This window comes from Candidatus Neomarinimicrobiota bacterium (assembly GCA_041154365.1).
Lineage (GTDB): Bacteria > Fidelibacterota > Fidelibacteria > Fidelibacterales > Fidelibacteraceae > Fidelibacter > Fidelibacter multiformis.
The window spans coordinates 634386-865071 of the sequence record AP035449.1; the positions used below are offsets into that span (position 1 = coordinate 634386).

The window sequence follows — 230686 nt, forward strand, 5'->3', positions numbered from 1 at the left end:
CCCGTTCTGACCGACTGTTCCATCCAGAACCAACAAATTCTCATGGGGTGCATCGGGTATTAGCTTTTGTATCACCCGGATGATTTTACTCAGCTCTTCCATAAGATGGGCTTTATTATGTAACCTGCCGGCTGTATCGATGAGAATCAGGTCGCTTTGATCCCGGATGCCTTTTTGAATACCGTCATAGATAATCCCGGAAGGATTCTTTGCACCGGGATTTTTGATAAATGATGCCCCGGCCCGTTGAGCCCAGGTCTCCAGTTGTTCTACAGCCGCAGCCCTGTATGTGTCGCCGGCGATGATCAGGGATTTCTTCCCCTGCTGGGCATAGGCGTAGGCCAGCTTACCCAGGGTAGTTGTCTTTCCGGATCCGTTGACACCTGCAACCAAAAGAACAAAGGGATGGTGGTTTCCTACAGGTATTTTGGCATCGTTTCCGGCAAAATGATCTCTGAAAGCATCACGGATAATATCCTGGATGTGCTCATAATTTGTCACTGGAGACTTCCGGGAACTCTCTTCTATCTTTTGTAAAAGGGATTCTGTGATCCGGGGGCCGAAATCAGATTGATACAAAAAGGCCTCTATCTCATCCATGAAATCGTGATCGATTTTTATTTCTTTTCCTACCAACGACAGAAGGCCTTCCCTGAAGCGGTTTCTTGAGCGTTTCAATCCGGTGTCGAATTTATCTTCTTTAGGCCGATGTGTCGTGGAGCCGTCTTCACGATGCACGGCCCCTTTCTTTTTGAAAAATATCATACTTTTCCTGTCTTTATGAAGCGTTTCTCAGATGATCGGGGGTGATCTTAATCAGTTTGACCAGTTCGTAAACATAGACAACCCAGCTGTAAAACATCAAACCGGTGGCCAGGTAAAGCACGGCCTGTGCCCACTCTCTCCAGGCGGGGTTGAGCCATAAGAAAAGGCTTAAGGCTGCCACGGTAATAAATATTTTTCCCGGTATGTTGGCACCGGTTGTGACATTTTTGGCATTGTGAAGATGCATCGCCAAAAGGGCAATTGTAAAATCTCTGATAGCCAGGATATATAAAAACCACAAGGGGAAATTCAGTTTATCCACCATCATAAGCAGGACGGTAAATCCTACAATTTTGTCGGCAAGGGGATCCAAAACCTTCCCATAATCGGACACATCGTTGTTTTTCCGGGCAGCATATCCGTCCAGCCAGTCTGAAACGACAGCCAAAGAGAGCCAGATAATCACCCCACGGGTATTTCCACTGCTCAGGGCATGAGCAATGGGAAGGGACATAAACGCCCGGCTCAGACTGATAATGTTGGCCAGTGTAAAAAAGTAATGAGGTTTAACCTTGTCAGCCCCGATTTTTTTCCTGATGGTTTCTTTTTTTTCTTTCAGTGTCTCTGCCATAAAATCCCCTTGATGAAGACAAAAAGTAGCAATTACAGGGTATATTCACAACGGTTTTAGATTTTCTATCTTCCGGAAAAATCGGTTCATTTATGATACATAAGGTCTGAGCATCTCCTGCATTTCCGGAGTTTTGATCATATCCCCAAGGGATCCATAGCCTTGTATCTGAAGATCTTTGAAATAAATAACAGAGTCGCATGTCGCAAGAATATCCGTTATTCTGTGGGAAATGATGAAAATCCGGGATCGCGCCGCCTGTTGACGGATCGTGGCATAAAAAAGGTGTCTGAATTTCTGGTTCAAAGCGGTTGTCGGTTCATCATAGACTGCCGTTTCAGCTGTTGTGGCAGCCGTGAGGGCAATTGCCAGCCGTTGTCTTTCTCCTTCGGAAAAATCTGTCAGGAAATCTTCCTGCCGTGATTCGCGGGGAAATTCAAAGAGTTTCAGGTAGTGATTAAAAGTCTTTTCCTGAAAATGGCGACCGACTTCAAAGCGTTTATCCCTGTACATATCGATAATGGATTGTACGGTATTCCCCGTAAATAACCGGGTAAGATCCTGAGAAAGATAAGCTGAAAAGCCATAAGAACTGAAGATATCCAGTTCTTTGAAACGATAATCCACCAGGAGTTTGATAAAGGTGGATTTGCCACTTCCGATAGGGCCACAGAGTCCGGTGATTCGGAATGGACCCAGATCCATCCTCTGATCACTGATCAGGGTTTTTCCTTCGCAAATTGAATATGTAAAGGGGCGAATAATCATGATTTATATAGCTTTCAGGTATGCGGTGATCTCTTCAGCTGCGAGGCTGGAGGTAAAATCATTCTCCCTGCTAAACAGGGGATAATCTTTTGCCGGTATGGCCTGAACGAGCCTGTGTCCATGAAAATGAAGGATTTGATCTGCAAAACAGTATTCATCGGGGAATTGTGAGGCGATCAGACAGGAGGAATTCTGTCTGTATTTCCGTATCCAGCTGTACATTTTTTCGATGACGGGATAATCGAGATGGCTTGTCGGTTCATCCAGAAGAAGAAGATCTGCTGGAATCAGAAGGGTCGCTGCAAGCATGACGCTCTGCAATTCACCAAAAGATAAGTCATATAATTTTGTTTCTAACAGGGATTCCAAATGGAAGTATTCGGCAATGTCCCTGCTTTTGTGTTCAACCACATCATCGGGAAAACCGTGCTGTATCAGGGGGAATTTCAATTCTGATTCTACAGTTGTTGTAATCATCTGATGCATCGGATTTTGCAATAGGAGGGATGAACGGAAAGCAGGAATATCTCCCAGGATTTTATCATCCGGGATAAAACCGGCAAGGGCTTTTAAAAAGCTGGTTTTACCACATCCCGAATCGCCCAGAAGAAGGTATATGGTGCCCTCATGTAAGTCTAGAGGAGGAATAAACAGGGAGATTGAATCTGAAATATAAAGTTGGAGCTCAGATAATCTGATCATTTTTCAGGATGGTGATGATTTTATCTGAAGCACCCAAAGACCGGGTGATGTAAGCCCGTGCGATTTGGGATATTTTTGAATACTGGTCCGGATCTGCCAGCAGGGAGGATGCAATTCCATAGAGTTCATCGGAATTTCTTACAATAAAAGCGCCCCCTTCCCGTATCAGGGCCTGGGCTTCCAGGGAGTTCTGGTTGTGAGGACCGACAAAGGTGGGCAATCCGGCTACTGCGGGTTCCATGACATTATGTAATCCGGTTCTTCCGAATCCTCCACCTACATACGCCAGGGAGGATGAAAAATAGAGAGAGGCTAAATCTCCGATGGTGTCGACAAAAATATTTTTTGGATTTGTCTTTGGCATGAGCTGGCTGTATAGTACCGTATCCGGAAAATACTGGCAGGTTTCTTCGTAATTCCCGTTTACAGGTTCATGGGGGACGATCACCACATGGAGGTCCGGATATTTGTTTTCCAGTTTTTGCATGGCAGGAAAAACCACCTGCAAATCTTCCCGGTGAAGGGACCCCAGGATGAATACCGGTTTGTCTTTCCATGCCACAGGTAACAGATGCTTATTGTTGAATTTACGATGCCGTTCCTCCACCCGGTCATAGCGGGTGTCTCCGGTAATGATCACATTTTCCATGTTGGATAAAAGCTTGCGGAGATTGTTGTAATCCTCCATGGAAACGGCAAATATCCGCTTATAAATTTTATAGAGTTTCCGGTAAAAACGGATGGTGTAAAACTGAAGTTTGCTGCTTGACGTTTTCACCCTGGCGGAAATGAGATACTGGGGGATTTGCCGCCTGTCTGCCTGAATCATGAGATTTCCCCACATATCATAGCTGGTGTTGATAATGGCACTGGGACGGAGGATATCCAGAAAGCGGCGAATAGTCCAGGGTAAATCAAATGGAAGGTAAAAAACAAGATCGACGAGATCCCTGTCTTTAAAATTCATAAATCCACTGGGAGACACAAAGGAGAGGGCAACCCGGGTTTTGGCACTGTGTTTGCGGATTTTTTCGATGAGGGGTTTGGCTTGTTCATATTCACCTAAAGAAGCACAATTGATTAAAATAACAGTATGTTGGTCTGTGATGGTTTCCCGCCAGCGGGCAATGTCCCTCAGCACGTTTTTGCGTCCCACAATGCCCTGCCATATTTTCGGGGAAAAAAGGCCGGCGATGTACAGGCCCGGTGCTGCCAGTAAAAGAAGAATATTATAAATGAACAGCATGATAAGTCATTATTTCCTGTTGAGGGTTCATGATGAAATATAAAAAACAAAGGAGATTAATACACATGATTTTCATCATAGGGTCTCAGGTGGATTTTTCCCGGAGAAGGTAATGGATTTCATTGATGATGGTCTGGGCATCGATGCTTCGCATGCACAGATGGTGTTTTTCCGGACACTGGTCAAAACCCAGGTGGCTGCAGGGTCTGCATACAAGGTGGATGGGCGGTTCGATAAGATCTGGAGAATTCAAAGGGGCAAAACCATACTCCGGAACAGTCTGCCCAAAAATGACTAACGTCTTGATGCCGCACAAAGCTGCCAGATGGGCAGGCCCTGAATCATTGCCCGCAAATAGTGTTCCCCGACTGATAAAAAGCATGAGTTCACGTAACGTTAGCCGATGGGTCATATTCATCAGGGATCTGTTTTCGTGGGATATTTTTGCTGCCCAGGCTGTTTCAGTTTCTCCGTTTCCGATGATTAGGATATGGTCCCATTCCCCGGAAATGTCTTTCAAAACTTTTTCCCAGGTTTCGAGGGGAAGCATTTTGGATGGTTTACTTGCACCGGGGGCCAGAATCAAATTCCGGCTACCGGATTTCCACTGTGTGTAATGGCCCCTGTTTTCAGGGCGGATTTCTTCTTCGGAAGGGATGTAAAGAGAAGATGAAGGGATTACATCTTCATGGACTCCCAGTGTTTTCAGGTATTTCTGTGTCACATGGGGATATGGGGGGTTGTATATTTTAAATTTGGAAAGGAGAAACCGTTTGATGATCTCTTTCTTTATTCGATGAACATGTCTGAATCCAAGGGTCAGCATATAACTTCGCAGATTCTTATGGAGGTCCAATATTGTGGCATACTTGTTTTTTCGAATAATCCCCCTGAGTATTCCTATGGATAAATCCTCATCCAGGATATAAACATGATGTACCGCCGGATGATGTTCGATAAGTGGTTTGAAAGCTTTTTTGGTGATATAGTCTGTGCAGGACGGGCCGTGATGTGTCAGAAGGTAATCCAGGACAGGCATGGTGAGAGCGACATCTCCCATGGAGGACAGGCGGATGATCAGATATGGAGGCTTTTGTTCGGACATGGAGAAATTTACGACCCGCGGAAGAGGAGTTCCACGGAAATGTCTGGAGCATTCGGATTCATGGGAAAATCATTGTATATTTCACGGCGAAACAACAGGAAGACTATGGACAACGTATTTGATTTTCTGACGAAAAAGCGGGCATTTCAAGTGAAGGAAACAGTGGGTACTCCGGTATATATATATGATGAGAAGGGTTTGCGCCGAGCTGCCGAAGAGGTGCTCCATTTTCCCCATGCCTTTGGTTACAGGGCCCGGTATGCCATGAAAGCCAATTCCAATGCTTATATATTGCGGCTTTTTAACAATCTTGGCCTCCATTTTGATGCCAGCTCGGGTTATGAGGCTGAACGGGCACTCCTTGCCCGTATTGAAGGAAAAAAAATCCAGATAACAGCCCAGGAATATCCTGCCAATTTGAAAGATTTAATCCAACAAGGTGTTCTGTTTAATGCCTCCTCTTGCCGGCAACTTGAACGTTATGGCAAGGATTTTCCAGGAAGTGCCGTGAGTGTCCGAATCAACCCGGGGATTGGTTCCGGACACAATAACCGGACCAATGTAGGGGGACTTTCAAGCAGTTTCGGCATTTGGCATGAATGGATACCAAATGTCCGTGTAATTGCAGAAAAATATGGACTGAAAATCACGAAATTGCATACCCATATCGGATCCGGCAGTGATCCCAAAACATGGCAACGGGTTGTGGATATGAGTTTGCAGGCAGTTCGGGAATTCCCTGATGTGAAAACCCTGAACCTGGGGGGCGGATATAAGGTTGCACGGAATCCGGCAGAAAAAACGACTGATTTGCAGGTTATCGGACAGTCGGTAAAAGAAGCTTTTAAAGCATTTTATACAGAAACAGGCAGAAAACTGGATCTGGAAATCGAACCGGGGACCTATTTGGTGGCAGCCTCAGGCATTTTACTGGCACAGGTGATGGATAAGATCCCTACAGGAAAAGAAGGATATACTTTTTTGAAATTGGATACGGGGATGAACGATTTGACCCGGACAACCCTCTATGGATCTGTACATCCTGTAAAAGTCTATCCGGCGGGTGAAAAGAAACTGGAAAAAAAGGAAAAAGTTGTGATTGTGGGGCACTGTTGTGAAAGCGGAGACATTTTTACACCGGCCCCGGGAGATCCTGAGGGAATTCAACCCCTGGAACTACCGGAAGTCCAAGTAGGCGACCTGCTGGCTTTGGGTGTTGCCGGTGCATATTGCGCGTCCATGTCCCTGACCAATTATAACTCCTTTCCCCAGATTCCTGAAGTTTTGATCACAAGTGATGGAAACATGAAACTTCTCCGTAAACGGCAAACCGTTCAGAATATGGTTGCACTTGAATGTGATAAAGAGTTGAGAGTTGAGAGTGGAGAGTAGAGAGTCATAAGGGCAAAATATTTTTTGCCCTTGAGTTGGAGTGTTGAGTTTTAAGTTGACATTTTGCGGCTGTTTTGGGTCTCTGGTTTGAGGTTGGCAGATCGTGCCTTTTTGGAATGATCTTTTATCGGGGACAAGACACGCTTTGATCTTGTTGGTCAAATGCTTGAAATGAAACTTAATCAATAAATACAAAAATATATTTTATTTTATGATATTTATCTGTGAAATGAATAGCTTTCTAAATCCAAGCCCGCCCTTCCTCCTAAACAAACTCTAAACTCACCATTCCAACTCACGACTCTCCACTCTCCACTCTCAACTCTTTTTTGTAACTTATTGTGGAATGAGAAATCCCATCGCTGAAGATTATTGAATTGGAGAAAAAAAGCATGAGTGAAGACATTCGGAAGGTAATTATTATCGGATCGGGACCAGCAGGACTTACAGCGGCTATTTATGCTGCACGGGCTGGTTTGAATCCCCTTGTTCTGGAGGGAATGGAACCGGGGGGGCAGTTGATGACAACAACTGAAGTTGAAAATTATCCCGGGTTTCCCGAAGGAACAAACGGTCCTGAAATGATGGATTTGTTTCGGAAACAGGCTGTTAAATTCGGTGCTGAGCCCCATTTTAAAGTGGTGAACAAAGTAGATTTTTCTAAACGTCCTTTTACTGTGTGGACAGATGATAACACCATGTACCGATCGGATACAGTGATTATCGCCACGGGTGCTTCGGCAAAATATTTGGGACTCGAATCGGAACAAAAACTTCGAGGTTATGGTGTCAGTGCCTGTGCTACCTGTGACGGATTCTTTTACAAGGATAAAGACATTGTCGTCGTGGGCGGTGGAGATACGGCCATGGAAGAGGCTCTGTTTCTGACCCGGTTTGGTAAAAAAGTGACAGTCATTCACCGCCGCGATGAATTCAGGGCTTCAAAGATTATGGCCGAGCGGGTGATAAAAGATCCAAAAATCGAGATCAAATGGGACAGTGTTGTAGAGGAAGTTTTAGGTGAACAAAACCAGGTTGGTGTGACCGGGGTCCGCATAAAAAATGTGAAGACGGGTAAAACAGAAGAAATCCCCTGTTCAGGATTTTTTCTGGCGATTGGTCACAAACCGAACTCCGACCCGTTCAAGGGACAATTGGATATGGATGAAACCGGTTATATCAAAACCAAACCCGGATCAACCTATACCAGTGTTGAAGGTGTCTTTGCCTGTGGAGATGTCCAGGATAAAGTTTATCGTCAAGCCGTTACCGCTGCCGGTTCAGGCTGTGCCGCCGCTATAGATGCTGAAAGATGGTTGAATGAAAAACATACTTAAATTTTAAATAGGATCTTAGTCGGCAGTCGAAAGTCGAAAGTCAAAAGTCGAAAGTCAAAAGTCGAAAGTCGAAAGTCGAAAGTAGGAACCTGTACCACCACCCCCCTGAACCCCTGAGCCCCTGAACCCATGAACCAACTATCAGGAGCGCAGCGACGCCAACTTCCAGCTTCCAACTTCTAGGAGATAATTGCTTGCCCCGTAAAATGGGACCCGGTTTGCCGGGATATTTCTTGGGAGGAATCGGGTTACGTGAATCAATGAATGTTTTGAATCCTCGTTTTTCTCAGGCTAAAACCCGGGGCTATTTGCACCTTCGCCCTGTTTCTCCCTCATGCTCTCATACTCTCGCACCCTGTACCCATATGCCCCCTTTCTCATTCTCCATTGTATCTCTCTTACGGAAGGTCTAAATTTAGCATTGGCATACTTTATGCAAGGAGGAAACATGTCCATCTCCCGTGAAGAAGTGTTACATATTGCAAAATTGGCCCGACTGAGTCTCTCGGAAGAAGAGATCACCATGTATACCCATCAATTGGGCGATATTCTGAATTATGTTCAAAAACTCAATGAATTAAATATTGATGATGTTGAACCCATGAAGCATGTCCTGGATATGGTCAACGTTCTCCGGGAGGATAAAGATCTCCCCTCTCTTTCCCGGGAAGATGTTTTGAAAAATGCCCCCGAACACGATAAAGAATTTTTCAAAGTCCCCCGTGTGTTGAGGACGGAGTGAGTAAATCTGCAATATCAGTCCTTGGTGTTATTCCTGCCCGCTATGGCTCTACACGCTTCCCGGGGAAACCGCTGATTCCCATTGGGGGGATACCCATGATCAACCGGGTAGCCCGACAAGCCCTGAAAACAAAATTGCTGGATCGCCTTATCGTGGCTACGGACGATGATAGAATCGCTGAGACAGTCCGTGCCGGCGGTTATGAAGCTCTTTTAACTTCGCCGGATCATGTGAGTGGTTCAGACAGACTGCTGGAAGTGGCTGAAAAGGTTTCGGCGGATATCTATGTAAATATTCAGGGGGATGAACCTTTCATCGATCCGGATTCCATCGATAAAACCGTTTCCCTATTGATAAGCCGTCCGGAGCTGGATGTGGCAACCACAGCGGTACATTTCACATCGATCCATGAATGGCAAGATTCTAACCGGGTTAAAGTTTTATGTGATGACGCCATGAATGTCCTCTGTTTTTCCCGCTTGCCTATCCCAAGGACACTTGGCAAATCTCTGCCCCCGAATGTTTTCCGGCATGTGGGCCTCTATGTCTACCGGAAAGATGTGTTGCAGGCATTCGGTGATTTGCCGGTTCATCCTGTTGAAAAAGAGGAATCCCTGGAGCAGTTACGCCTCCTGATGGCAGGTTTTCATTTTGGCATCACTCTTTCAAATCACGATTCTCCTTCTGTGGATGTCCCCGAAGATGTGAAACATCTGGAGCAATGGATGCACCTGAAAGGTTTTGAATAAATTGAGGGGAGTATGAACATACCGAAAAAAACAAAATTCATCTTTGTCACTGGCGGTGTGATTTCCGGTCTTGGAAAAGGGATTTCCGCCGCATCAATTGCCTACCTTTTAAAAGAGAGCGGACTCCGGGTGACGATTCAAAAATTTGATCCCTACCTCAATGTAGATCCGGGAACCATGAGTCCTTTCCAGCATGGTGAAGTGTATGTGACAGAAGATGGAACCGAGACGGATCTCGATTTGGGCCATTATGAACGATTTCTCGATCAGAATATGTGCCGTGAGAATTCATGTACGTCTGGACAGATTTACAATGCCGTTTTGGATAAGGAACGGAAGGGTGATTACCTGGGTGCCACAGTTCAGGTCATTCCCCATGTGACCAATGCCATTCAGGAAAGGTTTACGGCTATCCTGGAGAAAAATGATTATGATGTGGTGATTACCGAGGTAGGAGGGACCGTCGGCGATATTGAAGGACTTCCTTTTCTGGAAGCTATCCGACAGTTTGAATTAAGTCTTGAACGAGGACAATATGCCAATGTCCATGTGACATTCATGCCCTTCATTAAAACATCCGGTGAAATTAAAACAAAACCGACACAACATTCTGTGAATAAACTACGGGAAATCGGGATTTATCCGGATATTATTCTTTGCAGGACCGAACGGCCCATGATGGATACATCCACCCGGGATAAAATCGCTCTCTTTTGCAATGTCCGAAGAGAAAGTGTCCTTGAACTTCATGATGCCTTCACGATTTATGAAGTTCCCCTGTTGCTCTATCGCCAACAGTTCCTGGATGTGATTCAGAAATATCTGAATGTGACCTACAAAAAAGAGGTCAATACGGAAAGACTCAGAGACATTGTATACCGGATTAAAAACCCTTCTGATCAGGTGAATATTGCAGTGGTGGGGAAATATACAGGTCTTGCAGATGCCTACAAGAGTATTTGTGAAGCTTTTGTCCATGCCGGGGCGGAAAATGATGTGAAGGTCAATGTCCTTTGGGTCGAATCGGAAAATCTGGAATCGTCGTCGGAAGATCACATCCGGAATCAATTGAAAGATGCCGACGGTATCCTGGTCCCCGGTGGATTTGGTGACCGGGGCATCGAAGGGAAAATCTCAGCAGTCCGGTATGCCCGGGAAAAAGGAGTCCCCTTTCTGGGAATTTGTCTGGGACTCCAGGTAGCGGTTATTGAATGTTCCCGGAATCTGGCCGGACTCGATCAGGCAAACAGCACAGAATTTGATTCTCAGACTCCCCATCCTGTGATTGATCTGATGAAAGAACAGAAAGGTGTCCAGAAAAAAGGGGGAACCATGCGCCTGGGAACCTATGAGTGTAAGTTGAAACCGGAAACTCTCATTCAAAAGGCTTATGAGTCAACCCACATTTCTGAAAGGCACCGGCACCGGTATGAGGTGAATAATGCCTACCGGGATGTATTATCCAATAATGGACTGATCTTTTCCGGAATTAACCCTACACTCAATCTGGTAGAAGCCATCGAATTGAAGGAACATCCCTGGTTTGTCGGAGTTCAGTTCCATCCCGAACTGAAATCCCGGGTTACCAAAGCCCACCCGCTTTTCCGTGAACTGGTCCGGGCTTCGTATCAATATAAAAAAGAAAAAAGTTGAGAACATGATGAATCCCTTACATATTCCACCCTTCCATGCCGGAAAGGGAAAACCTCTCTTTTTTATTCTGGGTCCCTGTGTGATTGAAAGCCGTCACCACACCCTGTACATGGCTGAAATGCTCACAAAAATGGCCAATGAACTAAGCATTCCTTTTGTTTTTAAGGCTTCTTTTGACAAGGCTAACCGGACTTCCATCCATGGTTTCAGGGGTCCCGGACTGGAAGAAGGCCTGGCTATTTTACAGGAAGTCCGGGAGACCTTTCACATGCCGGTGTTAACGGACATCCATGATGCGGGCCAGGCAAAAGCCGTCGCAGCGGTTGTGGATATTTTACAGATCCCGGCGTTTTTATCCCGTCAGACCGACCTGTTGGCGGCAGCAGCGGCAACAGAAAAAGTTGTAAACATTAAAAAAGGTCAGTTTTTAGCACCATGGGATATGAAAGAGGCAGTAAACAAGTGTTTTGAATCGGGGAATCAGCAGGTGATGCTTACCGAAAGAGGCAGCTGTTTCGGCTATAATAATCTGGTTGCAGATATGCGGGCGATTCCCGAAATGCAAAAGCTGGATGTCCCGGTGGTTTTCGATGCAACTCACAGTGCACAGCTCCCCGGGGGACGGGGTAACGAAACCGGCGGTATGCGGGAATTTGTCCCGACCCTGGCGAAATCGGCCGTTGCCGCGGGAGCAGATGGTATTTTTATGGAAATTCACCATGATCCGGACCATGCCCTGAGTGATAGTGCAACCCAATGGCCTCTTGATAAAACATTTGAACTGATCTCTGAACTGAAAATCCTGGCAGCTATTATACGGAGTTGAAATATCTATGACAGATGATTTGAAAAAAAGAATTCAAAAAATAAAATTGCTGATAACAGACCTGGATGGTGTCCATACCGATGGTTCATTCTATGTTGGAGCTATGGGAGAAATGAAACGCTTTCATGCAACAGATGGTGCGGCAATTGTTTTGGCCCGCCATGCCGAATTCCCTATTGCCATTATATCGGGACGGGCATCAGAAGCAACGCGGCAACGGATAAAAGAACTCCACATCTCCCCTGACCTTGTGTATGAAGGATATATGAACAAAACCATTCCCTATGAAAAGCTTCTGGAAAAATTCAAAGTATCTGATGAGGATGTGGCGTATGTGGGTGACGATTTTATTGATGAACCGGTTTTAAGACGAGCCGGTGTTTCCTTTTCCGTTGCCAATGCCCGGGAAGAAATCCGGCAGATTGTGGATTATGTGACAACAGCGGAAGGGGGATATGGGGCCGTTCGCGAAATCATTGAACTGATTTTGAAAATACAAGGACGTTTTGAAACGGCATTGCATAAAATGAGAACGCTTTATACACAGGTTGAATCATGAGTAATCCAATCAAGGATGCGGCAAAAGCCATTGAGGATGAAATCAATGCCCTGCAAAATCTGATTCCCCGCCTGAACGGTGATTTTTCCAAATCGGTGGATCTGATTCTGAATTGTCAGGGACGGGTCATCGTGACAGGTATCGGAAAATCTGGACACATTGGCCGAAAAATTGCGTCTACTCTCTCCAGTACAGGTACTCCTGCCTTCTTTCTCCATCCTGCCGAAGCCCAACATGGTGATTTGGGGATGATTTCTCCCGAGGATATCCTCATTATTATCTCCAACAGCGGAGAATCGGATGAAATTATTAAAATTATGCCCTCCATACGTCGTATGGGACTCAAAACCGTGGGATTTATCGGCAACCTGAATTCTACTCTGGCCCAGCGCTGTGATTTCCTTCTGGATGTCAGTGTGGAAAAAGAAGCCTGTCCCATGAATCTTGCCCCCACATCCAGCAGTACGGCTACACTGGTCATGGGTGATGCCCTGGCAATCGCTTTGCTGAAACAACGGCAATTTAATAAACGGGATTTCGCCATCCGCCATCCGGGAGGTATGTTGGGAAAGAAACTCCTCCTTACCGTCCGTGATCTGATGCATCAACATGAAGAGTTGCCTGTCGTCCGAATTGATACATCGGTGAAAAACCTTGTTATGGAAATGACGGCAAAAAATCTCGGCATTGTCGGAGTTTTAAATGATAAGGATGAACTGATCGGCGTGGTGACAGACGGGGATTTGCGACGGGCCGTGGAAAAGTATGAGAACATCTTTAAATGTAAACCTGAAGACATTATGACCCGAAATCCCAAAAAAGTCACCCCCGGACGCCTGGCTGTAAGCGCTCTTCACCAGATGGAAAAATACAGCATTACTTCCGTCTTTGTGGTCCAGAACAACAACAGCCTCCAACCGATCGGACTGATTCATATTCATGATATACTGAAATCAGGGATTGTGTAAAGGGTATGAAAGGTCAGTTTTACAATCGGATGTCCAATTTGCTGCTGATGGGATCGGCAGTGTTCTTTCTCCTTTCAGCCTGTTCCCAACTGGATGAAAAAGAACTTGAAAAAAGCTGGGAATCCCCCGACCAGGAAAGCTGGAATGCCGTTTTAACCATGAGCAGGCATGATAAACTCAGTGCCCGGGTTTATGCCGGTAGGATGAAACAGTTTAACGAGACCGGTGAAGTGTATATCGGGGATAGCATGCGGGTGGATTTTTACAATGATGAAGGCAGACATACCTCTTTTTTAAAATCGGACAGTGGGATTGTCAATGAAAAAAAGCAAAACCTCATCGCCATCGGCAATGTGGAATTTCGCTCCGATACGGGATATGTGATGTATACCAATACCCTCTTCTGGCTGAATGACAGCAACCTGGTGTACACGGACGGCGATATTGAACTCTTTTCCGAAAAGGATACTCTCTATGGCACAGGTTTCAGAAGTGATGTAAGACTCGAAAACTGGACAATTGACAAACCCCGGGGAAGTACCCGTCGGGAATACGACGTGGAAGATTAAACGGATAGAATATGAAAATTCTGAAAGCGGAAAATCTTGTAAAAATTTATGGGAAACGGAAGGTGGTGGATCACGTATCCGTCCATGCCGAAAAAGGGGAAATTGTTGGACTCCTGGGGCCAAACGGTGCTGGTAAAACAACAACTTTTTACATGATTACCGGCATGATCCGCCCTGATGCCGGCCGGATTTTCCTGGATGATCTTGAATTGACTCATCTGCCTATGTATAAACGGGCCAGATTGGGTATTGGTTATCTTTCCCAGGAGGCTTCCGTTTTTAGAAAACTGACTGTAGAAGACAATCTGCGGCTGGTGCTGGAAATGATGGGTTTGTCCAAAGCAGAAATGATGAAGGAAATCGACCGCTTGCTGGGCGAATTCCATATTCAGCATATCCGTAAAAATAAAGCATTTACACTGAGCGGCGGGGAACGGCGACGGATTGAAATTGCCAGGGCTCTTGCATCCCATCCCGATTTCATTCTCCTGGATGAACCCTTTGCCGGTATTGACCCTATCGCCGTGGAAGATATCCAATCCATCATTCTGGATCTGAAAAAAAGAAATATCGGGGTTGTCATTACCGATCATAACGTCCATGAAACACTGAGTATTACGGATCGTTCTTATCTATTGTTCGAAGGACAAATTCTCAAGGAAGGGACAGCCCACTTCCTGGCAGAAGATCCCGATGCGAAAAAACTCTATCTGGGTGAAAAATTCAGACTTGACCGATAATTTTTGATGACACTCAAATTGCACCTGTCTCAGGAACAACTTCTAAAACTTACACCGCAGCAGATCCAGCTCTCTGCCCTGCTGCAATTACCCATCCAAAATCTGGAGCAGGCCATCGATGAAGAACTGGAAAAAAATCCTGCCCTTGAGATAGACGAAGAGGCAACCCTTCGCAAACTGGAACGAAAAAAAGGGGATGAAAACCAGGATCGTTACGAGAGTTATGATGATCCGGAATATGATTGGGAATCGCTGTTCAGCCGGGCAAACCGCTCAGCCGGTTTCTCATATGGGGGACATGAAGAGTCTCCGGACCTTCCACAGCCGGATACCCCCGGTTTTTTTGAAAAGATTTTACAACAAATCCGGACCAGCGGACTCAGTGAAGAAGATATGACCATTGCCGAACAGATTATATGGAATACAGATTCCGACGGCTACCTGAAAGTGCCTGTTGAAAATATTGCCTACCGGTTGAATGTGGCTTCAGAAAAGGTAGAAGGAGTGCTTCATCTCATTCAACAAATGGATCCGCCGGGAATCGGCTCACGGGATTTACGGGAATGCCTGCTGAGTCAAATGAGAGAAATGGACGTTCCGGACTATGTGGTAAAAATTGTAAAATACCATTTCGATGATTTTGCCAATCATCGCTTTGAACAGATTATCCGTCAACTGGATATTTCCCGGGAGGATTTGGATAAAGCACGGAAAATCATCGGCAGGTTGAATCCCAAACCTGCATCGGATGATTCATCTTTTGACAATTATGTGGTGGTTCCTGATTTAATTGTGACCGAAGAGAATGGTGTTTTTCAGGTGATGGTGAATGATGGATCCATCCCGGAACTCAAAATTTCTTCCACGTATCTGGAACTGGCATCCCGGAAAAAAAAGGTAGATAAGGAAACCCGCGATTATCTGAAGAAAAAGATAGATTCAGCCCGCTGGTTCATCCAGTCTGTGTATCAACGCCGCGACACCATGGTCCGGGTAATGAAGGCGATTATTAAAAGGCAAAAGCCCTTTTTTGAAGGAAGACCAGACGGCCTGAAACCCATGATTTTAAAAGATATTGCCGAAGATGTGGGCATGGATATTTCCACTATTTCCCGGGTGACTAATGGCAAATATGTCCAGACACCCGTGGGATTATATGAATTAAAATACTTTTTTTCCGAGGGGATGAAAGATGTGGATGGTGATGATGTATCCACACGGTTGATCAAACAGGCACTGAAGGAAATTGTCGATCGCGAGGATAAACAGCATCCCCTCAACGATGAAAAAATGGTCCTGGCTCTGAAAGAGCGGGGATTCAACATTGCCCGGCGGACCGTAGCAAAATATCGGGAGCAAATGGGAATACCTGTTGCCAGATTGCGACGTGAATTATAACATTGGAACAAGATATCACAGAAAACATTCATCATTAAAAAAAAGGATTAAATAAATGCAACAAATACATGGAACAACGATACTGGGAATTCGGCGAAACGGGAAAGTGGCTATCGCCGGGGACGGTCAGGTCACCATGGGACAAACAGTTATGAAGGCCGGAGCCGTGAAGGTCCGCGCCCTGTATCATGATCAGATATTGGCTGGATTTGCCGGTGCCACAGCCGATGCCTTCACACTTTTTGAAAAATTTGAGGAAAAACTGCAAACCTATAAAGGGAACATTACCCGTGCCTCCGTGGAATTGGCTAAAGAGTGGCGGAGTGATAAATACCTGCGCCGCCTGGAAGCTCTTTTGATCGTTCTTAATAAAGAGGCGGGCTATATCCTCAGTGGTACCGGGGATGTGGTGGATGCCGACGACGGTATTTATGCCATTGGTTCCGGCGGACCTTATGCGCAGGCGGCGGCAAGGGCCCTGGTGGCTCATACCGATTTATCCGCCCGGGATATTGCTGAAACATCCCTGAAAATTGCGGCATCCATTTGTATTTATACCAATGAAAATATTACAGTCATGGAGTTATAATATGCCTTTGAAACCAAAAGAAATTGTCGAAGCCCTCGATTTATATATTGTAGGACAGCAAAAAGCAAAACGGGCGGTGGCCATTGCCCTCCGGAACCGCTGGAGACGGCAACAGGCCCCGGATAATCTGAAGGAAGAAATCCTTCCGAATAATATCATTATGATCGGTCCCACCGGTGTCGGAAAAACTGAAATTGCCCGACGGCTGGCCCATCTGGCCAATGCTCCTTTCTTAAAAGTGGAAGCCACAAAATTTACAGAAGTGGGATATGTAGGGCGGGATGTAGAATCCATGATCCGGGATCTGATGGCCATTGCCGTTCACATGGTGGAACAGGAACATGAAGCACTGGTCTGGGAAATGGCAGAAAAAATCGCCGAAGAACGGATTTTGGATATCCTTTTCCCTGTGGACAAAAAAGAACATGAAGATGAAATCGAACAGGAGCGGGTAGGGAAAACCCGTGAGAAACTCAAAGAAATGTATAAAAATGGTCAATTTGATGACCGGTATATTGAAGTGGAGCTTCAGGATTCTCCCGGTGTCGGCGGGATATCCATTATGGGTCCCATGGGGGGCGGGGGGATGGATGAAGCCTCAGATTTCCTAAACAGCGCCATGAGTAACCTCTTCGGTAAAAAGAAAAAGAAGAAAAAAGTCAAAGTAAGCGAGGCAAAAAAAATTCTGACGGAGCAAGAAGCGGACAAACTGGTGGATAAAGCCAAAGTTCAACAGGAAGCCCTGAGTCGTGTCGAAAACGACGGTATCGTTTTCCTGGATGAAATTGATAAAATTGCCACAAGCTCCGATTCAGGCCGGAGTGCCGATGTGAGCCGACAGGGTGTCCAGAGGGATTTATTGCCGATTGTGGAAGGATCCACAGTCAATACCCGATATGGGGTTGTTCGGACAGACCATATTCTTTTTATTGCTGCAGGGGCCTTTCATACCAGCAAACCCTCGGATCTGATTCCCGAATTGCAGGGACGTTTTCCCATTCGGGTGGAACTGGACAGTCTGACGACAGAGGACTTTATCAAAATCCTTACTCATCCCCAGAATGCCCTGATCAAACAGTATCAAGCCCTTCTGAATGCTGAAGGGGTCGACCTGATTGTGAAAGAAGATGCCCTGAAGGCTATAGCAGAGAAGGCAACAGAAGTGAACGACCGTACAGAGAATATCGGTGCCCGACGACTCCATACCATCCTGACCCGGATTCTGGATGATGTGATGTTCAAGGCACCGGATACCTCCAAAAAATTTGTCCTCGATGCAAAAACCGTCCACGAGAATATCGATGATATTGTAACAGATGTGGATATGAGCAGATACATTTTGTAGGAGTTGAGAGTGGAGAGTAAAGAGCAGAGAGTTTGAGTAGAGAGGTTTGAGTTCGGGGGTGGAAACTAATTTTAACTCATAACTCAACTCTCCACTCTCAACTCACACTCTCTACTCTCCACTCTTAACTCAAAACTCGAAAGGAAAACACATGTCATTCAACGTAAAAGGTCGGCATTTACTGACACTGAAGGATTACTCACCGGAAGAGATCCGTTTTCTGGTGAGAATGGCGGAAAAGCTTAAGGCGGATAAGTACGCCGGTATTTTCGCTGAAAATCTGAAACACAAAAATATCGCCCTGATTTTTGAAAAAACATCTACCCGGACCCGCTGTGCTTTTGTCGTGGCAGCTGTGGATGAAGGTGCTCATCCTGAATTTTTGGGGAAAAATGATATTCAACTGGGGAAAAAAGAGTCCGTCGCCGACACAGCCCGGGTACTGGGACGTATGTTTGACGGAATCCAATTCCGGGGATTTTCCCACTCCACCGTGGAAACACTGGCAGAATATGCCGGAGTGCCTGTTTGGAATGGGCTGACGGACAAATATCATCCTACCCAGGTCCTGGCAGATTTGCTGACCATCCGGGAACAACTGGGCCGCCTGAAAGGTGTCCGCCTGGCTTATATCGGTGATGGCCGGAATAATATGGCAAATTCTCTCATGATCGGTGCTGCTAAAATGGGTATGGATTTTCGGATTGGGGCACCGGCATCCCTTTTCCCGGAACAATCGCTGGTAGATGAAATGAAAGTGGTTTCCCGGGAAACAGGCGGAAAAATCCTTTTAACGGAAGATCCACGTGAGGCAGTGGCACAGGCGGATGTGATTTATACCGATGTATGGGTCTCCATGGGAGAAGAATCTGAATTTGAAACCCGGATAAAAGTTCTCAAACCCTATCAGGTGAATAAAAAGCTTCTGGATAGTACCGGTAATGCTGAAACCATTTTTCTCCACTGCCTGCCTGCTTTTCACGACCGGAACACTCTCGTCGGTGAAGAAATATATCAGAAGTATGGTCTTGATGCCATGGAGGTTACCGATGATGTCATCTTATCGCCGGCAAGCAGAGTGTGGGACCAGGCGGAAAACCGGGTTCATACTATCAAAGCTGTAATGGTAGCCACCCTGGGAAAGTAGGTTAATCCTGTCCATTTTCAGAGTCAAAACAAAAATCACCGAGAATCACCTGATGAAGGGGAAGCATGCAGATCTTCCCCTTCCCTTTACTTTTATATCGGATGTTCACTTTACAACGGAACTGACCAACCGGGAACTGGCGAAGCGGAAAAAGGTCTTTGCACTTCTGGATGATGTGAAGAAATCCGGTGGAACCCTCTTTATTTTGGGGGATTTTTTTGATTTTTGGTGGGATCAGAAGGATTATATCCCCAGTCAGTTGCAGGATGTGTATACAAAACTCAAGGAATTAAGAATCGCCGGAATTCCTATTCATCTGATTGGCGGGAACCATGACTTCTGGCTTTATAAATTTCTGTGTCCATCACTGAATATCATTTTTTACGATGATCACATGGATTTTTTTCATCAGGGGATTCGATTTTATCTCACACATGGTGATGGTTTATTAAAAGGTGACACCGGTTACCGGTGGATGAAACGTCTGCTCCGCTTTCCTCCGGCTATTTGGGCTTTGGATCGTTTTCATATAGAAGGGATTTATGCCACAGCCCGGAAAATCAGCCATACCAGCCGTGAATATACCTCGAAAAAATGGTCTGATCTCAATGCCATGGCCAATGAAATGCTAGATTATCTTCAGATGAAAAACCGTGAAGGATATGATATTGCCATCATGGGACATGTTCATTATCCCTCAAGACGGACAGAGAAGAGAAAGGAAGCCCTGGTGTTGGGGGATTGGATGTGGCATGCCAGCTATGCAGTGTGGGACGGGAAATCCCTTCACCACCTGGAGTGGCAAGATGAAAAACCATCTCCGTTGATTTATGATTTGACGCCTACTGAATCGTAATCCGCCCTTCAACTTTTGAATCAATGATTTTCTGGTCCCGGACGGCTTTCAAAAACAAATCCCGGTCTAATATCCCCAGATTTTTTATGTCTCTGTCTGATAGACCCAGGTATTTTTCCAGCTGTTCACCTACATAATTATTGGTTGCAACAGTATATTTTTTCCAGGGGATTACCCATTTCCCGTGAATCCGAACCTTCTTTGCGGTTTCTTTTGATGTGTCGGCAACAAAGGTGACACCGGAAAACTGGAGGGAAATGCCTCGTTTCACCTGAAAATCCAGCATCTTCCGGACTTCTTTTCCGGTGACGGTAAAAGTGATGATTTCATTGCTAAAGGGTGAGATTTCCCAGATATCCCGGACACGGATTGGCCCTGCCGCAAGGTCTTTTCGAATTCCTCCGTTGTTCTGAATTGCGATATCGGCACCGGTGTAGGTCCGCATGGCATCGGTCAGCCAGTTTCCCAGATTGGATTCCACACCACTCCGGGACCAGTCTGTTTTCAGTTCTCCAACCACTTCATCCAGTTTTTTCCCTGCCTGGGCTTCATACGCTTCGACAATTTCAGCGACTTCCGGTGAGGGTTTGATCTTCCCGGGGCGAACTTCAAGGACTGTAAAATTGAAATCCTGGATGGTTTTTCCATCTGTTATCAGGTGTATTTCACCCACATAACGTCCATGGCTGGATGCCTGAACAATATAGGTATTTCCCTCTATGCGGGGTTTGCTCATGTATGTGTGGGAATGTCCGCCGATAATCAGATCGATATCCGGGACTTCCCGTGCCAGCTCAATGTCTTCCTCAATTCCCTGGTGGGTGACGGCCACGATGAATTCAATGCCCTCAAGTTTCAGGGAATCAATCAGATGACGGGCTGTTTCCGCCGGATCTTCTACATAAAGACCTTCCAGGTTTGTAGGGAGACACAGAGTGTACAAATCATCGGTGGTCAGGCCGATCAGTGCGGCTTTAAAAGGAAATGCTTCCGGGATCATCAGGGATTTAAACAGCTTAGGTCCATTCTTGTGACGGCGGACATTTGCTGCGTACATGTCAAATTCTGCTGAATCCCGTAAGGATAAAAGCCGGGTGAGTCCGTAATCAAATTCATGATTTCCAATAGTAAAAAAATCCGGTTTGATGACATTCAGAATACTGATTTGAGACATGCCACGGGTAATACTGCTGATAGGGGTCCCCTGAAAATCATCACCGGCGTGGATGGCCAATGCTTCAGGATATATACCCCTCAAAGAATCTACAAGTCCTGCCAGATAGGCATATCCGCCGGCCATGTGTCCATCCGGATTGTAATTACCGGGTTTCCACGGCATGTTCCGGCTGTGAAAGTCATTCCAGTGTATAAAGCTTGCCTGATACTTTTCCGCGGAAGTCCCGGCGGTAATTCCTGTGAGTATCAGAACTGCGATCACAAAAATGCGTAATTTCATAAAACCTCCGAAAATATATATCTTAATTTAAAATGTGATTTACATCAAAGTAATACAAAAAATTTCTTGGGACTTGTAAGTAAAACCTGTAACTTACCGACCGGTAAGTAAGGATACACATGCGAGAAAAAATTAAGGAAACAGCAGCACACCTCTATGCATTGAAAGGCTATAATGCCACATCGATGCGGGAAATCGCCAAAGAAGTGGGGGTTACAAAAGCTTCATTATACTATTACTACGAAAGTAAAGAAGAACTGTTTTTTGATATTGTGAAGGATTCTTTTGCTCATTTGGTTCAGATGAGTCAACAGCTTGCAGATAGTGACCAACCGGTTTGGAGTGTTTTATCTGAATGGGTGGATAAGATAATCAGCTTTTCCAAAGTTAAAAAAGACAACTGGATGATCATCAACAAATTTTCCAGCGGTACCATAAAAGACCGGATTTTTGAAGAGTTTAACAATTTCTGGAAAGAGAGTTTTAATTATCTTTCAAAAATCTTGCAAAAAGGAATAGATGAAGGAATGATTCGGAAAGATGTTGACATCCCTATACTGACGGGTGCAGTTTTTGGCGTTTTACACGGTTGTTGTACCGTGATTTATCGTGAAAATATAAAAATTGATGACAACCAGATGAGAACAATGGTACTCGGGATACTTGAAGGAGGTATTGCATCACATGAAACATCCAAATAGAAGTTTATTCAGTGTACTGATCTTATTTGTGATATCAGTTCTGCCTGTCCAGGGGGAAGAACTCACGCTTGAAGCAGCGGAAAAGATTGCCCTGGAAAACAACATTCAGTTAAAAATGGCAGAAGCATCCCTGCAAAAGGCGGAAGCCGGTTTTCGTGAGGCCATTGGCGGATTGATGCCGACATTTAGCGCCTATGGGCAGTATACAAAGAACTTTGAATTGCCTGTGGTAGTGATTGATATCCCCGGTGCCGGTCCCCAATCCATAACCATGGGATCCACCTATAATTCCACCGGCGGATTATCCGTTTCCCAACCCCTGTTCACCAGTGGTGCTTTGTATTCATCCCTTCGAATGGCAAAGACAGGGGAAGAAATAGCCAAAATTCAAAAAGAGCAGGAAAAAAACAGTGTGATTTTGACGGTACGTACCCTATATCAGCAGATACTCTTAGTAGAATCCCTGGTTCAGGCCACGGAAAATTCACAACGATCCGCCTTGGCCAACTTTGAAATGGTCCAAAAAATGAAATCTGTCGGAAAAGCAAATCAGTTCGAAGTTCTACAGGCTGAAGTAAAGTATCGTGAAATCAGTCCCCGCCTTATGTCACTAAAAAACCAGAAAAAAAACCTGGTGACAAATCTAATCACTTTTTTAAATCTGGAAACCGGACAAGACATTGAGCTAAGTGGTGAATTGACCCTGATGGACAACCCGTTCCGGGAATCTACCCTTGAAAAAATCAAACAGGAAGCCCTGGAAAACCGGTATGAGCTGGTATTGCTGAAGCACCAGGAAAAAATGCTCAAATCCCAGCGGATTCTGGCAGCCAGTGGAGCTCTTCCAAAAGTCTCCCTCAGCGCCGATGTCCGTCACCAGGCACAGGCAGAATCGCAGGATGATATGGAATATTATCGAAGTAAAAATGCATCTGTAAGTATCTCGATTCCTCTCCTGAGCGGAGGTAAACACCTGGCCTCAGTACAACAAGCAAGTATTGACCTGAAAAAACATGAACTCCAGGTAGAACAGACAATAGATTTCATTCTTTCGGATGTGGAAAAAGCCTATCTGAAAGTTTTTGAATCCCGGGAAAAGGTAGAAGCCAATGCGACTCTTGTGGAACAGGCTGATGAAGCTTTGAGAATGGTAAAAATCATGTATGAAAACGGTGGCGCTACCCAGGTAGAAGTTTTAAATGCAGAAAGCGGAGCCCTGGGGGCCCGAAGCTCGTATTTGAGTTCTGTGTTTGAATTCAACACAGCGATTCTTCAATTAAAACAGGCAATAAATAAATTATAAGGTATAAGCTCATGAAAAAACGTTGGATCATTGCACTCACTGTACTGATACTAATTATAGCTGTTGTGATGGTTTCCCGTAAACCGCAGGAAACAGCCGAAGATTACCGGGAACTGGCCGGAGATATCCGGAACGTGATTTCTCAGTTTGATAACAAGGAGGATAACCAGTCCGCCCGGCGTATGATCGCTGAAATTCAATCGGTCATTGACCGTTCAAATACCATGAATAAACGGACAGACGACCTGGTCATTGTCCCTGTGGAAGTTGAAAAAATCGGGTTTGGTTGTATCCAAAACAAACTGGTTTACATGGGGGATATCCAGGCCGAATCCTCAGCCCGCGTATATGCCAAAATTCCGGATCGGATTGTTGATTTTCCTGTCCAAAACGGGGATTATGTCCGCAAAGGAACTATTATAGCCCGTGTGGAGGATACGAAATTAAAACAAGCGTTTTATCAGGCGGAGGCAGCCCTCGCCAGCGCCAAATCCCAGCTTGAAAATCTAAAGCTCGAATATGGCCGGATCGAAAAGCTTTTCAAAGAAGAAGCCGTGAGTGAAAGTCAGTTTGAGCAACTGAAAACTCAATTGGAAGTGGCTAAAAACGGTGTGGCTCAGGCCAAAGCCGGGTACAAGATGGCTAAAGAGCAATTGGAGGACGCTATAATCAAAGCACCTATCGACGGATATGTCTCCGGCAAAATGCTCAATGTGGGTGATATGGCGGCTGGACAGATGCCGATTGTCACTCTGACCCAGAAAGATCCATTGAAAATTATCGTTGATGTGATTGAAAAGGATATCCGCCTTGTGAAAAAGGGGCAAAACGTCAATATCTATGTAGATGTCTTTCCAGGACGGGTTTTTAAAGGAGAGGTTGTCCGGATTTCACCGGTTGTCAATGCGGCAACCCGGACAAGTCAGGTGGAAATTCTGTTGAAAAACCCTGATAACTCCCTGACTCCCGGAATGTTTGCACGGCTTGAAATCATTGTCCAGTCCAAGGATAATGTCCTTTTAGTAAATCGGAATAACCTGGATGTCCGAACATCCCGCCATTTGAATGGCGGCTCAATCCGGGACACGGAAATTGAACAAATATTTTCTGTGTTTGTGGTTGAAGACAACCTCGCACTGGAAAAAGAAATTGAAGTGGGCATCCGCTCCGGTTTATGGATGGAAGTTGTTTCCGGACTGAAAGAGGGAGACTGGGTTGTATCCGCAGGACGGACAAATCTTCGGGATTCTACCATGGTCAATATTGTGAAGGTGAATTCGTAAGGATAGGATAAATATATGAATATATCTGAAGTCAGTATACGTAGAGGCATCACCTTTTTTATGATTTACATCCTGATTGCAGGAGCAGGGTTGTTTGGTTTGTCTCAGTTGAAAATCGATTTGTTTCCCGAGATGGATTTTCCCGTTGTAGCCATTTTGACGACTTATCAAGGGGTAGGCCCAGAGGATATCGAAAACGTCCTTACCCGTCCTCTTGAAGAGGCTGTCATCTCTGTGGAAGGGGTGGAACAGGTGAGTTCAATCTCACGAACAGGTGTATCTGTGATTTTGGTGGAATTTACCTGGGGCACGGATATCAATGTGGGAGAAAATAATATCCGGAAAAATATCGATCTGGTTCGGGATTATCTTCCGACAGATGCAAGCGAGCCCATTACTATTGCATTTAACCCATCCATGCAACCGATCCTGATTCTTAATGTTTCTTCCGATGATCTGGGAGACGTTGAATTAAATCAGGTGCTGACCGAACAAGTCCAGCCCAGACTGGAACGGCAGGAAGGAGTGGCTTCGGTGAGTGTTTCCGGTGGGACGGAGCGGGAAATTCAAATCCTGATAGATCCTTACCGCCTGGCTGCAAATAAACTGAGCATGGATCAGATTAAATCGGCTGTGGGAATGGCAAATCTGGATATCCCAGGCGGACTCCTGGAAGAAGGCCGGAATGAATTTACTGTCATTACCGAAACCCGCTTCAACAATGTAGAGGATATCCGGAATGTCACCGTCGGCTATTCACCCACCGGTAAGCCGGTCTATTTGAAAAATGTGGCCGAAGTGGTGGATGGATACAAGGAAATGACCCAAATCGTCCGCAATAACCGTGAAAACAGTATTGTGATTTTGGTATCCAAACAATCCGATGCCAATACCGTCAATGCATGTAACAATATCATCGATTATTTACCCATCCTGGAAGAACAAATCGGAAATAATGTGTCGTTTAATGTCATTTTCAACCAGGCGGAATTTATTGAAAAATCAGTACAGAACCTTTCTTCAACAGCCATCCTGGCCTTTGTTATGTCTGCATTGGTTCTTTTCTTTTTTCTCAGGCATATTGTCAGTTCCCTCATTGTTGCGGTTTCTATTCCTATATCCATCCTCCTGACCTTTTTTATCATGAGTCAACTGGGGATTACACTGAACATTATTTCCATGGCAGGTCTGGCTTTGGCGATCGGCCTTTTGGTGGATAATTCCATTGTGGTCCTTGAAAATATTTTCAGGCGGAATCATGAGTTGAATGAACCGATCAAAAAAGCTGCCGAATTGGGATCCAAAGAAATTTCCATGGCTATCACCGCCTCTACACTTACTACGATGTCTGTTTTTGTACCTGTTCTTTTTCTCCCAGGGATATCCGGTGTGCTTTTTAATGATATGGCTCTGACTATAGTGGTTTCCCTACTGACATCTCTTTTTGTCGCCCTGACGCTGGTTCCCCTCTTGTCCTCACGGTTTCTCTCTCTCAAACAACAACAACACCGTTTCAAATTGACCCGCTTGTTTGACATCTCCATTCAGAATTTCCTGGAAAAACTGACCATTATTTATCAAAGATCCCTGAAATGGATTCTAGCACATAAAAAACTTTTTGTACTTAGTATCTTCGTGTTATTTGTGGTTTCAGCGATTTTGTCCACTCATATCGGAGGTGAATTTATCCCCAGAACCGATCAAGATATGATCACTTTCGATGTGACGGCTGAGGTGGGAATTTCACTGCCGGAAATGAACCAGATTATGATGGAAGTCGAAGAGATCATTATGGAAGAAGTCCCGGAAATGACCAACCTCTATTTGAATTTTGGGGCGGGTGAAGGATTTGGCTCAATGTTTGGCGGATCCAATAATACCGCTTCTGTGTTTATTTCACTCATGTCCAAAGATGAAAGGGAACGGAGCCAGTTTGATATCGAGGATGATCTCCGGGAAAAACTTTCAAAGATCCCGGGTATTGAACTGGCTTTTCAAGGAGGTGGTGGCTTCATGCTGGGAGCTGAGGGTGACGTGAGTGTCAAGATATTCGGACAGGACTTAAATGAAATCAAACAGTTGTCTGCCGAGATCCGGAAAATAATGGAAGATGTGCCGGGTCTTGTGGATATCAATTATTCTTATACTCAACCCAAGCCGGAATACAGGGTATTTATTGATCGTGAACGGGCAAGTGCCCTGGGTTTATCTGTTCCCCAAATCGCCAATACGATCAATACGGCAATCCAAGGGTCAATTGTCTCTCTGTACCGCGAAAGGGGAGAAGAGTATAATGTAACCGTCCGTTTTGATAGAGACTATCGCCAGAACAAAGAGGATATCCTGCAGATTCTCGTTCCAACAGCGACAGGGAAACAGATTCCTTTGTCAAACTTGGTGACTGTGGGCGTGTATGATGGTCCCACAGAAATCAACCGTGAAGACCAGACCCGCTTTGTTTCTGTAAATGCCAGTACCAGTGGGCGGGATCTTCAGAGCATTCGGGTGGATTTGGAAAGACATCTGAAAGCGGTCCCTTTTCCCCCGGATGTCAGGTATGAAATCGGCGGGATAGCAGAAGAACAGCAGGAGTCCTTTATGTACCTGGGGATTGCCATTCTGGTTGCGATTGCCTTGGTGTACATGGTGATGGCATCCCAGTTTGAATCGTTTCTGGATCCCTTTATTATTCTGTTTACTATTCCCTTGGCATTTATAGGGGTGATATGGGCCTTGTTGATCACTGGAACCACCATCGGTGTGACGGTTTTGATCGGAGGGATGCTCCTGGTAGGTATCGTGGTGAATAATGGGATTGTGCTTATCGATTATATCAACCAGCTGCTGAATAGGACGGACATGAAACTCTACGAGGCGATTGTTGTAGGAGCCAAAACCCGCCTTCGTCCCGTATTGATGACAGCTATGACAACCATCCTTTCCATGATTCCCCTGGCCCTGAAACTGGGTTCCGGAGCTGAAATCTGGGCACCTATGGCCAGAGCTGTTATCGGCGGTCTCATTGTATCCACCTTCCTGACACTCTATTTTGTGCCGGTTATATTCTCATTCTTCCAGAGACACAAATTTGCCGATCGGATGTGAGTACATTTGAACGTTCAGTCGTTCAGATGTTGGTGGTGGTGGTACAGGTTCCGACTTTCGACTTTCGACTTTTGACTTTCGACTGCCGACTGATGACTGCCGACTGTCCACTGTTGACTGTCGACGTTTTAAGTTTGCGAATCCGCAATGAAACTTTTAATTTTCCAAGCTATATGATGAGACGTAAATCGAATACATCCCTGTTCAACCGTGTACTGATATCTGTCATTGGTATCCCGGTTATTTTAGCCCTGATTGGTGCAGGGGGAGTGTGGTTTACATCCTTTATTGCCATTGCTGTTTTGTTGTGTTCATACGAATTCCTGACACTGTTGAAAATCCCTGGAAAAACGGGGATTTTCTTTTTATCCCTCTTCAATGCCGGGTTGGTTTATCTGGCTTTTTACGGCGGGCTGTTCTGGGTTTATCCCGCTCTTTTAGGAGCATGGTCCGTGATAGTGCTGTTGATGATGTTCCGGAGACCTTTGTCGGAATTTAATATGGCCTTGTATGCAGGGGCGTCCATGGTATATCCTGCGCTGGCCCTGACGAGCCTGGTCCTGATACGGGGAATATCACTCCATATGGGGTGGGAATCCTTTGAAGGAGCACGGATTCTTTATGTCATGCTGGCCATGATTTGGATTTGTGATACCCTGGCCTATTTTCTGGGTTCTGCATACGGCTCGGTGAAATTGAGTCCTACTATGAGTCCCAATAAAACCTGGGAGGGAGCCATTGCCGGTTTTATTGGAAGTCTGGTGGTCGGACTTATTGCCTTCAGGTATGGCTGGATTAGAAATTTCTCCGGCTGGGACTATTTGGTGCTGGCGTTGATTACAGGAATTTTCGGTCAGCTGGGAGATCTGGTGGAATCAGCTCTAAAGCGTCATATTGGCGTGAAGGACACCTCCCGCTTGTTACTGGATCATGGCGGAGCTTTGGATCGTCTGGATAGCCTGGCCTTTGCCGGCCCGATCGTTTATGTTTATTTGTTAATCCGTTTTGTTTAAATAAGGTGGAAGCATGGAAGAAAAGACTGTGAAACCTGAAAATATTCAATCGATTCTTGCAACAGATTGTGGAAGTACAACAACGAAAGCAATTCTGATTGAAAAACAGGGGAATGAATACCGGCTTGTGACCCGTGGTGAAGCGCCGACAACGGTGGAAGCACCTTTTGAAGATGTGACAAAAGGGGTGCTGAATGCAGTAAAAGAAGTGGAAGAACTTCGGGGCCGGACCCTTCTGGATGAGGACAAGATCATCAGTCCGCAAAAAGGGGATACAGGTGTGGATATCTATATCTCCACCAGTTCAGCCGGCGGGGGACTACAAATGCTGGTGGCAGGTGTGGTTAAAGCCATGAGTGCAGAATCGGCAGAACGTGCCGCCCTGGGGGCCGGGGCTATTGTGATGGATGTATTAGCTTCCAATGACGGCCGGATGCCCCACGAAAAAATCTCCCGTATCCGGCATTTACGCCCGGATATGATTCTCCTCTCCGGAGGTGTGGACGGTGGCACCATCAGTCATGTGGTGGAAATGGCCGAATTGTTGCGTGCAGCCAATCCCAAACCACGGCTTGGAATGAATTACCGCCTCCCTGTGATTTATGCGGGAAATAAAAAAGCAGCACCGGAAATTGAAAAGAATTTAAGTGAAGTGACGGATCTGAGTGTCGTACCGAATCTGAGACCGGTTCTCGAAAGGGAAAATCTGGGTCCTGCCCGGGATAAAATTCATGATCTTTTTATGGAACATGTGATGGCTCAGGCTCCGGGATACAAGAAACTGATGGATATGACCAATGCTCCCATCATGCCCACACCAGGGGCCGTAGGATCCATTATTCAGGTCATTGCACGGAATGAAAATATCTCAGTGGTGGGAGTGGATATCGGCGGAGCAACCACAGACGTTTTCTCTGTCTTTAAAGATCCTGATTCCGGTGAACCGGTTTTCAACCGGACGGTCAGTGCGAATCTGGGGATGAGTTATTCCATTTCTAATGTGCTTGCTGAAGCTAAACTTGAGAATATCCTGCGTTGGGTCCCCTTTGATATCAATGAAACCGATTTGCGAAACCGGATCGGCAATAAAATGATTCGACCGACGACCATCCCCCAGAGTCTGGAAGAATTGAAAATTGAGCAGGCAATTGCACGGGAAGCCCTGAGACTCTCTTTTGTGCAGCATAAATCCTTTGCTGTCGGTCTAAAGGGAGTTCAGAAAGAAAGAACGATTTCTGATACCTTTGACCAGTCTGCCACCGGGGAAACACTGGTGAATATGATGGATCTGGATCTGTTGGTTGGAAGCGGCGGTGTGTTATCCCACGCACCCCGGCGCCATCAATCAGCCCGGATGATGATCGATGCTTTCCTCCCCGAGGGGATTACACAGTTGGCTGTGGACAGCATTTTTATGATGCCACAATTGGGTGTTTTGGCCAGTGTACACGAAAAAGCGGCGACTGAAGTCTTTAATAAGGATTGCCTCCTGCGCCTGGGGACCTGCATTGCGCCTGTCGGTTCAGTGAAGCCGGGTAAAGATTTTGTCACAGTGAAACTCGAACTCCCGGAAGGGAAAGTCTTTAATCAGACCATTCCATTTGGGGATATGATATTGATTGAAGCACCGTACACACCGGTTAAGGCTGAAATTATACCGGTCCGGGGTGTGGATGTCGGTGATGGACCGGGAAATGCCATTCAAACCACGGTATATGGGGGATTGGTGGGGATCATCATAGATGCCCGGGGCAGGAATCCTTTTGCCCTTCCTCCCAATTCTGCCGAACGGGTTCAGAAACTCCAGGACTGGAGTCAGGCTGTGAAAGAATTTGAAAGTTAAGCGGAGATAGTTATGGCTCATGCATATACACCAGGGCTGAAAGTCCTTGCGAAAACAATGTTTACCAAAACCCGGCGCCTTCCCCTGAAAGGGAATGTGAAAGTGAACAAGGGAGATTTGGTCAAAGCAGATGACATTGTGGCACATACCGATCTGCCGGGAAATGTTTTTCCCGTCAATGTGGCTAATTTTCTGAATGTGGATCCCTCTGAATTGGATGATTTTATGGTTCGAAAAGAGGGAGATGTGATTCAGAAAGGGGATATCCTGGCAGAAACCAAAGGCATTTTCGGCCTTTTTAAAAGTTCTGTAAAATCCCCTGTGGCCGGAACACTGGATTCTTATTCAAAAGTCACAGGACAGGCGATTATCCGGGAAGATCCGATTCCGGTGAATATAAATGCCTATATTCACGGCATTATCGATGAGGTGATCCCGGAAGAAGGAGTGGTGATCCGCACGACTGCTGCTTTTGTTCAGGGCATTTTTGGTATCGGCGGAGAACGGCGGGGTGCCATTAAAATCCTTACCGAAAAAGCCGGTGATATACTGACAGCCGATTTGATTGATGATTCCTGTAAAGGGAAAGTCCTGGTCGGCGGTGCCTTTATGACCCTGGATGCCTTTAAAAAAGCAGAAAAAATGGGTGTTGAAGGAATCATCGTAGGTGGATTTAACTATAAGGATATTAAGGATATTGTAGGGTATGATATCGGCGTGGCTATTACGGGAGAAGAACCGGTCCAGACAACCCTGATTGTGACGGAAGGTTTTGGTGAGATCCGGATGGCTGAACAAACCTTCAATTTGTTGAAGGATCATGAAGGGGAGATTGCTTCCATCAATGGAGCAACCCAGATCCGTGCCGGTGTGATCCGTCCTGAAGTCATTATCTGCCTTGATGAAAAATCAGATGACAAAATCAAACCGGCCGATATTAAAGGCATGGATATCGGTACGGTTGTCCGTGTGATCCGTGCTCCCTATTTCGGTCTGCTTGGGGAAGTAACTGAACTGCCCCATGCCCTGCAAAAACTGGAATCAGGTTCCATGGCACGGGTGGCTAAAGTAAAAATCTATGAGCAGAATAAAGAAGTGATGCTCCCCCGGGCCAATCTTGAGATTTACGAGACAAAATAATATAATCCTGTGAAGATAAATGCCGAGATTTCCTTCGGAGTTTATCCTTTTTTTCAGGGTTTATATTTCCTATAATAATCCGGTAAACGATTCCGGATAAATGATAAGCAATGAATGATGACACCCTCATGACCTGGAAGATTCACATGGTGAAACAGAATCCCGGCAAAGGCGTTGCCGTCCTCATCTTCATCCTGGCCGTTTCCTTTTTTGCCGGGGTTGCCGGTGAAAACCTTATCTTCCTCTTTTTGTCCCTTCTTGTACTGGGAAGTTATGTGTTACCCTATTTCGTTCCCGTTTCATATACATTAACAGAAAGGGGAATTATTATTCGTACCGGGTGGATGACAAAAGAGCGGGACTGGAAAGACTTCCGACGCTGGGAGCGGAGCGGAAATGCCATTAAATTATATACCATGAAAAAGCCATCCCGCCTTGATAATTACCGGGCCTGGCTCCTCAGAACCGGTCAGAAGGGGGATGAGGTGGAAGCGATTGTGGCCCGGAAAATAGAAAAAAATGATTAAGCAAATGACTGAAGAAAAAGATAAGAAAAAGGCCATGACAGATAAAATTGCCCAGGCCATTGTCCGCCGGAGAATGTCTGTACCGGCCGTCTTTTTCATGCAGACCTTTAAACCCATGAACTTTATCGGTTCTCAGGCAGTGGTGTTTTTGGGGCCGGTTCTGGAATCTCTTTTTCCCCGGTCTGATATCTATGGTATCGCAGAATTCATGGAAGAAAGGGAAAATGTGGAAGAGCTTATGGAACGCATTGAAGCGTTGGAAAGTGAACACGAACCGGAACCTGAAAAGAAAGAACGAAAGCGTCGCTTTTTTAAAAGAGCAAAACGCAAAGAATAGATAAACTGTCGGCAAACGACGTGTGAAGAGTGGAGGATCTATGAAACGAAATGGATTTTTCCTGATCCTGGGTCTGGTGATGGGAGCAGCAGTCCCCCTCCAGGGAGCTCTGGACCCTGTTGCCATCCCCAAAGAAGGAGAGCCGGAAGGACGGATTGTGGTACTCCAGGCGAATCCGGTGGACCAGGCTTTCAGATATGATATTTTTCAAAAATCCGAAGAAGAAAAAGAGTGGAACTTCATCATCAGTTATACCCATTTGGGTGATGAAATGTTGTTTGATATCAACAATGATGTTCCAACCCGTTTTAAGGTTACAGCCCTGGACAAGGATCTGAATGTATTGGAAGAAGCGGTAACCGAACCAGTCATCACCAAGGCGATGTGGTTCAATACCAAGCGCATTGTTCGTTTCATTGCAATGATCCTCTTTTCCGGGATCATTTTGTATTATATCCGGAAAGCCCGCCAGATGAAAGAGATTTATCTGCGGCCCATTGCCGGCTTGGAAGCCTTTGAGGAAGCTGTAGGCCGGGCAACGGAAATGGGCAAATCGGTCCTGTATGTCCCGGGCATTATGGATCTGGACCAGGTAGAAACTATTTCCGGTGTGATCATTTTAGGTCATGTAGCCAAGATGACTGCCCGGTACGAAGCCAGCCTGAATGTTCCCGTCTCCCGGTCACTGGTGATGGAAGCCTCCCGGGAGATTGTGAATGAATCCTACCTGAGTGAAGGACGCCCCGATCTGTTTAATCCCGATATGGTTCACTACTATACCGATGATCAGTTTGCCTTTGCCGCTGCTGTGGATGGGATTATGCTTCGGGAAAAACCTGCCGCCGTTTTCCTTCAGGGGAAATTTTATGCCGAATCCCTGATTCTTGCTGAAACCGGGAACTCCATCGGTGCCATCCAGATCGCCGGGACCGGTTCACCTTCCCAGATTCCTTTCTTTGTGACAGCCTGTGATTATACCCTGATCGGTGAGGAATTTTTTGCCGCCAGCGCCTACCTGGGTAAAGATCCCAAATTGCTGGGATCCATCAAAGGCCAGGATATTATTAAAGGGGCAATTATGATAACAATCCTCCTGGGGGTGATTTTTGAGTCCCTGGGATTCACCTTTTTTAAAGATATTTTCAATCTCTAAAGGAGTAAACGATGTTTCTAAAACGACAAGTTCCATTGGCTATTGTGTTTATTGTCGGTGTGATCATGCTGCTTTCATGGTTTATTCCTCATGAACCCTTTGCCAATCTGGAGATTCATGCGACCCAGTGGTTTGATATCATTGCCAGTTTTGCCATGATCCTGGGAGCCCTGAATCTTTTAAAATTACAGGGCAGAAAAGTGATCCGCCGGCAAAAAGGCTGGTTCTACAGTCTTGCTGCTGTCCTGGGTTTTTTCCTCACCCTTACCTTCGGGTTTTTCTTTAAAGGGGGATATTACCTGGAGGTGAAGGATGTGGGTCCCAATGCACCTTATTTCAATCAAAGAGTCAGCGAAATTACTCATACTGAAGTTGATGCAGTGGAAAGAGCTTTTACCAAAATCGGAGAGGGGAAACCCATTAACCGGAATTTTTACACCCACGGTGGTGTATTGAAACTCTATAATGAACTTTCCAGCAAAGGGGCAGTTGTGGAAATCAAACAATTGCCCTGGGGAAGTCACCTTCAGGAAAGGGGGACTTTTTACAGCTGGATTTTTTATTCCATCTTCACACCTCTTACATCCACCATGTTTGCCCTTCTGGCCTTTTTTGTGGCTTCAGCTTCGTACAGGGCATTCAAGATCAGAAACCTTGAGGCCACCATTCTCCTGGCGGCTGGTATCATTATTATGATCGGCCGGGTTCCCCTGGGTGCGTATCTTACCGGATGGCTGCCGTCCTGGCTTCAGTGGCTGCATCTGCCCAGGCTCCAGGAGTGGATTTATCAGTACCCCAATGCTGCCGGTGCCCGGGCGATTATGATCGGCATCGGACTCGGAATTGTGGGGACATCCCTCCGGGTGATTCTGGGAATCGAAAAATCATTTATGGGGGAGAAGTAATATGAGTAGCAAATTCAATACATTTCTGCAAAATCTGGACAGACTGGACCGTCGTATCATCTTTCTCATTATCGGACTGGTTGTGCTGTTCCCCCTTCTGGTTCCCCTGAACCTTCCCGTCGAACCGACCGGACTGACACGGGACGCATTTGAAGCAATCCATAATCTGCCTGATGATGCAACGGTTCTTATTTCTTTTGAATACGGACCATCTACCAAACCGGAGATCCATCCCATGGCCGTGAGTGTGTTACGGCACTTCTTTGCCCGGGGATATAAAGTGGTGGTGATGTGCCTTTGGCCCGACGGCCTCTTTATGGCTCGCGAAGCCCTGGATGAGGTGTTGAATGATGAACGCTTTCATGACCTGGTGTATGGGGTGGACTATGTAAACCTGGGATACCGTCCCGGAAATGAAGCGGTGATCAAGGGAATTACCAAAAGCTTTGCCGCCAATTTTACCGTGGATTCCAAACAGACGGATATCTCTCTAATTCCTTTGATGAATGATATCCGGACTGTGGCGGATGTGGATTTTATTTTCAGCCTCTCCGCCGGATATCCGGGAGCGATTGAATGGGTTCTGTATGCCTCCGATCCCCTGCAGATCCCTGTCAGCAGCGGTAACGCCTCTATCCAGGTCAATCAGTTGTTGCCTTATGTAAAATCAGGGCAAATGAAGGGAGTGATCGCAGGTATGCCCGGGGCCGCTGAATATGAAGCTCTGATGGTAGAGTACGGCCTGTGGAATACCCGCGGTGAAGCAGCAAAATCAATGGATGCCCAGTCTATTGCTCACCTGGTGATTGTCCTCTTTATTATTCTGGGCAACATTGCTTATTACGCAAAACGTAAAACCCAAAAGAAGTATTAGGAGGCACCGATGTATACAGATGTTTTTGGCGCCTGGGTTGCTGTCTTTTTAACATTGGCTATCTTCAGCTACCTTTATAAAGACAACCCCTTTTATAAATTGGCGGAACATGTTTACGTGGGTGTTTCCGCTGCCCACTGGGCTACCATCGCCTTTTGGAATCAGGTCCGTCCCAACCTTTTCGGCCGCCTCTGGCCCCATGCGGATCCTGAAACCCTTACTGGTTTCAATGTGTTCTGGTACAAACTCTACAAGGGATTAAACTGGATCAGCGATACCGTATTCCCTGAAAACGGGATCCCTGGCAATCAGGAACAAAGCTTTATGTACCTGATCGCCCTTATTCTCGGTATCTTTATGCTTATGCGACTTTTTCCCAGTATCGGGTGGATCAGTCGCTGGTCCTTGGCCTATGTGGTAGGGATGGCTGCCGGACTCAGACTCTACGGATACCTGAGCTCGGACGTTCTGTCCCAGATTCAGGGAACTATCCTCCCCGTTTGGACCGGAAATCTCGGGGATAGTATCAATAATATTGTACTTATTGTCGGGGTAGTTTCAGGACTTTTCTACTTTTTCTTCTCCGTGGAACATACCGGCGTTTTTGGAAAGATCAGCCGGGTTGGAATCTACTTTTTGATGATTACATTTGGCGCATCCTTCGGATTTGCCGTCATGGGCCGTATCTCACTCCTCATCGGCCGTTTGAAAGACCTGATTCAATTCTCCGGCAGAGAATATGGGTATGCCACGTTTGTACTCTTGATTATTATGGTGGTGACCATCTTGATGACATCCCGGAAAGATAAAGAAGTTGCCGAATAAGTTCGATACGTTTAAAAAATATAGAAAAGGTGTCGCCGACACCTTTTCTTTTTCCCCTTGAAATAATTTTTTAATTTCTCCGTAAACCGGAGGTTCACATGCTTTTTTCATCTATGAAAGCGTTTATTGATGCATTGAAGCAACAGGGTGATTTGTTGGAAATTGATCGGGAAGTGGACCCTTACCTGGAGATCAGTGAAATATCCCATCGCTTTGTAAAAGAAGACGGTCCTGCACTCCTTTTTAAGCATGTAAAAGGAGCGAATTTTCCTGTTGCCCAAAACCTTTTTGCATCTCCCGGAAGAATCTCCCTGGCCCTGGGTGTTTCACATCCGGATGATATCGGTGAACGCATCCGCAATATCATCCGGCAAAAAGCGCCCCAGGGGTTTTCAGATAAACTATCCCTTTTTTCCCAGTTACTGGAAGCCGCTAAATTCCCTCCGAAGCAGGTGAAACATGCTCCGGTTCAGGAAGTGGTTCTTACGGGAAAGGAGGTCAGCCTTGATACCCTACCGGTGATCACCTGCTGGCCCCTGGATGGAGGACCTTATTTTACGCTTCCCCAGGTGATTACGGAAGATCCGGAAACGGGTATACGGAATGTCGGAATGTACCGCATGCAGAAATTTGATGCTACGACCACAGGCATGCACTGGCAACAACATAAACACGGAGCATCCCATTTTCAAAAATACCGGAAAATGGGTAAAAAAATGCCGGTCTGCGTGGCCCTGGGAGGTCCGCCGGTTCTTACCTATGCCTCTACAGCTCCCTTGCCGGAAAATATGGATGAGTACCTCTTTGCCGGATTTCTGCAAAAAAATCCGGTCCGTCTCGTGAAGAGTATCACAACAGATCTGATGGTACCTGCAGATGCCGATTTTATCCTCGAAGGATATGTAGATCCCCGGGAAGCGTACCGCAAGGAAGGCCCCTTTGGGGATCATACGGGATTTTATTCCCTGGAGGATGATTACCCGGTGTTTCATATCACGGCAATCACTCACCGGAAGGAAGCCGTTTATCCATCCACGATTGTGGGCGTTCCCCCTATGGAGGATTACTGGCTGGGATATGCCACCGAACGGATTTTTCTGCCACTGGCCCAGATGATAATGCCTGAAATCCGGGATTACCACATGCCTCCTGAAGGGGTATTTCACAATCTGGTATTTGTCTCCATCAAAAAACAGTATCCCGGCCATGCCTACAAAGTGATGCAGGGCTTGTGGGGACTGGGACTCATGATGCTGGCCAAAGTTATTGTGGTTCTGGATGATGATGTGAATGTACAGAATCCTTCTGAAGCCTGGTGGACAGCCTTGAACCATATTGACCCCCGGCGGGACATTCTTTTTACCCGGGGACCGGTGGATGATCTGGATCATGCAGCCACCCGGCCGGGTTTCGGCAGTAAAATGGGAATGGATGGAACCCGTAAAATGCCGGAAGAAGGATTCACACGGCGCTGGCCGGATAAAATTACTATGGATGAGGATGTGATCTCGAAAGTAAATGAATACTTCCCCGAACTGTTGAAACTGAATAAGCTGATGAAAGATGATCAAACTGGAAAATGAAGAACAGCTCTGGTTCCCTGTGCATGTCAGGGCCAGACACGAGCGGACAATTTGCAATGAACTGCTGAAAAGGGGCTATGAGGTCTACCTGCCCATGATTAAACGCAGACGCCGCTGGTCGGATCGCTATAAAATCCTCGAAGTGCCCCTCTTTTCCGGATACCTTTTTATTCATATGGACCGGCGTTTGAAATACTATGTCCTGGAAGTACCGGGTGTCCAGGGTTTTATCACTTTTCAGGGAGAAATGGCCCATATTCCTGATTTTCAGATTGATTTTATCCACCGGATGCTTGAACGCCCGGAAACCTTTGAAGTGGTGAATAAAGTTATTAAAACCGGCCATAAAGTCCGGGTGTTATCCGGACCTTTTATCGGAATGAAAGGTATTGTGAAAGATATCAAGAATAAATCGCGCATGTATGTGAATATTGATCATATTCAGCATACCTTGTGTATTGAAGTGTCGGAATACGACCTGGAATTGATTGGGGATGGAACTTCATAAGCACCCCGGAGTATGATACCAAAACACAAAGAAAATGAAAATTCACCTGAAATACATCTTCTTCCTCTGTTTCCCTGTTATCCTTCTGGCTGGGCTCCCCGATGGAATCACCCGTGAAAATAGCCGGGAAGATCAACTGGTTTTTCATCTGAGGTTTTCCAATCCCCATGAGGATACACTTTGGATTGAAGGACAGGAGAGAGCCCGGATTACTTTTGCTGAGTCCAATGCCACCCGGGATGACTCTGTCTGCCTGACCCGGGTGCTCCGCCTTCCCCTGGCTTTGACTGGGATGGATATTCCCAATGTGCGTTTCCAGGTTTTGGAATCTGTACCTTTCAAAACAAACCGGCTACATAACACCAATGAATTTGTCAGGTTCTCACCGGTAAGAATCTTCAGAACAGTTCCACTGGCGGATCTGATTGTGGATCCTTTTGCCATCTCTGGTAAATTTATTACAGAAGCACGGCTGATCCTTGAGATGAAGCCGTCCCCGGATCTAAGACATACCCGTTCCCCAAGTTCAGAGGAAGAAGCCTTTTTCCGCCATGGGGTCATGAATCCGGAAGATGTCCGAATAACCCTTCCCCAAATAAACCGGCAACTTCAAAAAGCATTCTCACGTTCTGAAACCGGAACCTGGTACCGGCTGGGAGTCCGGGAAACAGGGATTTATGAGATCAGTGGCCAATACCTGGAAGATAACGGCCTGGTCCTATCAGAACTGGATAAAAACAGAATTCACATGTATGTCAGTGCGACACGAGGCCGACCCTATTCCCTCGCCCTGCCTGATAGTCCCTATATCCGTAAAATCCCGGTCCTCATCACCGGAAATATGGAGGATCCCCTCCGGCGTCAGGATAAAATTCTCTTTTTCGGAGAAAGTGTGTCCGGGTGGTATTCCCGTTCTGAAGATGGCCCCCAATACGCTGCTTTTGAAACAAATCCCTATGAAACGGTGAACCATTACTGGCTCTTTATTGCTGATACACCAGACACGGATCCTCTGAGGATGTCTCCCATTCAGGATGATACCGGTGCAGATGCCGTTAATCTTCCGTATGCCTGGGGACGGATGCATTACGAAAAGGATGAAGCCAATCTGATTCAGGGAGGGACCGAATGGTATGGCGAATCCTTCAGCGGTCCGGGAGCCCTGAGAACAATACAAATCTTTCTGAACAATCCGGCTCCGGAATACCATGAAAACGCCTATATCCGTTTCGGTGTTGCCGGGGCGTCCAAGACCGGACTTTCAACCCACCGTCATGATTTTGAATTTACATTGAATAATGAGGTGATTTGGGGGGTGATCACAGCTTACGATTATAATGATGCATCCAAAGTTTTTCAGATTCATACGGATATCCTTCAGGAAAATAATACCCTGCTGATTGAATACACAGGTAACGGCGATAATACGAAGGCATTTCTGGATTTTATAGACATCATCTACCCCATGGGCTTGGAAGCATCTGATGATTTTTTACGTATCTGGCATCCGGTTTCCGATACGCCACTGGCATTTCCCATCTCAGGGTTTTCCGGTAATCTGGTCTATATTTTTGATGTATCCGATCCCCTGAATCCCCGATATCAAATACAAAATCAATCCTCTTTCAGTATTATCCACAGCCGCACCGGCCTGGAAGCCGATTATCTGGTGCTTTCCGAATCCCGTTTTCACGTACCCCTTTTTATGGAGCTCTCGGATAAGAGTCCGCAACTCCCTGAATCCTTTGAACAAACGGACATGGTGATTGTTACCCACAAAGACTTTTTACCGGCGGCGGAGCGGCTGAAAGAGTACCGGGAATCCCATCATTCCCATCCCCTCTCTGTCGGTATTTATACAATGGAAGACATTTATGCCTGGTACAGCGGCGGGAATCAGGATCCCCATGCTATCCGGAACCTCCTCTATGATATGACTCAAAGAGCCCCCCAGCCGTCTCCCTTTTATTTGGTCCTTTTGGGGGATGGGGATTACGATTACAGAAATATTTCGGGGAAATCCAAAATATTCGTGCCCCAGTATGCCATATCCGCCGGATCTATCATTCATACACGGAATACGGATGACCCCTTTGTCTACCTGAGCAGTGTATCCGATGAAAGTCCGGATATGGCCGTCGGCAGAATCCCTGTGAATTCTCTGGAGGAAGCCCAAAATTACATCCAAAAACTGATCGATTATGAAACCCGGGAAACACCGGGGGAATGGCAAATGCGGGCGACCCTGATTGCTGATGATCCGACCAATCCCTGGCCGAATGAACCGGAATTTATCAAGGATACAGAGTATAAGATCCTGCCTGTTCTGCCTAAGGCCATGAAATTTCACAAAATCTATCTGACAGAATTCCCTGAGTTGTACGATCCCACCATAGGGTCCATGGGACGGGTAGGCGCCCGGGAAGCCATTCTGGAGGCTTTTCAGCAGGGGACACTCCTTATGAATTATATCGGGCACGGTTCGCCTTTTGTCTGGGCTCAGGAGTATGTTTTTACAAAAGACCGGGATTTGAACCAGGTGCAGACAAACGGCATGTACCCCTTTATTGTGGCAGCCACCTGTGATTGGGGACGCTCGGATTACATCGGTATCCAGAGCATGGCCGAAGAAATGGTTAATCTGACGGATAATGGAGCAATCGGTGTGGTGGCCAGTACCCGGGGGGTGATAAACCTGGATAATGTGGATTTTACCCGGAAAATGTACAACACCCTCTTCCCGGAGTCCCAAAGCAGTACCCGCTGTGTGACCGTGGGGAATGCATATCTTCAGGGTAAAATTCAGGCCTGGAGTAATTTGAATGTGTCCAAATTCCAGTATTTCGGTGATCCGGCCCTGATGCTGGCAATCCCCCGGATGGGCGGGGAAATCCACGTGGAAAACCAGGATACTCTGAAAGCCCTGAGCCTCGTCAGCGTGAAAGGAACCGTTTTTGATCAGGAACAGAGTAAAATTAACCAGGAGGGGCTGACGGGCTGGATAGAACTTGTAGACTCGGATAAACAGATTGCCCGGGATTACCGGTATTTGTCCGGGGGAACCTACCGGACCGGGACATTGTATTACACACTTCCCGGATCACGGTTGTTCACAGGAGCTATCAGTATCGAAAACGGGGAGTTCAACACCCGTTTTATGATTCCAAAAGATATCCGGTACGAAGGAAATAACGGCAAAATCCGACTTCGTTACGCATCCCCGGATTATCGTCTCGAAGGAGCCGCATTTGTCGACAGCCTGATCCTGGCCGGCAGTTCTGATACCGTGTCTTCCGACTTCACCGGACCTGAAATTGTCCTCCAGACCCATGGGGAAAGTTTTGCTTCATCCTCAATCCTGGTCAGCGATACGGCCGATTTGATTATCCGGATCAAAGATCTTTCCGGGATCAATATAACCGGTGCTACGGGACATGCGATTATCATGCGCCGGGATGGATTGGAAACCAATCTGACGTCACAGTTTATTTATGACAAGGATTCCTGGCAGGAGGGAAGCATCACATTGCCCGTTAGGGAGTGGTTCGGCGAAGGTGAGCAGACTGTTGAGATATCTGCTTTTGACAATTTTAATAATTTTTCCAGTGAAACATTTTATCTGCAGGTTGTCTCCAGTGGTGAAAGTATTCTAACCGATGTCATGAATTTCCCCAATCCCTTCAGAGAGTCCACCCAGTTCACCTTTCACAATATGCAGGCAGGAGAAGTGGGGATTCAAATTTTTACCTTGTCCGGGTCGCTGATACAATCCCTGGATGGAGGATTTATTGAGAAGGGATTTAACCGGATTCCATGGGATGGCAGAGACCGATTTGGAGAGTGGCCGGCCGCCGGTATTTATATGTACACCCTGTCTTTGAAACATGATGCCGGTGAGTCTTCTGCCCGGGGAAAACTGGTGATACTACCATGAGTGTTGAAAAACCGCCTGCCATTGTGCTTGCCTCTGCATCCCCCCGAAGAAGAGAAATTTTAATCACGATGGGATTTGACGTCCGGGTTTTTCCCTCCGGTTTTCAGGAGGAATCCCTGGAAGAAACAGATCCGGTCCGCTTTGCCATGGCAGCAGCCCATGCCAAAGGGAAAGATGTATCACACCGCTTTCCCGGGGAGATTACCGTTTCAGCTGATACTGTTGTTACTTACAAGGGACTTTTGCTGGGGAAGCCCGTCAACCGGGATGAAGCTATCCGCATGTTGAAAATCCTTAATGGAAAAACCCATACCGTCATCACGGCACTATCCATTTTTAATCCCCAAAAAGAAAGAGAATATACCGGCTATGAAGCAACGGATGTGACTTTTCGCCTTCTCACAGAAGAAGAAATCATCCGCTATGTTGATATCCATACCCCCTTGGATAAGGCAGGGGCCTATGGTATCCAGGATATTTCAGTACCCCTGGTTTCACGCATTGATGGATGCTATTTCAATGTCGTTGGTTTTCCCGTTTCTCATTTTTATATTCACTGGCGTGAAATCACGACGGCTGAATGATATGTTAATGATACTTGCAGACAGTGATAAAGGCAGAACCGCCCCTTGCTTTCATGGATCGCTTCGTTGTTAAAAAGATCTGCCGGATAAGGAGGAATTGTGACAAATAACGGAAAGCTGGATGAACTGATTAGTCAGGATAAGCTGGATCAGATGTCCTCATCAGACAAAAATTCGATAAATTCTGTGGCAATTATCGGCCAGGGTGTGATTGGCCGGGGGCTCACCTGGACTATCGCCTCCAAAGGCATCAGTGTGCTTGCCGTGGAAAAAAATGAGGAGGAAGCCCATAAAGCCCGGGAGTTGATGTACGCCGAAATGCGGGATGAAATCAACCGTTGGCGTATGACAGAAGGGGAAAAGAAAGCCATCACCTCCAGAACCCAGTTTACCGGTGATTTTGATGCCGTATCTGCCGTGGATCTTGTCATCGAAGCTGTCCCGGAAAACCTGAAGCTGAAACAGGAAATTTTTCAGAAACTGGATGAAAAAGTATCTCCCAAGGTTATCTTTGTCACCAGTACATCCACATTGTCGATTACCGAACTTGCCAATGCCACCAAACGGCAGGATAAAGTAGTGGGACTCCATTTTGTCAATCCCGTACCTAAAATTCCCCTAACTGAAGTAGTCCGTGGACTCCATACGTCGGATACCACGTACAAAAAAATTCACGATTTTGTGGAACAGTTAGGCAAAACGGCGGTGGAAGTGTATGAATATCCAGGCTTTGTCACCACCCGGGTCATCATGCCTATGATCAATGAAGCCATGCATGTTGTGATGGAAGGTGTTGCCACCATTACAGGTGTGGATACGGCGATGAAACTGGGCTATAAACTACGTAAGGGGCCCCTGGAACTGGCTGATAGTATGGGACTCGATTCAGTTCTTTTTTGTATGGATGTCCTCTTTCATGAACTGGGGGACTTAAAATACAGGCCCTGCCCCGTTCTGAAGAAACTGGTGCGGGCAGGTCATTACGGACTTAAAACCGGCAAAGGTTTTTATGTCTATGACGAATCTGGTAAAATTGTAAAAGAAAATAAACTCTGAAAGGCAGAGTTCGTATGAAAGTACTTGTAATTAATTCCGGCAGTTCATCCATTAAATACCAGCTGATCGATACAAAGGCCGGTATATCTCTTGCCAAAGGACTGGTGGACCGGATCGGACTGAGCAACAGTTCTTTAAAACAAAGCCGTGAAGATGGTCATAAAATCAATCTCTTCGGGGAAATTTTTGAACATTCCCAGGCACTGGAATATATTCTGGCTGCCCTGACCAGTGAGAAACACGGGGTCATTAAATCCCTGGATGAAATTGATGCCGTCGGGCATCGGCTGGTTCACGGGGGTGAGCATTTTAAAGCCAGTGTGTTAATCACTGACGAAGTGATGGATGTCCTGAATGAATGTATTGATCTGGCGCCTCTCCACAATCCCCCCAATATCAAGGGTGTTCAGGCTGCCAGGGCTCATCTGGGTAAAACACCCATGGTAGGTGTGTTCGACACGGCGTTTCATTCCACAATGCCTGATTATGCCTATATTTACGGAATCCCGTATGAGCTCTATAAAAGGTATGGGATCCGTCGTTACGGTTTTCACGGGACCTCACATCGTTACGTGTCCCAGGAATTTGCCCGAATGTATGGTAAAGATATTTCATCTCTCAAACTCATTTCCTGTCACCTGGGAAACGGTGCTTCGGTAGCAGCGGTTCAATATGGAAAATCCGTGGATACATCCATGGGATTTACTCCCCTTGAGGGACTTGTGATGGGAACCCGTTCCGGTGATGTAGACCCGGGGGTCATTTTACAGATTGCCACCAAAGAAGATCTGGATGTCAGTGATCTTAACAACCTGTTGAACAAGCATGGGGGCATGCTGGGAATCTCCGGTCTGTCAAGTGATATGCGTGATATTGAAGAAGCCATGGAAAAAGGCGATGAACGGGCAATCCTTGCTATGAATGTCTATAATTACCGGCTGAAAAAGTATATTGCCGCCTATGCCGGAGCCATGGGAGGTGTGGACGGTATCATTTTTACCGGAGGAATCGGAGAAAACGGTCCCATCACCCGGAAGGGTGCACTGGAGGGACTGGAATTTATGGGAATCCATGTAGATGACTCACTGAATGAATCCATGATCCGGGGAAAACAGGGTGAAATCAATCCGCCCGATGCTCCAGTGAAAGTAACGGTGATACCCACCAATGAAGAACTGGTCATTGCCCTGGATACAGAGGCTATCGTTTCGAAACGCTTTACAGAATGATCACTTTTCCTTAAATTTCCACGCTGAGTTGGAAATGTGACAAGAATTGTTTGTGTGATGCTCAGCTTGTCTGAGCATCCTTACTTAGGAGTATAAAAAAAGTATGGAATCCCGGGAGCAGCTTTCAGAACGTTTGGACACACTGAAAGAAAAAATCGGGGAAGTTGCCGGTTATATTGATCTGGAACGGAAAAATGAGCGGATCAAAGAGCTCAGGGATAAGACAATGGATCCGGATTTCTGGCAGGATAACCTGAGAGCACAAAAAATTACCAAAGAAATTTCTGACCTGGAATATGAAATCAAGCGCTGGAATACGATTCTGGAACTCCGGGAAGATGCAGACCTGCATTTTATGATGTCAGACGAAGATCCGGATCTGTTAAAAGAAATTCCTGCGATTCTGGATAAGCTTGAAGATGAAATCACCACGCTGGAAACAGAAAAACTTTTATCCGGTGAATACGATAAAAAAAATGCCATTTTTGTCATTCATCCCGGGGCGGGAGGGACCGAGTCCCAGGACTGGGCAGATATGCTGTTTCGTATGTATACACGCTGGTTTGAAAAACGGGGATTTGAATATACGGTTCTCAATTATCAGCCTGGGGATGAAGCCGGTATCAAAGAGGCGGTGATTGAAGTCAAGGGACCCTATGCCTATGGATATCTTTCTGCCGAAACCGGAGTCCACCGGCTGGTCAGGATTTCCCCCTTCGATTCCAATGCCCGGAGACATACCAGTTTTGCCTCGGTGTTTGTCTACCCTGAAGCAGATGACGACATCGATATCGATATCAATCCCAAAGATTTACGGATTGACACCTACCGGGCCAGCGGTGCAGGTGGACAGCATGTAAATAAAACCGATTCGGCCATCCGGATTACCCATATTCCTACAGGCATTGTGTCAACCTGCCAGAATGAACGGTCCCAGCATAAAAACAAAGATATGGCCATGAAAATCCTCAAATCCCGTCTGTATCAACTAAAAAAGGAAGAAGAGGAAAGCAGGAAAGCCGATCTGGAAAAGGATAAAATGGAGATCGGTTGGGGCAGCCAAATCCGGTCCTATGTTTTTCAACCCTATACTCTGGTGAAAGATAACCGGACCAAATACGAAACGGGGAATATTCAGGCCGTGATGGACGGGGATCTGGACGGGTTTGTCAAAGCCTGGCTTACCTATTCCCACAGCCAACACAACGATTAGACAGGAGCAGCATCCATGAGCGACGAGCATCAGGAAAAACATTCTACTCTTCAGGATATTATACATGTGAGAAAGGAAAAAATCCGTCAACTGAGGGAGATGGGTGTAAATCCCTATCCCTATGCCTTCGACGTGAGCCATAAATCAACCGATATTATCAACCAGTATGAATCCCTTGAAAATCAACAGGTCTCGGTAGCAGGCCGGATTATGTCTGTCCGGGTCATGGGGAAAGCCAGTTTTGCCCATATTATGGATGGCAAGGGAAAAATTCAGCTCTACCTCTCCCAGCGGGATATCGGAGACGAATCCTATACCGTGTTTAAAATGCTGGATATCGGAGATTTTATCGGTGTCAGGGGTTTGGTGATGAAAACCCGTACCGGAGAAGTCACGGTGAAAGGGGACAGCCTGACACTCTTGAGTAAAAATATCCGTCCCTTGCCTATCGTAAAAGAGAAAGACGGGGTGCTTCACGATGCTTTCAGTGACAAGGAACTCCGGTATCGCAAACGTTATCTGGATCTTATTGTCAATCCAGCCGTGAGAGAGGTTTTTATTCAAAGGGCGAACATCATGCGGTGGACCCGTGAGTTTTTTGATGCACGGGGCTATTTGGAAGTGGAAACGCCGGTACTGCAACCTATCTATGGGGGTGCAAGTGCACGTCCTTTCGTTACCCACCATAATGCCCTGGATACGGATTTTTACCTGAGAATCGCCGATGAACTCTATCTGAAGCGCCTGATTATCGGTGGATTTGAAAAGGTCTACGAAATCGCAAAAAATTTCCGGAATGAAGGGATGGACCGGACCCATAATCCGGAGTTTACGGCGATAGAATTTTACGAAGCGTATGTGGATTACGAATATATGATGGATTTGGTAGAGGATTATATCCGGGCTATTGCAGAGAAATCAGGACAGATGACACTGAAATATGGAAAGGAAACCCTGGATTTCAGTCGTCCCTTTGCCCGGAAAGCCATGTTTGATCTCTTTGATGAATCTCTGGGGGAGGATATCCGGGGCTACGACGTTTCTGAACTGAAAAAGCTTTGCAAGGAACGGGGGATGGATGTTGATCCGGCCTGGAATTACGGGCAGTTGATCGATGAACTGTTCAGTGAACTTGTGGAACCCCGCCTGATCAATCCTACGTTTGTGATTGATTATCCCAAAGCTGTTTCGCCTCTGGCTAAAACAAAGCGTGATGGAAATACCCGGCTGGTGGAGCGATTTGAGCTCTATATCGGCGGATTCGAATATGCCAATGCCTTTTCGGAGCTCAATGATCCGGTCGATCAACGGGAACGGCTGGAAAGCCAGGCAAAACTCCGGGAACTGGGGGATCTGGAAGCCCAGGTGGTCGATGAGGATTTCCTCCAGGCCGTTGAAACAGGCATGCCGCCAACCGGTGGAGTGGGTATTGGTCTGGACAGGCTCGTGATGCTCATGACAGGCCAGATTTCCATCAAGGATGTCATTCTCTTCCCGGCAATGCGGCCGGAGAATCCTTAAAACGAAAACGGATAAGCCATTTGAAGTTTGAATTTTTTCTGGCGTATCGAAGCCTGATCCGGTCACGGGGGAATCGCTTTATCCCCTTTATCCGCACCTTGGCGGTGACCGGGATGGTGATCGGTACAGCAGCCCTGATGATAACAGCCGGAATCCTTAATGGCTTTGAAGAAAATATGATTGAAAAAATTACGGGATTCGATGCTCATCTCCGGATATCCAATCTCCGCGATGCCCATTTTCAGAAAGATACATCCCTTACCCAGGAGTTTTTGAGTCTTCCCCATATACATACAATGGCTCCCTATCTGGATGAAGAAGTGATTATCCGGTTTAAAGACCGGTCTGAAGGTATTTTACTTGAATGCATGGAAGAAGAGGATTTCCGCCGGATTCTCATGCCTTCCAAAAAACCATGGGCCGGCCGGGTTGATTTTTCCGGAAACAGTATCTATTTGGGAAAAGGAGTTGCAGATATCCTGGGCGTGTCCCCCGGCGATACGGTGGATCTGCTCCTTATCAAAGGATTGCCCTCACCCACCAATCCGGCACGAATTCAAGCAGTACAGGTCACCGGCATTTTTTCCACGGGGATTTCGGAATATGATAAGTCATTGGCTTATGGTGGATTGGATATGGGACAATCGTTTCTGATGGCACCAGACCGGATTTCAGGCTACCAGATTCTGCTGGATGATACGGAGTTCACAGATGAGGTCAGTGCCGCCCTTGTGGATAAGCTGCCCTATCCTTATTACAGCGTAAGCTGGAAAGACCGGCACTATACCCTTTTCAGATGGCTTGAAACACAAAAACTCCCCATTATTCTTATATTTGGGCTGATTGCCCTGGTGGCGGCAGTGAATATTATTTCCACGCTTGTGATGATTGTCCTGGTGAAGGAAAAAGAGATTGCCGTATTGAAATCTATGGGAATGGCATCCCGGCGTATCAAAAAACTCTTTCTGATGGATGGCCTGATCATCTCTCTGACAGGGTCAGTGCTGGGAGTCCTTTTGTCCCTGTTTATTGAATGGGGACAGATGACGTTTGGGTGGTTTACGATTTCATCTGATGTCTACTTTATCGACCGTGTACCGGTTTCCATCAGCCCCCTTATTGCTCTGATTGTCATGGGTACCGCCATTGTACTGGCTCTTATTTCGTCTTTTTACCCGGCGGCTAAGGCATCAGCCGTAAAACCGGTGGAAATTTTGCGCTATGAGTAAAGAGTCACTGAAAACAGATTTTCTCATTGCTTTCCGCTATTTCAAAACCCGCCGGAAAGTGGGGATGGCTTCTGCCACCTCTCTGATCACTTTGGTGGGTGTGGCGGTCGGAACCATGGCAATTCTTGTGTCCCTAAGTGTTTTGAATGGTTTTAAGGACGTGATTACCCAAAGGACCCGGGATATGGAACCGGACCTGAAAATCCATGTCCGGAGTCTGACGGCTGATGAGCAGAAAGATATTCTGGAGAATCTGGTGTATCAGTTCCCGGAGGACACCTACATGCCGGTGATGGAACGGAAAGTCATCGCCTCCGGAACCAAGCAGCGCCTGATTCAATTGAAAGGGGTGCAGCCACTTACCTTCGATTCCATGATGGGAATGAGTGCTTATCTGGCTTATCAGGATTTCTTGACAGATGATATTACGCAAACCGATTTTCCCGAAATTATCCTGGGAAGCGGTTTGGCCTACGATCTGGGTGTGACGGTTGGAGACACGGTGACACTTATCAGTCCCATTGATATCGAAAGTTTTTCCGCCCCGGTTTTAAAAGCTATCGTTAAAAATACCTTTGATGTGGATGTCTTTAACTATGACGATATGCTGGGATTTATCCATCTGCTGGATATGCAATATTTTCTGGATGATCCGGGATGGCACGAAATTTATGTCCGCTCTGAGGATCCGGATGCCCGGGATAAGATTTCCGCTCTGTTACCGGATGATATTCCCTGCATCCCCTGGCAAGAAGAACACCGGGAGTTGTTTGCCGCCATGGAGATGGAAAAAAAGGGGACATTTCTTGTCCTGAATCTGATTATCCTTCTGGCAGGTTTTAATCTGGTCAGTTCCCTGGTTATGCTACTGCTGGAAAAAAAGTGGGAGATTGGCATCTTAAAAAGTATGGGACTCCGGGACCGGGATGCTTTCCGGATCTATTTTATATTGTCATGGATTACCGGAGGTATCGGCATGTTGATTGGCCTTTTGGGATCGGTGCCTCTTTTACTCTGGCAACAGGTCCGTCCCTTTGTTAAACTCCCTCAGGATGTGTATTTTATCACCTATTTGCCTGTACGGGTGATGTTGCCGGATGTGGTTTTAACCGTTTTGGTGTTAATTGCCATAATCTCTCTAGCCGGACTTTTACCTGCCAGGCAAGCTGTTAAATTAAAACCGCTGGATTCAATTAAAGTAAAGATGTAGCTATGACAGAAAAAAAGATATTAAACGCTCATGGCATCCGGAAAACATACCGGTCTGGTCAGGATACACTTCTGATTCTGGATGATGTATCCTTAACTCTGTATCCGGGAGATTTTGTCTCTCTGATGGGTGCGTCCGGTTCGGGGAAATCCACTTTCTTAAACATACTCGGCACCATGGATGCGCCGGATTCAGGCCATGTTTTCATTCATGGGACTGATACCGTGAATCTGAAGGAATCTGAACTGGCAGACTTCCGGCGAAACCATATTGGTTTTGTGTTTCAGTTTCACTATCTGCTCCCTGAATTTTCCATCTGTGAAAATGTGGCTATGCCCTTGATGATCGCCGGGGAATCCCGGACCCGGGCTCTGAAATCGGCCCTTGAACTCATGGATTATCTGGGAATTGCCGAAAGGCGGAATCATTTTCCCGCTGAAATATCCGGTGGTGAAAAACAACGGGCTGCCATTTGCCGGGCTCTGATTGCCCAGCCCGATATTATTCTTGCCGATGAACCTACAGGCAATCTGGACCGGGAAACAGGAAATCACGTGCTGAATCTTTTTCAAAAAATCAACCGGGATTTAAAACAGTGTTTCTTCTTGGTGACCCACGATGAATCCATCGGTGCCATTGCTTCACGACAATACCTTTTGAAAGATGCAAACCTGATTGAAAAAAAAGGAGAAGCGGTTTCATGATGATGAGTTCATTTATGCCGGTCCGCCTGTTTTGGGGCCGTAACTGTTTGAAAGAAAGCACATATCCCTTCAATCAACTGGGGCGGAAGGCACTGATTGTCACAGGTCGCCACTCTGCAGACATCAGCGGAGCCCTCAACGATATACAGACAGTTTTGAAAAATTCTGGTATTTCTTATGTCCATTTCAATCAGGTGACAGAGAATCCCCTGGTAAAAACGGTTCAGGATGCGGCAGACCTGTGTATGGAAGAGAACTGTGATTTTATTGTGGGTATCGGCGGGGGGAGTCCTGTCGATGCAGCCAAAGCCGTAGCCGTGGCCGTTTTTAACAAAATGAAAGCCCGTGATGTGTATGATGTCCGGCGCATTCAGGGTGCTTTACCTCTGGTGGCTGTGCCCTTGACATCCGGGACCGGTACTGAGGCCACGCCTTTCAGTGTACTGACCAATGAAGAAAATGGAAAAAAGGCGGGGTTTGGGCACGATTCCATGTTTCCCCGTGTTTCTTTTTGTGATCCTGCCTACACCCGGACTGTACCACCCATTGTCACACGGGATACAGGTCTGGATGCCTTGAGCCACCTGTTGGAAGGTGTATTTTCCGCGAAAAGAAATATGACTTTGTACCCCCTGATCCGTCAGGGTGTTTTGGATATTATGCAATGGCTTGAATATGCCATGGAGGATGGAAACAATCTGGAAGCCAGGTCCCGGTTGATGATGGCTTCTCTATGGGGAGGAATGGTTATCGCCCAAACCGGCACAACACTCCAACATGCCATCGGTTATCCCCTGACAGTCCGCTATGGAGTTAGCCATGGACGGGCAAACGGGCTGGTTCTTTCTGCCATATACCGGCTATATTTTCCGGCGGTGAAAAACGCGTTGCATCAGGTCTTTGGATCGGATGCATCGTCACTCGGCGACAGACTTGACGACTGGCTGGCTTCTTTTGAGCTGACAGAATCCCTTTCCATCTCCCGGGAAGATATTCCGGACATGGCCCGGGAAGTAATGGAAGCCCGGAATATGGCAAACAACCCCCTTTCTGTCAATCAGTCGGATATTGAAGACCTTTATCGAATTATTTGCTAACGCTTATGACAAAGTGACATATATTGTAGTCATAATGACAATTTAATATGATGGCATGGGAATTGTTGCTATGTAATGTGAATGGAAACGTGTGAAAACAAAAAAACAGGAGATAGATATGGGTAAAATTATTGGAATTGACCTTGGTACCACAAATTCATGTGTCGCAATCATGGAAGGTGGCGAGCCGAAGGTATTGGTAAATGCGGAAGGCGGACGGACCACTCCTTCAGTGGTTGCGTTTAAGAAAAATGGTGAAAGACTGGTGGGTGCTTCAGCCAAGCGGCAGGCGATTACAAACCCGGCACATACCATTTTTTCCATAAAACGTTTCATGGGCCGCCGCTATCAGGAAGTCGGGACGGAAATTCATGAAGTTCCTTTTAAAGTAGAAAAAGGTCCCAACGACGATGTCCGTGTCCGGGTGGAAGACAAGGTGTTTTCACCGCCGGAAATCAGTGCCATGGTTCTGCAGAAAATGAAACAAATCGCGGAAGAGTATCTGGGTGAAAAGGTATCGGAAGCCGTCATTACTGTCCCTGCCTATTTTAATGATTCCCAGAGGCAGGCCACGAAAGATGCCGGAAAAATTGCCGGACTGGAAGTGAAACGGATTATCAATGAACCGACAGCTGCGGCACTGGCTTATGGACTGGACCGGAAAAAGGAAGAGAAAGTAGCGGTTTTTGACCTGGGTGGTGGAACCTTCGATATTTCCATACTGGAAATCGGTGATGGTGTTTTTGAAGTAAAATCTACCAATGGTGATACTCACCTGGGTGGTGATGACTTTGACCAGAAGCTCATCGATTATCTGGTATCAGAATTCAAGAAACAGGAAGGGATCAACATTTCGAAAGATCCCATGGCAATGCAGAGACTGAAAGAAGCGGCGGAAAAAGCTAAAATCGAGCTCTCTTCGTCGATGCAGACGGAAATTAATCTGCCTTACCTTACCGCGGATAATACAGGCCCTAAACACCTGAATATATCATTAAGCCGCGCGAAGTTCGATCAGCTTACATCTGAGCTGGTCCAGAGGACAAAAGAACCCTGCATGAATGCCCTGAAAGATGCCGGTTTATCCAACAGTGATATTGATGAAGTCATTCTTGTAGGTGGATCTACCAGAATCCCGGCTGTCCAGGAAATGGTGAAATCCATTTTCAACAAAGAGCCCAACAAAACTGTGAACCCCGATGAAGTGGTAGCTATTGGTGCAGCGATTCAAGGGGGAGTTCTTCAGGGCGACGTGAAAGATGTCCTTCTTCTGGATGTTACGCCTCTCTCTCTGGGGATTGAAACCCTGGGAGGTGTCTTTACCAAACTGATTGAACGGAACACCACCATCCCCACGAAGAAATCTGAAATTTTCAGTACAGCCGCCGATAATCAGCCCTCCGTGGAAATTCATGTTCTCCAGGGTGAACGGTCACAAGCCGCCTATAATAAAACTCTGGGACGGTTTATTCTGGACGGAATCCCACCGGCTCCCCGGGGTATTCCACAAATCGAAGTGACATTTGATATCGATGCCAATGGTATTCTGAATGTCTCAGCCAAAGACAAAGCCACTGGTAAGGAACAAAATATCCGGATTGAAGCCTCAAGCGGGCTCACGGAACAGGAAATCGAGAAAATGAAACGTGAAGCAGACGCTCATGCTGCCGAAGATGAAAAATGGAAGAAAGTGGTTGAACTTCGGAACCAGGCAGATACACTCATTTACCAGACCCGGAAGCAGTTTGATGAACTGGGTGACAAACTGACAGATGAGGAGAAGAAACCGGTTGAGGAAGCACTGAATGAACTTGAAAAAGTCAAAGACAGCAGTGATCCGGACCTTCTGAAGAGCAAAATTGATGACGTAACGCAGAAAATGATGAAAATATCCGAGAAACTCTATCAGCATGCCCGTCAGCAGGAAGGAGCTCCCGGTGCTGAAGGTGCTGCAGGTGCCGGACCGGCCGGAGGTGAACAAAGCACCGGCGGTGATAGCACCGAAGAGCCAGTGGAAGATGCGGATTTTGAAGTAGTTGACGATCAGAAATAAGTTCCCTGAAATCAAGCAAATATCCTGTGAAAAGGGCGGTTCAACCGCCCTTTTTGTTTACTATGATTCCCATTTTCTTTAGCTTACATAGATAAAGAAGAAACGATATGAAACAGAACAAAACCCACCATCACCACCATTATCCTCCGAAAACTGTCATTCCTTTTATCCTGGTTTTTTTACTGGGACTTTTTGTGGTGGTTCTCTTCAATCCCAGGCTTTGGTTCAAACCACTTTCTGGATATATGACCCGGAAGCTGGAACAGCACCTGAATGCAGAATTTCTCATTGGCTCCGTCGAAGGGAATTTTAACCGGGCTGTCTATGCTGATTCCCTCCAAATTCTGAATCATGAGCAGGCTTTTGCCTTTTATGCGGACAGAGTGTCTGTTTCTTATAAAAATATTGTGTTTCTGGCCATGACCCGTACCATCGATACCCTTATCCTGGTCAATCCGGTTCTGAAATCAGGTCCGGGGTTTACCCAACGACCTGAAAAAAATATCGTTACAACCCTGGTCAAAGTCCTGGATGAATTCCCCACACTGAAAATCAACACCCTTTCCATTGAGCATGGACAGATGATCCGGGCGCAACCGGAGGGTAAAACACTTCAAATACAGGATATATCAGGTGTTTTTGCCGTCAATACCCGGGGACCGTCAACCCGGCTGAGTGCCCGGTCTCTCTCATGGATGATTCCGGAAGAAAAGCTGACGGTCGACAGTCTGAAATTTTCAGTGACCGCATTGGAGGGACTCGTGAAGGTCCAAAATTTCACGGCCTGGTTTGACGGAATGCAAATGAATCTGACCGGAAAGTTTCAGCCTGTTCAAACCCTTCCTTTCAAAGGGGAAATCCTCCTTCAAAAGTTTCGTCCCGCCCAATGGATCCCCCGTTTTGAAGCGTATCCCGAAGATGTGGTGGATATTCTTGTGGATTTTTCCGGAAACCGGGATTATCTGCAGGGTAATTTTTCTCTTCAGGGTCTCCTGGCTCACGATATCCTTCGCCAATGCGAAGGAAATATTCGACTTATTCATGACAGAATAGAACTGAGTCATGTGGCGTTTGAGAACTCATATCTTGATGCCGTGATTCGGAATTTGAGTTTTGATCACGGATCTCTTAGCCTGGATGGCCATATTAACCAGATCGGCTTTCCTGAAGAATCACCCCTGAATAATATGGCTGTTGCCGGCGATGTGACAGCTTCAGGACGTTTCCCCGATTCCCTCATGATTGATTATGAATTATCCGGAAAATACAAACAGGAATTTTCAATTGATGCCATTGAAGGACAAGTTCTTTTTCAGAATCAAAACCTGGTTTTTGCAGATACAACAAAGATACGCCTTCCGGGGCTGGCTTTGGATCTCAGGGGTCACATAGATTCCATGTCGACTCTGGATCTCCGCTTTGATATGATGGCTGATGATTTCCGGCATGATCTGAATACGACTGACCGCCTTGAGCTTGGAGATGCAAGGATACAGGGACGCCTTCAGGGGAAATTGTCCAATCCTGATATATCTGCGATTTATCTCATCAATGAAGCCTCCATGAACGATTACCGGGTTTCCCGTGCCAGGGGGGCAGCTTCGGTAGCCCAAATGATGAACCATCCCTCCGGGAACCTTTATATGGACCTGAGCGGACTGGAAATCCCTCCTTATTTCATCAATAACGGAGGTACCTTCCTTGAATTTAAGAGTGATACCGTCCTGATCAGTTCCTTCTCGCTCAGTACAGATAAAAACCGTATGGAATTTGTCGGGAAACTCACCTTGGACAGTTTGTTGCTGATTCAGGAATTTGCGGCGAATCTCCAGGGTAACGATCTCTTCCTCCAATCACCCTTTCATATTGATCTCAGGCAGAATCAGGTGGATGTTTCACCGGTGTTGATACAGTTTAACGATGGATTTCTCAAAGGAGAAGGCTCGTGGGACACTTTGCAACGATTCCGTGTCAATGTTCAGGGTGAATCCCTGGATTTATCCGAACTTCTGACAGTGGGATCTTACCCGGTGGATGCCGGTGGCATAACGGATTTTCAGATTCAATTATCAGGAATGGCGGAGAATCCGATCCTCCAATTTGAAGGACGTGTGAAGGATTTTACCTACGATCAGTATCATTTTGAAGATCTTTCGGCGCATTTTACCTACCAGGATTCACTCTTGCTACTGAAAAAAGCTGGTATTGCCCAAAACCCCAGGGATTATATCAATCTCTTCGGGCAATTTCCCATGTATGTGGGCTATGAAAACGACCTGTTGCTGACTTTTCCAAAGAATGATCCCTTTTCCCTGACATTTGAGGTTAACCAGTTTTCCACCGGTATTTTTTCTTCCCTCCACAAAGCCATACAAGAGATGGATGGCCTGGCAAATGGTGTGATAACAGCCAGTGGATCCTACCAGGCCCCGGAAATCCGGTTGAATGTAACTCTGGAGGATTTTCGTCTGAATGGATTTGCCTTTGACAGGATACTATCCAATTTGTCATATAAAAATGAAAAAATATCCATTGAAAATGTTGATCTGATCAGTGAAACCGGCAGTTATTCCATGAGTGGATTTTATCCTGTGGATTTGAGTCTTCATCCGGTTTCCCGGCGGGTCAATCCCCAGGACAGTGTATCTATCCGCCTGGAGGGAAGGGACGGAACCTTGTCTTATCTGGAACCCCTGATCCGGATTGTGGAAGGTTCGCAGGGGACCTTTATCACAGAACTTGAACTCAGCGGCTCTCCCTTGAAACCGGCTGTAAACGGCCGGCTTGTCCTGGAAAAAAGTATGTTGACCCTAAAAAACCTCCTGAATCCGGTCCGGAATGTCCAGGGATCCTTTCTTGTGAAGGATAATTTTATTGATGTAGATCTCAAGGGGAATATGGAGAAAGAAGATACACGCCTGTTTAATCTGGGCAGAGATGTAGCCAAAAACCGAAATGTGGCCATGACAGGCCGGATCAATATTCAGGACATCCTGAATCCTGTCATGGATTTGCGGCTGACAGGAAAGAATATTTATGTCCGGAGTTTAAATGACCGGATCGATTTGATCGGGGATGGGGATATTACGTTGCGTGGCAGGGATACCCTGAGAGCGGAGGGGATTTACGCTGCCAGGGAAGGAGTGCTGAATTTTGATTTTAAACGACCGGTCCAGAACAGATCCCGACAACCCCGAAAACGAGTTTTTGAATATATCCTGGAAATCCCCATGGATGGGAATGTCTTTTTACGGAATGAGTTGATTGATGCTGAACTGGAAGGGGACATTGTTCTGGAAAAACGGGCTGACGAGCCTCAGATTCTGGCAGGTAACCTGTCTGTCCGCTCAGGAAAGTTTTACTACTACAGCGCGATTTTTGATATTGAATCCGGTGAAATCACTTTTGATCCCTATGCCAACAACATCACACTGAATTTTCAGGCCGTTACACCGGTCCTGGACGGCTCAAACCGGGTGATTGCTACCCTGACGGGAGATGTGGATAAACCGACCATCCAACTGACGGATGAGAAAAATATGTTTACCTCACAGGCTGAGATCATTCAATTGCTGACGACGGGGACCGTCAGTAACGGACAGTTTGTCACAGGGGCTGCCCAGAGTTATCTGGAAACGATTTTTGAGAAAGAACTTGAACGTACCGCCAGTGAATGGGGTGGATTTGAACGAGTGGATCTGAAATCACAGGGATCCCTCTTTGAAAATCCCAACCTGGATAGTCTGACCATTTTGTTGGAACGACGAATCGGAAAGGATTTGTATTTGAGTTATGAACAGTCTTTGAGCAATGATAACGCAAACAGAAATATTGAACTGGAATACAGACTGAACCGAAATTTCTCCATCATCGGCGAAGCGGATGATGAGAGTGTTTCCTTTTCATACCGGATTCGATTTCAGTATTAGAGGATGATGTGAACCGACGCTATTTTGTGATACCTGTGATATGCATTTGTATTCTGATGGGTACCTTGTACCCCTCCGATTTTCAGTATCAGGACAAACCGGTAGCCCGTGTAGAATTCAGCGGACATGCATTTTTCAGCGAGCGGGATTTGAACCGGATGATCTCTCTTCAATCCGATGGATTATTCAGAAAACGGCGACTTTTCAACCGGCGTGTGTTGAACCGGGATCTTGAGGAAATTCAGCGTAACTATATTGCCGAAGGATTTTTAAAATGCCAAATTGCTGATTCCCTGATACTGACGGACAGAAACCGGGTGAATATTACCATTGAAATCCATGAAGGCCCCCGTTTTTATGTGAACACCTTTGAAGTCAGTGGAAATACACTCATCTCTGATGCTGAAATCATGTCCCTGATGAAAATCAAACCGGGTGATCCCTTCAAGCCTTTTGAATATCAGCGGGGAATTCAGCTGATTCAGGATGAGTACGGGGCCATGGGACGTCCCTATGTGACGATTGATGAACAGATCCGGGAAGATGTACAGATGGATATCAGTCTTCTCATCGATGAAGATGCCGTGTATTCTGTGGATAAAATTGAAATCGCCGGAAATAAATCAGTCCGGGAAAAAACCATCCGAAAGGAAATCCTGGTGAAACCAGGAGATGTTTTCGATCTGAAGGATATTAAAAAAAGTCGTTTACATATTTTTGAACTGGGGACTTTCAATAGTGTGAACATCATTCCGGTGAACCGGAATCCGGACAGCCTGACGGTGGGATTGCGCATTCGCGTATCCGAATCTCTGCCACGGCGCTGGGATGCAAATATCGGTGTCCGGCAGGGGCGGATTGCCGAGTTGAACCAGACCTACCTTTTTACACAGGTGGACTGGCTGCATAAAAATCTCTTCCACCGGGCCAGACGATTTCAGGCGAAAGGGAATTTTGGTGTTGTATGGGATCAGGAAACTTTTTTTAGAAAAAGTACACCCTCCTATGGTGTAGATCTGTCCTATACCCGTCCCCGGATTTTATCCATGCGTTTTCCCACAACTTTTAAAGTGTATTACAACAAAGACGTATATTCTCCTTTTACCCAGAATATTGATGAAAATGATGAGCTCATCACGGCCGGTGTGGAAGTCTCATCGTTGTGGAAATTGGAGCGGAAACTTAACACCATCGCCAGTTTCTCCCTTCGGAGTGTTGAAAGTATCCTCTCAGAAGAAAAAAGTGAAATTCAGCGCCGTTTGAATTGGCAGATCCGTTTTGATAACCGGGACAATTTCCTGTTTCCACGAAAGGGGTGGAATATTGGTGGGGATTTTCAATGGGTCAAGGGTATTTCCGGAAGTCCAACGGATTATTACCAATGGGATATATCCGTCAGCAGATATCTGCCTGTTTTTGAAAGACTTGTGTTAGCTGCCAGGGTGGAAACAGGATTTATTGATAATCAGGCGGACAGGCCTCCTTTGATTGTGATGTACCGTATGGGGACAGAAACCACGGTAAGAGGCTGGTCCCAGTCCATCGGCCGGGAATTTGAAACACCGGATGGCCTGATTGTTTATGCCGATTATGCCAAAGCACTGGCAAATGTAGAATTGAGAATCAACCTTCCCTGGAATTTTGGCCTGGAATTTTTTGCGGATGCAGGACACCTGCATGAAACATATCAGGGTGTGTGGAATTTGGACCAATTCTTTGTGAGTGTAGGGCCAGGTATCACTTATTCAACATTTATTGGCCCTATTCGCCTTGAATTCCCATTTGTCATTACAGATCCCAAAGGCCGGTTCCAGCGCTGGGATCAACCGGAGAAACACTTTATTATCGCCCTTTTATTTGCTTTTTGATTTCGTTAATATTCGGAACAATTCACAGGCTTCAAACTATAAAACGGTGATGTTCAAAAGACTAATACGAGCGAGAGGAAAATTATGAGAAAAGCACTTCCCATCATACTGACACTATTACTTTTGATTGCAGCCTCCTGTGACAGGCGCAACCCCGATCAATTGCTTGAAGATGCAGAAGTCAATCTGACACAGGATAAGTATGATGATGCCATACAAGACCTGGAAGGGTTGCTCAAAAAGTATCCGGATCATGAAAAAGCAGCAGAAAGTGCCTACCGGATTGCAGAGATTCATATGAATAAACGCCAGAAAATTGAAGATGCGATAGATGCATTTATTTATACGGCTGATGAATATCCTGATACGGAATTTGGCCCCAAGGCCCGTTTTATGGCAGGATTTCTTCTCGCCAATAATACGGACCGCCTGGATGAAGCCAAAAAGGTCTACGAGGATTTTCTGAAGGCCTATCCGGATCATGAGTTAAGTATGGCAGTGACCTTTGAAATTGAAAATTTGGGTAAACCTTTGGATAACATTCCTCAGCTAAAGCCCATTCTCAATGAAAAAGAAGCTCCTCAAAGAGTCCAAAATGCTGACAGGAAGTAAACCATGGATTTCAATATTCAGTTGCTGAATCAACAGATTCAAAAAGAGAGTGCATTTATCGAGGACATCCTGACAGAATTGCGAAAGGTGATTGTGGGTCAGGATATGATGATTCGCCGTTTGTTAACAGGATTGCTGGCAGATGGTCATATTCTGCTGGAAGGAGTCCCCGGACTGGCCAAGACCCTGACGGTAAACTCCCTGGCCCTGAGTATTAAAACTCTTTTTCACCGGATACAATTTACGCCGGATCTTTTGCCTGCTGATTTAATTGGAACGTTGATATACAACCAAAAGACATCTGGTTTTGAGGTGAAAAAGGGACCAATTTTTGCAAATATCATTCTGGCTGATGAAATCAATCGTTCTCCTGCCAAGGTCCAATCCGCACTGCTGGAAGCCATGCAGGAAAGACAGGTAACCATCGGCGACAACACATACAAACTGGAAGAACCCTTCCTGGTTCTGGCAACCCAGAATCCGATTGAACAGGAAGGAACCTATCCGCTTCCGGAAGCTCAGGTGGACCGGTTTATGTTGAAAATCCGGGTGACATATCCTTCAAAAGAAGAAGAGATGAAAATCCTGAATCTGATGACGGGGGCTCAATTGCCAAAAAGTGTTAAGGCCGTTGTCACTCCTGAACAAATTATACAGGCCAAAGAAGTTGTACGGGGAATTTATGTCGATGAAAAAATTCACAAATATGTGACGGATCTTGTCTTTGCTACCCGGTATCCGGAAGAGTACGGCCTGAATAATTTGAAACCTCTCATTGATTTTGGGGCGTCTCCCCGGGCGTCTATAAACCTGGTGAATGCAGCCAAAGCCAATGCTTTTCTGGATCACAGGGGATACGTCACACCTGAAGACATCCGGGAGCTGGGCGCAGATGTTTTACGTCACCGGATTATTCCCTCCTTCGAGGCGGAAGCGGAAGAAATAACCGTGGAAGATATGATTCGGAATATTTTTGAAATAATCCCCGTCCCCTGATCTATGCTTTCCGGAGATATACTCAGAAAAGTCAGACAAATTGAGATTCAGACCCGGCGTGCTGTCAACGAGGTCTTCGCCGGGGAGTATAAGTCTGTTTTTCGCGGCCAGGGGATGGAATTCTCCGAGGTCCGTGAATATCAGATTGGTGATGATATCCGTCGGATAGACTGGAATGTAACTGCCCGATTTTCCCATCCCTATATTCGAATCATGGATGAAGAGCGTGAATTGACAGTCTATTTTGCCGTGGATATCTCTTCATCCACACAGTTTGGTACTGCAGAACAATTTAAAAGTGAACTGGCGGCGGAAGTGTGCAGTGTCCTATCTTTTTCTGCTATCCGGAATGGCGATAAAGTGGGCATGATCAGTTTCAACGACCGGATTGAAAAGTATATTCCTCCCCGGAAAGGGAAATCCAATGCCATGCGGGTGATCCGGGAAATTCTTTTTGGCGAACACCGGGCCGGTAAAACGGACATCAATGGATCTCTCCAGTACCTCTTCAGGGTTGCCCGGAAAAAAAGTGTTGTGTTTATTGTCAGTGATTTTTACGACCTGGATTTTAACCAGTCCCTGAAACCCCTGGCCAATAAACATGATGTGATTCTCCTGCATGTAGTGGATCCCATCGACAGGGCACTGCCGGATCTGGGACTCATTTCCTTTATGGATCCTGAGAGCGGGGAAGAGCGGATTGTGGATACGGGGGACACAAATATCCGTGAACAATATGCACTGGCTTTTGCAGAACGGTCTATACGGCTGGATAAGATGGCGAAAAATGCAAAAGCCGATCTCATTACGCTCCACACCGATCAATCGTATCTGGAACCTTTGGCGAATTTTTTCAGAATGAGAGGGAAATTATTTCATTGAAATCTGTCAGTTGGTGGTACAGTATCCTTTTCCTTGTTTCCGGTTTATGGGCACAAAGTGTTTCAACCCATGTTGAGCCGGACAGTGGATATATCGGAGATGCATTTACCGTGACATATTCCATTACTTTGCCGGATCAGGCCCGCATCGAACCTCCCCGTTTTGAAGAATCAATCCCGGATTTAAGATTACTTTCCCAATCCTCCGATACTCGTTTTGATGAAGAGCGCTATACACGGATTTTTACCCTTCAGGTGGCCGCTTTCGATACAGGTTATCAGGTGATTCCTTCTGTCCCATTTAAAATTCAGCGAGAGGGTGACAAATCCTTTAAAACCATACACAGCGATTCGATGCGTTTCAGAATCCTTTCAGCCCTCCCAAAGGTTCAGTCCCCTCCGGAAGTCTATGAACCTCTGCCTGTTCCCGTGTTTACTTTGCGTCAGAAAATAATCCTGACTCTTCTTTTAATTCTTTTGATTCTTGCAGCCATCGGCATCCTTCACCGGCGCAGGACACGGATTCTTGAAGGCAGAAATGGAAAAACACTTGTAGCTCCCTTTAATGAAGCAGAGGAGTCCTTTCAGGCCCTTGAAGAAAAGGGATATCTTGAAAAAGGAGAGTGGAAAGCTTTTTATCTGGAGCTCACAATTATTCTCAAAAGGTATATTGAACGGACCTTTTATCTGCATATTACAGATTTGCCGACGGCTGAACTGCTTCCGGTACTGAAAAAAGAAATGCCAGATATGTGGACCGATACCATGTCGGATCTGATCCGCTATAGTGACCTTGTAAAATTTGCCCGCCTTGAATCCTCTGTTGAAAAGGGACGGCAAGATCTGAAACTAGCCCGTGAATGGTGTAAAATGGTGGAAAAGTCCATAAATTCTCTTGAACTTTCCGGAGAAACTGAGAAATCTTCTTGATTTACTGCTTTAAATTTTTAATATTATTTAGCTGAAACGAAAAATGGAGTCGGCTATGTCCAAAGTTTGTGATATCTGTGGTAAAGGTCCGGTTTACGGGAACAACGTCAGTCATTCCCATAATAAAACACGTCGTCGCTGGGAACCCAATCTTCAAAAGGTTCGGGTTGAGACGAACGGAACGGTGAAGCGTATTAAGGTTTGCACGACCTGTTTAAAATCAAACCGGGTAACAAAAGCTATCTGATCTTCGCAGAAAAATTATTTTGATAAAAAAGGCTCCAAATGGAGCCTTTTTTTTGGGGTGAGAGTTACCGGATTTACACCGGTTCATGGGTAAACTAATTGGATGAATATTTTTGTTTTCTGATCCAGGCCGGTGTTTCCTTGTCATCCGGATCGCTGGAAGTGAAAGTCGTGAATAATTCTTCCTGGACCCTTTCTGTCGAATGAGTTTCTGTTTCTTTCTTTTCCACGGAGTCTTTTTTGAGGATATCAATCTGTGTATTTTGTGGAGGGTCCATTCTGACAGAAGGTTTTGGCATGTCAGGCTGAGGATGTTCAATTTTTTGAGACATTGCTTCCTGACTGAATCCGGTCGCAATTACGGTTACCCGGATGACATCTGAAAGGTTTTCGTCCACAATCATACCGAATATGATATTGGAATCAGATTCCTCTCCGGCTTCCTGGTGGATGATTTCCGAAGCCTCATGAATTTCAGAGAGTTTCATATCAGGCCCGCCGGTGAAATTGATCAGAATGCCACGGGCTCCTTTAATGCTCACATTATCCAGAAGGGGACTGGAAATAGCCATGGATGCAGCCATCACAGCCCTCGAAGGGCCACTGGCTTCTGCTGTTCCCACGACGGCATCCCCCATGTTTTGCATGATAGTCTTGATGTCGGCAAAATCCAGATTAATGATACCGGTTTGGGTGATTAAATCGGAAATTCCACTGGTGGCCTGATTCAAGATGGAATCTGCCGTATACAGCGCCTCATCGATCACCGTATCTGTGTTGACAATTTCCAGGAGTTTTTGGTTTTTAATGACAATCAGTGTATCCACATGTTTTTTCAATTCAAGGATACCTTCATCTGCCCGTTTCATGCGGGAGGGTCCTTCAAAAAGGAAGGGTTTTGTAACAATACCCACCGTGAGAGCACCCAGATCCCGGGATATTTCGGCGATCACCGGTGCCGCACCGGTCCCGGTTCCACCGCCCATTCCGGCTGTAATGAATACCAGATCGGATCCTTCCAGAACTTTTACCAGCATCTCTTTGCTTTCTTCCGCTGCTTTTCGTCCCGTATCTGCAATGGCTCCTGCTCCCAAACCGCGGGTGTATTCACGACCGATTTGCAGCTTGGTATCTGCCAGATTACTGTTCAATGCCTGGGCATCGGTGTTTACGGCAATAAACTCCACACCTTTCAAATGATTCCGGATCATGCGGTTGATGGCATTTCCCCCGGCACCGCCAACTCCCACAACTTTAATCTTTGCACTCTGATCAAGACTTTCATCGTACGTTATCAGCATAATAACTCCTCGGGCTTAAAATAGGTTTTTTGCAATATCGGAAAATAATTTCTTGAGTTTTCCCCAAACAGTGGAATCGCTGTCTCTTCCTGTGGGGATCAATTCTTTTTTGTTTTTGTCACTCCAGTGCATCAGTCCAATGGCAGTCGAGTATTCCGGTCCGTATTCCGTGTTTTCAAGTCCCGGCATACGGATGGGATACCCGATCTGTGCCGGTACATGAAAGATTTTCTCACTGACCTGGCACAGCCCTTTCAAACGAGCTCCCCCACCGGTAAATACAATACCTGCATGAAGAGATTTAATGTCGGTAAACTGACAAATTTTCTCCCGAACCATGAGGAGAATTTCTTCAATCCGTGCTTCCACATATTGGGAAAGTTGAAAGGAATTAAGGCGTATCTCCCGGTTGTCACTTAGAGATGCAACGGTCAGTTCTTCAATCCCTGCCTTTTCTGACAACTCTGATGAAGCCCAGGCATAGGATTTTTTAATGCGTTCTGCTTCCTGGAAGGAAGTTTGAATGATGGAGGCAATATCCTTGGTAACAATGGAACCCCCATATCCGATGACCCCGGTATGTTTTACGAAACCGTTTTTGAAAACTGTGATATCTGTTGTTCCTCCGCCAATATCTACAAGGGCGACTCCCAGATCTTTCTGATCCTCTGATAAAATTGCCCGCGATGAGGCGAGGGGTTCCAGTACAATATTTTCCACATTTAAGCCGGTGGACTGGACACTCCGGACCAGGTTTTTTACGTTGTTGATGGCTGCTGTGACAATATGAGCATTTACCGTCAGTCGTGAACCGGACATCTGGATGGGGTTTTTTACTCCCATCTGATCATCTACGACGTATTCCTGGGGGATGACATGGATGATTTCCCGATCTACACCCAGATTGATGTTTTTTACCGAATCTAAAGCCCTGTTAATGTCATGCTGATCTACTGGGGAGGATGTGTCGGGCCCGCTGTTTTTATGACTGATGGCCACGGTGGATGTTGAATCCAGACTTCGGATATGATCTCCTGCAATGCCGATGGATACGGAGGATATGGTGATCCCGGAGTGCTTTTCTGCTTCCGCCAGGGCCTTGATGATGGATTGCTTGGTCTCTTCAATATCAATGACTACACCCCGTTTGAGCCCATGAGACAAAGATTGTCCCATTCCCAGGATCTGATATTTCTTCTCTTCCGGATCATACTGGCCAATCATGGCACAAATTTTTGTTGTTCCAATATCAAGTCCTGTTGTTATAATGGGATGAGACATGTATTCACCTTTTTGGTTTTACAATTACCTGTTTATCGTACCGGAGATCAATCTTTTCCAGTTGTTGAATGTGTGAGGGTGTAAGTTCCCTTTGTTCTATAAAGGCTTCCAATATATTGATTTTTCGTTTCAGATCACTGTTCCCCACGTAGATTCGTGTCCTGCCTTTCCCCGGCCTTAAGATCCAGCTGTGATCCTTTTCATCCCAGTGGAGTTCCTGGACAAGGATATTTATTTCTGGATATTTTTTCCGGATCAGGCTCATCATACCAACACCTTGACGGATTTGGGGATGCAATACCGTACTTCCGAACTCGGTGACAACCAGAGAGGGAATGCCGGTCAGAACAGGGATGTCCCGGTTGCTCCGGGGTGCCGGAAGTAAAATGCCCTGATTGTCAACGGAATATTGTTCTTCCATGTTCATCAGTAATATTGGTATCCGTTCTCGGATTTGTATTACCAGCCCATCGGGGAGGCGTTTATAAACCAGGGCCTGACGAATATATGGTTCCTGTTCCAGGCGTTCGGTGATCTCCAGTACCGGTATGGATAAAAGATCTTCACCCAGTGTCAAACCGGCAATATAAATGACTTCCTCTTCCGTCAGTTCATAATTTCCGGATACAATGATTTTATTCAGGCTGAAGATATTTTGAAATCGGGCATATAGGATAGAGACTGATGCCAGGATAATGATGACAATCAAGGTCATGAGGTATGGGATTTCTACTTTTTTCTGCTTGTCAGAACTCATGAATCTATTTTATCCAGTTGGTTGACCATTTCTTCAAAGTAGGTTGTGATATTTCCTGCTCCCATGGCAATAACGACCATGTCCGGTTCCAGGATATCCTTAATTTCATCCTTCAGCCTTTGGATGTCCTCAATATATTTCACCGGCTTACGGACAAGGTTGCTTATAAGACGGCCGTTGACGCCGGGAATGGGTTTTTCCCGGGCCGGATAAATACCTGTGACAATCACGTAATCCCCTTCAGACAAAACCTTTCCAAAATCTTCGGCAAAATCCCGGGTGCGTGAATACAGATGGGGCTGAAAGATGGCAAGTATTTTCCGGTCCGGCCACTGATCCCGGGCGGCTTTCAGTGTTTGCCGGATTTCTTCCGGGTGATGGGCATAATCATCGATAAAAGGGACACCATTGATCACTTTTTTCAGATCAAAACGGCGTTCCACCCCCTGGTAAGCTGCCAGCCCCCGCCGGATATCCTCCTCGTCGATTCCAGACCATATCGCCATTGATGCCACAGCTGCTGCATTCTGTGCAAAGTGCCGTCCAGGGATGGGAACTGAAAAGGGTCCGTACTCTTTTCTCTTGTAAGTCAGGGTAAACCGGGATTGCCCCCCCTGGAAAGCATAGTGATCCATCCTGAAATCAGCATCTTCATGGAATCCGTACGTGATATGGGGGGCTGTGATGGCCGGAAGTATCTCCCGGATGTTGGGATCATCCAGACACACAGCAAGCATACCCCAGAAAGGAATGGCATTGCAGTATTGGAGGAATGCTTCACGGATATCCTGCAGGTCCCGGTAAATATCCAGGTGATCTGAATCGATGGAAGTCACAATACCCATGGCCGGTTCCAGGGATAAAAAAGTGCGGTCGTATTCATCTGCTTCAATCACCAGCCAGGGACTTTTGCCGATACGGGAATTTGAATGACTGCCTTTGTCAATGCCACCTATGATAGCCGTTGGATCAAGGTTCGCCTGAGTCAGTACGGAAACAAGCATTGATGATGTGCTTGTTTTTCCGTGAGTGCCGGCTACTCCGATGGAGAAATGGTTCATTTTTAGTATTTCCCGAAGCAGGGCAGGTCTTTTTATCACTGGCAGGTGACGTTTTTTTGCTTCCTGAATTTCCGGATTATCCATGGGGACAGCACTGCTGTGTACCAGCAACTGGGCATTGTGGATGTTCTGTGCCGAATGGCCTGTATATACATCAATCCCTTTATTTTTCAAATGCGTTGTAATGGATGACGCACTGGCATCGGAACCACTGATTTTAAACCCTCGTGAGACAAGATATTCAGCAATACTGCTCATGCCGATACCACCGATACCGATGATGTGAATTCTCTCAATATGTCCAAACAGTGTTTTCAAAAGGGTAGATCCTCAACAATATGTTGCACAATTTTCGAAAGTCCGTCCTCAATGGTTTCAGGAAAGTGATTTATCAGATCTTCCAAAATTTCCGGTCTTGCAATGAGCTGGCGGACTGTTTGATCCAGGGCTCCTTCATCAAAGCGATTCTCGGTAATCACGGCGGCAATCCCCCTTTTTTCAAAGGCTTTTGCATTGTGAAATTGATGATCAGCGGCAGACGAGGGGAGAGGAATGAGAATCGCCGGTTTTTTCACATATTCCAGTTCGGCCAGAGTCAGGGCACCTGCACGGCAAATGATCAGGTCCGCAGCTGCATAAGCTGTTCCCATATCCTCAATGAATGGATGCAGGTAAATATGATCCTTTTTTTCAAAATCTTTCCGCATCAGTTCATAGTGGCGGGGTCCCGTTTGCCACAAGATTTGAAGTGGTAAATTCTTTACCCATGCTTCTGCATACTTGGATACTTCCCGGTTTATGTTCAAAGATCCCTGGGATCCACCGAAAACAAAAAGGGTTTTCCGGTCATTCTGAAGGTTCCATGTATTTAATGCGGATGGTTTATCTGTTAATTTCAGGGTGCTGCGGACCGGATTCGGGGTTTGGATCAGGCGGGTACCGGGATGGATATGAAGGTGGGGAAGCACATCCTCATAGGCATAAAATAACATACGCGCATGTTTTACGAGAATTTTTGTGGTGATTCCCGGCCAGGCGTTTTGTTCTTGAATGTACAGGGGGATTTTTCGCCGGATGGCTTCCCGTCCCGGCACACCGGATACATAGCCCCCTGTTGCAATGACCAGGTCCGGTTTAATCGATGTAAAAAGGCGTTTGACTATCCAGACGGATTTTAGGAGCCGGAAAGGAAATTTCAGGTTGTTTATAACAGCTCCCTTGTATAAAGAGCGGGCAAACCCTTTAACAGGAATCATGTATTTTTTGTGATAAAGTCCCTTTTCATCCCGGTGTGCCTCAATGCCCAGAGCAGATCCGATATAGAAAAACCGGATGTCATAACCGGGATACTGCTGTATCAGGACCCGTTTCAGTTCCCGGGTGATAGCAACAGCAGGGAAGTAGTGTCCTCCGGTACCTCCACCGGTTATCAGGACGTTAATATGTTTTGTAAACCGTTTCAGCGTGAAAAGTCTCCCTTATAATTCGAAATAAAATACCCAGTAATGCACCGTTTATCAGAAGTTGTGAGCCGGAATAGCTTACAAAAGGCATAGGTAAACCGGTTACCGGAAAGAGTCCTACGGTTACCCCCATGTTAAACAGGGCATACAGGATGAGCGATATATTGATACCAAAAACGATATATTTTCCATACATATCACGGATATCCATGGACAATCGTATCAGGCTGATAAAGATGAGAACAAAGAGCAGAATGAAGAATCCGGCACCCAGAAAACCCCATTCTTCCCCGATAATGGAATAGATAAAATCCGTATGTGCTTCGGGAAGGTACAGATTTTTTAGCATACTTTTTCCGAGTCCTGTACCTGCCAACCGGCCATTTGCCAGACTGATCAGGGATTGGTTGATCTGATAGGCACTGCCGGATGGATTGGATTCTTTTCCCAGAAATACCAGGACCCGGTTCCAGCGGTAATCTGAAATGCGTACATAGACGAAGGCACCCAGTAAGAGGGGAAGGGTGGTTATCGCAAGGTGTTTCAGGGGAATCCCACCCACATACAGGATGATACAGGTAATAAGGAACAGAATGACTGCGGTGGAAAAATCAGGTGCCAGGGCAATCAGGAGAATTGGAATACCCAGGGTGATGAACGGAGGGAGAATTCCCTGCCTGTAGGACATGATTGTTTCTTTCCGGCCTGAAAGGTAGCTTGCCAGGTAAATAATCAGGGTAAATCGCAGGATCTCTGCCGTTTGGATGGTCATGACACCTGTCCGGATCCAACGGGCGGGGTCAGATCGGTTGCTGATCATATTTTGGACAAAGGGCATGATGACAGCGATGAGGGTCAAAATATAGATGAGTCGGATATGTTTTCGGAAGGTACGGTAATCAATTAAATAGCAGGCTAATCCAAAAAGGAGAGCCATAAAAAGCCGCTGGAGATGGTGGAAAAAGTAGGCATTACTGTTTCCATAGCGCTCCAGAGAGATCTGGCTGCTGGCAGAAAAGAGCATAATGGTTCCCAGGAGCACCAGAAGTGCCAGTGATACTTTCAGGATCAGGACATATCCTGGATATGTTGTGGCTTTTTCATTCATTTGAGTTTTTTGACAATTTCCATGAAATATTCCCCTCGTTCTTCAAAATTTTCAAACTGATCAAATGAGGAACAACCGGGGGAAAGAAGGACAATATCACCGGGATTTGCATTCTCATACGCTTTTGCCACAGCTTTATCCAGGGTTTTGCAGGCTGTGATATTTTTCGCATCCAGTTCAAAGGCGATAATTTCTGCTGCTTCTCCGATGGTATACAGGTGTTTAATCTCTTCCAGATGATCATTCAGCGGTGTAAACGGAATTCCTTTGTCCCGGCCGCCCAGAATGAGATGGACCGGTTTACTGAAACTTTTCAAGGCCACAATTACCGAATCCACGTTGGTAGATTTGGAATCATTATAAAAGAGGACATTGTTTTTAGAATCTACATATTGCAGCCTGTGGGGAACCCCTTTAAAAGTTGTAAGGGATACGGTAACGCCTGCAGAGGATTCGAGAAATGATACGGCGGCGGAAAAAGCACTCATGATATTGTATTTGTTATGGAGACCCGGTAACAGAATTTTGGATTCTTCAATCTGATAGGGCACATTTTTGATTTTAAAGTTAAAATACCCGTTTTCAAAGCCGGCCAACCGGTCCGTATGCTTGTTCATAGTAACTGGAATGACTTTGGCCTTTACATTGGCATATTTTACGATATTGGGATCATCAATATTCAAAACAGCATAGCGCTCCCGTGACTGGTGATTGAAGATATTCATTTTTGCCTGAATGTAATCTTCAAATGAACGATAGCGGTCCATGTGATCCGGTGTCAGATTCAGGAGGACAGCCGTATGCGGAGAGAACAGTTGAATGTTTTCCAGTTGAAAACTGCTGACTTCCACAACATAAACAGGGTGGCGATCCTGTTGCAGGGATTGGTAGATAGCTTCGGAAAAGGGGTATCCATTGTTTCCACAGGCCACAGCATCCAAACCGGATTTGTTCAGGATATCCGCCGTCAGTTCCGTAGTGGTTGTTTTACCGTTTGACCCGGTTATGGCAATAGTAGGGGTATCGGCAAACCAGAATGCAACTTCAATTTCCGAGACGACGGGGACATTGTTCCAGCGTAGCTGATCGGCAATTTTTGCCCGGGTTGGGATGCCGGGGCTGATGACGGCAAAATTGGCATCGAAAAGCTGTTCGGAATGTTCACCAAATTCGTAATCAACACCCCATTCTTCAAGTTTGCTCACCAGTTCCGGCGTTTCCAGATCTGGATTGCTTTCGCTGACAATCACTTCTGATCCCTGGGATGACAGGAGACGGGCGACGGCCAGTCCGCTCCGCTGAGCTCCCAGGACCACAACTTTTTTTCCTTCTACATAGATCATAACTCTCACCGTATTTTAAATGTGACAAGACTCATCAGGGCAAACATGATTCCCAGTATCCAAAAGCGGATAACCACCTTACTTTCATCCCATCCTTTCAATTCAAAGTGATGGTGCAGCGGGGCCATTCTGAAAACCCTTCGCCCAACTCCATATTTTTTTGCTGTATATTTAAAAAATGTTACTTGTATCATGACGCTCACCGCTTCGATGACAAAAACACCCCCCACCAGGAAAAGGAGAAGTTCCTGTTTAATGAGAACGGCAATTGTTCCGATTACAGCACCGTAGGTCAGGGATCCGGTATCTCCCATGAATATCTCAGCCGGTTTGGCATTGTACCAGAGAAAGCCCACAAATCCTCCCAGCATGGCCGCCAGAAAGACGGTAATTTCCCCTGCTCCGGGCATGTAGAGGATATGCAGGTACGAACTGAAATCTACACGACCGGTAATGTAACTGATGGCCGCGAAAACCATGGTTGTAATACTCAGCAGACCTGTGGCCAGCCCATCCAGTCCGTCTGTGAGATTTACGGCATTGGATGAACCGGTGATTACAAGGGTGACAAAAAGGATATAAAAAATGCCGAGAGGGATCACCACATCCTTGAAAAAGGGAATGGTAATGGCTGAAGAGATCTCCGGATGCTCGGGAAAGAAGTAGAGGTACGAACCGATGGCCAGTCCCAGTAAAAGTTGGCCGGTCAGTTTATACCGGGCAATCAATCCCTTTTTGAATTTTTTATACACTTTTAAATAATCGTCGATAAATCCCAGCAATCCGGTCCAGACCAGGGTGATCAGTAGTATCTGAACATATCGGTTTGTAATATCCCCCCAGAGAAGGACCGGGATAATGACTGAACAGTGAATCATGAGTCCGCCCATGGTAGGTGTGCCGGATTTCTGAAGGTGGGAGGTGGGTCCGTTTTGGCGGATGGTTTCTCCGATTTTGTGCTGTTTCAGGATACGGATGAGATAGGGGCCCAGGATAAATGCGATAAAGAGGGCGGTCAAGGCTGCAGCGGTACTCCGGAATGAGATATATCCCAAGACATTCAACCAGGTCACATATTTTTTCAATGGATAAAGAAAAAGATATATCATGATGAATCACTCCGCTCTGTTAAATGATTGACGACCCGTTCCATGGTCATACCCCGGGATCCTTTCACATAGATAATATCCCCTTCTTTCTGGAGGGTTTTCAGGGTGTTGATAAGGGATTCAAGTGTATCAAAATGAATGGCATTGGCCATGTCCAGCATTCGGGCGGTTTTTATGGTTTGGAGTGTTTCCGGACCGTAGCAGAAGAGGTAATCTATCTGAGAAGAGGCAATCTGGGCTCCGATATTCTCATGGCTCAGCCGGCTAAGATCTCCCATTTCCAGCATGTCTCCCAAAACAAAGATCCGTTTGCCCCGGGGTTTCATTTCATGCATGGTTTTAATAGCCAGGGATACGGAGAGGGGATTGGCGTTGTAGGTATCATTGATGAGCGTGATTCCATCCTGATTGATGATATTTCCCCGCCCGGCAGGGGGCTCAAACTCCTCCAGTTTCTGTTTGATCTGTGCAATAGGGATATCCAATGTCTGGGCCACGGCACAGGCTGCCAGGGCATTCTGAGCTGCACCAAATCCAAGAGATCGGAGATAAATTTGTGTCCCAAGAAAATCAAGGATATAGCGCCCCAGGGAATCAATATCGAATATCTGCAATGTGACGGCTGCATTTCTTTTCATGCTGTAAGTGATTCGCTTTTTCCCGGTATCGGGATACTGGGCTATTAATGGATCATCCAGGTTGATGAAAAGAATCCCGTCTTCCCGGGTATTGTCAAAGAGTTCAAATTTCCCTTTCTGCACATTTTCCAATGTGCCAAATCCTTCGATGTGTGCTTCAGAGATAGAGGTAATCAGGGAAAAATCCGGGCGAATGATCCCGCACAGTTTTGAAATATCCCCTACATGTCCGGCACCCATTTCTATTACGGCATAGTCCGATTCCGGATGGATATCGAGAACAGAAATCGGCAGACCGATTTCGTTATTGAAATTTCTTCTGGATTGTGAGACCGAATAGGTTCCGGAAAGCACATGAGCGATAAGTTGCCGTGTAGAGGTTTTTCCGGCACTGCCCGTTACGGCGATGATCTTTGTTTGAATCCTGGATGCGTAAACCTGAGCCAGATCCTGAAGTCCCTGGTATGTATCAGAGCAAATAATCAGGGGAAGGTTTTTCAGGGCAGGTTTTTGCCGGACCGCGTCTTCTGTTACCATGGCGGCAACAGCACCCTTGTTGATGGCCTCGTCCACAAATTCGTGTCCGTCGGTTTTTTCCCCTTTCAGAGCACAAAACAGATCTCCGGGATTGATGTCTCGGGTATCGATAGAAAGGCGGGTAAACTCCTTGGCATTGATCCGATGAAGTGTAAACCGCCGGTCCCGGGCAATGTGTTCAAATTTCATGTGTTTGCACCCATTTTTGTACAATGTCTTTATCGTTGAAAGGGATCTTTTTTTCTCCAATTTCCATTACTTTTTCGGCACCTTTTCCCAGAATCAGGATCAGATCCCCGGGATTTCCATGAGTCAGAATTTGATGAATGGCCTTTTGTCTGTCAGTCTCAATGGTCACATTCTGATGGGATGTGATTCCTTTCCGGATATCTGCAATGATGGCTTCGGGATTTTCACTCCGGGGATTGTCATTGGTCAAAATGATCTGATCTGCATACTTTTCTGCAATTTGTCCCATAAGAGGTCGTTTTGTTTTATCCCGGTCACCCCCGCATCCAAAAAGGGCAATCAGCCTTTCATGGGGGATTTCCCGGACCGATTTCAGGATTTTATCGATGGCATCGGGCGTATGTGCAAAATCAATGATGACAGTTCCATGTTGTGCTGTCCGGACAATGTCCATCCGGCCCGGAATGGGAGGGAGGCTTTCCAGGTTCAGATGATCGGGGCGGATATGGGGATGGTGCTCCATCCAGGCGGCCAGAGCCTGCAGGATGTTCATGGCATTGAAAACACCGATTAAGGGTGCTTCGACCGACAGGGTATGGTCCGGTGTATGTACAACGCCTTTCAATCCTCCGGCAGATAAGTGATATTCAGAAAAATGGTAATCTGCAAGAGGATTTTTCAGGGAACAGCTCCTTTTTTTATGGTTCAGGGATGTAAATAGCTGGGATCCGTAAGGATCATCGATATTAATGATAGCTGTTCCTTCCGGCGTAAGCTGTGAAAAAAGACGGATTTTTGCTGCGAAATAACGGTCCATACTCCCATGGAAATCGAGATGATCCTGGGTCAGGTTTGTAAAAATGGCCGTATCAAATGCGATGTTATCCACCCGGGATAATTCCAGTGCAATGCTGGAGACTTCCATGATCAGGGATTGGATGCCGGCCTGGTTGCAGGTGTGAAACATTTTGTGCAGATCCCGGCTTTCCGGCGTGGTTCTTTCACTGAATGTTTCATGTTCGAAGTCAGACAGGAAACCCAGGGTGCCGGATATGGCTGTTTTCAAACCGGCCTGTTTTTCCAGCTCCCGGATTAGAAGTGTCAGGGTGGTTTTCCCATTGGTCCCGGTAATGCCCGTCAGATGAAAGGGGAGGGTTTCCGTGTTGTAAAAAGCCTGAGAAAGCCGGGCCAGTGCTTTGCGGCTGTTGGGGACGGTGATGACCGGTATATCCTGAAGACATGGATCTGTCTCGCATACGACAGCAGATGCCCCATGGTGGATTGCCGGATCAATAAACGTATGTCCGTCGGTTTTATATCCCCGGATAGCCACAAACAGATCCCCTGTCCGGATTTGCCTGGAATCATATTCGATTCCCGTGATTTCCGGATTTATAAGAGAAGCAGGTGTTTTTATACCTGCAATATTCAGCAATTCACGGAGTTTCATTTCTTTTTTCCCGTGATTAAAAGACATACACTGCCGCGCGCCAGGGATTCACCCGGAAGGGGATCCTGATCAACGATAATTTTATCTGATCCTTTAATTTCATAATTCAGTGAAAGTTTCGATAAAATGTGCGCTGCATTTTTAACACTCATATTTCTCACATCCGGGATCCGGACAAGGATTTCCATATCGCCGGAATTTCCCCTTTGAGTGATGCTCTGAACAGAAGCTGCCGCTCCTGAAGCACCCGAAGTTGAAGCATTATTATCACCTGTCCCCAGACTGGCTGAAAATTGGTAAGGGAGAGATTGATTTGAGCGGGAATCGGCAGCAAGAGGCTTTTCTTCAGGCTGAACCCAGTCATAGAGATTATTAAAATCTGTGGTGTTGATGATCCTCGTAAAGACTTGTTTCACTGCAGGTGCCGCACAGGTTCCTCCCCAATGTTTCCCGTAAGCCGGACTGTCCAAAGTGATTCCACACACAAGGACCGGTTTGTTTGCCGGAAAAAATCCAATGAAAGAGGAAACATAATGTTTTTGGGAATAGGTTCCGTCTTCCACTTTCTGGGCTGTGCCGGTTTTACCTGCAACACGATACCCTTTGATATAGGCGTTTTTTCCTGTTCCCTCTGTCACGGTTCTTTCAAGGATATCCCTCAGGGTTGTCGCAGTGGATTTGGACATTGCCCGGCGGATAACTTCAATTTCACCGGCCATCAGTTGTTCCCGGTCCGGAGAATAGGCTGACCGGACAATAAAGGGTTGAAGCAACAATCCGTTATTGGCGATAGCACTGTAAGCCATCACCAGTTGAAGGAGAGTCGTTGTGACATAGTGTCCCATCGCTACCTGAGAAGAAGATATTTTTCCCCACTCTGATACAGGATTAAGTTTCCCCTGAACTTCCAGCCCGGGAAACAGTCCGGTCTGTTCGCCGAAACCAAGGTTTTTGGACATCTGATACAGGGCCTGATCACCTTCTTGCTGGGCGATTTTGCCAATACCGATATTGGATGAGTGGATGATCACATCTTCAAAACTCATCCATTCGCTGTCTTTGGTGTCATGAATGGTTCTCCCCAGGAGTTCCCATTTTCCGCCCTCACAGTAAATCAGGCTCTGCCGGTTGAATATGCCTGTTTCCAGAGCTGCGGCAGCCGCAACAACCTTATAAACAGACCCCGGTTCAAAGGAATCGGAGATTACCCGGTTTTTTCTGTTTTCTATGGGGAACGCTGTTGCGTTGTTGGGGTTGAAATTCGGCCAGGATGCCATGCCCAAAATTTCACCGGTATTGGGGTTTACCAAAACGCCCATGCCGTGGTGAGCGCCATTATCCCGGACGGCTTTTTGGATTTCCTCTTCAAGTATTGCCTGATAATCCACGTCCAGAGTCAGAAAAACATTTCCACCGTCTTTCTTGGCCTGACCGTTGAGTCCTGATGCAGAAACCCGGCGGCCTTTCCGGTCATATTGAACCTGTTCCCAGCCTTGAACACCCCGAAGGGACTCATCAAAGATTTTTTCAATACCGGTTACACCCCTGTTATCCCAGCCCACATATCCCAGCACCTGTCCGCCTGTGTCTTCATAAGGATAGACCCGTTTCAGCTTTTTTTCAAAGCGGATGCCGTGTAAATTTTCTTTTATCATATCGGATGCCAGGGAAAGGGGGACATTCTCCCGGATGATGTAGTATTTTCGTTTGTTTTTAAAAAGGGAAGCGATCTCTGATGGGGGGATATTCAAATACTTTCCTAGTTGTCTGAACGTCTCATCGGGATTGGTGATATCAATATAACGGGCACCGATGGAATATTCGATGGAACTGTTGGCCATAATTCTGTTTTTCCTGTCAAAAATGATCCCTCTATCGGGAACAATGATATTTTTTTTCATAGCCTGGGATTCGGCAAGATCCCGGTAGTTGTAAATATCCAACAGTTGAATTTCAACCAATTTCAGAAGGATGACGAAGAATATGCCGATGATAAAAACAGCGATAAAACAGGAGCGGGCCCAAAATTGTTTCTGTAAGTCTTTATCGTTCTTCATTCTACCTCTATCACATCGACGATGGGCTGGGAATCCACCATTCCCAACTGGTGCACGGCAATATGCTTGATTCTGTCTGCCCTGGACAGGCGGGCGATCTCACTGTCGATTTCAATGATACTCTGCTGAATCCGGGTGATATTATTCCGAATGGCATCCACACGATATTGGGCTTCTTTGATCTCATTCATCAGGAAGAGATGCAAGAGGGGCCAGATTGTCAGAATCAGAAAGGCAAGACTCAGCAAAAAGCCCCAGCTCCCCACCACACCTGACACAGAGTGTCTGCTCTGCTTTTGTCCTCTCTTTTGTCTTTTTTGTGATGTCATAACTTTTCAATACACCTCAGTCGGGCACTTCTGCTTCTGGGATTCGACCTGATTTCCTCTTCTGAGGGAGTCAGGGCTTTTTTCTGGATATACCGGGCCTTTTGAACATGATTACAGGTGCAAACCGGCTGATCCGGCGGGCATACACAATCGGTGCAAAGATCCTTGAAACAGGTCTTCACCAATCGGTCTTCCAGGGAATGATAGGCAATTACAACCAATCTGCCTCCCGGTGCCAGACATTCAAAGGCATCCGGCAATGCCTTTTCCAGGACTTCCAGCTCTTGGTTCACAGCGATACGGAATGCCTGAAACACACGGGCCAGGGATTTTACCTGATAGGGACCATGGACCGCCTGCCGGATAAGGGATTCCAGATCCCGTGTAGACTGCAAGGGGGCTTTTTCCCGTGCTTCTGTGATCATCCGTGCGATCCGGCCGGCAAATCGTTCTTCCCCGTATGTGCGGATAATCTCTTTCAATCTTTTCTCTTCTGCTGTATTGATCAGATGAGCTGCACTTTCAGGGAGGGAAGGATCCATCCGCATATCCAGGGGACCCTCCCGGGTGAAACTGAAACCCTTTGAAGGATTGTCAATTTCAAGACTTGATAAGCCCAGATCAAAAAGAATACCCCGAACCAGCAGGGCATTCAAACGGGTCAATTCCACCTTGATATAGCGAAAATTCCGCTGTATAAATTCAACATTTGAATATCTATTCAGTCTTTGTGAACTGATAGCCAGGGCATCGGGATCTACCTCAAAAGCGATAAGGCGGGCCTGAGGAGATACTCGTTTTGCCATTTCTTCTGTATGGCCTCCCAATCCGGATGTGGCATCGACATAAATCCCCTCTGATGAAGTAATTAAAAGATTCACAGAATCATGTAACAGGACAGGGATGTGTCCGAAATCAGTCATTGAGATGTCACCTCCGGCTTAAAGCAGGATGTCGTTCGCTAACGTCGTAAAATCTTCTTCAGACAGAGAGTGACTTTGTTCGAAGGACTCAAGGGTTTCGGGATCCCAGAGTTCAATCTTATTGAGAGTCCCGACAATCATGATGTCACGGGTAATACCTGCATAATCCATCAGTGCCGGTGTAAGAATAATGCGACCCTGGGAATCCAGGGGACATTCTGCGGCGAAACGTGTGATCTGACGGAGGAAGAGCCTGTGTGTCTGTTTAATTGATGACAGCTTTTCGCTGAGTTTCCGGGTCATATCCTGCCAGAAAGGCTCAGGATAAACCAGAATGCAGGGGTCGTCAATACCCCGTGTGATGACCATGGTGGAAATGCCGGCTTCCGATAATTTCTTCCGGAACCGTGAGGGTATGTTGATCCGGTTCTTTGAATCAACGGTGTATGGATATTGTCCGATAAAATCAATATGCATTTGCCGTTTACCCTCTTTTGGAACTCTCAACCCACATTAAGGGAAAATCACCCACTTTCTCACACAATGATACACAATGGACTGAATTAAATCAAGAAAAAAATTGAGTATTCTTTTTACTATTTAATAAGACATTTAATTAAGTATCAAGGATATCGCAATAAAAATATAAAAATGGATAAAAACAAAGCATGAGATTGCTTTCTGTGTTTCCTCCTCCGGGTTTTGTATTTTCTCATCATGAAAGTACGGGTGATACTGGCAACAGCAGGGATGACGTTTTTAGCATCCTTTACAACCATTGCGGGAAAACAGGCAGCTGTAGAGGTGGATTCCTTTGCCGTGGTTTATCTCAGATATATCCTGGCATTTCTCACCTTATGGGTGATTCTCCGGATTCGGGGAGAGCGGGTTGAGATTGACTGGAAAGACTGGAAATCCCTTCTTTTTCTGATGGGTACCGGGATTCTTCTGAATCAGAATCTTTTTGTCCTATCCCTGAAACATACGGTGCCGAGTCATATATCCCTCATATATGCCACGACGTCTGTCTGGGTTATGTTTATGAACTGGCTGGCCGGAAAGGGACATCCTGAAAAAAGGAAAGTTCTGTCTGCCCTTTTGGCAATCACAGGCGTGGGGATTGTTGTTGGTGCCAGTCTTTTTGTGTTTAACCGGGAAATTTTTATCGGCGATGTGATTATCCTGGGTGCGACTCTCAGCTGGGCATCCTATACGGCTTTTGGAAAGACGATGGTACACAAATACGGCCCCATAAGGATTACATTTATTGTCCTGGCAGGTGCCATGATAGCCTATACACCGTTGGGACTTCCCCGTGTTTTAGCGGTCCCCTGGGAGGATGTTTCCACTTTGGCGATTCTGGGAATACTCTATATGGGACTCTTTACCAGTGGGATATCTTATATATTGTATTACGATATTTTACGACATGTGGATGCATCCCACCTGGGATTGATGGTTTCAGCTCAACCCCCAACAACCGTTATCATCAGTGTCCTTGTAGGTTATGAAACACTCAAAATCAATACCGTTTTGGGTATTGTTTTCATTGGTGGTGGAATTCTTCTGGCCAGCCGGACCCGTCATATACCACCTCCGTCCATCCCGCCGTCAGGAAAAGGGAAATCGATTTGACACCTCTTGGAAATCCTTTAAATTCCAATGCGTTATGCAGCCGTGGTGGAATTGGCAGACACGCCAGACTTAGGATCTGGTGCCGTAAGGCGTGGGAGTTCAAGTCTCCCCGGCTGTACCAATTAAAATGATTTACACCGTATCTTAATACGTCTGTTTTGAAAGCCAACTTGGCAACTATATGAAATCCTGAGTTATGATTTTATGATTTAAGTGCGCTGAAAGTAGAATACAGGCATCCAATTTCATCAGATTATAATATATGAGATTAGTAATGTTATGAATCCCCTGAATTCAAAAAAAAAGAGGTTTTATATAAAACCTCTTTTCTGTGCGTACCAAGATGTATTAGTAGAATCTAGAAAAAATTATAGGTCAATCCAATAGCCAGCGCTTCCTTGATCTGACGTTTGACATGCAGATTCCGGTCGTATAAGAGGCGGAATGCCAGATTGACATTGACATATTTATTGATGGTTGCTGTTAATTGACTGTCCCAGTCTACATCAATTTTATTCAAGGCGGAAAAATCACTGAAGAGGGATAACTGTGAACTGAACAGGAGATTTTCTGAAAAAGAAAGATTCAAATCTGTCACAGATTCAGCTCCAAATTCAATACGTGATGTTTCAATTTCAGCTGTCTCAGGATCATCGGCATACGGGACGGGAAAATCAGAGGTTATGGTTTCTTTCATAGAAGCCCCCAGGCGTGTGGAAAAGGAATCTTTAAACTGATAACCCATGCCCACACTTTGAGTAAAATATCCCGGATCCATAAAAGCGGAAATAGCCATTCTGGATGTGTCCGAGTATTCATAGCCCTTGGCAAACTGGGTTCTGGCAGTCAGGGCAGCATAGGGATTGACCGGCAGTCCCAGTTTACGGGTATACACCGATTCCAGTTGGATCTCATCAACAGCTTTCCGTGATTGGTCTGATCCAATTTTTGATTTTCCGAAATTGGCATTTCCGCTGCTAACCCATTTAAATGTGGTCTCTTCCCGTGTAGCTTTGCCCTTGATATTTAATTGCCAGGACCAGGCATTGTCACCACCTTCAACCCAATTGTCCAAAGCAATCTGACTCAGATTCAGATTCCCTGTCATGGTGTATGTCCATCCGGATTCTTTTTTGTCTTCCTGTGCCATGATCATCAGGGTAACTGTCATCAGTAACAGAACTGTTCGAAATACCAATTTCATCATGCTCTCCTTTTTTGTTATTACAATAATATGTGTTTTATGTGGCGTTTCGTTTCAAATCCCTTTATTCTGGAGAATGATGAGTCTGGTTATCCTCAAATGATGTATCATTCTCATATAAATTTAAGATTGCAACAGAACAACAGACAGTGTTTTCATGATTCATGAAATCTACACCACTGATACCCTGAGGAATTCGAGTAAACAAATTTTTTTTATTTTTAAAAAATTTTTAAAAAAATGTTGTAAAAAATGCGTAAAATGACCTGTTATTCATAGCGTTTCAGCGAAAAGGCTGAAACAAGGGAGGGAATAAAATGAAACGAGAGATGTTACCTGACGACGATGATGTTCCACTTGTCCCGGAGCCTGGTGGCGCGGCGTTAACAGTGGAATATGGTGCGAAACAGCCTGATGCTGTTTCTTTTTTTTATAGGCGCTTTTTTCCCGGATCCACGGCAGAAGAATGGCAAGACTGGAAATGGCAGATCCGGAACAGTATCCGTGATATTCATCAGCTGGAGCAGATTTTTACCTTACGTGATGACGAGATAGAGGCATTTCGTAATTCCGGTGTTTCATTACCTTTACGAATGACACCGTATTACGCCGGATTGATTTATGGTAAGGGACCGGAGTGTCCTCTTCGGAAAACCATGATTCCCCGAAAAGAAGAACTGACGGTTAGTTTCGGAGAAAGTGGTGACCCTTTGAGTGAAGATAGCATGACTCCGGTTCCCAATATAGTTCACCGATATCCGGACAGGGTTTTATTTCTGGTAACGGAATTTTGCGGAGCATATTGCCGCTATTGTACACGGCACAGACTGGTTGGACAGGAGAAGGAGCATTTCCGTTTCAGTGTAGCAGCCTGGGATAAAGGAATTGAATATATCCGCACCCATCCGGAAATCAGGGATGTGATTATTTCGGGAGGAGATCCCCTAACCCTGGATGATTTCCGTCTGAACAGTCTTCTTTCCCGCTTGCGGGCAATTCCCCATGTCCAGATGATCCGCATTGGTTCCAAGGTTCCGGCGGTTTTGCCCCAACGGATTACTCCCTCATTGGTGGAAATCCTGAAAAAGTACCATCCCCTATATATGAGTCTCCATTTTACCCATCCCGATGAGATGACGGCGGAAACCAACCTGGCGTGTACCCGGCTGGCGGATGCCGGAATCCCTCTGGGAAGCCAGACAGTCCTGTTGAAGGGAGTCAACAATGACGCGGATGTTTTGAAAGAACTTTATCACAGACTTTTGAAAGTCCGTGTCAGACCATATTATCTGTATCAGTGTGATCCGGTTCAGGGTTCCGTGCATTTCAGAACACCTGTCCGGGAAGGTTTGGAGATTATGGCAAAACTCAGGGGATTTACCAGCGGGTATGCCGTGCCGACCTATGTGATTGATGCCCCCGGCGGCGGTGGAAAAATTCCCCTGCTTCCGGATTATGTTCAGGGACACGATGATCAGTATATTTACCTGAAAAACTATGAAAACAAAGCATTTCGGTATCCTGACCCGACCGGAATACCCGAATAACCCGCACTAAATATAACGTGAGACTCACATGAATATTGGATTTACGTATGATCTGAAAGATGACTATTTACGGTCAGGATACAGTGACCTGGAAGTGGCGGAATTTGATTCCATTGAAACCGTTGAAGGTGTGGAAAGTGCTCTGAAATCAATGGGCTATACCGTGGACCGTATCGGTTCCGCCCGGGATTTGATACAACGCTTATGCCGGGGAGACCGTTGGGACCTGGTTTTCAATATCGCCGAAGGGATAAGGGGTATAGGCCGCGAAGCACAGGTTCCGGCAATTTTGGACGTTTACAACATCCCCTATGTTTTTTCCGATCCCCTTGTGTTTTCCGTGACCCTCCATAAAGGCATGGCAAAACGGATCGTGAGGGATGGGGGCGTTAAAACACCTGATTTTCAAATTATCCGGTCTGAAGAAGATGTATGGCATATCAAATTACCGTTCCCTCTTTTTGCCAAACCTTTGGCAGAAGGAACCGGTAAAGGAATTGGGGCAAAGTCTGTAGTTCATTCACAGGAAGAATTGTCTGTCGTCAGCAAAAACCTTCTGGACCGTTATCAGCAACCGGTTTTGGTGGAACGCTTTTTACCGGGTCGTGAATTTACCGTGGGAATCACGGGTTCCGGATCCAGGGGACAGGTTGTGGGAGTCATGGAGATTTGTTTCCTGCCGGATGCTGCAAGTGAGATCTATGGTTTGGTCAACAAGAAAAACTACCAGGATTTTGTCCGATACCGGGTACCGGAACAAAGTGTCTATGATGCCTGTGCCGAAATGGCCCTGAAAGCCTGGTGCCTGCTGGAATGTCGGGATGGAGGCCGGATCGATATCCGACATAATGAAAATGGAGAGCCGGAATTTATTGAAGTCAACCCGTTGGCTGGATTGCATCCTATAGAATCTGACCTTCCCATACTTGCCCGGCTGAATGGTGTGTCCTATGAAAACCTGATTGGACGGATTATGGAATCGGCACGGCTCAGAATTTTTGGGGATGCTTCCCATGAATAAAAAGCGAATTGTGATTCTTCATCAGGAAGTTCATGAGGATGGTCCACCGGACGAAGTGGATGTCCTGAATGCTGCAGAAAGTATCCGACAGGTCCTAGAAACTGAAGAATTTGAACCGGTCACCCTGGCAGCGGATCCCGGTTTCCGTTTCATTCCTGTCCTTAAAGCCATGAATCCTTTCCTTGCCTTCAATCTGGTGGAAACATTTGGCGGTTCGGCGGATGCAGCTGCCATGATTCCAACCATCCTGAAATTTCTTAAAATCCCGTTTACAGGCAGTTCCCATAGGACTCTTTTTTTAACCACGGACAAAATACTCACAAAGAATATCCTTTCGGAAGCCGGACTCCCTACACCCTCTCTTTTTAAACGGCAGGATTCAGATCATTTTATACCGGGATGGTATATCTTCAAACCCGTTCGTGAAGATGCTTCTATCGGTATTTCAGACGATTCTGTCAGGGATGTCCGATCCTACAGTCAGGCACAGCAGATTCTTGAATCCTTTGAAAAAGCAGAGTCCATCCCTTTCTTTGGAGAACATTTTGTGCCGGGACGGGAATTCAATGTCTCCGTCATCGAACATGGAGGCACAGCCCAGATCCTGTTTCCCGCGGAAATGATCTTTACCGGTGATGTAAATCCCTTTAAAATTGTGGATTATGAATCCAAATGGGTGGAATCATCTTTCCGTTACCGGCAAAGCAACCGGACTTTTACCTATTCTGAATCCGATCAGGTTTTGTTGAATCGTTTGAGAGAATTGACAGAACAATGCTGGCATCTCACCGGACTCCAGGGATATGCCCGGGTGGATTTCCGGGTGGATGAGGACAACCAACCCTGGATTCTGGAAGTGAATGCCAATCCCTGCATATCACCCGATGGCGGTTTGGCCGCTGCGGCCTTGTATGAGGGACTGTCATATCAGGAACTTATTTTGAGGATTATCCAAGAGGCAATCCATGACGATCAGAAGAGGGATCCTTCCCTCTGACATAGCGTACATTGAAAAAATCCTGGCATCCAGCGGACTTTTTCATGACTACGAAATTAAAACAGCCTGTGACATCGGTAAAGAGGTCCTGTTTAAAGGTGAAGAAACAGGTTATACCTTCCTGTTTCTCGAAGAGGAAAAGAATAAACCTCTGGGATTTGCCGTTTTCGGCCCGGTTCCCTGTACCCATCAGCGCTTTGATCTCTACTGGATTGGCGTCCATAAAGATGCCCAGGGGAAAGGATACGGTAAAATTCTCCTCCAAACCTGTGAAAAATTCATCAAAGAAGAAGGAGGGGAAATTATGTATATCGAAACCTCTTCGCGGGAAGATTATCTGCCGACCCGGGAGTTTTATCTGAAAAACGGGTACCGGGTTGAAACAATTCTCCCGGATTTTTATGATGAGGGGGATAGTAAATACATTTTTTCAAAAAGACTCTGAATATCCATACCCTCTTAAAACCGAATCTTGACGAATAGCCGGTTTTTTTCTTGAAACACTTATAAAATATCATTATATTTATATGTTGAATACGTTGAAAGAAAAACAGGACAATTAGCATAAAATTTCCAGGCGACATTGTGGATTTATTCAAAAGGAGAGACATATGAGCATATTTAATGATCATCAGAAAGAGCTGGCCGGCAAAATAGCCGACGATGTAGAATTAAAAAAGTGGAAGGACTGGAAATGGCAATTGCGTCATTCTGTCCGGGATATTGATACATTTGAAACGTTACTGGGTATTAAATTCACTCCTGAAGAACGGAAGAACCTGGACGAAACCGTAAAACGTTTTCCTCTGTCCATTACGCCCTATTATTTATCCCTCATTGACACAGAGGACCGTGAAAACGATCCGGTATGGATGCAATCTTTTCCGAGTCCATCCGAATTAATGCATGCTCAGTATGATATGCCTGATCCCCTGGCAGAGGACAGGGACAGTCCGGTGGAAGGAATTACCCATCGTTATCCTGACAGGGTTTTGTTTCATGTCAGCAATACCTGTTCCATGTATTGCCGTCATTGCACCCGGAAGCGGAAGGTCGGCGATGTAGATTCCATTCCAAACCGGACACAGATACAAAAGGGGATTGATTATATTGCGAATACTTCGGTTGTCAGAGATGTGCTCTTATCCGGTGGGGATCCTTTCCTTCTAAGTGACCGTTATCTGGACTGGATTCTCACAGAGTTACGGAAGATTGAGCATGTGGAAGTCATCCGCATCGGGACCCGCACACCGGTTGTCTTGCCTTATCGGATTACGGATGAATTGGTAGCTATGCTGAAAAAGCATCAGCCTTTGTGGATCAACACTCATTTCAATCATCCCCGGGAAGTCACAGCATCAGCCCAGGAAGCCTTGAGAAAACTGGCAGATGGTGGATTTCCCCTGGGTAATCAAAGTGTGCTTCTGGCCGGCGTGAATGACTGTCCCCGTATTATGCGCCGTTTGGTCCACAAACTGGTCAAAAACCGTGTCCGCCCCTATTACCTCTATCAATGTGACCTGTCCGAAGGCTTGTCCCACTTCCGGACACCTGTCAGTAAAGGGATTGAAATTATTGAAAGTCTGATAGGCCATACCAGTGGTTTTGCTGTACCCCGTTATGTGATTGATGCCCCCGATGGTGGGGGTAAAATACCTGTTATGCCGAATTATCTTATTTCTTGGGGAACCAATAAAGTGGTACTCAGAAATTATGAAGGGGTAATCTGTTCTTATAAGGAACCGGATAGTTATAAGCCTGTCTTTTGTGACAGGAATTGTGATGATTGCAAACTTCAGCTCAAGCTGGATGAAGCCGATGAATATAAAGCTATTGGCATCGAAAAGCTCTTAAGTTACGATGATGACACCTATTCACTGATTCCCCAGGATAATGAGAGATTCAGCCGGAGAAACGGGGAGGACGATGACATAGAAGAGGATGACCAATGACGGATCAAACGGAATATATCGGAAAATCCCTGATTCAGCACGGAACCTATAACGACCGGATTTATCTCATGGAGTGGGGAGAAGATGATCCGGAGTTCATTGCTGAATCCCTGCTGGAATTAGCCCGACTGAAAAAGTATACCAAGGTTTTTGTCCGGATTCCCGAGAAAGGAATCCGGCCATTTATCGACAGGGGGTTTCTTACTGAAGCCGTGATACCGGATTTATATGCCGGGAAGGAGAAAGGATATTTTTTGGGATATTTCCTGTCCGACCGGAGGAAAAAAGCAAAACGGGAAGAGCATTTAAATAAAGTGTTGCGAACGGCTCTGGATAAATCTGTCAAACCGGCCCCTGCTTCCTTGAAAAAAGGGTTTAACCTTCGGATGGCTGAAGAGAAAGATCTTCCTGAGCTGGCGACTGTGTATCAGGCCGTTTTTCCCGAATATCCCTTTCCCATTGGAGATCCGGATTTTTTGAAGGAATCCATGGATTCGGGACATAATCGGTATTTTATTGTGCATAACGAAGAAAAGATCATTGCCGCTTCTTCCGCTGAGATGTACCGGGATCATGCCTTTGTAGAAATGACGGATTTTGCCACATTGCCTGATTATCGCGGACGTTCACTGGCAAGACACCTGTTGAAAAAGATGGAGACATATTGTTCAAAAGAGGGTTTTATCACGGCCTACACTATCGCACGGGCTGTCTCTTTCGGCATGAATATCACATTCTCCCGCCTGGGTTACGAATACGGCGGGACCCTGATCAATAATACACGGATTGGGAAGGGAATTGAGAGTATGAATGTGTGGTTTAAACGTTTAAATGTTTAAGGGTTCAGGGGCTCAGGGGTTCAAGGGTTCAAGGGCTCAGGGGTTCAAGGGTTCAGGGGTTCAGGGGCTCAGGGGTTCAGGGGTTCAAGGGCTCAGGGGTTCAAGAGCTCAGGGGTTTATGGGTATCTGATGAGGTACAACTCAAGACTCAAGACTCAAAACTCAAAACTCAAAACTCAAAACTCAAAACTCAACTCATTACTCATCACTCCAACTCACTACTCTCCACTCTCAACTCAAAACTCAACTCATTACTCATCACTCCAACTCACTACTCTCCACTCTCAACTCAAAACTCGGAGAAAACGTGCTATTGAAAGAAAGCAACATAACGGTCCTCGATTTTGAAACAACAGGACCGGTGGCAGATTACCCGGATGAGCCCTGGCAAATTGGGCTAATCGTCCTGGAAAAAGGAAAAGTGAATCCTGAAAAAAGCCTGAATCGTTTTCTCTATGTAGGGGACCGGCCGATTAATCCCTATGTTCCGGGTCGTCATGCCCGTATCCGGCATCTGCTCAAACGGTCTCCCCGGCTTGTTGAATTGTGGCATGAAGTTCGACCATTTATTGATGGGCAGATTTTGGCAGCTCATAATACGGGAACAGAGAAAAAAATCCTGGGAAACGTTTTCCCTGCCCATTCAGATGGAATTTGGATAGACACACTCAATATGAGCCGTCAGGTATGGCCTGGTCAGGAAAAGTACAACCTGGAATATCTGTTGGACCGGCTGAATCTCACCACCACCGTGAAAAAAATCTGTCCTGATGGTCATCCCCATGATGCCTACTACGACGCGGTTGGATCGGCCTTCATATTGGAAATGATTTTAAGACAACCCGGTTGGGATCGTATGACTGTTAAGCAGGCGCAAAAATTGTCTGAAAAACGGAAATGACGCGTCACGTCAGTCTTTTGAAATGGTTTTTTTTATTCATCCGACCACATTTGCGAAATAAACCAGGGTTATATAAATTCTTAAAAAAAGTGGAGCTTCTATGATCATAGCAGTGGATTTTGACGGGACACTTGTGGAACACCGTTATCCGGCCATCGGGAAAGAGATCCCCTATGCCTTTGAAACACTGAAAATTTTGCAGCAGAAGGGACATAAACTCATTTTATGGACTTACCGGACCGGTGACAGTCTGACGGAAGCCGTAGAATACTGCAAAAAGAAGGGTGTTGAATTTTGGGCCGTGAATGAAAGCTACCCTGGGGAAAACCGGGAAAAAAACAGAGGCCGGAAAATCAATGCGGAGATATATATTGACGACCGGAATATCGGCGGGTTAGTGTCCTGGACAGAGATCCTTCAACTGCTCCATCCGGAAGATTACGACTTGGAATCCCTGTATAAAAAGAATATCAAACGGAATGTGTTAAGACGTTTTTTTGACCGCCTTCGTCAATAATTCAAATTTGTCGATATTTTGTTGTTATTCTTCTTTAAAAGAGCTTAATAATTCATAAAAAATCAAAAAAAACTGAACAATCAAAAAAATATCCTTGTTTTGTGTCTTGAGAATTGTTTACCTTATACGTGTTGAAAGATAATGATGTACCGGAAGCCACCCTTTCCGGTTTTGCAATAGTCATTTTTCTCTTTCATCATGCTTCTCTCTCTCCCCGGTCCCGGTCTTAGTACCGGGACTTCTCTTTTAGGGGACTTTTTCGTCATTTTTAGGTCAGGATTTGGTAAAAAAGGCAGGGTTCAGATCGAGGAGTTCATGTAGCACCAGGGCTACAGCTCCAACGGAACCTCCCATATTCTGAAAACGTGAAGGTTTTAAATCCAGAGTTGCTGAAAAGGGACTAAGGGAGCAAGTGTCGATAACTTCCCGTAATCGTGAATAAAAAAGGGGATTATTCTCCGTCATCGGGCCGTGAAAAATAAAGGCTTCGGGATGAAAAATATTTACCAGGAAAGCAAGAGCAATACCAAGGTCTGACAGGGCCTGGTTAAAGATACTCAGTGCTGCCTGATCGTTATTCAGCAAGGCTTCCCTGAATCGGTCCAGAGTGACAGGTCCGGTATAAGATTTGAGAAGCGAGGATGTGGACCCTTGTTGCAACATTATTTCGACTTTTTTCAGCACCGCATGGTCTGAAGCCCTGTCTTCCAGTGTCAGCCGGGGCATGTCTTTCTTGACGTGCGTCAGGTTATCCAGACAGATTTGTCCCAACTCTCCGGGGATATCCAGTAGTTTGTTCTCGTATACAATACCGCATCCAATGCCATAACGGATATCTACACATATGAAATTTTTATAGATTTTTCCTGATCCAAAGCAGAGTTCACCCAGAGAAAGAAGATTCGCCTCATTATCCAAAAAGACCGGGATATGGGTTTTCTTTCGGATAAGGGAAGCAAGGGGGATGTCTTTCCAACCAAAGGTGTGGGAGTATGTGAGAATTCCCTCCTGCCGGTTGACAAGTCCCGGAACGGACAATCCCACTCCTCTCAAGTGCCCCCGGGATGGTATTTTAGATTGCATTCCCTCGATGCACTGGAGGACCATGTGGTTCACGTCCTCCACCGTTGCCCCGGCGGATGTTTTCATCGTGACAGACTCCCGGATTTTTCCGGACATATCAGCCAGGATACAGGATGAGGTCTCTTTTTCAAGATCTATACCAATCGCATAATTTTGAGTGGCCGGGAAATGGAATAGCTGTGATGGGCGGCCTCCTTTTTCACCGGATTCCTGGCTTCCGGAGGAAACAACCAATCCAAAATTTTCCAGATTCTGAAGGGAGCGGCTGATGGTAGGGATGCTTAAACCCGTTTTCCGAGCAAGCTGATTCCTGGAAATTTTTCCGCTGGTCCGGATGAACCGAAATATGCGGGATTGATTTAAATGATGCAAATAGCTGGGACGGCCTTTTGGAACTTGATTCATGATCACTTACCGGTTCTTTTGGTTAAACATGATTCATTATTAATTATACGAATTTATAGGATTGAAACACATGAAAATTAAATTGAATTTGGGAAGTAGGGATAAAATAAAAACGACAGCCTTTAAGACTGCCGTTTTTGTCTATAACTTTTATGCGGGAATATCTTTTATATATTCCGTAAGAATTAACTGACAATCTGCATCCAGCGGATCATTCCCGTTTCAAAGGGATGCAGCAGGTCTTTATGCCAGGGCCTTACCCGAACGTTGTAGCTGTAGGTCCCTGCCTTTGGAATTTCCACCGTTCCTGCATAGACATATCGTCCTTCGGTATTTTTTTTCTTGAGTTTCAATTCCACGACAGATACTGGTGCCTGATCTTCCTGGTATTCCCTCACCAGATATACTTCTACTTTAACATCCTCAGGATTCAATCCATCCAGCATTACATCACAGGTGATCTGCATGTGCAATGTATTGATGAATTCTTCCACCGGGTTGATTTCAGTAACCCAGACATCCTTCCAGGCATGAACAATTTTCTGCTTCCATTCCACCAGCTCTTTTGCTTTTTTATAATTATTTACTGTTAGGAGTTGTTTGTGTTCAAAAGCCGGTTTATAAAGATTGTTCATATAGTCTTTTACCATCCGGTGTGTACTGTATACCGGAGTCACTGACCGGATGGATTCTTTCATACGGCGAATCCAGGCTTCGGAATAGGGATCACCATTTGACCTTTCAAAATATTCCGGTATGATGGCATTCTCCAGTGTGTAGTACAGATTCGCACTATCCTCACTATCCTGGATATCGTTATTGGCATATTCTTTCGGTTCGCCGATGGTCCACCCGTTTTTTCCGTTGAATCCTTCCACCCACCAGCCGTCAAGAACGGAAAAATTGATGCCGCCGTTTACAGGTACTTTTTCACCGGATGTCCCGCTGGCTTCCCGGGGACGCCTTGGATTATTCAGCCAAATATCCACACCGGACACCAGATAACGTGCCAGGGTCATATTGTAATTTTCCAGAATGAAAATTTTACCCAGAAACGGTTCACTCATGCTGATATGGTAAATTTCCTTGATCAGGGATTGTCCCGGACGATCGGCAGGATGTGCTTTTCCGGCGAAGAAAAAGACCACCGGTTTTTCCCGGTTGGAGACAAGGCGTTTCAAACGTTCAATATCCCGGAAAAGAAGAGTTGCCCGCTTGTAGGTGGCAAAACGCCGGGCAAATCCTATAAACAATGCATCCGGTGTCAGGTTTTCCAGGGCACGGTCTGTAATGTATTGGGGAACACCATTCCGCTGGTCCCGGTTTCTGATGCGCTGCTTAACCACATCCACCAGCCGCTGCTTCCGAATTTTATGGACATCCCAAAGCCGTCCGGCCGGGATATCGTTGACGGTTTCCCACATCTCCGGATTATCAATGCGTACAATCCAGTCGTCTCCCAGATATTCATTATAGAGCTTTCTGAATTCTCGGGAAACCCAGGTTTCCGTGTGTATTCCGTTGGTTACGTGGCTAATGGGAATTTCACTAACCGGAATATCTTTCCAAATATCACTCCACAAACGACGGCTTACTTCACCGTGCAGACGACTCACTCCGTTGCAGCTTTTGGCCATCTTCATGGCAAGGACCGTCATGCTGAAGTTCTTGTTGACATCCCGTCCCAGCATGTAAAAGGTATTCCAGTCCAGTCCGTAATTCTGAAAACAATGATCAAAATATTTATGCATCAGGGCTTCGTCAAAGGCATCGTGTCCTGCTGAAACAGGCGTATGGGTGGTGAAAATGGAACTGCTGGATACGATTTCTTTCGCCACGTCAAAGGCCATGCCCTCTTCAACCAGTTCACGGACCCTTTCCAGAACCAGAAAGGCTGAATGTCCTTCATTCATGTGCCAGACGGAAGGTTTGTACCCCAGCAAACGCAAAGCCCGAACACCTCCGATTCCCAACAACAGTTCCTGGGTGATCCGCATTTCATGATCTCCACCGTACAGTTGGGATGTCAAAATCCGGTCTTCAGGCAGATTTTCCTGAATGTCCGTATCCAAAAGGTAGATGGATGTCCTTCCGGCCTGCATTCGCCAGATCTGTGCATACACTTTCCGCCCAGGTAAATTGATAAAGATTTTGCGGGGATTGCCCTTCTCGTCCCGGATCAGTAAAATAGGAATTTCTCCAAAATCATAACTTGGATACATGTTTTCCTGATTTCCATCCCCGTCTATCTGCTGGTTGAAATAACCCTGTTTGTACATCATTCCCACACCCACCAGAGGTATACCCAGATCACTGGCGCTTTTACAATGGTCACCAGCCAGGATCCCCAATCCACCGGAGTACACGGGAACGCTTTCATGAATGCCGAATTCTGCCGAGAAATAAGCTACCAGAAAATCCTCTTTCTCCGGGTATGTTTCATCAAACCAGGTGTCCTTCCGGGACATGTAATGATTGAATTCATCCATCACCGATTTCATCATGTCCAGAAATTCGGGATCATTTGCTTTGGTATTGAATTGATTCTGACTCAGATATTTTAAAAGTTTTAAAGGATTGTGTTCAACATCATACCACAGTTCATCCCCTAAGGTCCGGAACAGCTTCTGGGCATTGGGCTTCCAGCTCCACCATAAATTGTAACTGAATTCTTTCAGTTCCTGAAGCTCTTCGGGGACAAAACTCTGGACAGTTATCCTGCGAAAATTTTTCATGATTCCTCCGTTTGCGAGGAAAATTATTGGAGTTTACCGACGGTGACAAGAAAAATATCACCCAAATATGAGTGAATAGCCGGGAGTCCCTGAGAAAAGATTCCCAAATGGCGATTGTCTGTTTTTCCTCTCTCCGGATTCCGGTAAATTACATAAAGCATACGAGGTGATATGACCATCAGCAGAAAAGCTTTTCACGATTATCTTACCCGGGGCGTTTGCATCATTGACGGAGCCATGGGGACTCTGATTGATGATGCCGGTTTAAAGCCGGAAGATTATGCCGGTCACGAAGGATGTCCTGAAATGTTGAATGTTTCCCGGCCGGACCTTATTGAATCCATTCACCGGCAGTATCTGGATGCCGGGGCCAATATCATTGAAACAAATACCTTTGGGGCCAATGCCCTGGTTCTGAAGGAGCACGGTTTGGAAGACCGGGTCTATGAGTTGAATGTAGCAGGAGTCCAACGGGCCAGGAAAGCTATCAATGCTTTGAAGACAAAGGAGGATTTCCACCTGGTGGCCGGATCGGTGGGACCTGGTAGCCGGATGCCCTCCCTGAACCATGTGAGTCCCGACACCATTTACACAGCCTACCAAGCTCAGATTCAGGGTCTGACCGACGGAGGTGTTGATCTGCTCATCATTGAAACAGCTCAGGATTTGCTCCATGTTAAGACCCTGGTCCGGCTTATTTTGGATATTGCACCGGATATTCCCCTGATCGTTTCTGTTACTATCGAATCTACAGGCACCATGTTGGCCGGATCTGATATTCCCGCGGTGGTCACTGCCCTGTCTCCTTATCCCTTGTCTGCTTTGGGACTCAATTGTGCAACGGGTCCTGAAGGGATGCGTTCTCATCTGCGCCAATTATCTGAATTGTCACCCTTTCCGGTATTTGCCATGCCCAATGCAGGCTTGCCGGTTCATAAAAAAGGGCGTTTTGTGTATGAACTGGAGCCGGAAAAGATGGCTTTGGAAATCAAAACTTTTGTGCAGGATATGGGTGCTTCCATTGTCGGCGGGTGTTGCGGTTCCACACCCGATCATATCCGCTGTATTGCAGATAAAGCCGGTAAAGTGCAAAACACATACTCCCGTAAAGTCTCTGGTGAGTCAAGCGTTTCATCCCTGTATCAAAGTCAGGCTGTCCGGGTAGAACCGGCGCCCCTTCTGATTGGGGAACGGGCCAATGCCAATGGATCCCGGGCTTTCCGAAAAGCATTGCATGAGGAAGACTGGGATACCATGATGTCCATAGTGAACGGACAGGAGCAGGAAGGGGCTCATGTAGTAGATGTTTCCCTTTCCGTTGTTGGGCGGAATGAAAAAACAGATATGGATTATTTTTTCCGCCGATTGAACACGGAATGCCGCCTTCCCCTGCAAATTGACAGCACCGATCCCGTGGTAATTGAAACGGCCCTGAAACGGTGTGCCGGTCGGTGCATTGTGAATTCAGCCAACCTGGAAAACGGAGAAGAGGCTTTTCTTTCCATGGCCCGGCTTTGCAAACAATACGGAGCCATGCTGATTTGCCTGACGATTGATGAAGAGGGCATGGCCAAAACAGCCGGGCGGAAGTGTGCCGTTGCCGGCCGGATGATTAAACTGGCGGAAAAGGCCGGACTCAGCAGACAGGATCTCTTTATGGATCCCCTTACCTTTACCCTGGCAAGCGGAGAAGATGCGGACCGGAATACGGCAGTGGAAACCCTTAGGGCTGTAAAAGAAATCCGGGAATCTTTCCCGGAGGTCCATCTGCTGCTGGGGGTAAGCAATGTTTCTTTTGGATTGAAACCCCGGATCCGGCATATGCTGAACTCGGTCATGTTGTATGAGGCGGTACAAGCCGGGATACATGCAGCCATCATCCATCCCGGAAAAATTATGCCCCTTCCGGATATCCCCGATCCGCTACAAAAGCTATGCCGTCAACTTATTTTCAATGATTCGTCGGAAGAGGATCCTTTGATTCACCTGATTCAGGCCGGAGGAGAAGATATTCCACAGGAAGATTTAACAAATCAGGAAGATATTTCACCGGAAGACCTTTTAAAGAAAAAACTGCTCCATGGGGATTCTTCCGGACTTGAGAAGGTGCTGATGGCGTTAAAAAATAACATTTCTCCCCTGAATATCATCAATGATATCCTGTTACCGGGCATGAAGGAAATCGGTGAACTTTTTGGATCAGGTAAAATGCAGCTCCCCTTTGTCCTGAAATCGGCATCCGTTATGAAAAAAGCGGTGGATATCCTGAAACCCTTCATGGATAAAAACGAAAGCATGATCCAGGGTACGGTGATCCTGGCAACAGTACGGGGCGATGTGCATGATATTGGGAAAAATCTGGTGGATGTGGTTTTATCCAATAATGGATTTATCGTTCATAATATCGGTATTCGACAAACACCCGAAGCGGTGTTGAATGCTGTCCAGACGATTCAACCTAATGCTCTTGGGCTCAGCGGACTTCTGGTCCGGTCTACCCTTGAAATGAAAAATACCCTGATAGTGCTGAAAGAAAATCACATCACTATTCCTGTTTTACTTGGAGGTGCCGCTTTGACGGAATCTTTTGTCCGTGAAGAGTTGGCACCTGTATATGAAGGTAACGTTTTTTACGCCGCCGATGCGTTCCGGGGCTTGTCTATCTTGAATGCCCTGGATGAGAAGACAGAAGAAAAAAATATCCTTCAAAATAAAAAAAAGAAGGAAAAAAGTTCATTTGAAAAAGAAGAATGCCGTCAAACCGGGCTCTCTGCCTATGAGTATCCCGGTCCGCCTGTTGAGGGTGTGCAGATCCGGCAGGAAATCGATCTGGATACACTTGTAAACTATTTGAACCGTAAAACCCTGTTTACCTTTCAGTGGCAGTTGCGCAAAGGGAAAATGTCCCGTGAAGAATATGAAACTTTTTTAAAGGAAGAAGGGGAAGAACGCCTGGAGGAAATGCTTCATCGGGATGAAATCCGGAAGTCTTTCCATCCCAGAGCTGTGTATGCCTTTTGTCTGGTTCAAAGACAGTCGGATACAGTGCTTTCAATGCATCTTCCCGGCAGTTCCGAAAGATGTAATCTGTCTTTTCCACGGCAGGACAAGGGTGAGTGTCTTTCCGTGATCGATTACTTTTTACCGGACCGGGAGGGACTTCTGCCCATTCAATGCGTGACCATGGGTGATGAAGCCGTCCGTACCAGCCGCCGTTTGTATACATCCCATGACTATGCCGAATATTTCTTTTATCATGGACTTTTAATGCAATTGACCGAGGCTCTGGCTGAAGAAAACCATGCCCGGATTCGCCATGAACTGAGTCTGGATAAACATAAAGCGGAAACATATCAAAAACCCGGAACTTTTCAGGGGATCCGAATCAGTCCGGGTTATCCCATGGCACCTGGACTTGAAAGTCAAAAGACGATTCTTAAGCTTCTGAAAACTTCAGATATCGGTGTCAGTCTTACCTCAGGATATCAACTGGTACCGGAATGCTCTACAACTGCCTTGATACTGATTCATCCCGAAGCAAAATACTTTAAAATATAAATATAAAAAAGGGTCGATTTTATGCATAGCAAACTGTATTTTTGCCTATACCAGGGAGGATTTTCCCATGATGAACGAAAACAGCAAAAAGCTGGATCAGCATAGACCGGATATTCTTCGCTTGAGTCTGCAAAAAATGATTTCCGAAGATGTGTGTGACATCCGGAAAAACCGGGATATTTGCGAACGGGATCTGAAATACATTTTACAGTACCTGTCCCAGGCAGTAGATCTGGATTCACCTATTCTGTTTCGGGATTTTACAGCCTGGCTGGCTGATGTTCTCATCAATAAAAAGATACCCGTGAGTCACCTTCGGACAAGTTATGACATTTTGCGTGAAGGGATTCATACGGTATTTCCCGGGGAATCCTGGGTGGATCCGTTCTTTGCTGAAGCAGAGGAAAGTTTTAACATGGTTCAGGAATCCCGGGAAGGGGATATTCTTCCGTCGGAAGATACACTTTCGGGTCAGTATATCCGGCATGTCATCCGGGCGGACCGGAATAATGCCCGGCAAATAGTAATGAAGGCTCTGCAGGAAGGAATGACTATTTCAGATCTCTATCTGAATGTGTTTGAGCCGTCCCAGCGAATGATCGGACGATTGTGGCAGACCAGTGTGATCAGTGTTGCCCAGGAGCATTATGCGACAGCTGTGACCCAGATGATCATGTCCGAACTTTATCCCCGGATTTTTACCTCGGAGAAAAACGGCTGGAAAATGGCTTCCTTTTGTATCGGATCTGAATTGCATGAACTGGGTATCCGGATGGTGGCAGACTTTTTTGAAATGGATGGATGGGATACCTCGTTTTTTGGCGCCAACGCTCCCATTCCCGATATGTTAAAAACCCTTCGGGATGAAACATTCGACCTGATCGCTGTTTCCACCACCATGATGGTGCATCTTAAAACACTGCAGGCTTTCATAAATGATATCCGGGTCCAGGACCCTCTGAAAACCATGAAAATTATGGTGGGTGGTTACCCTTTTCTGGTGGATGGAGATTTGTGGGAAAAGGTCGGTGCAGACGGAACAGCCCGAAATGCTCAAATGGCTGTTAAGCAGGCAACAGAATGGTTTGAATCATGAAAGATCAACATTCAATACATTTTGCACTCCTGACGGATGAGACGGGAAATATCCGGAAAATTCTCCGGGATGATCACGCCTTGGTATCGGAAAATCTGACGTATCTGGGAGAATTGGTGGAAGATAAGACTCGACTATCCCATTTTTTTTATGAAATTGCATATCATGGCGCGGCTGTCATTCGGGACATAAGCCTCCGGAATATGCCGATGACGGTTCAGCTTATCGGTGCCAAAACAGAATCTGGTTTAACCATCATTTGCACTGCCGAAAATGTGGTTCTTCTGGATTATATCCAGGATCTGACCAGCATGAACTCCGTTCAGACGGATACCATTCGTCATCAATCCAAATTACTGTCAAAAAAGAATTTTAATGAAGATGATCTTTTAAACCATTTTTCACAACTGAACAACAATCTTGTGGATTTACAGCGTAAACTGGTGAAGAAAAATGAAGTCCTGATGCGGTTGACACTGCAGATGAATACTGTTTTTGAGTCGGCAGGACTCGGATTTGTTTTTTTAAAAAAGGATGGAAAAATCGACACGTTCAATGCCATGGGAACAGATTTTTTTCACCGCCTTACCGGACAGACCATTCAACCGGGCATGTCGATTCTGGAACTGGCGGTACCGGATTCGCCTGAAGGTATTCAGGGTTTGTTGGCCAGGAGTCTGGAGGGGGATTTTGATTCCACCGATGTTTATGCAGATGGCTGGTTTGAAATACGGACGACTGCTGTAAAAGATGACAGCGGCCGCCAGAAAGGCGTACTTTTGATTTCTGAGGAAATCAGCCGGAGAAAAAACTACGAGAAGACCATCGAAAGCCAGAAAGAATTCCTCCATCTCATGAACAAAATTCTCCGGCACGATTTGGCAAATATCTTTACCATTACTAAATCTGCCACATCCCTTTATAAAAGAACATCGAATGAAGAGATGCTGGACAGTATCGTGGAGGCCTCTGACCGGGGTATCCGGATGATTGACCGGATGAAGAACGCCGAAAAAATTCTGCATGACCCGGACAAACTCCGGCCCGTGTCTCTGGAAGGGGCGGTTTACCGGGTGATGAAGGATTATAAGAACCTGTCATTTACATGTCATGGACAGGGATGTATTTATGCTGATGACCTGATATATTCTCTCTTGAACAATCTTGTGTCCAATGCGATTCGTCACGGCAAGGCAACGGATATGATGTTCGAGATTTCCGGAGAAGGGGATGCCATGGTGTTGAAAGTCGCCAATAACGGAAAACCCATACCGGATGAGATCCGTGACAAAGTATTTGAAGAAAATTTTAAATTTGGTAAAACGGCCCAAACCGGTCTTGGTTTATTTATCGTTCAAAAGACAACGCTTCGGTATGGGGGAGTGGTGAAAGTGGAATCCTGCAAAGAGTGGAATACCTGTTTCATTTTTACTTTTCCCAAAATCACAGAACCTGAAAAGACATTTAAATCAGAAAATTGTGAATAGAAAGAACGGAACATTAAGTATGAAACAATCATCGGGGCAATGGACACGCAGGGATTTTATTAAAACGAGTCTGTTGACGGCAGGCGGATTGGCATTGGGTTGTTCAGTTCGTTCCCGGCTGGACATTCTCATCCAAAATGTCCGGATTGCAGATGGTACAGGCCAGGAAATATATACAGCGGATATTGGGTTACGCGATGGAAAAATCACAGCCATCGGATCCCTTAAAAATGCCACCGCCCACATGATTATTGACGGGAAAAAATATGTGGCGGCTCCGGGTTTTGTGGATATCCACAGTCATACCGATCTCGAATTGCTGGCAAATCCCAATGCGGAAGGGAAAATCCGCCAGGGAATCACGACGGAGGTCTCGGGAAATTGTGGATCATCTCCCTTTCCCCTGACGAAAACAGATGTGGAAAAATTGCAACAAAAGCTTCGGGATCAGTATCAGATAGATGAATCCTGGAAGGATTTGGATGGTTTTTTTCGTGCCATTGAAAAGCGGGGGACATCCATAAATTACATGACTCTGACAGGTCATGGAGCCCTGCGGGATACGGTGATGGGATCATACGACCGGGATCCCTCTGCTGATGAATTGAAAACCATGAAACAGGTTCTGGCCCGTACCCTGGAGATGGGGAGTCTGGGACTATCAACAGGCCTGGAATATGCCCCGGGGAGTTACGCCAGAACAACAGAGCTCATCGCCTTGTCCAAAACAGTGGCAGAATATGGGGGATTGTATGCCACTCACATGCGGAACGAAGACGACCGGGTGGAAGAAGCCATTGAAGAAGCATTGGACATCTCCCGCCAGGCCGGTGTTTCCCTGCAAATATCTCATTTAAAAGCCTGTAACAAGAACAATTGGCACAAAGTGGATGCCATGCTTTCGATGATCGATAAAGCCCGCCAGGAAGGAATTCCTGTCCATGCAGACCGCTATCCTTACATTGCGTGGTCTACAGGACTTTCGGCCTTTTTACCGGTATTGGCACGCCAGGGAAGTACGGAAGAGATGATAGAACGACTGAAGAACCGTCATAACGAAGAACAGGTCCGGGATTATATCCTTGGCCGGGGTGCACGGATCGGAGGTTGGGATCGTGTACTCATCAGCAGCTGCCGGGGTGCCGGTGGTAAAGATTTTGAAGGTAAAACATTGCAGGATATTAGCCATGCCCTGGGGTTGAGTCCCTACGAAACGGTACGAAAGCTTCTGATTGATTTTAAGGCAGAAGTTTCAACTATCGGATTTGCCATGGAAGAAAATAATCTGAAAAAAGTCCTCAAGGCGGAATTTGTCAGCATTGGATCAGACGGTTCGGTCAGGGCAACTTATGGGCCCCTCTTCAAAGGTAAACCCCATCCCCGCTGTTATGGATCCTTTCCCCGGGTTTTGGCGAAATTTGTCCGGGATGAAAAGGTGCTGTCCCTTCCCGAAGCCATACGAAAAATGTCCGCACAGAATGCCCTGAAAGTGGGACTTACAGACAGGGGTTTTATCCGGGAAAAGTACGTGGCGGATCTGGTTCTTTTCAATCCGGATGCCGTACAGGATAAAGCCACATATTTAAATCCCCACCAGTATCCCGAAGGAATTCCCTATGTCTTTGTAGAGGGTGTACCTGTCATCCGTGAGGGAAATCATACCGGGAAACATCCCGGGAAAGTCCTAAGGCATAAAGGTTAAATAAAAAAATCTGTTAACATAAAAATTGAATCTTTAGCTGGATCATTGTAACGCCGGGACTTCTGTGTCCACTAAAAAACCAGATTTAGGAGAAACTTTTGGGATTTTTTTCAGAAAACGACAAACGAACCCTCAGAACTCATCTGTCAGGTATGTCCGACCCGGTACAGCTTGTCTTTGTCAAACGGGACACAATGTGCCCCTATTGCCGCGAAACCCGGGAATTGCTTAAGGAATTTGCTGAATTTTCCGATAAAATACGGGTGGATGTATACGATATTGACAAAGATGCAGGTGAAATCGGTGATCTGGACATCGAGAGGGTTCCGGCACTTGCTCTCCTGGACCACTCCATGAAGGATACGGGGATCCGGTTTTACGGGATGCCTGGAGGATATGAGTTTCATTCCCTTTTGGGGGCGGTTCTTGTTGTTTCCAAAAGACGGACCGGGTTACCGGAAGATTTGGTCCGGCAGATCAGTCAAGTTGATACACCCCTTCATATACAAACGTATGTCACGCCAACCTGTCCTTATTGCCCATCTGTGATCCGGCTTATCCACAAAATGGCTTTTCTTAATCCCCATATACGGGCGGATATGATTGAAGTGACGGAATTTCCTGAATTGGGAAAGGAAGCAGGGGTCAAAGGAGTTCCAAAAACAATTGTCAATCATCTTTTCGATCTGGAAGGTGCTTTGCCTGAGGATCAGTTTATTCACACGATAATAAAAAACTTATAAAAAAAATCTGGAGGATCGGATGAAAGTAACATTGCAGGGACTGGCGGATCATTTAACATTTATGGCGAAAGGAGATTCAGGTCATTGGATTACTCTCGATGCTGATGAGTCTTTACATGGATTTAATGCCGGAACACGGCCCATGGAACTGGTCTTGGAAGCTCTGGGCGGTTGCACAGCCATGGATGTTCTATCTATCTTGCGAAAGAAGCGTATGAATTTTGATCGTTTTACCATGGATATTGAAGCAGAACGGGCCAGTGAACATCCGAAAGTTTTTACAAAGATTCACATGGTTTACAAATTTTGGGGAAATGAACTCTCTGAAAAGGCCATTGCCCGTGCTATTGAACTGAGTGAAACCAAGTATTGCAGCGTAAATGCCATGTTGAGCAGTACAGCGGAGATTACTTCAGAGTATCTTCTAAACCCCTAGGCTAAAGCAGGAAAAGCTTGGTTTGAAAGGAAAGAAACCCTTTCTTTTTTATCAAAGTATTATATATATTTAATGAGAAAAAATGATGACAATACCTGAAGAGTTGCAAGGAAAATCTGTCTTTTTGAAAGGAAAGAGAAATCAGGCAACGTCTATTTGAATCAGGGGAGAGGCATGTATGAAAAAAATACTCACCATCAGTCCCGGATCCACATCCACGAAAGCGGGTCTATTTACTTCCAGGGGAAAAATAGATGAAATATCCGTCTCAGTTGAGCAGGAATATGCCCGAAAGAACGTGGTGCAGGAATATGGATATCGACGGGATTTATTAAAGCGTTTTTTGGAAAAGACCGATTTGTCCGGTCTGGCTGCCGTGGTCGGCCGGGGAGCTCCACTGAAGCCTATGGAGGGCGGTGTATATAAAATTACGCCTAAACTGCTTTCGGATCTTCGGGAATGTCGGTATTCCAATCATGCCAGTAATTTGGGAGGATTGCTGGCTCATTATTTTGGGGAATTGTACCATGTTCCGGCATGGATTATTGATCCTGTGAGTGTGGATGAATTTGATGAGATTTCACGGATTTCAGGTGTTCCTGAAATCAAACGCCGCAGCCGCAGCCACGCTCTGAATATTAAAGCCACAGCCAGAAAATGGTGTGACGAACATGGAGCAACCCTTGAAAAAGAAAATTTTGTGGTCGCCCATCTGGGGGGTGGCATTTCTGTTTGTGCCTTAAAATTGGGTAAGATCCGGGATGTGAATGATGGATTGCTGGGTATGGGGCCTTTTTCACCGGAAAGGGCAGGGGCACTCCCCATCAGTGGTCTGCTGGATTTGGCTTTTTCCGGAGATTATACACGAAAAGAACTGGATCATTATCTTTCCAGGGAATGCGGATTGAAAGGATATTTAAAAACCAATGATGCCCGGGAAGTGGTAAGAAGGATTCAGGAAGGGGATGAATATGCCAGGCTGATTATGGATGCCATGATCTATCAGATTGAAAAAGAAATCGGAGCCATGCTGGCAGCTTGTCACTATGCAGTGAAAGCAGTTTTGATCACTGGTGGTTTGGCACATTGTTCGTATATTACCCGGCGGCTTCAGGATCATTTTTCCCGGTTCAATCTTCATATTATTCCCGGTGAAAATGAGTTGGAAGCCATGGCAGATGGAGGATTCAGGGCGCTGAAAGGAGACATTCCCATTCAGGATTATGTGTGAGGATACCATGAGATTTACAGATTTATATGAACGGGTTTCTGCCCGGGAACCCAAGAATTGCAATGTGGTGAATCCGGAAGCGGATTCTGTATTTGAAGGCCTTAAGCAGGCAGTAGACAAGGGGCTGATCCGGCTTCGTCTTTTTGGAAACCGGACCCTGATTGAAGAGAAAGCAGAAAAGCATGAGCTTAAGGTTTCGTCAGTTTATCATGCACCATCACCGGTTGAAGCGGCAGCCGCAGCTGTAGCCGATATCCGGGAAGGTGGAGGAGATCTGATCATGAAGGGGGATATCCCCACAGCGGATTTCATGAAGCCCCTTTTGGATAAAGAAAAAGGGCTTCGGACCGGGAAAGTTTTGTCCCATGTGGCAGTCTGTGATACACCGGCCTATCCCCGGATCCTCTTTGCAGCGGACGGGGGCATCAATATTGCGCCGGATCTGGAGACAAAGAGAGAGATTACAGAAGGGACCGTTGCTTTTGCAGAAAAGGTTTTGGGTCGTAAACCCCGCATCGCCTTTGCAGCAGTCATTGAAAAAGTGAATCCAAAAATCCCGGCTACCGGTGATGCGTTTGTATTGGCACGGGAATACACAGAAAGGGGATATTCTGCAGAAGGACCCATCGCCCTGGATGTTATCTTATCAGAAGATGCGGCCCGGAAAAAAGGGATTCAATCACAGATATCCGGGAAGGTGGATGTCATCATTTTCCCGGAGATTACTCCTGCCAATTTTATGATCAAGCAGATGATCTTTCTGGAACAGGCGAAGGCTGGCGGACTTATTCTCAATGCGTCTGTTCCCGTTATCGTATTGTCCCGTTCCGACACAGCAGAAACAAAATTAAACTCTATCGTGTTAAGCCTTTTATAGGTCTGTAACCTCCCTGATAAAAATCATCTAAAAAGGATGAAATGTGAAAAACGAACTTGAGCTCATTGAAAAAGCGCAGAACGGAGACCGGAAAGCCCAGGCTCAGCTCGTCCTGAGATATGAGAAAAAGGTTTTCAATCTGGCATTGCGGATGATGCGGGATAAGGAAGATGCAGAAGATGTGATGCAGGAAACCTTTCTGACAGCCCTGCGGAAACTGCATACCTTCGAAGGACGATCCCAGTTTTTTACCTGGCTTTACAGGATCACCATGAATATTTCTCTTCAGAAACTCAGGGACAGGAACAAAGGGAATGCCATGGTATCTTTGTCCGATCCGGATATTGAATCGATTCACGGACAGCACCTGTCGGAATGGCCGGCTTTCAATCGGAAGCTTATGTCCAATGAAGAGTTTCGGAAATTACTGGACAATGCCGTCAAAGAGCTCCCGGCCATTTACCGCTCCGTTTTCATTCTGAGGGATTTGGAGGGCCTATCCACCATCGAGACCCAAAAACTTCTGGATCTTACCGAATCCAATGTTAAGGTCCGCCTGATGAGGGCCCGCTATTATCTCAGACAGAATCTGCAAAAATATTTTCAGGAAGGTCAGTTCAATGGAAAATGAAAAAACCGAAAAAAAACAGTTAACACCCTTTGAAAAACTCTGTCTCGGCCTGTCCCAGGATATGGATGAAGAGGTCTGTAAGGAAATTGCCGTCGAACTGGAAAAGTGTCCCGATTGTCATTTCTTTTACAACTCCGTGGAAAAGACCATTGAAATGTACCGGGAAGTGGATCATGAAAAGGATATGGACGAAGAAATGGAATTGCGGCTTCTGAATGTCCTGAATCTTGAGGATTTCAAGGAGTGAAAAAAATTGAAAAAAATGAGGGCCCTTGTTAAATTAATAAGCTGTTACTATGCTATTTGACAAGGCCGGATTTTGGGAGTGCTATGGAACAAAAACGAGTGATTATTTTTACGACCCCCACATGTACCTATTGCAGACAGGTGAAGAGGTATCTCATCGAAAAGAAAGTCCGGTTTAAAGAAGTGGATGTAAGCCGTAATACAAAAGCGGCTCAGGATATGATGCGAAAAAGCGGGCAGCAGGGAGTGCCCCAGTTATGGATAAACAACAGACCCATTGTAGGTTTTGACAGACCGAAAATAGATAAAATGTTAAATCTCAAAACATGAGAGTCGGAGGAAATTCATGAAAATCAAACCACTTGATGATCGCGTGCTTGTAGAAACAGCCCCCCAGGAAGAGAAAACAGCCAGCGGGATTATCATCCCCGATACGGCTAAAGAGAAAAAGCATCTGGGGACCGTTATTGAAGTGGGAACAGACGAAGAGTTGAAAGAACTCGTCAAACCCGGTGACAAAGTACTCTATGGAAAGTATGCGGGAGAAGAGATCAAGTTGGATGATAAGGAATATATTCTTCTCCAGCGGAGTGATATTCTTGCGATCATAGAGGACTGATCTTTAGATGAATGAAAAAAAAGGGTGCGGGGCACCCTTTTTTTTTAATGATGAGTGAAGAATGATGAATGATGAATTGAATTATGAATTATGAGTTTTGAGTTTTGAGTTATGAGTTATGAGTTAGTAGTCATCTCTGGCGAAAAGATACATGAAGCTTTTGGCAGCCCGGCTGCTGGAAAACATGCCCATGAGGGCTCCGGTGATGATGGAGACAGTCCAGATGAGGGGTGAGAAGGCCAGGGAAATATCAAATATATACTGGACTGAAAAGTTGATAACCTGAAAGGAGAGGTGAAGGAGAAGGCCTGCAAAAGCACCTCCCAGGGCTCCTTCCAGAATGCCTTCGAGAATATAGGGCAGGCGGATAAACAAACCGCCGGCACCCAGCTGCTGCAAAATAGATATCTGTTTTCTCCGGGCATATACAGACAATTTAATCGTGTTTCGAATCAGGATGTTCATGGCAATGATCAAAGCAAGAATCACACCGGTTCCTACAAGGGTTATCAGACGAAAATACTTTTCCATTAAAATTAAAATTTCTTTATGATATTTTACATCATCAACACCCTGGAGATCTGAAATACGTTTTGCCACATTTTCAACGATATCCGGATGGGTCATTTGCTTGTAGAGTTTAATGTGAAATGAAGGAGGAAGGGGATTTTCATCCAGAATATCATGGATATCCTCTCCAAATTCTTCCTTGAAAATCCGGGCGGCTTCATCCTTGGAGATGTAATTGATCATTTTTATCTGATGGATGTCTGCCAGTTCGTTCTGAATCCGCGTGATTTCATTCCTGTTCAGATTGGGATATAAAAAAACTTCGATTTCAAATTTGTCCTGAAATAAATCAAAAGAGGTAAAGGCTTTGTACCCCAGAAGTCCCATGCCAATAACAATGCTTAGGGATATGCCAATGGTAAATACTGCTACCAGTGCGGGCAGGCGGGCGGTCCACAAATTGATGAAGGTCTGTTTCAGGATGAATGAAAGGCGCATTATAAATCCACCAGGCTTCCGTTTTCCATATATATTCGGCGATAATCCGTATCTTCGATCAGGGTGTAGTTATGCGTGGCCATAATCACTGACGTTCCCAGGGCATTGATTTTCTTTAATAATTCAAAAACAGTATTGGCAGCTTCCGGATCCAGATTGCCTGTCGGTTCATCTGCGAGAACGAGAAAAGGTTTTTTTACAATTGCCCGGGCGATGGCAACCCGTTGTTTCTCTCCGCCACTCAGGGAACCGGCTTTCTGACGCCACGTTTCCAAAAGACCCACTTCATCGAGGATTACGCTTACTCTTTCGAGAATAGATTTTCGGGAGTGACCGGTCATGATCAAAGGCAAGGCGACATTTTCAAAGACACTCAGATTTTCAATCAGACGGAAATCCTGAAAGATGATTCCAATACCCCGGCGGAGTTTCAGTATCTGCCGCTTGCTGATTTTCCGGCTGTCCCAGTTTCGGATGCTGATATACCCTTTGCTTGGCAGAATATCCATGTACATCACACGCATCAGGGTGGATTTTCCACACCCTGTAGGACCCAGAAGCAGGGTGAAATCTCCCTCGTAAAACCGGGTAGTAATATTCCGGATACCTTCACCGTTTCCGAAATTGACAGTTAGTTTGCTACACTCAATCATGGGTGATCACAACCAATAACCGTTCAGAATGTTCATGTGCCTCCAGGTACGAAAATTCCTCTAAAAATAAGAGATTCTGACCCGGTAATCCAATAAACATTTCTTTTAATTCATGAAAAGGCCAGATCCGTTGAGGATGGATTTCCAGAACTCGTTGCCCTCTATGGGTGATTTCCAGATATGTAAGACATAGATTTTTTTCCTTCAGGTACTTATGTCTACGATGGACAATATCCCCATTCTGCATGTGTTTTGTTTCGTCCTGATGGATAAAATATTTTTCAATCAGAGCCGGAAGAGCAAAATCGAAATACAGACTTTGACCCGGTTTGCAGGATTTTTGCATGCGATGGATATAATGCTGTAAGACCTCAGTCTCTTTTATATAATTCAGAGAGTCATGGAGATTGATTCCCAACGAAAAGCCTTCGGGCATGGTTGCTGTCATCATATCGCCGACAAGCCACTCGTGTTTAGGATATTTTGTTTTCGCCTGTTGGATCATGGATTCTGAAATATCCAGTCCCCGGATTTGCCGGGCTTTGGCGGATAAATGGTGTAAAAGTGTTCCTGTGCCGCAGGAGAAATCGATGATGGCATCTGTTGGGATATTGAGTTCGGCTGAAAGATCCAACAAATATTCCGCCCATCCTTCATAATCAATATCCGCCATAAGTTCGTCATAAAAATCTGCAGACCGGCTGTAAGGCGGAATGATATGAAGGGGGTGACTCATAGGGGCATTTGCCGGGTCATATACAGGTAGAGATTAAATACGATATAAATGACTATCAGAATTACTCCGCAATACCGGTTCAATCCTTTCCGCAGGATAATCATGGGAAAAAGAATAATCACCAGACCCAGCATTACCGGGATTTCAAAAGTAAAAATGACGGGGTTAACAGGGACATGTTTAAAAAGACCAATACCGCCGATGACAAAAAACATGTTGAATAAATTGGACCCGATGATGTTCCCTACGGAAATATCCGTCTCTTTTTTCACCGCCGCCATGACACTGGCAGCCAGTTCCGGAAGAGAAGTACCCACAGCCACGATGGTCATCCCAATGACGATATCCGGAATTTTTATGAGCTGTGCAATGTAGACAGCAGAGCTTACCAGCCAGTCTGAACCGAAAGTAAGCCCCGTTATACCGATGACGATAAAGAATATGTTGATCAATTTCGAATTTGTTTTTTCCGGCAGTTCTTCGGTAACCGGAACCTCTCCGGGATGCAAGGCCAGATAGACTGTATATCCGACAAGAATTGTCACAAAAAGAAGACCTTCCCAGAAAATCACACCGTCACGGATAAAGCATATAAAAACAAGAGATGAAATAAGAAGGAAGATGAGTTCTTTACGGATCATCTTGTAGTGTATGATCAGGGGCGAGAAGAGTGCAGAAAGTCCCAAAATCAAGGCGATGTTGGCGATATTGCTCCCCACCACATTCCCGATGGCAATATCCGATTGTCCCTTGATGGATGCCACGGTCCCTACCAGAAATTCAGGCATGGAAGTTCCGAATGCCACAATAGTAAGCCCGATAACCATGGGTTTTACCCCAAAAATCCGGGCGATGTTGGCTCCGCCCCGGACCAGAAAATCCGCGCCGTAGTATAGCAGCACAATGCCGATGGTAAACAGCATCAGTTGTTGTACAAGTTCAGGCATGAATATAAAGTTTGTTTTCCTGAATATAGTTTAAAACGGAGGAAGGAATCAGTCCTGACACATCTTCACTCTTTCGGATTTTTTCACGCAGGTCAGAAGCACTGATTTCCACAACAGGTCCGTCAATCAAAACACAATAGGGACGAAAATCGGGATGAATATCTGAAAAAGAGTAGCCTTTTCTGGGAAAAACGGCAAAAGAGACACCGAATGACAGCATCTCTTCAATATTTTTCCATTTCTCAATTTCAGCCATCTGATCCATACCGGCGAGAATGTATAATTTTTTAACGGTATCATAAAGGGATATCAGATGGCGCACTGTATCAATTGTGTAAGATGGGCCGGGTTTTTCCAGTTCCCAGGTGCTGATTTGGATGTTTTCCATATCCGTAAAAGCCCGTTTGAGCATTTCCAGCCGGTGGATTCCTGCGGTTGGATTTTTTTCTTTAAAAGGAGAGCGGTTTGCAGGCATTAGAATGATCCGGTCCGGTGCCAGTTGTTCCTGTGTCTTGCGGGCATAATAAAGGTGACCGTTGTGTACGGGATCAAAGGATCCACCATATAAACAGAGCTTCATGGGGTTTACTTTCAGTCCGGGGTGTCCATCAGGGAATTGTAGCGGAGCCTGTCCTGAGGTGATTCCAGTTTGGTTTTGTCGATTTCTCCATATATTTCTGACAGTTTCTCCACATCTCCGATCTTCTTGTAGCATTCTGCCATATTCAGCAGGGTGGGTTGATACAGGGGTGTATCGTAATATTTATTGATAATTTCTTCAAAGGTGATGATTGCTGCTTTCCATTCCCGTAGAATCATATACAGTTCACCGGCATCAAATACTTTTTTGGCCAGTTTCAAACGACATGTCTGAATCCGTTCTTCAGCCTGTTTCCGGAATTTGCTGTGGGGGTATGTATCGATGAAATCCTGATACTGCTGAATGGCATCATACGTATAGGTTTGATCCCTTTGATAGACAGGGGATAGTTCAAAATAGCATTCACCGATCATGAAATCCGCTTCTTCAGCCAGATCACTGGCCGGCCAACGAAGCAATAACCGTTGAAATTCGTCGATGGCCACCAAATATTCTTTTAAATAATAATGGGATTTTGCCAGCTTGAATTGGGCGTCATCGGCAATGTCGCTCCCGGGTGCGTTGTAAACCACAAATGTCAAATGGTCGATCGCTTTGTAATATTTTTCATCCTCATAGAGCTGACTCCCTTTTTCATATCGCTGCAAAAAGGAACCGGTTTCAACGGTTTTGGAACCGGAACATCCCCACAGGATGAGAAGGGTGACGGAGAAGAAAAGAAAAGTTTGTTTGTAAGATTTCATAAGCCTGCCAAATCAATTTGCATGTGAAACGTTAAGCCCTGATTCCGGGAAGACAGATTGGGCACCATGTTCATATGTACACGGTGTGCAAAGCGTTTGTTCCAACGGGTTGTACGAAAATACGCATCAAAGGCCGAAACCAGGTGATTGAACATAATAGCAGATGTGAAATAGGTGGAACGTTTCAGGAGGTCATTGGCATCCTTTCGCATGCCGGCATAATCTTCCTGATGGGGAGATGAGCGTTGAATTACCTGATAATCAGGATCATCTTTGTACTCCTGCCAGTCATCCCATCCCTGTTTGAACTGCTTGTATTTGCTGATATTTTCGTAAAAGTGGTATTCTTTTTCCAATTCGATCTGATCCCGGTACGCCTGCCACTCTTCCCAGGTTTCGAAGGTTTGAATAAATTCAGTGAAAGTATAACGATGTGACCCGATGCTAAGATAAACATTGTGTGTTTTTTCTGCTGCCGGGTTGGTCCAGGGCTGTTCATATTCCCCGTAATAGTCATCCAGCCAGCGGATAACATCCCAGTGATGATCGGCAAAGGATTTATAGTCACTTGTTTTGGTGTTTCCTGCCTGATTGTAATAGACGGCAGCGCTGATGCCTGTCAGTTCAAGTGCTGAATAAAGAATCCCCCATGAATAGGATTGTGAATAAAACTGTCCGCTTCCCGGTAAAACGGCAGACATGAGCATCGCTTTTTTGGGATTTTTTTCCACCTGCCCAACCTGGATTTTCTCAATTTTTTGTCCTGATACCGTCGCACTCAGGATCAGAAAAAGGAGGATGATACGTTTCATGATTTTCCTTATAAGGGATCAGTCCTGTTGGGAAAGTTAAAGAGAACGGACCAATAAAACCGCCACTCTTTTCCGAAAGTGACCATCTTTCCGTTGGCTTCATCCAGCCGGCTGAAGGAATCCAGGCCATATACGGCATCCAATGAGATAGCCAGGGGATAGGCATAAAAGGAGTGTCCCCCCAGGCGGAGTTCGATGCCCACATTTTGTTTTATGTCAAGATCTCCCAATCCGCCCCGCCAGGCATCCCCGGCCTGGTAATAGATCCCGGCATACAAGCGGTTAAAAAAGAAGGGTTCCAATCCAATGTGCATGTCCGGGATCACCGGAAAGCGATACATCCCCGTCAATACCATTTTCTGGGTCCCTTCAATGGAATAGAAGGGATAGCCCTTGAGCCCTGGACGCCCCCCGCCGTAGTAATGGAAAAAACTGTCAATTTCTGTATTTTCCTGCCAGCCGCTGTTGACGGCTACACTCAGTGCGCTTCGATCCGGAAAGGATACCGGAATGAAAAGCTCGGAATTTAACTCCAGCCGGAAGGTGTTTTCACGACTGTAGATTTCCTGAAGGGTGCTGTATTCTTCACTGATACCAAAATCTTGTAGATAATGGTTGATATCGTATGCAGCGCTGAGTTTTGTGGAAAAACCGCGACGGGGATTGATATCGCTGTGCCAATCCGGCACGATAAAATCCAAAGTCCAGTCTGACTGTATAGAGGTCCCTTTAAAATAGGTATATCCAAAAGGATCGTACAGGATACCCCGGGTCTTGTCGTAATCGGTGATGGAAGCAGAGTACTGCTGATGATTGAGGGACAAGTGAAAAAGGTGATTCATCCACCGGTATTCCACGCCTCCAATGGCTTCCCAGAGTCTGAATGAGATATCCCGTTCGAGGTCCGTCAATTCATACAGTCGCTCTGACTGGGGATCCAGGTGGTAGGTGACATAATAACCTTCCAAATAGAAGGTCGGCAGGAGGAAATTGAAATCCAACCGGGCATAGATATCCATATCCTTATTGGCAGCGATTCCCATGGATGTATACAAATTATACTTATTCAGGACTTCATTCTGAAAGGCGGCAAACCCTAGTTTGGGTTTATTGTAATCAATCATCAGGTAGGGCATCACAAAGAAACGGGAAAATTGAGAGGTATAAGGTTTAGATTCAAAATATGGCAATTGAGTCGGTTCATAATTGTTATCTGGCAGAGTATAAGGCCGGTACACAGCATGATCGGGATTGACAACATCAGTCTGTGTAAGCCTTGCCAATTTAAAAATACCGTCTTCAAAGAGGGTATACAGAATTTCTCCCTCCGGGGTACATTCCGGATAGAAGGCTGCTCCTGTTACGTTGGTCAGAAGGGATTCTTCTCCCGTTTCCAGATTCCGTGAATAAAGGTTGAAAATCCCGGTCCTGTCTGAGGAGAAAATAACGGATTTTCCGTCCCGTGTGAAAACGGGATGGCGGTTGTCACAATTTCCTGAAGGCACTATCTGGCGTATTTCATATGTTTGGGTATCCAGACTGTAAATATTCCTCCCGTGTAACAAGGCCATGTCGAAGATAAGGTTTTTTCCGTTGGGGGATACATCCAGATCATAGACCTGTTCTCCGTAGGAAAAGGTTGTTAACGGTTCCACGGTGCCATCCGGAGAAACACGGGCCAAATTATGGCTTCCGTCGTGAACAGTAATCACGTATATCTCGCCATCTCCAGAAACGGCAACGGAATATACCCGGGAGTTTTCAGTGATGAATTCTGTTTCGTCTGTTTCCAGGTCGTATTTTGCCAAATCAAAATAGACGGAGCCGTAGACATTGGGAAGGCGTTGTTTTACGTAGTAAATATAGCGGCTGTCAGGGCTCCAGGCTATATCTCCCCGAATACGGGAGTGCTTATCCAATTGTTCCAGATGGCCATCAGGTGCAAGTCTGAATAAATAGGTCTGCCCCAGATAATCCCTGTTTTCCGCAGCGGACACAATGGTTTTCTCACCATTGGGAGAGACGGAGGCATTAAAATAAGCAGGCCCCTTCTGCAGGAGGATTTCCCCCTTTTTTTCGTGTCGGCGGATTGTTTCCGTATCCCTGAGATAATTGGCAGTGAGTGTATCCCGCCAGGCATTGTAGATTTCGCGGCCGTTTTTTCCGAAGACAGACCTGAAAACCCTGTTAAAAGACCAATATCGGGCTGAGGAAGCGGTTTCGGCTATGCGGCGGTTGACGGAAGGGCCATAGGTATGACTCAGATAGCGTACAAAGGCATATCCGGTGTTGTACACAGACTCATTCCCCGTCCCTTTTTTATCAAAATATGCTGCTTCATTCCAGCTGAATAAGGTACCGTGCAGGGCCCTGTCCCTTAAAAGCATGTCTCTGTGTGAATCCCAGAGATCTCCGGTACTTTCAGCGAACTGATACTGGGCAACCCCTTCAGCCCACCACATGGGGACAACTACATTGGCCACCGGCATGGCACCGATTCCCTTGGGATATTCCATGATAATATTGTCTTTATAGGGTTTTTCACGGTCCAAAATCTGAATATAGGCGGCAGGAAATGTGATGGGAAATTTCATGGCCTTCCCGAGAGAGACGATATGGGAAAACTCATGGGTGAATACGTTCCGGATCCAGTTATGGTTTCCCCTCAGGTCAAATTGGAGAGGAGATGCCCAAAGCAGGATTTTATTTTCAAAATAATAGGCGCCCCCGTTGGCATAATCATCGGTGTCCTGTATCACAATCTGCGTTTTGGTGGCAGGCTCATAGTCATACAGATCAGTCACATGAGGATACATTTCCTCTGCTACTTTCATGACCATCCGGGCTGTCTGTTCCGTTCCGTCGTGATAGTGATACACAAAATGTTCTGACTCAAATGTATGCCAGATCAGTTCAGGATGGTTGGGCTCTCCTAATAGAGGAACTGCCAGAAAAGAAAAGATAATCAGGTGAGTAAGGCATTGTTTCAAACATTTCATGGATTTATTTCAGTATGGCCGGTTTAATGATGTAGGTTTTTTCACTTCCGGCTCCTGTGATGGTGATTTTTGCTATGTAAACACCTGAATCAAGAGCGCGGACATCCCAGGGGATTTCATTCCACTGCTGTTGAATGGGGGTTTGTTGAAGTTGTTCCACAAATTTACCCTGTAAATCGTAGATTCTGATATCCACGTATTCTGCTTCGACGGCAAAATACCGGAAATAGGTCTTTTCATCTGACACAGGATTGGGATAGTTGTAAATCAGATCTTTGGCGATCAGGATTCCTCCCGGATAATCCGGGGCCGTGGCGTTAATCCGGAGGTGCCGGGTTCCCCAAATATCTCCATTAGGATATGCCCAGTGAAGGGAATCCCCCTCTATCTCAAGCCGGTCACCTTCCGAAAAAAGGGCTAAACCTGTTCCGTAAGAGGACAGAAAAAAGGAGAATGGGTCTGGAGTGATGACATATGATGAAAGCTGTGTACCGCTTTGATCAAGGATATCCACCTGTCCGTCAGATTTTAAAGCCATAATCCTGAGATCATTCCGGTCGAAGTAGACACGCAAGGCTTCATAAGAATTCTTAACGGGGAATCCATTCCAGGGGTGACCATCACTATCTGTCAGAACCAAAGATTTTCCTGTTTCTTGTGTTCCCAGAAGCAGAAAATCCGGTCCCCGGGTTTCGGGCAAATCCAGGGGGATGATCTCATCAATGATCAAATCCTGCTGATATGCCCGGGTATTTACCAGTCTGCCAGCCGTCACATCATAATAATAAAATCCCCCATGATCCGAATCGGTGACAATCAGAGTATCTGAGTATGAAACCATCTTACCGATGGTAAAGGGCAATTGTTCTATACGGCCCTCATCGGGATAATGCAGAAAGGTTCCCGAACCCACCAGGAGAGAATGGTCATATACGAGGGCCCGGCTTGAATCAGAAACGGTTGAAAAGGGACCGGAGACAAGATCCCGGTCAATCTGATAAAGGCTGAATCCAGGATTGACAGCATCATGGTGTGGCAGAAAAAGAGTTTTGTTATCAAGCACAAGAGAGCCAATATCGAGAGTGAAGGAACGGGAAGTGGATGTGACGGAGATGGCCTGGAAGGGGTTTTCCTGGATTTGATATTGCCTGATGAGACTATAATCATCCTGTGAGTGGATAAGAATAAGCTTGTTTTCATAAGGGAGAATGGCCGTGTTTTCGGCATTGACAGCGAGGGGACTCAGATCTGCAAGAGAAACAAATCCCGTATCCTCCAGGCAGACCAGATGGTTTTCCCGCAACCCATACGGGAGGGGTGTTCCTGTATTGTGAAAATCCCATGTTCCCAGGGCTTCAAATCCGGCAAAATGTTCCGGGCGTTCTTTGAGGAAATCCAGAGTGAAGGAGGCTGAATCTGCCGTGAAGGTGAATTGTTTCAACCGTATTCCGCTTTCAATGCCTGAAAAACTCCGGGTATCGGGATGTGTCCTGTCGGAAAATTCAATATCTTTGATGTTGTAAATGTGGGAATTGTTATCCAGGAAGCCCATATTTTTCGGGAACCACATATCCCATTTCCACCCCTGGTTCACTGAGCCGCTCAAGGGACCATAATTTTTGCCGATATCGTATCCACCGTCTGCTTCTTCAAGCCGAACCATGGGAATGGTCTGACCGTTGGGATTTTCCGGATACTCAAAAAGGGTTTTGTGGGGATCGTAGACATGCCAGATAAGCAGGCCGGATGCAGGGAGGGTGATATCGTAGTTTTCCACCGCTTCAAGCACACCGGTGGATGGATTGAGGGAGTAATCTGCCAGACCCATTTTCCGGACTTTTTCCAGGGCATCCAGATAAGTTTCGTAGCGTTCTTCATCGGGAAGCGTGTCCGACAGGTGATTTTGATAGAGAGAATCCAGTCGGATACCGGCATTTTTTCGATATTCCACCAAAAAATATTCCCGACTGCTGACAGGAATTTTCAGAATATCGCCTGGAAGCAGGGAGTAGCGGTTTGCATTATCTGCCCTTTCCGGGGATTGGACTCCCATGATAACCCGTTCAAAAGCAGAAAGTCCAATGGGTAAAAGTCCGTTTGCGTTATTGGATCCCTGATCCATAAATCCAAAGATGCCGGTTCCCGATCTGCCTGTCTCCGTATTGTAAAGGGGTGGTAACCCGAGAAGAAAACCGGACATCAGAAGAGCTGTTCCGTTCAGGGCCACATTGAGTTCCAGCTGATTCTGCATTTCGGGCAGAACGATACCCTGTTTGACTCCCAGGGATTGTATCAGGGCAACGGCTTCTGAACTGAGATATTCAGAGAGGAATGATTCATCAAAATAAAAAGATGGGATATCAAAAGGGGTGGGATCGTACATGTTGGAAAAGTCAAAATCTTGTCCCACACCGGCATGAAAAAGAATGAGGGTTTCAGTTAGGGAATTTTCCCCGTGATCCTCTTTGAGGATCCGGAGTGCATCATAGACCAGCTCAGCCAGCCGGTAATCCACGCTGTCCGGTTTATCGGCGGGATGATAATAACGGATATTTTGGGGAAGGCGTACAGATTCAGCACCATCGGGCAGAATCACGGATGCACTGGTATCAATGTGCAGGGCCTGATGGGTTACATGGCGCCAGTAATGGCTGATGGCTTTCAGATGGGATTGAAAGTAAAGTTTATTATGTGGTGGAGGATCCAGGATGTATTCATAATCGCTGTCTTCCCAGGTCTGGAGAAATGATCCGTTTCCGGTTGTGACCGGTGTATTATCCTCCTCAAATTCCACCAGAACCACATTCCAGCGCTGAAGACCCAGATTTGACCGGTCAAATTTTGACGGAGTCCGAAAGGGGAGGGCATGACTTGTTGTATAAAAAGTGGCGACAAGGATCGTCACCACAATCGTGAATAATCGCAGCCTGTTCATCATAAGATTAATCTTTTCCGAATCGGTACCTGAGGCTGATACGCATCGTATTGGTCAGAGGATGGTTTTCAGCACCGGCTGTATATCCAAAATCAAATCCCAGATTATGGTACATAAGACCGAATCCCAGGGTTGGATTGCTGATTTTCCCTGCTTTGTCGTAAATATATCCTGCTCTCAGGGCAATCAGGCCGTTATAGACATATTCGGCTCCGATATTAAATATCATCTGATCAATTTCATTTTGAAATGTACCATCATCGATGGATCCCACTTCCACTTTATTCATCACCTTGTTGGTCGGATGTCCCCCATACACACCCCAGCCCACCATTTCTTCACCGGTATCGGGGTGATAGCTGACAGCCAGGTTCCCGTTTTCGTCGTAGTTACCACCAACCATTTCATTGCCGTTTTCATCATATCCGCCCTGGGGCTTTCCTTCGGCATCGTATCCGCCGATCACACCATCTCCCGAATAGTCGATATCACCCTCATACTTCCAGTCGTTGATCCAGGAAGTAAAGACGGCTTTATACCAGGGATCGGCGTATGCTTCTTCCTTGGTGTCTTTATCGATGATCAAATTACCGTTCCGATCCATGGGCTGATAGCTGGCCACCAGCAGTTTATTTACGTCAAAAACAACGGAGAATTTGTTATGCTGTTTTTCCAAAACCTTCAGATTGATTCCCAGTTTCATGTTGGTCGGCATGGGATCTGCCTGAGCGACATCGATGAAAGCCACCTTGGGGCCCAGATTTGAAAGATTCATGCCAAAATCGATCTTGTTCCAAAGAAGTCCTTTGTATAAATAACCAAAATCGAAGGCAAAACTGGTGGAGGATCCTTTTCCTTTTTCCTGAATGGTCCCGTAAGGACTCAGCATCTGGTAAACGATTTTCGCATTCACACCGAAGGCCTGGTTTTCGGAAATCTTCGTCCCGAAAGAGGTGGTAACAGCAGCCATGTAGGAAACAAAAGTGCCCAGATCATTGTTGTTTTCATCCCGGCGTTGTTGTTCCCCTAAATTAAGATAGATGATGTGTCCTCCCACGGTGCCAAAGCCGGGAATCCTGTAACCGGTGGTGAGGAAGTTGTAATACATATCATCAACCAGATTCGGGAGCCATTTGACATACATGAGTCCTACTTCGTTTTTATCCATATAGGCCAATCCGGCCGGATTCCAGTAAGATGAATAGGCATCACTGGCATCAGCCACCTGGGCTTCACCCATGGCTTCGGCCCGTGCTCCGGGAGCAATCAGCAGGAAAATGGCCCCGGCATCTCCCTGAGCCATCAGGGTACCGGTGGACGCAATAAAAATAAGCATGAGAAGTAATATGAATCGTCGCAGCATAATTTAGGGTCTCCTTCAAAAAAAAACCGAACGACAATGACACGCTCGGCCTGATTGTTCGTTCAAAGGACATATTTGTCGGTTCACTTTTTCAAATAATCCTTTAACGAACGTTTCTGATGCTCACCTCTCGATTTTTGCGTTGAAAGTTAATACCCTTGGATTCAGAATGTCAACATTTCTCTATCATTACTTATATACGACAGAAAAGGCTGACGGTTCCGTGATGCCCGTCATGCGTTTTCTTCCAAAACCTTAATCTCTTCCTTGAATTCTGTGACATCTTTGAATTCATGGTAGACAGACGCAAAGCGGATATAGGCAACTTTATCGATTTGCCGGAGTCTGTGGATGACTTCTTCACCAATAAAGGAGGATTTGACTTCAGATAAACCCAGTTGTTCAATTTTCTGTTCAATTTCCCAGGCAATATTCTGGATGATTTTTAGCGAGACAGGCCGTTTGGTACAGGAAAGCTGAATACTGTGCATCAGTTTTTCCCGGTTAAATTCTTCCCGGGTACCATTGGATTTGATGACCAAAACGGGACTCAGGGCGATATATTCATAGGTTGTAAAGCGATATCCGCAGGCCGGACATTCCCTGCGGCGGCGGATACCGATCTCTTTTGTCAGAGGCCGACTGTCGATAACCCGTGTATCGGGTTGGTCACATTGAGGGCATTTCATGATACATAACGGCTCAGAAGTTCTGGATACAAGGGATATTGATCCGAAAGGACCTCTATTTCCTTCCGGACGGTCCTGAGATTTTTCTCGTTGTCAGGATCAGAAATCACCCGGTTGATGAATCCGGCGATTTCTCGCATTTCCGATTCTTTGAATCCCCGGGTTGTCAGGGCAGGTGTTCCTACACGGATACCACTGGTGACGAAGGGACTCCGGGTATCAAAGGGTACCATATTTTTATTCACGGTAATACCTGCTGCTTCCAGGGCGTTTTCTGCCTTTTTACCGCTGATATCTTTATTTCTCAGGTCGATAAGAACCAGGTGGTTATCCGATCCTCCGGATACAAGGTTAAAATCCATGCTGATCAGGGCATCGGCCAGAGTTTTTGTGTTTTGAATGATCTGTTGACAATAGCTTTTGAATTCCGGTTTCAGTGCTTCACCAAAAGCAACGGCTTTGGCGGCAATGATGTGCATAAGAGGTCCGCCCTGAATTCCGGGCATCACGGTGGAATCCATAATTTCGGACATCATTTTTGTCCGTCCACTTTTGGCAGCAGTGAGTCCAAAGGGATTTTCCCTGTCCTTTCCCATAAGGATCATGCCACCCCGGGGACCCCGGAGGGTCTTATGAGTTGTCGTAGTGACCACATCACACCAGGGTATGGGATCGGGATGAACTCCGGCGGCAATGAGCCCGGCAGGATGTGCGACATCGGCCATCAAATAAGCGCCAACTTCATCGGCGATTTCCCGAAAACGGGCAAAATCATAAAAGCGGGGATAAGCACTGGCACCGACTATTATCAGTTTGGGTTTGTGTTCCCTGGCTTTCCGGATCACATCATCGTAATCGATACGGCCGGTATCTGCCTTTACGCCATAACTGACTATGTTGTAAAGCTTGCCGGAAAAATTGACGGGGCTCCCGTGTGTCAAATGCCCTCCATGGGATAAATCCATGCCAAGAACCGTATCACCAGGTTGGCAGTAGGTAAAATAGACAGCCATATTGGCCTGGCTGCCTGAGTGGGGCTGTACATTGGCATAATCAGCCCCGAAAAGCTTTTTCGCCCGTTCACGAGCCAGGTTTTCCGCCTCATCCACATGCTCACATCCACCATAATAACGGTGTCCCGGATATCCTTCGGCATATTTGTTGGTCATCACGTTACCAGCGGTTTCCAGGACTGCCGGAGAGACAAAATTTTCCGAGGCAATCATTTCCAGGGTCTTGTTTTGACGCCGGATTTCTTGGGTTATCGTTTGAAACAATTCCGGATCCTGCTTCTTTAGTATTTCAAACATATCAGCACCCCGTGAGTGAATGAATTTTTTTGACCCGTTTTTCATGGCGGCCTCCGTCAAAAGAGGTCGAAAACCACTTGTTTACCATTTTTTTTACGTTATCAAACGATGAAACCCTGGCGCCCATGGCCAGGATATTGGCATTATTATGCCTTCGGGCCATTTCCACATGAAATTCACTGGTGCATAAAGCGGCACGGATTCCAGGAACCTTATTGGCGGCAATACTGATGCCAATGCCTGTTCCGCAAAATATAATCCCACAGGCACCTTCGTTTTCCTGAACCATCCGACCGACTTTTACACCATAGTCCGGATAATCCACCGATTCTTCTGAATCCGTCCCCATATCCCGGACGGTATATCCCAATGATCGTACGTATTCCACCGTTTTCTGCTTTATTGAGAAACCGGCATGGTCGGAACCGATATAGACTACTGTACTTTGACGGTTCGTGTAATCCAAGCGTAACCCTCTCCCACAGGCTTAAATTCATTGGGACCCACTTTATTGGCATCCGTTGCCAGAAAATAATCCCGCTGACCTGTGATAATCAGTTCATTACTTTCCAGAAAATTAATCTTGCTGCGGACATTGTTGTTCCCCTGTTTCAGGGCTTCTTTGAAATCCTCATAGGCCATGTGGTACACCAGCTTGTCATTCAGGTTCAGGTTTACAGTATTTGCCTGGGCAATGGCCAGATACACTTCTCCCCGTTCAGCCATGGCCTTGCCATTATGCGGGGGGATGTTCACGGCTTTGTCTGCAAACTGAAGGGCTTTCTGATACTGCCCCATTTCACGGTACAAACTGGAAATTTTAATCAGCAGCTCATTGTCTGTCGGATTTTTCTGGGCCAGGTCTTCGTAAACGAGAACTGCTTTATCCCGTTGTCCTGTATTTACATACGATTCTGCCAGCATTTCCGTTAAATTCTTACTTGAAGCATTGAATTTCAAAGCTTCTTCCAGGACCGTCACTGCTTTCATATAATTATTATTGTCAATCAGACGTTGGGCATATTGATAGGCATACTGGGGATTGGCTTTATCGGTCTCAAAATTCTTGGCATAGAGCTCGATGGGATCAACCCCTTTGGCTTCATAGGCTGCAATAATGGACAGCTCGGCTTTTTTATTATCCGGCTCGATTTCAAGAATTTCTTCAAGAAGGGCAATTTGTTCGTCATAGTGACCGGCTTTGAAGTAAAGATCCGCCAGTTCAAACATGTATTCGGTATTTCCCGGGTACAGGTTGTTGATGCGTGTCCAGGCTTCAACAGTCTTGTCCAGATTGCCCCGGTTGTAATATGCCATTAGTTTCAGCATGTGAAGGTCGGTCGGTTTGTAAATCAGTCCCTCTTCAATAGCCCAGGCCGCCGAGTCCGGCTGGTCATTCCGATAATAACAATGGGCCAAATCCTTAAATAAGGGATCTGCAAAATCTTCCACACACCCCAGTTCAATCACATCCTTGTAATTCCGGATGGCGGAGGACCAGTTTTCCTGAATTTTGTACTGGTCTGCATTACTCATTTTAAACAGACAACGATTGTAATTCGCTTTCCGGATGGAATCCCGCTTGGCGCGCTGAATAGCAGCTATTTCTTCCGGAGATCTTTGTTCCTGGGGGACACAGTTGGTTAAAAAGATTCCTCCCAGCAACAAAGATATCCCAAGAATGAGAATGCGGTTCTGATGCTTTTTCATCGTATCATATCTCCTGATTTTGTTATTAACGGTATTTACCCCGGGTGTTAAACCACCGTTCTATGGAATTTACCGATATTTTAATTTGAAAAAACGATTCGTTCATTTCAATGTTTTCAAATATATCCCCTGAATTTAAACCGTAATGTAAGCCAACGTCAATACGACTTTTAAAATTATTAAAGGGAATACCCAGTCCGGCACTGATTCCGTAACGTTGAAAATCAGTTCCCAGCCCCTGTTTGTCGTAAAAAACACCGGTCCTGTAGGTCAGGCTTTGAAAAAAGGGGACAAACAATCCCACAGCCCCCCGCCGTTCATAACCGGCAGCGAGATGGTGGGATGATGATGATGTGTGATCCGGATTGATCGGGTTAAAGGATTTTAACAGAGAGGCATCCTGAAGATACCTGAGGGTATAATCAGACATCAGGTAATGGCGGCGTCCGATTTTCATGGCCATGCCGGCCGATAGTTCCCGGGGGATGATGATGTGATGTGTCAGTGTAGTGTCCACCGGTTCGTTGTATACGTATTCACTGTAGCTGTTATATTCCAGTGTTTTGTATTTCATACGGTAAGGATGGGCATAGCGTACCCCAATCGTCAGATTATTCAGATCCACAACAGTCCCCAGTGTCAGTCGCCGGCCGTCAATTCCTTTTGAAAAATATTTTTCAGAACTGTAATACGCATCGTTTGAAAAAAGGATCTCATTACTGAGGGTGTAGCCTCCGGTAATCAATTCAAAGGCAATTCCACCATATATCCGGGAGGCAATCTGATATCCGAATCCCAGGGAGAGGGAGTAGATATCCCCTATAGTTTCAATGATTTCGGTGATATAGGATGTTTTTATCTGATATTCCGCCCTCGCCGACGAGATGGGGTGAATGCCAAGCTGCAGTCCCCCTTTTCTTCCTACGGGAATCATGAGATTGGCATAATCAAAGCGGACTGACGATTCATTGTAACCGAAGTCGGAGATATAGGAAAAGCGGGTATTCAAACCTGCTTCCAGTTCGGTGAACTGCACATGGGCCAGTTGGGCAGGATTTGTGCTCCCGCTCAGTGTATCTGTGTAAGCCGTGGAAATACCCCCCCGGCCGAAAGCCGAAGCAGAATAGTCTGTTCCGTATGCCCCAGTGCCATACAATTCAAAGATGCCGGCATTCAGACTGGATATTAAAATGAAAAGAATCGTAAATGCGATTTTATGTATACGTCTCATGAGACTCCTGTTAAAACTCAGTGGTTACAATTTTCATCTGAACTGAATCGGGATCAAATGCAATTTGGTTAAATCCGTACAATTCACTGCCCAGCCGGATAAAGAGTCCGTTCACGGCTGTTCCGCTGTTATCCTGTAAATCCATCAGGACTTCCGTAACGGGGATGGATACAGTAGGATTGTCTTTATAGATTTTTGCCGGATTTTGATAGCTGCTGAAGAGGAAATTTTTTGTTTCCCAGTCCTCAGAAGTAAAAAGGCCGACATACACTGTCAGGGAGTCATGATCAAAGTGAGACTCCAGTGGATTTACCGTGAGGGAGATTTCGGCATAATTGATGGATTTTCCCTCAACCGCAGGCAGCAAAAGAGATGAAGTGATAAAAGCCCGGCGAATGGCTCCCTGGGAAACAAAGAATGGGGGAGTGGTTCCGGTATTCCGGAGCTCTGAATAGGTGAAATCCCTGTTTGCATACACTGTGAATGTGCTGTCTTTTGTCCCGGAAGAATCAAAAACTGTGCAGGTGAGTTCCAGACGTGGCCAGTTGGAAACCGAACTGTAGTCGGAGGAGTAATAACCAACCATTGCATCTTCTCCTGCAGAATGATAGTTCAGGACGATCCCGTTATTTGTGACATCTTCTTCCGGATTCCACCAGCTGTCGGCCACATCGGTGCCGATAGGAATCACAAGGGAATCAGAGGTATAGGGGAAAGTATTCAGCGGAGTTAATTGAGGATTGACGGATTGCCAGTATGTATCAAAATCGCTGGTATCTGACCAGCTATATTCTTCCGTTTGGGGAATCAAGAAGGTTTGAAATGTGAATGATTCCGGATTTCCCCATGTTTGATATTCACTGAGAATAATACGGGCACTTGTAACGACGAGGGAATCCGCGTCGGCATCCGTATCATGCAGTGCGGTGAAATTTGTAAAAACCAAAACGGTTTTACAATTGGCATCCCGGTAGCCACCGACATAATTGTAAATGGAAGATGAGGATGAAGAAGAATTGTATTTTACGGTTAATGAATCAAAGTCATCATGTGTCAGCAGAACAGAATCCACCGTTGCCGTTCCCGGTCCGGACGGAAGTTGTACCTGATCCTTTTCGCATGATGCCATCAGGATAAATAACGTTAGAAAGAACCAAAGTTTGTGCATAAGCCTCCCTGCAAAAAAAATCCCGGGGGTGTTCAGAACCACCCGGGAATATACCATGAGTTTTTGAAAATATAATCAGATACTTTCGAGAAAGTGGTATACCTGTTTCGCCATGTCATTCCATGTGTTTTCATCAGGATTTTCTATGGAGAGTTTCAGATATTGTTCCCCTTTTTGTTTCAGCAGCTTGGCAACCGAAGCATCAGACAGAAGGTCATTTAGATGTGACATGTCAGGATGGTCCAGAAGAATCACTGCATGGGAATGTGTGATGGCGGATTTCAATAATCCCACCGGATCATTCAAATCCTCATCCCCGGCATCAATATGGTATTCATCAAGAATCTCTTTGCGGATGCCTTTAAAAACCATATCCTGGCTAAGGAGAAGAACAGGTTTTGTTGGTTTGTACCATTCTTTATCATGGTAGGATTTCTTAAGCAGATAGGGGATAAGTGCTGATTCGGTATTGCAACAGAGCATGATATCCGGTTGCCAGTAGAGGTATTCCAGGGTTTGGATCGCTGTATGGTTGAAAATTGCAGTGCAGCTTTCCCATTGTTCGTACTGACTCAGGTCATGGGATTCGGCAATGGGCCGGGTAATTTTTTTAAATAACTCGGGGTAGACCAAGAAGTAAACCTGAACCCGGGTTTCGGGAATAAAGGCTGACTTCACAGAAGGAACAATCTCTCCATCCTTATAAGGGACAGGAATTTCCTTAAGGCGGATTACCTCCCGCAGGATATATTTTCTGTCCGAAATAAACCCGTATTTGGGCATGTATAGGCGAATATCAATCTTATTCTCATTATAGACGGTTGATACTGCCTGAAGGAAATCACCGGTCAGTGAAGACTCAGTGAAAGGAGTTATTTTTCGTGTCGAGGCATAAATGCGTAATGTCATAGTTGCTCTTATTGTAATTGTGTTAACATTTCCTGTGCTTTTTGGTAGTATTCACTATAGGGATAATGGGAAATGAGCCGTTCAAATTCCTCTTTGGCCTTCTCTTTCTGTCCCAGTTTCAGGTAGCAGTAACCCAATTTCAACTGAGCATCGTCATATTTACCTTTTTGGGTGAATGTGAATACTTTTTCAAATTCCACAAGAGCCCGTTGGTAGTTACCTTTCATATAATACGCTTCTGCAAGCCAATACTGGGCATTATCTGCCAGTTCATGATCCGGGTTGGTCCGTAGAAGGTCTGAAAATTTTTCGATTGCTTTGTCGTATTGTTTGTTTTGAAAATCACCAAGGCTTCCTACATAGTCTCCTTTAAAGACTTCAGGGGATCGTCGTCCAGGATGTGAAGTTGCAGTTGCGGGTCCGGTGGCTGGGGCTGATTTCAAGGCTTCGTTTAGTTCACTGATTTTATTTTTCAGGTATTGAATATCTTCCAGAATGCTGTAATTGATGCTGTCAATGAAAGCCGTACTTTGTTGAAAATTCATTCCACCCGATTTAAGCTGTTTCAGTTCTGTTGCCAGGGAGTTCTGGCGGACATTCAAGGCTTCAATTTGTGAATTCAGTTTTTTTACCTCTTTGATCACTGTTTCCAGATCACTCCGGGAGACAGGCGTACCGGGACCGGTTTCAATCCCCTCAACTTTACTCTTGACCAGTTCGAGATCCTTGGCAAGCGCATCAATTTTTTCATGGGCTGCCTCATCTGTCAGGTTTTTCGGACCGGAACACCCGAAAACAAAGAGTGCGGACAGGATGACACTCGCGATAATAACAGTTCTGCCTTTCATAATAAGCCCTTTTTTATATAGATGTTATTCCACTTAAATAATTTAAATTATTCTGATTAAAAGAACAATGAAAAAGCGGGCAATCCGGTTTATCCGTCGTAAACCAAGAACTTTGACAAGATTGTCGTGATGCCGTGGATATCTTCGATACCGGCCATTTCGCGGACAGAATGCATGGATAGCATCCCGATACCGGCATCCAGGGTTTTCAAACCCAGTTGTGCAGAGACGAGAGGCCCGATGGTAGAGCCGCAGGGGAGGTCGGACCGGTGGACATAGGTTTGAACCGGCACACCGGCATCCCGGGCAATTTCCCTGAAAAGAGCCGATGTATACAATGATGTGGCATAACGGTTCTGGGCATTCACCTTTAATGCCGGACCCCGGTTCATGTACACCGGATGAACCGGTTCATGCAGTTCAGCATAATTGGGATGAGTGGCATGCACACCGTCGGCGGAAAAGAGAACAGATTCTGAAAGACTGCGTAGAAAGGATTCACGGTCCATGCCCTGACTCAGCCCGACCCGTTCCATGACGGATCCCAGGAAAAAGGAATCCCCGCCCTTGAGTGTTTTGGAACCTGTTTCTTCATGATCAAAACAAACGGTAAGAGCATTGTAATCAGGAACTGTCCCTACATCCGGAAGTGCCTGAATGGCTGCATAACACATGGTCAGATTGTCAATCCTCCCGGATAACAGAAATTCTTCCTCCGGTCCACCCAGCGCTGCAGGTTGTGTATCATATAATTCAAGCTGATAGTCCACAATTGACCGGGCATCAGCCCCGATTTCACGGCCAAGCCAGCGGATAAATGCCTCTTGATCAAATGGTTGTTCCGGATTATCCATTCTGAATAAGGGGACAAGTTGGGTTTGTTTATTCAGCTTCAGTCCCTCATCATTTACCTGGCGGTTCAGGTGAATGGCCGCCTGGGGAATGCGGAGCACCGGTCGTGGACACTGCCATAAACGGGTGACAATTTTGCCGGTTGACTCCCTTACAAGAATCCTGCCTGCCAGGGATAAATCCCGGTCAGTCCAGCTTGCCAATAAGGGACCACCGTAGACCTCTGCACCCAAAAGAACAGCTCCCTGTTTGACATGTACCGCATTGGGCTTGAGTCTGAACCCTGGGGAATCCGTATGAGCGGCAGCAATGTTCCATCGTTGATTTCCAGCCGTTTTTTTCCCCAATAAACCTGCAATAAACCCTGTATCTTCACGAACCAGATAAAAGCCTTCTCCAGGTTCCAAGGACCAGTGCTCATTTTCCTGTATTTCCCGGTACCCTTTTTGCTCTGCCATGGTTTTCAATGCATTGACGGCATGTGAAGCCGTGGGAGATGCATTCAGAAACTGTATGAGGTTTAAGTTTTTCTTTTTTGAAGTTTTCATCTTTCGATCCTTTCATGTATAGGTCAAACTTTTTGAAATCTACATGCTTTTTACATGAATCTCAAAAAGAGACTCCATAATTTCTGTAACGTTTCTTTTCGGAAACAGACAAAAAATCCAAAACGAGGTTTGCATGAAAAGGATGTTGCACAGATTATTTTTGCTTCTGTTCATGGCTTCACTGTTGTTCGCAGCTGTTCCGGAGGAACTTGTCCGCCTGCAGAAATATGAGGTCATTTCGGGAAAGGAAGATGAAAAAGCCTTTATCGCGCTTCATTTTGTGATCGAACAGGGCTGGCATATCAACAGCCATGATCCATTGGATGAATATTCCATCCCGGCCCGTATTACCCTGAATGATAATCCATATTTTTCTGTGGAAAGAGTGCAATATCCTGAACCCCATCTGGTTGACCTTGAGTCCCTGGGAGGAAAAAGCTCAGTGTATGATGGAACAGTCATCATTGGCGTGTACCTCAACCAAGAACAGCCTTTACCTGCAAGCACTACCCTGAACGGAACCCTCTCCTACCAGGGTTGTGATAATGAGGTGTGCCTTATCCCTATGGAAACGGGGTTTTCTATCTCAGTTGAGAAAGAAAGCCTGGTAAAAACAACTCCGGATGAGACAGAGAAGCCACTTCAATCCCAGACGATGAAAAACCCCCCTGTCAAAGATATTAAACCTGTACAAAACACTGAAGAAAAGATCCCTGAAATAGAATCAGTTGTCACAGAGGGGGATTTTCAGGCTCCTGTAGAGGAGAATCCCCTTGGATCCCGGAATTTCTTTTGGGTATTGATTCTGGTATTTTTGGGGGGATTGGCATTGAACCTGACTCCATGCGTATATCCCCTTATACCTGTGACAATCAGTTATTTTGGGTCCCAGAAAGCAAAAGGCAACGTCCTGATACTGGCGCTGCTTTATGTGCTGGGTATGGCTATCACATACTCGGTTCTGGGAACTGCAGCGGCTCTGTCCGGAAGTCTCTTCGGCTCCCTGATGACCAGCCCCCTGGTCCTGATCCTGCTGGCACTGCTGATGCTGGCCCTTTCATTGAGCATGTTCGGCCTTTATGAATTCCGGCTGCCCTATGCCCTGACCCAGCTAGGTGGTGGAAGCAGGTCCGGTTATGCCGGTTCTCTGATGATGGGACTCACGATGGGCATCGTGGCAGCTCCCTGTATCGGTCCTTTTGTGATTAGTCTGCTGACCTATGTGGCAGCCTCTGGGAGCGCTCTAACCGGATTTCTCCTCTTTTTTACCATGTCTCTTGGACTGGGGATTCCTTATATCTTCCTGGCCATGTTTTCCGCTAAACTGGATGCCCTCCCCCGGTCCGGAGAGTGGCTGAACGGCGTGCGCATCTTTTTTGGACTGGTTCTGGTCGGGATGGCAATCTGGTTTATTCATCCCCTTTTGAATCCGCCTTTTTCCAGGGTTCTGCTACCTGGATACCTGATTCTGGCCGGTTTTTACTTTGCTGTTTTTAACCGCGCCGGCGAATCATCTGCCGGTTTCCGGAGAATCAAATGGATCCTCAGTATGGCCGCTGTAATTGCCGGAACCTGGATGATTAAACCGGAAACAGGTCCACAAACCATACTGGATTGGCAATCCTATTCAAACGTTGTTCTCCAGAAGGCTGATGAAGAAGACCGCTATGTAATGATTGACTTTTATTCCGACAGCTGCGTGCCCTGTAAAGAGCTGGATGCCATCACGTTTCGTGATCCGGAAGTTGTTGATATGTTAAAGAGCTTTACCGTCATCAAAGTGGACCTGACACGTGGTGGTGAAGATCTTATTGATATGTATGATATTAAGGGTTTTCCCACGGTAGTGTTCCTGGATCCTGACGGGCGGGAAATTCGAAATGCACGACTTCTGGGTTTTGAAAAGCCCCGCGATTTCCTGAATCGCCTGACACAACTGAAAAATCAAAAATAAGTGCATTTTATCTGATTGTATAACGTGTTCCATCCCTGATTTTTATGTTTAAGACCTTTTCCATGATTCTTTAAAAGAAACTTCGTACTTTATAATCAGCAAATGAAAGTTGGAACCGGTTTTCAAAGAGGGAAAAAACGTGGGAAAACTCATTCGAAACATCAGTCCGGCTTTTCACTGGTACATGCAAAGAATTACTGCCATGATTCTGGTGGTGGGACTCTTTGTACATTTCTGGGTTTTGCATTTTGCCATTGAAAGACCGGTAACATTTGAAAAAGTGCAGGACAGGCTCTTATCACCCGGCTGGGTCTTTTTTGATGTGATACTTTTGATAGCCGTCATTTACCATGCTTTTAATGGATTGTACAATGTGATCAGTGATTACAACCCCCGGCCTGCCCTTCAAAAAATCATAGCCTGGACACTCATTTTTGTGGGGGCTATCATTGTTATTTATGGCATACTGGCCCTCTTACCTTTCACACGGCAGGGAGGTGTATGATGTCCAATCGGAAACCAGGCTTTCTGAAAGAGTGGATGCTGAATTTCAACTGGGGGATGCTTGCCTTTGTTTTTCACCGGATTACAGGACTGGCTCTTGTTTTGTATATTGTTTTGCATATATATAGTGTGGGACACTCCCTGGGAGGTGGTGATTCTTTTAACCAGATGATGGAAGGATACAATACACCGCTTGGACATGTACTTGAATATTTTCTGCTTCTGGCTGTTTTATGGCACATGTTCAATGGGATCCGCATTACGGTGACGGATTTCCTTCGTTTTTCCCATAAACAGAAAGTGCTTATTCTCTGGGTCTTCATTTTAAGTGGTATCATTGCACTGGCCTCCCTGTTTCGCTTTATTCCCGGTTTGAAAATCCTGTTTGGAGGGAGTTGAGTTATGATTACATCGGATGTGATTGTGGTTGGAGCCGGATTGGCGGGATTGCGGGCAGCTTTGGAATTGAACCGTCACAATGTAAAAGTCGCCGTAGTCACAAAGGTCCATCCGGTCCGCTCCCATAGCGTGGCTGCCCAGGGTGGAATCAACGCCGCCTTGAGTAACCATCCCCGCGGTAAGTTTGACAGTCCTGAACTTCATGCTTTCGACACGATTAAAGGCAGTGATTACCTGGCTGATCAGAAAGCTGTGTTGAAAATGACCACAGAAGGTATTGAACGGATATACGAGCTGGAACACTGGGGAGCACCTTTCAGCCGGACGGAAGACGGGCGCATCGCCCAAAGGCCTTTCGGAGGTGCCGGTTTTCCACGGACCTGTTACGCGACGGATAAAACCGGTCATGTACTGCTTCATACCCTTTATGAACAGGCCTTGAAATTTGAAGCCGCCAGTGAACGAGCGGATATGCAGATCTTCGATGAATGGTTTGTTACCCGATTGATCGTACATAACGGCTCCGCAAAGGGCGTCATTGCCTTGAATATCAATACCGGTGAGCTTGAAATTTTTGCCGGCCGGGCGGTGATCTGGGCAACAGGCGGTTCAGGCCGGGTTTTCGGCCGGACCAGTAACGCATACATCAATACGGGTTGGGGCATGTGTGTCCCCTTTTATGAAGGGGTTCCTCTGAAAGATATGGAATTTATTCAATTCCACCCCACCGAACTCTATACGAATAACGTGCTCATCACAGAAGGTGCCCGGGGTGAGGGAGGTTTCCTCCTGAATAATAAGCAAGAGCGTTTTCTGGCAAATTATGAAGATTCGGCAAAGGCTATGGAGATGGCTCCCCGGGATATTGTCGCCCGGAATATGCAGCGGGAAATTCTGGCCGGAAGGGGTGTGGAAGGAAAATATATCCACCTGGATCTCCGCCACCTGGGGAAAAAGAAAATTCTCGAAAGGCTTCCGGGGATCCGGATGCATGCCATCCATTTTGCCGGTGTGGATCCCATCGACCAGCCCATTCCTGTTGCACCAGGACAGCATTATACCATGGGCGGACTGGATGTGAATCTGAATACGGAATCGAAAGTGAAAGGTTTTTTTGCTGCCGGTGAATGTGCCTGTGTAAGCGTCCATGGATCCAACCGGCTGGGAGGGAATTCTCTCCTGGAAACGGTTGTATTCGGGAAAATTGCCGGTGAGTATGCTTCTGCATATTTCAAGGACGGGGGAGGAACCGATGTCCCCGTGATTTTTTTAAATCAAATCCTCAAAGAAGAAGAAGATAAGATAATCCGCCTGCTGGAATCCAAAGGGAAAGAGAACCATTCCGCCATCAAGCACGAACTGGGTGATACCATGGATTTGGGTGCCGGGATTTTTCGGGAAGCCCGAACCATGAATGCGTCACTGGAAAAAGTAAAAGAGCTCAAAGAAAGATATGGACAGATCGGCTTGAATAGCAGTGGCCGGATTGCAAACTTTGATTTGTTATGGGCCATTCAGCTTAAGGGAAGCCTGGATCTGGCGGAAGTGATTCTTCGTGGCGCCATTAACCGTCAGGAAAGCCGTGGTGCACAGTTCAGGACTGACTATCCCATGCGGGATGATAAAAACTGGATGAAACATACCGTGGCAAGATGGAAAGATGGTACGATCCATCTGGGCTACTCCTCTGTGGACCTTTCCCTGCATAAAGCAAAAAAACGTCATTATTAGGAGATCTTACCGGAGATAAATATGGCTGAAACAAAGACATTTAAAGTATTCCGCTTCAAACCCCAAACAGATAAAAAACACCGGTTTGATACTTTTAAGGTTCCCTGCCGGCCGGGGATGACCGTTTTGCAGGCCCTGAACTATATTCAGGAGAATCTGGACGGTTCCCTGGCCTACCGTTCATCCTGCCGGGAAGGGATTTGCGGATCCTGCGCTATGCATATCAATGGAAAATATCGCCTGGCCTGCGAAACACAGGTGAGTCATTTGAGTGCTTCCATCACCATTCGTCCCATGGCACACATGGATATCATTCGGGACCTGGTTGTGGATATGACACCCTTTTTTGAAAAACTCAAGGCCATTAAACCCTATCTGATCCCCGGTGACCCAGACGAAGGGGCGGAGCGGATTCAGACACAGGATGAACGCGCTTATCTTGACTATATCGTTGATTGCATTCTCTGTGGTGCCTGTTATGCTTCCTGCGCCGTCAACGGCTATGATGATGAATATCTTGGTCCGGCTGCACTGGCCAAAGCAAACCGTTTTTTAATGGATTCCCGGGATAAGGCCGATGAACAACGCCTGGCCCTGGTGTGTGATGAACACGGTGTTTTCCGTTGCCATACCCTTTTTAACTGCCAGACAGTGTGTCCCAAAAATGTGGATCCCACGGCGAATATTGCCAATCTCAAACGGCAGATTATTGCCCGGCAACTCAATCCCAAATTTTCCAAAAAAGGGATCTAATCGCTCCTTTTCCAATCGGAAAAACTTTCTTTTTATATCAACAGCTTGTATTTTTCTATTGATGAAAAAATACCACAAACTAAGCATCACAATTCTTTTTGGACTCTGTTTTACAGTCCTTCCCTTGAATGCCACCTTTTTTCCCTATCTTATGTATGAAAAAGAGTTGCCCAATTACATGCGGATTGTGGTCGTTCCCATCCAGGATGCCCGGACGGTGAGTTTTGCCACCCTGGTCCAGACAGGTTCAAGGAATGAAACAGATGAAGGGTATACCGGATATGCCCACCTGCTGGAACACATGATGTTCCGGGGGTCAGAGAATTATTCAACCGAAGACCGGGTGAATCTTTTGTACCGTCACGGCGGTGACAGCAACGCGTTTACATCCATGGATTATACATGTTATACCGTCAGTTGTGATCCGGCGGGCTGGGAAGAAGTTTTGGCTCTTGAAGCAGACCGCCTGATAAGGCTCTCTCTGAATAAAGAGGATTTTAAAGCTGAAACAGGGGCTGTCATTGGTGAATTCGGCATTTCTGAAAGATATCCTTCCAACCGCATGGAAAATGCCCTGAGGGAGTGCATGTTTCAGGGGCACACTTACGAACATTCGGTGATCGGATACCGTAAAGACGTGATGAATATGCCTGAAGGCTATGAGTATATCCGGGATTTCTACAAAAAAGAATACCGGCCGGATAAAACCATCATGTTCATTGCAGGAAAAATTGACAGGCCGGGTGATGTGTTGTCAAAAGCCGGGGATCTTTTTTCCGGATGGACATATGAGCCTGCCCCTCTTCCGGTGATCCGGCCCTCCCTGAAGCCTGTCACGTGCCTGGATACGCTCTACGATGCATCCATACCAGCACCGAGAGTGAAAATTGCCTGGAAAATTCCCGGATATACACAAGACCGTCTGGGGCATATCGCTGCCCGGATCCTGGCTGAACACTATTTTTCCGACAATTCTCCCCTGATGATTAAACTCCGTGATGAGAAAAAGTGGATTTCATCAGGTTCTTACAGCGTACCCTTAACGATTGATCCCTATTGGATTTCCCTGGATCTTGTCCTGACTGAAGAGGGGGTGGGAGCTGCTGTAGGCGACTATGTTCTCGGCATCTTACAGGACAGCCGGTACACCCTGAAGGCTGGAGAACTTGAAAGTCTTAAAAAACGCCAGATTTACAAAACCCATATGCAATTGAGCTCGCCTTCATCTATCCTGGGGGTGCTTACCAATTATGCCCATATCAAGGGAGATCCTCAGGAAATAAACCACTATTTTCTGGCACTGGAACGGCTTGAAATTCTGGATGTCCGTCAGTGCAAAGAAAACTATCTGACACGGAGGAATCAATCTGAACTATGGATGTTTGCACGGTGAAAAAAATCCTGCTCTCCGGACTATTCCTAATCCTGATTGCCGGCTGTGAACGGGAAATTCCGGCATGGTATGCATACATCCCCCATGAAAGCAGCCCGATTGTATCTGTCAGCCTTCGTTTTGATACCGGTTCGGCCATTGAGCCGGAGGATAAAAAGGGTATTTCACGTCTGACCATGATGTCGGTGCTCGAACATTCCACAAAACAGAAGCCCAGAAGTGAGATTCTGAAAGAATTAAATGACCGGGCAATTTCTGAACGGATCGTTGTGGATACCGATGTGTCCACCTTTCTTTTCCGTTTGCACAAGGATCACGTGAATGCATGGCTTTCACTGCTTGAACAACGGTTTCGTCATCCGGCCTTTGCGGAACATGAGGTGGACCTTCTCATCCGTCAGGAAAAAGAAAGGCTGGAAAATAAAATATTGTATCGGAGTGAGGATTTTTCCAGGGATGTGCTGGTCGAAAAACTTTTCAACGGACATCCTTATGCCGGTTTACCTGTTGGGTATCCTTACACCCTGAAAAAACTGTCTGCAGAGGATTTAAAAGCATGGTGGGAACGGTCGTTTTCTGTAAACAATATGCACATTGCTGTTTCAGGGCCAATCAGTCCGGATCAGCAGGACAGACTGATTGAAATCCTTTCAGATTTTCATCCCAGAGCCCATCCTTCGGCCCCTGAACTGCCTCAGCCGGCGCTCCCGGATACGATTCACTATATTCTAATCGATAACGGATCGGATGTATCGGCCGTTTCTCTTGGATGGCACCTGCCTTTTAACAGGTCCAACAGGGAGTTTTATCCTTCCTGGATATTTAGTTCCTATCTGGGAGAACACAGGACCTTTTACGGTCACCTGATGAAAGAACTCCGTGTGAAACGGGGATTTAACTATGGGGATTATGCCTATGGTGAGCACTTTGTGCAAAATCACTATTCTGTGTTTCCCCAACCGGGACATCCCCGCCTGTATCAATATTTCAGTATCTGGATTCGTCCCCTGAAAAATCAGAATGTCCCTTTTGCAATCCGGCTGGTTTTCCATGACCTTGAGGATTTTAAAAAACATGGTCTGGATAGCCTTGACTATGTTCAAACGAAGGATTTCCTCACATCGTATATCAATCTATATGCCCGTAATCAGGCGGATTTCCTGAGTTTTTCCCAGGATTATGCCTATTATGGACTTGAAGACTTTCCAGCCTCGTCAAAGCAATGGCTGGATTCGATGGATTATCAAATGGGACAGGACATGATCAAGGATGCCATCGATCTTCACCGGATGATTGTGGTGGTAGTAGGCGGCGATACAGATTCACTTGAGAAAATTCTGACAGAAAATCTGCCTGCATCCCCGTTGTATTCAACACAGCCTGCCGCAGATGTTCTTAAACGGGATCAGGCAATAGAAGCATTTCCCCTGCCCCCTGGCATTATAGAACGGTATGGGACACTGGATTTTTTACAGAAACGTTAATTAAGTTTAAAAAGAAGGGGTATTTTCTATGACCGATGTGATCAGTCGCAGAATTGCACGATTTGCCGTAAATCTGACGTATGAAGACCTTCCGGAAGAAGTTGTGGGACAGGCCAAACGCTTTATGTATGATTCCGTGGGATGTGCTCTGGGAAGTATGAAAACACGTGATGTAAACATCATGCGGGATCTTTTACTTGAAATGAAAGGAGAACCGGAATCGACCGTGTTGGGCTTTGGAGATAAGCTGCCGGCGGTCAACAGTACCCTTCTCAACTCACTCATGATCCGGGCTCTGGACTACAATGATATTTACTGGAAAGAGGATCCGTCCCATCCGTCAGACCTGATACCTGCAGCCCTGGGACTGGCAGAAAAGGTAAATGCTTCCATGAAGGATGTGATTGTGGCCATCGTCCTCGCCTATGAATTTGAACAACGCCTGTGTGAATGGGCTAAACCAGGTGTTCGTGAACGGAAATGGCACCATGCCACACTGACTCAGCTTGTATCTCCCATTGCGGCAGGGAAAATCCTGGGTCTCACCGAGGATCAAATGGTACACGCCATCGGGATTAATGGGTCTCATAACCACACTATCGGATGTCCAACAGCGGGAAAACTGACAATGATGAAAAATACAGTAGATCCCATGGCTGTACAATCAGGTGTTTTTGCTGCCCTGATGGCTCAAAAGGGGTATACAGGGACTGAAGCAATCTTTGAAGGGAAGGAGGGTTTTCAGGATGTGTATGGACCGGCCTGGGATGATGCCGTACTGACCGAGGGTCTGGGAAAATCTTACCGGATCATGGAATGCAGTATGAAAGCATTTCCCACCGAAGCCCTCACCCATACCCACCTGTCCGCAGCAATTAAAATTGTTACCGAAAATGACATTTCGTATGATCAAATCAGTGAAGTGGTAATCACGACCATTGCCCGGGCCTGTGATATTTTATTCGATCCCCATAAATACAGGCCTGAAAGCCGGGAGACGGCGGATCATAGTCTGCCCTACTGTATTGCCAGGGCTTTAATCGATACACAAATCACAACTGAGAGTTTTTCCGATGAAAAATTGAAGGATCCACGACTGTGGGAAGTCATTGACAAAATAAAAGGGGAAGCCTCAGTTGAATTTGAAAAGATGTTCCCGGCCAAACAACCCTCGAACGTGAAGATTACTCTGACAGACGGACGTGTTTTTGAACAATATCTGGAATATCCCAAAGGGGATCCCCGGGAACCCATGACTATAGAGGATCTGAAAAATAAATTTACCGCACTGGCTAAACCGGTTGCCGATGAAGCCAAAATAAGTAAAATCACACAGACTGTTTTTTCCTGTGAGATGATGTCTGCCCGGGCTTTCATGTGCGAGATGACCCTCTGATATGATCTAAATCACAGAAAAGATGGAAAAAAGAAGCATAAATATAAATTTTCTGTTGACTGAACTCTTAATATTCAATATGTTTCTATGAATCATGGTAAAAAAAATCATGAAAAACAGTAAATCAAAGTTGGAGGTGTATATAAAATGAAACGAATGCTCGTAGTTTTACTTGGCGTGCTTCTGGCATCCTTTACTCTGCTGTCAGCTCAGGATGTGGTCGCTGAAGATGTAGAAGAGGTTGTAGAAGCTGTTGAAGAAGAGGTTGAGGTCAAAATGGGCCATGACCTGGTTCTTGGGCTGAATGGCGGAGTAATGATTCCATTTGGCCAGAATATCAAAGATATTTTTGGAATGGGAATTCCTGTTTCCCTGAATGCTCAGGTTCCCAAACTGGTGAATATTCAGGATCTGTGTGTTTATGCCGGCTTGAACCTGGGTTATTTTATGGCTGCTGCAGATGTGGGTGATGATCTGAGTGGTATTGTTGTAGCCCCCTATGGTGGTCTGGATATGTCCAAATTTATGCCTGCCAATATGAAACTGGCTGTTGAACTGGGTGTTGGCGGTTACTTTTTAACCCGGACAGACAGCTATGCCGGTGCCGGTATCAATGGCGCCATCGTGGCAGGATATGATCTGAACGATGTGGTAGAAAACCTGGGAGTTGTTGTAAAACTGGGTGGTCATGAAATTCTGACCGGTTCTTCCAAAGATGCCGACGGCACCATGGAATGGCTCGATGTCCGCCTGGGTGTAGAATATAAACTGCCGAAGGTTCTTCCTTTCTAACGTTTACACAAGTCATGACAAAGAAAAAGGGCTTCATGTGAAGCCCTTTTTCTTTGTACTTGAATATGTTAATTGATTCACCAGTCTGCAACATTTTCCGTTTTAAATGTATCCACCAGAGCGGTGATCAATTTATCTGCTTCTTCAGGTTTTCCTTGTTTTGTTTTTTTCACAGAAGCTTTGCCTTCGGGGGAAGCCACAAAAACCACAATTTTCATGTTTTTATCTTCCATGCGGACATTGGCTCCGATAATCAGCCGGTCATTCAAGCGGAATAAATCCCGGTAAATTTTTCGCTCCAGACTTACACAGGTATTGGTCTCTTCATCAAGGATCGGTTCAAGCAATTCACGAATTTCGTCGTTATAGCTGGAAATCTCAATACCAATGGCTCCCTGGCCGATTGAAGGAACGAAGGATTCCACATCAAATGAAATTACATGAACCTTCTGAACGGATGTTCGCTCAACATTCACATACTCCGTAATCAATCCGTCCCATTTCTGGTTTTTTAATTTGAAAATCCGGGAATTAAAGTGTCCCTGCAACCCCACAAAACGGGTTTTGGGATATTTTTTATGAAATTGGATACGCCGGAGGATATTGCTTGTGGCTATAACCGGGGAGGGGGGAAGCTCTTCCAATTCAGCCCATTTGTAGCTGACAAAAGCCTCTTCGGCGGACTGACGTTTGGGATAACCCGCCAGGGTAAGCCCCGGTGCCAGGGAAATATCAATGTTTAGTGCATTGTGTACCGCCATCTGAATCTGATCATTCAATAGCTGCTGCTCAAGCTCGGCTGTAAACAACCCCCGGCGATCAAGATTGGATAAAGGATATTCACTTAATTGATCTCCACGGGTCTTGATGATCTTCATCCGGATATTCATGTCCGGATAATGATCCTTTAACAACTGCTTGATGTGATTCGCCTGCCAGATGGATAAACGGTCACCCCGAGTCCCAATGATTAATTCATCCATGGATACTCCTTTTTTATAAATAAGATACAATCATCATGTAACCGGTGGGTAAACGGAGACATCATCATATTTTGTCTTGTCATGAGCGTGAAATGTATTATGTTGCGTTATTATCTGACCTTAAATATAGGTTTTCAGATTGACAAAATCAATACTTTAATATATTAAAAAAATACTTATAAAAATGTTAGCGAAGATACTTCTGTATTCTGATATCCGAGGTTGCCATATACCGTGTCGACACTGTAATTTTACCCGTTGTAAATGGAGAATAAGATGGCATCATGGGATATCCGTAAAATACTCCTCGTCACCTGTGGTTTGGTGGCAGTAGGCCTGGGATTTCTGGGAGTGGTTTTGCCTCTCCTGCCTACAACTCCCTTTCTTTTGTTGGCAGCTGCCTGTTTTCTCAGGAGTTCGCGCCGCCTGTACCTGTGGTTGATGCATCATCGGGTGTTTGGTCCATATCTCCGGAATTATATGCAGCATCGTGCCATCAGTATTCGTGCCAAAGCGATTTCCATCATTCTCATTTGGGCAACGATTACCTATTCGGCTTTTTGGGTAGTACAAAATACCATATTGCGGATTATTTTGTTGCTGACTGCGACCATTCTGTCTGTCAGGATTCTTTTATTTAAAACACTGACATCAGACATGACCCACCTGGATTAATCGGAAAATTCAATTCAAATTATTTTGTCAGAATTTTATTGCTTCGGCAATTTTTTCTTTCACCGTTTGAGTCAGTTCATCATATCCATACTTTTCCGGATAGACCGGTGGGAGAAAATCCACATGGATTTCTTTGAATAATTTTGGAATTTTCGTGCCGGTGGGAAAGGCCTCATAGGCTCCACTGATGGCCACAGGAACGACCGGTACTCCCATTTCACAGGCAAGAATGGCAAAAGTTTTCTTGAATTCCATCAATTTTCCATCCCGTGTTCGGGCTCCTTCAGGAAAGATGATGATATTATTTCCCTGACGGATAACTTCGGCCATTTTCTGAATTGATCCCTTTAGATCCTTGTTGATATCCACCACAATGACATTGTTTGTATCTGCCAGTTTCTTGACCCAATTCTTTCGAACATGCTTTTCTGTGGCATAAAAATAGGTTTTACGGGAAATATTGCCGGAGAGAAAAACACTGACAAACATCCCATCCAGAAAACTCTGATGATTGGGTGCCAGAATAAAAGGGGATTCGGGCAGATTTTCAATCCCAGAGGAATGAAGGTGAAAATAAAATTTAAAAAGCAGGTTTGCTGAATTCCGGATCATTCCATGAGTGGGGCCGGTTTTGGGAAGGGTTAAATCCACTTTTTCCTTTAGGATATGTCCCCAGTCCGTTGCCCGGGCGTTTATCCGGGTCCGCTTTTCCCGGATGTAATCCGAAAGTTGTTGTACGGTAGGAAGGTGAATCAGATGATCTTCCTGAAGATCCACTCCAAATGTGTTTTTTATCCAGGCCTGCATACTGACCTTGTCCAGCGAATCCATTCCCAAATCCAGTTCCAGATGGTCTCCGGGGTAAATGTCCCGTCGCTCTTTCTGTTGCATCAAAAACTCTTTGATAAGCTGGTATTCGTGAAAATCAGGTTCCTGGTCTGTTGGTTTTTTTTCCAAAGTTTTCCGGGCTTTGGCCATGGACTCCAGGACAAAGCGTTTGATTTTTCCCAGACGGGTGCGGGGGATTTCTTCCTGAATGATGGTGAAGCCGCTGATCCGCTTGGACGGGGAAGCATTCCTGTTATATAGGTCAATGGCTTCCCAGCGGATCTGCTCTTCAATGTTAACGGCGTTGACATCCTTCAAGCGCTGAAAATCAGGGTATATCACGGCCTGCAGCTTGTCATCCGCCATGAAAACACCTACATCCTTGATCAGATCGGATACCTCCAATATCTTTTTTTCGATATCTTCAGGGTTGATGTTTTTCCCATTGGGCAGAACAATGATCTCTTTCAGCCTGCCGGTAATATGCAAATACCCTTTTTTATCCACATGCCCCATATCGCCGGTGTGCAACCAACCGTCACGGATAACTGCCGCCGTGGCTTCCGGATTCTTATAGTATCCTTTCATCACATTCCGGCCACGCACTATGATCTCACTGTTATCCGTGATCTTTAATTCCAGGGTGCTGGTCACAAAACCTGTCGTTCCCGGTTTGGATTTCCCGGGATGGGGAAAACTGATGAGAGGGCCACATTCCGTCATTCCGTAACCACTCAAAATTTCAAAACCCAGGGTCCGGAAATCTTCATCAATGGTCTTATCCAGGGCAGCTCCACCACTTATGAGATACCTGATGTTTCCACCAAAACGCTCGTGAACTTTTTTGAAAAGTTTTTTGGAGAGACGGGGAGATTGGACCTTTTTTGCCAGAGCAAAGATCTTTTTTGCTACACCGCTGCTGTTGATTTTGGCCATGATACCTTTATGCAACAGGGAATAGAAACGGGGGACCCCCAGGATCATGGTGACCCGGTTTTGTTGCAGGGTTTCCAGAATATCCTCGCTGTTTAAGGAGGGACTAAAAACACAGGTCATGCCTGAATAAAGAGGGGCAATCAGGGTTCCCATAAGGGGAAAGGTGTGATGAAGGGGTAGCAGAACGAGGATGGATTCCTCTTCTTTATAAATGGGGACACCTACGGCAACACTTTCAATATTGGCCAGGACATTATCAAAGGTCAGCATCACACCCTTTGGAGATCCCGTGGTACCTGATGTGTAAATCAACATGGCCACTTTATCTTTCTCCGGTTCCGGAAATGCCTGAATCTCTGGCATAGTTTCCTTCCCCATGTCCTCTGCGTGGATAAGCTCCGGACTGTTTTTTAGCCCCTTTACTGCCTTTTGGACCGTATCCCGGGTTTCATTGCTGTAAAAAAGAACTTCCGGTTCACAATCCTCAAGAATGTACCGGACCTCATCAGCGGTGGACAGATAATCCACAGGGACGGCAATGCTTCCGTGCATCCAGGCGGCATAGAATCCATAGACCCACTCCGGACGGTTTTCCATGAAAATCACAACCTTTTCCGGATGCCGTGTTGCAAGGCGCTGTGAAACGGCTCCGACCCGTCCCAGAAGCTCCGGATATAAAATTGTCTCTTCTTTATAAATAAGTGCCGGCTTGTTCATCTGTTGTCTGATCATGGGAAAACTCCTCTGTATTCATTTTTTTAGACACTGAAACGTGTGCAAAAAGAAACTTACGGATATTTTTAATCTCTATCAGGGAAATTTCAGGAAAAAGCTTGAAACTTTTTGGCTTATTTTCGTAAAATTAGCACTCGAATGATGAGAGTGCTAAAAAAATGGGAAAAATAGAAGAAAGTCGGTCTGTCAAAACCAAATGTAACAAAAAAAAGAGTGAAGCACTAATCATTCGGAAAAGAAAAATTACGAATCAAAAATGAGGAGGAATGAGTAGATGTCAAAAATTATCGAGTACGATGTTGAGGCACGGGCAAAGTTAAAAGCCGGTGTAGATATTTTAGCCGATGCTGTGAAAGTCACGCTGGGACCCAAAGGCCGGAACGTTGTACTTCAGAAAAGTTTTGGTGCGCCAACGGTTACCAAAGATGGTGTATCCGTCGCCAAAGAAATTGAGCTGGAAGACAACATTGAAAATATGGGCGCTCAGATGGTTAAGGAAGTGGCTTCCAAAACATCTGATGTGGCAGGTGACGGAACTACAACGGCGACAGTTCTGGCTCAGGCTATTATCAGCGAAGGGCTGAAGAATGTCACGGCCGGAGCCAATCCCATGGAATTGAAACGGGGTATTGACCTGGCAGCGGCCAAAGTTGTGGAAGAGCTGGAAAAAATGAGCCAGAAGGTGGATGATTCCTTCGAAAAGATTGCCCAGGTTGGAACCATTTCCGCCAATAATAACCGTGTGCGTATGCTGAAGGAAACGGCAGACAAGGAAGAGATAATTGAAAAACCCATCGGTGATATTATTGCCGAAGCCATGAGTAAAGTGGGTACGGATGGTGTGATCACCGTTGAAGAAGCAAAGAGTGCCCTGACATCTGTGGACCTGGTGGAAGGTATGCAGTTTGACCGTGGTTATATTTCTCCCTACTTTGTCACCGATTCCGAAAGCATGGAGGCAGTTCTGGAAGATGCCTACATCCTGATCCACGATAAAAAGATTTCAGCCATGAAAGACTTTCTCCCCATTCTGGAGAAAACGTCTCAGGCTGGTCGTCCTCTCCTGATCATCGCCGAAGATGTGGAAGGGGAAGCACTGGCAACCCTGGTTGTGAACAAACTCCGCGGAACCCTGAAAGTGGCTGCCGTTAAAGCACCCGGCTTTGGGGATCGCCGTAAAGCCATGCTGGAAGACATTGCGGTTTTGACAAACGGAACGGTGATTTCTGAAGAACAAGGCTATAAACTGGAAAATGCCACACTGGAATATCTGGGCCGTGCAAAGCGAATCACCATTGATAAAGACAACACAACCATCGTGGAAGGTGCCGGTAAACATGAAAATATCCAGGCCCGTATCAATGAAATCCGGACCCAGATTGAAAAAACCACATCCGATTACGACCGTGAAAAGCTTCAGGAACGCCTGGCGAAACTTTCCGGTGGTGTGGCAGTGCTGAATATCGGTGCAGCCACCGAAGTGGAAATGAAGGAAAAGAAAGCATTGGTGGAAGATGCTCTCCATGCAACACGCGCCGCCGCTGAAGAAGGTATCGTTCCCGGTGGTGGTGTGGCCCTGCTTCGTGCTGCTAAAGCACTGGATGATATTAAAACAGACCGTCCTGATGAGAAGGTTGGTGTGGATATTGTCCGCCGGGCACTGGCATATCCTATCCGTCAGATCGTGAAAAATGCTGGACTTGAGCCGGCCATTGTGGTTAAAGAGGTTCTCGAACACAAAGATGACTACGGCTTTGATGCCCGTGACGAACGCTATGGTTCCATGTATAAATTCGGTATCGTGGATCCTGCAAAGGTGGCACGGACTGCCGTTCAGAATGCTGCCTCCATCGCCGGACTCCTGCTGACAACCGAAGCAGTTGTCGTGGATAAAAAAGAAGAAAAAGAAGATACACCTCCCCAGATGCCAGGCGGCATGGGCGGAGGAATGTATTGATAGAGTTGTGAGTTAAGAGTTAAGAGTAGTGAGTTGTAAAGAGGGCGATCAATCGCCCTCTTTTTTATTTTCCTGGGAATAAGGTTAGTGGGAAAATGATATAATTATTTCTATCGGGGTTTTGAAAATACCGGTGGAGAATCTGAAATATTCGTTTGTTGTTAATTATTTTTTAACGGGAGCCGTATCTCTTCAGCAAGTTTTAGATAAGCCTGACAAACCTGTTCGGAGGATACCAGGTATTCTTCCGCCCTGGTGGCAGAATCCTTTTTCATCTTTTCCAGTTTTAAAGGATCCTTTTTCAGTTCAGCGATACTTTCCGCCCATGCTTCCGGTTGCTCCGGAGGAAAATACCGGGCTGCGGATCCGCAAACGACATGGGCAAAATCCATGTCCGTCGTCAGGATAGGTTTATGAAAATGCAAAGCTTCCAGATAGGAAAAACTCTGACTTTCCAGAAGAGACTGAACAATCACTGCCTGGCTGTGGCGATAAATATCCTCCAGACATTCTGTGGGAATAAATCCAAGATTATCAAAGTAATCGGATACGGGCGGTCGTGAAATTTTTTTTAAAAAACGTGCACCCCGTATATCATGGGTCGGATCAAGGGTGATTAAGAATTTGATGCCTGAAACATTCATTTTGATGAGTTGTTGTGCGATTTTTTCAAGTAATTCAAGGTTTTTATGTGGATAATAGCGGGTTGGACTGAAGAGGTAAAAGATATTTTTATCATAGGAATAATTAAATGAGCGTGCAGGTTCCGGTGTGATGGGGATGGCTGAATGAGGTACGACACGAATTGCTTCAGGTTTGATATCGGGTGCGTAGTATGTGATCAGTCTTTCTTTAGAAACAGGTGTTTGAACCACGGTGATGGTTGATCCTCTCAGGGTCAGGCGAAAGCATATCTTTTCCATTTTTTTCCGAAACTTTTCTACCTTCCCGATCATGCGGTAATAAAGCGATTCAGGATAAACAAAGTGAGGATGGTGAAAGAGGAGGATGTGGGGAACCGGTGGGAAAAAAGTACTGATGTTGGTCAGGCTGATGAGGACATCCGCCTTGAAAGACCGGATATATTGGGGAATCTGAACATTGTCAAACCAAAGTCGGCTAAGAAACGATGTTTTTCGATGTGGCTTCCGGATTACGGTCAAGGGTAGACGACTTCTTTCCAGGATATAATCAAAACCTTTGTCCACCGGGATGATCATCAGATATTCATGTTCAGGGTGGTTTTCCAGACTCAGCAGCAGATTTTTGGCGATCCTGTTTCCTCCGCCGGTGTGCAAACTTACCATATTGAAAGCAATACGCATTCTTAAACCCCGATAAAACCGGCTTCCCGGTAATATTGATACAATTGTTCCCTGACGCTGTTTAACCCGTGTGTTTTACGAACCCAAATTTTTCCTTCAGCACCCTTTTTCTGGATTATTTCCGGATTACGAATCAGTTCTGCCAGTTGGTCGTACAGGTTTTCACTGTCGATATGTACAAAAGGGTGATCAGGAACAAAGGCTTCATACTCCGGCAGCATATTGGTACAGGTGCAGATTCCCATACTGAGAGATTCGACGGAATTCATGCCGTATCCCCATCCGCCTGTATTGGAAATCTGATCAATATTGATATCACAACCGGCTTTTATGGCCATGGCCTGATTGTGGGGGACCCTTTCCAGAAGGATGAATTCCACCTTGAAATCTTTTTCCAGTTGTTTGCAGACTTCGATAATCCGTTCTGTTCCCTTGAAATACCGGTTCATGGTCATGTGGAGAATCCGGAGAGGTGTATTCACATGTTTTTTAGCAGGGAATTGTTCCGTGTCATAGGGTAAAAAAAGATATTTCATCCGGGGATACCGGGGTAGAAGATCCAGTTCATTGGTCAAAACAAGATCGCTTAATTCATCCATTTTGGGGAGGACTCCCCGGTTTCTTAAATCAATACCATGATAATGGGTTACAATGTGTTTCCCGGCTTTTTTCAAACGCTCGGCAAAGCGGCAATCCCGGTAGAGATCCAATCCCCATTCAAAATGGTAAATATCAAAATCTTCAAGCCTGTTATCACGGATGGCCTTTTCAATCCGTCCCTGCCACAGACGATCCCGAAGCCTGAAATAATAAGCTTCAAGGTGATTGGCCGGTGTCCACCAGGGTGGATTTCCAGGTCTTTCCATATCCGGATCCCGCCGGTACCAGCGGGTCTGGAGTTTTCTGCGGATTTTCAGATACCAGACCTGATTGGTAATTAATGGAAGATTCAGACAGATATCTTCCGGAAAATCCAGTATGGTATGAAACATTGTGACATAACGGCAAGTGTTCCCTGCTGATTCGTGAGCCTTTTTCCAGGTGCTGAGAAGACCGACAATATTTTCCGGTGAGATATACAATATTTTCGTCATACAGCCGGAAATTAACAGTTTATAAACGATTAATCGAGGAGAATTGAATGTCCGTAAAAATCTTCAGAGTGACAAATATTATATGCATTGAATCAGTTGATTTTTTCACATAAAAAGATGTACACTTCACCCTATGGATAGTGTAATATACAGATTCTTGCGATGGTTATCATAGTCAGCCGGAATTTCCGGTGAATGGGGAGTATCATGAAATTGATAAAACGACTGGTCATTTTTCTTTCTCTATTTGTCTTTTATATCATATTTAAGGAATTTCTACACCTTTATACCATGCTGGATGCCGTGCATCCTTTTGCAGCCTGGGGTTTTATTGTTCTGGCGGCTGCATTCTTCATTTACTTTGCAGGGATTCCCCTCTTTCGCATCCTTAGTATGCCTGTTGCCTACGGTCCTGTATATGACCCTCGACAGGAACCCCGTCTGATTGCCAAACGGATGGATCGTTTCCGTAAAAACAAGTATTTGATGGGCAGCGGCGTGGATCTATCCACCCTGAAAAATGATCATGAGAGTTATCACCGGGTGATCCGGGAAATGGAAAAAGGGGTGGATCAGCTTCGCAAAAGACATATCCCGCAACTTTTTTATTCTACCACTATTGCCCAGAATGGTTTTTTGGATGCTTTGCTGATTCTTTCCTCATCCATCAATCATATTAAGGAAATCTTTATCCTGTATAATGGCCGGGTATCCAACAAAGATCTTTTGATCATTCTGAAAAAAATATACCTGGCTATGGCCGTCGGCGGCTCTGAAGCAGCAGAATATGCCACACAGGAAGTCTTTTCCCGTTTTGCCACCGATGGCATGAAAGCAATTCCTTTATTCAACAAAATTTCTGCTTCTCTTATTGATGGATATGTTAACGCCGTGATGTTGACTCGGATTTCTTACATTACTGAAAATTATTGCAAAAAAACGGTGATAGCTTCTGACAAAGAGTTATCTCCGGACCCGAAATTTGTGTTTGATTCTGCTAAAAATATTACCAAAGATATCCGTGATAAAATTTTTGGGACACTCAGACGGAAAGCAAAGGAAAAGCTGTCCAAAGCCATGACGCCTGTCACTGATATGTTCCAGAAGACCCTGGAATGGATAAATCCGAAAGAAATTGATCCGGACAATCATTATGCCCTGGAAGCCCCATCCGGCTATGGAAGCATTTCCCTTCGTTATGGATTTTTAAAACTTTTCAGGAGTTTTAAGAAGAAAGAATTGGACGAGGAGCTCGCGTTGACTCATGAACAGACGGATGAATAAAGACATGAAATGATAGCAATTGTATCATGGGTATTACACACATCACAATATATTAATAATACTATAAGCTTGACGTTTTTTTCTAAACGGCGTATCTTACCCCCGGGGTGGGGGGCGATACTCAAAAATATTCGAATAAATAATTATATCGAATTCTTTAATTTTATGACATAGCCTGATTCATTGGAGCATGTAGTGCAAAGAAATTTTTAACGCTCAGATTCTTTTACTCTTTTTTGCCGCTGCTTGATGAATAATTCTTCCCGAAAGCGAATGTATAGAATCAGTTCCTGCATGGTGAAAGTGACATGAATATTATTCAAATATTCAGGCATATTTTCCCGCTGTTTCTCAGGGATGGGTAAGGTAATGCGTCCTTCAGGATCGAACTGATCGAAGAAATTGGATTCCTTCATGCTCTCGGCGGGATAATACTGGGCAATAATCCTTCGGTCCGGATCATGATATAAAAGGGATGAGGGAATCATGGAACGGGTTCCGCATTTGGGACACTCAAAGAGATTGATTTTTCCCTGCAATACCTCTTCACGGGCTTGGGGATCTTCGGCTGTATTGATGCTTTGCCAGACGTCGTATGGACTTTCTGCACCGCATTCAGGACAAGCCAGCAGCATGGTTGTTTTAGTCATAATGTCTCACAATAGATGAATGTTATGGTCTTTACAGATTTTCCGGATTTCATCCGGCCAAATCGATGAATGGACTTCTCCGATATGAACCTTTCGGAGGAAAAACATGCACAGGCGGGACTGACCAATGCCTCCACCGATGGTTTGTGGAAGTTCACCATTCAATAAACGTTTATGAAAATAGAGTTTTGTCTTGTGCATTTCTTTTTTTTGTTTCAACTGGCGTATCAATGCTTCAGGATTGACCCGGATACCCATGGACGAAAGTTCCATGGCTGTGTCCAGAATCCGGTTATAAATGATGATATCTCCGTTTAATCCCGGATGACCGTCTTCAGCCTCTGTGGACCAGTCGTCATAATCTGCAGCCCGTCCGTCATGGGGTACACCATTACTCAAAGGAGCACCGATTCCCCGGATAAAGACGGCTCCGAATTCTTTTGCTATTGCCGTTTCCCTTTCTTTGGGATCTTTGTCAGGATAGCGCTGTAGCAAGGCTTCAGCTGTGATGAAATGGATTTTTTCCGGTAAATAGGGCTCCGGTAGTTCGGGATAATGTTCACAGACAATTTTTTCAGTATCCCTGATCACTGCGTAAATTTTCTGAACGATAGAGTTTAAAAACGTATGGTTCCTCTCATCATCCCTCATGATACGTTCCCAGTCCCATTGATCCACGTAAAGTGAATGGAATTTATCCGGCAGCTCATCCGGGCGGACGGCATTCATGTTCGTATACAGGCCTTCTCCCGGCTCGAAATCGTAATCTGCCAGAGCCATTCTCTTCCATTTTGCCAGGGATTGGACTATTTCACCTGTCTCCCCTGTGGCACCCAGTGGAAAAGAAACCGGGCGCTCGATGCCATTCAGATCATCATTAATCCCCGAATCGGCATAGACCATGATGGGGGCAGATACCCTGCTGAGATTCAAGGCTCCTGCCAGGGACCGCCGGAATGTCTCCCTGATAAGATCTATGGCTTCCTGGGTTTTTTTCAGATCCAACGGACTTTCATAGTGCTCTGGAATGGTGAGAAAATCAGTTGTCAGATCAATATATTTTTTCTTTTGCTTTAGCATATTATGGTCCCTTTTCTTAGCGCACAACCTACAAATATCTGTTAAGGGGAAAAAGGGAAAGTTTGTTACCTGTTTCAGAAACGCTTATTTTACCATGCCTTGATTTGTTTACTGAAACCAAAGGATCTATCCGCGGAATTTCAGATGAGCCACCTGATAAACCACAGGATGCTGATTACCTATAGACAAGGAGGGATGTATCCTTTCGGTTCATTTGATGACACCTAAGGAGGGAATCCATGAAAATTGCCTTTTTTGATGCAAAGCCCTATGACCGGGATGTCTTTGATGCTTTAAACCGAGAGTATGGTTATACAATCAAATACTTTGAAACCAAACTTACACCGGATAGTGTGGCATTGGCCCGGGGATATGATGTGGTGTGCGTATTTGTTAACGATACCGTAAACAAGGAAGTCATTCGTGAATTAATCGGATATGATATTCAAATGATTGCCCTGCGGTGTGCCGGTTTCAATAATGTAGATATGGAAGCCACCCGATGTAAAATTCCTGTGGTTCGGGTGCCTGCCTATTCACCCCATGCCATAGCCGAACATACCGTCGCATTGATTCTGGCCCTGAACCGTAAGATTTACCGGGCTTACCAGCGGACCCGTGAAAACAATTTTTCCCTCAATGGTTTGATGGGTTTTGATATGTATGGAAAAACCGCCGGGATTATCGGGACAGGCAAAATCGGGATATTGACAGGGGGAATCCTGAATGGCTTTGGAATGCGGGTTCTCGCCTATGACCCTTACCCCGATCCCAAAGCTGCAGATGAATACGGTTTTGAATATACCGACCTGAAAACTCTCTACAAGGAATCACAGATTGTTTCCCTTCATTGCCCGTTAACAAAAGAAACGGAATACCTGATCAATGAAGAAACCCTGGCCCTTATGCAGGATGGTGTGATGATCATTAATACCGGCCGGGGTAAACTTGTGGATACCCGGGCACTGATCAAGGGGTTGAAAATGGGGAAAGTAGGTTATGCAGGATTGGATGTTTATGAAGAAGAACGGGATTTCTTTTTTGAGGATCAATCGGATATGATTCTCACGGATGATATCCTTGCCCGGCTTCTGACATTCAACAATGTGGTCATCACATCCCATCAGGGCTTTTTCACACGTGAAGCACTGGATAGTATTGCCCGGACCACGTTAAACAATATTCGGGAACTGTCGGAAGGTAAACCCCTGAGTCATCAGGTGACCTGCAAATCGTGATTAAGGACGGAGATAGCTCCGAATGCTTTTCGTATAAGGACTTTCAGGCCAGTTACTTAAAAATTCCAACAGTAATTTTTTTTCCAGATTCTGGTTTTCTGTAAAATTAAAATATGCGGCTTGGCGGAGTGTAAAATAATCGCCCATCACAGGATCTTTTTTTAAGATAACCCCGTTCGATTCCCAGAAGTGTGTCAGTTCATCCATCCGGCCTGTTTGAAAAAGAATCTGCTCAAGCCGTAACGCAGCCAGGTTTCGAACCGGTGAGGTTTGTCCCATCAGCTCTCTGGCTTTTTCCATAGCCTGGATCCATTCTCTTTTCCGGATATGGGATTCGAGCTCAATCATACCCGGTTCTTCAGCTCCGATTTGCAGGTAAGATGCCAAGGCCAGGATGTCATTGCTGTATTCATCACGGCTGCTTATGAGGGCAAGGGCTTCGTTTACATGTTTCTCCAGGGAATCCGGCCGGTTAAATGCCAAATCCACAAAGAGGAGATTCAACCTGAATCGATCTTCCTCTGTGGCATCCAGGCGATAGGATGCCGGTGCTTCCCATATTTTTCGCCGGGCACTCTCTTCATCCTTTTGTAGAATTTTACAGGTGATATATTCTGTTATCATTCTGTTCCGGATACGGACAGGGAGGCTTGCAGGAATCTCTTCCAACAGGTCTGCCGCTTTATCCAAATCACCCGTAATAAAGAAATGTATATGAGCAAGCCTGAGCCGGCTCTCGTAGCGTATTTCCGGATTTTGGGCGTCAGATAAATTTTCGTACAATCCATAAGCACTATCGATGTAAGCTTTATGGATTGTATAAGACGGGCGTACCGGAAGGGCAAGAAATACAGAGTGGTACGGGGGTATAATTTCCGGACCAAACTGAGCCGGTTTATCGGATAGGGCGTCATAGTTGAGTGCTTTTAAAAAAATCAAGTTTTCCCTCTGCAAATCGTCATTGATCGTATGTTCCAGATTCCTCAACAAAGTCAGACTTAATTGATGTTGTGATACATTGAATAAATGACGGGCAGCCTGTAAAAGTTCATCAGTTTTAAAGAGGGAGATATGATCCAGGAAAATCCGGACTGCCGCGTCGTACCTTTCCGAAGCAGTCGCCAAATCAGCAATAAGCCGGTAGTCATCCACTGACTGTGCAAGATTTTGTAGTGTATCCATTACCATGCCGTACAAAGGTGCTTCAGCGGCTAATGATTTGAGTTCCCGGATAAGTAAGGGAAGGGTTGACGGAGACAGTTCCCGGTGTAATAGAAATTCCTCCAGGGCAGGTTGCCACATCTGCCTGTTGATCAGATCGGAAAAATAGGTTTGGGATTGAAGCAACGCTTCATCGGTCTTTTCCCTGAAAAAGGCAATCATCTCTGGAAGTCCACTCCCGTTATTATAAGCGGTTAGGTACATCATCGCCAACCTGGGCAATCTGCTTTGCCGGCCCCTGGGGCGAAGGTAAGGATCCCAAAGGCGGAAGGCTTCTTCTTGCCGGTGATTTGCCATTAAAAGCACACCCCATTCGGCGAGATAGTTGATGTTGCCTGGGTTCATCCGGTATAAAGTTTCGGTGACTTCTGCTGCTTTTTCCAGATTTCCGGTGCGGATCAGGACGGATTTATAATAGCTTAAATAGCGGGGATTTCGAGGATAAACAGTATAAAGCGAATCATATAAGGCCTGAGCTTTTGTAAGATCTCCGGCTGATTCTGCAGACCGGGCACGTTTGAATAAGGCGTCTGCTTCCTGAGTTGACATGTTCCCATATAAAGCAGTGCCACAAGCAATCAGCAGGACAATTATATACAACCTTTTCATTCCAGAATTTCCCGCAGTTTTTCCAAATACCGCTCCATTTCTTCCCGTTCTTCAGCACTTAATTCTGTCTGACTCATCTTTTTCCGGATGTTTCGAATGAGGGATTCAATATTTCCCAGGCTTTGAGGCAATTCATCCGGTCCACTTCGAACAACCTGCTCACCAGTACGACTTTCCCGCTCCCGGGTGAGTTCACGTTTCCGGATGGACCGGCTGGCATCCAGGAGTCGCTGTTCAATACCCTGTTGTCGCTGCATGGTACGTCGTGAATAACGTCCTTCCCGCAAATCCCGGATCACGTCTTCCATTTCCTGTGTAATGCGGTCCAGGTTTCGCCCGTCTCCCTGCCCGGCCTGTTCCATGGCCTGATGTAAACGGCCCAGTTCACGGCGTAAGGCTTGTTGTCGGGCTGCCAGCTGGCTCATTAAATCCATGGATGCATTTCCCGGTCCGGGCATAGGCATTCCCTGGGAATCCTGGTTGAGGGCTCCCTGCATGTCAGCCAAAGCCTGTAATTGTTCCATAAATTGTTCCATGCCTGAACCACTTTCACTGCTCTGTGCCTGTCCCATAAGTCCAAGAATCGTTCCCGTTAAGTCGTTTATTTGCCCCAGATTTTGCTCCATGGTCTGTTCAGCCTGTTGAAACCGCCCTTCTAAAAGATGGTTTAATGCTTCGGCAGATAACGAGCGGGCTGCCTGCAGCTCCTGAAATGGCTGGGGTCCCATGAAAAAAGTTTTTCCCGCAATATTTTCCAATCCGGCTTCCAGATGATTCAAGGATTCCAGAATGCTATTCTGCTCCGAAAACCTGCCCTGTAAAGCCTGAGAATCGTTTTTTAATGTCTTGGTTCCCGGAAGTGTTTGCTCCTGTTTTTCTGAAATCAATAAAGACCGGCGGAGTAATTGCTGAAAATCCTGCAAAATCTCTTCTTTCCGTGCCTGATTCATGCCGGATGCCATGGCTTGATATTGTTTCAACAACTCTTCCATTTTTTGCCGGGATTCACCAGCTTTGTTCATTCCTTCAGGCCGCTGGTTTTCCGCAAAGGCCTGAGTGGCTTCCTGAAGGATCCGGCTCAATGCCGAAGAATCCAGAAGAGCTGAAAAATTCTCCAGTTCTTCCTGAAGGCTTTCGGAGACGTTTCCTGATGACTGACTAAGATTCTGTTGCAGATTTTGTACCATATCAGACAGATCATGTTCTGTTTTCGCCAGTTCTGCTGATGTGCGGCTTTTCTCTTCTTTTATCAGATCTGTCTGTTTCCGGAGAGCTTCTTCCAGAATCCGTTCCCCTTCTTCCAGGGTTTCCATGTCCCGCAATGTTTCAAGTAAACGGATGGTTCTTTCCAGGGCCTTGGAAAATGTCTCGGCTTCCTTTTGTAAATCCCGGCTCATACGTTCCACTGCTTCGGCATCCGGATTACTTTTAAGCCTTTCCTGTATTTTCTGCAATTCCCTGAAGATCTCACTTTTTTCCAGATCTTTCACCAGTTCCTGCATATAGGCCATATTATCCAGCACTTCGTCGGAAAAAAGGGACTGTTCGGACATTTCAGCAAGTTGTTTTTCCAGTGCTTCCTTGATGGATTTCAATGATTCTTTCACCATGTCCTGCTGCTCAACCAGGTTTTTCATGGCTTCCTGCTCGGACCAGTCCGCTTTACCCTTTTTGAGGATATCTTTCCGAAGCGATTCTGCTTTTTCCCTGAGACTCTCTGAAAGGTCCTGCAGGGACTGAAGGTTCTCGTGTGTGTCCGCATGCTGCCGGCCTGTGCGGCTGAAAAGTTCTGTCAGGGAAGGAAAGCGGGCTGTAAAAACGTTGGAACGGATGGTGCCCGGACCTGTGAGATGATTATTGTCCGTGACTTTAAAACGGAATTCCAGGGCATCTCCCGGACTAAGCCGTTCTTGAATATGCCACACCCCGCTTGCTGTTTGAACCCTTTGGTCCCGATCATAAGAGAGGGGATGTTCGGTCCATACGGTGTCCGGCTCCACCTGAAAGGATTTTACCGCCCGGGTTTCCATTGAAAACGATGCAATGCCAAAATCATCGCTGATGAATACATTCCAGGGGATGTCCATGTTTTCGTTCAGAAGGATGTCATTCTCCGGGGTTAGTACCTTTAGGACCGGTTTTTCATCCTCAAAAAGGGATATGTGATAACGAACATCATTTTCCATGGCAGTGCCGTGGGTGTCTATGGCCGTGACGATGAGTGTTCCGCTTTGGTCAGGTTTTATTGTACCCTGGAAGTGATGATTCCGGGTGTCCAGTTGGACATAGTGTTCACCAAGATATGCGGTTACCTCCTCCGGAGGTCGCGACAGACGGCCAGTGATGTTTAATAGCGATCCCTGCAAGATATGAATCCGGTCTGTGCCTCCGGTATATATTTCCTGTTCCAGTCCGGTATATGCCGGCGGTATGACCTGAAATTCCAGCCATTCCAGAACAGGGCGTTTCATCACATTCACAGTGTAGGTTTGTGAGGATTTCTGTTTCCATGGCATAAAGGGATGTGGCCTGCGGACAATCAGTGTGTATGTGAATGAGGATTTCAAATCGGGGATGAACAGGGTTGAGAGGGTATCGTTCATCGTTTCGGGAAGGAGGGCTTCTGTTTTTTCCGGTTTTTGAATCGTCAGCCGTTTCGGAAAATGACGGGGGAGTGTATGTGTAATGTGGATTTCCAGTGAATCCCCCTCTTGCAGAGTTACATTTCCCGGTTCAATCCTCCATGTCCAGGGGAAGGGAACCGGATATGTCCGGCTGGGGGTAAAAACACGGATCAAAGCATCCTTCAAAAAGAAAGAAAGACTCAGAAATATGAGCAGTGAAAGAAATGTTTTTATTCTGAGGGAAGAACCGGGAGATTGTGATTGGGTTTGCTTCAGGTGGTGCAACAGGCGTTCAGCCGGCAGGATTTCAGACAGTTTTCGGACCGCCATCCGGGAAAGAGGATCGGAGTGCCTGCTCAGTTGCCAGGCATTGATCAAGCGGTCCCGGACATCCGGGAACTGATATCCCAAAGATTCCATCAGCCGTGTATTTTCTTCCGGCTTTTTGTGGATATTCCGATCTACCCAATAATCCCGGATCCACAGCAGGAGGATGCCATTGGCCAGGAGAGGTGTCAAAAGGATCCACCGGAAAGGGGACGACAGATACCAGATACTTTCCATTATCAGCAGGATTAACAGATAACGGCTGTTTAAGACCAACAGTCGGAACAAGCGGTTTTTAAGCCGGTCTGCAGCCTGTCGCCGACGGAGAATTTGGAGTATTTCTTCAAAGGGATAGTGCATCAGGGATGGGCCGGATTGATATGATAATAATAAATATTTGTTCCCATTTGCAGGGCGGCAGTACGAATTTCTTCCGGATCTCCATAGACTTCGGCATCTTCCCAGCCGTTGCCCAGGTCGCACTCATAGGTGTAAAAGACTACAAGGCGTCCTTCATGAAACATACCAAATCCCTGCGGCGGTTTTCCATCGTGTTCATGAACCTTGGGAAGGCCTTTGGGAAATGCAAATACCTGGTGATAGATTGGGTGGGAGAAGGGGAGTTCCACCAGCTCTTTGTCCGGGAAAACTTTTTTTATTTCCCGTCGGAAGGATTCATCCAGTCCATAATTGTCATCAGCATGCAAAAATCCTCCGTTTTCCAGGTAAAAACGAAGTCTTCTGACCTGTTCGTCCGTTAAAAAGATATTCCCGTGTCCTGTCATGTGCAGAAAATGGACCTTGAACAGGTCCGGTGAATCTATATCCACTGTGACAGGGGTTTCCTGTACAACAAGATCTGTCTGTTTATTGATGAAAGAAGCCAGGTTTTCCAATGATCCGGGATTGGCATACCAGTCCCCGCCGCCACCGTATTTCAGACGCCCGATGAGTAAAGGTTCACCAGCTGTCCCTTCCAATGTGATCAAACATAAAATCAGAATGGCTGAAAAACGGACACATCGTTTCATAAAGAGATTTACGGTTGGTTTTTAGGGAAGTTCCGTTCCATGACAGACCGGACAAGTGGGATAAGTTCTTCAAATTCAGTGTATGTGTGAACAGTTACTCCGGGATTTCCACTGACAAGAGCACTCAATCTGCGGGCATCTTTTTTCTGAAAAAAGGCATGGACGGGAATATTTCGCCGGACTCCGACGGCAATTTCGTATCCAACCCCCAGGGAGGGTGTGGTCACTTCGGCAATCAGGCAATCCGCTTTTTTCAGCCAGTCCAGGTCCCGGATAAAAATGTCCCGGTTGGACTGGCTTTTTTCACCGCCTGCTGTCAGATTGGGGTCTGCAACATGTTCCGTGAGAACGGTACCGTATTCTTTTAGTGTATTCACGATCATCCGGTATGCCGGTAGTAATTCTCTGCCGGCGCTGATGGCACCACAAAAGTAAATGTTCATAGTTCTTTCGGCGTTTGATGTGATTTGTTGAGAAGGTCCCGGGCATTTTCCAGAGCTGCAGCGGTGATTTTCCCTGCTCCCAGGAGTTTGGCAATTTCCTGCACCCGGTCTTCATTCTGAAGATCACGGATACGGGTTTCCGTTCGCCCCTGTGAAACCTCTTTTTCCACAACCACATGACGTTCCCCAAGAGAGGCAATCTGTGGGAGGTGAGTAATGCAAATCACCTGGTGATACCGGGAAAGTTCTTCTATCTGTTTACCGACAATTCGGGCAATCCGTCCGGAAACACCTGCATCGGCTTCGTCAAAGATCAAGGTTGGAATGGAATCGGCATCGGCAAGGACCGATTTAATGCCCAGCATAATCCGTGAAGCTTCACCTCCGGAAGCGGTTTGAGTCAGAGGACGGAAATCTTCACCGGGGTTTGTAATGATTTCAAATTCCAAAAGATCAAATCCCCGTGCTTGGGGTAGGACTGTTTTTTCATGCCATGATACTGAAAGGGGAGATGTCCCCTCCTGAAAGGAAAAGCGGACCCTGAAATGAGCATGTTCCATCCCGAGACGATGGAGTCTTGATTCCACAGCTTCGGTAAAAACCCGGGCCGTTTCAAGCCGTTTTTGATGCAGACGTTCACCGGTTTCAATTAATGCATTACGGGCCGTTTCCGTTCGATCCCGTGCTTTCCGGAGTTCTGCCGAAAAATCCTGGTCACCGGATAACTCTGATTGCAGTTGCTCATAATAAGTGTACAATTCGTTATATGTTTTGCGGTATTTCTGTGTCAGAAAATTCAGAACATTTACCCGGTCCCTGATGTCTTCCAATCGTGCCGGATCATGGGGGATGTGATCCCGGTATTCTGCCATACTCCGGCCTGTTTCCTCCAGTGAAATTATGGCCGATTCCAGTTCCTTCAGATATTCCCCAGGGGTGGAATCAATCCGGAGCAGATGTTCCAGATCATGTTTTAAAGAGCTGAGCAGAGAGATTACCGAATCATCGCTTTCGTACAGTGTATCGGCTATGCGATGGGCGGTATCCACAAGCTCCTGTGAGTTTTCCAGTATTTTTAACTCGTTTTCCAGCTCATCCAATTCTCCAGGATGGAGATTTACTTTTTTTAACTCCTGATAATGGAACGATTTCAATTCCTGTTCTTTCAGAAACTGATCCTGATTTTTCTTTAGATTTTCTTCATGCCGGACGGCTTCTTTCAAATCCATAAGGGCATGGGTGTAATCCCGGATCAACTCTGGATTCTTGGCGTAGGCATCCAGATAGTCAATGTGACTGTTGCTGTTTAAAATTTTCTGATGTTCATGCTGTCCGTGCATTTCTACCAGGGCATCTGCCAATTCTCTCAGGATTTGAAGGGAAACATAATGATCATTAAAAAAGGCTCTGGATTTACCATTCCGGTGAATTTCACGCCGGAATATCCATTCCGTATCATCTATTGGTAAATCATTGGTCGTCAGAATCTCTTTCAAATCATCCTGGAGAACAGGTGGGACAAAGACAGCTTCCACAACGGCCATATCTGCCCCTTTCCGGATCATGGAGAGGTTTGCCCTATCCCCCAAAACCAGGCCCAGGGCATCGATGATTATGGATTTCCCCGTGCCTGTTTCTCCGGTCATGATGGTCAGACCCGGACCGGGGAAGATCTCTGTTTCACGAACGATGGCAAAATTTTCCACATGAAGTTGCTTTAGCATGAATAATCAAAGCTCCCGTGAATGGTTCATGTGTTTGAGATCCTCGCGATGACTGACAAGAATCCTTTTACGAACGACATGTACGATCAGGAGACCTGTCGTGACACCGGCTGTATCCGCTACAAAATCCCAGAAACTGGCATGGCGCCCCGGGACAAAGTATTGGTGTATTTCATCTGACAGAGCGTAAAGAACCGTGATGGAAAAGGTCAGCCAGGCAATTTTTCCTGTATCAAAAGGGCGGTATTCCCTGATGGCTAGATAAATCAGAATCGTTGCTATAAAATAGATGCCTGCATGAATGATTTTATCAAAGCTCAGAATGGCCATGCGCGGAATCTTTTCTGAAGGGATGGAAGACTGAATAAAGATCAGACTAAGGTAGAGGACAGCAAAAAGTGTATATTTTTTATTCAATAGTCTCATAATCTTTCATGACCTCGGGTAAAGAGTAGATTAAATCACCGGCAATCATACCCCGGCATCCATTCATTTGTGCTGCTTTGATTCCTGCAAGTCCGTGAAAATGGCTTCCGCAAAGGGTCGCAGCTTCCGGTGAAAAGCCTTGGGCCAGCAGGGACGTGATAATACCTCCCAGGACATCTCCGGAACCTGCTGTTGCCATACCGGGAGAATTGTATGGATGGATGAAAATTTTTCCGTCAGGGAAAGCACTCATGCTGGTGGACCCTTTCAGGTGAATAATTTTCCCTGATTTTTGAGCGGCATTCCGGAGTGTGTTGACTGGATCTGATTGAAGGGTTTCTTCCGGGATGGTAGTTAACCTGAGGAATTCTCCGGCATGAGGAGTCAGAATCAAAGGAGCGTCTGTAAGTCTTAAATCATTGAGATGAATGCTGTTCAGGGCATCTGCATCCAGGACGGCCGGGATATCCAGTTCTTTCAAAATATTCCTGACAAAATGTTCTGTCTCTTTGTGCCGTCCCAACCCGGGACCGATAAGGACAGCCTTTGTTCGTGCTTTCAGTGTTTCCCATAGAGGCAGATCATCAACAGACACATATTCTCTTTGGCCTGAATGACAGAGAATTTCAGGCGCTTGGTTGTGAATGACCTGTGATACTCCCTTAGGGATTAGAGCTCTGACCATGCCTGCACCGGCCCGGAGAGCACTTAGGGCAGCCAGGGTAATGGCGCCGGGCATTTCACCATGTCCGCCGATGCATACAGCCTGTCCCCGGGAGTATTTATGATCGGTTCCCCTGACAGGAAGCATCATCGATCGAATGACCGTATCAGTACATAAAAAAGTAGGATCTGCGTATTCCATGGCTTTTTCAGAGTAGCCAAGATCTGTCAGAAGGATATCCCCGCTAAGGAATTTTCCCTCATGGAGGAATAATCCGGCTTTATAAAAGCCCATTGTGACGGTTGTATCTGCCTGCAGTACCGGTCCAAGGGGGTGCCCGTTTGTCCCGTCCAGTCCTGAAGGCAGATCTACAGCGACAACCGGTTGATTGCGGTGTTTATCGTGTAAGATTTTCAGAAAAGATAATGTAATTCCCCGTACGGCACTCCGGAGGCCTGTTCCCAAGAGGGCATCCACCCAGACAGAATCTGTAGTTAAATAGTCTTTCAGGTTATTTGCATCAGTTATGACATGAGGTTTAATGCCGGTTTGGAGCATTTTTTTTACGTGCCAGGCAGCGTCCCCCGTGTAGGCATCCGGCTTGGCCGTCATGAACACATCCACAGAAATGCCTTTCAGATGGAGTTCCCGGGCCGCCACGGCGCCATCTCCGCCGTTGTTCCCCTTTCCACAAAAAATCTGGCACCGGGCAATATGTTGTGTTTGGCATAATTCAAAAACGGTATCAGCCACAGAGCTTCCGGCTTTTTTCATCAGGATTTTTCCGTCCTTGCCCTCGGTTTCCATGGTATACCGGTCTATCTGTCCGGCTTCTTCAGAAGAGACCACACGATATTTCATCATTCCTCTCCCATTTCAAGAAAAACGATGGCGGTTGCCAGAGATTGGGTATGGCTCAGGCTGACGGATATGTACCGGATGGTCAGGTCTTTCATGATCTTTTCATTTAAATGTAAAAACGGTTTTCCTTCCGGGTCATTTACCACATACATGTCCGTCCAGGCGGGATGATATGATACATGGGATAAAAGTGCTTTCCTACAGGCTTCTTTCGCGGCGAAACGTGCCGCATAATGTTCATATTTTCGGGCTTTTGCTTCACAATAGGAGATCTCTTCGGGATGGAATATTTTTCTTAGAAAATGATCTCCGTGTCGGGTGACAGCTTGCCGGACACGAGATACATCAACGATGTCAATGCCTGTTTCAATCATAGGCTGATTCAATTTTTTCGATAATTTTTAGGATTTCGTCGAAACGGCATATTTCATAATCGGCTCCAGAGTGGACGGTGTCAAACAGGTCACCATACCGTGCAAAAATGGATCGGATTCCCATCTGCCGGGCACCTGCCATATCCCGTTCGGGCCAATCCCCTACCATCATCACATCCTGTGGAGAAAGTCCGAGTTTTTTTAAAGCCAGTCTGAAGGGATCGGGTGATGGTTTGGTCACGCCGGTATCATCGAAGGTCACCACGACATCGAAAAGACGGTGAAGATTCAGCTGATAAAGTCGTAACCACGCCTCTCTGGCCGGAGCATCGGAGACGACTGCCAGTTTTATCCCCCTTTTAATCAAAGAAATCAGGGTTGAAAAAACGGTGGGATAGGGTTTTAACTGGGCTTCACGGGCTTTCCGATAGTGGGTGATGCCTGCCGCGAGGTACTGATAATCCAGAAATCCCTCATGGCTTACGATGAACTCATCCAGCACCTTCTGGTATTCCCAGCCTTTTGCCTTATAGATTGCCATGATTTCTTTAAAAGCTTTTTCCTCGTCGATGTTCATCCCGGCTTCTATCATACCTGTAATGGCTCCCCGGATGGAGTTGGCTTTCAAATGTCCAAAATCCATCAGTGTGTTATCCAGATCCAGAATGACTGCCTTGATGTTCATGTATGAAAATATAAAATTTAATGTAATAAAAAAAGGGGAGATTTACTCCCCTTGAAAAAAAATCACCTGGAGTTACTGTTGCCTGCTAACGGGTTTGCCTTTCCGGATCTGCTCAATCTCATATTCGGCTACTTTACGCCAGCGGGCATCGGTTCTGGCACGGTTGAATGCATTGATTGCATCATCATTGTTTCCCATCAGGGCAAAAGCCATGCCCATTTCATACCAGGCTGCTCCAAAATTGGAATTGATTTGTGTTGCGTTCTTTGCTGCTTCGATTGCCAGTTCATATTTTTCCTGATAATTGTAGGCTTCTGCCAGACGGTAATAAACCTGAGCATTCCGGGGAGAATATTTAGCGGCATTATTTAGCGCTTCAACGGCTTTTTCATAGCGGTCTAATTCCATCAAAACAGCGCCGTAGCCTTCCCAGGCAGCAGCAGATGTTTTATCGAGGGACACAGCCTTTGCATAGCTTGCTTCAGCTTCTTCTAGATTCTTTCTGTCCAGATAAATCCGTCCCATGACTGTATAAGCCTTATCATAATTGGGATTGATTTCTACACTCTTTTTTAATTGTTCCAGAGCTTTCAGACGATCTCCCACATTCTGTAAATAAATCGCCAGATTGTAACGGAGAGCTTCATCATTTGCATTGGCTTCGATCCCCATCTTCAGGTAATCGATGGCCTTTTCGATATCGCCGGCCTTACGTTTGATGGCACCAAGGAGCTGATAAGCTGTCGAGAAAGTGGAATCAATGGAAATGGCAACTCTCAGTTTCTCTTCTGCCACAGTCAGGTCATTGATTTTGTAGGCGTTCAAGCCGTCCTGGTAATATTTCTGAACCATCACCCGTTTAGCCCGTGTATATTTTTCATCACCGTTGCTCAGTTCAATAGCTTTATTATAGTATTTTAAAGCAGCTTCGTGATCGTCCTGTAACAGGGCAATCACACCAAGACGATAGTACGTATCTGCAAAACTGGGATATTTTTCCGTGACCTGAAGGTAAACACGTTTTGCATTGTCAGGGTTTCCGCCGTCATATTCCCGTTGGCCGTCCCGGATCATATTCACCAGATCCCGGATTTGATCAAAGCGTTCCCGGTATGTTTCATTGGTGGGATTAAAATCAATTGCTTTCCGGACCGCCTGTTGGGCTTCGGTGAGATTACCCCGTCGCAATTCAATTTCATGCATTAGATAGTAAGCCGGGGCAAAACTTGAATCCTGCGCCAAAACCTGTTGTACGAACATCTCTGCACTCATCAGGTCATTGTTTTCCAGCATCGCTTTTGCCTGATCAATCTGTCCCTGGAGAGCTGCCAGATCCTGGCCAGAAGCGGCCAAACCAAATATCAGCAATAAAACCGATATGACCAGTATTTTGTGTTTCATAGCCATCATATTTCCTGTATTTGTTACAGTTACCAAATGTTTTGTGCCCAGGGCGGGATTTGAACCCGCATGCCCGGTAGGGCGCTACCCCCTCAAGATAGTGTGTCTGCCTGTTTCACCACCTGGGCAGGATTCCCATGTTAAAAAACTGTGGGAATCTAAACTCTTTACATCAGCAATTCTACAAGATTTTCGCTGGAATTGCCGCTTTTTTTATTCCTCAGCCGGGACTTCAGGCTCTTCAATATCTATGCCGGACGGCCTGGGCAGAGATGAGGATGAAGTCACAACGCCTTTTTTCGCCTGTTCCTGAACCACACTCCTCTGGGCATTGGATCCACGGACCATAAAATTGATGAGGATAATGAGAATAAAAAAGGCAATGGCCAGATACTGGGTGGCTTTAGCCAGAAATCCCGCTGCATTGCGTCCACCCAGGACACTGTTAAGTCCTCCCATGCCACCACCGAAAGCAGAGCCGCCAAGACCTCCGCCCTTGGAAGATTGCATGAGAATGGATGAAACCAAAAGCAGACTGACAATGACCAGAATGATAATTACAAAAGTCAGCATATTATTTATCCTTTATTCGTAAGTTGATGGGCAATACCGATTATGGTATAAAAGTCCTCTGTCTTCAGACTGGCACCTCCGATAAGGAGTCCGTCAATATCAGCTTCAGACAAAAGCTCTTCTGCGTTATTGGGCTTGGCACTGCCCCCATAGAGTATCCGAGTATTTTCACTGATTTCGGTGCTGAAAGACTCTTTCAGGATTTTTCGGATCATGGCATGGACTTCCTGTGCCTGTCCGGCTGTGGCTGTTTTACCTGTCCCGATGGCCCATACCGGTTCGTATGCCAAAACAAGAGTCTTCATGATTTCCGGGCTTAATCCTTCCAGGGCGCCTTTCAACTGACGGGTGATGACATCTTTGGTAATGCCATTTTCCCGTTCTTCCAGGGTCTCACCAATGCACACAACCGGAATCAATCCGGCATCATGTGCCCTGAGGATTTTCGCGTGAACCAGATCGTCTGTCTCATGAAAATACTGCCGGCGTTCGGAGTGCCCGATCAAAACATAGACACACCCTGCTTCTTTGAGCATTTCACCGGAGATTTCACCGGTGTAAGCACCTTTCGGCTCCTGGTGAAGGTTTTGACCACCAATCTGAACCGGTGTTCCTTCAAGGGATTCCCTCAGAGCCTGGATTGAAACATAGGGCGGACACAGGAGGATTTCCGGGGAAAAATCCTGAAGACCCTTTGCTTTCAGGTCCCGGCCGAATTCCCGGGATTGAGACGGTCCATGATTCATTTTCCAGTTTCCGGCTATCAGTAAACGTCGCATAAAAATCCTTTATTCTTTTTCTGAAATTTTTGCCACTGCCGGCAGTTCAAGTCCGGAAATCAATTCCAGAGAGGCTCCGCCACCGGTAGATACATGACTTATTTTATCACTGTAGCCCAGCTTATTCACGGCAGCTACTGAATCACCACCACCGACCAGAGAGATTGTCCCCTTATCTGTCGCTTCAGCTAAAGCTTTGGCAATTGCTTCGGTCCCCTTGGCAAATTTCGGCATCTCAAAAACCCCCATGGGACCGTTCCAGAGGACGGTTTTACTTTTGGAGATGATATCTGAAAAGAGATTGACTGTTTCTGGACCAATATCGAGTCCGAGTTTCCCGGCGGGGATTTGATCTGCAGGGACAGTGACTGCGGGTGCGTCGTTTTCAAAGGCATCCGCGGCAACCACATCCACGGGAAGATGGAAATTCACCCCTGAAGATTTAACTTCTTCGAGAATTTCTTTCGCCAGATCCACTTTATCCTCTTCAACCAGGGAATTTCCGATTTCATATCCCATGGCTTTATAAAAGGTAAAGATCATTCCTCCACCGACCAGCAGATGATCCACTTTTTTCAGCAGGTGTTGGATGGTATCGATTTTTCCGCTGATTTTGGCGCCCCCCAGAATAGCAGTATAGGGGCGAGCAGGATCTTCCACTTTATCTTTCAGATAGACCAGTTCTTTTTCCAGAAGGAGTCCACAGACCACCTTATCAAAATATTCTGTGACACCAACCGTCGAGGCGTGGGCCCTGTGGGAGGTGCCGAAGGCATCATTGACATACATATCGGCATAGGAAGCCAGTTTTTTTGCAAACTCAGGGTCATTTTTCTTTTCTTCTTTATGGAAACGAAGGTTTTCCAGGAGGAGGACATCACCTGGTTTCAGGGAGGCTGCCAGTTTTTCTGCTTCTTCACCGACACAGTCTTCAGCAAATTTAACTTCCCGGTCCAGCAGTTCGGATAAGCGTTTTTGCACCGGTTTCAGAGAAAAGGCCGGATCTGCTTCACCTTTGGGTCTGCCCAGATGGCTCATACAAATCACAGATCCCCCGTCTTTCAGGATTTTCTGAAGGGTAGGGAGGGAGGATACGATTCGGTAATCATTGGTAATTTCACCGGCGTCATTCACCGGGACATTAAAATCGACGCGGACCAAGACCTTTTGATCCTTGAAATTGACATCATTGACAGTAAGTCTTGCCATATATTCACCTCCATTTTCAGACTTTTAATATAAGAAATTTTGTGCAGTGATTTTAAGAGAAAAAAGTGGAGACTGTAAATTTTCATAATATAGTATACAATAATTGAGTGAATAGAGTCATAGAGACAGAATATATTTTGATTCCAATTTTTAGTCGGCAGTCGACAGTCGGCAGTAAACAGTTGATTGATTTGATTGGGGGATTGGATGATTGGACTCCTTGTCACGCGTTACGGGTTACGCGTTACTTTTTCAGTGGACAGTCGTCAGTCTTCAGTCGACAGTCGGCAGTAAACAGTTGATTGATTTGATTGGGGGATTGGATGATTGGACTCCTTGTCACGCGTTACGGGTTACGCGTTACTTTTTCAGTGGACAGTCGTCAGTCTTCAGTCGACAGTCGGCAGTAAACAGTTGATTGATTTGATTGGGGGATTGGATGATTGGACCCCTTGTCACGCGTTACGGGTTACGCGTTACTTTTTCAGTTTTCAGTGGACAGTCGTCAGTCGTCAGTCGACAGCAGATTGATTGGATTGAATAGATTGATTTGATGGGGATCTTTTTCCCTAAATGAACTGGGATATAAGAGAGCTGGGATATATAATTTCGGTTAGGTAGCGCCCCCCACCCCGGGGGTAAGATACAGCGAAATGCGATATAATGCAAGATAATATTGTTAATCATATATGTGTTGTTTCGAATTATTTAATGGATTAAATACAGTCCTCATTTAAACTTTGTGGCATTCGCATCAAGATATCAGCTTATGAAAGATAATGGATTTGAACGCTTCGCAGCAGCGTTTAATAATTCAAGCGGCACTTCGTGCCGTTCAATGGCTTCGCTGCGCTCAGCATTCAAGCACTACTATGCAGTGTTCAAAAAAGAGGTCACCCATTGAAATCCGCATATCTGGGATTGAAGATCGAACGCAGTGAGATCCTTGAACGCTGCAAAGCAGCGTTTGAAAGCCGCGAAGCGGCTATTGAACACCGAACGTAGTGATGTGCTTGAATTCTATGTAGTGGACAGTCGTCAGTCGAAAGTCGAAAGTCAAAAAGTCGAAAGTCGAAAGTCGGAACCTGTACCACCACCACCGAACACTTGAACCCCTGATCCCATGAGCTCCTGAACCCCTGAACCAACCATCAGGAGCGAAGCGACGCTAACTTCCAGCTTCTAACTTCTAACTTCTTGAAGTTGATGCCCTCATTCCCTCTGCGTTCTCCGTGGGAATCCCCAAAATAGACTCTGCCTCTCTGCGTCCTCCGCGGGAGGAAAAAGTCCCCTCATCCCATTCAAAATATCACCCATGCCATTCATTTCCGAAAATTTCTTAAAAACCAACAAAAATGTTTTGACATTGTCTTGTGAATAGCCTATTATTTCAGGCTTTTTGATAGGGGGTTTGTAAGAGAGTTTGGACCGGCGCTGATGGGTATAAAAGAGTGCCGGGCAGGGCGAAAAAAAAGATAAAATTCGCTTGACTTTAATTGCAGATCCCGGTAATATTTACGGCTGTCCCAAAAAAAGAGGGGCAGGAGAAAAATGATCTTTGAAAAACAGGGTGTATGTAAAAGAAGAGAATATGAGTTTTAGCTCGACAGATGATTTGTTGAGACAGGAAAATAATAATACTAATAATAATATAACGGAGAGTTTGATCCTGGCTCAGGATAAACGCTGGCGGCGTGCCTAACACATGCAAGTCAAGGAGAAAGTCTGCTTCGGTAGATGAGTAAACTGGCGAACGGGTGAGTAACGCGTAGATAACTTGCCCAAAGGACTGGGATAACTTCGAGAAATCGGGACTAATACCGGATATGGCAATCAGTCATAAGTCTGATTGTGAAAGGGGGTTTCGGCTCCCACCTTTGGATAGGTCTGCGTCTGATTAGTTAGTTGGTGGGGTAACGGCTCACCAAGGCGACGATCAGTAGCTGGTCTGAGAGGATGATCAGCCACATTGGGACTGAGATACGGCCCAGACTCCTACGGGAGGCAGCAGTGGGGAATTTTGCGCAATGGGGGAAACCCTGACGCAGCAACGCCGCGTGGTCGATGAAGCTTCTAGGAGTGTAAAGACCTGTCGTTGGGGAAGAACGGGACAGTGAGTAACTGCTCTGTCCGTGACTGTACCCTTCAAGAAAGCTCCGGCTAACTCCGTGCCAGCAGCCGCGGTAATACGGGGGGAGCAAGCGTTATCCGGAATCACTGGGCGTAAAGGGCGCGTAGGCGGATGGTTAAGTCAAATCTGAAAGTTAACAGCTTAACTGTTAAAGTGGGTTTGATACTGGTTATCTTGAGTGCGAGAGAGGAAAGCGGAATTCCTGGTGTAGCGGTGAAATGCGTAGATATCAGGAGGAACACCGGTGGCGAAGGCGGCTTTCTGGCTCGTAACTGACGCTGAGGCGCGAAAGCGTGGGTAGCAAACAGGATTAGATACCCTGGTAGTCCACGCCCTAAACGTTGTATACTTGTTGTCGGGAGATCTAACCCTCTCGGTGACGGAGCTAACGCGTTAAGTATACCGCCTGGGGACTACGGTCGCAAGGCTGAAACTCAAAGGAATTGACGGGGGCCCGCACAAGCGGTGGAACATGTGGTTTAATTCGATGCAACGCGAAGAACCTTACCTGGGCTTGACATCGTAGTGACAGCCTGTGAAAGCAGGTCTTCTCTTCGGAGACACTATGACAGGTGGTGCATGGCTGTCGTCAGCTCGTGTCGTGAGATGTTGGGTTAAGTCCCGCAACGAGCGCAACCCCTTTCCTTAGTTGCCATCAGGTAATGCTGGGGACTCTAGGGATACTGCCCCGGTTAACGGGGAGGAAGGTGGGGATGACGTCAAGTCAGTATGTCCCTTACGTCCAGGGCTACACACGTGTTACAATGGCCGGTACAATGAGTCGCGATCCTGCGAAGGCAAGCCAATCTCAAAAAACCGGTCTCAGTTCGGATTGCAGTCTGCAACTCGACTGCATGAAGTTGGAATCGCTAGTAATCGTAGATCAGCACGCTACGGTGAATACGTTCCCGGGCCTTGTACACACCGCCCGTCACGCCATGGAAGTTGGTAGCACCCGAAGTCGCTGGCCTAACCCCGATTCGTCGGGGGAGGAGGCGCCGAAGGTGAGATCGATGACTGGGGCGAAGTCGTAACAAGGTAGCCGTACTGGAAAGTGCGGCTGGATCACCTCCTTTCTAGGGAGTAGTTACGGGAAACCGTGACGAAGGTTAGACATATCCTCTTTGAAGCATACACCCTTTTTTTTATAATTCCCTTCCACGTGTGTGAGAATGGGGCTTATAGCTCAGTTGGTTAGAGCGCACGCCTGATAAGCGTGAGGTCGCTAGTTCGAATCTAGCTAGGCCCACGGAGAGGGGAATTAGCTCAGCTGGGAGAGCACCTGCCTTGCAAGCAGGGGGTCAGCGGTTCGATTCCGCTATTCTCCACGGTGACTTAACAGAGCGCTTAAGTCAACAACGAACGATCTTTGAAAAATTGGGTGAACAACTGATGCTGCAGTCTAGCAATAGACTGGAAAAATTAACAGCACCTTTGACAAAGTTACTAAGGGCATACGGTGGATGCCTTGGGACATGGAGGCGATGAAGGACGTGGTAAGCTGCGATAAGCTGCGGTGAGGTGCAAACAACCTGTCACCCGCAGATTTCCGAATGGGGAAACCCGGTCCGGGTTATGCCGGATCACTCCTTCCTGAATATATAGGGAAGGCAGAGCGAACGAGGAGAATTGAAATATCTTAGTATCCTCAGGAAAAGAAAACAAACGTGATTTCCACAGTAGCGACGAGCGAACCGGAAAGAGCCTAAACCTGTTATATGTCAATCCTGTTGGAGTTGTATAACAGGGGTTGTGGGAAAGAGCATGGTGTGGCAACAGACACACCGGCAAGTCAAAAAAACATCAGATAGAAGAATATTCTGGAAAGAATAGCCATAGAAGGTGACAGCCCTGTATTTTAAATGTGGTGTTCTTGCCGCTCTTCTCCCAAGTAGCATGGAGCACGTGGAATTCCATGCGAATCTGTTCCGACCACGGGATAAGGCTAAATACTCCCATGTCACCGATAGTGCATAGTACCGTGAGGGAAAGGTGAAAAGTACGCGTAAAAGCGAGTGAAATAGAACCTGAAACCGTATGCCTACAAGCGGTCGGAGTCCGCACATTTATGTGTGGATGACGGCGTGCCTTTTGCATAATGAGCCTGCGAGTTATGGTATGCAGCGAGGTTAAGAATAATCTTCGAAGCCGTAGCGAAAGCGAGTCTTAACTGGGCGATGAGTTGTATGCTATAGACCCGAAGCTGAGTGATCTATCCATGGTCAGGCTGAAGCCCCGGTAAAACGGGGTGGAGGGCCGAACCAGTTGATGTTGAAAAATCTTTGGATGAACTGTGGATAGGGGTGAAAGGCCAATCAAACTCAGCGATAGCTGGTTCTCCCCGAAATAGCTTTAGGGCTAGCCTTAATGGAGTGTTACGGAGGTAGAGCACTGAATGGACTAGGGGGCTTCACCGCCTACCAAACCCAATCAAACTCCGAATGCCGTAACATGCTCATTAGGAGATAGACTGCGAGGGATAAGCTCCGTAGTCAAAAGGGAAACAACCCAGACCGACAGCTAAGGTCCCTAAATGTACGTTAAGTGATAAAGGATGTGGAATTACTCAGACAGCTAGGAGGTTGGCTTAGAAGCAGCCATTCCTTTAAAGAGTGCGTAATAGCTCACTAGTCAAGTGATTCTGCGCCTATAATTTCCGGGACTGTCAAACGTACTACCGAAGCTTCGGAATCCGGTGATGAACCGGATTGGTAGGGGAGCGTTCCATTAACCGCTGAAGGTAGACCCGTGAGGGCTGCTGGAGGAGATGGAAATGAGGATGCAGGCACGAGTAACGATAATCCCGGTGAAATTCCGGGACACCGAAAGCCTAAGGTTTCCTGAGTAAAGTAAATCTGCTCAGGGTTAGTCGGCCCCTAAGGCGAGGCCGAAGGGCGTAGTCGATGGGAAACAGGTTAATATTCCTGTACCAGTGGCAAACCGTTTGAACTATGGGGTGGCGCAGAAGTGAAAGATCAGCCGTCTGACGAAATAGACGGTCTAAGCGTGTAGGGAGTCCTTCCAGGCAAATCCGGAAGGATAATTCTGAGACGTGATGGGGAGTCCTTTGGACACAAACTGATCCTAATCATACTGACAAGAAAAACCTCTATGTGAGGGTTGTCACTGACCGTACCTTAAACCGACACAGGTAGGCGGGATGAATATTCTAAGGTGCTTGGATGAACTCAGGTCAAGGAACTCGGCAAACTGACCTCGTAACTTCGGGATAAGAGGTACCTCGAGTATGTGATGTAATTCGCTTACGGAGCAGAAAGAGGTCGCAGTGAAATGGCCCAAGCGACTGTTTAACAAAAACACAGGTCTCTGCTAAATCGTAAGATGATGTATAGGGACTGACACCTGCCCGGTGCTGGAAGGTTAAGGGGATGTGTCATTCTCCCGCTTCGGCGGGAGGAGAAGCACTGAGCTGAAGCCCCAGTAAACGGCGGCCGTAACTATAACGGTCCTAAGGTAGCGAAATTCCTTGTCGGGTAAGTTCCGACCTGCACGAATGGTGCAACGATTTGGGCGCTGTCTCGACCTGAGATCCAGTGAAACTGTAGCGTCGGTGAAGATGCCGGCTACCCGCGGCAGGACGGAAAGACCCCGTGAACCTTTACTACAGCCTGATATTGGGTTTTGATTCCGCATGTAGAGTATAGGTGGGAGACTGTGAAGCGTGGACGCCAGTCTGCGTGGAGTCACCGTTGGAATACCACCCTTGCGTTGTCGGAATTCTAACGCGATTCCGTGAATCCGGAATGCGAACAGTGTCAGGTGGGTAGTTTGACTGGGGCGGTCGCCTCCTAAAATGTAACGGAGGCGCTCAAAGGTTCCCTCAGTACGGTTGGTAATCGTACGCTGAGTGTAAAGGCAAAAGGGAGCTTGACTGCGAGAGAGACATTTCGAGCAGGTGGGAAACCAGGACTTAGTGATCCGGCGGTTGCAAGTGGAAGCGCCGTCGCTCATCGGATAAAAGGTACTCCGGGGATAACAGGCTTATCTCCCCCAAGAGTTCACATCGACGGGGAGGTTTGGCACCTCGATGTCGGCTCGTCACATCCTGGGGCTGGAGAAGGTCCCAAGGGTTGGGCTGTTCGCCCATTAAAGTGGCACGCGAGCTGGGTTCAGAACGTCGTGAGACAGTTCGGTCCCTATCCGCCGTGGGCGTAGGAAATTTGAGAGGAGCTGCTTCTAGTACGAGAGGACCGAAGTGGACGAACCTCTAGTGTATCAGTTATCACGTCAGTGGTACCGCTGAGTAGCTACGTTCGGATGAGATAAGCACTGAAAGCATATAAGTGCGAAACTCACCTCAAGACAAGATTTCCCTGAAGAGTCCTTGTAGACGACAAGGTTGATAGGCCACAGATGTAAGCTCAGTAATGAGTTAAGTCGAGTGGTACTAATGACTCGTTTGACTTTGTCAATCTTTTAATTTTTTCAGTCGGTAGCTGCAGCATCTGTTGTTCACCCTTAAATTTATATTTCCGGGCGATTTTATCGTAGGGGAAACACCTCTTCCCATTCCGAACAGAGAAGTTAAGCCCTACAGAGCTGATGGTACTGCCCTGGCAACGGGGTGGGAGAGTAGGACGTCGCCGGAAACCTTATAAAAAAGCCCCGCATTCGCGGGGCTTTTTTTATATTCCCACTTTTTTACTGGATGTGAATATAACGGTGCATGATCTCCAGACGCCTGATTACCTGCTCTCCCGGTGATAACTGCTTTAATTCTTCCTGTAAACGACCGTCTTCATGAGATTGTAAATACCTGATGACCCAGTCCAATACTTCTTCGGGAAATGCACCGATATACCGATTTCGGGCTGCCTGTAAATATTCCGCTGCCTCCTGACAGGTTCCCGGTAGGGATTCAAAACGATCCGTCTCACCTGTATCCCCTGGTTTTACATAATGACTCTCAGCTATATGTAAATACTTCTCAGGTTCAGAAAATGTGGTGAGAATGGCATGGGTGATTCCTGACAATAAAAGATGAATAAATGCCGAACCGTCCGGACTCCGGATTTCAAAGGTCTGCCGAATATATTTTGTCTGATAGTGCTCCTGAAGCCGGGGGTTCACCAGGGGAGCCATATCTTCACCTTCTGGCCATCCCAGAGGAACCCGGATCAGGGCAGAACGGTTTAAATCACTCCAGTATATTTGTGTTGGCGCTTCCTGATGGGGAACCAGCCTGAAATAACTGGATGGAATGGTGTTTCCAAATGCTGAAAGTGTGGGTGCATAATCACATAAGCCCCCAATACACTGCCGGGCTAGTTCTGAAAGTCCCTTGTCAGTACGGGTCCGGTTGACTCCATCACGAATCATCTCCAAGTGAAAATGCATACCCGTCCCTGCATTCCCATCGCTGATTTTCGGCGCAAAGGTGGCTAATAATCCATGACGGTATGCCACATTTCGAACAACCCATTTCGCCAAAAGCATTGTATCCGCCGCCTGAGGCACGGGTGCCGGCAACATCTCTATTTCATACTGAACCCCAAATTTTCCATGAATCTGTGGATCGGCGCTTTCTATGCGTGAAATCATCCCCACTTCAGAATGCCCGTATTTTACCAGCCCTGTAATATCACTGGTCCTCTGGACCATTTCTCGTAAGACATCCTGAAATGGACTAAAAGGCGCCGATGCATGATATCCTGACTGAGGAGGGGCTTCATAATGTAAACTATCCCGATCTCCTAACAGATAAAATTCCAGCTCCCCATGTGCCCATAATTCGTAATTTTGCTCGTGTTTCAGCTTCTCATACAGGGTCTGGAGCAAATTGTCCGGACAAAATGGAGTCCTGTTGTAATCCCGGTCAACAAAACGGCACATGAAATCCAAACTTTCAGGATCAAAAGGGCTAAGAAAGGCAGAAGGATAATAAGGTACCACGTAAAGATCTGATCCTGTAGCAGGGATCATCCCTTTGAAAAGGCTGGAACCATCTACCCGTTCACCTGCCGATAATATCCGTTCAGTATATTCCCGGGAATGAAGGGGGATAATCAAATCCTTCAGTTTCCCATCCAGTCCGGCATAGTGAAATGTAAGTCTTTGGATCCCATTCTCACTAATGAAATGCATGATGTCGGACCGCTGAATTTTTCCGGGTACGATCCCCATGCGCTGTGCGATCATGCGTGTCATGTTTTCCTCATATTGCTTATGTCTTTGATATTCTGTTCACAAAATATACAGAAAAAAAAGCCCCGTTTCCGGGGCTCAATATATTTTAATGACGTCTATTTGTATTGATAATTCATGTACCGGTAATAGTAATAATAACTGCCGCCCTTCATGTGTTTGGGGGTGATGGCGTTAATCACTGCACCCAGCATGGGCAGTTTGATCTGCTGAACGATGTTTTGTACCTGATCCAGTGCTTCATTATGGGTCACACCGCTCTTTACCACAACTACAAGCCCGTCACAAAGCCTTGCCAACAGCGAAGCATCCGTCACGGCGATGATCGGTGGAGCATCGAAGAATATTTTATCATATTGTTGGGTCAGCGCCTGATAAATTTCTCTCATTTTCTTGGATCCCAACATTTCAGAAGGATTGGGCGGCAAATTTCCCGAAGGTAAAATGTAAAGATTTTCCACACTGGTTTCATGTATACACTCTTCGATGGTGTTCGAACCTGTGATAATATCGGCAATACCCGGAACTCTCGGAACCTTGAACACTTTCTGTAAAACCGGCCGTCGCATATCTGTATCCACTAAAAGAGTCTTCTGATCCATCTGGGCAAAGGCAATGGCCAGGTTGGCAATCGTTGTGGATTTTCCCTCTCCGGGGCCTGCAGATGTAATTACAATAGATTTGATGATTTTATCCACCCCGGATAATTCAATGTTGGTTCTCATGGAACGATAGGCTTCAGAAACGGGTGACTTGGGATCGAAATGGGTAATAAGCCGGGACTGGTACTGTGAGATCTCTGCATTGGTTACCGACCGGGCCTTTTTTGCGGCCTTGATTTCATCAATCTCCGGGATGACCGCCAAGGTCGTGATTCCTTTTTTCACCAGATCTTCTTTGGTCTTTATGGTGTTGTCCAGGAATTCCTTCAGAAAGATAATACCAATACCCAGTCCAAGTCCTAAAAATCCACCCAGCAGAACATTCAGTTTCTTCTTGGGGGATACGGGATATTTTGGAGGCACCGATTGGTCAATCACATACACGTTGCTGATCTGGCTCGCTTCGGTAATACGGGATTCCTCATATTTGTTCTTCATCAACATGTAAATGTTCTCGTTTACCAGTCTTTCCCGCTCCAGACGTGAGAATGTGATAATCACCTGAGGCAGCTTTTCCAATTCTTTACTGTAATGGTCCACCAGTTTTTTGAATTCTTTGGCCTTGCTTCGAAGCAAAATCTGTTCGATCCGTAGCTTAATCACATCCTCCAGCATGCTTTGGTTGATACTCAGGGGATCATTGGGACCGGGAATATATCCCCGGCTGATGAGCATGCGGGTTTCCTGGTTCAACCGTTCTTTCATCTTATCCATCTGGACTTTGATGGTCTGAATCTGTGGCGCGTTTTCGTCTATGCCCTTGGCGATGGCTTCTACGACAGATGCTTCCAGTTTGGCGATCTTTGTCTGAAGTTCCAGGATGAGGGGATTGGCTGTCTGTATAAAATTGTTTAATAGCTCCTTTTCCTTGATATCCAATTCACGGGTCAGATATTTTAACTGCTGCTCGTTGATTTCAAGTTCTGCCATGGCACTGTAATACTCGGATTCAAAATTAGAAAGCTGATCCAGTAAATTTTTTGAGGCTTCATCAAGATTCACCACACCTTCCCGTTGTTGGAAGGCTCTGAGTGAATCCTCACTGACTCGCAAACGCTCTTCAACCTGTTCCAGCTGTTCCTGGATAAAGGATTTTACTTCGGACATGGCCCCCCTGGACCGTTCCAGATCCTGCTTGTAATATTCATAGGCAAAGGTGTTGGCAATGAGGGCCGCTTCCTGTGGATCCGGTGATTTAATGGAAATGCGAATCGTCTGCGTGTTCCGTTCAGGTGTGATGGTGATGGCTTCCTGAAGGGTATAGGCCAAAGACCGGATGGTGTCTGCCCGGGTGGATATCCACTCTTCAGCCTCAGCATCCCTGTTCCCCAGAAGCAGTATCCATTTTTTTACCTGGTTGAAGAAGGATTCTACCTTTTCTTCCTGTCCCTTCCCCAGAATGTATAAAGAATCAGGAGAATAATTTTCCATCAGGTTTTCTATGGTGTTTTCTGCCAGACTACGGGATTTAAGGATTTCCACTTCGTTATTGATTTCCATCTGTGAATTTCCCAATGGCGTCATGACATCGAAAATGGCTGCTGTCTGATTTCCGGCGGCACCGATCAGTATTTGTGTGGATGCCTCATAAATGGGTGTTTGATTGAAGGTATACCAAATCGTCACGGCCGTGACCAGAATAAAAGATAAGGCAATGATCCATTTCCCTTTTAAAAGGATCTGAAAAATTTCCTTGATATTGATTTCTTCTTCTTCGTTATATGGCATGTAGTGATTATTTTGATTCATCCTGTCCCTTCGTGTTGTTTACAGCAAAGATAAATTAATTATTCGATCATGTATTGGAAAGTTTTTTTATTGTTTCCGATTCTTTTGTGACGGAGGTAACAGACAGATGGGTTTGCAGATAGAATATAAATCCCAGAAGTGTCAAAGCAATAAATCCCACCAGGTGGAGCACCACGGCATAGGTAAAGGCAAAGGATTTTTCTATGCCGTACATCATCAAAGCCTGTACGATGGCCACATGATAGGTCCCCACATACCCCGGAACAGACGGAACACTGACTGCAAAGGAGGAGGTGGTTAGTAAAACTGCGGCCGGCAAAATTCCCAGTTCCATGCCGAACATTCTAAAACCGGTCCAGAATACAGCCCCATAAATGGCCCACAATACAAGGCTCAATAACAATACATAGAGCCGGTATTTCATATCAAAGACCACACACAAACCTGAATGCAGATGGCGGATAATATGCCACAGACGCCCTTTTTTCGTGTCCATAAATTGGGTGAGCCTCTGGTGGTAACGGTAGTAGATGGCAAAAAATACCAGAATCATTAAAAGTGCCAGGGCTAAAAGCAAACGTGTGTTTCCGGCCCATTCCGGAAGGGGGGATAGCAGGGAAATTCCCAGGAGGAAAAAGAAAAAGCTGAAAACATCCACAATCCGTTCCAGGACTATGGTTGAAAACAGGTGGGGTGTGCTGATACCTGTCAGTGTGGATGTGGAGTAGGCCCGGAGCAATTCCCCCAGGCGGAAAGGAAGGACATTATTGCCGAAATACCCGATCATCACGCCTTTGTGTAGCGTGTATAAAGAAAGATGCCTGTGATCCTTCAGGAAAAAGGTCCACCGGTAGGCACGGACCCATACCGTGAGAATCATCAGAAGGGTTGCCACCAAATACCACCACAGATTGACTGTCGCAAATCCCCGACGGACAGCTAGCCAGTCCAGTCCCTTGATCGAATAATAAAGAGCGATACCGGATATCAAAATCCCCGATGCCAGTTGTAAGCCCCGTTTTCTGGTCTCCTTTTTCATGTCAGAAAGTTTACAAACAGCCTGCCTTTTATAAAACAGAATTATGCCCCTTGAGATGATGAGAGCTGTCAGATGGGCTTGTTTTCTTTTTAAAAAGACTTTAGATTCGCCGAAATCCAAAAAAAGGAGTGTGTGTATGGAAAATCAGGTAGGAAATCTTGCCGGTAACGTATGGAAGACTCTCTCTTCCGAAGGACCGAAATCTGTAGCTGCCCTGGTAAAAGAGACCGGGGAAAAGAAAGACATGGTGCTCATGGCTCTTGGATGGCTGCTTCGGGAAGATAAGCTGAAGACAGAGGTCAAAGGCAAGTGCACCATGTACGGCCTTAAGTAACACCGCGCAAGGAACCGAAAGAATCAGAAAGACAGGGCCTGCCCTGTCTTTTTTTGATCTATCCTTTTATGATTCTGATAGCTGAAAATCCTTTGATATATGCAAGGTTCATCCTAACTTAACAGGCTAAAGCGGAGAAGCTATGATCATTGCGATTGACGGTCCGGCCGGATCGGGAAAAACTACAACAGCCCGGGAAGTGGCCCGGCGTCTGGGCATTGCCCGGCTGGATACGGGAGCCATGTATCGTGCCATCACCCTGGGTGTATTGGAAGCCGGTCTTGATCCGCAGGACAGCAACGCAGTGGAAGATCTTTTGGATTCACTTCAGGTGGATATGGAGGGTGACCGGATCTTTCTGAATGGGAAAGAGGTTACAGACCGGATCCGCTTGTCCGATGTAACCGAAGCCGTGAGTCCTGTAAGTGCCATGAAAGCGGTTCGGGAAAAGATGGTTTCCCTTCAGCGGGAAATCGGGCTAAAACAGGATTGTGTGGTGGACGGACGGGATATCGGAACGGTGGTCTTTCCTGATGCAGACTATAAATTTTTTCTGGTGGCCGACACCCGTGTAAGAGCGGAACGGCGGCTGAAAGAACAGGCTGATAAAGGGGAGAATCTGTCGCTGGATGAAGTGACGCGCCAGATTGAAATGCGGGACCGGATGGATTCCTCCCGGGATCAATCCCCCCTGAAAAAAGCAGATGATGCCATTGAAATAAACACCTCGAACCTGACAATCGACCAGCAGGTTCAGAGGATTATTGATAAGGTCGAATCAAACCCAAATGTTACGATGAAGGAGTCTTTGATGACGGAAGAGAAAACCGTTGAACAGGTTGAAACAGAAAACCCTCAGGAACCCGTGATTGCTGAGGCAGAAAAAAAATCAATTGCGGACCCCTATGACATGATTAAACACGTCACACGGGAACAGGTAGAAGAAATCAGCGAAGTAAAAGAAGAGATCGACGAAGAACTTGAAACCCTTTATAACCGGACGCTGAAGAAATTTAATGACGACAAGCGGGTGATGGGACATGTTATCCGGGTCGGTGAAAAAGATGTCGTGGTGGATATCGGATTTAAATCCGAAGGCATGATTCCCCTGGATGAGTTTGGAGATAAAATCCCCGAGGTCGGCGAACAAATTGAAATCTATGTCGATAAAATCGAAGATCAGCATGGTCAGTTGGTTTTATCCAAAAAGAAAGCCGATTTTCTCAAATCCTGGGAAGTCCTCAAACAAAAATATGCCGATAACGACATCATTGAAGGTAAGATTATCAAACGGATTAAGGGCGGTATGGTTGTGGATCTGAACGGTGTGGAAGCTTTTCTTCCCGGATCCCAGATCGATGTTCGTCCCATTACCGATTTTGATGCATATATCGGAAAAACCATGGATTTCAAAATTGTGAAGCTGAATGAAGCACGGAAAAATATCGTGATCAGCCACAAGGAAATCAAGGAAGAAGCCCTGAAAGAGAAACGGGAAGAACTTTTAAGCCAGATTCAGGTGGATCAGGTATTGAAAGGCCGTGTCAAGAACATCACCGATTTCGGTGTTTTTGTGGACCTTGGAGGTGTAGACGGATTGCTTCACATTACCGATATGTCCTGGGGACGCATCAATCATCCTTCCGAAATGGTGAAAGTAGATGATATCATTACAGTGAAGGTGATAGACTATGATACGGAGAAACAGCGTGTTTCCTTAGGACTCAAGCAGTTGACACCTCATCCGTGGGAAGAGATCGAACAACGTTATCCCATCGGTTCCGTTGTGAAGGGAAGAGCCGTTTCCATCACCAATTACGGGATTTTTGTGGAGTTGGAAAAGGGTGTTGAAGGACTCATCCACATCAGCGAGCTGAGCTGGACACAACACATCAAACATCCTTCAGAATTGTTTAACCTGAATGATGAAATCGAAGCCAAAGTCCTCTCCATTGATTCGGAAGAACGGAAAATCTCGCTGGGTGTCAAGCAGCTTCAGCCGGATCCCTGGGAATCCATTGAGCAGCGCTATACGGAAGGTATGCAGGTGAAAGGTGTTGTCCGGAACCTGACCCAGTTCGGTGCTTTTGTGGAGTTGGAAGAGGGCATTGACGGGCTGGTTCATGTATCCGACCTTTCCTGGACCCGTAAAATCCGCCATCCCAAGGAAGTCCTTCAGAAAGGACAGGAAGTGGATGTGGTAATCCTGGAAGTGAATACCGACAGCCGGAAAATCTCGCTGGGTATCAAACAGCTTGAAACCAATCCCTGGGATGTTATCGAGGAAAAATACAAACCTGGTTCCATGGCCAAAGGGGAAGTCCTGAAAATTCTGGAAAAAGGCGTGATCGTACAGCTTGAGGAGAATGTGGAAGGACTCATTCCCATGGGCGACATGAGCAAGAAAGACCGGAAAAACTACACGAAAGCCGTAAAAGTCGGTGAAGAAGTGGAGCTCCGGGTTGAAAAGGTAGACCGGGATGAACGGAAAGTCATCCTGTCCCGTGATGACCTGATCATGAACGAAGAAGAAAAAGAGATTGCCAAGGTCATATCAAGCCAGGAAAATGCTACTCAGAAAATCGAAATCCCCGAAGATATCCTGAATAAACTCCAGACTGACGAGAAATCAGAAGAGGAAAAGCCTGCCAAAAAGGAGGCGGAATCGAAAAAGAAAAGCCCGAAAAGTGCAGACAAGAAAACTGAAGAAGAATCAGCTGAAGAGGTCCCAGAAGTAGAAGAAGCCGATGAAGAACCGGATGCGGAAGCGGAAGGCAAGGCAGACAAGAAGAAAACTTCCAAAGCTGACAAGAAGGAAGAAGAAGCACTTGCCGAAGAAACATCTGAAGTATCGGGTGAGGCTGAAGATTCGAAAGAAGAGGCTGTTGAAACCGGGGCAGAAGATACAGAAGAAACGGCTGAAGAAGAGGCCGATGAAGATAACGCAGGGAAAAAAGCATAATTTTCCGGCGTATGGCGTATGATATATCAGAAAAGGCGGTCTTGAACCGCCTTTTTTGTATTTGTCGGTTATGGTTGGAAACAAATTGCGAATCATGTAATTTTATCCTGCAATGAAAACCCTGAATGTTAAAAAGTCCCTTACCTGGCTCATTTCCTTTTTTCTGGCGGTATTGGTCTGGTTTGTGATTGTGAACAACAAGGATTATACCGTGAATATGGAAATCCCCATTAAGGTATATGAACCCCGGGAAAATAAAACCCTGAAAAACATAATTCCTTCGACGGCTGTGGTGCGTTTCAAGGGGAAAGGCCGGGCTTTATTGACGGCAAAGATTTTCAAAGAACCTTCGTTGATCCTGGATGTGGCCAATATTCAGGAACGGTATCATGTTTCCCTGAATGAATACTATCAGAAATATCCAAACCGGGTGGATTATCCCAGGGGAGACATGGAGTTTTTGGAAGTGGTTTACCCGGATACCTTCACCATCCTGATTGATGATAAAATCAGCCGTGAACTTCCGGTGAAACTCAATTATTCGGCGGAACCGGCTCCGGGATATCTCTTTTCCGGAAAACCCGTGATGGAACCCGGTACGGTAGTTGCCACAGGCCCTAAATCCAAATTGCACCCCCTCAGTGCCATTGAGACCCGGCATCTGAAGCCTGGAAATATTAACCGTGAAACCATTCTTGAAGTAGAACTGGTCAATCCCGATCCTTCATTCATCAGCCTGAGCCAGAAGACCGTGAAAATTACTTTTCAGGTGGAAACCATCGGCGAAAGAACCTTTACCAATATCCCGGTTCAGGCACAAAATGCTCCGGAAAATATAACGGTCCGTTTTATCCCCTCTGCTGTATCTCTGACAATTGTAGGGAGCAATGAATATATTCAGTCCCTGAGCAGTGACAGCATTCAGGTAATTTTCGACTATGCCAAAAAATGGATCCCTTCCAAAATTTATTATCAACCTGAGGTGAAAATTCCGGAAAAGGTTTTAAACTGGAAAGATTTACAACCGGCACGCATCGAGGTGGCCATTGTCCGAAAATAAAAACCCTTTGATTCTGGGGATTGAATCCTCCTGTGATGAAACCAGCGTCGCTTTGCTCCGGGGCTTTGATGTTCTTTCCCATGTGATATATTCCCAGCTGATCCATCAGGAATACGGGGGGGTTGTGCCTGAACTGGCCAGCCGTGAACACGAAACAGCTATCTCCCGGGTGGTGGATAAGGCCTTTGCCGGGGCGGAAGGACTTACACCGGCGGATGTGGATGCTATCGCTGTGACTTACGGTCCCGGACTCATGGGAGCTTTGCTGGTAGGACTCAATTTTGCAAAAGGTCTGGCGATTGCACTGGATAAACCTCTGATTGCCGTGAATCATGTGGAAGCACACCTCTATGCCCCTTTTCTGGAATTTCCCGAACTGAAACCGCCCATGTTGAGTTTGCTGGTATCCGGTGGCCATACTATGCTTATTGATGTCCGGGGAATCCGGGATTTTACCATCCTGGGGCAGACCCTCGATGATGCGGCAGGAGAATCTTTTGATAAAGTCGCCCGCCTGTTGAATATCGGCTATCCCGGCGGACCGGTGATTGACCGCCTGTCTGAAAAGGGAGATCCTGAAGCCGTGGTTTTTCCCCGGCCTTATCTGGATAAAGATTCCCTGGATTTCAGCTTTAGTGGATTGAAAACCGCCGTGTTGAATTATACCAAAACAAAAGAATCTTTTACCGATCAGGAAATTGCAGATATCGCCGCCGGATTTCAGGCTTCAGTCGTGGATGTCCTGGAAGAAAAGGTTCGCAGGGCTGTTCTGAAAACCGGTCATAAGCATGTTATTTTAGCCGGAGGCGTGGCTGCAAACCGGTTGCTGCGAAAACGCCTGAAAGGACTGGAAACGAAGATGGGAGTCCATCTTTATTATCCGCCGTTGAAATACTGTACCGACAATGCAGCCATGATTGCCGCTGCAGGTGTTCTTTACTATGAAAAAGGGTGGACCTCGGGTTTGCACGTCCCTGCGGTCCCCAATCTCAGGATCTATGATCATTCCCATACTGGATAACGGGTCTTTAACTCTCAACGCATGGAGCCTGTCAGGATCTATCCTCCTGGTGATTCTCTATTGCCTGTGGCTTTTCTTTACCCTGTTCCGTTCACGGAGATCCCGAAAACTCCGGATTGTCTTCATAACCCTCCGGACCCTGGCGTTGCTCCTCCTTTTAGCCATGATCTGTGATTTGCGCCTGGATTTGACCCGTTGGCAGAATCAAACTCCCCAATCCCTGTTTCTTTTCGACCAGTCTGCCAGTATGGATTCAGCCTGGACTTCAGAATCCCTGGAGGATTTTTATCAGCATCCCCTGACCCGGCGCCTGGATAAAGAGACCCGGATTGTCCGTTACGGTGGAGGCGAGTCGGGAAAAAAACTCAGATCCTGGCCGCAATATGATGAGTTTCATGAACCCGTCACGGATTTTGAATCCCTGATTTCATCATCCCTTGAAAATCTTGGGCACACACCGGACCAGCTTGTCTTTTTGACGGACGGACAGAATGTAAAAGGCCTGGACGCCACACAGATCACCTTTCCCCGGGAACTCACCTGGTTACTCGTGGGGGTGGGGGATACGCTGACACCGGGGCGCTTTACCGTGTCATCCTGGGATCTTCCACAAACAGCTGTGGCAGGAGATTCAACCCAAATCCGTGCCCGGATAAGTTATGAGGGTGAAGAAACAGTTGAAGGCGTCTTCGAATTGTTCGGCCATCAACAACGTTTGTCTGAAAGCCGGTCACTTGTATTTGAACCGGCCTCCGTCAGGGATGTCAATTTTGATCTGATCCCGGTACATCAGGGTTATCTGGCCCTTTCCCTGCGTTTCAGAAATCAAAGGAATCACGACATGCCGGTCAAAGGTTATACCCGTCTTTCGGTTCGTCCGAAGCAAACCAGTGTGCTTATCATCAGTCCGCCTGATCCGGATGTGAATTTTATCCGGTATCATCTTCACATGGCGGAAAAACCGGAATTTTACACTGTGGAAAGCTGGGAAAAAGAACATCCGGAGGAATCACCGGATCTGTTGTTGTTAGGCCCCGGCCAATCCTCGGGAAACTATGACCATATCCCGGCAATACAAGTCCGGGGTTGCCAGGGAGATGAAGGTGTGGAAGTTTCCGGTTTTCAGGTCATCAACACTCTCGTTCTGACCCATCTCCATGATCGTCCGGTCCTTAACCGGGAAATCTGGTCCCGGTTCCCGCCTGTCACCGCTTTCCCCGATGCGGAGGGAATTCCAATTCTTGAAGATGCCGAGAAAAAGGTCGTGGTTTTAGCCTATCAGTCTGAAAACCGTCATATCATTTTCAATGGATGTGGTTTTTGGCGATGGGCCTGGGCAGGATATGGCACAGACCGGGTGGGTGCCTGGAAGCGACTCATTGGCAACATCGCCCGTTTTCTCATGGCTCCGCGACAGGAGTGGGCCTGGCTTGAATTGCCCAGGGATCCCCTTTATGGCGGCATAACAGGGGAAATTCCCGTGATTAAAGGACCGGATGTAAACCCGGGAGCTGCTTCCGGAAGGATTACACTGACAGACAGTACCGGTTCCCTGGTGTGGAATTCATCCCTGCTGACCCTTGATCAGCCTGTGACCCATGTGTCTCTCCCCGGATTGGAACCCGGATACTATCAGGCAATGCTGGACATTTATTTTCAGGGGGAAAAAGCCGGTACTGATTCCCTGAAGCTGCCGGTAAGCGACCTGAATCCTGAACGGCTGATCACCGGTTGTAATATGAAAACTTTGCGGGAATGGGCCTATGAGCAAAACGGACACGCCCTTCATCTGTCAGAATGGGACCGGGGGGAACAATTCCTGAACTTTGACGAAGAATATACGCGTCATGTGATCCATGTGGATTTCAGAAGGGATCTGTTATGGATTCTTCTGGTTTTGATCCTGCTCACATCGGAATGGATTATCCGGAAAACCGCAGGATGGGAATAACAAGGAGTCTTTGAATTCAATATGGTTCTCATTATATTTCAAAGTTGTAAGAGAATTAAGCGGAGGTCAAGGTGAAGCGAATCTGTGTAGTTGGAACGGGGTATGTGGGACTCGTATCGGGAACGGGACTGGCGGATTTTGGAAATCATGTGGTCTGTGTGGATATTGATAAGGATAAGATTGAACTCCTGAAAAAAGGGAAAATTCCAATTTACGAACCGGGTTTGAAAGAGGTAGTAGACCGGAATGTAAAGGCGGGCAGGCTCCGTTTTTCCACGGATATTGATAAAGCCATCCGGGATTCGGAAGTGGTTTTTTCTGCCGTAGGAACACCTCCCGGGGAAGGCGGCGAAGCGGATTTGAGGGCAGTATGGGCTGTGGCGACTGTTTTTGCCAAAAATCTCGATGGTTATAAAGTCTTTGTGAATAAATCCACGGTCCCCGTGGGCACGGGCCGGAAGGTATATGAACTGATTCGTGAACTGGCAGGACGGGATGCTTCATTTGATGTGGTTTCCAATCCGGAATTTTTACGGGAAGGATCCGCCGTCGGCGATTTTCTCCATCCGGACCGGGTGGTCATCGGAAGCAGCAATCCCAAAGCTACGGAAATCATGAAGGATGTTTACAAAGCCCTTTATTTGCGGAAAACCCCCTATGTAGAAACCAATATTGAATCGGCTGAATTAATCAAATATGCCTCCAATGCTTTTCTTGCCACAAAAATTACATTTATCAATGAAATAGCGAACTTATGCGACAAGGTGGGAGCCGACGTGCATGTGGTGGCGGAAGCCATGGGACAGGATGGACGGATCAGCCCCAAATTTCTCCATCCGGGTCCCGGTTATGGCGGAAGCTGTTTCCCCAAAGATACCATGGCCCTGGTGGAAATTTTTAAAGAAGTGGGGATCAAAACAAAAGTGGTGGAAGCGGTGGTGGAAGCCAATGAACATCAGAAAGCTTTGGTGGTGGACCGGTTGAAAGAGCTCATACCGGATTTGAAGGGGAAAGTGATTGCCATACTCGGGCTCTCTTTCAAGCCCAACACCGACGATACCCGCTTTTCTCCCTCCAAGGTGGTCATTCCCCTGCTGGAAAAAGAGGGTGCCCGGGTTCAGTGTTATGATCCTGTAGCCACAAAGGATTTCAAACGGGATTTCCCCGATCTGGATTATAAAAAGAGTGCCTACGATGCCTGTCAAGGCGCCGATGCCGTGATCCTCATGACGGAATGGAATGAATTCCGCGGACTGGATCTGGAAGAGATAAAAAAATTGTTGAAATCCCCTGTTTTTCTCGATACCCGGAATGTCTATGATCCGGCGGATATGCGGGAAAGAGGTTTTATATACGGCTCTGTGGGCCGGGCCCATATCCGGTAAGGAATTATTGTATGCCCTTTACATTTGAAAAAACAAAACTTCCCGGAGTTGTCGTGTGCAAACCCCGAATCTTTGCCGATGACCGGGGATATTTTTTTGAATCCTGGAATCTTCGGGATTTTGCCGAAGGCGGGATTCATGAAACCTTCGTTCAGGATAATCAGTCCGCCTCGGTGAAAAATACCATCCGCGGACTCCATTACCAGGCCAAACCCTTTCAGCAGGCAAAACTGGTGCGGGTTCTTTCCGGTGCGATTCTGGATTGCGCCGTGGATCTCCGGCCCCATTCCCCCACATTCAAACAGTCCCTTCTCTATGAATTGACAGATGAAAAAGGGATCTCCCTCTTTATTCCTGAAGGATTTGCCCATGGTTTCCGGGTGTTAAGCGATAAAGCTGTGGTACTTTACAAAGCTTCTGCATTTTACGCACCGGAATACGACCGGGGGATTGCCTGGAACGATCCGGATTTGCATATTGACTGGGGAATTGAATCTCCCATTCTATCTGAGAAAGATAAAAATCAACCACGTTTAAGGAATATTGATCATGCAGAACTCTAAACTTTTAATCACCGGCGGGTCGGGATTTATCGGCAGTAATTTTATCCGGATGCTTCTCACGGAAAAAGAGGGGTATGAGGTCTATAACCTGGATAAACTCACCTATGCCGGAAATCCGGAAAATCTTCAGGATCTGGAAGCCGATCCCCGGTATCATTTTATTCGTGGGGATATCAGTGATGAAACATGTGTGAAAGATTTGTTTCAGCAGGAAACCTTTGACGGGGTCATCAACTTTGCGGCAGAATCCCACGTGGATCGCTCCATTATGAGTGCCGCACCCTTTGTAATAACCAATGTGTTGGGAACACAGATCCTTTTGGATGCCGCCCGGGCAACGGGGGTGAAACGCTTTTTACAGGTATCCACCGATGAGGTGTACGGTTCCCTGGGAAAGGACGGTTATTTCACGGAAACATCACCTCTAAAACCCAACTCCCCCTATTCTGCCAGCAAAACCGCCGCCGATCTTCTGGTCCGCGCCGCCTGGAAAACCCATGAATATCCCACTTTGATAACCCGGTGCTCCAATAACTACGGTCCCTACCAGTTTCCGGAAAAACTCATCCCCCTCATGATTGCCAATGCCCTGGAGGATAAACCCCTGCCGGTATATGGGGACGGGAAAAACATCCGGGACTGGCTCCATGTAAAGGATCACTGTGAAGCCCTCCTCTGCGTGTATGAAAAGGGTAAACCGGGCGAAATCTACAATATCGGCGGGAATAACGAATGGCAGAACATTGATATTGTCCGGGAAATCCTTCTGATTTTGGGAAAACCCGAATCGCTTATCACCTATGTAAAAGACCGCCCCGGCCACGACCGGCGCTATGCCATTGATGCCACAAAGATTAAAAATGAACTGGGTTGGACACCCTCCTATACCTTTGAAAAGGGACTTGAAGAAACTGTCCATTGGTACGTAAATTTCAGGAATTGGTGGGAACGGGTCCGCAGTGGCGAGTATCTGAACTACTATGAAAAACAGTACAGCAGCCGGTAGATTGGAATGAACCGGTTAACCAACACAATTGACGCTTCAATGTGAACCATTGATCTGAAGGAAGCAGGGAGAAACATGACATTCTATGAGAAATTACAGACAAAGAACGTAGCCTTTGGAGTCATCGGGCTTGGGTATGTGGGCCTTCCCCTCGCCGTGGAAGCTGCCAAAGCGGGATTTAAAGTGACAGGGATTGAAATTGATCCCGAAAAAGTTAAGAAAGTCAATGAGGGGCAGAACTATATCGGGGATGTTGCTGATGCAGATTTAAAGCAGGTTGTCACAGATGGATATCTGACGGCGACAACGGATTTTTCCGCCATAAAAGAGCTGGAGTATGTAAGTATTTGTGTCCCCACACCCCTGAATAAACTCCGGGATCCGGATATGTCCTTCATCTCGTCTGCCATGCAGGAAATCACCCGGTATTTGCATAAAGATCTGGTTGTCATCCTGGAATCTACCACCTATCCCGGGACGACAAGGGAATACATGCTGCCTTACCTGGAAGAGACAGGGCTAAAGGTAGGAAAGGACTTTTTCTTAGCTTTTTCACCGGAGCGGGTAGATCCCGGAAACCCGGTATATCATACAAAAAACACGCCCAAAGTGATTGGTGGCATCACAAAAGAGTGCACGAAGCACGCCATGGCGGTATACAAGCAGATCTTTGATCAGATGGTGCCTGTGGCCAGCGCGGAAGCGGCGGAAATGGCCAAACTTCTGGAAAACACCTTTCGTATGATCAATATCGGGATGGTGAATGAGCTGGCGATCATCTGCGACCGCCTGGGAGTGGATGTATGGGAAGTGATTGAAGCTGCCGGTACCAAACCCTTCGGATTTATGAAATTTTTTCCGGGACCGGGATTAGGTGGGCATTGCATCCCCATCGATCCTCACTACCTGAGCTGGAAAATGCGGACCCTCAATTACAAAACCCGTTTTATCGAACTGGCGGCGGAAGTGAATACCAGCATGCCTGAATATGTGATTGAATCGGTGATTGAGGGACTCAATTATCATAAAAAGGCCATTAACGGATCAAAAATACTCCTTCTGGGAATGGCGTATAAGAAAGACATTGACGATCTGCGGGAATCCCCGGCCATTGATATCTACAACATCCTTGTGGACAAAGGGGCGGAGGTTATCTACCATGATCCCCACTGTCCCCTATTCAAACTGGACGGAGCGGGTTACGTGGAATCGGCACCACTGACGACAGACCTTTTGAAGGAAATGGATTGTGTCGTCATCACCACCGATCATACGGCTGTGGATTATCAAAAGGTCGTAGATCATGCCAAATTGGTCATCGACACCCGGAATGCCACCAAGGGGTTGAAAAACACCGCGGAAAAAGTCCTGAGATTGGGGTATAAAGGAGGATTGAACGCTTGAAAAATCGAAGTCTGAAAATCCTGATGGTGATTATCTCGCTGTCCACCGGCCTCATAGCCCAGCAGAGGATGCAGCCACTGGGGGGGCAGAGTAAGGCACAGGAAGAGGTTGCTGAAGAGAAAGAAGGGTTACCGGAATATGAAGGCATGTCCTTACTCAATACGAATATTGGGTGGGAAGGACCAATTACCGAAGACTACATTATCGGCCCTGGTGATGTTTTCAGTGTGTCTATTCTATCTATGGAACAAGCTTTTTATCAGGTTCCCGTAGGTCCGGACGGTAGTATTCATCTGCCGGGCACTGGGAAGGCAGATGTAAAAGATATGACATTAAATCAGGCTGTATCTCATATCCAATCACTCATAAAGCTTCAATACCCCAAAGCAAAAATATCCGTGAGTTTATCTCAGATTAAACGACTGAACATTCCCATTACAGGTGCACTGGAAGCACCGGGAGTGGTGACTATTTTTGCAAATACAAGATTATCCGATATTTTAATGAGACACCGAATAAAACCCACGGCCCGACTTTATGCCGTGCAAATTCATCATAACAATGGTCAGGTTGACACCATTAATGTCATTCATCATAGGATGACCGGCAATATGGATGGCAATCCAATGCTTTTAATGGGTGACAGGATTTATATTCCTTATGGAAATATTGAAGAAGATATTGTACATGTGACCGGTGAAAAGGAATTTCAATCCTTAATAGCCGTAGAACCTGGAACCTCACTTGAAACATTTGTCCAGGGGTACATCTCATACACATCAAATCTAAAAATAAACGGAATCACGGTTATTCGGGATAATGAAAGATTTGATTTTAAACCGAATGAATATTCTTCATATCGTTTAAAGGGTGGTGACATCATCTCTTTGTACCGAAACGAACCGGTGAGTGTTGTGGGATTTGTTCATATACCCGGTTCGTATCCTTATTACCCGAATTTTACCGTCAATGATTATATCTCTCTTGCCGGGGGTATTTCACGGGAAGGATCTTTGAAAAGTATCAAAATTTTAAGATCAGATGGGTCGAGTGACAGTGATTTAAACTCTCATCTTAATCCGGGTGATGTGATTGAGGTGAAACGTTCGTTTAGCGATTTTCTTGTAGGTGATATCAATGTATTAAGTGTGATCACTACAACAGCTTCTCTTATCTTAACATGGATTGCGGCGACCAAATAAGGAAATAAAGATGAATATTATCGAGATTTGGAATACCCTTTGGAATAAAAGGAAGATTCTCATTATAAATTTTGTCATTTTGGCGATCTTATCCATCACTATCAGTTTAATTCTGCCGGTTTGGTATAAGTCAACGGTTGTAGTTTTACCCCCCAAGTCCGAATCCTCGTTGCCAGGTATTGGTGTATTGGGAGATCTGGCCTTAGGAGGCATTTTAACGCCGGGAAATGAAAATCAAAACCGATTTCTGGCTATTTTAAACAGCCGCAGATTACTAACAGATGTAATTCAGAAATATGATTTGATGACTGTTTATGATAAAGAGCTGATGGTGGAAACAATCAAAGCTCTTAAAGGCAACATGGATGTGGAGATCGGGGAGGAGCTTCAGATCAACATTTCAGTTTTAGATAAAGATCCGGAACGGGTTGCTGATATGGCAAACTACATTGTCAAACGAATGGATGATATCAATATTGAGCTGTCCACCAAACGAGCCCGGGAAAACCGGATTTTTATGGAAGAACGGCTCTTTTTTATGCTGGATTCACTGAGCACTTTGGAAAATAATCTTAAAAAGTTCATGGAAGAAAACGGGATTATCAGTTTCGAAGATCAAATTGCCGTAGGGGTGAGTACAGCAGGTGAAATCAAATTAATGTTGATGCAGCAGGAATCGGAATTGAATGTAGCCTCCAAAATGATGGATCAAGATAATCCCCGGGTTGTCCAGTTAAAAATGGAATTGCAGGAACTAAAAAAGCATTATGATCAGTTCTTTTCGGAAAAAGGGATGGAGAAATTGATTCCCAATTTATCCAATGCTCCTGAATTAGGTATCGAACTGGAAAAATACAAACGGCAAATTGAATATTTTACAAAAGTTCTTACTTATCTGGGTCCCCAGGTTGAACAATACCGGGCCGAAGAACTCAAGGAAATTCCCTCAATTGAAATTTTGGATCATGCTGTGGTCCCGGAAAAAAAATCAAAGCCCAAACGGAGTATTATTGTCATAGTAAGCACTTTTCTGGGAACGGCCCTCGCTGCTTTTTATCTTCTGGCATCCGAAAAAATTAAACGTATGAATACATTAAAATCCTGATGATCCGTTCAATCTTTGCTGAAGCGGGAAAATATATACCGACAAAAGTCCTGCCGGCATTGGTGGGACTTCTTGTTATCCCGGTCTTTACCCGGATTTTTGATCCGGAAATTTATGGTCAGTATGGTTTAGCGGTGTCGGTTATTTCATTCGGAAGTATCTTTACCTCGGGATGGTTATCCAATGCCAATATGCGCTTCTGGGTGGAATGTAAAACTGAGACTGCCCGGCGGAATCATCTGTCCACACTTATCATCAGTACCCTGGTATTTTCTTTCTTGATCAGTCTTTTGATTTATGGGATTATGACTCATGTTTCATTGTTGACTTCCTCTTTCCTGATTGCTGCCGTTGTGATGCTTTTTTTTACTCCCTTCATTCAGGTGATTTTATCGTACTATCGTATTCAGAATAAACCTTTCCGTTATACAGTTTTTGACCAGCTTTTCAACAGCGGAAAACTGCTTCTGGGTTTATTGACCGTACTTGTCATTTTCCCCGGGCTAGGTTTAAAATCTGTTTTTTGGTCCGGCAGTCTTATTGCTTTGATCCTTCTGTTGCTTTTCCTTTTATCACCTGAGATTCGTTCAGGAATCACTCTGTCTGCCTTTTCTTTTTCGCGGTTCAGGCATTTTTTTTCTTATGGTTTCCCGCTGGTTCTGGTGTTGGTTTCAAAATGGATTTTAACCTTGTCTGCCCGGTTCATCATTCCCGTTCTCCGTCCGGAAGCGCCCTATGAACTGGGATGGCTAACGGCTTCACAAAATATTGTGGACCGTACACTTACACTTTTATTCCAGGCACTGATGATGGCTGTTTTACCGAATATTTTTTCAGCATGGGAAAGTACTGATAAACAGACCGTGCAGAGTTTAATTACCAAGCTTATCGGATGGTTTTTTGTCATTTTCTTTCCTTTGGCTGCGGGGATGTCTCTGCTGGCCGAACCTGTGATGGATTTAATGACAGGTCATCAGTACATAGGTGGTGCCGTGATGATTCCTTATCTGGCATTGGGGGCTTTTTTATCAAATTTGGTGCACTATTTTACCCTTCCCTGTTCACTGCATAAAAAAACATTGATTATGACCCGGATTACCATTGTTTCAGCAGTCGTGAATCTCTTGTTGTATCTTGTATTCATCCCCTGGTTGGGATTTATTGGAGTAGGTGTTGCACTGATATCCACTTATATATTTATGATAATCTATTCTTTGTATTCTGTAAGAAAATTTGAGCTTATAAAATTACCCTGGAAAATGATTTTTCAGACATTAACTGCCTCGGGTTTCATGGTTTTAGCTGTCATCCTTTTAAAATCTTTATCTTCTCATGTATGGATGATCATTACAGGATCCATTTTGGGGGGTGGAATGGTGTATATTTTAATATTACGACTTTTGGGAGTTTGGTCATTTGATAAAATCAGAACCATTGGAAAACCAGACATCACTCCTTAAATCAAAGGTGATATGGTTTCTTGTCATCATTGATTTGTATGCAATTATGACGGCATGCCTGCCGGATATATATCCCCTGGGATCTGTTATCGGGCTGATCAGTCTTTTTTTGCTATATTTTATTCCGGAACTAGGTCCTGCTTTGTTTTTGGGAGGAGGTTTTTTATTTGCCTTTTTCCTGGGAGCAAATCCGGCCATTACCGTATTGATCCTTTTTATCACGTTATTGGGAGCCATTCTGTATTTTCTTCGCAGAGAAGATGATTACAAGGGTATCCACAACGATTATTCCGTTTATTTTCTGATTCTTTTTACGGCGGTGATTGTTGCCGGATTCTTTTATACGACGAATAAAGTGTATGCTTCGTCAAAAGTCTACCGTTACGTTGTATACAATATGGTTGCCTTTCTTATACCGATTTTATATTTCAAAGATATGCTTAAAATTCGTCGGATACTGGATATCATCTGGTATTTCAATGCTTTACTCATCTTGATCAGTCTTTATGTGATTTTTCTGGGTGGTGCTGATCTGTCCATACGGTTCGACCTGATGGGCCGGGTGAATCCCATCTGGATTGCCAGGGCGCTTGGAATGGGTATTCTCATCAGCATCGACTGGTTTTACCGCTATAAAAGCCGGTGGATTCACTTCCTTTTGTTACTGTATATCGGTTTTAGTGTTTGGATCATCATTCTGTCGGGTTCCCGGGGGCCCATGTTAGGCACCTTAGTTGGGATTATGATTTATATCATGTACATTAAGGAACGGACTTTCTGGAAACGCTTTGGTTATATTCTGGCGGCTCTTCTACTATTAGGAATGATTGTTTTAATTCTACCGAAAGATATGTTATTCAATAAATTTGGTTCTGTAAGGGCCAGTTTATCTGTTTTACAACGCATTGCTTTATGGGAAGAAGCTATTGGTCAAATTGTGGAAAATCCTGTTTTAGGCAGGGGAACCGGTGGGTATCAGATTTTCAGCGCTTATTTTGGAAAATATCCACATAATATTTTTCTGGAGGCCGGTGCAGAGCAGGGAATTCCGGCTATGATTATTCTGGCGGTGTTTCTTCTGCGTCCTTTATCTCTGATACCATCTCTTTTGAAAACTCATAAACGACAAATTGCCGTTCTTTTCTTTGCATTTTGGACCAATTATATGATCAATGCGATGGTAAGTGGAGACATCACCAGTAATTATCTTGTATGGTTTTTTATTTCCTCACTGATTATGTTAAAACAATCTGTCCCCCGGGAGTCTGTATGAAAATACTTATGGTGTTGATGAATGAATTCACTCATGATTTGAGAGTCCTGAAAGAGGGGAAAAGTCTTATTGAATCAGGGCATGATGTAAATTTGATTGCTTTGAAAGATGATCATACATTGGCTGTCGAAATGACAGAAGGGATTCATGTTTTTCGGATACAAGTGAAAAGCCGTTCAATACTTCCTAAAAATTATATATTCTGGTTTATAAAATATCTGGAATTTGTAAAAAAGGCAATTCACAAAGGGAAAAAGCTAAAACCGGATATTGTTCATTGTCACGATTTAAACACATTGATTATAGGTACTATTCTCAAGAAAAAATTGAAAATTCCTTTGGTTTATGATTCTCATGAATTATATCTGGATCGAAATTTTCCAAAACCTGTTCACGTGATTTGGAAAACAATTGAAAGGTATGGCATCAGGCGGGCAGATAAAGTATTTGTTGAAAATCCTTCCCGAGGGCTAATTCTTGAAAAGCGTTATGGGATTCATGGAACAATCCCGTTAAGAAACTGTCAGCAATTAAAAGTCTATTCCCGGACTGACGTTTTAAAAAGAAAGCTGGAGTTGGGATCAAAAGAAAGAATTGTTCTGTATCAGGGAATTGTCACCAAGGCCAGAGGGATGGATACTTTACTTGAGATGATGAATTTTTTACCGGACTTTGTACACCTTGTCATTTTGGGAGATGGCGCTTATTTTAATGTAATAAAAGATTATATAGATAACAAAAAATTGAGGCGCATTCATCTTTTGGGTCAAATTCCCCTCCATGATTTACCCAGTTATACAGCCTCTGCTGATATCGGAATTTCCCTGATTCAGAATATTAACAAAAACCATTATTATGCATTATCAAATAAAATATTTGAATACATGTCTGCCGGATTACCCGTTGTTTTTAGTGATTTTCCCGAAATGCGCCGGGTTATTACAGAAGAACAAGTTGGATTGGTCGTTGATGAAACAAATCCAGATAAGGCAGCTCAAGCAGTAATGACAATTCTAAATAATCCTGATCTTTATAATAGGATGAGTCGAAATGCCATAAAAGCTGTCCAGGAAAAATATAATTGGGATAAAGAAGTCCAGATTCTTAAAGATTATTATGATTCCTTATCAAAATGACAGAGAAAAAGCACTGCTTGCCTTAAAAAAATGGTTTGAAGAAAATCCTTTATATGGATATGATCCCTATGATATTAAGGGTAAAGATTTTATTTCAAAATGCCAGAAATGGACGCCGGTTCGAAAGCCTTTGAACATGTTTCTAGAGTTCTTTCCGATTTCATCGCGTAGAATCTTTAACATAAAAAAACAGATTAATCCCAAAGGGGTTGGGCTCCTTGCTCTAGCCAATATTAAACGTTATAAATCACTGAGAAATAAAGATTATATCCTTACAGCAGAATCGTATCTTGAATGGTTAAGCAAGCACACAGTCACTCAATATGGTGGTGTGGGGTGGGGCTATCCATTCGATTGGCAAAGCCGGGTGCTGATTCCTGCCGGTACTCCATCGTCTGTTGTAACGGCAATATGTGGTCATGCATTTCTTGAATACCGAAACGTCACGAGGAAATCCATATTTGATGATCTTTTATTTCAAATTGCTGTTTTTTTTGAGAAAGGACTAAATCGGCAGGATTCTTCATCAGGAATTTGTTTTAGTTATACACCTTTGGATAACTTTACTGTCCATAATGCCAACCTATTTTCCACCTGGTTCCTTTTGGAAGCAGGGACGCTTTTCAACAACAATACATTGAAAGATATTGGTTATCATGCTTTAGAATACACACTGGCTGACCAAAGTCATGATGGTTCTTTTACATATTGGGGTCCTCCCATGAAAACCCCGGTAATAGATTCATTCCATACCGGTTATGTGCTCAGAATGTTACATCGTATCAGTTTATTTAACCCAGAAGATAAAAAGATAAAGAATGCTATTGAAAGAGGAATGGATTATTATCTTTCACAAATGTTTACCCACGAAAATTTCCCTAAAGATAGTAGTGTAAGAAAATGGCCGTTAAATATTCATACCCTGAATGAGTACATAATGGTTTTTGCTGAGATTCCTTACTTTCGAAATGAGATGAAAAGCAAATTAAAAAGAGTGTTGGAATTGATTTTATTCACAATGCAATATCAACCGGGATTATTTGCGTATAAAAAGTACCCCATATTTACAGTAAAAATTCCCTTTTTTAGATGGAATCAAGCCTGGACTTATCTTGCTTTATCTTCGCTGGAAAATATTGAATCGTTTACAGATGAAAATGAAAAATAATTTCTCCAGTCATCCATATCATAGCGAACCAGATTAATCTGCCATGTTTTTCCGGCTTTCAATGTATCCCCTCCACAGCGGTAGCAAATAAAGAGATTTAATGTATCATGATCCATGAATGGGAACGGACAGGCTGAATTATCCGTCAGAAGGGGACCAACAGGCTGATAGGGACCTGTAACCTGCCTGGCATAATAGGCATAGGTGTTCCAGTTGGATTCATGACCTTCCGTTAAAAGCCAGTACAAGCCGGTTTTCTCATCCACGAATGCTCCCGGCGCCTTGGCAAAATAGCTTATGGAGTCAGTTTTAATAACAGATATGGCCTTTGCACTTTTTAATAATCGGGGATGATTTGCCTGCCGAATGCAGATTTCTTCCCGTGTACTATCTTCATATTGATAAAAAAGGATGAAATTACTGTTTTGGGGGTCCGTCATGATAAATGGATTGGTTGTTCCATAGCCGTATTCCAGTGAAAAAGGCTCGGTAATCATTCGGTCATATTTGAAATGAATACCATCTGTGCTGTAACGGAGAATCAAAAAGGGTCCCTGACAGTAATTCATGGTATGAACCATCCAAAAAGTATCTCTGTGAGTCACAACGGTTGGCCAGCGGATTTGGTATTTCTCCGGTTTTCGTTTTGGGAAACGGATTTTTTGAAGAGATGTTCTCGGGTCCGGTTGCCCGTCAATAATTGGATTATCCGGCCAGGGAGTCCAGTTTAAAAGATCATGACTTATCCACAGGTCCACATTTCCCCATTGCTGTTCACCGGCATATCCGAAATATTGAGTTTTTTCAGATAAGGGATTTTTTACAACAGAGAATGTATGTGGTGAACTACCTCCCGTATGTTCCTTTTCTGTCAAAAGGGTTTCATGATAGAAATAGGGAGAAGATTGATCGACGGAAATATTTGGTTTGCATGTTGTCAGCAGTAACCACAGAATGAACAAGGAGGGAATGAATCTCATGACTTATCCTTTGAAATATGTTTATTCCAGACTAATTTAATAAATTATAAAAATAACCGATAAGGAATCATGAAAATATTAATGATCTTACAAACCAATTTTCCGCCGGATATCCGGGTTGAAAATGAAATCCGGTCTTTAGTAAAGGCTGGACATACCGTTCATCTTTTATGCAAGAACAGTGGAGGGGAGGCGGCACAGAAAAACTGGGAAGGTGCTACCATACACCGCATACCGTGGTGTAAGAAAATCGAGATTATGAACTCTTTTCGTCAGTTTCCGATTCATCTGAATCCGGTATGGCGGAGAATGGTGATAAGATTAATTGACCAATATAGCATTGATGTTGTCCATGTCCACGATTTACCGCTGGCACCCATGGCTGTTTGGGCTAAAAAAAGGTATCCTGTAAAGATAATTTATGATATGCATGAAAATTATCCCGCTGCCCTGAAGGTCTGGCAAAAGAAAGGGTTTGAGAATCTTATTAAAAACTATCGGATTGCCCGGCTTATTGAGAAAAAATATCTGCCGAAATTCGACAGGCTGATTGCTGTCATCGAAGAAAACAAAGTCCGAGTTGAAAAAATATATGGATACCCGGGTAAAAACATAGCTGTAGTAAGCAATTTGGTCCGTTTGGAAGATTTTGTCCCAAATAACGCCTATTCGGATATTAATCTCCCAGAGGATCTGAAAATCATCCTCTATGTGGGGGGATTGGACAGTCATCGTGGTTTGGATGTAGTCATCCGGGGCATGAATCAATTGATATCCTCCGGGGAACCTCTTTATCTCTTGATTGTCGGAGGCGGACGATATGAGAAAACGATTGAAGAATTACTAAGGGACAGTCTGCACCTGAAAGGGAGGATGCATGTGACCGGCTGGGTACCCTTTAAATATGTCCCCTGGTTTGTGAGTCAAAGTGATGTATGTGTTATTCCACAGGGATCCAATATTCATACGGACACAACGATTCCCCATAAAGTCTTTCAGTATTGTGCTCTTGGAAAACCGGTGGTCGCCGCTGATGCAGTCCCCATGAAACGGATCGTTCATGACATGAAGGCGGGTGAAATTTTCAGATCGGGGGATATTGAAGATTTTATAGAAAAATTACTCCGTGTATTACAAAAACCAGATAACTACGGGCAATCCGGCAAAAAAGCTGTCGAGGAAAAATATAATTGGTCATGGGCAGAAAAAGAGCTTTTAAGAGTATATTCATCTTTATCCTAACAGTGGCTTGCATCCTTCCGCTTATGGCAGGAGAAACTCAAAAGTCAATATTGGATAGTATAAAAACTTTCTATTGGTCTGAGGAAACGAATCATGGGGATTGGTTTATAAATCAAGCCAATCACGATAGTTGGGAGGGATCAACTGTTTCAGGCAGAGATGGAATGCTTGCTTACAGCGAATCGGTTGTCATGCGAGGATTGTTAATGCTATGGGAGCTTACTGGGGATGCGCTTTGGCAAGAAGAATTTCTCCGTCATGCCGAAGGAGTGATGTCCCATTCAAATAGTGCACTTCAGGACAGTGGATTGTATGACGATCAGATAAGGGGAGATATAATTCCCGGTTGGATTGTAAGGGGACGTTATTCACCTAAAAGCTCACTTATAGAGCATCTTCCACCTTTGCGATATAATTATATCATTCATAACTCATTGATTATTTTGCCCTATTTTGAGTATGCGTGGTATCAGAAAGAGATTCTCAATCAAGAACTTTCATTATTATTTCAATATTGGATCAAGTATGCCAATGATGTATTAAACCAAATGCTTGAAGATTGGGAAAATGGATGGTTTGTGTATGCATACACCAATTCGGAAAAATATCCCAAAGCATATAAAAATACAAAACAGCCTCTTGAGTTTAGTCAGGTAACACCTGTTGGAGCTGTTTTATTGTATAAAAAAACACTGTACGGTTTGACAGCTAAGGAAGAAGATATACTGCAATCAATAATTGCTGAAGCTAAAAAAATTTTTACTATTGATGATTCCGGTGCCTGTATATGGGAAAAAAATCTGAATTCTATCATGCCCTGGGATATTCAAGATGTATCTCATGCCACATCAGACCTGATTTTACTGAATACTTTAATCCAATTTGGTTATGAAGACTTTGATAAGTATTATTTGGCGATAAATAAGACACTAAATCGAATGCTTGTCTTTGATACAAATGGCGTACTACAATGTTATCCCCATGTGGATGGAACTGCAAAAAATGAGTTAAATCCTCTTGATCGCCGATATCCCGTTAATCGCTATGCGTATTATTTTGCGCATCAATGGCCGTCGTTTACAGAAGAAGATACACTCGCCCAGAAAAAAATTAAAGCATTATTGAAAAGCCGGCACTTTCGTTATAAAAACGGTATATGCGATGCCTTGGATGCATTCTGGTTTATAGGAAACGTTTCTATGCTTTTCTATGACAATAAGGATTAAAATGATGGTGTTATTTAGTATTTAATTGCTTGTATCACAAACAATATACATTACTCTTGCATGACCATTAGAATCCAATGATTCTTCTGTCCGGACACTGATTTTCCATCCTTGTTCAGCAGCCCGGAAAAGAAGATCAGTAATCGCCTCATAGTTTTTATGGGTCCGATGAATTAAATAATAATCGTTTTTAGGATTCATATCCGTTTTTCCACCCTTTAATGTGAAAAAATATCCTGTGTCTGATGGATACAAACGACCAACTTTTCCATAATTTTGTGCATCATGGTAAGGTGCTGCAATTAATGCAATCGAGAGTAACATTAAAAGAACAACGGAAACGAGTACTTTCTTTTTCATGAAAACCTCCTTGATTAGCTTATTACGTTTAGTCTAATAAATATAACATACAATAACCCCAAGTAACAGGAAAAGATAATGAAAGAGGAAAATATTCATAAGTTATTGAAGGATTTCATTTTTTTCTTCAGCTACTCTCCGCATCCCAGCGACTTCAGCGAGAGGTATCCCCCTCTGCGCTCTCTATCCCAGTCTCTCCATCACCCCCTCGTATCGCCATTCTCACTGCATCCCAGCGATCTCAGCGGGAGGTACCCCCTCTGCGCTCTCTATCCTAGTCTCTCCATCTCTCCCTCGTATCGCCATTCTCTCCGCATCCCAGCGACCTCAGCGGGAGGTCTCTCCTCTGCACCCTCTCTCCCCCTGAAAGAATTCTATCTTATCCTCCCCATATTTACTAAATTACTCCGTTAAATCAGCAGGTGAATGATACTGAAGCATGTTGAAAGAGAAGGTTGAAATATGTTGAATATTGCCCTTATCGGTTGTGGACGGATTTCTAAAAACCATTTTGAGTCGATTAAACACTTTTCAGATGATTTAAAGCTGGTAGCGGTCTGCGATATCGTGAAAGAGCGGGCAAAGACGGCAGGTAAAGAGCAAGGGGTGGACTGGTATACGGATTATACTGAGATGCTGAACCGGGGGGATATTGATGTGGTGTCTGTCTGTACACCCAGCGGCCTCCATCCGGCTCATGGGATTCAGGCGGCCAGGGCAGGCTGCCATGTGATTACGGAAAAACCCATGGGCATTACCCTGCCTTCCGTGGATGAATTGATCCATACCTGCGATGATGAAGATGTACACCTGTTTGTGGTGAAACAAAACCGCCTGAACACCACCATGCAACTGCTGAAACGGGCTCTGGATAAAGACCGGTTTGGACAGATTTATATGGTTCAGAGCAATGTGTTCTGGATGCGGCCCCAGGAATACTATGATATGGCCAAATGGCGCGGGACCTGGGAATTTGACGGCGGCGCTTTTATGAATCAGGCGTCCCACTATGTGGATGCCCTCCAGTGGCTTATCGGTCCCGTAGACCACGTGATGGCCGAAACAGCCACCCTGGCCCGCCATATCGAGGCTGAAGACACAGGTTCTGCCATCCTCCGCTTCCGCAACGGTGTGATCGGAAATATGAATGTAACCATGCTGACCTATCCGAAGAATTTTGAAGGATCCATTACGATTATCGGTGAAAAGGGAACGGTGAAAGTGGGTGGTGTGGCCATCAATAAAATCGAGAAATGGGAATTTGCCGAATATGACGACGATGATGCCATTATCGAAAAAAGTAATTACAATCCACCCAATGTGTATGGGTTCGGACACATTCCCTATTATGAAAATGTAATTAAAGTCCTGAAAGGGGAGAGTGAACCCAATACAGACGGCCGGAGCGGACGCAAATCCCTTGAACTGATCCTGGCCATTTATCAATCTGCCAAAACCGCTAAGCGGGTCAGCCTGCCTCTCTAAATCCGGAGCATGTATGCCTGAAGAAAAAAATGTTTTTGTTCATGAGTCATCCTATGTGGATGACGGTGCTGAAATCGGTGAAGGGACAAAGATCTGGCATTTTTCCCATGTGCAGAAGGGAGCAAAAATCGGTCCTGGATGCACCCTGGGACAAAATGTCAACGTCGCCAACAACGTGATCATCGGGAAACAGGTAAAAATCCAGAATAATGTAAGCGTTTACGAAGGGGTGGAACTGGAGGATTATGTCTTCTGCGGTCCCTCCATGGTTTTTACCAACGTCCTCAATCCCCGGAGTGAATTTCCCCAGCGGGGATCACAATTCTATCATAAAACCCTGGTGAAAAAATCCGCCTCCATCGGCGCCAATGCCACTATCGTCTGTGGCATAACCATCGGTCGCTATGCCTTTATTGGTGCCGGTTCGGTGATTACCAAAGATGTGCCGGACCATGCCCTCATGGTAGGGGTACCTGCAAGGCGCATCGGCTGGGTGTGTGAATGCGCCAACCGGCTTAATTTTGATGAAAAAGGAAATGCAAGCTGTTCAAAATGCGGTAAAACCTATTATCTTTCTGAAAATAAAGTGACCCGTCTTTCATGAATTCATCCCCCCACGTCTTAATCCTTACCCAGTATTTTCCCCCGGAAGCCGGTGCGGCTGCATCCCGGATGAGTGATTACGCCCTTTTATTAAAAGAAGCAGGCTTTAAGGTCAGCGTGGTGTGTGAGCGTCCGGCATACTTTATCCGCCGGAATGTGAAAAGTAAAAATGTGGAAATCTGGAACGGGATCAACGTGTATCGGTCCTGGGTGATTGTGAATAAACGCTCCACCAATAAAGACCGCTCCTTTTTTTATCTCTCATTCATGCTTTCAGGTATCTGGCGCTCTTTATGGATTGATAAGCCGGATGTCATCTGGGTTACCTCGCCGCCGTTGACCACGGCTGTGGCAGGGCGGATTATCTCCCGACTCCGGCGGGTGCCTTATATCCTGGATGTAAGGGATCTGTGGCCCGATTCGGTGATTGAGCTGGATGCCATGAAAAACAGATTTTTTATCCGCATTCTGGAGGGACTGGAACGGTGGGTTTACCGGGGAGCCACAGCCATCTCCCTGGCGGTCCCGGGTTTCAGGGAGCGAATTGCCGCTAAAATCAAAAGTAAAGCGGATTTTGTGGATCTTCCCAACGGGGTGCCCGATTTTATGCTCACTGAAGCGTCCAGGCCCGTCTTTTTTCAAAATGCCATTGAGGGGAAATTTGTGGTCCTTTTTAGCGGGAATATGGGCATTGCCCAGGGGCTGGACCGGATAATCGATGCGGCGAAATTGCTGAAATCCCGTGAAGAGATCATGTTTGTTTTTGTGGGGGACGGGGTTAAAAAGACCGAACTGGAAAAAGAAGCCGTGCAGGCAGGACTGAAAAATGTCATCTTTGTGGAATCCCAGGCCCGGTCCGAAATGCCCTCTATCATCAGTGCTGCCCATGTAGGACTCGTACCCCTGAAGAATGTGGATCTGTTTACCAATGCCCTGCCCAGCAAGATGTTTGAATACCTGGCCCGGAAAATTCCCCTGGTCACCAATATCCCGGGAGAAGCGGCGGCTTTTATTCAAAAATACCACTGCGGTATCGTCCTGCCTCCCGATCACAATGCCGAAGATCTGGCATGGGTCCTTAGTGATCTGTCCACAAAACGGGAAAAGTGCGCGGCCATGGGAAAAGCAGGCTATGCCGTGATCAAAGAATCCTTTACTCGGAAATATTTTGTGCAGCGCCTGATTGAAAAAATTCAATAGAGTTGAGAGTTAAGAGTGATGAGTCGTAGCGGCAGGACACGTCCTGCCGCTGAGTACAAGTTTTGAGTTGAGAGTTTGGTTTAGTGCGTTCTTTGATCACATGATGAAATTTATGGTTCATCGTCATATTCTAAATATTCCGGATGATTCATTTTGAGCCAATGGATAACGTCTTCTCTTAATTCCTGAATGTAGTTACGGAGTTCTGATGCATTTTCTTTCGTGACACCACCAATATAATCATATTCAACAGTATTTCGCTTGATTCTGCAGATATCTAAATATTCGGCATCACACGGTTTGTCATTACCCAATATAAGAGGCAGGGCTCTGATTGTTCTATAATGCGCCTGTACCTTTTCAGGTCTGTATCCCTCTGAATAAAGCAAAATTGTACAGAGTTTAAGTGCGGCATTGTAAGCAATTTCAAATTGCCAGTCTGCAGACAGGTTTTTTTGTCCCGAATCCTTTATATCCCGGTTAACCATCTCCAGCAATTGTTTGATTTCTTCACAACTGGTCTGATGTGGCCTGATCCAGCCGTTTTTCTCCCAATCGGCTAAACGCATCTTCTTTCCCAATGATGAATAATTTTGGTGATTTCAGAACACTGCTGACAAAATGTTCTTTTTCTATTTTTCTTTTGATAAACGTTTCGCGAGTCATTATATGTGGATTCACTTCCCGTCCGATAAATGATGAAACATTTTTTAGTTTTCTTGTTATCTCTCTTAAATTCAGATCGCTGATAATGAAAAGATCTACATCACTCTCAGCTGTTTCGGTACCTCCTGCAATTGAACCGAATACAAAGGCAAAATCTACAGATTGATCTGATAATGCGTCTTTCAAAATATCTGTCAGTCCGGAAGTCTTAAGAACGAGCTGATGGATGACAGAGTAGAGAGGATGTTCACGGTTTGCTTTGTAATATGTCCGGTTGCTATCATGACGCTTAATGATAAGTCCTAACTTTTCCAGCTTGGCTGCTTCCTGCCGAACAGTTCCTATCGATAAACCGGCTTGCCGTTCAATTTCTCTTAAGTGATATTCATGGGGGATCACTCCAAACAGAATTCGGAATATTTCAGCCCGGGCACGTGATGATAATATTTTGATGAGAGTATTCATTCTTAATCTCTTTGTATGCTTGTAACATACAATTGTTTGGTTTAAACATACAACTATTATTTGAGGAGAGTTGAGAGTTAAGAGTGATGAGTAGAGAGTAAAAGTTTTGAGTTGAGAGTTTGATTGAGTGCGTTAATTTTTGGATGGACCAAAAAAGTCCCCTCTTGAGAGGGGATTTAGGGGTGTGTAAGTTGTATATTAACATACATTTATAGCTCTAATTCTTTTTCTCTTTCTTTTATAATCTCTTCAATAACACGTAAAACATTATCAATATCATCCAAAACCTCATCATCCCAAAACCGGATTGTTTTGACTCCTAATTGCATTAACTGATATTCTTTGCGACGATCTTTTTTCTGGTATTCTTCCAATAAATGGCTGTATCCATCCAGTTCGATAGCCAGCATAAGCTTTGGACAGAAAAAATCCACAATATATTCATCAATGGGTTTTTGCCGATGAAAATCATACCCTTTCATGTTTCGTCCCTTTAGATATTTCCAGAGTTCCCGTTCGGATTTAGTGCTGTTATTCCGGAGTTGACGGGCATATTTTTTTAGTTTAGGGTTGTAATGTAAGAAGGTGAATTCTTTCATGATCATAAAAGATTTCTTTGATTTCGGGGGCAAAGAAATATAAATAATTATAAATTAGATTAAAAGCGTTTTTGTCTAAGCACCCAAATCAAGCCCAGTCACCAGTCCCCAGTTCCCAATCCCCACTCCTCGTCACGTGTTACTCGTTACTATCTTACACACCCCTAAATCCCCTCTCCAGAGGGGACTTTCTCGGCCTTACCGTCAATTAAACGCACCCAACCAATCTCGTCACTCGTCACGTGTTACTCGTTACTATCTTACACACCCCTAAATCCCCTCTCAATAGGGGACTTTCTCGGCCTTACCGTCAATTAACGCACCCAACCAATCTCGTCACTCGTCACGTGTTACTCGTTACTATCTTACACACCCCTAAATCCCCTCTCAAGAGGGGACTTTTAAGCTCCAACCTCAAATTAACCCACAAAACCAAACTCAAAACTCCCAACTCAGACTCAGCGGCAGGACACGTCCTGCCGCTACCACTCATCACTCATCACTCTCAACTCTTAAAGTTTTGGTACAAAACTTTAAATCACAGTATATTCCCCCTTGTATTAAAAGAGACATCACTTCTATGACATATACCATTGCAACAATTATCGGCGCCAGGCCTCAGTTCATTAAAGAAGCTCCCGTGGCACTGGCACTCCGGGAAAATTTTAAAGAAATCATCATCCATACCGGCCAGCACTACGACCGGAATATGTCCCGTGTGTTTTTCGAGGATATGGCCATCCCCGAACCGGATTACAATCTGAATATCGGATCGGGACTGCATGGTGAACAGACCGGCAGGATGCTGGCAGGTATTGAAGAAGTACTGATTAAAGAAAAACCGGATTATGTGCTGGTCTACGGAGATACCAATTCCACCATTGCCGGAGCCCTGGCGGCGGTGAAGCTTCAGATTCCGGTGGGACACATAGAAGCGGGCCTCCGGTCGTTTAACCGGTCTATGCCGGAAGAAATTAACCGGATCGCCACAGACCGCATCGCCGACCACCTGTTCTGCCCCACGGAACATGCCGTATCCCTTTTGAGTAAAGAAGGTATGACAAAGAATGCCTTTCTCACCGGCGATGTGATGTATGACGCCTGTCTGCATTTTTTACCCCTTTCGGAACAAAAATCGAATATCGTTCAATCCCTGGTTCTAACCGGAAAAGAATATCTTTTATTGACCATACACCGCCCCTCCAATACGGATAACCCCGAAACATTTCTATCCATCCTGAAAGCCGTGGCAGAAAGTCCCTGGCCGGTGGTGTTTCCCCGCCATCCCCGGACCAAAAATGTGATGAAAAATCCGGAAATCCGGGATATCTTGTCCAAAGCAAAGCATCTGAAAATCATCGAACCGGTGGGATTCCTGGATATGCTTCAACTGGAAAACCATGCGTTGAAAATTCTTACGGATTCCGGAGGTGTACAAAAAGAAGCTTTTTTTCTGGGGAAGCCCTGCATCACCCTCCGGACAGAGACGGAATGGGTTGAAACCGTAGAAGCAGGATATAACGTTATTACCGGTGCCGATCCGGAAAAAATTGTCCAGGCGATCCACACATTTTACCCGAAGCATGAGAGAGAACAGTACTACGGGGATGGTCAGGCTGCCCGGAATATTTCAGAACAGATAAAAAAGGTGATTATATCATGAGAAAATCCCGTCTGGTTATCAATATTCTCCTTTCCGACTTCCTTGCTTCTGTAGCAGCACTCTATCTCACCTATCTGTTCCGTTTTAAGCTTAATCTTTTCGACAGTCCCATCGAGCTCTATGCCACAGATCTGATTCTGCCGGCAGCGGTGCTGTACCTTTACTGGCTTATTCTCTTTCTCTGGAACGGCCTTTACAGCTTTCCCCTGGCACCCTCCCGGACCGATGAAAATTTCCGGGTCTTTAAAACGACTTTTTTTGGGATGATCATTCTCTTTTTGATTACTTTCGATCTGAATCATCCCATTGTCTCCACCCGCCTGACGCTGCTGATTTACTGGTTTCTTTTATCCATCCTCACATCTTTGGGCAGGATTTTTTTTATTACAATCCAAAGAAAACGATTTGAACGGGGAATCGGACTAACCCCTACACTCATTGTAGGGTATAATGATTTTGGTTTTAACATTTATGATAAAATCAAGCAATACCCGGCCCTTGGCTATCAGATTGTAGGTTTTGTGACATTGAATCCTGACAATATGGGGAAAAGCTACAAAGATGTGGAAGTCATCGGGGATCTGGAAGGTCTGCCGGATCTGATCCGGGACCGTCATATCGGTGAACTGGTGATTGCCTTTGATACGGGAAATCATGAACGGCTGCTGGATGTGGTGGATAAAGTGGGACGTATGGATGTGGGATTGAAAATCATACCTGACATGTACGATATTATATCCGGTCAGGCCCGGACCAACCAGATTTACGGATTTCCCCTCATTGATATTTTCCCCCAGCTCATGCCCCAGTGGGAAAAGGCATTCAAACGCCTGATCGATGTGGTGGTCTCTTCTATCACACTGCTCATTCTCCTGCCGTTTTTTCCTCTGATTGCCCTGGCTGTTTATATTGATTCACCCGGACCGGTTTTTTACCGACAGGAAAGGGTGGGTAAGAATGGAAAGATCTTTAAAATGATCAAATTCCGGACCATGATTCCCGATGCGGAAAAGGAAACAGGACCGGTCTGGTCCCAGAAGCAGGATCCCCGCATTACCCGTGTGGGATATTTCCTGCGGAAAACCCGGCTGGACGAAATCCCCCAGTTTATCAATGTACTGCAGGGAGATATGAGCTTGGTGGGGCCCCGTCCCGAACGGCCCGTTTTTGTGGATCAATTCATTAAAACCATTCCCCTTTATCGCCACCGATTGAAAATGAAACCGGGTATCACCGGCTGGGCCCAGACCATGCATAAATACGATGAGTCCTTTGAGGATGTGAAAAAGAAGCTGGAATATGACCTGTACTACCTGGAAAATATGTCCCTGAAACTGGATTTTAAAATTATCATGAATACCTTTGCCACCGTTTTTACGGCAAAGGGACAATAAGAGGTGTCTATGTCACGGAATATCCCCCTGCTGGATTTGCAAAAAGAATTTGAGATGTTAAAACCGGAACTTATGCCGGCCCTGGAAGAGGTTTTATCCTCAGCCCGTTTTATTATGGGACCCCAGCTGGATGAATTGAACGATCATATTCAGTCCCTCCTGGGTGTAAAACATCACATTCCCTGTGCCAACGGGACAGATGCCCTGCTGATTGCCCTGAAAGCCCTGGATATCCAACCGGGAGATGAAGTCATCACCACACCCTTCACCTTTGTGGCCACGGCAGAAACCATCGCCTTTGCCGGAGCCGTACCGGTCTTTACGGATATTCGTTCCGATACATGCCTGATGGATCCAAATCTCATTGAAGAACGAATCACGGAGAAAACAAAGGCGATTATTCCTGTCCACCTTTTCGGACAAATGGTTCCCATGGAGCCGGTGATGACAATCGCCAAAAAATATGGTTTGAAAGTCATTGAGGATACAGCCCAGGCCATTGGTGCCACCCAACACGGGTGTTTTGCCGGAACCATTGGGGATATTGGGACCATCTCATATTTCCCCAGTAAAAATCTGGGTGCTTACGGGGATGCTGGCGGCATAGTGACAAATAATGATTCACTTGCAGAAACCTGCGCCCTGATTGCCAATCACGGTCAGGCCCATAAATATGAGCATCATCTTATCGGACTCAACAGCCGGATGGATTCCCTTCAGGCTGCCATTCTCAATGTGAAAATCAAATATCTGGAAGAATGGAATATTCTCCGTGCGGAAAAAGCGGCATGGTATCACAAATATCTGGATCCCTCCGTGGAAACACCCGTAACGGTTCCCGGAAATACACATATTTACCATCAGTATACCATTAAAGTAGATCAGAGGGATGCATTGAAAGAATACCTTGCCGGGCAGGGCATTGCCACAGCTGTCCACTATCCCATCCCCCTGAATGAGCAACCGGCCATCGCAGCACTGAAACTTCATGGATTTCCAACACCTGTCGCTGCCAAAACCGCGCAAAGGGTCCTGTCTCTGCCCATGAACCAGTACCTGAGCGAGGAGGATATCCGCTATGTCGCGGATGCTGTGAATTCCTTTCTGAATACAAAGAAATCACAGTCGTTCCAAAATTCTCCAACTGGATCCTCTGTTTAAATCAAAAAATAAAGTAAAGTATAAAATAGTTATTTATATCTTCAACTTTCGTCTGTGATTCCTTAAATTATTCCTTAAATTTGTGAAATTGAAAAAGTGAGGAATGCATGCTGGATATTCATGTGATCAGGGCAGAACCGGAGCGGATTGCGGAAGCCCTGCGCAAAAAAAATGTGGATGCCGATCTGGAAATCCTTCTGGAAAAAGACAGGCGTCACCGGGAATTGAGTAAAGAAACCGATGATCTGAAGCACCTGAGAAATACAGTCACACGGCAAATTAATGATAAAAAACGACAGAAACTGGATGCTACCGATGACATTCAGGAAATGCGCCGGGTCAGTGCCCGAATCAAGGAAAATGATCAGCGGATAATGGAGTTGCAGGAAGAAATCCGGGATCACCTGATCCGTCTGCCCAATACACCCCACGAATCTGTCCCGGTGGGACAGACGGAAAAGGACAATGTGGAAGTCCGCCGCTATGGGACCTTTCGGGATTTTTCCTTTACCCCCAAAGATCATCTGGCCTTGGGAGAATCTTTGGGACTCTTTGATTTTCGCCGGGGTGCTAAAATCAGCGGGAGCGGATTTCCCCTGTATATCGGTCAAGGTGCCCGGCTGGAACGGGCTTTGTTGAATTTTATGCTGGATGTACACACCCTGGAACATGGCTATACAGAGATCTATCCCCCGTTCCTGGTGAATTCTGCCAGTGCCACCGGTACGGGACAGTTACCGAAGATGGCAGAGGATATGTATTATCTGGATGAAGACGATTTGTGGCTGATTCCCACAGCTGAAGTCCCTGTTACCAATATTCACCGGGAAGAAATGATTCCCCTGGAAGATCTTCCCCTCAAATATACTGCCTATTCGGGATGTTTTCGCCGTGAAGCAGGCTCCTACGGTAAGGATACCCGGGGATTTCAGCGCCTGCACCAGTTTAATAAGGTAGAATTGGTCCAGTTCTGTCATCCGGATGAATCCTATGACACCCTGGAGAAACTGGTGGGACATGCTGAGGTGATCCTTCAGAAACTCGAACTGCCTTACCGGGTGGTGGAATTGTGTTCCGCCGATCTGAGTTTTGCTGCCGCCAAGTGTTATGATATCGAGCTCTGGTCCCCGGCTGAAGAAAAATGGCTTGAGGTTTCCAGCTGCAGCAATTTCGAGGATTTTCAGGCCCGGCGAAGCCAGATCCGGTTTAAAGATACCGACGGAAAAAATCGTTTTGTGCATACCCTGAATGGTTCGGGCGTGGCCACACCCCGGCTTCTCATTGCCATCCTGGAGAACTATCAGAATGAAGACGGAAGCATCCGCATTCCCGATGTTCTGAAAAAATATACCGGCTTTGACACCATCGCGTAGATTCGATATCACGCCAAACCGGAGATGCCATGATACTCCGATTTCTCACTTTTTTACGTTCTCTGTGGTCTGTCGCCAATCTTCTTGCGTCAACCCTTCTTTGCGGTCTGGCATCCCTGGTGATGATCCCTTTTCCCTTTAAACATCCCGTTTTCAATAAAATAATCCGGTTCTGGGCCCGGTGGAATCTCCTGGCGGCTGGTATCCGTGTGGAAATTCACGGTCTTGAGAATATCCGTGAATCCTCCTATGTGATTGTCAGTAACCATGAAAGTGCTCTGGATATTTTTGTCATCTTTGCCAAAGTCCCCCTCAATTTCCGGATGGTCTCCAAAAATGGCTTACTGAAATTACCCCTGGTGGGATTCGTGATGAAAAAACTCCTTTTCCCCTTTGTGGATCGCTCCAAGAGTGATGAAGCCATTGAGTCCATGAATTCTACCTTTGAAAAACTTCGACAACATGATCTTTCAATCTGTGTGTTTCCAGAGGGAACCCGATACGGGGGAAAAAAAATTCTCCCTTTCAAAAAAGGGGCTTTTGTACTGGCACTGGAACATCAACTTCCCATCCTGCCGGTCATTCTCCGGGGTGCAGGGGATGTGACACCCGTTGGATCCCTGTGGGTGCAACCGGGGAAGGTCCTCATGGATATTTTACCCCCAATGGAAACACGGGATCTCACGGTTGAAGACCGGGATAAACTTTTGCAGCAAACAGAAACACTCTTTAAGGATTTTTTAAGAAAACAAAATTATCTGCCGTGAAATTTGAATTGTATTCCCAGTTGTTTGAACCGGACCGGGTGTATATTCCTGAGCAAAGGCTTCAGAAGCTTTGGGTGACATCCTTGTGGAAACAAAAACTGGAAACCCTCGACGGTGATCTGATCCAGGTAGTGAGTCCCGGAACCTGGAATCGCCATGAAGGTCCGGATTTCAGGGATGCCCTGCTTTTTATCGGAGGTACGATCCGGGAGGGGGATATTGAAATCCATTACCAAAACGGAGACTGGTATCATCATGGTCATCACCGGGATCCGGCCTACGACCGGGTCGTGCTCCATGTGATTTTTTCCCGCATCGATCACTCACGGATTGTGGTAAACAGCCGGAAGAAACAGATTCCGGTGTGTTTGGCTGACTATGAAGCACTGAACGATACACCTTTTGAAGCGGTCTGCCAACCCTCCTGGGAAAACCTGGAGGATTTTTTTCAGATTCTGAAATCATCCGGGATGAAACGGTTGAACCTGAAAGTGGATTATATCCGCCGCCGCCGTGCCCGTTTCGGTTTGGATCTTCTTTGCTGGTGGGGACTCTTTCAATCCTCTGGCTTAAAAGCCAATCGTTCTTCGTTTAACCGGCTCTTTTTATCCTTTCCCTGGGAGGATTATTTTTCGGAAAATATGAAAGTGGATGAGATTATACCTTTGTTGAAATACCTGGGAGGATTCGAAGACGGGCATCTCCCGGAAAAAAAATATGCACATCTGAAGGTTCCCCGGGATCTCCGGTGGGTCCGCATGGGAGTGCGGCCTGCCTCGTACCCGGAGTACCGTCTGGCGTGGCTGGGGGCCTTTATGAGAAAATTGTACAATAAATCCATCTATGCCTATTGCCTGGAACAAATTCAGATAGAAGGATTTTCAAAACGTTTCTGGCAACGGTTTTTCCAATCCGGATGTTCGGATTGCCGGGAACCGGGAGAGACTCTCTCCGTAGAACTTGCCATGAATGCCCTGGTCCCGGTCTTGCTGGCATCCATGGACAACACGGATGACAGCATGTGGGATACCATCCTGAACGGAATTGAAACCGTCTCTATCGGTGAATACCGGCTCTCCCGGCGTTTCTATAACCGGCATGGTGTGGATAAAAAAAATCCACTTCGGAGAAAGTGGGTAAATCAGCAGGGAATTCTGTATATTTATGAACGTTTTTGTTCGCAGGACCTGGCAGATCTGTGTCCCCTGTGCAATCCCAAGGAGAAGATGTGATTCCTGAAGAACTGAAAGATATCTGGACCAATGCCCGGGATCAGGTCCGTACCTGGCAGCAGAATGGAGAATCCGTTGTTTTTACCAACGGGTGTTTTGACATTCTTCACGTAGGGCATATCCGTTATCTGTCAGCTGCCGCAACCCTTGGGGATCACCTGGTGATCGGACTCAATACGGATGCGTCCGTGCGGAAACTCAAAGGTCCCGGCAGGCCGGTTCAAAATGAAAATGACCGTGCTGAAATACTTTTGGCCCTGTCCGCAGTGGATCTGGTGGTTCCCTTTTCACAGGATACTCCCCTCGAGATTATTACCTGGCTAAAGCCGGATATCCTGGTGAAAGGCGGGGACTATACGCCGGATACCATCGTTGGTGCCCGGGAAATTGTCAGCTGGGGTGGAAAAGTGATGACACTGCCCTATCATGAGGGAAAATCCACCAGCATCATTCTGAAAAAAATGTAAAAAAAAGAATGGAAGTCTGTCGCCCATAATCGTTGACTTTGTGGGTAGTTACAGGTATCTTCCTTTGCTGAAATATGAGGTATTATGAAGACGTATTCAAAATTGATTCTGAGTGTGTGTGTCCCGGTTCTTGTATTTGCCCACGCCTATGCAACCCATGAATCTCTGGACGAACCGATCGAAAAACCCATCGAAGCTGTGGAAACCGTTGATTCGGTCTATACGGATACCACGGTTATGGCTGAAACATTTTATGAAGCAGACCGTTTTGAGGTTCTGTTTAACGAGGCCAAAATTCACTTTGCAAATGCCCTGATTGCCGAACATTTTGCCGATACCTTTGAAGTTCAGCTTCAGCTGAAACTTACTTTTGAAGCCTTGTCGGATATTGAAGTCTTCAATAACCTCGATCCCATCCAATATGAAGAGATGACCCATTTTACGGAACGTCTGGTTCATGATTTCCAGGATTTTGCACCGGAAGCGGTTTCTCTTCATGATCAGTTTTCCGTCAGTGACCTCCGGGAATCCATGGAATATCTGGCAGAAGATATGGACATTGAAAATTTTAAAGTCATTGATGACCGGGACGGGCACATTCCCATTATCTCCAATTCCCGTGTGGAAAGCCTGATCCGTTTCTTTCAGAACCAGGGCCGGGAAAGTTTTCAGGCCTGGCTGAACCGAATGGGTGAATATGAAATTTTATACAAACAAATTTTAAAGCAATATAACCTCCCGGAAGAACTGATCTACCTGAGTATGATTGAGAGTGGTTTTAAACCCAATGCGTATTCCTATGCCCGGGCCATGGGTTTATGGCAGTTTATGTATTCCACCGGGAAAGTTTATGGCCTGAAAAGGGACTATTGGGTTGATGAACGCCGGGATCCGGTGAAAGCCACTGATGCCGCTGCGCGGCATTTGAAAGATCTGTACAATGAATTTGGCGATTGGTATCTGGTAATGGCGGCATACAACGCAGGGCCGGGACGGATTCACCGGGCGATTCAGCGGGACCGGACCCGTGATTTTTGGAAAATGTACAGCCTGCCCAAGCAAACCCGGAATTATGTCCCAACTTTTCTGGCTGCAGCTATCATATCCCGGAATCCCGAGGCCTATGGATTTACCGTACCAAAAACGGCACCTAACTATTGGACTTATGATACCCTGTCTATTCATAAAAGTGTTGAACTGGAAAGCATCGCACGTGTGGCGGGGCTAAAATATCAGGAGATGAAAGAACTGAATCCTGATTTGCGACGCCATTCCACGCCGAATTATACCTATACCATTCGCCTGCCAAAAGGCAAGCGGGAAACCGTCAGCAATGCTCTGGAATCCTTTAATACGGTCCATACCGTCCAGTATTCAACCCATGTGGTCCGCCGGGGTGATACCCTGACCCGTATCAGCCGTCTGTACAATGTGCCGATCCGGGATATCATGACAGCCAACCGGCTCAGGAACAATCAGCCGATCATTATCGGTCAGCGCCTGACAATCCCCAATCCCGGATACAGCGAAACCGTGGCTTCTTCCCAGTCCCTGCCTGATTATTCATCCAAAAATGAAAAAATAATCTATACTGTCCGGAAAAATGATACATTGGGACACATTGCCGAGCGGTATGGGACAAGGGCTTCCAACATCCGGCACTGGAACAATCTTCGCTACGGACAATATATCTATCCCGGGCAAAAACTGGTCTTATGGGTTCCCAAAAGTGATATGGCCCACGCCGGAAATAGTATGTATACAGTACAGCGAGGGGATTCCCTCCACCGTATTTCCCAGAAGACCGGTGTTTCTGTAAACCGGTTGAAACAATTGAACCCGGGAATCAACCCGTCCCGCATCTATCCCGGAGATAAAATCAGACTGCGATGAAACGAAGTGACTGGATTATCACGGCACTGCTCTTTATTGCGGCGGTATTGATGTTCAATACCCTGGTTCGCCAAAACAGGACCGGTGTATCCCTCACCCGGGGGGATCAGATAGGTATTGTGAAAATCCAGGGAAGCATCCTGAGTTCAGAGCCGATTCTTGAAGATCTGGAGGAAATCAGCTCTATCCGTGATCTGAAAGCCCTGATTCTCCATATCAACAGCCCCGGTGGCGGCACCGCAGCATCTCAGGAACTCTACTATGCCGTCAAACGCATCAAGGAAGAATACGATTATCCCGTGATCTCGGTGTTGAGTTCATTGGGTGCCAGCGGCGGATATTACGTAGCCCTGGCAACGGATTCTATTTATGCTTTGCCCGGCACCCTGACGGGAAGTATCGGGGTCATTATGGACTTTCCCCAGTGGACGGAGGTGATGGATAAAATCGGTGTGGATATGCATGTGGTGAAAAGCGGCGAATATAAGGATACAGGGTCGCCTTTCAGGGATTTTACGGCTGAAGACAGGCGCTATTATCAGGAACTGGTGGATGATGTGTACGACCAGTTTATATCTGCCGTGGCCGAAGCCCGGTCCATGGATAAAGAAACCGTGAAAAAAATCTCCGATGGCAGGGTTTATACAGGCCGTCAGGCCTTGGAACTGGGGCTCATAGACCATCTGGGCACCATGGAGGATGGCATTGAAGATTTAACCCGGCAGTTAAACCTGAAGGAAAAGCCATCCATCATTCGACCAAAAAAGGAAAAGATTACATTTTACGATGTAGTCTTTGGTGATATTAGCCGGTGGATCGGTTCACTGATACCGTCACCGTCACCTCAGATGATATATAAATAAGAGGGGTTGTATCATGACAAAAGCGGATATTGTCGATATCATTTCCATGGCGACCGGCCTGACGAAAGTCGAAACGGAAGCTGTTATCAATGGATTTTTGTCCACCGTTTCCGATGCGTTGATGGAAGGGAAGCGGGTGGATTTCAGAGGATTTGGAAGTTTTAGTGTAAAAAAACGGGCATCCAAAATCGGACAAAACCCCGGGACCGGAGAAGCGGTTCCCGTACCGGAACGCTATGTACCTGTCTTTAAGCCCTCTAAAATGCTGAAAGAAGCTGTCGATAAAAACATGAAACATTCAAGATAAGGAGAACGATTCGTGCCTTGTGGAAAAAAACGCAAAAAAGGAAAGATCCGTAATCATAAACGGAAAAAGCGCTTAAGAAAAAATCGTCATAAGAAACGTAAGAGCTAATGAGTCATGCCGGATATCCGATGGGTCCCGGCACATTTTTCTGATTCACATGTGACGAAGAGCGTGCAGCACTTTTTCGGATATTCAGCCCAGAAGTGCTGCCTTTGTTTTTATGGATAAAATTTACACCATATCAGACATAACCCAGCTGATCAAAGTCCGTCTGGAATCGATGGGGTCCTTTACCCTGGAAGGTGAGATATCCGAGATTAAATTTCACGGAAGTGGTCACCTCTATTTTACCCTGAAAGATGAGGGGGCAGTGCTTCCCTGTGTGATGTGGCGGACTTATACCCGGTCTTTGACTTTTCGTCCCGAAGTGGGAAATCATGTGGTGGCGTCCGGCCGCCTGAGTGTGTATCCACCCCATGGACGCTATCAAATGTCCGTGGATAGCATGCAGCCTGCCGGTGTGGGAAATTTGTATGAACAGTTTGAAGCCCTGAAGAAACAATTGCGTAAAGAGGGACTGTTTGATGAGGACCATAAAAAGCCAATCCCATTGTACCCCCGGAATCTTGCCATCATTTCAAGCGAAACAGCTGCAGGACTTCAGGATGCCGAACGGATATTTTTACAATATGCGCCCCACGTAAACCGCTGCTTGATTCCTGCCCGTATGCAGGGCCATGGCACGGCGGAGTCTGTGATCCAGGCTCTGAAGAAAGTTCTTCTCATGAAGAATGTGGACCTGGTATTGATTATCCGTGGTGGGGGTTCCATCGAAGACTTGTGGGAATTCAACCGGGAAATATTAGCCCGCACGGTCTATGATTATCCCATACCCGTCATTTCGGGGATTGGTCATGAAACAGATTTTACCATCCTGGATTTTGTGGCGGATTATCGGGCGAGTACCCCCACTAATGCCGCTGAAATTGCCTGCAGAGGGTGGAAGGAAATCATTCTCTATTTGAACCAGGCTGAAGCCCGCCTGACCATTGCTGCAGAAAATGTCCTGCGCCAGGCAGAAGACCGCCTGCAATATCTCTCTCACCGCTACACCACACGCCTGCCGGGTACATCCATTACCCGCTATACTGAAAAAATTGACGGACTTATTCACCGGCTGAATCATGAAGTCAACCGGGCTTTTACTGAACTTAGCCACCAATGGGAACATCTGGATACAACCCTGCGGCTTACCCACCCAAGGGAAGTCATGAAAAAAGGATATGCCGTGATCAAAGGCCCGGATGGCAAAGCATATACATCGAAAAATGATGCCCGTCCCGGAGACCGCTTTACCGTGATGATGCACGATGGCGATTTCCAGGGAGAAGTCCTTAATTCGGAGTGATTATGACAGAAAAAAATGAAAGTTTTGAAGCATCCCTGGCCAAACTGGAAGCGATTCTCAAACGCCTTGAAACAGAAGATGTCCCCCTGGAAGAGATGCTGACTCTCTACGAGGAAGGGGTCTCACTGAGTCAAACCTGCCGGAAAGTTCTGGAAAATGCCCGACAAAAACTGCAGGTGATATCAGAACACATGAATGAAGAAAAGGAAACAACCCTTGAATAAGTTCTCACAGTTCGGGATATTGGCCAACAGCCGGAAAATTCGGGATATTGCTCCCATCCTGAAAGAATTTTGTGCCTATCTTGAGTTAAAACAGGTCGATTTTACCCTGGATGAGGAGATTGTTCAAAAGATTCCGTCACTTTCTTCTTTTGGACATTCATCCCTGGAAAAACTTTTGGAAGAGTCTCAGGCCATGATCACTTTGGGCGGAGACGGAACCATCCTGAATGCAGCCCGGCGTATTGGTCAGCGTGAAATTCCCATCCTGGGTTTTCACATGGGTGAACTGGGTTTCCTGGCTGAGCTCTCCCGTCTGGATTACCGGGAAAAAATGGATAAAATCCTCCAGGGAGAACTGCTGTTGGATGACCGAATGGTGCTGGATGGCGAAATCCGTAACGGCAAAGGGTGTACCTGTGAGTATGCACTCAACGATATGGTCTTGTTTAAAGGACTTTCACCCCGAATGATGACGGTTAAAGTGGAAATTGACGGGGATTTTATGAACAGCTATCTGGCAGATGGACTGATTATTTCAACTCCCACAGGATCTACGGCATATTCACTTTCCAGCAGCGGCCCAATCCTTACTCCAGATGTGCCCGCCATCATTATTAATCCCATCTGTCCCCACACCCTAAGCCAAAGGCCCATGGTGATCGATGCCGGGCGGACAATCCGGATTACCTTTGAAGAAGTGCCCCAGGGTGCTTATTTAACCGCCGATGGTCAGCATGTGGAACGCCTGAGTAAAAACGGAGAGATCTTCATTCGAAAAGCAAGCCATAAGGTCAGGCTTATCCGTTGTTCGGATTACAGCTATTTCAACGTGTTGCGACAGAAACTGAACTGGGGAAAACGATGAATGACATTATCCGTCTGAAAAATATGGTTTTTTATGGGTTTCACGGTGTTGAAGCCCATGAAAAAGAGTGGGGAGGACGCTTTGAAGTGGATTTGGAACTGTTTTGTGATTTGCATGATGCCATTGAAACAGATAAACTTCAGGATACAGTAAATTATGAATCCATTTATAAATTGATTCATAATCTGGTGACTTCCAGAAAGTACTATTTGATTGAAGCCCTGGCCGGTGAGATGTGTAAATCCATTAAGGAAAAATACCCCAAAGTGCTGAAAGTGACAGCCCGGGTTCGTAAACCCAATGTGCCAATCAAAGGTGTTTTGGATACAGTGGAAGTTGAAATTACACGATGAATGTCCCCGATACCCAGGTTTACCTCGGATTTGGTGGAAATTTAGGTGATGTACGAAAAACCATCCAACAGGCTGTCAAGGCCCTCACGTCCCGGGATGGAATCTCTCTGATTCAGGTCAGTTCATTTTACCGGACTGAACCATTATATGATACCAACCAGCCTGATTTTATCAATGCCGTCGCCGGATTTGCCGTCCGCTTGTCGCCCCAGGCACTTTTACAGATTATTCACCAGATTGAAGAAGCATTCGGACGAATTCGGGATTCAAAACGGCGCTACGCACCCCGAACCCTGGATATAGATATTTTATTTTGGGGTGATAAAACCATCTGCCTGAAAAATCTGATCGTTCCCCACCAGGAATTTTCACAACGGAAATTTGTATTAGAGCCTATGGGGGAAATTGCTTTAAATTATACCGTCCCGGGAACGGGAAAAACTATTCGGGACTTTTTAAATGAGTGTCCCGATCAATCACGCGTGGAGAAATGCTGAATGCAGAAACCTGCCTATTATATTGCGATTGAAGGTGTTATCGGAGTTGGGAAAACCAGCCTGGCCAAAATCCTGGTACAGCGGCTGAATGCCCGCCTGGTCCTGGAGAAATTTGAAGACAATCCCTTTCTCAGTGATTTTTATAAAGACAGGGATAGGTATGCTTTTCAGACACAGATGTTCTTCCTTCTAAGCAGGTATCGTCAGCAGATGGAGCTTTTTCAGACGGAGCTCTTCCATAAAAATCTGGTGACAGATTATATGTTCATCAAGGATAAACTCTTTGCCTATCTGAATCTGAATGAAAAGGAACTCATGCTGTATGACCAGATGCTGAATCTTCTGATCCGGCAAATCCCCAAACCGGACCTGGTCATTTACCTTCAGGCGGATACGGAGCGCCTGATGCAAAATATTGCCAAACGGGGTCGGGATTTTGAAAAGAATATGGATGAGGAGTATATTGAAGCCCTGAATCAAATGTATAACCAGTTTTTTTTCCGATATAATGAAACTCCCCTGCTGATTATCAATACAACAGATATAGACTTCGTCCACAACGAGGACGATTTAGCGGAGATTTTGAAAACCATTCAAACACCACCAGCGGGTACCAAGTTATACCGGCCGGTGAGGAAACCGTCATGACACGCCTTCTTGGATATTTGATTGCCATCTATGTTATGGTGATCATCTACCGGCGCTGGATTAGACCCGAACTGATTCAGTGGCTGGAAAAACATCAGAAAAATCCACCTATCCGGGATCAGAAACCGGAACAGGATCCCTACCGGAATGATATCCCCAAAGAGGATATCGTGGATGTGGATTACCATGAAGAAGATCAATAATCTGATAAAACATTCTCAGATCTGTTTAACGAATCTGTCAGTATAGCTGCTTTTTAAATTGAATTGATTCTCTTTTATCGATTCGTTACATTGTATATGGACTTCAAACCATAAAAAATAAACAGTTAGGAGGTTATGATGGGTGAAAAAGGTGTTGGCATTCTGGGATCTTTGGATGTTAAAGATTTGATTCGCCAGTTGAATGAAGCACTGTCTGAAGAGTGGCTGGCCTATTACCAGTACTGGATTGGTGCCCGCCTGATTGAAGGCCCGATGCGGACTGAAGTAGAGCCGGAACTGTTAACTCATGCTGACGAAGAGCTGAATCATGCCGTGATGGTTGTAGACCGGATTATTCAGCTGGGTGGTGATCCCGTGATTCATCCGGAAGAATGGTTCAAATTGAGCCGTTGTGCCTATGAGGCTCCCAGTGATCCCTACATTGAAGCCATTCTGAAGCAAAATCTCAGTGGCGAGCAATGTGCGATCAAACGCTACAAGGAAATTGCGGATTATACCCACGGAAAAGATCACACAACCTGGCAGATCGCTACAAATATCCTTAATGATGAACTGGAACATGAGCAGGATATTGAGGATTGGTTGAATGATCTAAAGATGCTGAAAGATGATTTGAGGAAGCTTAAACTGTAAATTCCTCAATCGTTTGTGATATCGTATTTTCCGTACAGGAAATTACAGGATATAGAAAAGCCCCGGAATATACTCACCGGGGCTTTTTATTTTCAGGGGTATTCGGGATTCGATTCAAAGGGTTCAGAATTAAGGGGAATCCGTCAAATATGGTCTTCCAGGATTTCCTTTTCTTTCAGTTCAAAAATTTCATCAATTTTTGCAATGTGCTCATCAGTAATTTTCTGAATTTCATCCAGTCCGTCTGCCGCATTATCTTTGGAAATATCGCCGTCCTTTTCCATTTTTTTGATATGGTCGTTGAATTCCCGGCGAACGTTCCGGATGCTGATGCGTCCGTCTTCGGCTATCTTGCTCACCACACGGGAGAGATCTTTTCGCCGTTCATCCGACATGGGCGGGATGGGGAGGCGGATAACCTGTCCATCATTTGCAGGTGTGAGTCCCAGAGAACTGGCCAGAATCGCTTTTTCAATGACAGGAAGCATATTTTTTTCCCAGGGTTGAATCACCAGGAGTCTTGCTTCGGGGACTGTAATATTGGCGACCTGATTCAGGGGGGTGGGGTTGCCGTAATAATCCACCTTGATTCCGTCCAGCAAGGCTGTGGAAGCCCGGCCTGTCCGGATAGATGCCAGCTCGTGACGAATCACTTCAACGGATTTATCCATTTTGGCTTTGCATTCCTTATACAATGATTCCAGCATTCTTAACCTCCTAAGATTGTTCCGATTGGTTCACCCTTGATAACCCTGAGCAGGTGTCCGGGTTCTTTAAAATTAAAGACAATAATGGGGATCTTGTTTTCACGGCACAGGGCAATGGCACTCAAATCCATGACTTTTAAATTCTGTTCGATGGCTTCTTCATAGCTAAGGCTTGTATAACGGACGGCATCGGCATGGGTAACAGGATCTTTATCATAGACACCGTCAACTTTAGTCCCTTTAAGAAGCGCATCCACATTCATCTCGGCGGCACGAAGCGCTGCAGCTGAATCTGTAGTAAAAAAGGGATTTCCTGTTCCCGCGGCAAAAATCAGTACCCGGCCTTTTTCCAGGTGTCGCATGGCCCTTCTTCGGATAAACGGCTCGGCAACCTGTGTGATACTGATTGCCGTTTGAACCCGGGTAGGGATGCCGGATTTCTCCAGGGCGTCCTGTATCGCCAGGGCGTTGATCACGGTTCCCAGCATTCCCATGTAATCGCCGGTGACTCTTTCGATATTCCGGGTGTTGGCACCGCCTCTGAAGATATTTCCGCCACCGATAACCAGGCAGACCTCGAGGCCCTGATCAACGACTGATTTAATCTCTCTGGCAAAATAGGAAACAACGGAGGGATCGATTCCCGTCCCGTTTTCACCGGCCAGGATCTCTCCGCTCAGTTTTAATAAAATCCGTTGGTAAGGAAGGTCTGACACAACAGACTCCTATGCTTATGTGGGATGAATTAGTTGTTCTCTCCCAAAACAAACCGTGAGAAACGGGCGATCTGAATATTTTCACCCAGTTTGCCAATGGTCTCTTTCAGGTATGTCTCAACATTTTTTTCAGGATCTTTAAAAAAAGGCTGTTCCAGAAGGACATTTTCTTTATAGAATTTTTCCAGTTTGCCGGTTACGATTTTTTCGGCGATATGTTCGGGTTTTCCCTCATTGATAACCTGTTCTTTGTAAATGGCCTTTTCCCGTTCAATGATTGCAGGATCCACATCTTCACGGGTGACTGCCAGGGGAGCGGAAGCAGCAATCTGCATAGCCACATCTTTGACAAAATTCTGAAAATCCGGTGTATTTGCCACAAAATCGGTTTCGCAATTGACTTCGACCAGCGTTCCCAGTTTGCTTCCCTGATGAATATAGGCATGTATTAACCCTTCGTTTACAGCACGGGATGCTTTCTTCTCAGCTTTGGCAATTCCCTGGGCACGAAGGTAATCAACGGCTTTATCCAAATCGCCGTCTGTTTTATTTAAGGCTTTTTTACAGTCCATCATTCCGGCACCGGTTTTATCCCGGAGCTCTTTTACCATTGCGGCTGTTATGGTCATATTCCTGACTCCTTTTTATTCAACCTCTTCCACGTCTGCTACAGTTTCTTTTTCTTCTGTTGCTTTAACTGTTTCCTGAGGTTTTTCTTTTGGGGCTGTTTCAATTTTTTCTTCTGTTTTTTCTTCAACTTTCTCTTTTTTGCCGCTTTTCCCTTCCAGGGCGGCATCGGCCAGTCGGCGGGTGATCAGCTGAATGGTCCGGATGGAATCATCATTGGCCGGGATGGGATAGTCTATCACCGACGGGTCGGCATTGGTATCCAGCAGGGCAATGATGGGGATATCCAGTTTCCGGGCTTCTGCTACGGCAATCTTTTCATGGACTGTATCCACAATGAAAAGAGCATCGGGGAGTTTTTTCATATCCTTGATTCCCCGGTGCAGGGATTCCAGCTTTTCCTTTTCCCGCATCAGTCCCAAAATCTCTTTCTTTGTCAGATTGGCCCAAGCATCATCACTTTCACTGTCCCTTTGCAACTGCATCATCCGTCGGATAGACCGCTTGATGGTTACAAAATTGGTCAGGGTTCCGCCAAGCCAGCGTTCGGTGATGTAATGATTTTTGCTGCGGATGGCTTCATCTTCTATCACTGACCGGGCCTGTTTCTTGGTCCCCACAAAGAGAATTTCTCCTCCCTGACGGGAAAGGTCGCTCACAAATTCAGCCGCTTCTTCCATGGCCTGAATGGTTTTTTTCAAATCAATAATATGAATCCCGTTTTTCTCCATAAAGATATAATCCTTCATGGCGGGATTCCATTTTGAAGCCAGGTGACCGAAATGAGCACCGGTTCCTAATAATGTTTCAATGGTAATTGTATTCATGAGATCTCCAAAAATCCGTTAACGTTTCGAGAACTGGAATGCACGACGGGCGCCACGCAGACCGTATTTCTTCCGTTCCACACGACGCGGGTCGCGGGTCAGAAACCCTGCGGATTTTAATACCGGCCGTGATTCGGGATTCACCAGTGTCAATACCCTGCTCAGTCCGTGACGAACTGCGCCGGCCTGTCCCGTGGGACCTCCACCCTGAACGGTGACAATGATATCGTATGCGTTCCCGAATTTGATTAACTCCAGCGGTTGTCTCACAATCATTTGGGATGTTTCACGCCCAAAATATTCCTCAAGAGGCCGTTTATTGACGATGATTTTACCTGTACCAGGACGAAGCCGTACCCGGGCAACTGCTGATTTCCGGCGGCCAATGGCAATATATTCGTTCTTAAGCATTGTCACTCAACTCCTTCTTTAAATTCAGGGTTTGGGGCATCTGTGCCTGATGGGGATGCTCCGGTCCGCTGTACACCTTCAGCTTCTTGATTAACTGACGACCCAGACGGGTATGGGGAAGCATGCCCCTGACGGCACGGGTAATGACCTCTTCAGGACGGCTTGAACGCAATTCCTTCAGGGATGTGTACCGGGTACCTCCCGGATATCCCGTATGACGAAAATATTGCTTGTACGACTCTTTGTTTCCTGTTAACCGTACCTTCTCTGCATTGATGATAATCACAAAATCCCCCGTATCCATGTGGGGGGTGAATGTGGGTTTGTGCTTGCCCCTCAATATCTGGGCAACCTCACTGGATAAGCGACCCAAAACCAGATCAGTGGCATCAATAATAAACCACTTTCGTTCGATCTCTGACGGTTTTGCCGTATACGTTTTCAAATCGAATTCCTCCGTTTATGTGACTCTCTTCACCCGGAGCCACCGTGATTGTGCTCAAAACATTTCCGGGACTGCGTTTCAAGCTTGAAAATTTAATAATGGAATAAATCATTTACCAACATCTTTTTCTTTTATTATTGGTGACTTCTCCCGTATTTTTGAACAAATGTTCCGGCAGGTTCCGGGATAAATCATTAAAAAACAAATGAATTCCGTTTCCTGGCCCCGGAAAAATTCTTAACTTTCTCCCCCAAAAGACGGAGACCCGGATATGCTCAGTATGACTGGTTTCGGAAAAGCGGAAGGTTCCTATCACAGTATCCGGTTCACGGTGGAAATCAAATCCGTGAACAGCCGGTATCTGGATGTCTCTACCGTGATTCCCCGAAAAGTCGCATTCCTTGAAAATCCTATTCGGGACTACCTGACAAAAAAACTGGAGCGGGGCAAGATCCTCTTCATCCTGAATCTGACAGGAGATACCGGTGAAATCAGTCATTTTCAGCTGAATGAGAAACTCCTCCAAAATCTTCTGGATCTGAAACAGATCCTCAAAGAAAAATTTGATGTGGAGGGAGCGCTTACCGTGACGGATATCCTTTCCCGGGAGGATGTGGTGGAACTGATGGATACGGCTGTGGAAGAGGATGCCTTGGCTGAAGCCATCCTAAAAACCACGGATGCTGCACTGGCCAGCCTGGAAGCCATGCAAAAACAGGAAGGTGAATACCTGAAAGAGCAGTTCGAGCGGGATCTCCACAGCATGTCCCGTGAAATAGACGCGATTGATGATATCCGGCAGACGAATCTGGACCAGCATGTTTCCACTATGAAGGAACGGGTGGGAAAAATTATGAATCAGTATGCCCTTGATGAAGCCCGGATGTATCAGGAAATTGCCCTTCTGGCCGATAAACTGGATATCACGGAAGAGATCCAGCGCTTTAAAAGCCATTTACTCCAATTCAAAACCTACCTGAATGAAAAGGATTCCGTGGGGAAACGATGTAATTTTCTTCTTCAGGAAATGCATCGCGAAGTGAATACCCTGGGGAATAAAGTGGCAAATGCCGATATTTCCCAACGGGTGGTGGAAATAAAAAACCGGATCGAAATGATTCGCGAGCAGGTTCAGAACATCCAATGAAACAAGGCGCACTCATTCTTTTTGCCGCTCACAGCGGTGCCGGGAAAACAACCATTATCCGGGAACTCCTGCGGCGTCATCCGGAATGGTTTTTTTCCGTCTCGGCAACTACCCGAAAACCCCGGACCGGTGAGGTGGACGGACAGGATTATCACTTTGTGTCAAGGGATGTTTTTCAAACCATGATCCGTGAAAAAGAACTGCTCGAATATGAAGAGGTCCACGGTGAATATTACGGGACACCGGCTGAACCGGTCCGCCAGGCTCTGGAAAATGGGAAAGTGTGCATTTTTGACCTGGATGTTAAAGGGGTGATGAGCATTAAAAGACACTATCCGGAACAATCTCTCTCAATATTTATTGAAGTCCCGGATATGAATCTTTTGAGGGAAAGATTGGTAAACCGAAAAACCGAAACACCGGAACAGATTGAAAAACGCCTTTCCAGGATCTCCCTGGAAACGGCGATGAAGGATGCTTTTGATGAAGTCGTCATTAACGACCAACTGGAAAAGGCAATCCATAAAACGGAAACATTGATCAAACAGATAAAGGAAAGGTGCTAAATGTCTAAAGGTGGATTCAAATACGAAGGGGACAGGCCCGAAGATATCTTTGAAGCAATTATCATCATGGCAAAACGGGCGCGTCAGATCAATCAACGGCGGGCTGACAAATTTACTCTCCGTCCCTATCAGGTCTCTGAAGGGGAAGAAGAGGTGGAACAGGAAGCCCTGTATGATGATTTCGACTTCGACAGCCTGGAAAAGCCTACAACCATGGCCATGCATCAGTATGCCGGTCAGGAAATTGAATATGAATACAGTGATCCTGACGAAGACTATGATGAAATGGAAGATGATTCCATGTTTGAGATGGATGATCATCTGATTTGATGGAAGCCCTGAGAGGGAAAAAGATTCTTGTAGGAATCACGGGAGGGATCGCCGTATATAAGGCGGCATCCCTCGTTCGCAGACTCACACACGATTATGCCTGTGATGTGCAGGTCGTGATGACGGAGCATGCCCTGGAATTTATGACCCCCCTGACCTTTGAAACCTTTACCGACAAACCGGTGCTGACCAGCATGTGGGCATCGGGGGGTAAGGTTTCAACACGTCATATTGACCTTGTGGCTGCTGCAGACATGCTTTTGATTGTGCCTGCCACAGCTAATATTGTAGGGAAAACCGCTTCAGGTATAGGAGATGATCTCTTAAGTACCATGATCCTGGCAGCCGATCCTGAAAAATGCTTTTTTGCCCTGGCCATGAATACCCGCATGTATGAAAACCCGTTTTTTCAACAAAACCGAAAGGCACTCCTCGATGAGGGTTATGGAATCATTGAACCGGAAGATGGACCTCTCGCTTCCCGGACAGAAGGGGAGGGAAAGGGTCGTCTGGCAGATGAAAAAACCATTTTATCTGAAATAAACGATTATTTTTCATTCCGTGGAATGCTAAAGGGAAAAAAGGTGCTGATCAGCGGGGGACCAACACGGGAATACCTGGATGATATCCGCTTTATCTCAAATCCCTCCACAGGCAAAATGGGAATAGCCCTGGCCCGTGCCGCTGCCATGGCCGGAGCCGATGTCACATTGGTTCTGGGACCCGGCAGTGCAGAAACCGAAGGCCCTTATACCAAGATCCGGGTGAATTCGGCCGATGAAATGGCCCATGAGCTTTTATCCCGTTATGAAAATAAACATATTGTGATCATGGCTGCGGCGGTGGAAGATATCCGCCCGGAAAAACTGGAGGGAAAGGTAAAAAAACAGGCCATTCCTCCGCACATCACACTTTCAGCCACGACTGACATCCTCCGGGAAATGGGAAAAAGAAAGACTGACCAGATTCTGGTAGGTTTCAGTGTGGAGCTCCAGGACGAAGAGGCGGCCTCCCTCCGCAAACTGAAGAATAAGAACCTGGATTTCATTGTGATCAATAATCCTTTACACAAAGGCGCGGCTTTCGGACATGATACCAATGCGTGCATTGTCCTGGGAAAAGACGGGCTGCGCATTGAAATACCCTTAATGTCTAAACGGAAACTGGCAGAGAAAATTCTTTCACTGATTGCCGGATAACAATCATGGATCCAAAAAGTCCTCAAAAAAGAATACGTTCCTACCTGGCGTATGTCCGGGATGTATTCGGAGCGGAACTTTTGGTTAACAGAGAAAAGAAAATGACAGAACTGGACCTGTATCGCAAATCCATTGAGCAGTGTACAAAATGTGCTTTATCCCAAACCCGGAAACACTTTGTTTTTGGGGATGGTTCCCCGGATGCGGACATTTTATTTGTCGGTGAAGCTCCGGGGGCCGTGGAAGATGAAACAGGTATTCCCTTTGTCGGCCGGGCAGGTAAACTGCTGGATAAAGCCCTGCACCACATCGGTCTGGACCGGGACAGTATTTTTATCACCAATGTGTTGAAGTGCCGTCCACCGGGAAACCGGGATCCCCTCCCGGATGAAATTGCCTTGTGTGAACCCTACCTTCACCGACAGATCGAATTGCTGAATCCCCGGGTAATTGTGGCTTTGGGGCGGATTGCCGCCAGGACTCTCCTTCGGCTGCCGTCTGACACATCCCTCACCTCCATGCGGAAACAGTCATTCGAATATCACGGTGTGCCCCTGTGTGTCTTTTATCATCCGGCGGCGATTTTGCGGAATGCCGGCCGGGAAGGGGAGTATTTCCAGGATTTTGAGAAACTGAAAGAAACGTATTTAAAGGATTAACATGGCTCAGGAAAATGTGACACGCATCCCACCCCAGTCCATTGAATCGGAAATGGCGGTGTTGGGGGCTATGATGCTGGATGACAGCGCTGCAAGCCGGGGTATTGAATTGCTTACCGAGGATGATTTTTACCGGGAATCCCACCAGCTGATTTTTCATGCCATGACCACTCTGTACAATGAAAGCAAACCCATTGACCAGTTGACAGTAACGGAGAAATTATCTCAACTGAAGCACCTGGAAAAATGCGGTGGTGCTTATTATGTTTCCAACCTTGCAGAAGCTATGCCCACTGCAGCCAATATTGATTATTATGCTTCCATAGTGAAA

At 45.9% G+C, this 230686-nt stretch carries 202 protein-coding genes, 4 tRNA genes and 3 rRNA genes (2 of these 209 only partly in view); 132 read left to right on the forward strand and 77 right to left on the reverse strand.

Annotated elements, in window-relative coordinates; translation table 11 throughout:
- The 6 genes from ftsY to strainIA91_RS02745 all read right to left on the reverse strand — a co-directional run.
- Nucleotides 1–765: the 5' portion of a signal recognition particle-docking protein FtsY gene (gene ftsY / locus strainIA91_RS02720; protein ID WP_400167566.1), read on the reverse strand. Its footprint begins 213 nt before the window's first position; 765 of the gene's 978 nt are visible here — the first part of the coding sequence; the start codon lies at nt 763–765; the stop codon falls past the left edge of the window.
- 13 nt (nt 766–778) lie between these two features.
- Entirely contained in the window at nt 779–1396 is a 618-nt protein-coding gene (locus strainIA91_RS02725) for a CDP-alcohol phosphatidyltransferase family protein (protein ID WP_400167567.1), read from the reverse strand.
- Nucleotides 1397–1486: 90 nt separating this feature from the next.
- Nucleotides 1487–2164: an ATP-binding cassette domain-containing protein gene (locus strainIA91_RS02730; RefSeq protein ID WP_400167568.1), complete on the reverse strand. Its 678-nt coding sequence runs from the start codon at nt 2162–2164 to the stop codon at nt 1487–1489.
- A 3-nt stretch (nt 2165–2167) separates the two neighbouring features.
- A complete protein-coding gene (locus strainIA91_RS02735; protein ID WP_400167569.1) occupies nt 2168–2866 on the reverse strand; it encodes an ATP-binding cassette domain-containing protein in 699 nt (232 codons plus the stop codon).
- Nucleotides 2850–4112: a 3-deoxy-D-manno-octulosonic acid transferase gene (locus strainIA91_RS02740; RefSeq protein ID WP_400167570.1), complete on the reverse strand. Its 1263-nt coding sequence runs from the start codon at nt 4110–4112 to the stop codon at nt 2850–2852. The genes strainIA91_RS02735 and strainIA91_RS02740 overlap by 17 nt, the downstream gene beginning before the upstream one ends.
- A gap of 85 nt (nt 4113–4197) precedes the next feature.
- Nucleotides 4198–5217, reverse strand: a complete 1020-nt coding sequence (locus strainIA91_RS02745) for a glycosyltransferase family 9 protein (RefSeq protein ID WP_400167571.1) — start codon at nt 5215–5217, stop codon at nt 4198–4200.
- 105 nt (nt 5218–5322) lie between these two features.
- Between strainIA91_RS02745 and strainIA91_RS02750 the strand changes: the two genes are divergently transcribed.
- The 15 genes from strainIA91_RS02750 to strainIA91_RS02820 all read left to right on the forward strand — a co-directional run bounded on the left by strainIA91_RS02750 (nt 5323) and on the right by strainIA91_RS02820 (nt 20087).
- Nucleotides 5323–6609: a diaminopimelate decarboxylase gene (locus strainIA91_RS02750; protein ID WP_400167572.1), complete on the forward strand. Its 1287-nt coding sequence runs from the start codon at nt 5323–5325 to the stop codon at nt 6607–6609.
- A gap of 392 nt (nt 6610–7001) precedes the next feature.
- On the forward strand, nt 7002–7946 hold the full coding sequence (gene trxB, locus strainIA91_RS02755) for a thioredoxin-disulfide reductase (RefSeq protein ID WP_400167573.1): 945 nt from the start codon (nt 7002–7004) through the stop codon (nt 7944–7946).
- A 448-nt stretch (nt 7947–8394) separates the two neighbouring features.
- Nucleotides 8395–8688, forward strand: coding sequence for an Asp-tRNA(Asn)/Glu-tRNA(Gln) amidotransferase subunit GatC (gene gatC / locus strainIA91_RS02760; protein WP_400167574.1), 294 nt, complete (start codon nt 8395–8397; stop codon nt 8686–8688).
- On the forward strand, nt 8685–9437 hold the full coding sequence (gene kdsB / locus strainIA91_RS02765) for a 3-deoxy-manno-octulosonate cytidylyltransferase (protein WP_400167576.1): 753 nt from the start codon (nt 8685–8687) through the stop codon (nt 9435–9437). The genes gatC and kdsB overlap by 4 nt, the downstream gene beginning before the upstream one ends.
- A gap of 12 nt (nt 9438–9449) precedes the next feature.
- Nucleotides 9450–11090 (forward strand): CTP synthase, encoded by a 1641-nt coding sequence (locus strainIA91_RS02770; protein WP_400167577.1) that lies wholly within the window; start codon nt 9450–9452, stop codon nt 11088–11090.
- Between the two features lie 4 nt (nt 11091–11094).
- Entirely contained in the window at nt 11095–11916 is an 822-nt protein-coding gene (kdsA, locus tag strainIA91_RS02775) for a 3-deoxy-8-phosphooctulonate synthase (RefSeq protein ID WP_400167578.1), read from the forward strand.
- 7 nt (nt 11917–11923) lie between these two features.
- Nucleotides 11924–12475: a KdsC family phosphatase gene (locus tag strainIA91_RS02780; RefSeq protein WP_400167579.1), complete on the forward strand. Its 552-nt coding sequence runs from the start codon at nt 11924–11926 to the stop codon at nt 12473–12475.
- A complete protein-coding gene (locus strainIA91_RS02785; RefSeq protein WP_400167580.1) occupies nt 12472–13443 on the forward strand; it encodes an SIS domain-containing protein in 972 nt (323 codons plus the stop codon). The genes strainIA91_RS02780 and strainIA91_RS02785 overlap by 4 nt, the downstream gene beginning before the upstream one ends.
- A 5-nt stretch (nt 13444–13448) precedes the next feature.
- Nucleotides 13449–14012, forward strand: coding sequence for an LPS export ABC transporter periplasmic protein LptC (lptC, locus tag strainIA91_RS02790; RefSeq protein WP_400167581.1), 564 nt, complete (start codon nt 13449–13451; stop codon nt 14010–14012).
- Nucleotides 14013–14023: 11 nt separating this feature from the next.
- Nucleotides 14024–14752: an LPS export ABC transporter ATP-binding protein gene (gene lptB / locus strainIA91_RS02795; RefSeq protein ID WP_400167582.1), complete on the forward strand. Its 729-nt coding sequence runs from the start codon at nt 14024–14026 to the stop codon at nt 14750–14752.
- A gap of 6 nt (nt 14753–14758) precedes the next feature.
- Nucleotides 14759–16150, forward strand: a complete 1392-nt coding sequence (rpoN, locus tag strainIA91_RS02800) for an RNA polymerase factor sigma-54 (RefSeq protein WP_400167583.1) — start codon at nt 14759–14761, stop codon at nt 16148–16150.
- A gap of 55 nt (nt 16151–16205) precedes the next feature.
- Nucleotides 16206–16739, forward strand: a complete 534-nt coding sequence (hslV, locus tag strainIA91_RS02805; RefSeq protein WP_400167584.1) for an ATP-dependent protease subunit HslV — start codon at nt 16206–16208, stop codon at nt 16737–16739.
- 1 nt (nt 16740) lies between these two features.
- Nucleotides 16741–18084: an ATP-dependent protease ATPase subunit HslU gene (gene hslU / locus strainIA91_RS02810; protein WP_400167585.1), complete on the forward strand. Its 1344-nt coding sequence runs from the start codon at nt 16741–16743 to the stop codon at nt 18082–18084.
- 151 nt (nt 18085–18235) lie between these two features.
- Nucleotides 18236–19231 carry an ornithine carbamoyltransferase gene (argF, locus tag strainIA91_RS02815; protein WP_400167586.1) on the forward strand — a complete coding sequence of 332 codons (996 nt, stop codon included), beginning with the start codon at nt 18236–18238 and terminating at the stop codon, nt 19229–19231.
- Nucleotides 19232–19283: 52 nt separating this feature from the next.
- The gene (locus strainIA91_RS02820) at nt 19284–20087 is read left to right on the forward strand and encodes a UDP-2,3-diacylglucosamine diphosphatase (protein ID WP_400167587.1); all 804 of its coding nucleotides are present in this window, start codon (nt 19284–19286) and stop codon (nt 20085–20087) included.
- Here the strand turns inward: strainIA91_RS02820 and strainIA91_RS02825 are convergent.
- Nucleotides 20074–21543, reverse strand: coding sequence for a bifunctional metallophosphatase/5'-nucleotidase (locus strainIA91_RS02825; protein ID WP_400167588.1), 1470 nt, complete (start codon nt 21541–21543; stop codon nt 20074–20076). The genes strainIA91_RS02820 and strainIA91_RS02825 overlap by 14 nt on opposite strands.
- 119 nt (nt 21544–21662) lie before the next feature.
- Between strainIA91_RS02825 and strainIA91_RS02830 the strand changes: the two genes are divergently transcribed.
- From strainIA91_RS02830 to rpmB, 33 genes are all read left to right on the forward strand, one after another.
- The gene (locus strainIA91_RS02830) at nt 21663–22244 is read left to right on the forward strand and encodes a TetR/AcrR family transcriptional regulator (RefSeq protein ID WP_400167589.1); all 582 of its coding nucleotides are present in this window, start codon (nt 21663–21665) and stop codon (nt 22242–22244) included.
- Nucleotides 22228–23547, forward strand: coding sequence for a TolC family protein (locus tag strainIA91_RS02835; RefSeq protein ID WP_400167590.1), 1320 nt, complete (start codon nt 22228–22230; stop codon nt 23545–23547). Before strainIA91_RS02830 ends, strainIA91_RS02835 begins: the two co-directional genes overlap by 17 nt.
- Nucleotides 23548–23558: 11 nt before the next feature.
- Entirely contained in the window at nt 23559–24830 is a 1272-nt protein-coding gene (locus strainIA91_RS02840; RefSeq protein WP_400167591.1) for an efflux RND transporter periplasmic adaptor subunit, read from the forward strand.
- 15 nt (nt 24831–24845) lie between these two features.
- The gene (locus strainIA91_RS02845) at nt 24846–27935 is read left to right on the forward strand and encodes an efflux RND transporter permease subunit (RefSeq protein WP_400167592.1); all 3090 of its coding nucleotides are present in this window, start codon (nt 24846–24848) and stop codon (nt 27933–27935) included.
- Between the two features lie 173 nt (nt 27936–28108).
- Nucleotides 28109–28948, forward strand: coding sequence for a phosphatidate cytidylyltransferase (locus tag strainIA91_RS02850; protein ID WP_400167593.1), 840 nt, complete (start codon nt 28109–28111; stop codon nt 28946–28948).
- 13 nt (nt 28949–28961) lie between these two features.
- Complete coding sequence (locus tag strainIA91_RS02855) at nt 28962–30791, forward strand: glutamate mutase L (protein ID WP_400167595.1); 1830 nt, start codon at nt 28962–28964, stop codon at nt 30789–30791.
- A 12-nt stretch (nt 30792–30803) separates the two neighbouring features.
- Entirely contained in the window at nt 30804–31931 is a 1128-nt protein-coding gene (locus tag strainIA91_RS02860) for a hypothetical protein (protein ID WP_400167596.1), read from the forward strand.
- 110 nt (nt 31932–32041) lie between these two features.
- Nucleotides 32042–32458: a hypothetical protein gene (locus strainIA91_RS02865; protein ID WP_400167597.1), complete on the forward strand. Its 417-nt coding sequence runs from the start codon at nt 32042–32044 to the stop codon at nt 32456–32458.
- 4 nt (nt 32459–32462) lie between these two features.
- Nucleotides 32463–32795: a hypothetical protein gene (locus tag strainIA91_RS02870; protein WP_400167598.1), complete on the forward strand. Its 333-nt coding sequence runs from the start codon at nt 32463–32465 to the stop codon at nt 32793–32795.
- Nucleotides 32796–32835: 40 nt separating this feature from the next.
- Entirely contained in the window at nt 32836–33948 is a 1113-nt protein-coding gene (locus strainIA91_RS02875; RefSeq protein WP_400167599.1) for a DUF6754 domain-containing protein, read from the forward strand.
- A gap of 11 nt (nt 33949–33959) precedes the next feature.
- Nucleotides 33960–34853 carry a hypothetical protein gene (locus tag strainIA91_RS02880; RefSeq protein WP_400167600.1) on the forward strand — a complete coding sequence of 298 codons (894 nt, stop codon included), beginning with the start codon at nt 33960–33962 and terminating at the stop codon, nt 34851–34853.
- Between the two features lies 1 nt (nt 34854).
- On the forward strand, nt 34855–35727 hold the full coding sequence (locus strainIA91_RS02885) for a hypothetical protein (protein ID WP_400167601.1): 873 nt from the start codon (nt 34855–34857) through the stop codon (nt 35725–35727).
- 9 nt (nt 35728–35736) lie between these two features.
- Nucleotides 35737–36552 (forward strand): hypothetical protein, encoded by an 816-nt coding sequence (locus strainIA91_RS02890; RefSeq protein ID WP_400167602.1) that lies wholly within the window; start codon nt 35737–35739, stop codon nt 36550–36552.
- Nucleotides 36553–36650: 98 nt separating this feature from the next.
- Entirely contained in the window at nt 36651–38135 is a 1485-nt protein-coding gene (locus tag strainIA91_RS02895) for a menaquinone biosynthesis decarboxylase (protein WP_400167603.1), read from the forward strand.
- Nucleotides 38116–38643, forward strand: a complete 528-nt coding sequence (locus strainIA91_RS02900) for a UpxY family transcription antiterminator (protein ID WP_400167604.1) — start codon at nt 38116–38118, stop codon at nt 38641–38643. Before strainIA91_RS02895 ends, strainIA91_RS02900 begins: the two co-directional genes overlap by 20 nt.
- Before the next feature lie 34 nt (nt 38644–38677).
- Nucleotides 38678–42577, forward strand: a complete 3900-nt coding sequence (gene porU, locus strainIA91_RS02905) for a type IX secretion system sortase PorU (RefSeq protein ID WP_400167605.1) — start codon at nt 38678–38680, stop codon at nt 42575–42577.
- Nucleotides 42574–43161 carry a Maf family protein gene (locus strainIA91_RS02910; RefSeq protein ID WP_400167606.1) on the forward strand — a complete coding sequence of 196 codons (588 nt, stop codon included), beginning with the start codon at nt 42574–42576 and terminating at the stop codon, nt 43159–43161. Before porU ends, strainIA91_RS02910 begins: the two co-directional genes overlap by 4 nt.
- Before the next feature lie 99 nt (nt 43162–43260).
- Entirely contained in the window at nt 43261–44217 is a 957-nt protein-coding gene (locus strainIA91_RS02915; RefSeq protein WP_400167607.1) for a 3-hydroxyacyl-CoA dehydrogenase family protein, read from the forward strand.
- Nucleotides 44218–44231: 14 nt separating this feature from the next.
- Nucleotides 44232–45446 carry an acetate kinase gene (locus tag strainIA91_RS02920; RefSeq protein WP_400167608.1) on the forward strand — a complete coding sequence of 405 codons (1215 nt, stop codon included), beginning with the start codon at nt 44232–44234 and terminating at the stop codon, nt 45444–45446.
- Between the two features lie 103 nt (nt 45447–45549).
- On the forward strand, nt 45550–46659 hold the full coding sequence (prfB, locus tag strainIA91_RS02925) for a peptide chain release factor 2 (RefSeq protein WP_400167609.1): 1110 nt from the start codon (nt 45550–45552) through the stop codon (nt 46657–46659).
- A gap of 15 nt (nt 46660–46674) precedes the next feature.
- On the forward strand, nt 46675–48180 hold the full coding sequence (gene lysS / locus strainIA91_RS02930) for a lysine--tRNA ligase (RefSeq protein ID WP_400167610.1): 1506 nt from the start codon (nt 46675–46677) through the stop codon (nt 48178–48180).
- 20 nt (nt 48181–48200) lie between these two features.
- Complete coding sequence (locus strainIA91_RS02935) at nt 48201–49409, forward strand: FtsX-like permease family protein (RefSeq protein ID WP_400167611.1); 1209 nt, start codon at nt 48201–48203, stop codon at nt 49407–49409.
- Nucleotides 49402–50619: an ABC transporter permease gene (locus tag strainIA91_RS02940; protein ID WP_400167612.1), complete on the forward strand. Its 1218-nt coding sequence runs from the start codon at nt 49402–49404 to the stop codon at nt 50617–50619. The genes strainIA91_RS02935 and strainIA91_RS02940 overlap by 8 nt, the downstream gene beginning before the upstream one ends.
- A 2-nt stretch (nt 50620–50621) precedes the next feature.
- A complete protein-coding gene (locus strainIA91_RS02945; protein WP_400167613.1) occupies nt 50622–51323 on the forward strand; it encodes an ABC transporter ATP-binding protein in 702 nt (233 codons plus the stop codon).
- Entirely contained in the window at nt 51320–52420 is a 1101-nt protein-coding gene (locus strainIA91_RS02950; RefSeq protein WP_400167614.1) for an iron-containing alcohol dehydrogenase, read from the forward strand. The genes strainIA91_RS02945 and strainIA91_RS02950 overlap by 4 nt, the downstream gene beginning before the upstream one ends.
- 118 nt (nt 52421–52538) lie before the next feature.
- Nucleotides 52539–54473, forward strand: a complete 1935-nt coding sequence (gene dnaK / locus strainIA91_RS02955; protein ID WP_400167615.1) for a molecular chaperone DnaK — start codon at nt 52539–52541, stop codon at nt 54471–54473.
- Between the two features lie 107 nt (nt 54474–54580).
- Nucleotides 54581–58402: a translocation/assembly module TamB domain-containing protein gene (locus strainIA91_RS02960; protein ID WP_400167616.1), complete on the forward strand. Its 3822-nt coding sequence runs from the start codon at nt 54581–54583 to the stop codon at nt 58400–58402.
- Between the two features lie 56 nt (nt 58403–58458).
- Nucleotides 58459–60270, forward strand: a complete 1812-nt coding sequence (locus tag strainIA91_RS02965; RefSeq protein ID WP_400167617.1) for an outer membrane protein assembly factor — start codon at nt 58459–58461, stop codon at nt 60268–60270.
- 84 nt (nt 60271–60354) lie between these two features.
- Entirely contained in the window at nt 60355–60882 is a 528-nt protein-coding gene (locus strainIA91_RS02970) for a tol-pal system YbgF family protein (protein ID WP_400167618.1), read from the forward strand.
- 3 nt (nt 60883–60885) lie between these two features.
- The gene (locus strainIA91_RS02975; protein ID WP_400167619.1) at nt 60886–61878 is read left to right on the forward strand and encodes an AAA family ATPase; all 993 of its coding nucleotides are present in this window, start codon (nt 60886–60888) and stop codon (nt 61876–61878) included.
- Nucleotides 61879–61881: 3 nt separating this feature from the next.
- On the forward strand, nt 61882–62760 hold the full coding sequence (locus strainIA91_RS02980; RefSeq protein ID WP_400167620.1) for a DUF58 domain-containing protein: 879 nt from the start codon (nt 61882–61884) through the stop codon (nt 62758–62760).
- The gene (locus strainIA91_RS02985) at nt 62757–63689 is read left to right on the forward strand and encodes a BatD family protein (RefSeq protein WP_400167621.1); all 933 of its coding nucleotides are present in this window, start codon (nt 62757–62759) and stop codon (nt 63687–63689) included. The genes strainIA91_RS02980 and strainIA91_RS02985 overlap by 4 nt, the downstream gene beginning before the upstream one ends.
- Before the next feature lie 55 nt (nt 63690–63744).
- Nucleotides 63745–63936, forward strand: a complete 192-nt coding sequence (gene rpmB, locus strainIA91_RS02990) for a 50S ribosomal protein L28 (RefSeq protein WP_400167622.1) — start codon at nt 63745–63747, stop codon at nt 63934–63936.
- 94 nt (nt 63937–64030) lie between these two features.
- On the opposite strand, the gene ftsZ is transcribed toward rpmB, so the two are convergent.
- Genes ftsZ through mraZ form a run of 14 tightly spaced genes read right to left on the reverse strand, consistent with a single transcriptional unit; the run spans nt 64031 to nt 79958 of the window.
- Nucleotides 64031–65233 (reverse strand): cell division protein FtsZ, encoded by a 1203-nt coding sequence (gene ftsZ, locus strainIA91_RS02995; RefSeq protein WP_400168229.1) that lies wholly within the window; start codon nt 65231–65233, stop codon nt 64031–64033.
- An 18-nt stretch (nt 65234–65251) separates the two neighbouring features.
- Nucleotides 65252–66517, reverse strand: coding sequence for a cell division protein FtsA (gene ftsA, locus strainIA91_RS03000; RefSeq protein WP_400167623.1), 1266 nt, complete (start codon nt 66515–66517; stop codon nt 65252–65254).
- A 4-nt stretch (nt 66518–66521) separates the two neighbouring features.
- Complete coding sequence (locus tag strainIA91_RS03005) at nt 66522–67274, reverse strand: cell division protein FtsQ/DivIB (RefSeq protein WP_400167624.1); 753 nt, start codon at nt 67272–67274, stop codon at nt 66522–66524.
- The gene (gene murC / locus strainIA91_RS03010; protein WP_400167625.1) at nt 67271–68653 is read right to left on the reverse strand and encodes a UDP-N-acetylmuramate--L-alanine ligase; all 1383 of its coding nucleotides are present in this window, start codon (nt 68651–68653) and stop codon (nt 67271–67273) included. The genes strainIA91_RS03005 and murC overlap by 4 nt, the downstream gene beginning before the upstream one ends.
- The gene (locus strainIA91_RS03015) at nt 68650–69798 is read right to left on the reverse strand and encodes a UDP-N-acetylglucosamine--N-acetylmuramyl-(pentapeptide) pyrophosphoryl-undecaprenol N-acetylglucosamine transferase (RefSeq protein WP_400168230.1); all 1149 of its coding nucleotides are present in this window, start codon (nt 69796–69798) and stop codon (nt 68650–68652) included. The genes murC and strainIA91_RS03015 overlap by 4 nt, the downstream gene beginning before the upstream one ends.
- The gene (locus strainIA91_RS03020) at nt 69773–70906 is read right to left on the reverse strand and encodes an FtsW/RodA/SpoVE family cell cycle protein (protein ID WP_400167626.1); all 1134 of its coding nucleotides are present in this window, start codon (nt 70904–70906) and stop codon (nt 69773–69775) included. The genes strainIA91_RS03015 and strainIA91_RS03020 overlap by 26 nt, the downstream gene beginning before the upstream one ends.
- The gene (gene murD, locus strainIA91_RS03025) at nt 70903–72249 is read right to left on the reverse strand and encodes a UDP-N-acetylmuramoyl-L-alanine--D-glutamate ligase (protein WP_400167627.1); all 1347 of its coding nucleotides are present in this window, start codon (nt 72247–72249) and stop codon (nt 70903–70905) included. The genes strainIA91_RS03020 and murD overlap by 4 nt, the downstream gene beginning before the upstream one ends.
- Before the next feature lie 5 nt (nt 72250–72254).
- Nucleotides 72255–73358 carry a phospho-N-acetylmuramoyl-pentapeptide-transferase gene (mraY, locus tag strainIA91_RS03030; protein WP_400167628.1) on the reverse strand — a complete coding sequence of 368 codons (1104 nt, stop codon included), beginning with the start codon at nt 73356–73358 and terminating at the stop codon, nt 72255–72257.
- On the reverse strand, nt 73355–74722 hold the full coding sequence (murF, locus tag strainIA91_RS03035) for a UDP-N-acetylmuramoyl-tripeptide--D-alanyl-D-alanine ligase (protein ID WP_400167629.1): 1368 nt from the start codon (nt 74720–74722) through the stop codon (nt 73355–73357). The genes mraY and murF overlap by 4 nt, the downstream gene beginning before the upstream one ends.
- Nucleotides 74712–76172, reverse strand: coding sequence for a UDP-N-acetylmuramoyl-L-alanyl-D-glutamate--2,6-diaminopimelate ligase (locus strainIA91_RS03040; protein ID WP_400167630.1), 1461 nt, complete (start codon nt 76170–76172; stop codon nt 74712–74714). Before strainIA91_RS03040 ends, murF begins: the two co-directional genes overlap by 11 nt.
- Nucleotides 76169–78229, reverse strand: a complete 2061-nt coding sequence (locus strainIA91_RS03045) for a penicillin-binding transpeptidase domain-containing protein (protein ID WP_400167632.1) — start codon at nt 78227–78229, stop codon at nt 76169–76171. The genes strainIA91_RS03040 and strainIA91_RS03045 overlap by 4 nt, the downstream gene beginning before the upstream one ends.
- A complete protein-coding gene (locus tag strainIA91_RS03050; protein ID WP_400167633.1) occupies nt 78226–78558 on the reverse strand; it encodes a hypothetical protein in 333 nt (110 codons plus the stop codon). Before strainIA91_RS03050 ends, strainIA91_RS03045 begins: the two co-directional genes overlap by 4 nt.
- On the reverse strand, nt 78555–79481 hold the full coding sequence (rsmH, locus tag strainIA91_RS03055) for a 16S rRNA (cytosine(1402)-N(4))-methyltransferase RsmH (protein ID WP_400167634.1): 927 nt from the start codon (nt 79479–79481) through the stop codon (nt 78555–78557). The genes strainIA91_RS03050 and rsmH overlap by 4 nt, the downstream gene beginning before the upstream one ends.
- A gap of 18 nt (nt 79482–79499) precedes the next feature.
- Nucleotides 79500–79958 (reverse strand): division/cell wall cluster transcriptional repressor MraZ, encoded by a 459-nt coding sequence (gene mraZ / locus strainIA91_RS03060; RefSeq protein ID WP_400167635.1) that lies wholly within the window; start codon nt 79956–79958, stop codon nt 79500–79502.
- 240 nt (nt 79959–80198) lie between these two features.
- On the opposite strand from mraZ, the gene strainIA91_RS03065 reads away from it, so the two are divergent.
- Nucleotides 80199–81116, forward strand: coding sequence for a DMT family transporter (locus strainIA91_RS03065; protein WP_400167636.1), 918 nt, complete (start codon nt 80199–80201; stop codon nt 81114–81116).
- A gap of 36 nt (nt 81117–81152) precedes the next feature.
- Nucleotides 81153–81237 (forward strand) — tRNA-Leu (locus strainIA91_RS03070).
- Between the two features lie 237 nt (nt 81238–81474).
- Here strainIA91_RS03070 and strainIA91_RS03075 read toward each other — a convergent pair.
- Entirely contained in the window at nt 81475–82323 is an 849-nt protein-coding gene (locus strainIA91_RS03075) for a DUF3078 domain-containing protein (RefSeq protein WP_400167637.1), read from the reverse strand.
- 314 nt (nt 82324–82637) lie between these two features.
- Between strainIA91_RS03075 and strainIA91_RS03080 the strand changes: the two genes are divergently transcribed.
- The 8 genes from strainIA91_RS03080 (at nt 82638) to strainIA91_RS03115 (ending at nt 90094) form a co-directional block, all read left to right on the forward strand.
- Nucleotides 82638–83867 carry a KamA family radical SAM protein gene (locus strainIA91_RS03080; RefSeq protein WP_400167638.1) on the forward strand — a complete coding sequence of 410 codons (1230 nt, stop codon included), beginning with the start codon at nt 82638–82640 and terminating at the stop codon, nt 83865–83867.
- A 28-nt stretch (nt 83868–83895) separates the two neighbouring features.
- Nucleotides 83896–84888, forward strand: coding sequence for a D-alanine--D-alanine ligase (locus strainIA91_RS03085; protein WP_400167639.1), 993 nt, complete (start codon nt 83896–83898; stop codon nt 84886–84888).
- Complete coding sequence (locus strainIA91_RS03090; RefSeq protein WP_400167640.1) at nt 84881–85885, forward strand: ATP-grasp domain-containing protein; 1005 nt, start codon at nt 84881–84883, stop codon at nt 85883–85885. The genes strainIA91_RS03085 and strainIA91_RS03090 overlap by 8 nt, the downstream gene beginning before the upstream one ends.
- Nucleotides 85854–86330, forward strand: coding sequence for a GNAT family N-acetyltransferase (locus tag strainIA91_RS03095; RefSeq protein WP_400167641.1), 477 nt, complete (start codon nt 85854–85856; stop codon nt 86328–86330). Before strainIA91_RS03090 ends, strainIA91_RS03095 begins: the two co-directional genes overlap by 32 nt.
- A gap of 166 nt (nt 86331–86496) precedes the next feature.
- Nucleotides 86497–87837 carry a lysine 2,3-aminomutase gene (gene ablA / locus strainIA91_RS03100; RefSeq protein WP_400167642.1) on the forward strand — a complete coding sequence of 447 codons (1341 nt, stop codon included), beginning with the start codon at nt 86497–86499 and terminating at the stop codon, nt 87835–87837.
- The gene (gene ablB / locus strainIA91_RS03105) at nt 87834–88676 is read left to right on the forward strand and encodes a putative beta-lysine N-acetyltransferase (RefSeq protein ID WP_400167643.1); all 843 of its coding nucleotides are present in this window, start codon (nt 87834–87836) and stop codon (nt 88674–88676) included. Before ablA ends, ablB begins: the two co-directional genes overlap by 4 nt.
- Nucleotides 88677–88983: 307 nt before the next feature.
- Nucleotides 88984–89577 carry an exonuclease domain-containing protein gene (locus tag strainIA91_RS03110; protein WP_400167644.1) on the forward strand — a complete coding sequence of 198 codons (594 nt, stop codon included), beginning with the start codon at nt 88984–88986 and terminating at the stop codon, nt 89575–89577.
- Between the two features lie 100 nt (nt 89578–89677).
- Nucleotides 89678–90094, forward strand: a complete 417-nt coding sequence (locus strainIA91_RS03115; protein ID WP_400167645.1) for a BT0820 family HAD-type phosphatase — start codon at nt 89678–89680, stop codon at nt 90092–90094.
- A gap of 273 nt (nt 90095–90367) precedes the next feature.
- On the opposite strand, the gene strainIA91_RS03120 is transcribed toward strainIA91_RS03115, so the two are convergent.
- Together strainIA91_RS03120 and glgP are read right to left on the reverse strand one after the other, a co-directional pair.
- On the reverse strand, nt 90368–91582 hold the full coding sequence (locus strainIA91_RS03120; RefSeq protein WP_400167646.1) for an ROK family protein: 1215 nt from the start codon (nt 91580–91582) through the stop codon (nt 90368–90370).
- Between the two features lie 185 nt (nt 91583–91767).
- A complete protein-coding gene (glgP, locus tag strainIA91_RS03125; RefSeq protein ID WP_400167647.1) occupies nt 91768–94317 on the reverse strand; it encodes an alpha-glucan family phosphorylase in 2550 nt (849 codons plus the stop codon).
- A 171-nt stretch (nt 94318–94488) separates the two neighbouring features.
- On the opposite strand from glgP, the gene metH reads away from it, so the two are divergent.
- From metH to strainIA91_RS03185, 12 genes are all read left to right on the forward strand, one after another.
- On the forward strand, nt 94489–97875 hold the full coding sequence (metH, locus tag strainIA91_RS03130) for a methionine synthase (protein ID WP_400167648.1): 3387 nt from the start codon (nt 94489–94491) through the stop codon (nt 97873–97875).
- A 67-nt stretch (nt 97876–97942) separates the two neighbouring features.
- Nucleotides 97943–98971, forward strand: a complete 1029-nt coding sequence (locus tag strainIA91_RS03135; protein ID WP_400167649.1) for a B12-binding domain-containing protein — start codon at nt 97943–97945, stop codon at nt 98969–98971.
- Nucleotides 98968–100458, forward strand: a complete 1491-nt coding sequence (locus strainIA91_RS03140) for a sensor histidine kinase (RefSeq protein ID WP_400167650.1) — start codon at nt 98968–98970, stop codon at nt 100456–100458. Before strainIA91_RS03135 ends, strainIA91_RS03140 begins: the two co-directional genes overlap by 4 nt.
- Before the next feature lie 19 nt (nt 100459–100477).
- The gene (locus strainIA91_RS03145) at nt 100478–102160 is read left to right on the forward strand and encodes an amidohydrolase family protein (RefSeq protein ID WP_400167651.1); all 1683 of its coding nucleotides are present in this window, start codon (nt 100478–100480) and stop codon (nt 102158–102160) included.
- A gap of 98 nt (nt 102161–102258) precedes the next feature.
- The gene (gene pdo, locus strainIA91_RS03150; protein WP_400167652.1) at nt 102259–102903 is read left to right on the forward strand and encodes a protein disulfide oxidoreductase; all 645 of its coding nucleotides are present in this window, start codon (nt 102259–102261) and stop codon (nt 102901–102903) included.
- Between the two features lie 19 nt (nt 102904–102922).
- The gene (locus strainIA91_RS03155) at nt 102923–103339 is read left to right on the forward strand and encodes an OsmC family protein (RefSeq protein ID WP_400167653.1); all 417 of its coding nucleotides are present in this window, start codon (nt 102923–102925) and stop codon (nt 103337–103339) included.
- A 178-nt stretch (nt 103340–103517) separates the two neighbouring features.
- Entirely contained in the window at nt 103518–104570 is a 1053-nt protein-coding gene (gene buk, locus strainIA91_RS03160; RefSeq protein WP_400167654.1) for a butyrate kinase, read from the forward strand.
- Nucleotides 104571–104577: 7 nt separating this feature from the next.
- On the forward strand, nt 104578–105447 hold the full coding sequence (locus strainIA91_RS03165; protein ID WP_400167655.1) for a phosphate acyltransferase: 870 nt from the start codon (nt 104578–104580) through the stop codon (nt 105445–105447).
- 43 nt (nt 105448–105490) lie between these two features.
- Nucleotides 105491–106078, forward strand: a complete 588-nt coding sequence (locus strainIA91_RS03170) for an RNA polymerase sigma factor (protein WP_400167657.1) — start codon at nt 105491–105493, stop codon at nt 106076–106078.
- Complete coding sequence (locus strainIA91_RS03175) at nt 106068–106325, forward strand: hypothetical protein (protein WP_400167658.1); 258 nt, start codon at nt 106068–106070, stop codon at nt 106323–106325. Before strainIA91_RS03170 ends, strainIA91_RS03175 begins: the two co-directional genes overlap by 11 nt.
- Nucleotides 106326–106408: 83 nt before the next feature.
- Nucleotides 106409–106654: a glutaredoxin family protein gene (locus strainIA91_RS03180; RefSeq protein ID WP_400167659.1), complete on the forward strand. Its 246-nt coding sequence runs from the start codon at nt 106409–106411 to the stop codon at nt 106652–106654.
- A gap of 16 nt (nt 106655–106670) precedes the next feature.
- A complete protein-coding gene (locus strainIA91_RS03185) occupies nt 106671–106943 on the forward strand; it encodes a co-chaperone GroES (RefSeq protein WP_400167660.1) in 273 nt (90 codons plus the stop codon).
- A gap of 123 nt (nt 106944–107066) precedes the next feature.
- On the opposite strand, the gene strainIA91_RS03190 is transcribed toward strainIA91_RS03185, so the two are convergent.
- The 19 genes from strainIA91_RS03190 to strainIA91_RS03280 form a co-directional block, all read right to left on the reverse strand.
- A complete protein-coding gene (locus tag strainIA91_RS03190) occupies nt 107067–107951 on the reverse strand; it encodes a cell division protein FtsX (RefSeq protein WP_400167661.1) in 885 nt (294 codons plus the stop codon).
- Nucleotides 107951–108604 (reverse strand): cell division ATP-binding protein FtsE, encoded by a 654-nt coding sequence (locus tag strainIA91_RS03195; protein WP_400167662.1) that lies wholly within the window; start codon nt 108602–108604, stop codon nt 107951–107953. The genes strainIA91_RS03190 and strainIA91_RS03195 overlap by 1 nt, the downstream gene beginning before the upstream one ends.
- A complete protein-coding gene (locus strainIA91_RS03200) occupies nt 108597–109340 on the reverse strand; it encodes a class I SAM-dependent DNA methyltransferase (protein ID WP_400167663.1) in 744 nt (247 codons plus the stop codon). The genes strainIA91_RS03195 and strainIA91_RS03200 overlap by 8 nt, the downstream gene beginning before the upstream one ends.
- Nucleotides 109337–110287 (reverse strand): calcium/sodium antiporter, encoded by a 951-nt coding sequence (locus strainIA91_RS03205; RefSeq protein ID WP_400167664.1) that lies wholly within the window; start codon nt 110285–110287, stop codon nt 109337–109339. The genes strainIA91_RS03200 and strainIA91_RS03205 overlap by 4 nt, the downstream gene beginning before the upstream one ends.
- Nucleotides 110280–110867, reverse strand: coding sequence for a nicotinate (nicotinamide) nucleotide adenylyltransferase (gene nadD / locus strainIA91_RS03210; RefSeq protein ID WP_400167665.1), 588 nt, complete (start codon nt 110865–110867; stop codon nt 110280–110282). The genes strainIA91_RS03205 and nadD overlap by 8 nt, the downstream gene beginning before the upstream one ends.
- 11 nt (nt 110868–110878) lie before the next feature.
- Entirely contained in the window at nt 110879–111631 is a 753-nt protein-coding gene (locus strainIA91_RS03215; RefSeq protein ID WP_400167666.1) for an outer membrane protein assembly factor BamD, read from the reverse strand.
- On the reverse strand, nt 111628–112443 hold the full coding sequence (locus strainIA91_RS03220; protein WP_400167667.1) for a DUF5683 domain-containing protein: 816 nt from the start codon (nt 112441–112443) through the stop codon (nt 111628–111630). The genes strainIA91_RS03215 and strainIA91_RS03220 overlap by 4 nt, the downstream gene beginning before the upstream one ends.
- 8 nt (nt 112444–112451) lie before the next feature.
- Nucleotides 112452–115442, reverse strand: a complete 2991-nt coding sequence (locus strainIA91_RS03225; protein WP_400167668.1) for a hypothetical protein — start codon at nt 115440–115442, stop codon at nt 112452–112454.
- Between the two features lie 4 nt (nt 115443–115446).
- On the reverse strand, nt 115447–118380 hold the full coding sequence (locus strainIA91_RS03230) for a T9SS type A sorting domain-containing protein (RefSeq protein WP_400167669.1): 2934 nt from the start codon (nt 118378–118380) through the stop codon (nt 115447–115449).
- Nucleotides 118381–118384: 4 nt separating this feature from the next.
- Nucleotides 118385–119740, reverse strand: a complete 1356-nt coding sequence (locus tag strainIA91_RS03235; protein WP_400167670.1) for a PorV/PorQ family protein — start codon at nt 119738–119740, stop codon at nt 118385–118387.
- 233 nt (nt 119741–119973) lie between these two features.
- On the reverse strand, nt 119974–120429 hold the full coding sequence (gene nrdR / locus strainIA91_RS03240) for a transcriptional regulator NrdR (protein ID WP_400167671.1): 456 nt from the start codon (nt 120427–120429) through the stop codon (nt 119974–119976).
- Nucleotides 120426–121739, reverse strand: coding sequence for a serine hydroxymethyltransferase (gene glyA / locus strainIA91_RS03245; protein ID WP_400168231.1), 1314 nt, complete (start codon nt 121737–121739; stop codon nt 120426–120428). The genes nrdR and glyA overlap by 4 nt, the downstream gene beginning before the upstream one ends.
- Nucleotide 121740: 1 nt before the next feature.
- Nucleotides 121741–122205: a ribose 5-phosphate isomerase B gene (gene rpiB / locus strainIA91_RS03250; RefSeq protein WP_400167672.1), complete on the reverse strand. Its 465-nt coding sequence runs from the start codon at nt 122203–122205 to the stop codon at nt 121741–121743.
- The gene (locus strainIA91_RS03255; protein ID WP_400167673.1) at nt 122175–123449 is read right to left on the reverse strand and encodes a tetratricopeptide repeat protein; all 1275 of its coding nucleotides are present in this window, start codon (nt 123447–123449) and stop codon (nt 122175–122177) included. The genes rpiB and strainIA91_RS03255 overlap by 31 nt, the downstream gene beginning before the upstream one ends.
- Before the next feature lie 25 nt (nt 123450–123474).
- Nucleotides 123475–124680, reverse strand: a complete 1206-nt coding sequence (locus strainIA91_RS03260; RefSeq protein ID WP_400167674.1) for a hypothetical protein — start codon at nt 124678–124680, stop codon at nt 123475–123477.
- 10 nt (nt 124681–124690) lie between these two features.
- Nucleotides 124691–125848 (reverse strand): hypothetical protein, encoded by a 1158-nt coding sequence (locus strainIA91_RS03265; RefSeq protein WP_400167675.1) that lies wholly within the window; start codon nt 125846–125848, stop codon nt 124691–124693.
- 75 nt (nt 125849–125923) lie between these two features.
- Nucleotides 125924–126757, reverse strand: a complete 834-nt coding sequence (locus tag strainIA91_RS03270) for a glycogen/starch synthase (protein WP_400167676.1) — start codon at nt 126755–126757, stop codon at nt 125924–125926.
- 8 nt (nt 126758–126765) lie between these two features.
- Nucleotides 126766–127605: a tol-pal system YbgF family protein gene (locus strainIA91_RS03275; protein ID WP_400167677.1), complete on the reverse strand. Its 840-nt coding sequence runs from the start codon at nt 127603–127605 to the stop codon at nt 126766–126768.
- An 89-nt stretch (nt 127606–127694) separates the two neighbouring features.
- A complete protein-coding gene (locus strainIA91_RS03280; RefSeq protein WP_400167678.1) occupies nt 127695–129005 on the reverse strand; it encodes a M18 family aminopeptidase in 1311 nt (436 codons plus the stop codon).
- A gap of 172 nt (nt 129006–129177) precedes the next feature.
- Between strainIA91_RS03280 and strainIA91_RS03285 the strand changes: the two genes are divergently transcribed.
- From strainIA91_RS03285 to strainIA91_RS03325, 9 genes are all read left to right on the forward strand, one after another.
- Nucleotides 129178–130959, forward strand: coding sequence for a cytochrome c biogenesis protein CcdA (locus tag strainIA91_RS03285; RefSeq protein WP_400167679.1), 1782 nt, complete (start codon nt 129178–129180; stop codon nt 130957–130959).
- A 139-nt stretch (nt 130960–131098) separates the two neighbouring features.
- Complete coding sequence (gene sdhD / locus strainIA91_RS03290) at nt 131099–131464, forward strand: succinate dehydrogenase, hydrophobic membrane anchor protein (RefSeq protein WP_400167680.1); 366 nt, start codon at nt 131099–131101, stop codon at nt 131462–131464.
- Complete coding sequence (gene sdhC / locus strainIA91_RS03295; protein WP_400167681.1) at nt 131461–131862, forward strand: succinate dehydrogenase, cytochrome b556 subunit; 402 nt, start codon at nt 131461–131463, stop codon at nt 131860–131862. Before sdhD ends, sdhC begins: the two co-directional genes overlap by 4 nt.
- Nucleotides 131863–131865: 3 nt before the next feature.
- Nucleotides 131866–133593, forward strand: a complete 1728-nt coding sequence (locus tag strainIA91_RS03300; protein WP_400167682.1) for an FAD-dependent oxidoreductase — start codon at nt 131866–131868, stop codon at nt 133591–133593.
- Nucleotides 133594–133614: 21 nt separating this feature from the next.
- Entirely contained in the window at nt 133615–134346 is a 732-nt protein-coding gene (locus tag strainIA91_RS03305) for a succinate dehydrogenase/fumarate reductase iron-sulfur subunit (protein ID WP_400167683.1), read from the forward strand.
- A 61-nt stretch (nt 134347–134407) separates the two neighbouring features.
- The gene (locus tag strainIA91_RS03310; protein WP_400167684.1) at nt 134408–135739 is read left to right on the forward strand and encodes a M16 family metallopeptidase; all 1332 of its coding nucleotides are present in this window, start codon (nt 134408–134410) and stop codon (nt 135737–135739) included.
- Nucleotides 135736–137223, forward strand: coding sequence for a M16 family metallopeptidase (locus strainIA91_RS03315; RefSeq protein WP_400167685.1), 1488 nt, complete (start codon nt 135736–135738; stop codon nt 137221–137223). The genes strainIA91_RS03310 and strainIA91_RS03315 overlap by 4 nt, the downstream gene beginning before the upstream one ends.
- A gap of 28 nt (nt 137224–137251) precedes the next feature.
- Entirely contained in the window at nt 137252–138619 is a 1368-nt protein-coding gene (locus strainIA91_RS03320; RefSeq protein WP_400167686.1) for an MmgE/PrpD family protein, read from the forward strand.
- Between the two features lie 147 nt (nt 138620–138766).
- Nucleotides 138767–139411, forward strand: coding sequence for a hypothetical protein (locus tag strainIA91_RS03325; RefSeq protein ID WP_400167687.1), 645 nt, complete (start codon nt 138767–138769; stop codon nt 139409–139411).
- Nucleotides 139412–139488: 77 nt separating this feature from the next.
- On the opposite strand, the gene hemC is transcribed toward strainIA91_RS03325, so the two are convergent.
- Nucleotides 139489–140394 carry a hydroxymethylbilane synthase gene (gene hemC / locus strainIA91_RS03330; protein ID WP_400167688.1) on the reverse strand — a complete coding sequence of 302 codons (906 nt, stop codon included), beginning with the start codon at nt 140392–140394 and terminating at the stop codon, nt 139489–139491.
- A 276-nt stretch (nt 140395–140670) separates the two neighbouring features.
- Here hemC and strainIA91_RS03335 point away from each other — a divergent pair, with 276 nt between their 5' ends.
- Entirely contained in the window at nt 140671–141069 is a 399-nt protein-coding gene (locus strainIA91_RS03335) for a YbaN family protein (RefSeq protein ID WP_400167689.1), read from the forward strand.
- A 27-nt stretch (nt 141070–141096) separates the two neighbouring features.
- On the opposite strand, the gene strainIA91_RS03340 is transcribed toward strainIA91_RS03335, so the two are convergent.
- Nucleotides 141097–143565 (reverse strand): AMP-binding protein, encoded by a 2469-nt coding sequence (locus strainIA91_RS03340; RefSeq protein WP_400167690.1) that lies wholly within the window; start codon nt 143563–143565, stop codon nt 141097–141099.
- Between the two features lie 277 nt (nt 143566–143842).
- Here strainIA91_RS03340 and groL point away from each other — a divergent pair, with 277 nt between their 5' ends.
- Entirely contained in the window at nt 143843–145525 is a 1683-nt protein-coding gene (groL, locus tag strainIA91_RS03345; RefSeq protein ID WP_400167691.1) for a chaperonin GroEL, read from the forward strand.
- Between the two features lie 161 nt (nt 145526–145686).
- Here groL and strainIA91_RS03350 read toward each other — a convergent pair whose 3' ends face one another.
- Nucleotides 145687–146832, reverse strand: coding sequence for a glycosyltransferase (locus strainIA91_RS03350; RefSeq protein WP_400167692.1), 1146 nt, complete (start codon nt 146830–146832; stop codon nt 145687–145689).
- Between the two features lie 20 nt (nt 146833–146852).
- Entirely contained in the window at nt 146853–147944 is a 1092-nt protein-coding gene (locus tag strainIA91_RS03355) for a hypothetical protein (protein WP_400167693.1), read from the reverse strand.
- A 207-nt stretch (nt 147945–148151) separates the two neighbouring features.
- Here strainIA91_RS03355 and strainIA91_RS03360 point away from each other — a divergent pair, with 207 nt between their 5' ends.
- On the forward strand, nt 148152–149228 hold the full coding sequence (locus strainIA91_RS03360) for a hypothetical protein (RefSeq protein WP_400167694.1): 1077 nt from the start codon (nt 148152–148154) through the stop codon (nt 149226–149228).
- A gap of 209 nt (nt 149229–149437) precedes the next feature.
- Here the strand turns inward: strainIA91_RS03360 and strainIA91_RS03365 are convergent, their stop codons facing one another.
- Nucleotides 149438–149878: a CpXC domain-containing protein gene (locus strainIA91_RS03365; RefSeq protein ID WP_400167695.1), complete on the reverse strand. Its 441-nt coding sequence runs from the start codon at nt 149876–149878 to the stop codon at nt 149438–149440.
- 6 nt (nt 149879–149884) lie between these two features.
- A complete protein-coding gene (gene asnA / locus strainIA91_RS03370; RefSeq protein ID WP_400167696.1) occupies nt 149885–150958 on the reverse strand; it encodes an aspartate--ammonia ligase in 1074 nt (357 codons plus the stop codon).
- Nucleotides 150959–151197: 239 nt separating this feature from the next.
- Between asnA and strainIA91_RS03375 the strand changes: the two genes are divergently transcribed.
- Nucleotides 151198–152196: a 2-hydroxyacid dehydrogenase gene (locus strainIA91_RS03375; protein ID WP_400167697.1), complete on the forward strand. Its 999-nt coding sequence runs from the start codon at nt 151198–151200 to the stop codon at nt 152194–152196.
- Here the strand turns inward: strainIA91_RS03375 and strainIA91_RS03380 are convergent, their stop codons facing one another.
- From strainIA91_RS03380 to strainIA91_RS03445, 14 genes are all read right to left on the reverse strand, one after another.
- Nucleotides 152197–154026 carry a tetratricopeptide repeat protein gene (locus strainIA91_RS03380; protein ID WP_400167698.1) on the reverse strand — a complete coding sequence of 610 codons (1830 nt, stop codon included), beginning with the start codon at nt 154024–154026 and terminating at the stop codon, nt 152197–152199.
- Entirely contained in the window at nt 154023–157337 is a 3315-nt protein-coding gene (locus strainIA91_RS03385; RefSeq protein ID WP_400167699.1) for a hypothetical protein, read from the reverse strand. Before strainIA91_RS03385 ends, strainIA91_RS03380 begins: the two co-directional genes overlap by 4 nt.
- Nucleotides 157337–158008 (reverse strand): DUF4159 domain-containing protein, encoded by a 672-nt coding sequence (locus strainIA91_RS03390; protein WP_400167700.1) that lies wholly within the window; start codon nt 158006–158008, stop codon nt 157337–157339. Before strainIA91_RS03390 ends, strainIA91_RS03385 begins: the two co-directional genes overlap by 1 nt.
- An 8-nt stretch (nt 158009–158016) precedes the next feature.
- Nucleotides 158017–158451 (reverse strand): nucleoside 2-deoxyribosyltransferase, encoded by a 435-nt coding sequence (locus tag strainIA91_RS03395; protein WP_400167701.1) that lies wholly within the window; start codon nt 158449–158451, stop codon nt 158017–158019.
- On the reverse strand, nt 158448–160175 hold the full coding sequence (gene recN / locus strainIA91_RS03400) for a DNA repair protein RecN (protein WP_400167702.1): 1728 nt from the start codon (nt 160173–160175) through the stop codon (nt 158448–158450). The genes strainIA91_RS03395 and recN overlap by 4 nt, the downstream gene beginning before the upstream one ends.
- Nucleotides 160176–160181: 6 nt before the next feature.
- Entirely contained in the window at nt 160182–160592 is a 411-nt protein-coding gene (locus strainIA91_RS03405) for a VanZ family protein (protein WP_400167703.1), read from the reverse strand.
- A complete protein-coding gene (locus tag strainIA91_RS03410) occupies nt 160585–162129 on the reverse strand; it encodes an NAD(P)H-hydrate dehydratase (protein WP_400167704.1) in 1545 nt (514 codons plus the stop codon). The genes strainIA91_RS03405 and strainIA91_RS03410 overlap by 8 nt, the downstream gene beginning before the upstream one ends.
- Nucleotides 162126–162500, reverse strand: coding sequence for a holo-ACP synthase (acpS, locus tag strainIA91_RS03415; protein ID WP_400167705.1), 375 nt, complete (start codon nt 162498–162500; stop codon nt 162126–162128). The genes strainIA91_RS03410 and acpS overlap by 4 nt, the downstream gene beginning before the upstream one ends.
- Nucleotides 162493–163185 (reverse strand): HAD family hydrolase, encoded by a 693-nt coding sequence (locus strainIA91_RS03420; protein ID WP_400167706.1) that lies wholly within the window; start codon nt 163183–163185, stop codon nt 162493–162495. The genes acpS and strainIA91_RS03420 overlap by 8 nt, the downstream gene beginning before the upstream one ends.
- Before the next feature lie 72 nt (nt 163186–163257).
- A complete protein-coding gene (locus strainIA91_RS03425; RefSeq protein ID WP_400167707.1) occupies nt 163258–164586 on the reverse strand; it encodes a tetratricopeptide repeat protein in 1329 nt (442 codons plus the stop codon).
- A 44-nt stretch (nt 164587–164630) separates the two neighbouring features.
- Nucleotides 164631–164714 (reverse strand) — tRNA-Leu (locus strainIA91_RS03430).
- A gap of 85 nt (nt 164715–164799) precedes the next feature.
- Nucleotides 164800–165159, reverse strand: coding sequence for a preprotein translocase subunit SecG (gene secG / locus strainIA91_RS03435; protein ID WP_400167708.1), 360 nt, complete (start codon nt 165157–165159; stop codon nt 164800–164802).
- A 5-nt stretch (nt 165160–165164) separates the two neighbouring features.
- Nucleotides 165165–165938 carry a triose-phosphate isomerase gene (gene tpiA, locus strainIA91_RS03440; protein ID WP_400167709.1) on the reverse strand — a complete coding sequence of 258 codons (774 nt, stop codon included), beginning with the start codon at nt 165936–165938 and terminating at the stop codon, nt 165165–165167.
- Nucleotides 165939–165947: 9 nt separating this feature from the next.
- The gene (locus strainIA91_RS03445; RefSeq protein ID WP_400167710.1) at nt 165948–167147 is read right to left on the reverse strand and encodes a phosphoglycerate kinase; all 1200 of its coding nucleotides are present in this window, start codon (nt 167145–167147) and stop codon (nt 165948–165950) included.
- A 1651-nt stretch (nt 167148–168798) separates the two neighbouring features.
- Here strainIA91_RS03445 and strainIA91_RS03450 point away from each other — a divergent pair.
- From strainIA91_RS03450 to rrf, 5 genes are all read left to right on the forward strand, one after another.
- A 16S ribosomal RNA gene (locus strainIA91_RS03450) occupies nt 168799–170354 on the forward strand.
- Between the two features lie 99 nt (nt 170355–170453).
- Nucleotides 170454–170527: transfer RNA gene (locus strainIA91_RS03455), tRNA-Ile, on the forward strand.
- Nucleotides 170528–170533: 6 nt separating this feature from the next.
- Nucleotides 170534–170606: transfer RNA gene (locus strainIA91_RS03460), tRNA-Ala, on the forward strand.
- Between the two features lie 108 nt (nt 170607–170714).
- A 23S ribosomal RNA gene (locus strainIA91_RS03465) occupies nt 170715–173711 on the forward strand.
- A gap of 60 nt (nt 173712–173771) precedes the next feature.
- Nucleotides 173772–173888: ribosomal RNA gene (gene rrf / locus strainIA91_RS03470) — 5S ribosomal RNA — on the forward strand.
- The 16S, 23S and 5S rRNA genes sit together here with 2 tRNA genes alongside, the layout of an rRNA operon.
- A gap of 52 nt (nt 173889–173940) precedes the next feature.
- On the opposite strand, the gene strainIA91_RS03475 is transcribed toward rrf, so the two are convergent.
- The 3 genes from strainIA91_RS03475 to strainIA91_RS03485 form a co-directional block, all read right to left on the reverse strand.
- Nucleotides 173941–175446 (reverse strand): glutamine synthetase, encoded by a 1506-nt coding sequence (locus strainIA91_RS03475; RefSeq protein ID WP_400167711.1) that lies wholly within the window; start codon nt 175444–175446, stop codon nt 173941–173943.
- Between the two features lie 95 nt (nt 175447–175541).
- Nucleotides 175542–177833, reverse strand: a complete 2292-nt coding sequence (locus strainIA91_RS03480) for a GumC family protein (protein WP_400167713.1) — start codon at nt 177831–177833, stop codon at nt 175542–175544.
- Between the two features lie 67 nt (nt 177834–177900).
- Nucleotides 177901–178893, reverse strand: a complete 993-nt coding sequence (locus strainIA91_RS03485) for a lysylphosphatidylglycerol synthase transmembrane domain-containing protein (RefSeq protein WP_400167715.1) — start codon at nt 178891–178893, stop codon at nt 177901–177903.
- A 136-nt stretch (nt 178894–179029) separates the two neighbouring features.
- Here strainIA91_RS03485 and strainIA91_RS03490 point away from each other — a divergent pair, with 136 nt between their 5' ends.
- The 15 genes from strainIA91_RS03490 to strainIA91_RS03560 all read left to right on the forward strand — a co-directional run bounded on the left by strainIA91_RS03490 (nt 179030) and on the right by strainIA91_RS03560 (nt 197923).
- Nucleotides 179030–179227, forward strand: a complete 198-nt coding sequence (locus strainIA91_RS03490) for a winged helix-turn-helix domain-containing protein (protein ID WP_400167717.1) — start codon at nt 179030–179032, stop codon at nt 179225–179227.
- Between the two features lie 142 nt (nt 179228–179369).
- Complete coding sequence (gene rpsA / locus strainIA91_RS03495; RefSeq protein ID WP_400167719.1) at nt 179370–182189, forward strand: 30S ribosomal protein S1; 2820 nt, start codon at nt 179370–179372, stop codon at nt 182187–182189.
- Nucleotides 182190–182301: 112 nt separating this feature from the next.
- A complete protein-coding gene (locus tag strainIA91_RS03500) occupies nt 182302–183249 on the forward strand; it encodes a YbbR-like domain-containing protein (RefSeq protein WP_400167721.1) in 948 nt (315 codons plus the stop codon).
- The gene (tsaD, locus tag strainIA91_RS03505) at nt 183236–184270 is read left to right on the forward strand and encodes a tRNA (adenosine(37)-N6)-threonylcarbamoyltransferase complex transferase subunit TsaD (RefSeq protein WP_400167723.1); all 1035 of its coding nucleotides are present in this window, start codon (nt 183236–183238) and stop codon (nt 184268–184270) included. Before strainIA91_RS03500 ends, tsaD begins: the two co-directional genes overlap by 14 nt.
- Nucleotides 184248–186221 carry a hypothetical protein gene (locus strainIA91_RS03510; protein ID WP_400167725.1) on the forward strand — a complete coding sequence of 658 codons (1974 nt, stop codon included), beginning with the start codon at nt 184248–184250 and terminating at the stop codon, nt 186219–186221. The genes tsaD and strainIA91_RS03510 overlap by 23 nt, the downstream gene beginning before the upstream one ends.
- Before the next feature lie 71 nt (nt 186222–186292).
- The gene (locus tag strainIA91_RS03515) at nt 186293–187606 is read left to right on the forward strand and encodes a UDP-glucose dehydrogenase family protein (RefSeq protein WP_400167726.1); all 1314 of its coding nucleotides are present in this window, start codon (nt 186293–186295) and stop codon (nt 187604–187606) included.
- A gap of 11 nt (nt 187607–187617) precedes the next feature.
- On the forward strand, nt 187618–188169 hold the full coding sequence (rfbC, locus tag strainIA91_RS03520) for a dTDP-4-dehydrorhamnose 3,5-epimerase (RefSeq protein WP_400167728.1): 552 nt from the start codon (nt 187618–187620) through the stop codon (nt 188167–188169).
- On the forward strand, nt 188156–189175 hold the full coding sequence (gene rfbB / locus strainIA91_RS03525; RefSeq protein ID WP_400167730.1) for a dTDP-glucose 4,6-dehydratase: 1020 nt from the start codon (nt 188156–188158) through the stop codon (nt 189173–189175). Before rfbC ends, rfbB begins: the two co-directional genes overlap by 14 nt.
- Before the next feature lie 75 nt (nt 189176–189250).
- Nucleotides 189251–190579 carry a nucleotide sugar dehydrogenase gene (locus strainIA91_RS03530; protein WP_400167732.1) on the forward strand — a complete coding sequence of 443 codons (1329 nt, stop codon included), beginning with the start codon at nt 189251–189253 and terminating at the stop codon, nt 190577–190579.
- The gene (locus strainIA91_RS03535) at nt 190576–191781 is read left to right on the forward strand and encodes a polysaccharide biosynthesis/export family protein (protein ID WP_400167733.1); all 1206 of its coding nucleotides are present in this window, start codon (nt 190576–190578) and stop codon (nt 191779–191781) included. The genes strainIA91_RS03530 and strainIA91_RS03535 overlap by 4 nt, the downstream gene beginning before the upstream one ends.
- Before the next feature lie 10 nt (nt 191782–191791).
- Entirely contained in the window at nt 191792–192886 is a 1095-nt protein-coding gene (locus strainIA91_RS03540; RefSeq protein ID WP_400167735.1) for a GumC family protein, read from the forward strand.
- Entirely contained in the window at nt 192886–194346 is a 1461-nt protein-coding gene (locus tag strainIA91_RS03545; protein ID WP_400167736.1) for a lipopolysaccharide biosynthesis protein, read from the forward strand. The genes strainIA91_RS03540 and strainIA91_RS03545 overlap by 1 nt, the downstream gene beginning before the upstream one ends.
- Complete coding sequence (locus tag strainIA91_RS03550) at nt 194303–195619, forward strand: O-antigen ligase family protein (RefSeq protein ID WP_400167737.1); 1317 nt, start codon at nt 194303–194305, stop codon at nt 195617–195619. Before strainIA91_RS03545 ends, strainIA91_RS03550 begins: the two co-directional genes overlap by 44 nt.
- Nucleotides 195616–196755 (forward strand): glycosyltransferase family 4 protein, encoded by a 1140-nt coding sequence (locus tag strainIA91_RS03555; protein ID WP_400167739.1) that lies wholly within the window; start codon nt 195616–195618, stop codon nt 196753–196755. Before strainIA91_RS03550 ends, strainIA91_RS03555 begins: the two co-directional genes overlap by 4 nt.
- Nucleotides 196736–197923, forward strand: a complete 1188-nt coding sequence (locus tag strainIA91_RS03560; RefSeq protein ID WP_400167740.1) for a hypothetical protein — start codon at nt 196736–196738, stop codon at nt 197921–197923. Before strainIA91_RS03555 ends, strainIA91_RS03560 begins: the two co-directional genes overlap by 20 nt.
- On the opposite strand, the gene strainIA91_RS03565 is transcribed toward strainIA91_RS03560, so the two are convergent.
- Nucleotides 197863–198903 carry a hypothetical protein gene (locus tag strainIA91_RS03565; RefSeq protein WP_400167741.1) on the reverse strand — a complete coding sequence of 347 codons (1041 nt, stop codon included), beginning with the start codon at nt 198901–198903 and terminating at the stop codon, nt 197863–197865. The genes strainIA91_RS03560 and strainIA91_RS03565 overlap by 61 nt on opposite strands.
- A gap of 69 nt (nt 198904–198972) precedes the next feature.
- On the opposite strand from strainIA91_RS03565, the gene strainIA91_RS03570 reads away from it, so the two are divergent.
- Both strainIA91_RS03570 and strainIA91_RS03575 read left to right on the forward strand, forming a co-directional pair.
- On the forward strand, nt 198973–200145 hold the full coding sequence (locus strainIA91_RS03570; RefSeq protein ID WP_400167742.1) for a glycosyltransferase family 4 protein: 1173 nt from the start codon (nt 198973–198975) through the stop codon (nt 200143–200145).
- Nucleotides 200146–200168: 23 nt separating this feature from the next.
- On the forward strand, nt 200169–201371 hold the full coding sequence (locus strainIA91_RS03575) for a hypothetical protein (RefSeq protein ID WP_400167743.1): 1203 nt from the start codon (nt 200169–200171) through the stop codon (nt 201369–201371).
- A 21-nt stretch (nt 201372–201392) separates the two neighbouring features.
- Here the strand turns inward: strainIA91_RS03575 and strainIA91_RS03580 are convergent, their stop codons facing one another.
- Nucleotides 201393–201731 (reverse strand): hypothetical protein, encoded by a 339-nt coding sequence (locus tag strainIA91_RS03580; RefSeq protein ID WP_400167745.1) that lies wholly within the window; start codon nt 201729–201731, stop codon nt 201393–201395.
- 462 nt (nt 201732–202193) lie between these two features.
- On the opposite strand from strainIA91_RS03580, the gene strainIA91_RS03585 reads away from it, so the two are divergent.
- The 3 genes from strainIA91_RS03585 to strainIA91_RS03595 are packed head-to-tail and all read left to right on the forward strand — an operon-like array spanning nt 202194 to nt 205019.
- Nucleotides 202194–203216: a Gfo/Idh/MocA family protein gene (locus strainIA91_RS03585; protein WP_400167746.1), complete on the forward strand. Its 1023-nt coding sequence runs from the start codon at nt 202194–202196 to the stop codon at nt 203214–203216.
- 13 nt (nt 203217–203229) lie between these two features.
- Entirely contained in the window at nt 203230–203820 is a 591-nt protein-coding gene (locus strainIA91_RS03590; RefSeq protein ID WP_400167747.1) for a DapH/DapD/GlmU-related protein, read from the forward strand.
- Entirely contained in the window at nt 203817–205019 is a 1203-nt protein-coding gene (locus strainIA91_RS03595) for a glycosyltransferase family 4 protein (RefSeq protein ID WP_400167748.1), read from the forward strand. The genes strainIA91_RS03590 and strainIA91_RS03595 overlap by 4 nt, the downstream gene beginning before the upstream one ends.
- Nucleotides 205020–205129: 110 nt before the next feature.
- Here strainIA91_RS03595 and strainIA91_RS03600 read toward each other — a convergent pair whose 3' ends face one another.
- The 3 genes from strainIA91_RS03600 to strainIA91_RS03610 all read right to left on the reverse strand — a co-directional run bounded on the left by strainIA91_RS03600 (nt 205130) and on the right by strainIA91_RS03610 (nt 206749).
- Nucleotides 205130–205588: a hypothetical protein gene (locus tag strainIA91_RS03600; protein ID WP_400167749.1), complete on the reverse strand. Its 459-nt coding sequence runs from the start codon at nt 205586–205588 to the stop codon at nt 205130–205132.
- The gene (locus strainIA91_RS03605) at nt 205530–206150 is read right to left on the reverse strand and encodes a nucleotidyltransferase domain-containing protein (protein ID WP_400167750.1); all 621 of its coding nucleotides are present in this window, start codon (nt 206148–206150) and stop codon (nt 205530–205532) included. The genes strainIA91_RS03600 and strainIA91_RS03605 overlap by 59 nt, the downstream gene beginning before the upstream one ends.
- Nucleotides 206151–206359: 209 nt before the next feature.
- Entirely contained in the window at nt 206360–206749 is a 390-nt protein-coding gene (locus tag strainIA91_RS03610; RefSeq protein WP_400166489.1) for an endonuclease domain-containing protein, read from the reverse strand.
- 580 nt (nt 206750–207329) lie between these two features.
- Between strainIA91_RS03610 and wecB the strand changes: the two genes are divergently transcribed.
- The 18 genes from wecB (at nt 207330) to strainIA91_RS03700 (ending at nt 222721) form a co-directional block, all read left to right on the forward strand.
- The gene (gene wecB / locus strainIA91_RS03615; RefSeq protein WP_400167751.1) at nt 207330–208412 is read left to right on the forward strand and encodes a non-hydrolyzing UDP-N-acetylglucosamine 2-epimerase; all 1083 of its coding nucleotides are present in this window, start codon (nt 207330–207332) and stop codon (nt 208410–208412) included.
- The gene (locus tag strainIA91_RS03620; RefSeq protein WP_400167752.1) at nt 208409–209806 is read left to right on the forward strand and encodes a sugar transferase; all 1398 of its coding nucleotides are present in this window, start codon (nt 208409–208411) and stop codon (nt 209804–209806) included. The genes wecB and strainIA91_RS03620 overlap by 4 nt, the downstream gene beginning before the upstream one ends.
- 9 nt (nt 209807–209815) lie before the next feature.
- Nucleotides 209816–210967 carry a DegT/DnrJ/EryC1/StrS family aminotransferase gene (locus strainIA91_RS03625; protein ID WP_400167753.1) on the forward strand — a complete coding sequence of 384 codons (1152 nt, stop codon included), beginning with the start codon at nt 209816–209818 and terminating at the stop codon, nt 210965–210967.
- Nucleotides 210968–211074: 107 nt separating this feature from the next.
- Complete coding sequence (gene serS, locus strainIA91_RS03630; protein ID WP_400167754.1) at nt 211075–212340, forward strand: serine--tRNA ligase; 1266 nt, start codon at nt 211075–211077, stop codon at nt 212338–212340.
- 29 nt (nt 212341–212369) lie between these two features.
- The gene (locus strainIA91_RS03635; protein ID WP_400167755.1) at nt 212370–213107 is read left to right on the forward strand and encodes a lysophospholipid acyltransferase family protein; all 738 of its coding nucleotides are present in this window, start codon (nt 212370–212372) and stop codon (nt 213105–213107) included.
- On the forward strand, nt 213104–214339 hold the full coding sequence (locus strainIA91_RS03640) for a DUF2851 family protein (protein ID WP_400167756.1): 1236 nt from the start codon (nt 213104–213106) through the stop codon (nt 214337–214339). Before strainIA91_RS03635 ends, strainIA91_RS03640 begins: the two co-directional genes overlap by 4 nt.
- Nucleotides 214336–214806, forward strand: coding sequence for a D-glycero-beta-D-manno-heptose 1-phosphate adenylyltransferase (rfaE2, locus tag strainIA91_RS03645; protein WP_400167757.1), 471 nt, complete (start codon nt 214336–214338; stop codon nt 214804–214806). Before strainIA91_RS03640 ends, rfaE2 begins: the two co-directional genes overlap by 4 nt.
- 84 nt (nt 214807–214890) lie before the next feature.
- On the forward strand, nt 214891–216699 hold the full coding sequence (locus tag strainIA91_RS03650) for a LysM peptidoglycan-binding domain-containing protein (protein WP_400167759.1): 1809 nt from the start codon (nt 214891–214893) through the stop codon (nt 216697–216699).
- The gene (sppA, locus tag strainIA91_RS03655) at nt 216696–217562 is read left to right on the forward strand and encodes a signal peptide peptidase SppA (protein ID WP_400167760.1); all 867 of its coding nucleotides are present in this window, start codon (nt 216696–216698) and stop codon (nt 217560–217562) included. Before strainIA91_RS03650 ends, sppA begins: the two co-directional genes overlap by 4 nt.
- Before the next feature lie 13 nt (nt 217563–217575).
- The gene (locus strainIA91_RS03660; protein ID WP_400167761.1) at nt 217576–217869 is read left to right on the forward strand and encodes an HU family DNA-binding protein; all 294 of its coding nucleotides are present in this window, start codon (nt 217576–217578) and stop codon (nt 217867–217869) included.
- Between the two features lie 220 nt (nt 217870–218089).
- Entirely contained in the window at nt 218090–219277 is a 1188-nt protein-coding gene (gene xseA / locus strainIA91_RS03665; protein WP_400167762.1) for an exodeoxyribonuclease VII large subunit, read from the forward strand.
- 2 nt (nt 219278–219279) lie between these two features.
- Complete coding sequence (gene xseB / locus strainIA91_RS03670; protein ID WP_400167764.1) at nt 219280–219501, forward strand: exodeoxyribonuclease VII small subunit; 222 nt, start codon at nt 219280–219282, stop codon at nt 219499–219501.
- On the forward strand, nt 219494–220366 hold the full coding sequence (locus strainIA91_RS03675) for an NAD(+)/NADH kinase (protein ID WP_400167765.1): 873 nt from the start codon (nt 219494–219496) through the stop codon (nt 220364–220366). The genes xseB and strainIA91_RS03675 overlap by 8 nt, the downstream gene beginning before the upstream one ends.
- Nucleotides 220363–220719, forward strand: a complete 357-nt coding sequence (gene folB / locus strainIA91_RS03680; RefSeq protein ID WP_400167766.1) for a dihydroneopterin aldolase — start codon at nt 220363–220365, stop codon at nt 220717–220719. Before strainIA91_RS03675 ends, folB begins: the two co-directional genes overlap by 4 nt.
- A complete protein-coding gene (gene folK, locus strainIA91_RS03685) occupies nt 220716–221216 on the forward strand; it encodes a 2-amino-4-hydroxy-6-hydroxymethyldihydropteridine diphosphokinase (RefSeq protein WP_400167767.1) in 501 nt (166 codons plus the stop codon). The genes folB and folK overlap by 4 nt, the downstream gene beginning before the upstream one ends.
- Nucleotides 221217–221864 carry a deoxynucleoside kinase gene (locus tag strainIA91_RS03690; protein WP_400167769.1) on the forward strand — a complete coding sequence of 216 codons (648 nt, stop codon included), beginning with the start codon at nt 221217–221219 and terminating at the stop codon, nt 221862–221864.
- Entirely contained in the window at nt 221861–222067 is a 207-nt protein-coding gene (locus tag strainIA91_RS03695; protein WP_400167770.1) for a hypothetical protein, read from the forward strand. Before strainIA91_RS03690 ends, strainIA91_RS03695 begins: the two co-directional genes overlap by 4 nt.
- Before the next feature lie 138 nt (nt 222068–222205).
- Nucleotides 222206–222721 carry a ferritin-like domain-containing protein gene (locus tag strainIA91_RS03700; RefSeq protein ID WP_400168232.1) on the forward strand — a complete coding sequence of 172 codons (516 nt, stop codon included), beginning with the start codon at nt 222206–222208 and terminating at the stop codon, nt 222719–222721.
- A gap of 143 nt (nt 222722–222864) precedes the next feature.
- On the opposite strand, the gene frr is transcribed toward strainIA91_RS03700, so the two are convergent.
- Genes frr through rplM form a run of 6 tightly spaced genes read right to left on the reverse strand, consistent with a single transcriptional unit; the run spans nt 222865 to nt 226454 of the window.
- A complete protein-coding gene (frr, locus tag strainIA91_RS03705) occupies nt 222865–223428 on the reverse strand; it encodes a ribosome recycling factor (protein ID WP_400167771.1) in 564 nt (187 codons plus the stop codon).
- Between the two features lie 2 nt (nt 223429–223430).
- The gene (gene pyrH / locus strainIA91_RS03710) at nt 223431–224144 is read right to left on the reverse strand and encodes a UMP kinase (protein ID WP_400167773.1); all 714 of its coding nucleotides are present in this window, start codon (nt 224142–224144) and stop codon (nt 223431–223433) included.
- Between the two features lie 29 nt (nt 224145–224173).
- Nucleotides 224174–224773: a translation elongation factor Ts gene (gene tsf / locus strainIA91_RS03715; RefSeq protein ID WP_400167774.1), complete on the reverse strand. Its 600-nt coding sequence runs from the start codon at nt 224771–224773 to the stop codon at nt 224174–224176.
- A 15-nt stretch (nt 224774–224788) separates the two neighbouring features.
- Nucleotides 224789–225598 carry a 30S ribosomal protein S2 gene (gene rpsB, locus strainIA91_RS03720; RefSeq protein WP_400167776.1) on the reverse strand — a complete coding sequence of 270 codons (810 nt, stop codon included), beginning with the start codon at nt 225596–225598 and terminating at the stop codon, nt 224789–224791.
- Between the two features lie 18 nt (nt 225599–225616).
- Nucleotides 225617–226009 carry a 30S ribosomal protein S9 gene (gene rpsI, locus strainIA91_RS03725; RefSeq protein WP_400167778.1) on the reverse strand — a complete coding sequence of 131 codons (393 nt, stop codon included), beginning with the start codon at nt 226007–226009 and terminating at the stop codon, nt 225617–225619.
- Complete coding sequence (gene rplM / locus strainIA91_RS03730) at nt 226002–226454, reverse strand: 50S ribosomal protein L13 (RefSeq protein WP_400167779.1); 453 nt, start codon at nt 226452–226454, stop codon at nt 226002–226004. The genes rpsI and rplM overlap by 8 nt, the downstream gene beginning before the upstream one ends.
- A gap of 271 nt (nt 226455–226725) precedes the next feature.
- Here rplM and strainIA91_RS03735 point away from each other — a divergent pair, with 271 nt between their 5' ends.
- The 6 genes in view from strainIA91_RS03735 to dnaB are tightly spaced (at most 5 nt apart) and all read left to right on the forward strand, a layout consistent with a single transcriptional unit that may run on beyond the window.
- On the forward strand, nt 226726–227601 hold the full coding sequence (locus tag strainIA91_RS03735) for a YicC/YloC family endoribonuclease (RefSeq protein WP_400167780.1): 876 nt from the start codon (nt 226726–226728) through the stop codon (nt 227599–227601).
- Nucleotides 227598–228167, forward strand: coding sequence for a guanylate kinase (gene gmk, locus strainIA91_RS03740; RefSeq protein WP_400167781.1), 570 nt, complete (start codon nt 227598–227600; stop codon nt 228165–228167). Before strainIA91_RS03735 ends, gmk begins: the two co-directional genes overlap by 4 nt.
- Nucleotides 228168–228497: a hypothetical protein gene (locus strainIA91_RS03745; RefSeq protein ID WP_400167782.1), complete on the forward strand. Its 330-nt coding sequence runs from the start codon at nt 228168–228170 to the stop codon at nt 228495–228497. It begins immediately after the preceding gene.
- Nucleotides 228497–229696, forward strand: a complete 1200-nt coding sequence (gene coaBC, locus strainIA91_RS03750; RefSeq protein ID WP_400168233.1) for a bifunctional phosphopantothenoylcysteine decarboxylase/phosphopantothenate--cysteine ligase CoaBC — start codon at nt 228497–228499, stop codon at nt 229694–229696. Before strainIA91_RS03745 ends, coaBC begins: the two co-directional genes overlap by 1 nt.
- A gap of 5 nt (nt 229697–229701) precedes the next feature.
- On the forward strand, nt 229702–230355 hold the full coding sequence (locus strainIA91_RS03755; RefSeq protein WP_400167783.1) for a uracil-DNA glycosylase: 654 nt from the start codon (nt 229702–229704) through the stop codon (nt 230353–230355).
- Between the two features lies 1 nt (nt 230356).
- Nucleotides 230357–230686 carry the 5' end (the start) of a replicative DNA helicase gene (gene dnaB / locus strainIA91_RS03760; protein ID WP_400167785.1) on the forward strand. 1032 nt of this gene lie beyond the right edge of the window, so only the first 330 of its 1362 coding nucleotides appear in the window; the start codon lies at nt 230357–230359; its stop codon lies off the right edge, out of view.

Bases quoted from the DNA above. Each gene is read 5' to 3' on its own strand.
- strainIA91_RS03260 (WP_400167674.1), bottom strand. From the start codon at position 124,680: ATGAGACGTATACATAAAATCGCATTTACGATTCTTTTCATTTTAATA.
- buk (WP_400167654.1), top strand. From the start codon at position 103,518: ATGAAAAAAATACTCACCATCAGTCCCGGATCCACATCCACGAAAGCG.
- mraZ (WP_400167635.1), bottom strand. From the start codon at position 79,958: ATGCATATTGATTTTATCGGACAATATCCATACACCGTTGATTCAAAG.
- dnaK (WP_400167615.1), top strand. From the start codon at position 52,539: ATGGGTAAAATTATTGGAATTGACCTTGGTACCACAAATTCATGTGTC.
- folB (WP_400167766.1), top strand. From the start codon at position 220,363: ATGAATGACATTATCCGTCTGAAAAATATGGTTTTTTATGGGTTTCAC.
- strainIA91_RS03195 (WP_400167662.1), bottom strand. From the start codon at position 108,604: ATGATTGAGTGTAGCAAACTAACTGTCAATTTCGGAAACGGTGAAGGT.
- strainIA91_RS03420 (WP_400167706.1), bottom strand. From the start codon at position 163,185: ATGAACATCAAGGCAGTCATTCTGGATCTGGATAACACACTGATGGAT.
- strainIA91_RS02860 (WP_400167596.1), top strand. From the start codon at position 30,804: ATGGCTCATGCATATACACCAGGGCTGAAAGTCCTTGCGAAAACAATG.
- strainIA91_RS03230 (WP_400167669.1), bottom strand. From the start codon at position 118,380: ATGATGAACAGGCTGCGATTATTCACGATTGTGGTGACGATCCTTGTC.
- strainIA91_RS03365 (WP_400167695.1), bottom strand. From the start codon at position 149,878: ATGACTAAAACAACCATGCTGCTGGCTTGTCCTGAATGCGGTGCAGAA.
- strainIA91_RS03475 (WP_400167711.1), bottom strand. From the start codon at position 175,446: ATGACACGCATGATCGCACAGCGCATGGGGATCGTACCCGGAAAAATT.
- strainIA91_RS03490 (WP_400167717.1), top strand. From the start codon at position 179,030: ATGGAAAATCAGGTAGGAAATCTTGCCGGTAACGTATGGAAGACTCTC.
- gatC (WP_400167574.1), top strand. From the start codon at position 8,395: ATGTCCATCTCCCGTGAAGAAGTGTTACATATTGCAAAATTGGCCCGA.
- strainIA91_RS02980 (WP_400167620.1), top strand. From the start codon at position 61,882: ATGCTTTCCGGAGATATACTCAGAAAAGTCAGACAAATTGAGATTCAG.
- metH (WP_400167648.1), top strand. From the start codon at position 94,489: ATGACCATCAGCAGAAAAGCTTTTCACGATTATCTTACCCGGGGCGTT.
- lptB (WP_400167582.1), top strand. From the start codon at position 14,024: ATGAAAATTCTGAAAGCGGAAAATCTTGTAAAAATTTATGGGAAACGG.
- rfbC (WP_400167728.1), top strand. From the start codon at position 187,618: ATGCCCTTTACATTTGAAAAAACAAAACTTCCCGGAGTTGTCGTGTGC.
- strainIA91_RS03080 (WP_400167638.1), top strand. From the start codon at position 82,638: ATGAAACGAGAGATGTTACCTGACGACGATGATGTTCCACTTGTCCCG.
- strainIA91_RS02865 (WP_400167597.1), top strand. From the start codon at position 32,042: ATGAATGATGACACCCTCATGACCTGGAAGATTCACATGGTGAAACAG.
- strainIA91_RS03700 (WP_400168232.1), top strand. From the start codon at position 222,206: ATGGGTGAAAAAGGTGTTGGCATTCTGGGATCTTTGGATGTTAAAGAT.
- ablA (WP_400167642.1), top strand. From the start codon at position 86,497: ATGAGCATATTTAATGATCATCAGAAAGAGCTGGCCGGCAAAATAGCC.
- xseB (WP_400167764.1), top strand. From the start codon at position 219,280: ATGACAGAAAAAAATGAAAGTTTTGAAGCATCCCTGGCCAAACTGGAA.
- strainIA91_RS03735 (WP_400167780.1), top strand. From the start codon at position 226,726: ATGCTCAGTATGACTGGTTTCGGAAAAGCGGAAGGTTCCTATCACAGT.
- strainIA91_RS03410 (WP_400167704.1), bottom strand. From the start codon at position 162,129: ATGATGAAATATCGTGTGGTCTCTTCTGAAGAAGCCGGACAGATAGAC.
- strainIA91_RS03545 (WP_400167736.1), top strand. From the start codon at position 192,886: ATGATCCGTTCAATCTTTGCTGAAGCGGGAAAATATATACCGACAAAA.
- strainIA91_RS03075 (WP_400167637.1), bottom strand. From the start codon at position 82,323: ATGATGAAATTGGTATTTCGAACAGTTCTGTTACTGATGACAGTTACC.
- strainIA91_RS03635 (WP_400167755.1), top strand. From the start codon at position 212,370: ATGATACTCCGATTTCTCACTTTTTTACGTTCTCTGTGGTCTGTCGCC.
- argF (WP_400167586.1), top strand. From the start codon at position 18,236: ATGTCATTCAACGTAAAAGGTCGGCATTTACTGACACTGAAGGATTAC.
- rpoN (WP_400167583.1), top strand. From the start codon at position 14,759: ATGACACTCAAATTGCACCTGTCTCAGGAACAACTTCTAAAACTTACA.
- strainIA91_RS03045 (WP_400167632.1), bottom strand. From the start codon at position 78,229: ATGAAGAACGATAAAGACTTACAGAAACAATTTTGGGCCCGCTCCTGT.
- strainIA91_RS03755 (WP_400167783.1), top strand. From the start codon at position 229,702: ATGGATCCAAAAAGTCCTCAAAAAAGAATACGTTCCTACCTGGCGTAT.
- strainIA91_RS03085 (WP_400167639.1), top strand. From the start codon at position 83,896: ATGAATATTGGATTTACGTATGATCTGAAAGATGACTATTTACGGTCA.
- xseA (WP_400167762.1), top strand. From the start codon at position 218,090: ATGGATAAAATTTACACCATATCAGACATAACCCAGCTGATCAAAGTC.
- strainIA91_RS02750 (WP_400167572.1), top strand. From the start codon at position 5,323: ATGGACAACGTATTTGATTTTCTGACGAAAAAGCGGGCATTTCAAGTG.
- strainIA91_RS03185 (WP_400167660.1), top strand. From the start codon at position 106,671: ATGAAAATCAAACCACTTGATGATCGCGTGCTTGTAGAAACAGCCCCC.
- strainIA91_RS03565 (WP_400167741.1), bottom strand. From the start codon at position 198,903: ATGAGATTCATTCCCTCCTTGTTCATTCTGTGGTTACTGCTGACAACA.
- strainIA91_RS03650 (WP_400167759.1), top strand. From the start codon at position 214,891: ATGAAGACGTATTCAAAATTGATTCTGAGTGTGTGTGTCCCGGTTCTT.
- strainIA91_RS02740 (WP_400167570.1), bottom strand. From the start codon at position 4,112: ATGCTGTTCATTTATAATATTCTTCTTTTACTGGCAGCACCGGGCCTG.
- strainIA91_RS02870 (WP_400167598.1), top strand. From the start codon at position 32,463: ATGACTGAAGAAAAAGATAAGAAAAAGGCCATGACAGATAAAATTGCC.
- strainIA91_RS03570 (WP_400167742.1), top strand. From the start codon at position 198,973: ATGAAAATATTAATGATCTTACAAACCAATTTTCCGCCGGATATCCGG.
- strainIA91_RS03305 (WP_400167683.1), top strand. From the start codon at position 133,615: ATGGCTGAAACAAAGACATTTAAAGTATTCCGCTTCAAACCCCAAACA.
- strainIA91_RS02885 (WP_400167601.1), top strand. From the start codon at position 34,855: ATGAGTAGCAAATTCAATACATTTCTGCAAAATCTGGACAGACTGGAC.
- strainIA91_RS02940 (WP_400167612.1), top strand. From the start codon at position 49,402: ATGAGTAAAGAGTCACTGAAAACAGATTTTCTCATTGCTTTCCGCTAT.
- tsf (WP_400167774.1), bottom strand. From the start codon at position 224,773: ATGACCATAACAGCCGCAATGGTAAAAGAGCTCCGGGATAAAACCGGT.
- rpsB (WP_400167776.1), bottom strand. From the start codon at position 225,598: ATGAATACAATTACCATTGAAACATTATTAGGAACCGGTGCTCATTTC.
- lysS (WP_400167610.1), top strand. From the start codon at position 46,675: ATGAGCGACGAGCATCAGGAAAAACATTCTACTCTTCAGGATATTATA.
- serS (WP_400167754.1), top strand. From the start codon at position 211,075: ATGCTGGATATTCATGTGATCAGGGCAGAACCGGAGCGGATTGCGGAA.
- hemC (WP_400167688.1), bottom strand. From the start codon at position 140,394: ATGGATGAATTAATCATTGGGACTCGGGGTGACCGTTTATCCATCTGG.
- prfB (WP_400167609.1), top strand. From the start codon at position 45,550: ATGGAATCCCGGGAGCAGCTTTCAGAACGTTTGGACACACTGAAAGAA.
- frr (WP_400167771.1), bottom strand. From the start codon at position 223,428: ATGCTGGAATCATTGTATAAGGAATGCAAAGCCAAAATGGATAAATCC.
- strainIA91_RS02730 (WP_400167568.1), bottom strand. From the start codon at position 2,164: ATGATTATTCGCCCCTTTACATATTCAATTTGCGAAGGAAAAACCCTG.
- rfbB (WP_400167730.1), top strand. From the start codon at position 188,156: ATGCAGAACTCTAAACTTTTAATCACCGGCGGGTCGGGATTTATCGGC.
- strainIA91_RS03275 (WP_400167677.1), bottom strand. From the start codon at position 127,605: ATGAAAGGCAGAACTGTTATTATCGCGAGTGTCATCCTGTCCGCACTC.
- nadD (WP_400167665.1), bottom strand. From the start codon at position 110,867: ATGAAGCTCTGTTTATATGGTGGATCCTTTGATCCCGTACACAACGGT.
- strainIA91_RS03385 (WP_400167699.1), bottom strand. From the start codon at position 157,337: ATGCACTATCCCTTTGAAGAAATACTCCAAATTCTCCGTCGGCGACAG.
- rpmB (WP_400167622.1), top strand. From the start codon at position 63,745: ATGTCCAAAGTTTGTGATATCTGTGGTAAAGGTCCGGTTTACGGGAAC.
- strainIA91_RS03610 (WP_400166489.1), bottom strand. From the start codon at position 206,749: ATGAAAGAATTCACCTTCTTACATTACAACCCTAAACTAAAAAAATAT.
- acpS (WP_400167705.1), bottom strand. From the start codon at position 162,500: ATGATTGAAACAGGCATTGACATCGTTGATGTATCTCGTGTCCGGCAA.
- strainIA91_RS03300 (WP_400167682.1), top strand. From the start codon at position 131,866: ATGATTACATCGGATGTGATTGTGGTTGGAGCCGGATTGGCGGGATTG.
- strainIA91_RS03620 (WP_400167752.1), top strand. From the start codon at position 208,409: ATGAGAAAATCCCGTCTGGTTATCAATATTCTCCTTTCCGACTTCCTT.
- strainIA91_RS03575 (WP_400167743.1), top strand. From the start codon at position 200,169: ATGGCAGGAGAAACTCAAAAGTCAATATTGGATAGTATAAAAACTTTC.
- strainIA91_RS02770 (WP_400167577.1), top strand. From the start codon at position 9,450: ATGAACATACCGAAAAAAACAAAATTCATCTTTGTCACTGGCGGTGTG.
- strainIA91_RS03255 (WP_400167673.1), bottom strand. From the start codon at position 123,449: ATGAAAAAGCATCAGAACCGCATTCTCATTCTTGGGATATCTTTGTTG.
- strainIA91_RS03285 (WP_400167679.1), top strand. From the start codon at position 129,178: ATGGCTTCACTGTTGTTCGCAGCTGTTCCGGAGGAACTTGTCCGCCTG.
- rsmH (WP_400167634.1), bottom strand. From the start codon at position 79,481: ATGACTGATTTCGGACACATCCCTGTCCTGTTACATGATTCTGTGAAT.
- strainIA91_RS03425 (WP_400167707.1), bottom strand. From the start codon at position 164,586: ATGAAACACAAAATACTGGTCATATCGGTTTTATTGCTGATATTTGGT.
- strainIA91_RS03540 (WP_400167735.1), top strand. From the start codon at position 191,792: ATGAATATTATCGAGATTTGGAATACCCTTTGGAATAAAAGGAAGATT.
- rpsI (WP_400167778.1), bottom strand. From the start codon at position 226,009: ATGCTTAAGAACGAATATATTGCCATTGGCCGCCGGAAATCAGCAGTT.
- strainIA91_RS03445 (WP_400167710.1), bottom strand. From the start codon at position 167,147: ATGGCAAGACTTACTGTCAATGATGTCAATTTCAAGGATCAAAAGGTC.
- ftsA (WP_400167623.1), bottom strand. From the start codon at position 66,517: ATGTCTCATCCCATTATAACAACAGGACTTGATATTGGAACAACAAAA.
- strainIA91_RS03375 (WP_400167697.1), top strand. From the start codon at position 151,198: ATGAAAATTGCCTTTTTTGATGCAAAGCCCTATGACCGGGATGTCTTT.
- strainIA91_RS03555 (WP_400167739.1), top strand. From the start codon at position 195,616: ATGAAAATACTTATGGTGTTGATGAATGAATTCACTCATGATTTGAGA.
- strainIA91_RS03625 (WP_400167753.1), top strand. From the start codon at position 209,816: ATGTCACGGAATATCCCCCTGCTGGATTTGCAAAAAGAATTTGAGATG.
- porU (WP_400167605.1), top strand. From the start codon at position 38,678: ATGAAAATTCACCTGAAATACATCTTCTTCCTCTGTTTCCCTGTTATC.
- strainIA91_RS02850 (WP_400167593.1), top strand. From the start codon at position 28,109: ATGATGAGACGTAAATCGAATACATCCCTGTTCAACCGTGTACTGATA.
- strainIA91_RS02895 (WP_400167603.1), top strand. From the start codon at position 36,651: ATGCTTTTTTCATCTATGAAAGCGTTTATTGATGCATTGAAGCAACAG.
- strainIA91_RS02735 (WP_400167569.1), bottom strand. From the start codon at position 2,866: ATGATCAGATTATCTGAGCTCCAACTTTATATTTCAGATTCAATCTCC.
- strainIA91_RS02965 (WP_400167617.1), top strand. From the start codon at position 58,459: ATGGGTACCTTGTACCCCTCCGATTTTCAGTATCAGGACAAACCGGTA.
- strainIA91_RS03360 (WP_400167694.1), top strand. From the start codon at position 148,152: ATGAAATTGATAAAACGACTGGTCATTTTTCTTTCTCTATTTGTCTTT.
- glyA (WP_400168231.1), bottom strand. From the start codon at position 121,739: ATGTTTGAAATACTAAAGAAGCAGGATCCGGAATTGTTTCAAACGATA.
- strainIA91_RS03595 (WP_400167748.1), top strand. From the start codon at position 203,817: ATGAATTCATCCCCCCACGTCTTAATCCTTACCCAGTATTTTCCCCCG.
- strainIA91_RS03180 (WP_400167659.1), top strand. From the start codon at position 106,409: ATGGAACAAAAACGAGTGATTATTTTTACGACCCCCACATGTACCTAT.
- strainIA91_RS03265 (WP_400167675.1), bottom strand. From the start codon at position 125,848: ATGCACAAACTTTGGTTCTTTCTAACGTTATTTATCCTGATGGCATCA.
- strainIA91_RS02845 (WP_400167592.1), top strand. From the start codon at position 24,846: ATGAATATATCTGAAGTCAGTATACGTAGAGGCATCACCTTTTTTATG.
- strainIA91_RS02725 (WP_400167567.1), bottom strand. From the start codon at position 1,396: ATGGCAGAGACACTGAAAGAAAAAAAAGAAACCATCAGGAAAAAAATC.
- strainIA91_RS03050 (WP_400167633.1), bottom strand. From the start codon at position 78,558: ATGACATCACAAAAAAGACAAAAGAGAGGACAAAAGCAGAGCAGACAC.
- strainIA91_RS02910 (WP_400167606.1), top strand. From the start codon at position 42,574: ATGAGTGTTGAAAAACCGCCTGCCATTGTGCTTGCCTCTGCATCCCCC.
- gmk (WP_400167781.1), top strand. From the start codon at position 227,598: ATGAAACAAGGCGCACTCATTCTTTTTGCCGCTCACAGCGGTGCCGGG.
- strainIA91_RS03380 (WP_400167698.1), bottom strand. From the start codon at position 154,026: ATGAAAAGGTTGTATATAATTGTCCTGCTGATTGCTTGTGGCACTGCT.
- strainIA91_RS03115 (WP_400167645.1), top strand. From the start codon at position 89,678: ATGATCATAGCAGTGGATTTTGACGGGACACTTGTGGAACACCGTTAT.
- strainIA91_RS03390 (WP_400167700.1), bottom strand. From the start codon at position 158,008: ATGAAACGATGTGTCCGTTTTTCAGCCATTCTGATTTTATGTTTGATC.
- strainIA91_RS02785 (WP_400167580.1), top strand. From the start codon at position 12,472: ATGAGTAATCCAATCAAGGATGCGGCAAAAGCCATTGAGGATGAAATC.
- strainIA91_RS03695 (WP_400167770.1), top strand. From the start codon at position 221,861: ATGACACGCCTTCTTGGATATTTGATTGCCATCTATGTTATGGTGATC.
- strainIA91_RS02825 (WP_400167588.1), bottom strand. From the start codon at position 21,543: ATGAAATTACGCATTTTTGTGATCGCAGTTCTGATACTCACAGGAATT.
- mraY (WP_400167628.1), bottom strand. From the start codon at position 73,358: ATGATATATCTTTTTCTTTATCCATTGAAAAAATATGTGACCTGGTTG.
- nrdR (WP_400167671.1), bottom strand. From the start codon at position 120,429: ATGAAATGCCCTCAATGTGACCAACCCGATACACGGGTTATCGACAGT.
- folK (WP_400167767.1), top strand. From the start codon at position 220,716: ATGAATGTCCCCGATACCCAGGTTTACCTCGGATTTGGTGGAAATTTA.
- strainIA91_RS02820 (WP_400167587.1), top strand. From the start codon at position 19,284: ATGAAGGGGAAGCATGCAGATCTTCCCCTTCCCTTTACTTTTATATCG.
- strainIA91_RS03270 (WP_400167676.1), bottom strand. From the start codon at position 126,757: ATGACATTACGCATTTATGCCTCGACACGAAAAATAACTCCTTTCACT.
- strainIA91_RS02830 (WP_400167589.1), top strand. From the start codon at position 21,663: ATGCGAGAAAAAATTAAGGAAACAGCAGCACACCTCTATGCATTGAAA.
- sdhC (WP_400167681.1), top strand. From the start codon at position 131,461: ATGATGTCCAATCGGAAACCAGGCTTTCTGAAAGAGTGGATGCTGAAT.
- kdsA (WP_400167578.1), top strand. From the start codon at position 11,095: ATGATGAATCCCTTACATATTCCACCCTTCCATGCCGGAAAGGGAAAA.
- strainIA91_RS03560 (WP_400167740.1), top strand. From the start codon at position 196,736: ATGATTCCTTATCAAAATGACAGAGAAAAAGCACTGCTTGCCTTAAAA.
- strainIA91_RS03500 (WP_400167721.1), top strand. From the start codon at position 182,302: ATGAAAACCCTGAATGTTAAAAAGTCCCTTACCTGGCTCATTTCCTTT.
- murD (WP_400167627.1), bottom strand. From the start codon at position 72,249: ATGATCTATGTAGAAGGAAAAAAAGTTGTGGTCCTGGGAGCTCAGCGG.
- strainIA91_RS03220 (WP_400167667.1), bottom strand. From the start codon at position 112,443: ATGAAACGTATCATCCTCCTTTTTCTGATCCTGAGTGCGACGGTATCA.
- recN (WP_400167702.1), bottom strand. From the start codon at position 160,175: ATGCTAAAGCAACTTCATGTGGAAAATTTTGCCATCGTTCGTGAAACA.
- sppA (WP_400167760.1), top strand. From the start codon at position 216,696: ATGAAACGAAGTGACTGGATTATCACGGCACTGCTCTTTATTGCGGCG.
- strainIA91_RS02880 (WP_400167600.1), top strand. From the start codon at position 33,960: ATGTTTCTAAAACGACAAGTTCCATTGGCTATTGTGTTTATTGTCGGT.
- strainIA91_RS02780 (WP_400167579.1), top strand. From the start codon at position 11,924: ATGACAGATGATTTGAAAAAAAGAATTCAAAAAATAAAATTGCTGATA.
- strainIA91_RS03395 (WP_400167701.1), bottom strand. From the start codon at position 158,451: ATGAACATTTACTTTTGTGGTGCCATCAGCGCCGGCAGAGAATTACTA.
- strainIA91_RS02840 (WP_400167591.1), top strand. From the start codon at position 23,559: ATGAAAAAACGTTGGATCATTGCACTCACTGTACTGATACTAATTATA.
- strainIA91_RS02950 (WP_400167614.1), top strand. From the start codon at position 51,320: ATGATGATGAGTTCATTTATGCCGGTCCGCCTGTTTTGGGGCCGTAAC.
- strainIA91_RS02945 (WP_400167613.1), top strand. From the start codon at position 50,622: ATGACAGAAAAAAAGATATTAAACGCTCATGGCATCCGGAAAACATAC.
- strainIA91_RS02855 (WP_400167595.1), top strand. From the start codon at position 28,962: ATGGAAGAAAAGACTGTGAAACCTGAAAATATTCAATCGATTCTTGCA.
- strainIA91_RS03320 (WP_400167686.1), top strand. From the start codon at position 137,252: ATGACCGATGTGATCAGTCGCAGAATTGCACGATTTGCCGTAAATCTG.
- strainIA91_RS03340 (WP_400167690.1), bottom strand. From the start codon at position 143,565: ATGATCAGACAACAGATGAACAAGCCGGCACTTATTTATAAAGAAGAG.
- strainIA91_RS02975 (WP_400167619.1), top strand. From the start codon at position 60,886: ATGGATTTCAATATTCAGTTGCTGAATCAACAGATTCAAAAAGAGAGT.
- strainIA91_RS02900 (WP_400167604.1), top strand. From the start codon at position 38,116: ATGATCAAACTGGAAAATGAAGAACAGCTCTGGTTCCCTGTGCATGTC.
- strainIA91_RS03335 (WP_400167689.1), top strand. From the start codon at position 140,671: ATGGCATCATGGGATATCCGTAAAATACTCCTCGTCACCTGTGGTTTG.
- strainIA91_RS03310 (WP_400167684.1), top strand. From the start codon at position 134,408: ATGAAAAAATACCACAAACTAAGCATCACAATTCTTTTTGGACTCTGT.
- hslU (WP_400167585.1), top strand. From the start codon at position 16,741: ATGCCTTTGAAACCAAAAGAAATTGTCGAAGCCCTCGATTTATATATT.
- strainIA91_RS03690 (WP_400167769.1), top strand. From the start codon at position 221,217: ATGCAGAAACCTGCCTATTATATTGCGATTGAAGGTGTTATCGGAGTT.
- strainIA91_RS02875 (WP_400167599.1), top strand. From the start codon at position 32,836: ATGAAACGAAATGGATTTTTCCTGATCCTGGGTCTGGTGATGGGAGCA.
- strainIA91_RS03590 (WP_400167747.1), top strand. From the start codon at position 203,230: ATGCCTGAAGAAAAAAATGTTTTTGTTCATGAGTCATCCTATGTGGAT.
- strainIA91_RS03205 (WP_400167664.1), bottom strand. From the start codon at position 110,287: ATGCCTGAACTTGTACAACAACTGATGCTGTTTACCATCGGCATTGTG.
- strainIA91_RS03215 (WP_400167666.1), bottom strand. From the start codon at position 111,631: ATGAAATCTTACAAACAAACTTTTCTTTTCTTCTCCGTCACCCTTCTC.
- strainIA91_RS03600 (WP_400167749.1), bottom strand. From the start codon at position 205,588: ATGCGTTTAGCCGATTGGGAGAAAAACGGCTGGATCAGGCCACATCAG.
- strainIA91_RS03280 (WP_400167678.1), bottom strand. From the start codon at position 129,005: ATGAAAACTTCAAAAAAGAAAAACTTAAACCTCATACAGTTTCTGAAT.
- strainIA91_RS03005 (WP_400167624.1), bottom strand. From the start codon at position 67,274: ATGAGTTCTGACAAGCAGAAAAAAGTAGAAATCCCATACCTCATGACC.
- strainIA91_RS02970 (WP_400167618.1), top strand. From the start codon at position 60,355: ATGAGAAAAGCACTTCCCATCATACTGACACTATTACTTTTGATTGCA.
- strainIA91_RS03095 (WP_400167641.1), top strand. From the start codon at position 85,854: ATGACGATCAGAAGAGGGATCCTTCCCTCTGACATAGCGTACATTGAA.
- strainIA91_RS03235 (WP_400167670.1), bottom strand. From the start codon at position 119,740: ATGCTGCGACGATTCATATTACTTCTCATGCTTATTTTTATTGCGTCC.
- coaBC (WP_400168233.1), top strand. From the start codon at position 228,497: ATGGAAGCCCTGAGAGGGAAAAAGATTCTTGTAGGAATCACGGGAGGG.
- strainIA91_RS03200 (WP_400167663.1), bottom strand. From the start codon at position 109,340: ATGAGTCACCCCCTTCATATCATTCCGCCTTACAGCCGGTCTGCAGAT.
- strainIA91_RS03530 (WP_400167732.1), top strand. From the start codon at position 189,251: ATGACATTCTATGAGAAATTACAGACAAAGAACGTAGCCTTTGGAGTC.
- secG (WP_400167708.1), bottom strand. From the start codon at position 165,159: ATGCTGACTTTTGTAATTATCATTCTGGTCATTGTCAGTCTGCTTTTG.
- strainIA91_RS02920 (WP_400167608.1), top strand. From the start codon at position 44,232: ATGAAAGTACTTGTAATTAATTCCGGCAGTTCATCCATTAAATACCAG.
- strainIA91_RS03580 (WP_400167745.1), bottom strand. From the start codon at position 201,731: ATGAAAAAGAAAGTACTCGTTTCCGTTGTTCTTTTAATGTTACTCTCG.
- strainIA91_RS02890 (WP_400167602.1), top strand. From the start codon at position 35,737: ATGTATACAGATGTTTTTGGCGCCTGGGTTGCTGTCTTTTTAACATTG.
- strainIA91_RS03605 (WP_400167750.1), bottom strand. From the start codon at position 206,150: ATGAATACTCTCATCAAAATATTATCATCACGTGCCCGGGCTGAAATA.
- strainIA91_RS03040 (WP_400167630.1), bottom strand. From the start codon at position 76,172: ATGAAACTCCGTGAATTGCTGAATATTGCAGGTATAAAAACACCTGCT.
- strainIA91_RS03090 (WP_400167640.1), top strand. From the start codon at position 84,881: ATGAATAAAAAGCGAATTGTGATTCTTCATCAGGAAGTTCATGAGGAT.
- strainIA91_RS02960 (WP_400167616.1), top strand. From the start codon at position 54,581: ATGAAACAGAACAAAACCCACCATCACCACCATTATCCTCCGAAAACT.
- strainIA91_RS03155 (WP_400167653.1), top strand. From the start codon at position 102,923: ATGAAAGTAACATTGCAGGGACTGGCGGATCATTTAACATTTATGGCG.
- trxB (WP_400167573.1), top strand. From the start codon at position 7,002: ATGAGTGAAGACATTCGGAAGGTAATTATTATCGGATCGGGACCAGCA.
- wecB (WP_400167751.1), top strand. From the start codon at position 207,330: ATGACATATACCATTGCAACAATTATCGGCGCCAGGCCTCAGTTCATT.
- strainIA91_RS03065 (WP_400167636.1), top strand. From the start codon at position 80,199: ATGAAAGTACGGGTGATACTGGCAACAGCAGGGATGACGTTTTTAGCA.
- strainIA91_RS03485 (WP_400167715.1), bottom strand. From the start codon at position 178,893: ATGAAAAAGGAGACCAGAAAACGGGGCTTACAACTGGCATCGGGGATT.
- asnA (WP_400167696.1), bottom strand. From the start codon at position 150,958: ATGCTAAAGCAAAAGAAAAAATATATTGATCTGACAACTGATTTTCTC.
- strainIA91_RS03120 (WP_400167646.1), bottom strand. From the start codon at position 91,582: ATGAATCAAGTTCCAAAAGGCCGTCCCAGCTATTTGCATCATTTAAAT.
- strainIA91_RS02745 (WP_400167571.1), bottom strand. From the start codon at position 5,217: ATGTCCGAACAAAAGCCTCCATATCTGATCATCCGCCTGTCCTCCATG.
- strainIA91_RS03480 (WP_400167713.1), bottom strand. From the start codon at position 177,833: ATGCCATATAACGAAGAAGAAGAAATCAATATCAAGGAAATTTTTCAG.
- strainIA91_RS03325 (WP_400167687.1), top strand. From the start codon at position 138,767: ATGAAACGAATGCTCGTAGTTTTACTTGGCGTGCTTCTGGCATCCTTT.
- glgP (WP_400167647.1), bottom strand. From the start codon at position 94,317: ATGAAAAATTTTCGCAGGATAACTGTCCAGAGTTTTGTCCCCGAAGAG.
- ablB (WP_400167643.1), top strand. From the start codon at position 87,834: ATGACGGATCAAACGGAATATATCGGAAAATCCCTGATTCAGCACGGA.
- strainIA91_RS03145 (WP_400167651.1), top strand. From the start codon at position 100,478: ATGAAACAATCATCGGGGCAATGGACACGCAGGGATTTTATTAAAACG.
- strainIA91_RS03225 (WP_400167668.1), bottom strand. From the start codon at position 115,442: ATGAAATGTTTGAAACAATGCCTTACTCACCTGATTATCTTTTCTTTT.
- strainIA91_RS03140 (WP_400167650.1), top strand. From the start codon at position 98,968: ATGAAAGATCAACATTCAATACATTTTGCACTCCTGACGGATGAGACG.
- strainIA91_RS03190 (WP_400167661.1), bottom strand. From the start codon at position 107,951: ATGCGCCTTTCATTCATCCTGAAACAGACCTTCATCAATTTGTGGACC.
- strainIA91_RS03165 (WP_400167655.1), top strand. From the start codon at position 104,578: ATGAGATTTACAGATTTATATGAACGGGTTTCTGCCCGGGAACCCAAG.
- strainIA91_RS03175 (WP_400167658.1), top strand. From the start codon at position 106,068: ATGGAAAATGAAAAAACCGAAAAAAAACAGTTAACACCCTTTGAAAAA.
- strainIA91_RS03660 (WP_400167761.1), top strand. From the start codon at position 217,576: ATGACAAAAGCGGATATTGTCGATATCATTTCCATGGCGACCGGCCTG.
- strainIA91_RS03350 (WP_400167692.1), bottom strand. From the start codon at position 146,832: ATGGTAAGTTTGCACACCGGCGGAGGAAACAGGATCGCCAAAAATCTG.
- strainIA91_RS03745 (WP_400167782.1), top strand. From the start codon at position 228,168: ATGTCTAAAGGTGGATTCAAATACGAAGGGGACAGGCCCGAAGATATC.
- groL (WP_400167691.1), top strand. From the start codon at position 143,843: ATGTCAAAAATTATCGAGTACGATGTTGAGGCACGGGCAAAGTTAAAA.
- hslV (WP_400167584.1), top strand. From the start codon at position 16,206: ATGCAACAAATACATGGAACAACGATACTGGGAATTCGGCGAAACGGG.
- strainIA91_RS03510 (WP_400167725.1), top strand. From the start codon at position 184,248: ATGATCATTCCCATACTGGATAACGGGTCTTTAACTCTCAACGCATGG.
- strainIA91_RS03135 (WP_400167649.1), top strand. From the start codon at position 97,943: ATGATGAACGAAAACAGCAAAAAGCTGGATCAGCATAGACCGGATATT.
- murF (WP_400167629.1), bottom strand. From the start codon at position 74,722: ATGAAATTTGAACACATTGCCCGGGACCGGCGGTTTACACTTCATCGG.
- strainIA91_RS03585 (WP_400167746.1), top strand. From the start codon at position 202,194: ATGTTGAATATTGCCCTTATCGGTTGTGGACGGATTTCTAAAAACCAT.
- lptC (WP_400167581.1), top strand. From the start codon at position 13,449: ATGAAAGGTCAGTTTTACAATCGGATGTCCAATTTGCTGCTGATGGGA.
- strainIA91_RS03355 (WP_400167693.1), bottom strand. From the start codon at position 147,944: ATGACGAAAATATTGTATATCTCACCGGAAAATATTGTCGGTCTTCTC.
- tpiA (WP_400167709.1), bottom strand. From the start codon at position 165,938: ATGCGACGTTTACTGATAGCCGGAAACTGGAAAATGAATCATGGACCG.
- strainIA91_RS03020 (WP_400167626.1), bottom strand. From the start codon at position 70,906: ATGAATGAAAAAGCCACAACATATCCAGGATATGTCCTGATCCTGAAA.
- rpsA (WP_400167719.1), top strand. From the start codon at position 179,370: ATGATCATTGCGATTGACGGTCCGGCCGGATCGGGAAAAACTACAACA.
- strainIA91_RS02835 (WP_400167590.1), top strand. From the start codon at position 22,228: ATGAAACATCCAAATAGAAGTTTATTCAGTGTACTGATCTTATTTGTG.